At 71.0% G+C, this 225,051-nt stretch carries 218 protein-coding genes, 5 tRNA genes, 2 pseudogenes and 1 riboswitch (2 of these 226 cut by a window edge); of the genes and pseudogenes, 116 read left to right on the forward strand and 109 right to left on the reverse strand.

The genetic code is table 11. The features are described 5' to 3' along the window. Positions 1 to 462, forward strand: the 3' portion of a protein-coding gene (locus ACGFK0_RS11660) for a ZIP family metal transporter (RefSeq protein WP_392903279.1). 288 nt of this gene lie to the left of the window's left edge; 462 of the gene's 750 nt are visible here — the last part of the coding sequence; its start codon lies off the left edge, out of view; the stop codon is at positions 460 to 462. 110 nt (positions 463 to 572) lie between these two features. Here the strand turns inward: ACGFK0_RS11660 and ACGFK0_RS11665 are convergent, their stop codons facing one another. From ACGFK0_RS11665 to dcd, 4 genes are all read right to left on the reverse strand, one after another. Next, complete coding sequence (locus ACGFK0_RS11665; protein WP_392903281.1) at positions 573 to 1,460, reverse strand: glycine betaine ABC transporter substrate-binding protein; 888 nt, start codon at positions 1,458 to 1,460, stop codon at positions 573 to 575. 50 nt (positions 1,461 to 1,510) lie between these two features. After that, positions 1,511 to 2,479 carry an ABC transporter permease gene (locus ACGFK0_RS11670; protein WP_392903284.1) on the reverse strand — a complete coding sequence of 323 codons (969 nt, stop codon included), beginning with the start codon at positions 2,477 to 2,479 and terminating at the stop codon, positions 1,511 to 1,513. After that, on the reverse strand, positions 2,469 to 3,728 hold the full coding sequence (locus tag ACGFK0_RS11675; protein WP_392903287.1) for a glycine betaine/L-proline ABC transporter ATP-binding protein: 1,260 nt from the start codon (positions 3,726 to 3,728) through the stop codon (positions 2,469 to 2,471). The genes ACGFK0_RS11670 and ACGFK0_RS11675 overlap by 11 nt, the downstream gene beginning before the upstream one ends. A 202-nt stretch (positions 3,729 to 3,930) precedes the next feature. Then, a complete protein-coding gene (gene dcd / locus ACGFK0_RS11680; RefSeq protein ID WP_392903289.1) occupies positions 3,931 to 4,506 on the reverse strand; it encodes a dCTP deaminase in 576 nt (191 codons plus the stop codon). Between the two features lie 79 nt (positions 4,507 to 4,585). Between dcd and ACGFK0_RS11685 the strand changes: the two genes are divergently transcribed. Continuing rightward, positions 4,586 to 4,656: transfer RNA gene (locus ACGFK0_RS11685), tRNA-Gly, on the forward strand. 246 nt (positions 4,657 to 4,902) lie between these two features. Here the strand turns inward: ACGFK0_RS11685 and ACGFK0_RS11690 are convergent. Both ACGFK0_RS11690 and ACGFK0_RS11695 read right to left on the reverse strand, forming a co-directional pair. After that, positions 4,903 to 5,517, reverse strand: a complete 615-nt coding sequence (locus ACGFK0_RS11690) for a tyrosine-type recombinase/integrase (RefSeq protein ID WP_392903291.1) — start codon at positions 5,515 to 5,517, stop codon at positions 4,903 to 4,905. Between the two features lie 86 nt (positions 5,518 to 5,603). Continuing rightward, positions 5,604 to 6,263, reverse strand: a complete 660-nt coding sequence (locus tag ACGFK0_RS11695; protein WP_392903293.1) for an SMI1/KNR4 family protein — start codon at positions 6,261 to 6,263, stop codon at positions 5,604 to 5,606. A gap of 185 nt (positions 6,264 to 6,448) precedes the next feature. On the opposite strand from ACGFK0_RS11695, the gene ACGFK0_RS11700 reads away from it, so the two are divergent. Then, positions 6,449 to 6,637, forward strand: coding sequence for a hypothetical protein (locus tag ACGFK0_RS11700; RefSeq protein ID WP_392903295.1), 189 nt, complete (start codon positions 6,449 to 6,451; stop codon positions 6,635 to 6,637). 143 nt (positions 6,638 to 6,780) lie between these two features. Here the strand turns inward: ACGFK0_RS11700 and ACGFK0_RS11705 are convergent, their stop codons facing one another. Further along, a complete protein-coding gene (locus ACGFK0_RS11705; protein WP_392903296.1) occupies positions 6,781 to 7,326 on the reverse strand; it encodes a hypothetical protein in 546 nt (181 codons plus the stop codon). A 628-nt stretch (positions 7,327 to 7,954) separates the two neighbouring features. Between ACGFK0_RS11705 and ACGFK0_RS11710 the strand changes: the two genes are divergently transcribed. Next, complete coding sequence (locus tag ACGFK0_RS11710; RefSeq protein WP_392903297.1) at positions 7,955 to 8,689, forward strand: SMI1/KNR4 family protein; 735 nt, start codon at positions 7,955 to 7,957, stop codon at positions 8,687 to 8,689. A gap of 86 nt (positions 8,690 to 8,775) precedes the next feature. Continuing rightward, positions 8,776 to 8,928, forward strand: a complete 153-nt coding sequence (locus ACGFK0_RS11715) for a hypothetical protein (RefSeq protein ID WP_392903300.1) — start codon at positions 8,776 to 8,778, stop codon at positions 8,926 to 8,928. 313 nt (positions 8,929 to 9,241) lie between these two features. Here the strand turns inward: ACGFK0_RS11715 and ACGFK0_RS11720 are convergent, their stop codons facing one another. Beyond that, positions 9,242 to 9,838: a TetR/AcrR family transcriptional regulator gene (locus ACGFK0_RS11720; protein WP_392903303.1), complete on the reverse strand. Its 597-nt coding sequence runs from the start codon at positions 9,836 to 9,838 to the stop codon at positions 9,242 to 9,244. Positions 9,839 to 9,898: 60 nt separating this feature from the next. On the opposite strand from ACGFK0_RS11720, the gene ACGFK0_RS11725 reads away from it, so the two are divergent. Both ACGFK0_RS11725 and ACGFK0_RS11730 read left to right on the forward strand, forming a co-directional pair. Further along, a complete protein-coding gene (locus ACGFK0_RS11725; protein ID WP_392903305.1) occupies positions 9,899 to 10,348 on the forward strand; it encodes an ester cyclase in 450 nt (149 codons plus the stop codon). Beyond that, the gene (locus tag ACGFK0_RS11730) at positions 10,345 to 10,839 is read left to right on the forward strand and encodes a DUF3237 domain-containing protein (RefSeq protein ID WP_392903307.1); all 495 of its coding nucleotides are present in this window, start codon (positions 10,345 to 10,347) and stop codon (positions 10,837 to 10,839) included. Before ACGFK0_RS11725 ends, ACGFK0_RS11730 begins: the two co-directional genes overlap by 4 nt. Positions 10,840 to 11,037: 198 nt before the next feature. On the opposite strand, the gene ACGFK0_RS11735 is transcribed toward ACGFK0_RS11730, so the two are convergent. The 3 genes from ACGFK0_RS11735 to ACGFK0_RS11745 form a co-directional block, all read right to left on the reverse strand. Then, entirely contained in the window at positions 11,038 to 12,543 is a 1,506-nt protein-coding gene (locus ACGFK0_RS11735; protein WP_392903309.1) for an alpha/beta hydrolase, read from the reverse strand. A gap of 65 nt (positions 12,544 to 12,608) precedes the next feature. Further along, positions 12,609 to 13,301 carry a response regulator gene (locus tag ACGFK0_RS11740; RefSeq protein WP_392903312.1) on the reverse strand — a complete coding sequence of 231 codons (693 nt, stop codon included), beginning with the start codon at positions 13,299 to 13,301 and terminating at the stop codon, positions 12,609 to 12,611. Positions 13,302 to 13,308: 7 nt separating this feature from the next. Next, the gene (locus ACGFK0_RS11745; protein ID WP_392903315.1) at positions 13,309 to 14,448 is read right to left on the reverse strand and encodes a sensor histidine kinase; all 1,140 of its coding nucleotides are present in this window, start codon (positions 14,446 to 14,448) and stop codon (positions 13,309 to 13,311) included. 128 nt (positions 14,449 to 14,576) lie between these two features. Between ACGFK0_RS11745 and ACGFK0_RS11750 the strand changes: the two genes are divergently transcribed. The 7 genes from ACGFK0_RS11750 (at position 14,577) to ACGFK0_RS11780 (ending at position 19,043) form a co-directional block, all read left to right on the forward strand. After that, on the forward strand, positions 14,577 to 15,743 hold the full coding sequence (locus ACGFK0_RS11750; protein ID WP_392903317.1) for a hypothetical protein: 1,167 nt from the start codon (positions 14,577 to 14,579) through the stop codon (positions 15,741 to 15,743). 59 nt (positions 15,744 to 15,802) lie between these two features. Then, the gene (locus tag ACGFK0_RS11755) at positions 15,803 to 15,943 is read left to right on the forward strand and encodes a hypothetical protein (RefSeq protein WP_392903319.1); all 141 of its coding nucleotides are present in this window, start codon (positions 15,803 to 15,805) and stop codon (positions 15,941 to 15,943) included. Next, the gene (locus tag ACGFK0_RS11760) at positions 15,943 to 16,098 is read left to right on the forward strand and encodes a hypothetical protein (protein ID WP_392903321.1); all 156 of its coding nucleotides are present in this window, start codon (positions 15,943 to 15,945) and stop codon (positions 16,096 to 16,098) included. Before ACGFK0_RS11755 ends, ACGFK0_RS11760 begins: the two co-directional genes overlap by 1 nt. Further along, positions 16,095 to 16,262 carry a hypothetical protein gene (locus ACGFK0_RS11765; RefSeq protein WP_392903323.1) on the forward strand — a complete coding sequence of 56 codons (168 nt, stop codon included), beginning with the start codon at positions 16,095 to 16,097 and terminating at the stop codon, positions 16,260 to 16,262. Before ACGFK0_RS11760 ends, ACGFK0_RS11765 begins: the two co-directional genes overlap by 4 nt. 113 nt (positions 16,263 to 16,375) lie before the next feature. Further along, complete coding sequence (locus ACGFK0_RS11770; protein WP_392904043.1) at positions 16,376 to 17,398, forward strand: LLM class flavin-dependent oxidoreductase; 1,023 nt, start codon at positions 16,376 to 16,378, stop codon at positions 17,396 to 17,398. Between the two features lie 198 nt (positions 17,399 to 17,596). After that, positions 17,597 to 18,655, forward strand: a complete 1,059-nt coding sequence (locus ACGFK0_RS11775; protein WP_392903325.1) for a DUF2330 domain-containing protein — start codon at positions 17,597 to 17,599, stop codon at positions 18,653 to 18,655. Between the two features lie 136 nt (positions 18,656 to 18,791). Continuing rightward, the gene (locus tag ACGFK0_RS11780) at positions 18,792 to 19,043 is read left to right on the forward strand and encodes a hypothetical protein (protein ID WP_392903327.1); all 252 of its coding nucleotides are present in this window, start codon (positions 18,792 to 18,794) and stop codon (positions 19,041 to 19,043) included. Here ACGFK0_RS11780 and ACGFK0_RS11785 read toward each other — a convergent pair. Beyond that, positions 18,976 to 20,511 carry an MFS transporter gene (locus ACGFK0_RS11785; RefSeq protein ID WP_392903329.1) on the reverse strand — a complete coding sequence of 512 codons (1,536 nt, stop codon included), beginning with the start codon at positions 20,509 to 20,511 and terminating at the stop codon, positions 18,976 to 18,978. The two genes, ACGFK0_RS11780 and ACGFK0_RS11785, sit on opposite strands and share 68 nt — an antisense overlap. Positions 20,512 to 20,636: 125 nt before the next feature. Here ACGFK0_RS11785 and ACGFK0_RS11790 point away from each other — a divergent pair, with 125 nt between their 5' ends. After that, positions 20,637 to 21,248, forward strand: a complete 612-nt coding sequence (locus ACGFK0_RS11790) for a TetR/AcrR family transcriptional regulator (RefSeq protein WP_392903332.1) — start codon at positions 20,637 to 20,639, stop codon at positions 21,246 to 21,248. Between the two features lie 95 nt (positions 21,249 to 21,343). On the opposite strand, the gene ACGFK0_RS11795 is transcribed toward ACGFK0_RS11790, so the two are convergent. Then, positions 21,344 to 22,804 (reverse strand): SulP family inorganic anion transporter, encoded by a 1,461-nt coding sequence (locus ACGFK0_RS11795; RefSeq protein ID WP_392903334.1) that lies wholly within the window; start codon positions 22,802 to 22,804, stop codon positions 21,344 to 21,346. A 389-nt stretch (positions 22,805 to 23,193) separates the two neighbouring features. Here ACGFK0_RS11795 and ACGFK0_RS11800 point away from each other — a divergent pair, with 389 nt between their 5' ends. Beyond that, positions 23,194 to 23,478 (forward strand): hypothetical protein, encoded by a 285-nt coding sequence (locus ACGFK0_RS11800; protein ID WP_392903336.1) that lies wholly within the window; start codon positions 23,194 to 23,196, stop codon positions 23,476 to 23,478. On the opposite strand, the gene ACGFK0_RS11805 is transcribed toward ACGFK0_RS11800, so the two are convergent. After that, positions 23,447 to 24,040 carry a hypothetical protein gene (locus ACGFK0_RS11805; RefSeq protein ID WP_392903338.1) on the reverse strand — a complete coding sequence of 198 codons (594 nt, stop codon included), beginning with the start codon at positions 24,038 to 24,040 and terminating at the stop codon, positions 23,447 to 23,449. The two genes, ACGFK0_RS11800 and ACGFK0_RS11805, sit on opposite strands and share 32 nt — an antisense overlap. Before the next feature lie 258 nt (positions 24,041 to 24,298). Between ACGFK0_RS11805 and ACGFK0_RS11810 the strand changes: the two genes are divergently transcribed. The 3 genes from ACGFK0_RS11810 (at position 24,299) to ACGFK0_RS11820 (ending at position 27,697) form a co-directional block, all read left to right on the forward strand. Next, complete coding sequence (locus ACGFK0_RS11810) at positions 24,299 to 25,294, forward strand: winged helix DNA-binding domain-containing protein (protein ID WP_392903340.1); 996 nt, start codon at positions 24,299 to 24,301, stop codon at positions 25,292 to 25,294. Positions 25,295 to 25,619: 325 nt separating this feature from the next. Further along, positions 25,620 to 27,047, forward strand: coding sequence for a DUF1990 family protein (locus tag ACGFK0_RS11815; protein ID WP_392903342.1), 1,428 nt, complete (start codon positions 25,620 to 25,622; stop codon positions 27,045 to 27,047). Continuing rightward, positions 27,044 to 27,697, forward strand: coding sequence for a DUF1990 family protein (locus tag ACGFK0_RS11820; protein WP_392903345.1), 654 nt, complete (start codon positions 27,044 to 27,046; stop codon positions 27,695 to 27,697). The genes ACGFK0_RS11815 and ACGFK0_RS11820 overlap by 4 nt, the downstream gene beginning before the upstream one ends. On the opposite strand, the gene ACGFK0_RS11825 is transcribed toward ACGFK0_RS11820, so the two are convergent. Then, positions 27,688 to 28,512 (reverse strand): DUF1722 domain-containing protein, encoded by an 825-nt coding sequence (locus tag ACGFK0_RS11825; RefSeq protein WP_392903348.1) that lies wholly within the window; start codon positions 28,510 to 28,512, stop codon positions 27,688 to 27,690. The genes ACGFK0_RS11820 and ACGFK0_RS11825 overlap by 10 nt on opposite strands. 62 nt (positions 28,513 to 28,574) lie before the next feature. Further along, positions 28,575 to 29,072, reverse strand: coding sequence for an RNA polymerase sigma factor (locus ACGFK0_RS11830; RefSeq protein ID WP_392903351.1), 498 nt, complete (start codon positions 29,070 to 29,072; stop codon positions 28,575 to 28,577). A gap of 169 nt (positions 29,073 to 29,241) precedes the next feature. On the opposite strand from ACGFK0_RS11830, the gene ACGFK0_RS11835 reads away from it, so the two are divergent. The 4 genes from ACGFK0_RS11835 (at position 29,242) to ACGFK0_RS11850 (ending at position 34,311) form a co-directional block, all read left to right on the forward strand. Beyond that, positions 29,242 to 30,708 carry an SDR family oxidoreductase gene (locus ACGFK0_RS11835; protein ID WP_392903354.1) on the forward strand — a complete coding sequence of 489 codons (1,467 nt, stop codon included), beginning with the start codon at positions 29,242 to 29,244 and terminating at the stop codon, positions 30,706 to 30,708. Between the two features lie 129 nt (positions 30,709 to 30,837). Next, a complete protein-coding gene (locus tag ACGFK0_RS11840) occupies positions 30,838 to 32,307 on the forward strand; it encodes a phytoene desaturase family protein (RefSeq protein WP_392903357.1) in 1,470 nt (489 codons plus the stop codon). After that, complete coding sequence (locus ACGFK0_RS11845; RefSeq protein WP_392903360.1) at positions 32,304 to 33,200, forward strand: phytoene/squalene synthase family protein; 897 nt, start codon at positions 32,304 to 32,306, stop codon at positions 33,198 to 33,200. The genes ACGFK0_RS11840 and ACGFK0_RS11845 overlap by 4 nt, the downstream gene beginning before the upstream one ends. Position 33,201: 1 nt before the next feature. Then, a complete protein-coding gene (locus ACGFK0_RS11850; RefSeq protein WP_392903362.1) occupies positions 33,202 to 34,311 on the forward strand; it encodes a phosphate acyltransferase in 1,110 nt (369 codons plus the stop codon). Between the two features lie 5 nt (positions 34,312 to 34,316). On the opposite strand, the gene ACGFK0_RS11855 is transcribed toward ACGFK0_RS11850, so the two are convergent. Continuing rightward, positions 34,317 to 34,985, reverse strand: coding sequence for a spheroidene monooxygenase (locus ACGFK0_RS11855; protein ID WP_392903365.1), 669 nt, complete (start codon positions 34,983 to 34,985; stop codon positions 34,317 to 34,319). A 40-nt stretch (positions 34,986 to 35,025) separates the two neighbouring features. On the opposite strand from ACGFK0_RS11855, the gene ACGFK0_RS11860 reads away from it, so the two are divergent. Then, on the forward strand, positions 35,026 to 35,727 hold the full coding sequence (locus ACGFK0_RS11860; protein ID WP_392903368.1) for a glycerol-3-phosphate acyltransferase: 702 nt from the start codon (positions 35,026 to 35,028) through the stop codon (positions 35,725 to 35,727). On the opposite strand, the gene ACGFK0_RS11865 is transcribed toward ACGFK0_RS11860, so the two are convergent. The 4 genes from ACGFK0_RS11865 to ACGFK0_RS11880 all read right to left on the reverse strand — a co-directional run bounded on the left by ACGFK0_RS11865 (position 35,618) and on the right by ACGFK0_RS11880 (position 39,642). After that, positions 35,618 to 36,826 carry a glycosyltransferase gene (locus ACGFK0_RS11865; RefSeq protein ID WP_392903370.1) on the reverse strand — a complete coding sequence of 403 codons (1,209 nt, stop codon included), beginning with the start codon at positions 36,824 to 36,826 and terminating at the stop codon, positions 35,618 to 35,620. The two genes, ACGFK0_RS11860 and ACGFK0_RS11865, sit on opposite strands and share 110 nt — an antisense overlap. Beyond that, entirely contained in the window at positions 36,823 to 38,292 is a 1,470-nt protein-coding gene (locus ACGFK0_RS11870; RefSeq protein WP_392903372.1) for a phytoene desaturase family protein, read from the reverse strand. Before ACGFK0_RS11870 ends, ACGFK0_RS11865 begins: the two co-directional genes overlap by 4 nt. Next, on the reverse strand, positions 38,280 to 39,083 hold the full coding sequence (locus tag ACGFK0_RS11875; protein WP_392903374.1) for a carotenoid biosynthesis protein: 804 nt from the start codon (positions 39,081 to 39,083) through the stop codon (positions 38,280 to 38,282). Before ACGFK0_RS11875 ends, ACGFK0_RS11870 begins: the two co-directional genes overlap by 13 nt. Before the next feature lie 163 nt (positions 39,084 to 39,246). Further along, positions 39,247 to 39,642: an ATP-binding protein gene (locus ACGFK0_RS11880; protein ID WP_392903376.1), complete on the reverse strand. Its 396-nt coding sequence runs from the start codon at positions 39,640 to 39,642 to the stop codon at positions 39,247 to 39,249. A 135-nt stretch (positions 39,643 to 39,777) separates the two neighbouring features. Here ACGFK0_RS11880 and ACGFK0_RS11885 point away from each other — a divergent pair, with 135 nt between their 5' ends. From ACGFK0_RS11885 to ACGFK0_RS11905, 5 genes are all read left to right on the forward strand, one after another. Continuing rightward, positions 39,778 to 40,587: a helix-turn-helix domain-containing protein gene (locus tag ACGFK0_RS11885; RefSeq protein ID WP_392903378.1), complete on the forward strand. Its 810-nt coding sequence runs from the start codon at positions 39,778 to 39,780 to the stop codon at positions 40,585 to 40,587. Next, positions 40,578 to 40,769 carry a DUF397 domain-containing protein gene (locus ACGFK0_RS11890; RefSeq protein WP_392903380.1) on the forward strand — a complete coding sequence of 64 codons (192 nt, stop codon included), beginning with the start codon at positions 40,578 to 40,580 and terminating at the stop codon, positions 40,767 to 40,769. The genes ACGFK0_RS11885 and ACGFK0_RS11890 overlap by 10 nt, the downstream gene beginning before the upstream one ends. Before the next feature lie 81 nt (positions 40,770 to 40,850). Beyond that, positions 40,851 to 42,032 (forward strand): hypothetical protein, encoded by a 1,182-nt coding sequence (locus ACGFK0_RS11895; RefSeq protein ID WP_392903382.1) that lies wholly within the window; start codon positions 40,851 to 40,853, stop codon positions 42,030 to 42,032. 207 nt (positions 42,033 to 42,239) lie between these two features. Next, on the forward strand, positions 42,240 to 42,608 hold the full coding sequence (locus ACGFK0_RS11900; RefSeq protein WP_392903384.1) for a hypothetical protein: 369 nt from the start codon (positions 42,240 to 42,242) through the stop codon (positions 42,606 to 42,608). Further along, positions 42,608 to 45,214 carry a tetratricopeptide repeat protein gene (locus ACGFK0_RS11905; protein WP_392903388.1) on the forward strand — a complete coding sequence of 869 codons (2,607 nt, stop codon included), beginning with the start codon at positions 42,608 to 42,610 and terminating at the stop codon, positions 45,212 to 45,214. The genes ACGFK0_RS11900 and ACGFK0_RS11905 overlap by 1 nt, the downstream gene beginning before the upstream one ends. Positions 45,215 to 45,464: 250 nt before the next feature. Here ACGFK0_RS11905 and ACGFK0_RS11910 read toward each other — a convergent pair whose 3' ends face one another. The 5 genes from ACGFK0_RS11910 to ACGFK0_RS11930 form a co-directional block, all read right to left on the reverse strand. Beyond that, positions 45,465 to 46,073 (reverse strand): sigma-70 family RNA polymerase sigma factor, encoded by a 609-nt coding sequence (locus tag ACGFK0_RS11910; RefSeq protein ID WP_392904044.1) that lies wholly within the window; start codon positions 46,071 to 46,073, stop codon positions 45,465 to 45,467. 25 nt (positions 46,074 to 46,098) lie between these two features. Then, on the reverse strand, positions 46,099 to 46,236 hold the full coding sequence (locus ACGFK0_RS11915) for a hypothetical protein (protein ID WP_392903391.1): 138 nt from the start codon (positions 46,234 to 46,236) through the stop codon (positions 46,099 to 46,101). A 217-nt stretch (positions 46,237 to 46,453) separates the two neighbouring features. Next, on the reverse strand, positions 46,454 to 46,840 hold the full coding sequence (locus ACGFK0_RS11920) for an ankyrin repeat domain-containing protein (RefSeq protein ID WP_392903393.1): 387 nt from the start codon (positions 46,838 to 46,840) through the stop codon (positions 46,454 to 46,456). Between the two features lie 73 nt (positions 46,841 to 46,913). Continuing rightward, entirely contained in the window at positions 46,914 to 48,377 is a 1,464-nt protein-coding gene (locus ACGFK0_RS11925; protein WP_392903396.1) for a catalase, read from the reverse strand. A 31-nt stretch (positions 48,378 to 48,408) separates the two neighbouring features. Continuing rightward, positions 48,409 to 48,834, reverse strand: a complete 426-nt coding sequence (locus tag ACGFK0_RS11930; RefSeq protein WP_392903399.1) for a Fur family transcriptional regulator — start codon at positions 48,832 to 48,834, stop codon at positions 48,409 to 48,411. 418 nt (positions 48,835 to 49,252) lie between these two features. Here ACGFK0_RS11930 and ACGFK0_RS11935 point away from each other — a divergent pair, with 418 nt between their 5' ends. The 19 genes from ACGFK0_RS11935 to ACGFK0_RS12025 all read left to right on the forward strand — a co-directional run bounded on the left by ACGFK0_RS11935 (position 49,253) and on the right by ACGFK0_RS12025 (position 69,382). After that, positions 49,253 to 50,011: a FadR/GntR family transcriptional regulator gene (locus ACGFK0_RS11935; protein ID WP_392903402.1), complete on the forward strand. Its 759-nt coding sequence runs from the start codon at positions 49,253 to 49,255 to the stop codon at positions 50,009 to 50,011. A 480-nt stretch (positions 50,012 to 50,491) separates the two neighbouring features. Then, positions 50,492 to 51,028: a MaoC family dehydratase gene (locus tag ACGFK0_RS11940; RefSeq protein ID WP_392903404.1), complete on the forward strand. Its 537-nt coding sequence runs from the start codon at positions 50,492 to 50,494 to the stop codon at positions 51,026 to 51,028. Further along, entirely contained in the window at positions 51,025 to 52,059 is a 1,035-nt protein-coding gene (locus ACGFK0_RS11945; protein ID WP_392903406.1) for an LLM class flavin-dependent oxidoreductase, read from the forward strand. The genes ACGFK0_RS11940 and ACGFK0_RS11945 overlap by 4 nt, the downstream gene beginning before the upstream one ends. Further along, the gene (locus tag ACGFK0_RS11950; protein WP_392903408.1) at positions 52,056 to 53,306 is read left to right on the forward strand and encodes a CaiB/BaiF CoA transferase family protein; all 1,251 of its coding nucleotides are present in this window, start codon (positions 52,056 to 52,058) and stop codon (positions 53,304 to 53,306) included. Before ACGFK0_RS11945 ends, ACGFK0_RS11950 begins: the two co-directional genes overlap by 4 nt. Continuing rightward, positions 53,303 to 54,694, forward strand: coding sequence for an MmgE/PrpD family protein (locus ACGFK0_RS11955; protein ID WP_392903411.1), 1,392 nt, complete (start codon positions 53,303 to 53,305; stop codon positions 54,692 to 54,694). The genes ACGFK0_RS11950 and ACGFK0_RS11955 overlap by 4 nt, the downstream gene beginning before the upstream one ends. Then, the gene (locus tag ACGFK0_RS11960; protein WP_392903413.1) at positions 54,691 to 55,998 is read left to right on the forward strand and encodes a RidA family protein; all 1,308 of its coding nucleotides are present in this window, start codon (positions 54,691 to 54,693) and stop codon (positions 55,996 to 55,998) included. The genes ACGFK0_RS11955 and ACGFK0_RS11960 overlap by 4 nt, the downstream gene beginning before the upstream one ends. After that, positions 55,995 to 56,495, forward strand: coding sequence for a MaoC family dehydratase N-terminal domain-containing protein (locus ACGFK0_RS11965; RefSeq protein ID WP_392903416.1), 501 nt, complete (start codon positions 55,995 to 55,997; stop codon positions 56,493 to 56,495). Before ACGFK0_RS11960 ends, ACGFK0_RS11965 begins: the two co-directional genes overlap by 4 nt. After that, complete coding sequence (locus ACGFK0_RS11970; RefSeq protein ID WP_392903419.1) at positions 56,492 to 56,947, forward strand: MaoC/PaaZ C-terminal domain-containing protein; 456 nt, start codon at positions 56,492 to 56,494, stop codon at positions 56,945 to 56,947. The genes ACGFK0_RS11965 and ACGFK0_RS11970 overlap by 4 nt, the downstream gene beginning before the upstream one ends. Continuing rightward, complete coding sequence (locus ACGFK0_RS11975; RefSeq protein WP_392903422.1) at positions 56,944 to 58,092, forward strand: acetyl-CoA acetyltransferase; 1,149 nt, start codon at positions 56,944 to 56,946, stop codon at positions 58,090 to 58,092. Before ACGFK0_RS11970 ends, ACGFK0_RS11975 begins: the two co-directional genes overlap by 4 nt. Continuing rightward, positions 58,089 to 58,520 carry a Zn-ribbon domain-containing OB-fold protein gene (locus tag ACGFK0_RS11980; RefSeq protein ID WP_392903424.1) on the forward strand — a complete coding sequence of 144 codons (432 nt, stop codon included), beginning with the start codon at positions 58,089 to 58,091 and terminating at the stop codon, positions 58,518 to 58,520. The genes ACGFK0_RS11975 and ACGFK0_RS11980 overlap by 4 nt, the downstream gene beginning before the upstream one ends. Next, the gene (locus ACGFK0_RS11985; RefSeq protein ID WP_392903426.1) at positions 58,521 to 59,681 is read left to right on the forward strand and encodes an acyl-CoA dehydrogenase family protein; all 1,161 of its coding nucleotides are present in this window, start codon (positions 58,521 to 58,523) and stop codon (positions 59,679 to 59,681) included. Beyond that, positions 59,678 to 60,538, forward strand: coding sequence for an HpcH/HpaI aldolase/citrate lyase family protein (locus tag ACGFK0_RS11990; protein ID WP_392903429.1), 861 nt, complete (start codon positions 59,678 to 59,680; stop codon positions 60,536 to 60,538). Before ACGFK0_RS11985 ends, ACGFK0_RS11990 begins: the two co-directional genes overlap by 4 nt. Positions 60,539 to 60,689: 151 nt before the next feature. Further along, complete coding sequence (locus ACGFK0_RS11995; RefSeq protein WP_392903431.1) at positions 60,690 to 61,865, forward strand: hypothetical protein; 1,176 nt, start codon at positions 60,690 to 60,692, stop codon at positions 61,863 to 61,865. 310 nt (positions 61,866 to 62,175) lie between these two features. Continuing rightward, positions 62,176 to 63,669 carry a class I adenylate-forming enzyme family protein gene (locus tag ACGFK0_RS12000; RefSeq protein WP_392903434.1) on the forward strand — a complete coding sequence of 498 codons (1,494 nt, stop codon included), beginning with the start codon at positions 62,176 to 62,178 and terminating at the stop codon, positions 63,667 to 63,669. 65 nt (positions 63,670 to 63,734) lie between these two features. After that, the gene (locus ACGFK0_RS12005) at positions 63,735 to 64,964 is read left to right on the forward strand and encodes a DUF4437 domain-containing protein (protein ID WP_392903436.1); all 1,230 of its coding nucleotides are present in this window, start codon (positions 63,735 to 63,737) and stop codon (positions 64,962 to 64,964) included. 90 nt (positions 64,965 to 65,054) lie between these two features. After that, positions 65,055 to 65,876, forward strand: a complete 822-nt coding sequence (locus ACGFK0_RS12010; RefSeq protein ID WP_392903438.1) for an IclR family transcriptional regulator — start codon at positions 65,055 to 65,057, stop codon at positions 65,874 to 65,876. A 41-nt stretch (positions 65,877 to 65,917) separates the two neighbouring features. Continuing rightward, positions 65,918 to 67,351 (forward strand): FAD-dependent oxidoreductase, encoded by a 1,434-nt coding sequence (locus ACGFK0_RS12015; RefSeq protein ID WP_392903439.1) that lies wholly within the window; start codon positions 65,918 to 65,920, stop codon positions 67,349 to 67,351. A 78-nt stretch (positions 67,352 to 67,429) separates the two neighbouring features. Then, positions 67,430 to 68,788 (forward strand): alpha/beta hydrolase domain-containing protein, encoded by a 1,359-nt coding sequence (locus tag ACGFK0_RS12020; RefSeq protein WP_392903442.1) that lies wholly within the window; start codon positions 67,430 to 67,432, stop codon positions 68,786 to 68,788. A 132-nt stretch (positions 68,789 to 68,920) separates the two neighbouring features. Next, positions 68,921 to 69,382 carry a MarR family winged helix-turn-helix transcriptional regulator gene (locus ACGFK0_RS12025; RefSeq protein ID WP_392903445.1) on the forward strand — a complete coding sequence of 154 codons (462 nt, stop codon included), beginning with the start codon at positions 68,921 to 68,923 and terminating at the stop codon, positions 69,380 to 69,382. 3 nt (positions 69,383 to 69,385) lie between these two features. Here ACGFK0_RS12025 and ACGFK0_RS12030 read toward each other — a convergent pair whose 3' ends face one another. Further along, positions 69,386 to 70,378: an adenylate/guanylate cyclase domain-containing protein gene (locus tag ACGFK0_RS12030; RefSeq protein WP_392903447.1), complete on the reverse strand. Its 993-nt coding sequence runs from the start codon at positions 70,376 to 70,378 to the stop codon at positions 69,386 to 69,388. Between the two features lie 92 nt (positions 70,379 to 70,470). On the opposite strand from ACGFK0_RS12030, the gene ACGFK0_RS12035 reads away from it, so the two are divergent. Then, positions 70,471 to 71,232, forward strand: coding sequence for a MerR family transcriptional regulator (locus ACGFK0_RS12035; RefSeq protein ID WP_392903450.1), 762 nt, complete (start codon positions 70,471 to 70,473; stop codon positions 71,230 to 71,232). A gap of 4 nt (positions 71,233 to 71,236) precedes the next feature. Here the strand turns inward: ACGFK0_RS12035 and ACGFK0_RS12040 are convergent, their stop codons facing one another. The 3 genes from ACGFK0_RS12040 to ACGFK0_RS12050 form a co-directional block, all read right to left on the reverse strand. Further along, positions 71,237 to 72,850 (reverse strand): sigma-70 family RNA polymerase sigma factor, encoded by a 1,614-nt coding sequence (locus tag ACGFK0_RS12040; RefSeq protein WP_392903452.1) that lies wholly within the window; start codon positions 72,848 to 72,850, stop codon positions 71,237 to 71,239. A 262-nt stretch (positions 72,851 to 73,112) separates the two neighbouring features. Further along, the gene (locus ACGFK0_RS12045; protein WP_392903454.1) at positions 73,113 to 74,735 is read right to left on the reverse strand and encodes a long-chain fatty acid--CoA ligase; all 1,623 of its coding nucleotides are present in this window, start codon (positions 74,733 to 74,735) and stop codon (positions 73,113 to 73,115) included. 104 nt (positions 74,736 to 74,839) lie between these two features. After that, a complete protein-coding gene (locus tag ACGFK0_RS12050; protein WP_392903456.1) occupies positions 74,840 to 75,319 on the reverse strand; it encodes a SigE family RNA polymerase sigma factor in 480 nt (159 codons plus the stop codon). Between the two features lie 290 nt (positions 75,320 to 75,609). Between ACGFK0_RS12050 and ACGFK0_RS12055 the strand changes: the two genes are divergently transcribed. Both ACGFK0_RS12055 and ACGFK0_RS12060 read left to right on the forward strand, forming a co-directional pair. Further along, positions 75,610 to 76,608 carry a hypothetical protein gene (locus tag ACGFK0_RS12055; protein ID WP_392903458.1) on the forward strand — a complete coding sequence of 333 codons (999 nt, stop codon included), beginning with the start codon at positions 75,610 to 75,612 and terminating at the stop codon, positions 76,606 to 76,608. Continuing rightward, positions 76,602 to 77,441, forward strand: coding sequence for a MauE/DoxX family redox-associated membrane protein (locus ACGFK0_RS12060; protein WP_392903461.1), 840 nt, complete (start codon positions 76,602 to 76,604; stop codon positions 77,439 to 77,441). The genes ACGFK0_RS12055 and ACGFK0_RS12060 overlap by 7 nt, the downstream gene beginning before the upstream one ends. Before the next feature lie 176 nt (positions 77,442 to 77,617). Here ACGFK0_RS12060 and ACGFK0_RS12065 read toward each other — a convergent pair whose 3' ends face one another. The 3 genes from ACGFK0_RS12065 to ACGFK0_RS12075 all read right to left on the reverse strand — a co-directional run bounded on the left by ACGFK0_RS12065 (position 77,618) and on the right by ACGFK0_RS12075 (position 80,096). Beyond that, positions 77,618 to 78,811 (reverse strand): ATP-binding protein, encoded by a 1,194-nt coding sequence (locus ACGFK0_RS12065; protein ID WP_392903463.1) that lies wholly within the window; start codon positions 78,809 to 78,811, stop codon positions 77,618 to 77,620. Positions 78,812 to 79,084: 273 nt separating this feature from the next. Further along, entirely contained in the window at positions 79,085 to 79,438 is a 354-nt protein-coding gene (locus tag ACGFK0_RS12070; protein ID WP_392904046.1) for a pirin-like C-terminal cupin domain-containing protein, read from the reverse strand. Further along, a complete protein-coding gene (locus tag ACGFK0_RS12075; RefSeq protein ID WP_392903466.1) occupies positions 79,320 to 80,096 on the reverse strand; it encodes a pirin family protein in 777 nt (258 codons plus the stop codon). Before ACGFK0_RS12075 ends, ACGFK0_RS12070 begins: the two co-directional genes overlap by 119 nt. Positions 80,097 to 80,261: 165 nt before the next feature. Here ACGFK0_RS12075 and ACGFK0_RS12080 point away from each other — a divergent pair, with 165 nt between their 5' ends. Further along, positions 80,262 to 80,723, forward strand: a complete 462-nt coding sequence (locus ACGFK0_RS12080; RefSeq protein ID WP_392903469.1) for a MarR family winged helix-turn-helix transcriptional regulator — start codon at positions 80,262 to 80,264, stop codon at positions 80,721 to 80,723. A 5-nt stretch (positions 80,724 to 80,728) separates the two neighbouring features. Here ACGFK0_RS12080 and ACGFK0_RS12085 read toward each other — a convergent pair whose 3' ends face one another. Then, positions 80,729 to 81,151: a hypothetical protein gene (locus tag ACGFK0_RS12085; RefSeq protein ID WP_392903471.1), complete on the reverse strand. Its 423-nt coding sequence runs from the start codon at positions 81,149 to 81,151 to the stop codon at positions 80,729 to 80,731. A 162-nt stretch (positions 81,152 to 81,313) separates the two neighbouring features. Between ACGFK0_RS12085 and ACGFK0_RS12090 the strand changes: the two genes are divergently transcribed. Then, positions 81,314 to 82,045, forward strand: coding sequence for a M15 family metallopeptidase (locus ACGFK0_RS12090; RefSeq protein ID WP_392903473.1), 732 nt, complete (start codon positions 81,314 to 81,316; stop codon positions 82,043 to 82,045). 7 nt (positions 82,046 to 82,052) lie between these two features. Here ACGFK0_RS12090 and ACGFK0_RS12095 read toward each other — a convergent pair whose 3' ends face one another. The 4 genes from ACGFK0_RS12095 to ACGFK0_RS12110 form a co-directional block, all read right to left on the reverse strand. Then, entirely contained in the window at positions 82,053 to 82,217 is a 165-nt protein-coding gene (locus ACGFK0_RS12095; protein WP_392903475.1) for a hypothetical protein, read from the reverse strand. 74 nt (positions 82,218 to 82,291) lie between these two features. Beyond that, positions 82,292 to 82,380 (reverse strand) — tRNA-Ser (locus ACGFK0_RS12100). 83 nt (positions 82,381 to 82,463) lie between these two features. Then, positions 82,464 to 82,838, reverse strand: coding sequence for a signal peptidase I (locus tag ACGFK0_RS12105; protein ID WP_392903478.1), 375 nt, complete (start codon positions 82,836 to 82,838; stop codon positions 82,464 to 82,466). 24 nt (positions 82,839 to 82,862) lie between these two features. Further along, positions 82,863 to 85,073: an AAA family ATPase gene (locus ACGFK0_RS12110; protein ID WP_392903480.1), complete on the reverse strand. Its 2,211-nt coding sequence runs from the start codon at positions 85,071 to 85,073 to the stop codon at positions 82,863 to 82,865. A gap of 173 nt (positions 85,074 to 85,246) precedes the next feature. Here ACGFK0_RS12110 and ACGFK0_RS12115 point away from each other — a divergent pair, with 173 nt between their 5' ends. Together ACGFK0_RS12115 and ACGFK0_RS12120 are read left to right on the forward strand one after the other, a co-directional pair. Continuing rightward, positions 85,247 to 86,203 carry an NAD(P)H-quinone oxidoreductase gene (locus tag ACGFK0_RS12115; protein WP_392903483.1) on the forward strand — a complete coding sequence of 319 codons (957 nt, stop codon included), beginning with the start codon at positions 85,247 to 85,249 and terminating at the stop codon, positions 86,201 to 86,203. A 10-nt stretch (positions 86,204 to 86,213) separates the two neighbouring features. Continuing rightward, on the forward strand, positions 86,214 to 86,762 hold the full coding sequence (locus tag ACGFK0_RS12120; RefSeq protein WP_392903486.1) for a bacterial proteasome activator family protein: 549 nt from the start codon (positions 86,214 to 86,216) through the stop codon (positions 86,760 to 86,762). A 52-nt stretch (positions 86,763 to 86,814) separates the two neighbouring features. On the opposite strand, the gene ACGFK0_RS12125 is transcribed toward ACGFK0_RS12120, so the two are convergent. From ACGFK0_RS12125 to ACGFK0_RS12145, 5 genes are all read right to left on the reverse strand, one after another. Continuing rightward, the gene (locus ACGFK0_RS12125; protein ID WP_392903488.1) at positions 86,815 to 87,621 is read right to left on the reverse strand and encodes a Cof-type HAD-IIB family hydrolase; all 807 of its coding nucleotides are present in this window, start codon (positions 87,619 to 87,621) and stop codon (positions 86,815 to 86,817) included. A 64-nt stretch (positions 87,622 to 87,685) separates the two neighbouring features. Beyond that, positions 87,686 to 88,945, reverse strand: a complete 1,260-nt coding sequence (gene serS, locus ACGFK0_RS12130) for a serine--tRNA ligase (protein WP_392903491.1) — start codon at positions 88,943 to 88,945, stop codon at positions 87,686 to 87,688. Positions 88,946 to 88,955: 10 nt separating this feature from the next. After that, complete coding sequence (locus ACGFK0_RS12135; protein WP_392903493.1) at positions 88,956 to 89,804, reverse strand: class I SAM-dependent methyltransferase; 849 nt, start codon at positions 89,802 to 89,804, stop codon at positions 88,956 to 88,958. 14 nt (positions 89,805 to 89,818) lie between these two features. Then, positions 89,819 to 91,462 carry a hypothetical protein gene (locus ACGFK0_RS12140; protein ID WP_392903495.1) on the reverse strand — a complete coding sequence of 548 codons (1,644 nt, stop codon included), beginning with the start codon at positions 91,460 to 91,462 and terminating at the stop codon, positions 89,819 to 89,821. Between the two features lie 126 nt (positions 91,463 to 91,588). After that, positions 91,589 to 92,311, reverse strand: coding sequence for a DsbA family oxidoreductase (locus ACGFK0_RS12145; RefSeq protein ID WP_392903498.1), 723 nt, complete (start codon positions 92,309 to 92,311; stop codon positions 91,589 to 91,591). Positions 92,312 to 92,444: 133 nt separating this feature from the next. Here ACGFK0_RS12145 and ACGFK0_RS12150 point away from each other — a divergent pair, with 133 nt between their 5' ends. Beyond that, positions 92,445 to 92,816, forward strand: coding sequence for a hypothetical protein (locus ACGFK0_RS12150; RefSeq protein ID WP_392903501.1), 372 nt, complete (start codon positions 92,445 to 92,447; stop codon positions 92,814 to 92,816). Next, positions 92,801 to 93,232 carry a type II toxin-antitoxin system VapC family toxin gene (locus tag ACGFK0_RS12155; RefSeq protein ID WP_392903503.1) on the forward strand — a complete coding sequence of 144 codons (432 nt, stop codon included), beginning with the start codon at positions 92,801 to 92,803 and terminating at the stop codon, positions 93,230 to 93,232. The genes ACGFK0_RS12150 and ACGFK0_RS12155 overlap by 16 nt, the downstream gene beginning before the upstream one ends. Here the strand turns inward: ACGFK0_RS12155 and ACGFK0_RS12160 are convergent. From ACGFK0_RS12160 to ACGFK0_RS12180, 5 genes and pseudogenes are all read right to left on the reverse strand, one after another. Continuing rightward, positions 93,143 to 93,766: a GntR family transcriptional regulator gene (locus ACGFK0_RS12160; protein ID WP_392903505.1), complete on the reverse strand. Its 624-nt coding sequence runs from the start codon at positions 93,764 to 93,766 to the stop codon at positions 93,143 to 93,145. The two genes, ACGFK0_RS12155 and ACGFK0_RS12160, sit on opposite strands and share 90 nt — an antisense overlap. Beyond that, a pseudogene (locus tag ACGFK0_RS12165) lies at positions 93,747 to 94,010 on the reverse strand (UTRA domain-containing protein); the annotation flags it as partial. The pseudogene ACGFK0_RS12165 and the gene ACGFK0_RS12160, both read right to left, overlap by 20 nt. A 235-nt stretch (positions 94,011 to 94,245) precedes the next feature. Then, the gene (gene pheA, locus ACGFK0_RS12170; protein ID WP_392903508.1) at positions 94,246 to 95,184 is read right to left on the reverse strand and encodes a prephenate dehydratase; all 939 of its coding nucleotides are present in this window, start codon (positions 95,182 to 95,184) and stop codon (positions 94,246 to 94,248) included. Positions 95,185 to 95,340: 156 nt separating this feature from the next. Continuing rightward, positions 95,341 to 95,799 (reverse strand): DUF4446 family protein, encoded by a 459-nt coding sequence (locus ACGFK0_RS12175; RefSeq protein ID WP_392904048.1) that lies wholly within the window; start codon positions 95,797 to 95,799, stop codon positions 95,341 to 95,343. Next, positions 95,799 to 97,142 carry a glycosyltransferase 87 family protein gene (locus tag ACGFK0_RS12180; protein ID WP_392903511.1) on the reverse strand — a complete coding sequence of 448 codons (1,344 nt, stop codon included), beginning with the start codon at positions 97,140 to 97,142 and terminating at the stop codon, positions 95,799 to 95,801. The genes ACGFK0_RS12175 and ACGFK0_RS12180 overlap by 1 nt, the downstream gene beginning before the upstream one ends. Before the next feature lie 54 nt (positions 97,143 to 97,196). Between ACGFK0_RS12180 and ACGFK0_RS12185 the strand changes: the two genes are divergently transcribed. Next, a complete protein-coding gene (locus ACGFK0_RS12185; protein WP_392903513.1) occupies positions 97,197 to 99,467 on the forward strand; it encodes a hypothetical protein in 2,271 nt (756 codons plus the stop codon). Positions 99,468 to 99,993: 526 nt separating this feature from the next. On the opposite strand, the pseudogene mptB reads toward ACGFK0_RS12185, so the two are convergent. The 3 genes and pseudogenes from mptB to ACGFK0_RS12200 all read right to left on the reverse strand — a co-directional run. Then, positions 99,994 to 100,884 (reverse strand): annotated as a pseudogene (gene mptB, locus ACGFK0_RS12190) (polyprenol phosphomannose-dependent alpha 1,6 mannosyltransferase MptB); the annotation flags it as partial. Continuing rightward, complete coding sequence (locus ACGFK0_RS12195; RefSeq protein ID WP_392903515.1) at positions 100,881 to 101,612, reverse strand: glycosyltransferase family 2 protein; 732 nt, start codon at positions 101,610 to 101,612, stop codon at positions 100,881 to 100,883. The pseudogene mptB and the gene ACGFK0_RS12195, both read right to left, overlap by 4 nt. Before the next feature lie 187 nt (positions 101,613 to 101,799). Further along, positions 101,800 to 102,135 (reverse strand): STAS domain-containing protein, encoded by a 336-nt coding sequence (locus ACGFK0_RS12200; protein WP_358453622.1) that lies wholly within the window; start codon positions 102,133 to 102,135, stop codon positions 101,800 to 101,802. Between the two features lie 209 nt (positions 102,136 to 102,344). Between ACGFK0_RS12200 and ACGFK0_RS12205 the strand changes: the two genes are divergently transcribed. Beyond that, complete coding sequence (locus ACGFK0_RS12205; RefSeq protein ID WP_392903519.1) at positions 102,345 to 102,722, forward strand: hypothetical protein; 378 nt, start codon at positions 102,345 to 102,347, stop codon at positions 102,720 to 102,722. 79 nt (positions 102,723 to 102,801) lie between these two features. On the opposite strand, the gene ACGFK0_RS12210 is transcribed toward ACGFK0_RS12205, so the two are convergent. After that, entirely contained in the window at positions 102,802 to 103,917 is a 1,116-nt protein-coding gene (locus tag ACGFK0_RS12210) for a sensor histidine kinase (RefSeq protein WP_392903521.1), read from the reverse strand. After that, positions 103,914 to 104,639, reverse strand: a complete 726-nt coding sequence (locus tag ACGFK0_RS12215) for a response regulator (protein WP_392904050.1) — start codon at positions 104,637 to 104,639, stop codon at positions 103,914 to 103,916. The genes ACGFK0_RS12210 and ACGFK0_RS12215 overlap by 4 nt, the downstream gene beginning before the upstream one ends. A 214-nt stretch (positions 104,640 to 104,853) precedes the next feature. Between ACGFK0_RS12215 and ACGFK0_RS12220 the strand changes: the two genes are divergently transcribed. Together ACGFK0_RS12220 and ACGFK0_RS12225 are read left to right on the forward strand one after the other, a co-directional pair. Next, positions 104,854 to 105,024, forward strand: a complete 171-nt coding sequence (locus ACGFK0_RS12220; protein ID WP_392903523.1) for a hypothetical protein — start codon at positions 104,854 to 104,856, stop codon at positions 105,022 to 105,024. Positions 105,025 to 105,111: 87 nt separating this feature from the next. Further along, a complete protein-coding gene (locus ACGFK0_RS12225; protein ID WP_392903526.1) occupies positions 105,112 to 106,671 on the forward strand; it encodes a long-chain-fatty-acid--CoA ligase in 1,560 nt (519 codons plus the stop codon). A 49-nt stretch (positions 106,672 to 106,720) separates the two neighbouring features. Here ACGFK0_RS12225 and ACGFK0_RS12230 read toward each other — a convergent pair whose 3' ends face one another. The 3 genes from ACGFK0_RS12230 to ACGFK0_RS12240 form a co-directional block, all read right to left on the reverse strand. Further along, positions 106,721 to 107,605: an endonuclease/exonuclease/phosphatase family protein gene (locus ACGFK0_RS12230; RefSeq protein WP_392903529.1), complete on the reverse strand. Its 885-nt coding sequence runs from the start codon at positions 107,603 to 107,605 to the stop codon at positions 106,721 to 106,723. 230 nt (positions 107,606 to 107,835) lie between these two features. After that, complete coding sequence (tuf, locus tag ACGFK0_RS12235; protein ID WP_392903531.1) at positions 107,836 to 109,032, reverse strand: elongation factor Tu; 1,197 nt, start codon at positions 109,030 to 109,032, stop codon at positions 107,836 to 107,838. A gap of 286 nt (positions 109,033 to 109,318) precedes the next feature. Next, positions 109,319 to 110,683, reverse strand: a complete 1,365-nt coding sequence (locus ACGFK0_RS12240) for an MFS transporter (RefSeq protein WP_392903534.1) — start codon at positions 110,681 to 110,683, stop codon at positions 109,319 to 109,321. Positions 110,684 to 110,751: 68 nt separating this feature from the next. On the opposite strand from ACGFK0_RS12240, the gene ACGFK0_RS12245 reads away from it, so the two are divergent. After that, complete coding sequence (locus ACGFK0_RS12245; RefSeq protein WP_392903536.1) at positions 110,752 to 111,960, forward strand: arginine deiminase; 1,209 nt, start codon at positions 110,752 to 110,754, stop codon at positions 111,958 to 111,960. Between the two features lie 44 nt (positions 111,961 to 112,004). Here ACGFK0_RS12245 and ACGFK0_RS12250 read toward each other — a convergent pair whose 3' ends face one another. The 4 genes from ACGFK0_RS12250 to ACGFK0_RS12265 all read right to left on the reverse strand — a co-directional run bounded on the left by ACGFK0_RS12250 (position 112,005) and on the right by ACGFK0_RS12265 (position 116,925). Next, positions 112,005 to 112,544 (reverse strand): ATP-binding protein, encoded by a 540-nt coding sequence (locus ACGFK0_RS12250; protein WP_392903539.1) that lies wholly within the window; start codon positions 112,542 to 112,544, stop codon positions 112,005 to 112,007. Positions 112,545 to 112,934: 390 nt separating this feature from the next. Continuing rightward, complete coding sequence (locus ACGFK0_RS12255) at positions 112,935 to 114,950, reverse strand: PAS domain-containing protein (protein ID WP_392903542.1); 2,016 nt, start codon at positions 114,948 to 114,950, stop codon at positions 112,935 to 112,937. 75 nt (positions 114,951 to 115,025) lie between these two features. After that, positions 115,026 to 116,381: a purine-cytosine permease family protein gene (locus ACGFK0_RS12260; RefSeq protein WP_392903545.1), complete on the reverse strand. Its 1,356-nt coding sequence runs from the start codon at positions 116,379 to 116,381 to the stop codon at positions 115,026 to 115,028. Further along, positions 116,374 to 116,490: riboswitch (TPP riboswitch) on the reverse strand. (Overlaps the previous gene by 8 nt.) A 99-nt stretch (positions 116,491 to 116,589) precedes the next feature. Continuing rightward, positions 116,590 to 116,925 carry a rhodanese-like domain-containing protein gene (locus tag ACGFK0_RS12265; RefSeq protein WP_392903548.1) on the reverse strand — a complete coding sequence of 112 codons (336 nt, stop codon included), beginning with the start codon at positions 116,923 to 116,925 and terminating at the stop codon, positions 116,590 to 116,592. Positions 116,926 to 116,995: 70 nt separating this feature from the next. On the opposite strand from ACGFK0_RS12265, the gene ACGFK0_RS12270 reads away from it, so the two are divergent. Next, positions 116,996 to 117,433: an SSI family serine proteinase inhibitor gene (locus tag ACGFK0_RS12270; protein ID WP_392903550.1), complete on the forward strand. Its 438-nt coding sequence runs from the start codon at positions 116,996 to 116,998 to the stop codon at positions 117,431 to 117,433. Between the two features lie 107 nt (positions 117,434 to 117,540). Here ACGFK0_RS12270 and ACGFK0_RS12275 read toward each other — a convergent pair whose 3' ends face one another. Continuing rightward, positions 117,541 to 118,404, reverse strand: coding sequence for an Fpg/Nei family DNA glycosylase (locus tag ACGFK0_RS12275; RefSeq protein WP_392903552.1), 864 nt, complete (start codon positions 118,402 to 118,404; stop codon positions 117,541 to 117,543). Between the two features lie 361 nt (positions 118,405 to 118,765). On the opposite strand from ACGFK0_RS12275, the gene ACGFK0_RS12280 reads away from it, so the two are divergent. From ACGFK0_RS12280 to ACGFK0_RS12290, 3 genes are all read left to right on the forward strand, one after another. After that, the gene (locus tag ACGFK0_RS12280) at positions 118,766 to 118,972 is read left to right on the forward strand and encodes a heavy-metal-associated domain-containing protein (protein ID WP_392903555.1); all 207 of its coding nucleotides are present in this window, start codon (positions 118,766 to 118,768) and stop codon (positions 118,970 to 118,972) included. A 61-nt stretch (positions 118,973 to 119,033) separates the two neighbouring features. Next, the gene (locus tag ACGFK0_RS12285; RefSeq protein ID WP_392903558.1) at positions 119,034 to 119,987 is read left to right on the forward strand and encodes a hypothetical protein; all 954 of its coding nucleotides are present in this window, start codon (positions 119,034 to 119,036) and stop codon (positions 119,985 to 119,987) included. 27 nt (positions 119,988 to 120,014) lie between these two features. Next, positions 120,015 to 122,327: a heavy metal translocating P-type ATPase gene (locus ACGFK0_RS12290; protein ID WP_392903561.1), complete on the forward strand. Its 2,313-nt coding sequence runs from the start codon at positions 120,015 to 120,017 to the stop codon at positions 122,325 to 122,327. A 57-nt stretch (positions 122,328 to 122,384) separates the two neighbouring features. On the opposite strand, the gene ACGFK0_RS12295 is transcribed toward ACGFK0_RS12290, so the two are convergent. Then, positions 122,385 to 122,834 (reverse strand): MarR family winged helix-turn-helix transcriptional regulator, encoded by a 450-nt coding sequence (locus ACGFK0_RS12295; protein WP_392903564.1) that lies wholly within the window; start codon positions 122,832 to 122,834, stop codon positions 122,385 to 122,387. Between the two features lie 92 nt (positions 122,835 to 122,926). Here ACGFK0_RS12295 and ACGFK0_RS12300 point away from each other — a divergent pair, with 92 nt between their 5' ends. Next, positions 122,927 to 124,009 carry an alkene reductase gene (locus tag ACGFK0_RS12300; protein WP_392903567.1) on the forward strand — a complete coding sequence of 361 codons (1,083 nt, stop codon included), beginning with the start codon at positions 122,927 to 122,929 and terminating at the stop codon, positions 124,007 to 124,009. A gap of 46 nt (positions 124,010 to 124,055) precedes the next feature. Here ACGFK0_RS12300 and ACGFK0_RS12305 read toward each other — a convergent pair whose 3' ends face one another. The 3 genes from ACGFK0_RS12305 to ACGFK0_RS12315 form a co-directional block, all read right to left on the reverse strand. Further along, positions 124,056 to 124,661, reverse strand: a complete 606-nt coding sequence (locus tag ACGFK0_RS12305) for a TenA family protein (protein ID WP_392903570.1) — start codon at positions 124,659 to 124,661, stop codon at positions 124,056 to 124,058. 194 nt (positions 124,662 to 124,855) lie between these two features. Next, entirely contained in the window at positions 124,856 to 127,108 is a 2,253-nt protein-coding gene (locus tag ACGFK0_RS12310; protein WP_392903572.1) for a bifunctional polysaccharide deacetylase/glycosyltransferase family 2 protein, read from the reverse strand. Continuing rightward, positions 127,105 to 127,635 (reverse strand): hypothetical protein, encoded by a 531-nt coding sequence (locus ACGFK0_RS12315; protein ID WP_392903575.1) that lies wholly within the window; start codon positions 127,633 to 127,635, stop codon positions 127,105 to 127,107. Before ACGFK0_RS12315 ends, ACGFK0_RS12310 begins: the two co-directional genes overlap by 4 nt. A gap of 126 nt (positions 127,636 to 127,761) precedes the next feature. Here ACGFK0_RS12315 and ACGFK0_RS12320 point away from each other — a divergent pair, with 126 nt between their 5' ends. Continuing rightward, positions 127,762 to 128,406 (forward strand): RNA polymerase sigma factor, encoded by a 645-nt coding sequence (locus ACGFK0_RS12320; RefSeq protein ID WP_392903578.1) that lies wholly within the window; start codon positions 127,762 to 127,764, stop codon positions 128,404 to 128,406. Further along, positions 128,403 to 129,101 (forward strand): hypothetical protein, encoded by a 699-nt coding sequence (locus ACGFK0_RS12325; RefSeq protein WP_392903581.1) that lies wholly within the window; start codon positions 128,403 to 128,405, stop codon positions 129,099 to 129,101. The genes ACGFK0_RS12320 and ACGFK0_RS12325 overlap by 4 nt, the downstream gene beginning before the upstream one ends. Before the next feature lie 32 nt (positions 129,102 to 129,133). Here ACGFK0_RS12325 and ACGFK0_RS12330 read toward each other — a convergent pair whose 3' ends face one another. Both ACGFK0_RS12330 and ACGFK0_RS12335 read right to left on the reverse strand, forming a co-directional pair. Further along, on the reverse strand, positions 129,134 to 129,937 hold the full coding sequence (locus ACGFK0_RS12330; RefSeq protein ID WP_392903582.1) for a transporter substrate-binding domain-containing protein: 804 nt from the start codon (positions 129,935 to 129,937) through the stop codon (positions 129,134 to 129,136). A gap of 139 nt (positions 129,938 to 130,076) precedes the next feature. Continuing rightward, on the reverse strand, positions 130,077 to 131,021 hold the full coding sequence (locus ACGFK0_RS12335) for a helix-turn-helix domain-containing protein (protein WP_392903584.1): 945 nt from the start codon (positions 131,019 to 131,021) through the stop codon (positions 130,077 to 130,079). A gap of 101 nt (positions 131,022 to 131,122) precedes the next feature. On the opposite strand from ACGFK0_RS12335, the gene ACGFK0_RS12340 reads away from it, so the two are divergent. Then, entirely contained in the window at positions 131,123 to 132,148 is a 1,026-nt protein-coding gene (locus ACGFK0_RS12340) for a saccharopine dehydrogenase family protein (protein ID WP_392903587.1), read from the forward strand. A 21-nt stretch (positions 132,149 to 132,169) separates the two neighbouring features. Here ACGFK0_RS12340 and ACGFK0_RS12345 read toward each other — a convergent pair whose 3' ends face one another. Together ACGFK0_RS12345 and ACGFK0_RS12350 are read right to left on the reverse strand one after the other, a co-directional pair. Next, positions 132,170 to 132,577, reverse strand: coding sequence for a phosphoribosyl-AMP cyclohydrolase (locus ACGFK0_RS12345; protein ID WP_392903590.1), 408 nt, complete (start codon positions 132,575 to 132,577; stop codon positions 132,170 to 132,172). 42 nt (positions 132,578 to 132,619) lie between these two features. Then, positions 132,620 to 133,219 carry a TetR/AcrR family transcriptional regulator gene (locus ACGFK0_RS12350; RefSeq protein WP_392903593.1) on the reverse strand — a complete coding sequence of 200 codons (600 nt, stop codon included), beginning with the start codon at positions 133,217 to 133,219 and terminating at the stop codon, positions 132,620 to 132,622. Between the two features lie 84 nt (positions 133,220 to 133,303). On the opposite strand from ACGFK0_RS12350, the gene ACGFK0_RS12355 reads away from it, so the two are divergent. After that, positions 133,304 to 134,692 (forward strand): MFS transporter, encoded by a 1,389-nt coding sequence (locus ACGFK0_RS12355; protein WP_392903595.1) that lies wholly within the window; start codon positions 133,304 to 133,306, stop codon positions 134,690 to 134,692. 240 nt (positions 134,693 to 134,932) lie between these two features. Here ACGFK0_RS12355 and ACGFK0_RS12360 read toward each other — a convergent pair whose 3' ends face one another. Further along, the gene (locus ACGFK0_RS12360; RefSeq protein ID WP_392903597.1) at positions 134,933 to 135,739 is read right to left on the reverse strand and encodes an SDR family NAD(P)-dependent oxidoreductase; all 807 of its coding nucleotides are present in this window, start codon (positions 135,737 to 135,739) and stop codon (positions 134,933 to 134,935) included. A gap of 225 nt (positions 135,740 to 135,964) precedes the next feature. Between ACGFK0_RS12360 and ACGFK0_RS12365 the strand changes: the two genes are divergently transcribed. The 3 genes from ACGFK0_RS12365 to ACGFK0_RS12375 all read left to right on the forward strand — a co-directional run bounded on the left by ACGFK0_RS12365 (position 135,965) and on the right by ACGFK0_RS12375 (position 138,756). After that, positions 135,965 to 137,212: an APC family permease gene (locus tag ACGFK0_RS12365; protein WP_392903600.1), complete on the forward strand. Its 1,248-nt coding sequence runs from the start codon at positions 135,965 to 135,967 to the stop codon at positions 137,210 to 137,212. Between the two features lie 76 nt (positions 137,213 to 137,288). Beyond that, positions 137,289 to 137,522 (forward strand): hypothetical protein, encoded by a 234-nt coding sequence (locus ACGFK0_RS12370; protein WP_392903602.1) that lies wholly within the window; start codon positions 137,289 to 137,291, stop codon positions 137,520 to 137,522. A gap of 91 nt (positions 137,523 to 137,613) precedes the next feature. Next, a complete protein-coding gene (locus ACGFK0_RS12375; RefSeq protein WP_392903604.1) occupies positions 137,614 to 138,756 on the forward strand; it encodes a site-2 protease family protein in 1,143 nt (380 codons plus the stop codon). Positions 138,757 to 138,852: 96 nt separating this feature from the next. Here ACGFK0_RS12375 and ACGFK0_RS12380 read toward each other — a convergent pair whose 3' ends face one another. The 3 genes from ACGFK0_RS12380 to ACGFK0_RS12390 are packed head-to-tail and all read right to left on the reverse strand — an operon-like array spanning position 138,853 to position 141,543. Beyond that, positions 138,853 to 139,731: an alpha/beta fold hydrolase gene (locus tag ACGFK0_RS12380; protein WP_392903606.1), complete on the reverse strand. Its 879-nt coding sequence runs from the start codon at positions 139,729 to 139,731 to the stop codon at positions 138,853 to 138,855. 15 nt (positions 139,732 to 139,746) lie between these two features. Further along, positions 139,747 to 140,949, reverse strand: a complete 1,203-nt coding sequence (locus ACGFK0_RS12385; RefSeq protein WP_392903607.1) for an MFS transporter — start codon at positions 140,947 to 140,949, stop codon at positions 139,747 to 139,749. 57 nt (positions 140,950 to 141,006) lie between these two features. Beyond that, positions 141,007 to 141,543, reverse strand: coding sequence for a carboxymuconolactone decarboxylase family protein (locus ACGFK0_RS12390; RefSeq protein ID WP_392903609.1), 537 nt, complete (start codon positions 141,541 to 141,543; stop codon positions 141,007 to 141,009). Positions 141,544 to 141,877: 334 nt separating this feature from the next. Between ACGFK0_RS12390 and ACGFK0_RS12395 the strand changes: the two genes are divergently transcribed. Together ACGFK0_RS12395 and ACGFK0_RS12400 are read left to right on the forward strand one after the other, a co-directional pair. After that, positions 141,878 to 142,963 (forward strand): AraC family transcriptional regulator ligand-binding domain-containing protein, encoded by a 1,086-nt coding sequence (locus tag ACGFK0_RS12395; protein ID WP_392903611.1) that lies wholly within the window; start codon positions 141,878 to 141,880, stop codon positions 142,961 to 142,963. 161 nt (positions 142,964 to 143,124) lie between these two features. Beyond that, positions 143,125 to 143,751: a pyridoxamine 5'-phosphate oxidase family protein gene (locus ACGFK0_RS12400; protein ID WP_392903614.1), complete on the forward strand. Its 627-nt coding sequence runs from the start codon at positions 143,125 to 143,127 to the stop codon at positions 143,749 to 143,751. A gap of 359 nt (positions 143,752 to 144,110) precedes the next feature. On the opposite strand, the gene ACGFK0_RS12405 is transcribed toward ACGFK0_RS12400, so the two are convergent. Continuing rightward, positions 144,111 to 144,193, reverse strand: a tRNA-Leu gene (locus tag ACGFK0_RS12405). A gap of 127 nt (positions 144,194 to 144,320) precedes the next feature. Here ACGFK0_RS12405 and ACGFK0_RS12410 point away from each other — a divergent pair. Genes ACGFK0_RS12410 through pknB form a run of 7 tightly spaced genes read left to right on the forward strand, consistent with a single transcriptional unit; the run spans position 144,321 to position 153,496 of the window. Beyond that, positions 144,321 to 145,076 carry a DUF3662 and FHA domain-containing protein gene (locus ACGFK0_RS12410; RefSeq protein WP_021596783.1) on the forward strand — a complete coding sequence of 252 codons (756 nt, stop codon included), beginning with the start codon at positions 144,321 to 144,323 and terminating at the stop codon, positions 145,074 to 145,076. 11 nt (positions 145,077 to 145,087) lie between these two features. Then, a complete protein-coding gene (locus tag ACGFK0_RS12415; RefSeq protein ID WP_392903617.1) occupies positions 145,088 to 145,585 on the forward strand; it encodes an FHA domain-containing protein in 498 nt (165 codons plus the stop codon). Then, positions 145,582 to 147,162 carry a Stp1/IreP family PP2C-type Ser/Thr phosphatase gene (locus ACGFK0_RS12420; RefSeq protein WP_392903620.1) on the forward strand — a complete coding sequence of 527 codons (1,581 nt, stop codon included), beginning with the start codon at positions 145,582 to 145,584 and terminating at the stop codon, positions 147,160 to 147,162. The genes ACGFK0_RS12415 and ACGFK0_RS12420 overlap by 4 nt, the downstream gene beginning before the upstream one ends. Next, positions 147,163 to 148,749: an FtsW/RodA/SpoVE family cell cycle protein gene (locus tag ACGFK0_RS12425; RefSeq protein WP_392903622.1), complete on the forward strand. Its 1,587-nt coding sequence runs from the start codon at positions 147,163 to 147,165 to the stop codon at positions 148,747 to 148,749. Positions 148,750 to 148,759: 10 nt separating this feature from the next. Further along, positions 148,760 to 150,241 carry a peptidoglycan D,D-transpeptidase FtsI family protein gene (locus ACGFK0_RS12430; protein ID WP_392903624.1) on the forward strand — a complete coding sequence of 494 codons (1,482 nt, stop codon included), beginning with the start codon at positions 148,760 to 148,762 and terminating at the stop codon, positions 150,239 to 150,241. After that, positions 150,238 to 151,656, forward strand: coding sequence for a serine/threonine-protein kinase (locus tag ACGFK0_RS12435; RefSeq protein ID WP_392903627.1), 1,419 nt, complete (start codon positions 150,238 to 150,240; stop codon positions 151,654 to 151,656). The genes ACGFK0_RS12430 and ACGFK0_RS12435 overlap by 4 nt, the downstream gene beginning before the upstream one ends. A 22-nt stretch (positions 151,657 to 151,678) precedes the next feature. Next, on the forward strand, positions 151,679 to 153,496 hold the full coding sequence (gene pknB / locus ACGFK0_RS12440) for a Stk1 family PASTA domain-containing Ser/Thr kinase (RefSeq protein ID WP_392903629.1): 1,818 nt from the start codon (positions 151,679 to 151,681) through the stop codon (positions 153,494 to 153,496). 213 nt (positions 153,497 to 153,709) lie between these two features. On the opposite strand, the gene ACGFK0_RS12445 is transcribed toward pknB, so the two are convergent. From ACGFK0_RS12445 to ACGFK0_RS12460, 4 genes are read right to left on the reverse strand one after another with little or no spacing between them, the layout of a single operon-like run. After that, positions 153,710 to 154,288, reverse strand: a complete 579-nt coding sequence (locus tag ACGFK0_RS12445; protein WP_392903632.1) for an anthranilate synthase component II — start codon at positions 154,286 to 154,288, stop codon at positions 153,710 to 153,712. A gap of 3 nt (positions 154,289 to 154,291) precedes the next feature. After that, a complete protein-coding gene (locus ACGFK0_RS12450; protein WP_392903635.1) occupies positions 154,292 to 154,480 on the reverse strand; it encodes a hypothetical protein in 189 nt (62 codons plus the stop codon). Between the two features lie 8 nt (positions 154,481 to 154,488). After that, a complete protein-coding gene (locus ACGFK0_RS12455; protein ID WP_392904053.1) occupies positions 154,489 to 155,121 on the reverse strand; it encodes a class E sortase in 633 nt (210 codons plus the stop codon). A gap of 35 nt (positions 155,122 to 155,156) precedes the next feature. After that, positions 155,157 to 155,894: a DUF881 domain-containing protein gene (locus ACGFK0_RS12460; protein ID WP_392903637.1), complete on the reverse strand. Its 738-nt coding sequence runs from the start codon at positions 155,892 to 155,894 to the stop codon at positions 155,157 to 155,159. An 81-nt stretch (positions 155,895 to 155,975) separates the two neighbouring features. On the opposite strand from ACGFK0_RS12460, the gene ACGFK0_RS12465 reads away from it, so the two are divergent. Next, complete coding sequence (locus ACGFK0_RS12465) at positions 155,976 to 156,233, forward strand: cell division protein CrgA (RefSeq protein ID WP_392903640.1); 258 nt, start codon at positions 155,976 to 155,978, stop codon at positions 156,231 to 156,233. Between the two features lie 111 nt (positions 156,234 to 156,344). Here ACGFK0_RS12465 and ACGFK0_RS12470 read toward each other — a convergent pair whose 3' ends face one another. Both ACGFK0_RS12470 and ACGFK0_RS12475 read right to left on the reverse strand, forming a co-directional pair. Then, complete coding sequence (locus ACGFK0_RS12470) at positions 156,345 to 157,244, reverse strand: rhomboid family intramembrane serine protease (RefSeq protein ID WP_392903643.1); 900 nt, start codon at positions 157,242 to 157,244, stop codon at positions 156,345 to 156,347. A gap of 75 nt (positions 157,245 to 157,319) precedes the next feature. Next, entirely contained in the window at positions 157,320 to 157,844 is a 525-nt protein-coding gene (locus ACGFK0_RS12475) for a peptidylprolyl isomerase (protein WP_392903645.1), read from the reverse strand. 173 nt (positions 157,845 to 158,017) lie between these two features. Here ACGFK0_RS12475 and ACGFK0_RS12480 point away from each other — a divergent pair, with 173 nt between their 5' ends. Together ACGFK0_RS12480 and ACGFK0_RS12485 are read left to right on the forward strand one after the other, a co-directional pair. After that, positions 158,018 to 158,491, forward strand: coding sequence for a hypothetical protein (locus tag ACGFK0_RS12480; protein WP_392903647.1), 474 nt, complete (start codon positions 158,018 to 158,020; stop codon positions 158,489 to 158,491). A 127-nt stretch (positions 158,492 to 158,618) separates the two neighbouring features. Next, the gene (locus ACGFK0_RS12485) at positions 158,619 to 159,446 is read left to right on the forward strand and encodes an acyltransferase (RefSeq protein ID WP_392903650.1); all 828 of its coding nucleotides are present in this window, start codon (positions 158,619 to 158,621) and stop codon (positions 159,444 to 159,446) included. A gap of 106 nt (positions 159,447 to 159,552) precedes the next feature. Here the strand turns inward: ACGFK0_RS12485 and ACGFK0_RS12490 are convergent, their stop codons facing one another. Together ACGFK0_RS12490 and ACGFK0_RS12495 are read right to left on the reverse strand one after the other, a co-directional pair. Beyond that, positions 159,553 to 161,067 carry a DEAD/DEAH box helicase gene (locus tag ACGFK0_RS12490; RefSeq protein ID WP_392903653.1) on the reverse strand — a complete coding sequence of 505 codons (1,515 nt, stop codon included), beginning with the start codon at positions 161,065 to 161,067 and terminating at the stop codon, positions 159,553 to 159,555. A 177-nt stretch (positions 161,068 to 161,244) separates the two neighbouring features. Beyond that, positions 161,245 to 161,721, reverse strand: a complete 477-nt coding sequence (locus ACGFK0_RS12495; RefSeq protein ID WP_392903656.1) for a rhodanese-like domain-containing protein — start codon at positions 161,719 to 161,721, stop codon at positions 161,245 to 161,247. A 162-nt stretch (positions 161,722 to 161,883) separates the two neighbouring features. On the opposite strand from ACGFK0_RS12495, the gene ACGFK0_RS12500 reads away from it, so the two are divergent. The 16 genes from ACGFK0_RS12500 (at position 161,884) to ACGFK0_RS12575 (ending at position 180,498) form a co-directional block, all read left to right on the forward strand. Further along, complete coding sequence (locus ACGFK0_RS12500) at positions 161,884 to 162,141, forward strand: hypothetical protein (RefSeq protein WP_392903659.1); 258 nt, start codon at positions 161,884 to 161,886, stop codon at positions 162,139 to 162,141. A 639-nt stretch (positions 162,142 to 162,780) separates the two neighbouring features. Further along, entirely contained in the window at positions 162,781 to 164,163 is a 1,383-nt protein-coding gene (locus ACGFK0_RS12505) for an iron-containing redox enzyme family protein (RefSeq protein ID WP_392903661.1), read from the forward strand. Positions 164,164 to 164,342: 179 nt separating this feature from the next. Beyond that, positions 164,343 to 164,750, forward strand: coding sequence for a Rieske (2Fe-2S) protein (locus ACGFK0_RS12510; protein ID WP_392903664.1), 408 nt, complete (start codon positions 164,343 to 164,345; stop codon positions 164,748 to 164,750). A 56-nt stretch (positions 164,751 to 164,806) separates the two neighbouring features. Then, entirely contained in the window at positions 164,807 to 165,925 is a 1,119-nt protein-coding gene (locus ACGFK0_RS12515; protein WP_392903666.1) for a 50S ribosomal protein L11 methyltransferase, read from the forward strand. Continuing rightward, positions 165,922 to 167,343, forward strand: coding sequence for an iron-containing redox enzyme family protein (locus ACGFK0_RS12520; protein ID WP_392903668.1), 1,422 nt, complete (start codon positions 165,922 to 165,924; stop codon positions 167,341 to 167,343). Before ACGFK0_RS12515 ends, ACGFK0_RS12520 begins: the two co-directional genes overlap by 4 nt. Further along, positions 167,336 to 168,436: a serine/threonine protein kinase gene (locus tag ACGFK0_RS12525; RefSeq protein WP_392903670.1), complete on the forward strand. Its 1,101-nt coding sequence runs from the start codon at positions 167,336 to 167,338 to the stop codon at positions 168,434 to 168,436. Before ACGFK0_RS12520 ends, ACGFK0_RS12525 begins: the two co-directional genes overlap by 8 nt. Before the next feature lie 31 nt (positions 168,437 to 168,467). Next, a complete protein-coding gene (locus ACGFK0_RS12530; RefSeq protein ID WP_392903672.1) occupies positions 168,468 to 169,736 on the forward strand; it encodes an ATP-grasp domain-containing protein in 1,269 nt (422 codons plus the stop codon). Beyond that, a complete protein-coding gene (locus ACGFK0_RS12535; RefSeq protein WP_392903673.1) occupies positions 169,733 to 171,001 on the forward strand; it encodes an MFS transporter in 1,269 nt (422 codons plus the stop codon). The genes ACGFK0_RS12530 and ACGFK0_RS12535 overlap by 4 nt, the downstream gene beginning before the upstream one ends. Before the next feature lie 67 nt (positions 171,002 to 171,068). After that, a complete protein-coding gene (locus ACGFK0_RS12540; RefSeq protein ID WP_392903675.1) occupies positions 171,069 to 172,331 on the forward strand; it encodes an ATP-grasp domain-containing protein in 1,263 nt (420 codons plus the stop codon). A gap of 15 nt (positions 172,332 to 172,346) precedes the next feature. After that, entirely contained in the window at positions 172,347 to 173,636 is a 1,290-nt protein-coding gene (locus ACGFK0_RS12545) for a hypothetical protein (RefSeq protein ID WP_392903678.1), read from the forward strand. Positions 173,637 to 173,774: 138 nt separating this feature from the next. After that, entirely contained in the window at positions 173,775 to 175,196 is a 1,422-nt protein-coding gene (locus tag ACGFK0_RS12550; protein ID WP_392903680.1) for a cytochrome ubiquinol oxidase subunit I, read from the forward strand. A gap of 14 nt (positions 175,197 to 175,210) precedes the next feature. Further along, entirely contained in the window at positions 175,211 to 176,227 is a 1,017-nt protein-coding gene (gene cydB / locus ACGFK0_RS12555; protein WP_392903682.1) for a cytochrome d ubiquinol oxidase subunit II, read from the forward strand. After that, on the forward strand, positions 176,224 to 177,879 hold the full coding sequence (cydD, locus tag ACGFK0_RS12560; RefSeq protein ID WP_392903685.1) for a thiol reductant ABC exporter subunit CydD: 1,656 nt from the start codon (positions 176,224 to 176,226) through the stop codon (positions 177,877 to 177,879). The genes cydB and cydD overlap by 4 nt, the downstream gene beginning before the upstream one ends. A gap of 46 nt (positions 177,880 to 177,925) precedes the next feature. Beyond that, a complete protein-coding gene (gene cydC, locus ACGFK0_RS12565) occupies positions 177,926 to 179,665 on the forward strand; it encodes a thiol reductant ABC exporter subunit CydC (RefSeq protein WP_392903687.1) in 1,740 nt (579 codons plus the stop codon). A gap of 45 nt (positions 179,666 to 179,710) precedes the next feature. Continuing rightward, positions 179,711 to 180,016: a hypothetical protein gene (locus ACGFK0_RS12570; protein ID WP_392903690.1), complete on the forward strand. Its 306-nt coding sequence runs from the start codon at positions 179,711 to 179,713 to the stop codon at positions 180,014 to 180,016. After that, entirely contained in the window at positions 180,013 to 180,498 is a 486-nt protein-coding gene (locus tag ACGFK0_RS12575; protein ID WP_392903692.1) for a hypothetical protein, read from the forward strand. Before ACGFK0_RS12570 ends, ACGFK0_RS12575 begins: the two co-directional genes overlap by 4 nt. Positions 180,499 to 181,058: 560 nt before the next feature. On the opposite strand, the gene ACGFK0_RS12580 is transcribed toward ACGFK0_RS12575, so the two are convergent. From ACGFK0_RS12580 to ACGFK0_RS12590, 3 genes are all read right to left on the reverse strand, one after another. Continuing rightward, positions 181,059 to 181,131, reverse strand: a tRNA-Ala gene (locus tag ACGFK0_RS12580). Positions 181,132 to 181,248: 117 nt separating this feature from the next. Next, positions 181,249 to 181,605, reverse strand: coding sequence for a hypothetical protein (locus ACGFK0_RS12585; RefSeq protein ID WP_392903694.1), 357 nt, complete (start codon positions 181,603 to 181,605; stop codon positions 181,249 to 181,251). 22 nt (positions 181,606 to 181,627) lie between these two features. Further along, positions 181,628 to 181,747 (reverse strand): DLW-39 family protein, encoded by a 120-nt coding sequence (locus ACGFK0_RS12590; RefSeq protein ID WP_392903696.1) that lies wholly within the window; start codon positions 181,745 to 181,747, stop codon positions 181,628 to 181,630. A gap of 229 nt (positions 181,748 to 181,976) precedes the next feature. Here ACGFK0_RS12590 and ACGFK0_RS12595 point away from each other — a divergent pair, with 229 nt between their 5' ends. Then, positions 181,977 to 182,186 (forward strand): hypothetical protein, encoded by a 210-nt coding sequence (locus ACGFK0_RS12595; RefSeq protein WP_392903699.1) that lies wholly within the window; start codon positions 181,977 to 181,979, stop codon positions 182,184 to 182,186. Between the two features lie 17 nt (positions 182,187 to 182,203). Further along, on the forward strand, positions 182,204 to 182,995 hold the full coding sequence (locus ACGFK0_RS12600) for an SDR family NAD(P)-dependent oxidoreductase (protein WP_392903701.1): 792 nt from the start codon (positions 182,204 to 182,206) through the stop codon (positions 182,993 to 182,995). A gap of 115 nt (positions 182,996 to 183,110) precedes the next feature. Here ACGFK0_RS12600 and ACGFK0_RS12605 read toward each other — a convergent pair whose 3' ends face one another. From ACGFK0_RS12605 to dnaA, 12 genes are all read right to left on the reverse strand, one after another. Then, complete coding sequence (locus tag ACGFK0_RS12605) at positions 183,111 to 184,028, reverse strand: DMT family transporter (RefSeq protein WP_392903704.1); 918 nt, start codon at positions 184,026 to 184,028, stop codon at positions 183,111 to 183,113. A 183-nt stretch (positions 184,029 to 184,211) separates the two neighbouring features. Further along, positions 184,212 to 185,129 carry an AraC family transcriptional regulator gene (locus ACGFK0_RS12610; RefSeq protein ID WP_392903707.1) on the reverse strand — a complete coding sequence of 306 codons (918 nt, stop codon included), beginning with the start codon at positions 185,127 to 185,129 and terminating at the stop codon, positions 184,212 to 184,214. Then, a complete protein-coding gene (locus ACGFK0_RS12615) occupies positions 185,086 to 185,319 on the reverse strand; it encodes a hypothetical protein (RefSeq protein ID WP_392903710.1) in 234 nt (77 codons plus the stop codon). Before ACGFK0_RS12615 ends, ACGFK0_RS12610 begins: the two co-directional genes overlap by 44 nt. 1,153 nt (positions 185,320 to 186,472) lie before the next feature. Then, a tRNA-Ile gene (locus ACGFK0_RS12620) sits at positions 186,473 to 186,549 on the reverse strand. 67 nt (positions 186,550 to 186,616) lie between these two features. Next, the gene (locus ACGFK0_RS12625; protein ID WP_392903711.1) at positions 186,617 to 187,858 is read right to left on the reverse strand and encodes a DUF3566 domain-containing protein; all 1,242 of its coding nucleotides are present in this window, start codon (positions 187,856 to 187,858) and stop codon (positions 186,617 to 186,619) included. Between the two features lie 42 nt (positions 187,859 to 187,900). Beyond that, entirely contained in the window at positions 187,901 to 190,405 is a 2,505-nt protein-coding gene (gene gyrA, locus ACGFK0_RS12630; RefSeq protein WP_392903714.1) for a DNA gyrase subunit A, read from the reverse strand. A gap of 85 nt (positions 190,406 to 190,490) precedes the next feature. Continuing rightward, positions 190,491 to 192,407, reverse strand: a complete 1,917-nt coding sequence (gene gyrB, locus ACGFK0_RS12635) for a DNA topoisomerase (ATP-hydrolyzing) subunit B (protein ID WP_392904056.1) — start codon at positions 192,405 to 192,407, stop codon at positions 190,491 to 190,493. 301 nt (positions 192,408 to 192,708) lie between these two features. After that, positions 192,709 to 193,242 carry a DUF721 domain-containing protein gene (locus ACGFK0_RS12640; RefSeq protein WP_392903717.1) on the reverse strand — a complete coding sequence of 178 codons (534 nt, stop codon included), beginning with the start codon at positions 193,240 to 193,242 and terminating at the stop codon, positions 192,709 to 192,711. Further along, the gene (gene recF, locus ACGFK0_RS12645) at positions 193,239 to 194,384 is read right to left on the reverse strand and encodes a DNA replication/repair protein RecF (protein ID WP_392903719.1); all 1,146 of its coding nucleotides are present in this window, start codon (positions 194,382 to 194,384) and stop codon (positions 193,239 to 193,241) included. Before recF ends, ACGFK0_RS12640 begins: the two co-directional genes overlap by 4 nt. A gap of 38 nt (positions 194,385 to 194,422) precedes the next feature. Next, positions 194,423 to 195,343 (reverse strand): phosphogluconate dehydrogenase (NAD(+)-dependent, decarboxylating), encoded by a 921-nt coding sequence (gene gnd / locus ACGFK0_RS12650; protein WP_392903721.1) that lies wholly within the window; start codon positions 195,341 to 195,343, stop codon positions 194,423 to 194,425. A 111-nt stretch (positions 195,344 to 195,454) separates the two neighbouring features. After that, on the reverse strand, positions 195,455 to 196,597 hold the full coding sequence (dnaN, locus tag ACGFK0_RS12655; protein ID WP_392903724.1) for a DNA polymerase III subunit beta: 1,143 nt from the start codon (positions 196,595 to 196,597) through the stop codon (positions 195,455 to 195,457). Between the two features lie 663 nt (positions 196,598 to 197,260). Then, a complete protein-coding gene (gene dnaA / locus ACGFK0_RS12660) occupies positions 197,261 to 199,420 on the reverse strand; it encodes a chromosomal replication initiator protein DnaA (protein WP_392903726.1) in 2,160 nt (719 codons plus the stop codon). Positions 199,421 to 200,070: 650 nt separating this feature from the next. Between dnaA and rpmH the strand changes: the two genes are divergently transcribed. The 5 genes from rpmH to ACGFK0_RS12685 all read left to right on the forward strand — a co-directional run bounded on the left by rpmH (position 200,071) and on the right by ACGFK0_RS12685 (position 202,568). Continuing rightward, complete coding sequence (rpmH, locus tag ACGFK0_RS12665; protein ID WP_392903727.1) at positions 200,071 to 200,208, forward strand: 50S ribosomal protein L34; 138 nt, start codon at positions 200,071 to 200,073, stop codon at positions 200,206 to 200,208. A 13-nt stretch (positions 200,209 to 200,221) separates the two neighbouring features. Beyond that, a complete protein-coding gene (rnpA, locus tag ACGFK0_RS12670) occupies positions 200,222 to 200,590 on the forward strand; it encodes a ribonuclease P protein component (RefSeq protein WP_392903729.1) in 369 nt (122 codons plus the stop codon). A 98-nt stretch (positions 200,591 to 200,688) separates the two neighbouring features. Further along, positions 200,689 to 200,994, forward strand: a complete 306-nt coding sequence (gene yidD, locus ACGFK0_RS12675) for a membrane protein insertion efficiency factor YidD (RefSeq protein WP_392903731.1) — start codon at positions 200,689 to 200,691, stop codon at positions 200,992 to 200,994. Beyond that, a complete protein-coding gene (yidC, locus tag ACGFK0_RS12680) occupies positions 200,987 to 202,045 on the forward strand; it encodes a membrane protein insertase YidC (RefSeq protein ID WP_392903734.1) in 1,059 nt (352 codons plus the stop codon). The genes yidD and yidC overlap by 8 nt, the downstream gene beginning before the upstream one ends. A 37-nt stretch (positions 202,046 to 202,082) precedes the next feature. Then, positions 202,083 to 202,568: a protein jag gene (locus ACGFK0_RS12685; RefSeq protein WP_392903737.1), complete on the forward strand. Its 486-nt coding sequence runs from the start codon at positions 202,083 to 202,085 to the stop codon at positions 202,566 to 202,568. A gap of 245 nt (positions 202,569 to 202,813) precedes the next feature. Here ACGFK0_RS12685 and ACGFK0_RS12690 read toward each other — a convergent pair whose 3' ends face one another. Further along, a complete protein-coding gene (locus tag ACGFK0_RS12690) occupies positions 202,814 to 203,281 on the reverse strand; it encodes a DUF6458 family protein (RefSeq protein ID WP_392903739.1) in 468 nt (155 codons plus the stop codon). Positions 203,282 to 203,460: 179 nt separating this feature from the next. Between ACGFK0_RS12690 and rsmG the strand changes: the two genes are divergently transcribed. From rsmG to ACGFK0_RS12705, 3 genes are all read left to right on the forward strand, one after another. Then, a complete protein-coding gene (gene rsmG / locus ACGFK0_RS12695) occupies positions 203,461 to 204,138 on the forward strand; it encodes a 16S rRNA (guanine(527)-N(7))-methyltransferase RsmG (RefSeq protein ID WP_392903741.1) in 678 nt (225 codons plus the stop codon). 284 nt (positions 204,139 to 204,422) lie between these two features. Further along, on the forward strand, positions 204,423 to 205,301 hold the full coding sequence (locus ACGFK0_RS12700) for a ParA family protein (RefSeq protein ID WP_392903744.1): 879 nt from the start codon (positions 204,423 to 204,425) through the stop codon (positions 205,299 to 205,301). Next, on the forward strand, positions 205,298 to 206,287 hold the full coding sequence (locus ACGFK0_RS12705) for a ParB/RepB/Spo0J family partition protein (protein WP_392903748.1): 990 nt from the start codon (positions 205,298 to 205,300) through the stop codon (positions 206,285 to 206,287). The genes ACGFK0_RS12700 and ACGFK0_RS12705 overlap by 4 nt, the downstream gene beginning before the upstream one ends. 1,152 nt (positions 206,288 to 207,439) lie before the next feature. Here the strand turns inward: ACGFK0_RS12705 and ACGFK0_RS12710 are convergent. Together ACGFK0_RS12710 and ACGFK0_RS12715 are read right to left on the reverse strand one after the other, a co-directional pair. Then, positions 207,440 to 208,381, reverse strand: coding sequence for a D-alanine--D-alanine ligase (locus ACGFK0_RS12710; RefSeq protein ID WP_392903751.1), 942 nt, complete (start codon positions 208,379 to 208,381; stop codon positions 207,440 to 207,442). Positions 208,382 to 208,484: 103 nt separating this feature from the next. Further along, positions 208,485 to 209,717, reverse strand: coding sequence for a PLP-dependent aminotransferase family protein (locus ACGFK0_RS12715; RefSeq protein ID WP_392904058.1), 1,233 nt, complete (start codon positions 209,715 to 209,717; stop codon positions 208,485 to 208,487). A 379-nt stretch (positions 209,718 to 210,096) separates the two neighbouring features. Between ACGFK0_RS12715 and ACGFK0_RS12720 the strand changes: the two genes are divergently transcribed. Then, on the forward strand, positions 210,097 to 210,714 hold the full coding sequence (locus ACGFK0_RS12720) for a GNAT family N-acetyltransferase (protein WP_392903754.1): 618 nt from the start codon (positions 210,097 to 210,099) through the stop codon (positions 210,712 to 210,714). A gap of 122 nt (positions 210,715 to 210,836) precedes the next feature. On the opposite strand, the gene trxA is transcribed toward ACGFK0_RS12720, so the two are convergent. Both trxA and trxB read right to left on the reverse strand, forming a co-directional pair. Continuing rightward, entirely contained in the window at positions 210,837 to 211,151 is a 315-nt protein-coding gene (gene trxA / locus ACGFK0_RS12725) for a thioredoxin (protein WP_392903756.1), read from the reverse strand. Positions 211,152 to 211,224: 73 nt separating this feature from the next. Continuing rightward, positions 211,225 to 212,178 (reverse strand): thioredoxin-disulfide reductase, encoded by a 954-nt coding sequence (gene trxB / locus ACGFK0_RS12730; protein WP_392903758.1) that lies wholly within the window; start codon positions 212,176 to 212,178, stop codon positions 211,225 to 211,227. A 123-nt stretch (positions 212,179 to 212,301) separates the two neighbouring features. Here trxB and ACGFK0_RS12735 point away from each other — a divergent pair, with 123 nt between their 5' ends. Next, positions 212,302 to 212,874, forward strand: coding sequence for a dienelactone hydrolase family protein (locus tag ACGFK0_RS12735; RefSeq protein ID WP_392903760.1), 573 nt, complete (start codon positions 212,302 to 212,304; stop codon positions 212,872 to 212,874). Positions 212,875 to 212,930: 56 nt separating this feature from the next. On the opposite strand, the gene ACGFK0_RS12740 is transcribed toward ACGFK0_RS12735, so the two are convergent. From ACGFK0_RS12740 to ACGFK0_RS12765, 6 genes are all read right to left on the reverse strand, one after another. Continuing rightward, complete coding sequence (locus ACGFK0_RS12740; protein ID WP_392903762.1) at positions 212,931 to 213,698, reverse strand: anti-sigma factor family protein; 768 nt, start codon at positions 213,696 to 213,698, stop codon at positions 212,931 to 212,933. Then, a complete protein-coding gene (gene sigM / locus ACGFK0_RS12745) occupies positions 213,695 to 214,303 on the reverse strand; it encodes an RNA polymerase sigma factor SigM (protein WP_392903764.1) in 609 nt (202 codons plus the stop codon). The genes ACGFK0_RS12740 and sigM overlap by 4 nt, the downstream gene beginning before the upstream one ends. Positions 214,304 to 214,487: 184 nt before the next feature. Continuing rightward, positions 214,488 to 216,113 carry a protein kinase family protein gene (locus tag ACGFK0_RS12750; RefSeq protein WP_392903766.1) on the reverse strand — a complete coding sequence of 542 codons (1,626 nt, stop codon included), beginning with the start codon at positions 216,111 to 216,113 and terminating at the stop codon, positions 214,488 to 214,490. A gap of 192 nt (positions 216,114 to 216,305) precedes the next feature. Then, positions 216,306 to 218,036, reverse strand: coding sequence for a murein biosynthesis integral membrane protein MurJ (gene murJ / locus ACGFK0_RS12755; protein WP_392904061.1), 1,731 nt, complete (start codon positions 218,034 to 218,036; stop codon positions 216,306 to 216,308). Beyond that, positions 218,032 to 220,500, reverse strand: a complete 2,469-nt coding sequence (locus tag ACGFK0_RS12760; RefSeq protein ID WP_392903769.1) for a DUF6049 family protein — start codon at positions 220,498 to 220,500, stop codon at positions 218,032 to 218,034. The genes murJ and ACGFK0_RS12760 overlap by 5 nt, the downstream gene beginning before the upstream one ends. Before the next feature lie 181 nt (positions 220,501 to 220,681). Then, positions 220,682 to 221,227 (reverse strand): aminoacyl-tRNA deacylase, encoded by a 546-nt coding sequence (locus ACGFK0_RS12765; protein ID WP_392903771.1) that lies wholly within the window; start codon positions 221,225 to 221,227, stop codon positions 220,682 to 220,684. Positions 221,228 to 221,607: 380 nt separating this feature from the next. Between ACGFK0_RS12765 and ACGFK0_RS12770 the strand changes: the two genes are divergently transcribed. Together ACGFK0_RS12770 and ACGFK0_RS12775 are read left to right on the forward strand one after the other, a co-directional pair. Next, entirely contained in the window at positions 221,608 to 223,071 is a 1,464-nt protein-coding gene (locus tag ACGFK0_RS12770; protein WP_392903773.1) for a CCA tRNA nucleotidyltransferase, read from the forward strand. Continuing rightward, the gene (locus ACGFK0_RS12775; protein WP_392903776.1) at positions 223,068 to 224,381 is read left to right on the forward strand and encodes an adenosylmethionine--8-amino-7-oxononanoate transaminase; all 1,314 of its coding nucleotides are present in this window, start codon (positions 223,068 to 223,070) and stop codon (positions 224,379 to 224,381) included. The genes ACGFK0_RS12770 and ACGFK0_RS12775 overlap by 4 nt, the downstream gene beginning before the upstream one ends. A gap of 7 nt (positions 224,382 to 224,388) precedes the next feature. On the opposite strand, the gene ACGFK0_RS12780 is transcribed toward ACGFK0_RS12775, so the two are convergent. Then, on the reverse strand, positions 224,389 to 225,051 hold the 3' portion of the coding sequence (locus ACGFK0_RS12780) for an MFS transporter (RefSeq protein ID WP_392903778.1). 648 nt of this gene lie beyond the right edge of the window; only the last 663 of its 1,311 coding nucleotides appear in the window; the start codon falls outside the window, past its right edge — the gene reads right to left on this strand; its stop codon occupies positions 224,389 to 224,391.

Raw genomic sequence — 225,051 nt, forward strand, 5'->3', positions numbered from 1 at the left:
CACGCCCACGGCCACGCGCCCACCGCCGGCCCGGCGGGGCTGCTCGCCGCGTCCGCGCTCGTCGCGCACAGCCTCATCGACGGCCTCAGCATCGGCCTCGCCTTCCAGTCGGGGACGGACGTGGGGATCCTCGTGGCCCTCGCCGTCGTCGCGCACGACTTCGCGGACGGGTTCAACACCGTCACCGCCGCGTCCCTGAACCGGGGCGACCGCCGGCCCGCCGTCCTGCTGCTCCTCGCCGACGCCGCCGCCCCCGTCGCCGGGGCCGCGTTGGGGACGCTGGCGCAGGTACCGGACGCCGTCCTCGGGCCGTACCTCGGGCTGTTCGCCGGCGTCCTGCTCTACCTGTCCGCCGCCGAGATCCTGCCCGAGGCCCACAGCGTCCACCCGCGCGTGATGACGCTGTGCGCCACCGGGCTCGGGCTGGCCGCCGTCCTGTTCATCGTCGGCCTCGCACACTGACGCCTCCGCGGACCCGTCCGGACACCGCGGGGGCGCAAAGGCAGAGGACCGCCCGGAAACCCGGACGGCCCTCTGGCGCCTTGGGACGTGACGCCCCTGAAGGCGGGCGGTCAGCCCGTCATGGACTGCGCGAACGAGGCGTTGTTCTTCAGCCACTCGTCCACGGCCTGGTCGGGCTTGCCCTTGTGCTTGTTCTCCATGAGGTCCTCAAGAGTCCCGAGCTGCTCGTCGGTCATCTTGAACTTCTTGAGCCAGCCGGCGACGTCCGCCTGCTCCTCACTGAAGCCCTTGCTGGCGACCGTGTAGATGCCGTCGGGCTTGCCCATGGCGCCCTTCGGGTCCTGCAGGTCGCGGATGGGGAACTTCGAGTACGCCCAGTGCGGCCGCCACAGCGTGACGACGATGTCCTCCTTGGCGTCGATCGCCTTCTTCAGCTCGGTGAGCATCGCCGCCGTCGAGGACGTCGCGACCGTGTACTCGTCCTTCAGGCCGTACGCGGGGAGCATCTCCTCCTGCGACACCCGGTACAGGCCGGAGCTCTTCTCGATGCCGACGATCTTGCCGTCGTACTGGCCGCCCTTGCCCTTGAGGTCCTCAAGCGACTTCAGCGGCGAGTACTCCGGAACCGCGATCGTCAGCGGCGCCGAGTCGTACCACGCGCCGACCTTCTCCAGCTTGTCGCCGTACTGCTTCCAGTAGTCCTCGTGGGTGCCCGGCAGCCAGGCGTCGAGGAACAGGTCGACGTCACCCTTGGCCATGCCGGCGTAGAGCGGCCCGGTGTCGAGGGTCTTGACCTCGACGTTGTAGCCCTTGTCGGTCAGCAGCCTCTTCCACAGCTGCGTCGCCGCCTCACCCTCGGCCCAGCCCGCGACCATGCCGATCGTGATGTCCTTGTCGGCCTCTCCCCCGCCGGAGCCGGAGTCGCCGCACGCGGCGGTGCTCAACCCCAGCGTCAGCGTCATCGCCGCGATGGCCAGACCCTTGAACTTGAAGCGCATTCCCGTCCTTTCGTTGACCTGCGTATAGAGAGATTGGGGGGAGCGGTTCGTCAGCCGACGAGCTGCTTGCCGGCTGCCGGGTCTGCCACCGGGTCCGCCACCGGCGCCGCCGCACCGCGGTGGGCCGTACCGCGGCCGTTCCTGCCGCGCGCGAACAGCGTGCGGAGCATGCTCGGGCCATGGGTGAGGGCACCGGTGAGGCGGTCCAGGTAGATCGCCAGGATGACGACGGCGATACCGCCCTCGAAGCCCTTGGCGACGTCCACCCGGTTGATGCCCTCCAGCACCACGCCACCGAGACCGCCGGCGCCGACCATGCCCGCGATGACGACCATCGACAGCGACAGCATGATCAGCTGGTTGATGCCCGCCATGATCGACGGCATCGCCAGCGGAATCTGGATGCGGGTCAGGATCCGGTTCGGCGGGGTGCCGAACGCCTCGCCCGCCTCGACCATCTCCGGGTCGACGCCGCGGATGCCGAGTTCGGTCAGCCGCACTCCCGGCGGCATCGAGAAGATCACCGTCGCGACCACGCCGGGGACGGCCCCGATGCTGAAGAAGAAGATCGCCGGGATCAGGTAGACGAACGCCGGCATCGTCTGCATGAAGTCGAGAACCGGCCGGACGATGCGGCTCACCACATCGTTGCGGGCCGCCGCGATGCCGATCGGAACCGACATCGCCGTCGACACCACCGCCGACACGATCACCAGGGCCAGGGAGTCCATCGAGTCCTCCCACAGCTCCATGCTGTCGATCAGCACGAAGCCGAGGACCGTGAACGCGCTGAGCTTCCAGCCGCTCACCAGCAGCGCCAGCACGGCCAGCACCAGCGTCAGCGCCAGTGGCGGCAGGACCGTCAGCGCGTCCGTCAGCCCCACGACCGACGCGTCGATCGCCGAACCGATCCCGTCGAACAGCCACCCCAGGTTGTCGGTGCACCAGCTCACCAGGCTGTCGAACCATTCGCCGACCGGCGCCCGGGGCAGCTCGATCGCGCGCACGTCAGTCGTCAACGCCGCTGCCCTCCTTCGTCAGCGCCAGTTCCGGCTCCGGCCCGTCGTCGATGACCTCGTCCACCGTCGAGTTGATCGCGCCGAGGGCCGTCAGCAGCGTCACCCGCGGTATCACGCCGATCAGCGTCCCGTCCTCGTCCGCGACGGGCACGGGCAGGTCGCTCTCGGCGCACCGGACGAACAGGTCCGCGACAGGGGTGTCGGGCGCCACGGGCTCCGGATCCTCCGGATCGATCAGCCCGTCGAGCTTCTGGACGTTGTCCTGCACCGCGTCCGCTATCACCGTGGCGCGGACCCGGCCGATCAGCTTCCGGTCCCGCCCGATCACGAACGCCGCCGAGGTCTGGTGCTCGCGCATCGTGCGCAGCGCCGTCCGCGGCCCCGTCGTCGACAGGACCGTGACCAGCGGCTTCTCCATGACCGAGGACGCCGTCAGCACCCTGGTACGGTCCACATCCGCCACGAACTGCGCGACATAGTCGTTGGCGGGGTCGGTGAGGATCTCCTCGGCCGTCCCGATCTGCACGATCCGGCCCTCCCGCATCACCGCGATGCGGTCCCCGATGCGCATGGCCTCGTTCAAGTCATGGGTGATGAACACGATCGTCTTGCCGAACTGCCCCTGCAGGTCCAGCAGGAGGTCCTGGACCTCCCGGCGGATCAGCGGGTCCAGCGCGCTGAACGCCTCGTCCATCAGGATGATGTCGGTTTCCGCGGCGAGCGCCCGGGCGAGCCCCACACGCTGCTGCATACCGCCCGACAACTGACGAGGAACCTTGTCCTCCCAGCCTTCGAGGCCCACCAGTCTCAGGAACTCTCGGGCCTTCTTCTCACGTTCTTCCTTCGGGATGCCGCGGACCTCGAGCCCGTAGGCGGCATTCGCCAGAACCGTCCGGTGAGGGAAGAGCGCGAAGTGCTGGAAGACCATGCTGACCTTGTTCTGCCGCAGCGCCCGCAGAGCCTTCGGCGGCATCTTCGCGATGTCCTCGCCGTCGATCTCGACGCTCCCGGAGGTGACCCCGAGCAGTCCGTTCAGCATCCGGATCAGCGTGGACTTGCCGGACCCTGACAGGCCCATGACCACGAAGATCTCACCCTCGCGGACTTCGAACGAGGCGTCCACCACGGCCGGCGTGACCCCGAGGGCGCGGATCGCCTTCAGATCGGCGCCCGCCTTGAGTTTCCGTTGTGCCTCGGCCGACTTACGGCCGAAGAGTTTGGTGACGTTTTCCGCGCGGAGTACTGACACGATCTCCTTCCGGGTTCCCACGGCCGGGTGAGGCGCGGAAACGGGTCGCCTTATCCGTCCAGGCGCCCGGACGCGGCGACCTCACGCAAAGAGATCGTCAACCAGACGCCAAACCAGTGCATCGCCCGAAACTACCCGTTCAGAGAACATGTTTCATCTTTTGGTGCGTTTCGTCACGTTGGGGTCACGAATCGAGCACGTTCTACACCTTCGTACGATGGAAGTTCATGTACGACCGCGACGGCGTCGGCCCCCGCTGATCCTGGTACCGCGACCCGTACCGCTCCGCCCCGTAGGGATACTCCGCCGGCGAACTCGTCCGGAACAGACACATCTGCCCGATCTTCATGCCCGGCCACAACTTGATCGGCAGCGTCGCCACATTGGACAGCTCCAACGTCACATGGCCGGCGAACCCCGGATCGATCCACCCGGCCGTCGAGTGCGTGAGCAGCCCCAGCCTCCCCAGACTGGACTTCCCCTCCAGCCTCGCCGCCAGATCGTCCGGCAACCCGAACACCTCGTACGTCGAGGCCAGCACGAACTCCCCCGGATGGAGCACGAACGCCTCCTCGGCGTCCACCTCCACGATCCGGGTCAGATCCGGCTGCTCCACAGCCGGGTCGATATGCGGATACTTGTGGTTCTCGAACACCCGGAACCACCGGTCCAGTCGCACGTCCACACTGGACGGCTGAACCATCCCCGGCTCATACGGGTCGATCTTCACCCGCCCGGACTCGAGCTCGGCCCTGATGTCACGATCGGAGAGCAGCACGCCAGAAAACTATCCCACCCAACCCGCACCAACGATCCGGTACAGTATCCACAGCATGGCGGCCCCACCGGCCGCCCACGCGGGTGTAGTTCAATGGTAGAACTTCAGCTTCCCAAGCTGACAGCGCGGGTTCGATTCCCGTCACCCGCTCCCAAGGTGAAGGCCCAGGCCAGTGACTTATCACTGACTCTGGGCCTCTTCTGTTCATCAGCCACCGTGCCCGCTACGTGCCCGACTCCCTTGGGCTTGCGCCGCTTCTTGTTCTTCTTGCTCTTCTTGAGTTCCCGCGCGGCCATCTTGTCGAGCGACGAGGCGATCTCCCGGTCACGATCCTGCCGCGCGTGCAGGTAGACCTGTGCGGCCCGCGTGGACGAGTGCCCCATCCGGTTCATCAGCTCAGCCAGCGACGCCCGACTCGGCCGCGTAGGTGTTGCCCGTGTGGCGAAGGTCATGGACGTGGATCGCACCGACTTCCAGTTCTGCCTTCTCCAGCGCCCGAGCCCAGATCCTGGAGAAGTTGCTCTGCCGAAGCTGCCCATCCCGGACGCCGACGAACACGAACCCCTTGGGGCCGGGTTGGGCGTACTCGTCCAGGTGCTTGCGCAGGTCGGGAATGATCAGGTCGGGAAGGACGACCGTGCGCCGGCTAGCTTCCGACTTGGGCGTTCCCTTCACCAGCGGCCCCAACTCATAGACGGTTTCGTCCACCCGGACCGTCCCGGCGTCAAGGTCGAGGTTCATGCACCTAAGGCCCGCCAACTCGCCCCAGCGCAGATTGCCGAAAGTCGCGAGGAGGACGAGCGCCCGGTAGCGCGGCGCGATGACGTCGGCGATTCGGTAGACCTCGGCCACGCTCAGGACGGGCCGCTCTGGGCTCGACTCCCGGTCGGCGCCGGGTATCTGGCACGGGTTCTCTTTGATGCGCTTGTCCCGGACCGCCGTGTTGAGGATGGCGCGCAGCAGCCGATACGCCTTGGCGACCGTGACCGGCCCGAAGGACGGCTTGCTCATGGGGCCCGCCTTGAGACGAGACGTCCGCCATTTCCGAACGTCCTCTTCCCGGATGTCGCCGATGTTCGTCTGGCCGAAGGTCGGGTTCAGGTGCCGGCGACGACGGCGTTGTCGTATCGCAGCGGCTCGTGGAGGTCTCCGCGGTACTCGCTGAACAACTCCACTCGGGCGCTCACCAAACCCCGGGCCGCGATGACGTACCTGAGGTAGTCCTCCAGATAGGTCACCCGCGAGTTGTCGTACTCGATCCAGTGGTCGCCGAGGAGCATCATCTTCCAGTCTGCATGGTCCGGCTGCACGATGAACGACATCGCATAATAGAGGTTGATCGCGTCAAAATGCCGCACCATACGGCCGAAATCACTGTTGGTATAGACCGTTCCATTAAAGTCGAACTCCGGTTCAGATTCTCCTTCTTGCCATTCGAGCTGCTCCATTGTGAACTCCTCGCTAAACAGCAAATCCTCCAGCGGGACAATCCTGACAGCGCCGTCGAAGACGCCGGGGGCCGGGATCATGTACGGATCCCATTCGCTGATGAGTTGAAGGGTTCGCTCGTCGAGGCTTGATTTGAAACACCAGTAGAGGCTGACACTGCCGAGCGACCGGTAGAACCGGCGCAGCGGCGCTGGTAAGGGCGTTCCGAAACGAACTTCCGCAGCGTTGATGGATTCTTCCGGGACGGGGTCGCCCACCTCGAACTCGATCAGTTCCAGCAGGGGATCCCGCCGGATCTCCTCGGCCAATTGGTCCAACTCCGCGCGAAAATTAAAGTCCATAAAGATTATCCTCTCACAGCCGGACCCAGCCGGCGCGGTGAACGGAGATCAAGTGAAACGTTTCTGCACAGCAACGAGTTACAGTAAACCACAGCGGCGTACATGAATCTCAACGCCCGTCGTCGGTGTCCTGGCCAGTCCGACAAACCTCGATGACCTCCCTGCACTGCTGTTTCATCGAGGTGCTGCACCACGTCCGGGACGTCACCTTCGGCGAGGACGCCAACAAGATCCGCACCGGGCTCGGACCGGCGAACATGACGATCCTGCGTTACCTTATCCACGGCCGGCTCCACGAGGCCGGTACGACAATGATCAGCGTGCCGTCCATGACCAGGTAGAGCAGGCCATCCTTTCTGGCCTTGGCCAGCGCCCGGCTGAGTTTGGGGGATCGGGCCGACAGCAGCGTCACCGTCTCGTTGACGTACCGCCAGGCTGTGGTGATTCCGACCCCGAACCCGGCGCCGAGCTGCGCCTGTACGGGTCAGGGGGTGAAGTGGAACGCGCCCAGGTAGTAAGGAGTTAGGTCGTCGACCCTCTCTTCTTCTGTCGCTATCTCGAACGGCCCCGCTGGAGCCGCGTACTCGTGGTCGAACAGCATCCAGGCGTTGTACGCCTCGGTAACACCCAGTTTCTCCGCAGCCTGTACCGCGGCATCGATCCAGGTTTCGCAGTAGCTGAAGCCTGTCAGCAACTCGCGTATCGGCTGTAGGTGGCCGATGGTCGAGCCTTCCTCGTAATCGTGGTCGTACCAGCCGATGGTCTTGTTGTCCTCCTCGAAGGCAACGTTCAGCCAGATGGCGACCAGGCCGTCCCGCTCCACGAGGTCGGGGTTATGGAACATGTCATCGTCGTCATCGAACTGCTCGGGGGTGTCGGACACTTCGTCTCCAGGGTGGTGGTGCAGATATCCGGCGAGACTATCGGGGGCCTTCGGTTGCGACTTGTCTCTGCCCTTGGTGAGCGCGGGTTCGCCTGTACCGGGCAGCGGCTCCCAGGAGTGATGACGCTCGGGCTGGAAGTTGCCCACGGCGCCGGCCACTCCCCTCGGTCGCCCCTTCGGGTAGGCCCAGCGTCGTCGGCTGAACCATCGCGACCTGACTTCAGACGAGGCAAGGCGGGAGGCGCGGCAGGCGACGAGGTCGCACGAGAGCCCAGGTCAGTGGACCGAGCGCGTGCCATTAGCGTGCCATTAGGGGCGGTCATTGAGGGGTACTCGCGGTCACTTACGGGACGGGCGAACGCCAGGTCAGGAAGAGGGACGGCCGAGTCCGTCTTGGTTCCCAAGCTGACAGCGCGGGTTCGATTCCCGTCACCCGCTCACTGAGAAGGCCCAGGTCAGGGACATGATCCCCGACGCTGGGCCTTGATCGTTTATCACCGTCATCACCGGCGGGCCATTAGCGGGCGATTACGCCACCGGCACCAGCGACCCCGAGCCGTCGTCATCGTCGTCGCCCGTCCGCTTCACTCGAAGTAGCGCGTCCAGCCTCGGAAAGACCCTGCAGGAGCCGCTGTCCGCCATCTGCTCCTGGGCGCTGGAGCACCCTAGCGCCACACCCAACAGCTGACATCCGCTCTTCGGCATGAGCGCGCGGTCTGCGGCAGCAGAGGACGCCCGTACCGGTACAAAGGCGGCGATGTCTAGAGTCTGTGTCGTGAACGACACTGGAGCCGACGTCGACAAGCGCGTTGCCGAGGCGTGGGCGCGGATCGAGGCCGGCCTGAGTCGCGTCCTGCCGGCTTCCCTGCACCACCTCAATGCGCAGGCCGCGGTACAGGAAATCGATGCGGTAGAGGCCGCCTTGGCCATACCACTGCCCTGGGATTTCCGCGCTAGCCTCCGCATTCACGACGGAACCTACCCCGGTCCGACCCTGCCGCCCCCTGAGCCCAGCCCGGTACCGCTTACTTATCTCTGCGACACCAACGAGATCATCGAGATGACCCGGATGTGGCGCGACAACCACCATCCGGAGCCGGACTGGGACGATCCCCAAGTCTGGGCATACCTGGCCGATACGAAGATGCTCTGGCTGAACGGGCCGGTACGGCCGATCATCGGCTCGCCGGGCGCAGTGGTCGTGGGCGACATGAATGGCGACGTGCAGTGGCTGCTCGACTCTGATCCGGCACCGGGGGGAACACCCGGACAAGTGGTTCGGGTCGACGTCGAATGCGCCTCATGGGACGTGCTGGCCCCGTCCTGGACGCAGCTGCTTGTCCGCTACGCCGAAGATCTGGAACTGTACGCGGCTGATCCTGACAACTCGACTCTAGAGATCGATCACCTCGGACCGGCCTGCGAATGGGGCAGCACGCCGGCGGACTCTTGGGGGATGCGCCCCGCATGGCTCCAGGACGTTCAACCCCACAGTCCATATCCGACATGATGGCCCTCCGCGCGACTGTCCTCACGATTGAGTGCGCCGCCCACCGCCTACATGATCCTGAAGAAAGCGAATGCCCTGTCATCGGCATGAGCGGCCCCTCCTTGATCGCGATCATCGATGGGGGACTGCGGCAGATGGGTGAGCGGCGCCTGGGCAAGATCGCGAACCGCAGCGTCGTCGGAACCAGGAACGGGTTCACCTCCTGGCGGACACCTACCGTGCCGACACCCGATCCCTGAATCCATCTTCTGGCCGCGGGGCGTGTACACCATGCTCGGCCTGGCCTTGGGCTTCGCCCTGCTCAATCGGGCGTGCCGGAGGAGCACACCGCAATCTTCGAAGACCTGAGCGGAAGTGACCGGTCTCCAGCCAAATGGTGTCGCTCACCGCGGTGATCGGGCAGCGACCGTCGCAGAAAGGCCGCACCGCCACACAGGAGGCTCCCGCCAAGGACATCGAGACCGCCATCAAGCGGATGTGAGCAGCAGGGACGCGAACTGCGGCATGTGCGGATGGCGTCGGGTGCGGAGGCGGTCCGGTGCGGCGTGTGGGTCAGCCTGGTGGTGGAAGGAGCCCATCGATGACGCGATGGGCCGTGTCCACGGCACTGTCGTCGCCGAGCCGGAGCGCGGTGTTCGTGGCGGTGAGAACCGCGTCGATCTGGAAGGCCAGAGGGACGGCGTGCTCGGCCGCGTCGGCTGCGTGACGCAGTTCGCCGGCGATCAGGCCGCGCCAGGCCCTCTGCTGGCGGGCCAGGGTGTCGCGCACCGGGCCTGGCCGGCTGTCGAAGACCGGAAGGTTCGCCGCCCAGAAGCAGCCGCCGGGAAACAGCGGTTCCTGCGCGTAGGCGATCCAACGGTCGACCAGAGTGCGCAGCCGCGCCGAACCTGGCGGCTGCGCCAGCGCGGGGGCGATCACGGCCTCCTCGAACGCTTCGCGGGCGGCTTCGGCGACCGCGAGCTGCAGGTTCTCCTTCGTGCCGAACAGTGTCTGGATGCCGCCCTTGCTGACGCCGAGTTCGGTGGCGAGCCGGCCGAAGCTGAGGCCGTCGAGCCCTTCGAGCGACGCCACATCGACGGCGTGCCGGACGATCGTCCGCCGGGACCGCGCACCGCGCAGCAGCCGCCCGTCCGGCACCTTCTCACTCATCGGTTCCAATCCTGCCATGGAGCCTTGCCAATAAATACGGTCGACCGTATGTTTAGTTGCATGAGAAGCCATCGAATGTTCGAGCTGGCGCAGGAGTTGGCGGCCGCGAAGAGCCGCCAGGACGTGCCCGCGGCCATGGGGCTGCTCCACCCGGAGATGCTGTTGGAGGCGCCGCCCCTCGGTACGAAGGCGCATGGCACCACCGAGAACGAGCGGGCACTGACCAGGTTCTTCGCGTCCTTCCCGGACTACGACGTCGTCTTGGACGGCCACGCCGGCAACGACGACACCCTGGTCTGCTGGGGCACGGCGCGGATGACGATGACCGGCGACCGGTTCGGTGTGACGCCCAACGGCAGGCGCGCCGAACTACCGGTGTTCATCCAGTTCGGCTTCAAGGACGATCTCATCGCCGGTGAGCGGTTCTTCTTCGACCTGTCGGAGCTGTGCGCGCAGTCCGGCGTCTCGACGGACGCGGTCCGGCGCACGCTGTTCAGGGACGCTTCATGACCCCCGACCCCCGCGTGAAGGCACTCGGCGACCTCACCACGCGGCATCTGTTCGACATCGTGGTAGACCTGAACCCCCGGCTGGACATCGGCGCCGGCCCGCTCGGGCGACGGATCCTCTTCGGCTCCGCAGGCGGCAGCTTCCACGGGCCACGGCTGCATGGCCAGGTGCTGCCGGGGGGCGGCGACTGGGCGTTGTTCCGGCCTGACGGGGCCATGACCCTGGACGTCCGACTCACCCTGCGCACCCACGACGACGCCCTGGTGCACATGACCTACAGCGGCCGCTGGGTCGTTCCGCCTGATCTACGAGCCGACCTGGCCGACCCGTCCAAACGCCACCACATCGACCCGGCCCGCTACTACTTCCGGACCAACCCGCTCTTCGAGACCGGGGCAAAGCAGTACGCATGGCTGAACGACATCGTCTGCGTGGGATCGGGATACCTGATCGACGGCGGAATCGCCTACAAGATCGCACAGGTCGAATGAGACGCCACCCCGAACCTCGGCAGGCGATTCCCGGACCCGTGGCGTCGTCCGTCCGGACCACCTCGCGGGTTCACCGGCCGCACCGGCCAACGAACTGGGCTGCGCAACGTCGCCACGAACGAGCGTGTCTCATGTGGTATTGCGAAGATGCTGTTCCCGGCGCCTCACGGGGCGCCGCTATGACCCCGCAAGGGCAGGTCAACGACGAGTTCGGAGGCCCTGGGCAGGACAGGTGATACCCCGTGTGGGGACTTTCAGGTCTGTGAGGTAGGCGTTGACGGTGTTCTCCATGCAGGCGCCCTCGGTGACGCTTCCGTGGCCGTGGCCTTCGTAGGTGAGGAGCACGCCGCTTCGGCCGAGTTGGCGTGCCACCGACTGTGCCCAGGGGTAGCCGGTCGCGGGGTCGTGTCGGGCGTTGGACAGCAGGATCTTCGGAGCGCCGGTCACCTTCAGGCGGTGCTGGGGGTTGGCGGTGGTCGCGCCCAAGCAGGAGACCACCATGCGGACGGGGAGCAGGTACGGCATGTCCGGGGCGGCCCGGTTCAGTGTTCGTACCAGTGAGGTGTACTCGCGGTGGTCGCGTACGGGCAGGCGCCAGTCGGAGCAGAAGATCGGCGCCGTGGGCGGCAGGGGCGACAGTGCGGCGGGCGCCGACGGGAGCGGGCTGCTGTCGTCCATGGTGGCGATGGTCTTGGCCAGGCCGGCGAAGTCGGCCCTGTAGAACGCGCGGAACGCGACCGCGTTGACCAGGTCGATCGAGGACAGGCGGGTCCCGGGCCTGCTCGGGTTTTCCAGTTCGCCGCGTTCGGCGCGGGCCAGCAGGCCCTTCCAGACCGTTCGTACGTCCCGGCCGTGCAGGACGCAACCGGTGCCGGCCGAGCACCACCTCACGAACTCGTCGAAGGAATCCTGGGCCGCGGCGCCCTGGTCGCGCAGGAAGGAGCGGGTGATCGCAACGCTGTGGTCCATCACGCTTTCCAGCACCATGGCACGGATGCGATTCGGGTAGGTCTCGGCGTACTGGGCGCCGAGCACCGTGCCGTACGAACTGCCGTGGAAGGTCAGTTTGGCCTCGCCGAGGGCGACGCGGACGGCCTCCAGGTCCCGTACCGTGCTCGCGGTGTCGAGGTGGTCGAACAGAGGGCCGGTGCGCCGGCGGCAGTCGGCGCGCAACTCGGCGTTGTAGCCGAGGGTGGCCTCGAAGGCCGCCTGGTTCTCGATCTCGGGTGAAGGCCGCTGCGCGATCAGGTCGGCGGAGCAGGCGATCGGGGTGCTGCGGCCCACACCGCGCGGGTCGAAACTGACGATGTCGAAGCGCTGGCGGACTACGGGGCTGAAGCGGGAGATACCGTCCACGACCCGGTCGACACCGCTGTCACCGGGGCCGCCGGGACCGAATACCAGGGATCCGACGCGTTCACCGGGAGCGGTGGCTTTACGCCGAGCCAGGGCCAGTTCGAACGTCGGACCGTCGGGGCGGTCCCAGTCGACCGGCAGTGACAGGGAGGCGCACTCGGCGCCGGAGCCGCCGGAAGCACCACACGGGGTCCAGCTCAGGCGATGAGCCGCCGCGGGCGTGGCGTTCACCGTGGGAGCGGTCACGAAAGCCGTGGCGGCGGCGGTGACCGCGGCCAGTCCGGCGATCACGCCAAGGGTCGCTGCGGTCGCTCGTCCGGCACGGCGCTTGGTTTCAGGGGGCGGCATGCGCCAGAACCTACTCTACAGAGAAAGCTTTGCAAAGTTTTCTCTGCAATTCCTCGTAGTGGGGGTTAACGGGTCTGCCGCTCTTTTCCGTGCAGTCCCCCTGGCTCGACATGGCCGGTTGCCCAGACCCAGGCGGCGATGCCGACTCGGTTACGGGCGTTGAGTTTGGCCTGGATGCTGGCGATGTGGGTTTTGACGGTGCCCGGCGAGATGAACAGATCGCCGGCGATCTCCGCGTTGGTCTTGGCGTGCGCGACGCCGCGGGCGATGTCGAGTTCACGCGGGGTCAGCACGCCCGCATCGGACCGGGTGGCGGCCGGCGGCGGGGTGAGCCGGCGGAGCAGCCGCACGGTGATCTGCGGGCTGATCATCGTGTCTCCGGCCATGGCCGCGCGTGCGGCCTCGATGAGCAGCATGGGGCCGGAGCGTTTGAGCAGGAAACCGCAGGCGCCGTTGTGCAGGGCCCTGGTGACGTAGTCGTCGAGGTCGAAGACGGTCATGACGATGACGCGGATCGGGTCGGACACCTGCGGTCCGGAGAGCCGCCGGGTGACCTCCAGCCCGTCCACGCGAGGCATGCGGATGTCGGCGAACACGATGTCGGGCCTCAGGTGGCGGGCCATCCCGATCGCCGCCGCGCCGTCGGCGGCCTCACCGACGACGGTCATGTCGGGCTGAGCGTCCAGCACGAGGCGCAGGCCGCTGCGTACGTCGGCCTGGTCGTCGGCGATCAGGATGCGGGTCGTTGCCGAGGTCATGCGGTCCTCACCTGATCGCGGAGTCGGAGGTGGTCAGCGGCAGGAGGGCGGTCACGCGCCAGCCGTCGAGGGCCGCGCCGCCGCGCTGCGCGGAGTAGGGCCCGGCGGTCAGCGTGCCGCCGAGTGCCTGCACCCGTTCGGTGAGGCCGGCGAGCCCGAAGCCACCGTGGCGATCGGCTCGCGGCACCGACGCCCGGACGGCGGAAGTGCCGTCGTTGGTGACCGTGACCTCCAGCGCCGAGCCGCCCGAAGGCCGGACGGTGGTGGTGACCGTGGTCGCGGTAGGGGCGTGTCGCCGGACGTTCGTCAGGGCCTCGGCAACGATCCGGTACGCCGTGGCGCTCAGGTCTCCTGGCAACGAGGCGGCGAGATCCGGGGCGAGATCGAGCCGGACGGCCGCCGTCCCGGGTGCCGAGAACTGTTCGGCCAGTTCGGACAGGTCCGTCAGGCCCGGTAGCGGCGCGTGAGCAGGTGCGTTGCCGGGGACGGCCGTCGATGTCGGCGTGCGAGCGTCGGATTCGTGGAGCATGTGCACGGTCCGGTCCATCGACGCGAGGGCTCGGAGTCCGGCCACCTCGATGCGTTCCAGGGCGGCGAGCGCCTGGCCGAGGTCGTGGTCCTGGTCGGCGACGAACCGGGTCGCCTGGGCTTGGAGCACGATGACGCTGATGTCGTGGGCGACGAAGTCGTGCAGGTCCCTGGCTATCTCCAGGCGTACGGCCTGGTGAGAGTGCGCCAGCGTGCGGCGGCGGCGCGCGTCCGTCCACCGCAGGCACCCGCCGATGAGCGCCGCGCCGACCGCGAACATGGCCCAGAGCGCGTTCCAGGCCACCGCCTGAAGCGGGTGCGACGCCGGGTCCGGGTCGCCGAATCGCCACACCCACACGCTGACCGCGACGCCCAGCAGTGCGCCGGAGACGATCGCCTGGCGCCGCGGCGCCACACGGACCACGATGGCGATGAGGGTGAGGAGCGCCATCGCCTCCACCGTGGCTTCCGTCCGGGCGGTGTCCGCGAGCGCCGGCCTGTAGACGATGACGGCGGCGGTCGCCGTCGTGGACACGGCGGCCACCGACCCCGCGATCCACGCGACCCACGCGATCTTGGGCCGAGCACGCAGGCGCCACCACGCAAGCCGGTCTCGCATGGGCCCGACGCTAGCCGGACGGTGGACGCCACCACTCCCCCGAACGGGGGAGATGAGCGCGGCGCCCCGACCCGGAACCTCCCGAACGGCAGATGTCGTGCGCATCGGCGGACACCGAAGGTTGAACCATGAGCAGCACAGGAGATGTGGCAGCATCGCGTTCAGGCTCGGCGCGTCCCCCGTCGGCCACGGTCGGCGGATCGGCCTCGTCCGGGGTACGCTCCGGCCGGCTCGGGTGGGCCGCGTACGTGGCGGCGAGCTGGTCGCTGCTGTACGGCCTGCTCGGGTTGTACTGGTCCTTCGGTGGGGAAGGCTTTCCGTTCGGGCCGGTGGGCGATCCGCTCGGCGCTCGGGTATCGCTCCTGGAGTCGGCCCGGCGGGACGTCGCCGCACCGGTGATCGCCGCCTTGGGGCTGGTGGGCGCGCTGTCGGCGATGCTGATGGCGCGGAGCCGTATGCGCGGGCTGCCCGGTGCGGCGCTGCTGAGCGTGGCCTCGGCGGCGGCGGTGACGCTGACCCTGGTGATCCCCGATTACCGGCCGCTGATGGCGGTGGGCCGTACACCGGTGTTCCTGGTCGGCCGGTCGTTGTTCGATTGGCCGAAGGGAGTCGAGTTCTTCGGGCCCGGCATGTTCGATTGGCCGGTCCTCAACCAGTTCCTGCTGATCGGTGGCGGGCTGGCCTGGGCGGCCACGGCGGTCGCCTACCGGCGCAGGGGCCGCGGCGCGTGCGGTGCCTGCGGCCGTAACGGTGACGTCCTGACCGGGTGGGCGACACCCGCCGGAGCGGCCCGGTGGGGGCGTTGGGCGGTCGCGGTCGCAGTCGCCGTTCCCCTGCTGTACGCGCTGACCCGCTGGGCCGTCGCCCTGGCCATCCCGCTCGGCTACGCCACCGAGGACATCCGGGAGGAGGCACGGGAGTCGCCCGGTATCTGGTGGGCCGGTGCAGGGCTGGCGACGTTCGGAGCGGCGGGCGCGGTCCTCACGCTCGGCCTCGTCCAGCGCTGGGGCGAGGTCTACCCCCGCTGGATCCCGCACCTGCGCGGCAAGCCGGTGCGGCCCCGCACGGCGATCGTCCCCGCCTCGCTGGTCACGGTGATCGTGACGGAGGCGGGACTGATGTTCAACCGGGCCCTGATTCTCGGCCACAACCCCGACGGCGGCGGCAAGATCATCGACCTCGTTCTCACCGCGCCCAGCCAGCTCTGGACGCTGTGGGGCCTCGCCCTCGGCGCCGCGACCCTCGCGTACTACCTCCGCCGCCGCGGCCGGTGCGGCTCCTGCGGCCACCGCTAGCCCGCCGCCGACCTGCACTGGCCGGCCACGTGAGCTCGGGCCGCCGGGGGGAGACGTTCATGACCGCCTTCCGCAAACGCGGGCAGTACGACTTCACACGTCCGGACGCGCGCCCGTGGCTCTACGGAATCGCCACGTACGCCCTGCGCGAGCACCGCCGCGCCGAGGTCCGCCGCAACCGCGCCCTGAGTACGCACTGATGAAGAAGAGGAAGCCGGCACCGCCGACGACCGAGGAGCGCAACTCCCGGGCGTTCGAGCTCATCACCCTCTCGATGCGGGACGCCGTTCTTCCCCCGAAGATCGAGGCGGCGCTGCACGCTCTACCGCGTCGAGAACGGCTATCTGCGCCGTGAGATCATCGTCGACTCGAAGACCTACGCCTACCTGGGGTTTCCGCGCCATCGTCGTCAAGGACCACCGGGAGCCCGGCCTGCTGCCCGTCAAGCAGGCCCAGATCACCGGCTGGGGCGCCCTGATGACCGCGTCCTTCGTACCGAAGCCGGGCAGCCGCGGCTGACAGCGGTCGCCACCCCGCCCGGCCGACGAGCCCGCCCGTCGGCCGGGCGAGTTCCCCGCGGACGACCCACCTCTGCCAGGAATCTCGTCGGCGCTGAAATGGTTGATGCCGATGTGAAGAAGATCGGCTTTCTCTCGTTCGGTCACTGGAGCGACGGCACGGGTTCGCGGACCCGGTCGGCGGCGGACGCGCTGCTGCAGTCGATCGATCTCGCCGTCGCCGCGGAGGAACTCGGTGCCGACGGCGCCTATTTCCGGGTGCACCATTTCGCCAGGCAGTTGGCTTCTCCCCTTCCGCTGCTCTCCGCGATCGGCGCGAAGACCTCGCGCATCGAGATCGGCACCGGCGTGATCGACATGCGGTACGAGAACCCGATGCACTTCGCCGAGAACGCCGGCGCCGCCGACCTGATCTCCGGCGGGCGACTGCAGCTGGGTATCAGCCGGGGATCGCCGGAACAGGTCGTCCACGGATGGCGGTACTTCGGGTACGAGCCGTCTGAGGGCGACACCGATGCCGACATGGCACGCAAACACACCGAGGTACTGCTCACGGTGCTGCAGGGCAGAGGCTTCGCCGAGCCGAATCCGCGGCCGATGTTCCCCAATCCACCCGGGCTGCTGCGCATCGAACCGCATTCCGCGGGGCTGCGCGACCGCATCTGGTGGGGCTCGGGCTCCAATGCCACCAGTGTGTGGGCGGCCGAGCTGGGCATGAACCTGCAAAGCTCCACGCTCAAGGACGATGAGACCGGCGAGCCGCTGCACGTCCAGCAGCGCAGGCAGATCGAGGCCTACCGGCAGGCGTGGAAGGACGCCGGACACGAACGCGAGCCGCGCGTGTCGGTCAGCCGGAGCATCTTCGCGCTGACCAGCGATCTGGATCGCGCCTACTTCGGCCGGAACGCCGACTCGGACGACCAGATCGGCATGATCGACGAGAAGACCAGGGCGGTCTTCGGACGCTCGTACGCGGCCGAACCGGACGTGCTGGTCAAGCAGCTCGCCAACGACGAGGGCATTCAGGCCGCGGACACGCTGCTGCTCACGGTCCCCAACCAGCTCGGTGTGGACTACAACGCGCACGTTCTGGAGAACATCCTGACTCACGTGGCACCCGAGCTCGGCTGGCGCTGAGGGCAGAGTCGGCCTGCCCGTCGCGCGGTGCATCGGCGGCATCGGTTCCTGCACGCTTCCGGGACGTGGACGCGGGGCTGTCGGGCGAACCGAGAGGCAGGGTGCGTAGCGTTCCGGACGGAACCAGGCGGCGGTGCCGATGGTCGAACACTTTCGGGACGAAGATTCAGGAGTGCCGGGGTGCAGACATTTACGCGTGTGGTGACCGTACTGGGGCTGTTGTTCGCCTCGTCGGCGGCCTTGGTGGCGCAGCCGGCGTGGGCGTGCGGCTGCGGTGCGATGATCTCCGACAGCCCGGTCAGGGTCTCCGCGGAGACGTCGATCGTCCGTTATGACGCGTCGGCGCGCACCGAGGAGATCGTGATGCGGTTGTCGGCCGAGTCGGCGGAGAAGGACGCGGCCTGGCTGCTGCCCACGCCGTCCGAGGCCACGGTGCGGCTCGGGGAGCGCGGCTGGTTCAAGGAGCTCGACGCGCTCACCGAGCCGCGCGTGGTCACCCGGCGGATCTGGTTCCCCGACCTCGGCTCCGGCGACGGCGCGGGCAGCCTTGCCGGGTCGGGCGGGGACGGCGGGGGCGTCGAGGTGCTCGGTGAGCGCGACCTCGGGCCGTTCCGCGTGGCGACGCTCGACGCCGACGATCCGGACGCGCTGGCCGGGTGGCTGGCCCGCAACGGCTACCGGCTGCGTTCCGACCTGGAGAAGGCACTCGGCCCCTACGTCGAGCAGGGATGGAAGTACGTCGCGGTGAAGCTGCGAGCCGGCGCCGGGACCCTCACCGGCGAACTCGACCCGCTGCGTGTCTCGTTCGCCTCGGATGAGCTCGTCTATCCGATGCGGCTGTCCGGCCTCGCCGAGAACACGCAGCGGCTGCACCTGTACGTGCTGGGCGAGCACCGGGTGCGGCAGACGACCGGCGCGCGGATGCGGCTGGCGTTCGCCGGGGAGGTGACGCCCCGGCAGGTCGACTCCCCGGAACTGCGGGCATTCCTCGGGGAGGGCCTGTTCATGACCGAGCTCATCGACGGCGGGATCGATCCCGAGCAGATCGCCGACGACTACCGCTTCACCGCGACGGACGACGAGCCCTACCGGCAGGTCGTCTACAGGGAGGAGGTCGTCCGGTTCCTGGGCATGCCGGCCGGCTGGCTGATCGTCTTCACCACCGGTGGTCTGGCCGTGGCGCTGGGCGTCGTGCTGCTGATGCGCCTTCGATCCCGGAGGAACCTGCCCCGGTACCCCCGCCGACGGAGTGCGTGAGCACCGGACGCGTCAGAGGGCCCGTGGGCCCCTGGGCGGCCGTATCGGCGAGGGTGGCGGAGCCGTCGATCAGAACGTCCGCCTCATCGGGGAAGCCCGCGGATGCCGCCGGGCGTGTCACGCATCATGCCGCCCGGTGGAGCGGCGCATCCCGCTGCCGGACGACATCGCCGCACGGGTCGGCAAGCAGCTGCGCAAGCGGCTCGTCCGCGACCTGCTGCCGGACCTACGGGGCTTCGGCGGCCACGCCCAGGAGAAGGCCGAGGGCCTGGCCGTCGACGGAGGCGGCCGCGTCTGGGTGGTCACCGACAACGACGGTGTCAAGGACGCGACCGGCGAAACCGTCTTCTACTCTCCCGGCACAGCCCGGAAACTGTTCGGCCGCTGAGGCCCCTCTCCTCACCGCGGTGCGGGCCCGTCCGGGTCGGTCCTTCCGCGTCGCGCCTGGCCGGGAGGGCGGTGGAGACCGCGCCGATGACGATGAGCATGGCGGCCATGATCAGGAAGGCGTCGCCGTAGGCGTCGGCCAGGGCCGCCGGGGTGGTGACATGGCCGGCGACGGCGGCGGTGAGGGCGGCCAGGCCGACGGCGCCGCCGACCTGCTTGGCGGTGTTCATCAGGCCCGAGGCCGCTCCGGCGTCGCGTTCGGCGACGCCGGAGGTGACGGTGGCGGTCAGCGGCGTGTTCAGCAGGCCTCCGCCGACGGAGATGAGGATCGCGGGGCCGAGCACACCGGAAAGGTAGCCGCTGTCGGCGGTGATGGCGCTTTGCCAGAGGAAGCCCGCGGCTGCGGTGAGCGCGCCGGTGATGACGAGGGTCCGGTCGTCGGCGTGCTTCATGAGCCACGGGGTGACACGCAGGCCGATGGTCATGGTGAGCAGCGTGTGCGGGAGGAAGCCGAGTCCGGTCTGCAGCGCCGTGTAGTGCAGGACGTCCTGCATGTAGAGGGTCAGGAAGTACCACATCGGCACTTGGAAGCAGGCGCCGGCGAGCAGCATCACCGCGTTGCCGGCGGCGATGGCGCGGACGCGGAACAGCCGCGGCGGAATGAGCGGGTCGCGGGCGAGACGGGTCTCGATGAGGACGAACCCGGCGAGCAGGACGGCGGCGGCCGCGAGGGCGGCGAGGATCACCGGGTCGTCCCAGCCGCGTGGTCCGGCCTGCATGATGCCGTAGGCGAGGAGGGCCAGGCCCGAAGTGGCGGTTGCGGCTCCCGGCAGATCGAGGCGGCCGGCCCGCCCCTTCCGGCGGCCGGTGGACAGCCTGGCCGCGAGGACGGCGGCGGCCACGCCGATCGGTGCGTTGATCAGCAGGATCCACCGCCAGGACAGCGACTCGGTGAGAACGCCGCCGATGAGGTTGCCGGACGCGCCGCCCGCCAGGCTCACCGCCGTCCAGGCGGCCAGGGCGCGGGTGCGGCGAGGGCCCTCCGGGAACGTGGTCGTCAGGATCGTCAGGGTCGCCGGGGCGAGGACGGCGGCGCCGAGTCCCTGCGCCGCCCGCGCGGCGATCAGCGGCCCGGGGGTGGTCGCCAGCCCGCCCACCAGGCTGGGTACCGAGAACAGCACGAGTCCGGCGAGGAAGACGCGCCTGGCCCCTTGGATGTCCGCGAGACGGCCGCCGAGCAGGAGGAAGCCGGCGAAGGTGAGGGTGTAGGCGCCGGCGACCCAGGGCAGATCGGCGGACTCGAAACCCAGGGACGACTGGATGGAGGGCAGCGCGACGTTCACCACGGAGACGTCGAGCACCACCATGAACTGGGCGATGCAGGCCAGAGCGAGGGCGACCCCGGGTGTGGACGATCGCGGATCGGTTCTCACGGACTCGGGAAGCTCGCCTGTTCTGGACCGCGTCATGCGTTCGCCTTCTCTGTACCTCGGCTAAATCAATGTGGACGCACTGGTTTGCTCCTATCCACGCTAAGGGCGATAGGCTCGGAGCATCAATCCGATGCGGCCACATCGATAAACTGAGGTGATCAATGGAGCGGCGTACCCGGGGGCCGGGGGCGCTGCACGAGGTACGGCGGCGGGAGATCGCCGACGCGGTGCTGGCGATCGTCGCCGAGCGCGGCCTGCCGGCCGTGTCGCTGACGGAGGTCGCCGCGCGGGCGGGAGTGTCGGCCGGACGCGTCCAGCACTACTTCCCGACCAAGCAGAAACTCATCGAGGCGGCCTTCGACCGCGGCAACGAGCTGAGCAGCGCCCGCATCAGGTCCCTCGTGGGCAGCGATCTCGACGACGCCGAGCCGCGCTCGGTGCTCAGCGCAGTGCTGACCGAACTCATCGCCCACGACGCCGAGACGCGGACGCACATGCGCGTCCGCCAGTCCTTCACGGCGCTCGCGCTCACCGACGAGGGCATCGCCGAGCGGCTCCGCGGGGACTACACCCGGTTCCACCGGCAGGTCGCCGGCCTCGTGCGCGACGACCAGGACGGCGGGCTGATCCTCGCGTCCGCCGATCCCGAACATCTGGCCCTCGATCTGGTCGCCCTTGCCGAGGGGCTGGCCTACTACGTGCTGATCGGCCTCACCGCTCCGGAGACGGCCCGCGCCCGCGTGCTCGAGGCGGTCGCCGCACTCTATCCCTGACGTCCGCACCGGTGGGGCTTCGCGGTCCGCCTCCGCCCTCGTCGGGGCCCGCCACCCGCCGGAGGTGGCGAGGGCTCAGTTCCTGGCGGCTCCGGTCAGTGGTTTGCGGCGAGTTCGCCGCTGAGGGTGTCGTGCATGCGGGCGCTGTGCTCGTTGAGTCCGACGATCTCGACGGTCTTGCCGCGCCGCTGGTACTTGGTGGTGACGGCGTCGAGGGCGGCGACGGTGGAGGCGTCCCAGACGTGGGCGTCGGTCAGGTCGATGGTCACGCGGTCGGGGTCGCCGGCGTAGTCGAACTGGTAGACGAGATCGTTGCTGGAGGCGAAGAACAGTTCGCCGGTGACCGCGTACACGACCTGGCCGCCGTCGGGGTCGGTGACCGCGGAGACGTTCACCAGGTGCGCGACGCGGCGGGCGAAGACGACCATGGCGGTGATCGAGCCGGCGACCACGCCGATGGCCAGGTTGTGGGTGGACACCACCACGGCGACGGTGACCAGCATGACGGTCGTCTCGCCCAGCGGCATCCGCTTGAGCGTTGCCGGGGCCACCGAGTGCCAGTCGAAGGTGCCGACCGCGACCAGGACCATGACCGCGACGAGCGCGGCCATCGGGATGTCGGAGACGACCGGGCCGAAGCCGATGCACAGCACCATCAGAAACGCCCCGGCCAGGAACGTCGACAGCCGGGTCCGGGCGCCGCTCTTGACGTTGATCATCGTCTGGCCGATCATCGCGCAGCCGCCCATGCCGCCGAAGAATCCGGTGACGATGTTGGCGATGCCCTGGCCGATCGACTCGCGGGTCTTGCCGGAGTGGGTGTCGGTGATGTCGTCGACGAGCTTGGCGGTCATCAGCGACTCCATCAGTCCGACCAGGGCGAACGCCAGCGAGTACGGGGCCAGGAGCGTCAGGGTGTCCAGGGTGAGGGGGACGTCGGGCAGGCCGGGGGTGGGCAGGGAGGAGGGCAGTGCGCCCTTGTCGCCGACGGTCGGGACGGCGATGCCTGCGGCGACGGTGATGACGGTGAGGATCACGATCGACACCAGTGGCGCGGGGACGGCCCTGGTGATGCGCGGGAACAGCACCATCAGCGTCAGCCCTGCGGCGACCAGGGGGTAGACCGGCCAGGGGACGTCCCGGACTTCGGGTACCTGCGCCATGAAGATCAGGATGGCCAGGGCGTTGACGAACCCGACCATCACGCTGCGCGGCACGAACCGCATCAGCCGGGCCACGCCCAGCGCCCCCAGCACCATCTGGAAGACCCCGGCCAGGATCACGGCGGCCAGCAGGTGGCCGAGCCCGTGCTCGCGTGCGATGGGGGCCACGACCAGCGCGACCGCGCCGGTCGCGGCCGAGATCATCGCGGGCCGCCCGCCGACGACCGCGATCGTGACGGCCATGGTGAACGCGGCGAACAACCCGACCTGCGGCTCCACCCCGGCGATGATCGAGAACGAGATCGCCTCGGGGATCAGCGCCAGCGCGACCACCAGGCCGGCCAGCACCTCGGTGCGCAGCAACTTGGCCGTGATCGGCTGCGAAGGCGTCAACGCAGGCCCCAGCCGGTGTGCCAGTACGGCAGGCAGACTCAAAACACTCCAGACATGGCGGATCGTCCGTGCAGGATCAGGACACGGACAAGGACGGGCGGGGGCCGGCGCCGATGCCGGTGATGGGGCCGGGGAACGCCCCGGAGGTCAGGCCGCGATTCGGGAAACCCTCAGAGTGACTCTCTCACCGATGCGGGAGTCACGTGGCCGACCGTCGCGTTCCTACTCTAACGTCAGAGAAGAGTCATAGGCGCCAGTGGAAGGCCATCGGCACCCGGTAGAGACGACTGTCACACCGTCAACACCGGGCTCTCGGGGTCGCGTCGAACGCCTCGTCCACCCGGCGAACGAGATGATCGCGTGGTTACCCTGGGCCGAGTCGATGCGGGATGGCGGTCACCCCGGACGCGACCCCGCTGACCGGCGCGCACCCGATCGGCACACCCGCGTACATGTCACCGGAGCAGTGCCGGGGAGGCCGGGTGGAGCAGCCCAGCGACGTGTTCTCCCTCGGCGGCCTGCTGGTGTACGCGGCGACCGGCCGGGGGCCGTTCGGCACGGGCGCCGCGCACGTGCTCGTCCGCCGGGTCCTGCACGGTGAGCCGCGACTGGGGGACCTGGCGGGGCCGCTGCCCGGGGCGATCATTCGGGCAAGGAGCGCAGGTAGGCCATGACGGCCTTGCCGCGCGGGGAGAGGTGGTAGCCGGTCTCCAGGCTTTCGGTGAGGCCGAGGGCTTTGAGGCGGCGGACGTCGGCCTTGAAGGGGAGCCTGTCGCGGTCGAGGTGTTCGGCCAGGTCCTGGGCGCGCATGCCGGGGTGTTCCTCGATGAGGCGCAGGACTCCGCGGGTCCAGGGGCCGCGACGGCTGCGGGCGTCGATAGTGTCCAGGGCGGTTGTGATGTCGGCCAGTTCCCGGTCGGTCAGGTCGGCGTTGCGGGCCAGTTCCGATTGGGGGTCGGGGCCGCCAAGATGGAGCATGACGCGGTGGTAGCCGCCCTCCTTGGTGCTCTTGGACAGGGCGGTGAGCAGGGCCGCGCGGTCCTTGAAGCCCGACCGCAGGGCGTCCTGCTCGGTGATCTCCTGGGGGGTGACGGGCGTGACCGAGTCGATGACGATGATCCCCGCCCAGGTGCGCTGGGTGCTCCCCGCGCGGACCCGGGGCACGGCCCACACCCGGAACACCCGGTCGATCCGCCCGCCCGCGATCCCCTCAAGGACCTCCCGCTTGAACAGCATCGTTCCCTCCTCGGTACGCCTCTCCTCCCGCAATCTTCTTCGGAAGTCCTGAGAACGGCCACAAGGTTCCCCGCTCCCGGTGCCCCGGCCGGGCGCACCTCACCGCCTGGGAAGGCGTGGATGTCAGTGTGTGCCCGATTAGGCTGTTTCCGATTCGGATCCGGAGGTGGTGGCGTGGTGCGGGACGCCGACATTGCTCGCTGGCGGCTGCGCAATCAGCACCTGGTTCGGCCCTACGCCGGGTCGGCAGGTGAGGTGGTGGATTCACTGCTGGCCGTCCAGGCGGAAAACCCCAGCCAGGCGGCTTGGGCGGTGGCGTCGCGCACGAAGAAACCCGACCGGGCCGATCTGGCGGCCCTCCTCGACGACGGCACCATCGTGCGTACGCATGTGCTGCGTCCGACGTGGCACTACGTGCGGGCCGAGGACGTCGGCTGGCTGCTCGACCTGACCGCTCCCCGTGTGCGGCGGGTCACCGGCCAGCAGTTGCGCGCCACTCACGGCCTCGACGAACGGTCCATCGACCGGGCGGTCGCCGCCGTCATGGAGGCACTGGCGAGCCGGGGACAGCTCACCCGCGCGCAGCTGGCCGAGGAGCTGCGCGAGCGCGGTGTCCCGGGCAGCGGGCAGATGGTGGTGATCCTGCTCGCCCACGCCGAGTTGGACGGGCTGATCTGCAGCGGGCGGGTCGCCGAGGGCGAACACACGTACGCGCTGATGGCCGAGCGCGTCCCGGCACCGCGGCGCCTCGACCGGACCGAGGCGCTGGCCGAGCTCGCGTTGCGCTATTTCACCGGGCATGGCCCGGCGACGGAACGGGACCTCGCCTACTGGGCGACGCTCACCCTCACCGACGTGCGCGCCGGCCTGCAGCAGGTGCGTGATCGGCTCGACTCGTTCGAGCACGACGGGCGCACCTTCTGGCACGCCCCCGGAGAGGCTCCCGGCGAACCGCAGGATCCCGCGGGCCATCTCCTGCAGATCCTCGACGAGACGTACCGCGGCTACCAGGACTCCCGCTGGGTGCTGGACGCCGCCGGTGACGTGCCGCGCACCCGGGAGGCCGCGATCGGGATGGCCCTGGTCGACGCACAGCTCCTCGCCGGCATGCGGCGCACCGTCGGCCGCGACCATGTGCGGTTCGACCTGCGGCCCTACCGGGCCCTGACGGGTCCACAGGTCGAAGCCCTGGACCAGGCCGCCGGACGGTACGGCGAGTACCTGCGGCTCAAGCCCGAGATCGTCCTTCCATGAGCTGACTTCGACCTGATCAGCGGTGACGCGCGGACCGCCCGCTCTCCGCGTGGAGAGCGGGCGGTGGCGGATCAGTTCTTCTTGTGCCAGAGGACGGCCCGGTTCTCGCCGCCCGGGTACACGGCCGTGCCGACCCGGTCCTTACCGATCTCTTACATGGACCGGGGGCGACGTCCGCGACTCAGCGTGGTGTTTCGGAGGTTCGGCCTGGTCAGGTCGGGTATGGGGCTGCCCGTTGGCCCAGCGGAGCCAGGGTTTCGAGGGATGGCGAAGGGCGACATCGGGGGGCGCCGTGCGACTGCGTTGGCGGAGGCGGGCGCGTGCGGTGCGTTGGCCGGCGGGCATGGGCATCGCCGTGTGGCGGTGGTTGCGGGGTTCCCGCCGGGTACCGCGGGGCCGGCTCCGTACGGGGGCGGTCTCGGAGATCGAGCGGATCCCGCGCCGCGGCGGGGATCGGGTCCAGGATCTGCGGGAGGGGTTCGGGCCGATCTACCAGCGGCGCTACACGGTCCGCATCTCCGGCAGCCCGCTGACCGCGGAGCAGCTGATCGGACGCCTGGGTGACGATCTCAACGCCGCCTCACCGGTGGAGATCGCCGTCTTCGACAAGATTTCGGAAGTCAGCAGGCCCCTGGGGCTGGGAGACGAGTACGTCGTCCACATGCCGGGGCCTTGGAACTGCCCGATCCGGGTGGTGGAACGGACGCCGGAGTCATTCCGGTTCGTGACGCTGAGCGGGCATCTGGAGGCCGGTGAGATCGAGTTCCGGGCGAGGGGCACCGAGGGGAACGGCCTTGTCTTCACGATCGAGTCCTGGGCGCGAAGCGGCGACCGGCTGTCAGAGGCTCTTTATGAGGGGCTGGGCATCGCGAAGGAAATGCAGCTTCACATGTGGACGCATTTCTGCGCCCGGGTCGCCGAGCTGTCCGGTGGCCACATGATCGGTGACGTGGAGGTCCAGACCCAGCGGGCGGACGTCTCCGAGCCCGGGCGGAAGCGGCTCGTCACCCGGGCGCTCTCGGCGGTGGTCACGCGAACCTTCGCTCTGGCGGCACGGCTGCGCGACCGGCCCCTGCACCCCGAAGGCCTGGTGTTCGACGCCACCCTCGTCCTGCACGGGACGTCCCGGTACTGGGGGGTTCCGTTCCTCGACGATCGCGCTGAGCTGCGGGGCCGGGTGCGGTTGTCCCGCGCGGTGGGCCTTCCGCCCGCGCTGCCGGACCTGCTGGGTCTGGCGCTGCGATGGCGGCAGCCGCAGGGCCGGGACGCGGAACCGGGGCCCACCGCGGAGCTGCTGCTGGCCACGACGGGGCATTCCCGGCTGGGCCGCCACCTGCTCCGGCCGGCGGCCAGGTGGAGCCCGTCCTTCTACGGCTCCCTGCTCGCATACCGCGCCGGTGACCGCCGGGTGCTGCTGGGCGCGGCCGCGCGGCAGGCCGGGACCATCCCGGCCGGCCTCCCGGCACTCGCGGGCGCCCTGGACGATCGGCCACTGCTGATGGATCTCGTGGTGGCGACCGAGTTCGGCCCCTGGGAGCGATTCGGTGAACTCCGGCTCCAGGGGCCTGCACGGAGCGATGACCGTGAACCGATGCGCTTCGATCCAGCCCGGAACTCCATCTCGGGACTGAGCCCTGCGGGGCTGTTTCAGCAGGTGCGAGGGCCGACCTACGCCACCGTCCAGCAGGTGGCCCGCCGTGCCGGGGTTCCGCGCCGGGTACGGCGGCGTCAGCCGGAGAAGACGGCCCCATGAGAAGGAGCGCACGCGTCCGGCGGCGGATGCATCGGCTGCACGCAGGCCTGGACCGGCTCCCCCTCAACTTCGATCCGCACCAGCACGACATGAACCGCCCGGAGAGCGGCTGGCATGTCGACGACTACCGGCAGCCGCTGCCGGCGGAGCCGCCCGGTCCGCCGGTCGCCGGAGGAAGCTGGGAGGTCGCCCGGCGGCTCGTCCGGAACTACGAATACGCCGATCCGGCCATCATCCGGGAGATCTGCCGTTCGGGCCCTCCCGAGCCGGGCCGGAACATGCTGCTCGAAGGCCGGTTCTACGGACTGCACTTCTACCTCGGCCTCCGCATCGGAGACGTCGTCGACGGCGTCATCGAACGGGACGGACGCCGGGCGAGGGTGTGGGGATGGAACTACCGGACGTTGAAGGGGCACCTCGAACGCGGCCAGATGAACCAGGAGGTGCGCAAATGGCTCGACACCGGAGAGGTGGAGTTCCACATCCACGCCTTTTCGCAGCGGGCGCCCATCCCGAACCCCATCGTGCGTCTCGGCTTCATTCTCTTCGGCCGGATCACGCAGGTCAGATTCTACAAACGGTCGTGCTGGCGCATGGCCGCGCTGACGACGGCCGCACTCGCCGCGGACGACCGGTCTCGTCACAGGTGATGGCGGGGAACCAGGTCAGGTGGAAATGGGTTCAGGTAGGTCTGCTGTGAGAGGTAATCGAGGTGCTCGGCTTCGGCGTGGTGGCGCAGCAGGGCGATCGGGACGCTGAGCGGTGCCTCGCCGCGCCGGTAGGACTCGATGGCCGCCACGATGTCGTGGCGGCGAGCCGGGTCGAGGTGTTCGCTCATAGGGCCGAGGACGTGCAGCAGCGCGTTGGTGTGGCGACCGCGTTTCGGAGGGACGGCCAAAGCCCGGTCGAATGCGCGCCGGTAGTCGGCTTCCAGTTCGCCTCGGCCGCGGGTGCCGGCTCCGGCGACGATCCGGCCCAGTTCCCGGTAGGCGGACGGGTCATGAGCGAGAACCTGCAGTTTGTGGCGGCTGTGGAAGGCGACGAGGTCGCGGGGACGCCGATCGCGGGCGAAGAATTCACGGAGCCCGGCCCGCGCGAAGACGCGTTCGACGAAGTGCTCGCGCAGGACGGGATCGTTGAGCCCGGACGCGTAGCGCGGCAGGTTCAGCAGTGCGCAACTGGGCGAGCCGGGATCGAACACATACCCGTCGACGTCGGCGATGTCGAGGATGCGGCCGTTCTCCAGTGCGGTCATCGCCCAGGTGCGGCCGGCGGTCTCGTCCTTGGCGGCGCCCAGCTCGTCGGTGCGCAGGCGCAGGCGCGGGCGGGACGCGCCGAGTCCGATCTCCATTTCCGGGCGGACGGGGACCCAGTCCACGTGGTGTGCGAGGGGACCGGTGAGGAACCGGTCGCAGCCGTGGCCGCTGCCGGGGCGGACCGGCGCGTCCGGCAGGCAGCCTGTCACGGCGAGCCTGGGGCGTGGATGGCCATCGGCGGGAGCGGGTCCGGGTGGCGGCCTGGGTGCGGTCAAAGCAGCTCCCTCATCCGGCGCAGCCCGCGGCTGGTGCGCGCCTTGACAGTGCCGAGCGGGATGTTCAGCCGGTCGGCGATCTCCCTCTGGGTCAGGTGCCCGTAGTGGGCCAGCACGATCGCCTGCCGCTGCGCGACGGGCAGGACCGCGAGAGCTCCGCGGACGTCGCACGCGGCGTCGAGGGCGGGCGCCGGGTCGGGAACCCGGCCGGCCTCCTCCAGCGGCGCGGCCCTGCGGCGATGGCGTGCTTCGGAGCGGATCTGGTCGATGGCGCGCCTGCGCGCGATGGACAGGACCCACGGTGCGAGAGCCCGTGACGGGTCGAAGCGCCGGCGTGTCCGCCAGAGCTCCAGAAAGGCCACCTGGACGACGTCGTCGACCGCGTGGCCGGGCACCAGCCTCGCCACGTGGTGCCGGACCAGGGGCCCGAGCGTCGCATAGCACTCGGTCAGCGCCGTCTCGTCGCCCCGCGCGAGCCTGTGTCCAAGGGTCATGCCCACACCCGTCCCCCAGAGGAAACGCTTCAAAATTCGGCGAGCGCGGTGGCCTGCGGGGTCGTTGCTTCCGGTGGCGGCAAAATCCGGGCGCCGTGCGCTTGTGCACGTCAGCGCCGGGTAGGCAGCGGCAAGTGATGCGACTGCGACGCCGAAGGGAAGGCCGGTCGTGAACCGCCCATTCCTGTGCCTGGTGACGGGGGCCAGCGGCTACATCGGGGGGCGCCTGGTCCCCGAGTTGCTGGACGCCGGTCACCGCGTGCGGTGCATGGCCCGTTCGGCGCGGCGGCTGCGCGATCATCCCTGGGCCGGGCGGGTGGAGGTCGTGGAGGCCGACGCCACCGATCCGGAGTCGACCCGGCGCGCGCTGGACGGTGTCGACGTCGCCTACTACCTCATCCATGCGATCGGCGGCGCCGGCGGTTTCGCCGAGAACGACCGCCGGGCGGCCCGCGTCTTCGCCGAGGCGGCGGGGGACGCGGGAGTGCGGCGGGTGGTCTACCTCGGCGGCATGGATCCGGAGGAGGACCCGTCGCCGCATCTGCGGTCCCGCGCCGAGGTCGGCAGGATCCTGCTGGACGGCCGGGCGCCCGCGGTGTGGCTGCGCGCTGCGGTGATCATCGGCTCGGGTTCGGCGTCGTTCGAGATGCTGCGCTACCTCACCGAGCGGCTGCCGGTGATGGTCACGCCGCGGTGGGTGCGAAGCCGGATCCAGCCGATCGCGATCCGCGACGTCCTGCACTACCTGGTGGCGTCCGCGGACCTGCCCGCCGACGTGAACCGCGGGTTCGACATCGGCGGGCCGGACGTGCTCACCTACGCCGACATGATGCACCGGTACGCCGCCGTGGCAGGCCTGAACCGGCGGCTCATCGTCCCGGTGCCCGTGCTGAGCCCCTGGCTGTCGAGTCTGTGGGTGGGTGGGATCACCCCGGTCCCCGGTGGTCTCGCGCGTCCGCTGGTGGAGTCGCTGCGCAACGAGGTCGTGTGCGGCGAGAACGACATCAGCCGGTACATCCCGCCCCCGCCGGACGGGCCGACCGGCTTCGACGAGTCGGTGGCGCTGGCGCTGCGCCGGGTCCGTGAGGCGGATGTCGCCACGCGCTGGTCGTCGGCCGGCGTCCCGGGGGCCCCGAGCGATCCGCTGCCGACGGACCCGGACTGGGCCGGCGGCAGCCTCTACACCGACGACCGCTCATGCCGCACGGACGCTCCGCCCGAGCGGCTGTGGGAGGTCATCGAGGCGATCGGCGGGGAACGCGGCTGGTACTCCTTCCCCGCCGCCTGGCGGGCACGGGGCCTCATCGACCGGCTGGTGGGCGGTGTCGGGCTGCGGCGAGGCCGCCGGGACCCGCGCCGGCTGCGCATCGGGGAGACGGTGGACTTCTGGCGGGTGGAGGAGATCGAGACGGGACGGCTGCTGCGGCTGCGCGCCGAGATGCGGCTGCCCGGCCTGGCCTGGCTGGAACTCGGCGTGTCGCAGGAGGACGGCCGCACCCTGTTCACGCAGCGGGCGCTGTTCCACCCGCGGGGGCTGGTCGGCCACGCGTACTGGTGGGCGTTCCGGCCGTTCCACAACCGGGTCTTCGGAGGGATGTGCCGCGGCATCGCCCGCGCGGCCGAGCGGCCGCATTGACCGGGGGGAGGCAACCGACGTGCCGCCATGCCCCGAAGAACTGGACAGGACCGTACGGACGACGGTGGAGGGGACAGTGCGCTTTCGACATCGTGTGACACGGGGTGACGGCTCGCGCGGGCGACGCTGATGGCGGCGCGCGGTCCGGTCGTCGTGGTCGGGGCGGGCCTGTCCGGCCTGTCCGCGGCGATTCACCTGGCTGCCCGGGGCCGCGAGGTCGTGGTGGTCGAGGCCCACGACGAGCCGGGCGGCTGCTGCGGGTCGGCGAACCTCGGGCCGTACCGGTTCGACACCGGTCCGTCGGTGCTGACCATGCCGGACGTGCTGGCCGACACGTTCGGCGCCGCCGGGGAGGACGTCGAGACACTGCTGCCTCTGCGGCGCCTGGACCCGTTCTACCGGCTGGCCTTCCATGACGGGTCGCGGCTGGACGTGGTGGCCGGTGCCCAGGAGATGGCCGAGAACGTCCGGGCCCTGTGCGGGCCGGAGGAGGCCGCCCGGTATCTGCGGTACCGGCGGCGGCTCGGCGCGATGTTCGAAGCGGAATGGTCGTCGTTCATCGACGCCGACATGACCCGGCTGCGCGGCATGGCCCGGCCCGCCGCGCTGCTGAAGCTGGCGGCGGCGGGCGGGTTCCGCCGCCTGGACAGGTTCACGGCCTCGCAGCTGACCGACGAGCGGCTCATCAGGGCGCACACGTTCCAGGCGCTGTACGTCGGGCTGGCTCCGGACAAGGCGCTGGCGATCTATGCCGTCGTCGCGCACATGGACACCGTCGGCGGCGTGTACTTCCCGTCCGGCGGCGGCATGCGCGCGATCCCGGACGCCATGGCCGCGGTGGCGGAGAAGGCCGGCGCCCGCATCCGGTACGGAGTGCGCGCCGAGCGGGTCGAGACGGACGCGTCCGGTGTGACGGCCGTCCGGCTGGACACCGGGGAACGGCTCGCCGCGAGCCACGCCGTCATCGCCTGCGATCTGGTGCGGGCCCACGCGGGGCTGCTGCCCGCGGCGGCCGGCGACTGGCGGCTGCGCCGGCCGCGCTACTCGCCGTCCTGCCTGGTCATGCATTTCGGCCTCGACCGGCGGCTGCCCGGACAGGCGCACCACACCCTGCATTTCGGCCGGGAGTGGGCGGCCACGTTCTCCGCCCTGGCGTCCGGACGTCCGCAGCCCGACCCGAGCCTGCTGGTCACCTGTCCCGGCGCCGACGCCGCCGCCGCGCCGGCCGGGCACTCGACGCTGAGCGTGCTGGAACCCGTCCCCAACCTCGCCTGCGGAGCCGACTGGGAGCGTCTCACGCCGCGGCTGGAGCGCCGCATGCTGAGCCGCCTCGCCGACCTGGGCTACGGGGACCTGGCGGCGGCACCGGAGATCACGTTCGATCCGCCGGCGTGGGCGCGGCTGGGGCACTCGGCCGGTACGCCCTTCGCCCTGGATCACCGCTTCCGCCAGACGGCATGGCTGCGGCCCTCGGGCCGTGTCCGCCGGGTTCCGGGCCTGCACGTCGCCGGGATGTACACCGCGCCGGGCGTGGGCGTCCCACCCGCCCTGATCTCCGGCAGGCTGGCCGCCGCACGGATCCTGGAGGGGAGCCGATGACGCTGACCACGAGCTACGAGCACTGCCGCCGCCTCAACGCCCACCACGGGCGCTCCTTCTACCTGGCCACGCTTCTGCTGCCGTCGTGGAAACGGCGGCACGTGCACGCCCTGTACGGTTTCGCCCGGCATGTCGACGACATCGTCGACACCTCCGATGACGTGGCCGGACGTGCGGACGCGCTCGACGAGGTGACCCGCCGGCTGGAGGCGTGCCTGGCGGGCGAACCGGTCCGCGACCCGGTGCTGCCCGCGTTCGTGCACACCGTGCGCTCCTTCGGCGTCGAACGGGGCGACATCGACGCGTTCCTGCGGTCGATGCGCACGGACCTGACCGTCACGCGCTACGACACCTACGACGACCTGCTCGTCTACATGGAGGGGTCGGCCGCCGCCGTCGGGCTGATGATGCTCCCGGTGCTGGAGACGGTGCCGGGCGCCGAGCGGCTCGCCCGCGAGCCCGCCCGTGAGCTGGGGCGGGCGTTCCAGCTCACCAACTTCCTGCGGGACGTGGCCGAGGACCTCGCCCGCGGCCGCGTCTACCTGCCGCGAGCCGACCTCGGCAGGTTCGGGGTGGCCGAGGCCGACCTCGCCGGCGGCTGCACCCGGGGGATGCGTGACCTGGTGGCGTTCGAGGCCGGCCGTGCCCGCGACCACTACCGCCGCGCGCTGGCGGGTGTGGAGCTGCTGGCGCCGTCCTCGCGGCCCTGCATCCGCGCCGCGTACGAACTGTACGGCGGCATCCTGGACCGGATCGCCGCCGCAGGCCACGACGTCCTGGCGGCGCGGGTCCGGGTGCCGCGCCGCCGAAGGGCCACGATCTTCGCGCGGCACCTGCTGGCCGCCTCCGCCGCCGGCCGGGCCGAGCGGCGCCTCCCGTCCCGGACGGCCTGACATGGCCGGCGCCGACATGACCGGCGACCGGAGGCCGCCGGCGGGCGGCGCGGCGGGCGGTGTGGCGGGCGGCATGGCGGGCGGTGTGGCGGGCGGTGTGGCGGGCGGTGTGGCGGGCGGTGTGGCGGGCGGTGTGGCGGGCGGTATGGCCCGGCCCGTCGTCCTGGACGCGATGGGCGGCGATCACGGGCCGGCCGAGACGGTACCGGGCGCGCTGACGGCGCGGCGGGAACACGGTGTGCCGGTGGTCCTCGTCGGCCGGGCCGAGGCGATCCGCCGTGAACTGCGGCGGCACGGCGCCGCCGGCGAGGTCGGCGTCCTGCACGCCGGCGAGGTCGTGCCGATGGCCGAGCCGGGCGCGGGAGCCGCGGCCCGGCCCGGGACGAGCCTGATGGCCGGCTGCGAGCTGGCCCGGCGCGAGGGGGCGGCGTTCGTCTCGGCCGGCTCCACCGGCGCCGTCGTGACGGGCGCGGTCCGCACCTTCGGGCGCCGGGAGGGTGTTCTGCGTCCCGCGCTGGCCGTGGCCCTCCCCACCCCGGCGGGCTCGACCGTGCTGATCGACGCGGGCGGAACCGCCGATCCGACCGCGGAGATGCTCGCGCAGTTCGCGCTGATGGGCGCCGCGTACGCACGGAACGTCCTCGGCGTGCCCGATCCGGTCGTCGGCCTGCTGTCCATCGGATCCGAACGCGGGAAGGGCAACCGGCTCACCCGCTCCGCGGGGCGGCTGCTGCCGGCCGTGCCCGTCCGCTTCCACGGCAACGTCGAGGGCCACGACGTGCTGGCCGGAACCGTCGACGTGGTCGTGACCGATGGCTTCACCGGCAACGTCGTGCTGAAGAACATCGAAGGCTGCGTCCGCACGACCCTCGGCCTCGTCGCCAGGGCGGGCATCGCCGAACCCCGCAGGCTGGACGAGGTCGGGCGGTTGTACGACGCCGACACTCACGGGGGCGCGGCGCTGCTGGGCCTGACCGGGACGGTCGTCGTCGCGCACGGCTCCTCGGCATCGGCCGCCATCGCCCGCGCCTGCCTGGTCGCGTCCGAGCTGGCCGCCGGAGAGGACCCGGTGCCGGTGAGCGGCCCTCCGGCGCTGGGCACGGTCACGTGAGGCGGTCAGTCCCGGCCGTGAGCGCGCAACGGGTCGCGGCCGTCCCAGGTGCCCCGGCTTCCGTACGGCGCGAAACGCGCGAACAGCTCTTCGGCGTACCAGCGTTCGCCGCGAACCCGCCCGATGACGTCGCGGTGCGCACCCTCCCGGTAGGCGAAGCGGGCGATGGCGGCGTCGTCCTCCCACAGCGAGAACGTCGCCTGCCGGGCCAGCGGCCATTCCCCCACGCCGACCGACGCGATGCAGCCGTCCTCGCGGCGCAGCGCCCGGTCCACGTCCGCGATCGACCGGTAGAACGCCACCAGCCGCGCCGGGCGGATCGAAGCCCTGGTCAGGACGGCCACGGGACCGGGCGCCCGAGGCGCGGCGCCCCGCGGGGACGCGGGGACCTCCGGCCCGAACGGGTCACGTCCGCCCCAGCCGCCGCGGGAGGCCAGCGGCGCGAGGCGCACATGCCACGACTCCTCACCCTCCGCACGCCACCGGGCGGCGATCGCCGAGGACTCCAGGAAGCCGTCCAGCGCCGCCTCGTCGTCCCACACCGCGAACAGCGCCCAGCGGCGCAGGTCGGCGCCCAGGCTCATGGACCGGCCGCGGCCCGTGCCGAGCAGCCTCCAGAACCGCAACCCGCCGCAGGCGCGCAGCTCCGGCCGGTCGAACGCCATGTGCCGCATGGCGCCCACACCCGCATATCTGACGAGGTGAAACGACGCGATGACACCACTGCCAAGGCCATCCCCGCCCGCGACGCCCGTTTCCGCGCGATCTCTGCTCGTGCCCGTCATCGGCGGCTACCTGCTCGGCTCGATACCGGTCGCGGTCCTGGTCGGACGCGTCCACGGGTTCGACCCACGCTCGGTGGGCGACCGCAATCCCGGGTTCTGGAACGTCATGCAGCGCGTGGGCGGGCGGTCGGCCGCGCCGGTGTTCGCCGGTGACCTGCTGAAGGGCACGGCGGCGGGCCTGCTGGGGCTGGCGGCCAGCGGGGCGCGGACGGGCCCGCTGGGCACGGTCCGCGGGGCCAGTGTCGTGCCGGTGTACGCGGCGGTCGGCGCCGCGATGGCCGGGCACGCGTGGCCGGTGTTCGCCGGCCGCAGGGGCGGGCGCTGCGTCCTCACGTTCGCGGGCGGCTTCGCGGTCATCTGCCCTCCCGCGTTCGGGCTCGGTCTCGGGCTGCTGGCGGCGACCGGCGCCGGCGGACGCTCCTTCGCCCGGGGAGCGCGCGTCGCGGTGTTCTCGCTCCCCGCGCTGCAACTGCTGTTCGCCCCGGCCGCGCACGTCGCCGGCACCGGGGCGCTGATGTCCCTCATCGGGCTGCGTTTCGGCCAGGCGGCACGTGCCGACCGCGCAGCGGGCCGTCGTGCGGGCCGTCGTGCAGCGCTTCCGGCGGACCGCCGCACCGGCGCGCGGGTGTGACGGCGGACCGCCCGGCGAGGCCGACCGCGTCGCGTCCGTAGGTGCGGCCGCGCCAGGTGCGGCCGGGCCGCAGCGCGGCCTGCGTCAGCCGGACGGCGGCGACCGGATCCAGCAGCGGTGAGAGCACCAGGCCCGGTCCCGGTTCGCGGTAGCTGCCGCGAAGGGCCGCCGTCAGCAGGAGCCGCTGTCCCAGCAGGGCGAGGTCGAGCGGCGTGGGACGCCCGGCGACCAGCCGCAGCACCGGCAGCGCCGCCGCCAGCCACACCACCGCCAGGTCTCCGGCGAGGCGCGCGGGCGTCGTGACGTCCCGCAGGGCGATCGAGCGGCCCCACTGGCGCCACACGTCGGCGGCGGACGTGTGCATGTCGACCTCCAGCAGCGCGCCCGCATCGACGAACGCGACCTTCCAGCCGTCCCGCGCGAGCAGCCGGCCCAGCGCGACATCGTCGGTGAGATGGCGGCGCACACGGGCGAACGCGTCCGCCTTCACCATCGCCGCGTTACGGAAAGCCATGCACTGGCCGTTGACGAGCAGGCGGCCGGGCGTCCTCGCCGCCGGGCCGATCGGCCCGAACCGGTAGACCAGCGTGGTCAGGAACGCGGTGTGCAGCGCCTGCTCGGCCACACCGCCGGTGACGAACCGGGGACCGGCGCTGACCAGGTCGCAGGTGTCCAGCAGTCCGGCCAGCGCCGCGCACAGCCCGGCCCTGGGACGGGTGTCGGCGTCCAGCAGCACCACGACGGGCCCGGCCGCCGCCTCCACGCCCTGCCGCAGCGCCCACTGCTTGCCCACCCAGCCGGCCGGTGGCGGCGCGCCCGCGACGACGGTCGCGCCCGACCTGGCGGCCAGCTCCGCGGTGCCGTCGCGGGACCGGTCGTCCACGACGATCACCTCCCGCACCGCCGGATCGGCCAGCAGCGGCGCGAGGCACGCCTCGATCCGGGCCTCCTCGTCGCGGGCGGGGATCACCACCGAGACCGGTTCCGCCGACCCCGGGGCGGCGCACGCGTCGAGCGGCGCAGGACGGTCGCGTCCCCGCGCCAGCCGCGCCGCCACCACCAGGGCCGCGGCCGCCTGGGCGGCGGTCAGGGCCCTCATGCCCGGCCCCCTCCGTGGCCGGCGTTCGACCCGCCGGCGACGGGGAAGTCCTGCTGCACCAGGGACGCGACGATGCGGCCGCCCATCGCGACCAGGGGCAGCCCACCGCCCGGGTGCACCGAGCCGCCCACCAGGTACAGGCCGCGCCGGGGCCCGCGGTTGCCCGGCCTGCGCAGCGGCGCCGCCCGCCCCCCGTAGGCGGTGCCGTAGATCGCCCCGCCCGGCGCGCCGTACCGGTCCCGCAGATCGGCGGGGGTGAACAGCTCCATGAACCGGAGCCGTCCCGCCAGGTCGTGCCCGCGCTGCGCGAGCCGCTCCAGCACCAGCTCCCCGTAGTCCTCCGGCGTCATCGGCCACCGCCCGGGGTCTCCGGCGGGGACGTTCACCAGCATCACCTGGTTCTCCGCCCCCGGCGGCGCCTGAGCAGGGTCGTCCACCGCCGAGCAGCCGATGTAGACGGTCGGGTCCCGCGGCGGCTCGCGCCGCTGGAAGATGTCGCCGAACTCGCGACGGTAGTCGGCCGAGAACAGCACCGAATGATGCGGCAGCCCCTCGGTCCGTCCCTCGACACCGGCGAGGATCAGCAGCGCCGACGACGACGGCCCCAGGCGGGCCATCCTGCGCACCCGGCGCCGGTCGGGCAGCAGCCGGCCGTACAGCACGGCGGCGTCGGCGTTGACCACCACCGCATCCGCCGCCTCCCGCTCCCCCGACGCCAGTACCACGCCCGCGACCGCGTCGCCGTCCGCGACGACGCGCGCGACCTCGCTGCCGGTACGGACCTCCACACCGGCCGCGGTCACCAGCCCGGCCAGGTCGCCGGCGAGCCGGGCGAGGCCGCCCGGCACGTACCAGCCGCCGTCCCCGTGCTCGATCGCCGGGACGCATCCCAGCGCGGCGGGCGCCCGGTACGGGTTCGACCCGGCGTACGTGGCGTACCGCCCCACGTACTGCCGCAGCCGCCGGTCGGTGAAGAAGCGCCGGGCCAGCCCGTGCAAGGTCCGTCCCGGCGCGACCGCCGCCAGGTCCCCGAGCCGGGCGCCGTCCGGGGGACGGCCCACCGGGCCGGCGAAGAACGTCCGCTGCGACGCCGCCAGACAGCCTTGCGCCCAGGCGTGGAAGGCCCGCCAGGCCGCGCCCTGACCGGCGGCCAGCCGGTCGACCTCCGCGGCCATCCGGTCGGGGTCGCGGAAGGCGTGCAGGCGCGACCCGTCCGCGAACCGGTACCGGCACAGCTCGTCTAGCAGGACGGTTTCGCGTTCGACCCCCAACTCCCGGAAAAGGCCGGGCAGTGTGAGCAGCGACGGGCCGAGCGAGAACGTGAACCCGTCCCGTTCACGCTCGGCGAGCTTGCCGCCCAGCCGCCCCAGCCTCTCGTGCAACCGGACCTGGTGGCCGCCGCGTGCCAGCAGCAACGCGGCGACCATCCCGCCGACGCCGCCACCGACCACGATCACCTCCGCCATGCGGGCCTCCCCTCGGGCCACGGGCTCCTCGCCGTCCGCCGCCTGAACGCCAGCACCGCCGCCGGGACGGCGAACGCGCCCATCGCCGTCCCACCGGCCACCGCGACCAACCGGTCCGGAGGATCGAACACCGCCGCGAACGCCAGCGTCTCCATCGCCGCCATCACCCCGTAAAGCGCCACCAGCCACCCCGGAGCGTCTCGTTCCCACCCCACGATCGGGTCCGTCACCGCCATGAGCAGCGCCGACACACCCAGCCACCCGGCGAAGTTGCCCACGGGCACACCCCGGTACACCCCGGGGTCCTCCCACCTCCACAGGTCGAGCCGCAGCATCTGCGGGTCCAGGAACACGTCCCATGCCGTCAGCGCCGCGGCCCCCACCGCCACACGCGTCCCCTTCCGCCCTTCCGGGACGAGCGTGGCGGCGGCCGCGTGCGACGCCAGCCCCATACCCGCCCACGCCCCCGCGACCGCCACCGGAACACCGCCCACCTGGGGCCGCAGCACCGGCGTGTACGAGTACCTCCCGAACGGGACACCCGTCCGCACTCCGATCCACTCCGCCGCGTATCCGATGGCCACCGCCGCACCAACGGCCCCGCCCGCGCGCCCGAACCCCCGCCGCGACGCGACGAAGCACGCGGCCCCCGCCGCCAGCAGACCCACCACCGGACCGGTCAGCCGCACCGGATCCGAACCCGCGCCCGACGCCACCTGAGCCGCGACCATTCCCCCCAGGCAACCGGCACCCGCCACCACCAGCCCGTCCGGCCCCCGCCCGCGCCCCACCGCGCGGCCCCTCCTCATCAACCCCACACCTGTTCTTCGGACCAACCCCGCCCCCCGGACGCCCAAGGGAGAAGATCGGTGCGACACGAACCGCCGCGAGGCCGCACGTACGGCAGGCAGGTAGCGGAGGGACGCACCGGGGGTCCGTCCCTCCGCGTGTTCTTCAGGTGCGGTCGATGACCGCGAAAACGACCTTGCCGCCGTTGCCGGCCAGGGGGCGGACGCCCCAGCGGCGGGAGAACTGGTCGACGATGAACAGGCCCCGGCCGACCTCGCTGACCATGTCCGCTTGCTGGACGTGGGGCAGGTCGCCGGTCGCGTCCTGGACCTCGATCCACAGCGCGTCGTCCGCGGTGCGGTCCAGCCGCAGGATCACGTCGCCGTCCTGCTCGGACGCATAGCGGAGCGCGTTGGTGACCAGCTCACTGGCCACCAGGCACGGCACGAAGTCGTCCATGCCCCACTGGCCGGTGACCAGCCGCACGAACTCCCGGACCTCCGCGACCATTCTGAGGTCCTGCTTCACCACCATCTCGTTCTCCGTCGCCGCCTGCCCCATGACCTCTCCTCACTGTGTGTGGCTTGCAGCACACAGTGCGCCATCTTCGGGTTACGATGTGCCTACCGCCCAGAGATGGCAAAGAGCGGTAGGTCAACCCCGGACCTCGACAGATGCCGCCGAGAGGCAGGATCCATGCCCCCGCGACGCCAACGCCCCCGCGAGTCGCCCGCCCTCGTCGCCTTCGGCCGTCAGATGCGCCGAATGCGGGAGGCCAAGGACGTCAAGCAGGAGACCATCGCTCATCTGGCGAAGGTGAGCGGCCCCCAGGTCAGCCGCATCGAGAGCGGGAAGAAGCGCGCCACACGGTCATTCGTGGTCGCCGTGGACGACTACCTGGAAGCGGGCGGCTCTCTCATCAGCCTGTGGGAGGACCTGAACAAGGACGGCCACCCGGTCCCGCTCTGGTTCGACTGGCCACAGGTCGAGGCCGACGCGGTAATGCTGGTCTGCTGGCAGCATTCGGTGATTCCCGGCCTGGCCCAGACTCCGGCCTACGCCTTGGCCCTGCTACGGGATAACCAAGAAGCGGCAGACGCTCGCATCAGTCGCCAAGCCATCCTCTCCGGGGACAAAGAGACCAACCCCCCAATCGTCGTGCTCCTGCTCGACGAACACGTGCTCCACAACCGCGTGGGAACCCCCGAGACGATGCGGGAACAACTCGAACACCTTCTAAAGCTGAGTTTGTTGCCCTACGTCACGGTTCAAGTAGTGTTGTCTAGTGCTGAGCACGAGGGCGTCCTAGGTGCCTTCGTGGTTGCGACGATGGAGGATCGGAGCGAGATCGCGTACATCGAGACAGCGATCCGAGGTATCACCACGGACAACCCGGCCGAGCTGTCCAGCCTGGCGCGAACCTTGTTCGAGCTCCGTTCTCAGGCACTCTCGCAGGAGATGTCGGGTGAACTGATCCGAAAGGTCATCCAGGAAAAATGGACCTGACAAACGCCAAGTGGCGCAAGAGCACGCACAGCGGGCCCAACGGCGGTGAGTGCGTCGAGCTGGCGGACGTGGCCGGTGCGGCGGTGGCGGTGCGGGACAGCAAGGACCCGGACGGCCCCGTCCTCCTACTGACCCGCGCGGCCCTGCGCACAGCCGTCCAGTCCGTCGCCGACGCCTACTGACCACTCGGCACCGATCATCACGCCGGGGCCGGCCGACCGGGCCGGTACCTCCTCTCCACTCTTCGGGCGTAGGTTGGCCGGGTGGATCGGGAGGTGTTCGCCGCGCGGTTCGCCGCATCGGCTCAGGCCGCGTGGCAGTTCGCCCAGTCGCTGGTCTCCGAGGAGCTGCCGGAGCCGCTGGTGTTCCGGGTGCGGCTCAACCAGTCCTACGACGGGCACGCACCACGACCCGGCGAGTTGCGGTTTCCGGAGGACAGCGCCCATCGCCGGGCTGCCGCGCTGAACAGATGCGACGCGGAAACCGTCGTGGCCGAATTGTGGCGCGACGGCCACGTCCCCGAATGGGTGAATGTCGGGGCGGTCAGCGAGACGGGCACGGCGACGGTCATCGAAGTCGTGTGTTGCGGGCGCTTCACGAATGACGATTCCCGTCTTTATCATTCCGAAGAAGGCGCACCACCATTTCACGTTCTGGGGCCGGCTCTGCCGCCTCGGCATGACGGCACCCCGTTCAGTATTCACACGCGTTCTGAGTGCTGGCATCGCTTCGACCTCGAACCTCTGGCGACCGCTTCCGGCGCGGTGTGGTCGTTCGCCCTGATGACCGAAGAGTTCGATGACCATCTGCTTTCCGCGTTGCCGGACCTGCCATGCGTTGAAATCTTCGAACATGGGGTGTGCACGATCGAGGGCGAAGCCATGTCGGCTTTCCTCCGATTCCCGAAACTGCGGATCCTGCGCCTGCATCTCAAGGAACCGAGCGTCTTCCACGCCGGCGCCAACGGCGGACGACTCGGCGCCCTCGCCGATCTGACGATTGCCGACCTTCCGCCGCGCCCGTGGGGTCAGGAAATGCTGGCCGAAGTCGCTCCCCACCTTACGAGCGTGAATCTCAGCGCGAAGGAAGCTCTCTGGTTGGACGCCGCCTTCTCTTCGTCTCTGCGCAGGGTGAGCCTTACGGCAGCCAATGTCGCCGGCTCGACGAGGCTGCCGGCGAAGCTGGACAACCTGACCATCCGTCTCACCGCCGCCGCCGATGAGGACGTGAAAACGCTACTCGGCGGCGTCACGCACATCACGTCGCTGAGTCTCCGAGGGACACCGGTCAGCGATGCGATCGTTCCGGTGGTCGAGCAGTACGACCTCGACCACCTCGACCTCGTCGATACACAGGTGACGGCCGCGAAGCTGGCCAGGTTCCGCGCCGACCATCCCGGGATCAGCGTGCTTCCGCGTGCCGGCCCTTCCAGGCCGACGGCCTGATGACCCGGCAGGCACCCGAGTTGTCCCTCACACCGGGCGGGACGATCCCAGACCGGCCCGCCGCCTGGCACGCCGTGCGAGGTAGGGCTCGTTCCGGGGCCGGTACGTGCGATCGCCGGATGGCCGCGTTTGGTCACCTCATATGGGAATCCGCGTTCAGGCGTGCGCGTTCTGCCGGCATCCGATGTCGGCGAAGCTGGGGTGGGGATGCGGCGAGCGAAGGTTCTGATCTGGTCCGGCGGGCTCGTCGCGGTGGTGGGATTCGCGGTGCTCGCGATGTACATGGCGTCGGTCGGCTGGGACAAGGCCGACAAGGTCGCCAGTGTGGTGAACCTGTTCGTGGCGCTGGCCGGGGTGCTCGTGGCGGTCTGGGGCGCCGTCGCGGCGGGCGGCGGAGGCGGCCTCCGGGTCGGGGGCTCCTACACGGACGTGCGCAAGGTCAAGGGATCGGTGGTGATCCGGCGCAGGTCCCGACCGGGGGCGCTTCCCGCGCCAGGACCGGGCACGGCGGTCGGCGGGAACTACGACCGGGTTTCGGGTGTCGACGGCCCGCTGCACATCAAGGACGAGCCCTGATGACGCGCCGGCGGCGCGGCAAGGATCGTCCCCCACCGGCGGGCGAGACGGGCACCGAGGTGGCCGGGCATCTGGTCAGGCTGGAGAAGATCAAGGGCGATGCCACGGTGATCTTCGAGGCGTCCCCCGGCAGCCCGCCGCCCGTCCCGCCCGGACAGCCCGTCTCCCGCCACGATCCGTTCGATCTGGAGGTACACCGGGCGATCGTCGTGGAGCCGGACCGGGACGTTCCGCCGCTGCCGCGCTACGTGCCTCGCCCGCACGACGAGGTGCTCCGCGACCGCGTCCGGGCGGCGAGCGCAGGGCGCAGCACGACGGCGATGCTGGTCGGCGAGTCGTCGACCGGCAAGACCCGGGCCGCGTGGGAGGCCGTGCAGGAACTGCCCGAGCCGTGGACGCTGTGGCACCCGACGGACCCGGACCGGCTCCTGGGCGGACTCGACGCCGTCGCCCCGCACACGGTCATCTGGTTGAACGACGCGCAGAACCTTCTTCTGACGCCCGGCGACGGCCTGGGCGAGAAGGCGGCGGCCGGGCTGCGCACGCTCGTCCGCGACCCGGATCGCGGGCCGGTGCTGATCCTCGGGACGATCTGGCCCGAGCCCTGGTACCGGCTCACCACGCCGGCCGTGACCGCGGACGGATCGGATCCGCACGCGCAGGCCCGCGCCCTGCTGCGGGGCGGCGACATCTCCGTACCCGCCGTGTTCTCCGAGCGGGATCTGCAGGCCCTGCGCTTGTTCGCACGCGAGGACGCGAGGCTCGCCGAGGCCGCCGCGCGTGCCGCGGACGGCCGGGTTCCCCAGTTCCTGGCCGGAGCCCCGGCCCTGCTGGAGCGCTACCGCAACGCGCCGCCGCCCGTGCGGGCGCTGATCGACGCGGCCATCGACGCCCGCCGCCTCGGGCACGGCGTGGATCTGCCGCGCGCGCTGCTGGCACATGCCGCCGCCGGATACCTGTCCGACGCCCAGCGCGACGGGCTGCCGGAGGACTGGGCCGACGCCGCGTTCGGCCACGCCTCGACGCCCCTGCACGGGATACGCGGCCCGCTGAGCAGGGTCTCTTCACCGGCGGACGGGGTGGAGACGTTCCGGCTCGCCGACTACCTGGAGCAGACGGGACTGGGCACCCGGCACGCGCTGCTGCCGCCCGCCCGGCTGTGGGAGGCGATCATCGATCACGCCGAGCCGGGAGAGCTGGCCTGGGTCGCCGACGCGGCCCGCAACCGGGGGCTCCTCGAACTCGCGGTGCGGCTGTACGCCAGGAGCGGCGGGCCCCTCTGGCAGTTCAAGGTGTCGAACCTGCTGCGCTCGGCCGGGCGGAACGAGGAGTCCGCCGCCTGGTGCCTGGCGGCCGCACGAGCCGGGATCCCCGAAGCCCGCGAGCGGCTGACCGAGATCCTCATGGACGCCGCCGACAAACTGGGATACCTCGGCCTCGCCGCCGCCCATGACATGGACTACTGGTACGGATTCGGGTTCACCCGAGACGAGCGCATCCTTCGTCTCTATGAGGCCGCGGGCGGCCACGCGATGCTGGACGAGATGCTGGCCGAACGACACGCCGCCCAGGCGGCGGCCGAGGCCGAGTCACCGGCCCCGGAGGCAGGGTTACGGTCGGCCGAGCTCGATTCATGGCCGTCCGATGTCGGCGGGGACGCCGGTGCGCCGCCCGGAGACGCTGACCGGGAGGCGCGGACTCCACGCAGGTGGGTGGCCGACCGCGTCAAGGCGGGCGACGACGAGACGCTCGACGACGCTGAACGCCTCCTGGTCGAGGCGGGACTTCTCACCGAGGACGACCCGGCGGCTTGGATGTCCGCGGCACGGGCGGTGTGCGCCACCGGCCGGCGGACGGTCGCGCTGCAACTGTTCCGGCGTGCCGCCGACCTCGGCGGCCAGAAGGCGTTCGAGGAGAGTGCCAGGCTGGTGCTGCTGGAGTACGGTTCGGCCGCCGTCCCGGAGTGGGTGCGGGACGTGGCCGAGGGCGGCAACCCTTACGCGAGCGCCGCGATGGCGGGGGGGCGGGCCAGGGCCGGGCGGTTCGAGGAGGCGCTGGACTGGTGGCTGGCGGCGCTCCGCGGAGGTCATCCGGATGCCCTGCCGCAGGTGGCCGCCACGCTGCGGAGGCTCGGCGACACCACGGCGCCTTCTCGGCCGGCGGACGACCCGGGGGCCGGTGAGGCGGCCGAGGTGCTCTGGGAGTCCGGGCGGCACGACGAGGCGCTGCTGTTGCTGCACGAGCGGGGGGCGGCTGGCGACCTGGAGGCGCTCCGGGTCGCCGCCGACCTGCTGGCCGAGGACGAACGCTGGGCGGAGGCCATGGCGCTGTTCCGCCAGATCGCCGAGTCCCAGGCGTCCGAGGAGACGACGAGGCTGGCCAGGCTGCTGGCCGACCGGAACATACCCGCCGAGGCTCTCGACCTCATCCGCCGGGAGGGCCCCGAAAGCAAGGGGCCGCTCAACGCGGCCGCGCGGCTCCTGAGAAAGAGCGGCCTGGTCGACGAAGCCGACCGGCTCGAACGCTACGGCTGGGACGTCGACGGGTCCATCGCCGAACCCTGGGACGCCTCCCCGCCCGCGGCGCCGGCGCGGCATCCGGAGTAGGGCCGCGAAATCGCCGTCGAGCACCGATCACCGTTGTCCCGGGCCGGTCGACGGGCGGGTTCGACGGTGATGCGGCCGGTGGCCTGATCGCTGTCGGTCTGCCCATGAAATGAGGCGTACGGCATGGTTCCCTCCTTTGCCGGGCGGACGTCGTTCTCCATCTGAGCTCACGCCCGCGGTCGGCGGCTCGTTGGCCACTGCCCGGCAATCCGCTGAACAATCGCGATCCGGACGCACGAGTCGAGACGGATCAGCGACCGGCGGCCGGGGCGCCGGCGGTGGTGGCGGTGGTGGCGAATCCGTGTTCGCGGGCGTAGTCCTCCAGTTGCGCGCGCAGCCGGTGGCGGCCCCGGTGAAGCCGGGACATGACCGTCCCCATCGGAACCCCGATGATCTCCGCGATCTCCTTGTAGGCGAAGCCTTCCACGTCGGCGAAGTAGACGGGTAGCCGGAACTCCTCCGGCAGGTCGGCCAGGGCCTGTTTCACCTCCGAATCGGGGAGGCGTTCAAGCGCGGTGGTCTCGGCCGACTTGAGGCCGGCCGGCGTGTGCGAGGCGGCCTCCGCCAGCTGCCAGTCCTCGATGTCCTCTCCCGCCGACTGGACGGGCCGCCGCTGCTTCTTGCGGTACTCGTTGATGAAGTTGTTGGTCAGGATGCGGTAGAGCCAGGCCCTTAAGTTGGTGCCTTCCTTGAACTGGCGGAACGAGGAGTAGGCCCTGGCGTAGGTGTCCTGGACGAGGTCCTCTGCATCGGCGGGGTTGCGGGTCATGCGCAGCGCGGCGGCGTACAGCTGGTCGAGATAGGGCACCGCGTCCCGTTCGAACCGCCTTCTCTCCCGGTCCGTGCCGGGGTCGGTCATGAACATCAGGGGGCTCCGCTCCTGCTCAGGTCTCCCCTTCTTCGGGCGAGCGCGCGCGAACGCCAGGACGACGGTCGCGGAACCTCGGATCGTCGGGGTTCTCGGCGAGTTCTTCGGCGAGTTCTTCGGCGACCTCGCGAGCGTCCTTGTCATCTCTGCTCATGACCGGGGGGCTACCCGAGCCGTCTCCGGATATCCCGGTGTCCGGGGTCAGGCGCGTGCGTCGCGTCCGCAGGAAGGTCCGTTCGGTGTCGTTGGCCGCCAGGGTGATCGCCTCGTCGTAGGCGGCGACGGCGTCGGCGGTGCGGCCGAGGCGGGTGAGCAGGTCGGCGCGGGTCGCGGGCAGCAGGCGGTAGCCGGGCAGGTCCAGCTTCTCGATGTCAGCCGGTCAGGAGGTGCTGCCGGCCGAACATGGCCGCGGCGGCCCGTGCGCTCGGCGTGCCCGCGTCGAGATCCGCGCCGGCCTCGCGGAGGACGGTGACGACGTCGTCCGCGCCCTTGAACAGTGCACCGGCGATGGGGGACTGGTCGCGCGCGTTGCGCAGATCCGGGTTCGCGCCGCGGTCGAGCAGGGCGCGGACCGTCTCCGCGTGCCCGTGGTAGGCGGCGAGCATGAGCAGTGTGTTCGCGTTCGGGTCGGCCGCGTCGACCGGGAGTCCATGGTCGATGAACTCGGCCAGTTGCCCGGTGTCGCCTTCCCTGGCGAAGTCCATGGCGATCGCGATGATGCGCTCGGTCTGCTCGTTCGTCAGTGTGGCGTCGCTCATGAGTGGTTCTTCCTGATCGCGTGTTCCCCGTCCCCGGCGTGATCGCGTGTCACGCCGGGGACGGGGGCGGGGCTCAGAGCCGGCCGGCCGCCAGCGCCTCGATCGCCTTGCGGACGCCCTCGCCGTAGGCGGGGTCGGCCTGGGTGCAGTTGGCGATGTGCCGCTCGACGGTCGCCTGCGAAGCGCCGTCGATCGCGCGGGCGGTGTTCTCGAAGAGCACCTGCTGCTGCTCGGGGCTCATGTTGCGGAACAGGATGCCGGGCTGCTCGAAGTAGTTGTCGTCGTCCTCGCGGAAGTTGAACCGGTCGGCGACGGCGCCCACGGCCTGGCTCGGCTCGCGGTAGGAGGGCTGCTCCTGCCAGCGGCCGTAGGAGTTCGGCTCGATGCCCGGGGTGGCGCCCTGGTTGCCGTCGACGCGCATGGCGCCGTCGCGGTGGTAGGAGTTCACCGGGTTCCTCGGCTGGTTGACCGGGATCTGGTGGTGGTTCACGCCGAGGCGGTACCGCTGGGCGTCACCGTAGGAGAACAGCCGGCCCTGCAGCATCTTGTCGGGGGAGAAACCGATGCCCGGCACCACGTTGGCGGGGGTGAAGGCGGCCTGCTCCACGTCCGCGAAGTAGTTGTCGGGGTTGCGGTTCAGCTCCCACTCGCCGACCTCGATCAGCGGGTAGTCCTTCTTCGACCAGACCTTGGTGAGGTCGAACGGGTGGTACCGGTACGTCTCGGCGTCGGCCTCCGGCATGATCTGGACGCACAGCTTCCACTTCGGGAAGTCGCCGTTCTCGATCGCGTTGAAGAGGTCGCGCTGGTGGGACTCGCGGTCCTTGCCGATCAGCGCCTCGGCCTCGGCATCGGTGAGGTTCTTGATGCCCTGCTGGGTGCGGTGGTGGAACTTCACCCAGAACCGCTCGCCCTCGGCGTTGACGAAGCTGTAGGTGTGCGATCCGAAGCCGTGCATGTGGCGGAGCGTCGCCGGGATGCCGCGGTCCGACATGACGATCGTGACCTGGTGCAGCGCCTCGGGCAGGTTCGTCCAGAAGTCCCAGTTGTTCTCCGCGTCGCGCATGTTGGTGCGCGGGTCGCGCTTCACGGCATGGTTGAGGTCGGGGAACTTCAGCGGGTCGCGGAAGAAGAACACCGGGGTGTTGTTGCCGACGAGGTCCCAGTTGCCCTCGTCGGTGTAGAACTTCAGCGCGAAGCCGCGGATGTCGCGCTCGGCGTCGGCCGCACCGCGCTCACCGGCGACGGTGGAGAAGCGCGCGAACATCTCGGTCTTCTTGCCGACCTCGGAGAAGATCTTCGCGTTGGTGTACCGGGTGATGTCGCCCGTCACCGTGAAGGTGCCGAACGCGCCGGAGCCCTTGGCGTGCATCCGCCGCTCGGGGATGACCTCGCGGTCGAAGTGAGCGAGCTTCTCCAGGAACCACACGTCCTGCAGGAGCATCGGACCGCGGGGACCGGCGGTCACCGAGTTCTGGTTGTCGGGAACCGGTGCGCCGGCGACCGTGGTCAGTGGTTTCTGGTTGTTCTCAGGCAAAGCTCGCTCCTTGGTGAGTTGCTCGTCGGGCTCATTCGCCGCGTGCCAGGCAGTCGGGACAGGTTCCCCAGTAGGTCACCTCGGCCTCGTCGAGGACGAATCCGCGCGGGTCTTCGGCGTCCAGGCAGGGCGCCTCGCCCACCGCGCACCTGACGTCCGCGATGGCGCCGCAGGTGCGGCACACGAGGTGGTGGTGGTTGTCGCCCACACGGGTCTCGAACCGGGCGGGCGAGCCGGCCGGTTCGATGCGGCGGACGAGGCCCGCGTCGGTGAGCGCGTGCAGGACGCCGTACACCGCCTGCGTGGACACCGAACCCAGCTCGCGGCGGACGGCCGTCGCGATGGTGTCGGTGTCCGCGTGGGGATTCTCCGCGACCATCGTCAGCACGGCGACCCTCGGACGGGTCACCCGCAGTGAGGCGCCCCGCAGGAGGGCAGTGGCATCGATGGTCGGCATGACCCCGACCATAGCCGCTTTTCTTGAATCATTCAATTAAACGAGGATTACTGGTTTGGAAGGTGGTCATTCGACGACGACCATCGCCCGGACCAGGACATCGCCACGAAAAAGTCTGATGTATTACTTGGTTGCATCCAGGCTTACCGGAGCGCGCCGCGGAGGGCGACGCCCGCCGCAATCACCGGCTTCTCCGGGGGCCGCCCCCACAGTGTCCGAGGTTTACTCCGGCTCCTCTGATGAGACCCCTGGTACAGGCGGGACGCGCCCCTCCGACCCGGGCGTCCCGATCGCGCTCTTCACCCCGGGGGAACATGATGTCTGATGTATGCTCGACCTGCTGTGAGTCCCGGTGGCGCGGAGTTCCCGACTCAAGAGACCAGCACCCTTTCGAAGGCCCGACCAGGGGGACGGCTACGTGTCCAGCACCAATGACAACACCTCCGGCGGCCGCTCCGGCACCGGGGCGGCGGCCGCCCTGCCGGTCAGCCGGCTGCGCCCCGCCTACCAGCAGGTCGCCGACCAGCTGCGGGAGCTGATCCTGGACGGGTCGCTCGCGCCGGGCGACCGCCTTCCGCCGGAGGGCGAGATCGGCGGCAACTTCGGGGTGAGCCGCAGCACGGTCCGCGAGGCGCTGCGCGTGCTGGCCTCCCAGGGGCTGGTCAAGACCGTCCGCGGCACCACGGGCGGCACGTTCGTCTCGCACATCGACCCCGACCAGATCAGCGACTTCCTGGAGGCCGGCATCGGGCTGATGTCGGGTTCGGCGGCGCTGCCGCTGGCGGCCATCCTCGAAGCCCGCGAGATGCTGGAGGTGCCCGCCACCGCCGTCGCCGCCGAGCGCCGCCAGCAGAAGCACCTCGACGCGCTGCGCGCCGCCATAGAGCGCGAGCAGCGGTCCCGCGGCCGGAGCATGAAGTTCCAGGAGCACCGGCACTTCCACGGGATCATCATGGAGGCGACCGGGAACGGGCTGCTCACCATGATGACGCAGCCGGTCTTCCACGTCCTGCGGAGCCGGTTCCTGAGCGCCGACGAGCCCACCGAGTTCTGGGCGCAGGTCGACGACCAGCACGAGCAGATCATCACCCTGCTCGAAGCGGGCGACGGCGAGGCGGCCAGCGCGGCCATGCGCGACCACCTGCGCTACATCCGCCCCGCCTACCACGAGAGCTGAGGTCGGGCCCAGGCGGGCGGACGGTTCTCGCGGTAGACGCGGAAGCCCTTCCTGGCCGTCGGAGTCCGGCGGGGTGACGTAGGCGACGAACTCCTCGATCTCGGGGGGACGACCGCCTCGGCGGCGGTGATCCACCGGCCGGTGAGAAAGATCTCCCTGGCCCGCCGGCGGCCGACGATCCGGGGCGGCCGCGCCGTGGAGCCGCCCGCGGGGATGACGCCGAACTCGGCGTGCGCGTCGGCACGGGCCCACCCTCCCGGACGGCGCCACGACCGTCCCGTCCTGATATATCTGATGTATCGACTCAGTCGAGTATCCGCAGCTCGCCGCCACTCGTCAACCACGGCTGGGTCATTACGCGAGGGTATGGGCCACAACCGGGGGAAGCCGGGAAGGTCACCACCTTGGACACCGGGCAGGCCGTGCCCTAATATCGATACGTCTGACTTTAACGAGACAGTGCGATCTGAGAGGACGGCCATGACGCTCAAGGACGGGTGGAAGGGACGGTTCTACGAGGACTTCCAGGTGGGCGACGTCTACCGGCATCCCCTCGGGCGCACGGTCACCGAGAGCGACAACACGTGGTTCACGCTGCTGACGATGAACACGAACCAGATGCACTTCAACGGCGAGTACGCCGCGAAGTCGGAGTTCGGCAGGCCGCTGGTCGTGTCCACGCTGACCGTCGCGATCGCGGTCGGGCAGAGCGTCATCGACACCACCCAGAACGCGTTCGCCAACCTCGGCTGGGAGGACATCACGATGTCCCACCCCGTCTTCGCCGGCGACACCCTGTTCAGCGAGTCGCTCGTACTGGACAAGCGCGAGTCGGCGAGCCGCCCGCACGCCGGCATCGTCACGATCCGCACCCGCACCCTCAACCAGGACGGCGACGAGGTCTGCACGTTCCGCCGCACGTTCCTCGTCTACAAGCGGGGCGCCGAGCCGCTGAACGACCTGTTCCCCGAAGGCAGGACGCCGCTGACCCTCGAAGCCGAGGAAGAGCGCGCATGAGGATCACCTTCGCTCCCTGGGGCGAGACGCTCGCGGAGCTGGCCGACGCGGCCCGCCGCGCCGAGGCCGCCGGCGCGGAGGCCGTCTGGGTACCGGAGCTGCACCGCAGCGCCACCGTCGCCGCCGCCGCGACCGCCGCCGCGACCGAACGGGCCCGGGTCGGCACCGGTATCGCGCTCGCGTTCACCCGCAGCCCCATGACCACCGCACTGGAGGCGCTGGACCTGGACGACATGTCCGGCGGCCGGTTCGTCCTCGGCCTCGGCAGCGGCGTCCAGCGGCTCAACGAGGACTGGCACAACGTCCCGTTCGGCAAGCCCGTCCGGCACATGCGGGAGGCCGTCCGCAACATCCGCGCCTTCTGGGAGACCTGCACCACCGGCGAGCCGATCGACCTGCCCGGCGACGAGGAGCCGATGCGCATCCGCGGCTACCAGCGTCCCTTCGCCGTGCGCCGGACCGGCATCCCCGTCTACATCGCCGCGATGGGCCCCGCCATGACCCGCCTCGCCGGGACGATCGGCGACGGCTGGATCAGCCACGAGCTGTGCTCTCCGCGCTACCTGGCCGAGCGGGTCATGCCGGAGCTGGAGACCGGGATCGGCCGCACGGAGGGCAAGCGGCGCGAGGACGTCGACGTCGTCGTCTCCGCGTGCTGCTCGGTCGCGGACGACCGCGCCACCGCGCTGCGCCGCGTGTCCGGGCTCGTCGGCTTCTACGCCAGCGTCCGCACCTACACCGACTTCTTCGCCTTCCACGGGCTGGCGGAGCAGCAGCAGGCCGTCATCGGCGCGTTCCGCAACGGCAGCGGCGCCGAACACCTCGGCGAGACGGTCTCCCCCGACATGATCGACGCGCTCACGATGGCGGGCGGACGCGACGAGGTCGCCGAACGCATCGCCGCGTACGAGGGCCTCGCCGACTCGGTGAAGCTCAGCCCGCCGACCCACGGCCTCAGCGCCGCCGAGACCCGCGCGGCCCAGGACGAACTCCTGGCGCTGCTGCCAGACCTCACAGGGAGCGCCTCGTGAAACCTCTGGAAGACGTCCGCATCATCGCCGTCGAGCAGTACGGCGCCGGACCGTTCGGCAGCGTCCACCTCGCCGACCTGGGCGCCCAGGTGATCAAGATCGAGGAGCCCCGGTCGGGCGGCGACGTCGGACGCTACGTCCCCCCGTACGGCGAGGGCGAGGACTCGCTGTTCTTCGAGACGTTCAACCGCAACAAGCGCAGCCTGTCCCTCGACCTGTCGACGGACGCGGGCCGCCGGGTCTTCGAGGACCTGGTGAAGGTGTCCGACGCCGTGTACTCCAACCTGCGCGGCGACGTCCCGAAGAAGATCGGCATCACCTACGACGACCTGAAGCACCTGAACCCGGCCATCGTGTGCTGCTCGCTCACCGGGTTCGGCATGACGGGGCCGCGCAGCAAGGAGCCGGGCTACGACTACGTCCTGCAGGGCCTCGCCGGCTGGATGGACCTGACCGGCGAACCGGACGGCCCGCCCACCAAGTCGGGGCTGTCGATGGTCGACTACTCCGGCGGGTTCGTCGCCGCCGTCTCGCTGCTGGCCGGACTGCACGCGGCGCGCCGCGACGGCGTCGGCATGGACTGCGACGTCAGCCTGTACGACACCGCGATCGGGCTGCTGACCTACCCGGCGACGTGGCACCTGAACGCCGGTTTCACGCCGGTGCGGACACGCCACTCGGCGCACCCGTCGCTGGTGCCGTTCCAGGCGTTCGAGGCGAGCGACGGCTGGTTCATCGTCGGCTGCGCGAAGGAGAAGTTCTGGACGCGGCTCGCCTCCGTCGTGGGCCACCCCGAGTGGGCCGAGCCCGAGTCCGGCTTCGGGTCGTTCGCCGACCGCGGACGCAACAGGGACACGCTGATCCCCCTCCTGGAGGACATCTTCCGGCGGCGCACCGTCGCCGGATGGCTGGCGGACCTGTACGCGGCGTCCATCCCCTGCGGCCCCATCAACGACGTCGAGCAGGCCATGCAGGAGGAGCACACCAAGGCGCGCGGGCTGCGGGTGACGACCGAGCACCCGCGCTTCGGGACGGTGGAGCAGCTCGCCTCCCCCGTCCGGGTGGGCCTCGAGCCGCCCGAGTACCGCCGGGCGCCGCAGCGCAACGAGGACTTCGACCTGGTGATACGCGAGATCGCCGGGTATGACGACGCCACGGTGGCGGAGCTGCGGGCAGGCGGCGCGTTCGGCGACGCCGCGGCGTCCGCCGAGACCACCGGGACGGAGCCGGAGGCGGCGTCGCGATGATCGCACGGGAGCTGGCCGCCTGGGCGCTCGGCCTCGCCGAGGTGCCCGGGCCGGTGAGCGCCGCCGCGACCCGGCACCTGCTGGACGGGTTCGGCACCGCGCTCGGCGCCCTCCGGACGGGCGCGGCGCTGCCCGCGACCGAGGTGGCGCGCGGCCTCGGCGGCCCGCCCGAGGCGGCCGTGCTCGGCACCGCCGAGCTGCTGTCCGCGCCCGCCGCGGCCCTCGCGAACGGCACGCTGGTGCACGCCCTCGACTTCGACGACACGCACGCGGGCGGTCTGGTGCACGCGACCGCGGTCGTGCTGCCCGCCGCGTTCGCCGTCGGCCAGCAGACCGGCGCCTCCGGGCGGGACATCCTGACGGCGGCGGTCGCCGGATACGAGACGGCCTGCCGGGTCGCCGCGGCCGCGCCGCACGGCTTCCACGCGCGCGGCCTGCACGCGACGATGGTCGCCGGGGTGTTCTCGTCCGCCCTGGTCAGCGCGCGGCTCCTCGGGCTGGACACCGGCCGGGCCGCGAACGCGCTCGGCATCGCGGGCAGCCAGGCGGGCGGCCTGCTCGCCTTCCTCGGCACCGGGGCGTCGACGAAGCAGCTCCACCCCGGGTTCGCGTCGCAGTCCGGGATCATCGCGGCGCGGCTGGCGGCGGCGGGCGCGACCGGGCCGGACACCGTCTTCGACGGCCCGCACGGCGTGTTCGACACCCTCTCGGCGCATCCCGCCGACGCCGCGTCCATCGTGGACGGGCTGGGGGAGCGCTGGGAGACCACCCGGATCGGGATCAAGCCGTACGCGGCATGCCAGCTCTCGCACGCCACGATCGGCGCGGTCCTGGACGCGATGGAGCGCGAGCGGTTCGGCCCGGACGACGTCGTGAGCGTCCACGCCCGGGTCCACCCGGACTCGGCGCCGGTCGTCTGCGACACCGCGCGCGACCTGACCCGTCCCGCGAGCCCGTACGCGGCGAAGTTCTCACTGCCGTGGACGGTCGCGGCGCTGATCGCCGACGGCGGGCTGACGCTGGAGACCTTCGCGGCGGACTCGATCGCCAGGCCCGAGGTGACCCGGCTCGCGGCCCGCGTCCGCTGGGACGTCGCCGGCGTCCCCGGCGTGGCCGCCGCCGACGCGTCCGGCCAGGTCACGATCACGCTCGCCGGCGGCCGGGAGGTCACCGGGTCGGTGCCGCGCAGCGAGGGCGGCGGCGACCGCCCGCTCGGCCGCGCGTCGCTGCTCGCCAAGTTCCAGGGCAACGCCGGCGTCCCGGCGGCGGAGGCGGAGGAGTTCGCGGGCGTCGTCGAGACGCTCGGCGGGCAGCCGGACGCCGCCGCCGTCATGCGGGCCGCCGCGCGGCTCGCCCAGCTCACCCACAGTGCGCAGGAGAAGGAATGACACTGCAAGCGATCAAGCCCGCCGAGTTCCCGTGGTTCCCCTACGAGGGGTTCACGTTCTGCCTCGGCCTGTCCGAGGACGGCGGCGCGTGGTCGTCCGGGCACACCTCCGCCGCGCACGACGCGGCGGCCGGGAAGATGACCGTTTCGGGGACGATGGCCGAGCAGGCCCCCACCGCCTACGCGAAGGTCATGGCGATCATGGAGGCGGCCGGGTACGGCCCCGGTGACGTCGTGCACGTGACGGAGAACGTCACGGTCGCCGGGCTGGCCGACTACGAGGCCGCCGCGGCGGCCCGCGAGGAGGTCTTCGGCGCGCACGAGCCGACGGTGGCGACCGTGGTCGTGGAGCGGCTCGTCCGGTCCGCCGCGCTGCTGGAGGTCGAGGTGCACGCCGTGCGGGGCGGCGGCGCGGAGCTGCTCGCGGCCGGCGAGCGGCGCGAGGCCGGGACGTGGGTGCCCGCGCCGGTCCGCGAAGGCCACGACGGCACCGTGCACCTGCCGACCATGGTCCCGGTGGACGCGTCCGGCGACATCGTCAGCCCCGGCGACCTCGCCGGCCAGTACGCCTACTGCCTCGACCAGGCGGACGTGCTGCTCCGCAAGGCCGGCCTGTCGCTCGACAACGCGGTCACGACCTACGACTACTCGACGCCGGAGACCCGGGAGGTGTACCGCAGGACCCACCGCGTCCGGAAGGAGCGGCTCGGCGGCGCGGGCGTGTACCCGGGCGCGGGCGGCATCCTGATGAGCCGGCTGCACCACCCCGAGGCGCTCGTCGCGATCGACGTCACGGCGTCGCGGCATCCGCTGGAGCCGGTCAACCCGGGCTGGTCCCGGTACGACACGCTGACCTACGCGCCGGGCGTCCGGGCGGGCCGGACGCTGTTCATGTCGGGGTTCGCGGCGCTCGACATGACGACGCAGGAGGCGCTGCACCCGGGCGACATCGGCGCGCAGGCCGAGGCGACCTACGGCTCGGTCCTGCACCTGCTGGACCACGCGGGCCTCGGCCCGGCGGACCTGCTCTCGACCATCGAGTTCTGCGTCGAGTCGGCGCTGCGGGACTACCGCGCGGTCGCGCCCGTCCGGGAACGGCTGCTGTCGCCGCCGTGGCCCGCGTCGACCGGCGCGATCTGCAAGGCGCTGCTGCGTCCCGAGTTCCTGCTGGAGGTGTTCCCGACGGCCCTCTACCCGGAGGGCGCCCCGACCACGAGGACGCCGACCACGGGGACGCCGACCACGGGGACGCCGACCACTGGGACGCCGACCACGGGCGACGCGGCCACGGGGGACGCGTCATGACGCTGCTCACCGACGACATCCGCGCGCTCGTCGGCCGGACCAAGGCCTACACCGCGCCCGAGCCGATGGGAGCCGCCGCCGGCCGCTACTTCGGCCTCGCGATCGGCGACCACAACCCGCTGTACTCCGACCCCGGGTACGCGCGGGCGCAGGGCCTCCCCGACGTGACCGCACCGCCGACGCTGATCTGCGAGACGAACCAGTACACGAACCTGCCCGTCGGGCCGGACGGCGACTCGGGCCACAACTGGGGCATCGAGATCCCCGGAACGCGGCGGGTGCGCGGCGGCAACCGCTACGTCTTCCACCGCCGCATCCTGCCGTCCGACATCGTCACCGCCACCTGGGAGATCACCGACGTGGCCGGCAAGACGAACCGCGCGGGCGCGGAGATGCTGATCGTCACGTCGCGGGCGACGTACACGCAGCAGGACGGCGAGACGCTCGCGGAGAACGAGGAGACCGTCATTTTCGTTTCGCTGGAGGCCCGGGCATGACGGCCGCACAGGCAGCGCACAAGGCGGGGGACGCCGTGCCGCCGCTGGAGCGCCGCATCGGGCTCCCCGACATGATCGCCTACGCGGGCGCCACCTGGGACTGGTACCGGCTGCACTACGACACCGAGTTCGTGAAGGCGTCGAAGCTGCCCGGCGTGGTCGTCGACGGCCAGGTGTTCGGCGCGCTGCTGGTCGAGCAGATCCAGGACTGGCTCGGGCCGAAGTGCTTCGTCCGCACGCTGGAGTTCGGCTTCAAGGCGCTGGTGTTCGCTGAGGAGACCGTCCGCTGCGAGGGGACGGTCACCGAGGCGGGCGACGGCTTCGTGGACCTCGACCTGCGGGTGGTCGTCGTCGGCGACGGCGGCGAAGCCGACCGCGTCGCCGTCGCGCCCGCCCGCGCCCGCGTCCTGCTCGGCGGCGCCGACGGGCCCGGCGCGGCGGAGGCGCCATGAGCACGGGTGTCGCGATCGCCGGCGCCGCCGAGTGCGACCTCGGGGTGACGAACCGGTCGATCCTCGGCCTCCAGGCGCAGGCGGTCTCGCGGGCGCTGGACGACGCGGGCCTCGGCCTGCGCGACGTCGACGGCATCGCCACGACCGGGGTGTCCCGGTTCTCGGCGACGCAGCTCGCCGACTACTTCGGGCTCCAGCCGCGCTGGACGGACTCGACGTTCGCGGGCGGCTCGGCGTTCGAGATGTTCGTCGCCCGCGCCACCCAGGCCATCCAGGCCGGGCAGGCCGAGACGATCGTGATCAGCTTCGCGTCCGACCAGCGGTCGGCCCGGTCCCGCTCGCTCGGCGGCGTCGTCGAGGACCACACGCCCGAAGCGCAGTTCGAGACGCCGTACGGGCCGCTGTACCCGCTGTCGTACTACGCGATGGCGGCGCAGCGGTACCTGCACACCTACGGCGCGACGCGCGAGCGGCTCGCCGAGATCGCCGTGGCCGCACGCGAATGGGCGCTGCTGAACCCGGTGGCGTTCCGGCACGGCAAGGGCCCGCTCACCGCGGCCGACGTGACCGGCTCCGCGATGATCTCCAGTCCGCTGACCGCGCTGGACTGCTGCCTGGTCACCGACGGCGGCGGCGCGATCGTCCTGACGTCCCTCGAACGGGCCCGGGACCTGCGCCGCACGCCCGTCGAGGTGCTCGGGTACGGCGAACGGACGACCAACACGTCGATGACCGCCGTACCCGACCTGACCGCCACGGGCGCCGCCGGCTCCGGCGCCGACGCGTTCGCCCGCGCGGGCGTCACCCCGGCCGACATCGACGTCGTGCAGGTGTACGACTCGTTCACGATCACGGTCGCGCTGACGCTGGAGGGGCTCGGCTTCTGCGGACGCGGCGAGGCCCTCGACTGGATCGCCGGCGGCCGGATCAGGCCCGGCGGCGACGTCCCGCTCAACACCTCGGGCGGCGGCCTGTCCTACTGCCATCCGGGCCAGTTCGGGATTCTGCTGCTCGTCGAGGCGGTGCGGCAGCTGCGCGGCGACGCCGGCGACCGGCAGGTCCCGGACGCGCGGCTCGCCGTCGCGCACGGCACCGGCGGGATCCTCTCGACGCACGCCACGGTGGTCCTGGGGGTGGACCGATGACCGATGCCTTCGAACCCGGCGTCCCCGAGCCCGACGAGGTCACGGCCCCCTGGTGGGACGCGACGCGGAAGCACCGCCTCGTCCTGCAGACCTGTACGCGCTGCGTCCGGGAGAGGCGGCCCGCCGCACAGCATCCGCCGCGCGCGCTCTGCGTCCGCTGCGGGTCGGACGAACTGGACTGGGTCGGGTCCGGCGGCGCCGGCGTCGTCGACTCCTTCACGGTCGTGCACCGCGCCCCGCGGCCGGACCTCGCCGTCCCCTACGTCATCGCGCGTGTGCGCCTGGCCGAGGGGGTCGTCCTCCTCACCCGGCTCCAGGGGCGGGAACCGGACGGCTGGCACATCGACGACAAGGTCCAGGTCACCTGGGTCGGTCTTGACGACGGGCGGGCGCTCCCCGTGTTCGTCCCGGAGAAAGGCGGCAGCTGAGTGGATTTCCAGCTGAACGAGGACCAGCGCGAGTTCCGCGCCGTCCTGCGCGACTTCGTCGACAAAGAGATCATCCCGGTGGCGCGCGACTGGGAGCAGTCCGGCCGCTACCCCACCGAGATCGTCAAGGGCATGCGGGACATGGGCCTGTTCGGGATCACCGTCCCGGAGGAGTACGGCGGCCTCGACCTCGACCCCGTCTCGTTCGCGCTCGTCTTCGAGGAGATCGCGCACGGCTGGATGGGCATCGCCGGCATCCTCGGCAGCCACTCCCTCGCCTGCCGCATGATCGCGATGCACGGCACCGACGAGCAGAAGCGCACGTACCTTCCGGACCTGGCCACCGGCAAGCGCCGCACCGGCATCGGCCTCACCGAGCCGGACGCGGGCACCGACCTCCAGGGCATCCGCACCACGGCCCGGCTGGACGGCGACCACTACGTCGTCACCGGGTCCAAGATGTGGATCACCAACGCCCGGCACGCGGACCCGCTGCCGGTGCTGGTGAAGACCGACCCGTCCGCGTCCCCGGCGCACAAGGGCATGAGCATCCTGCTCGTGGACGCCGGCACCGAGGGCTACCAGATCACCAAGGACATCCCGAAGCTCGGCTACAAGGGCACCGAGTCGTGCGAGATCGTCCTGGACGGCGTGCGGGTGCCGAAGGAGAACCTGCTCGGCGGCGTCGAGGGCAAGGGCATGCAGCACGCGCTGTCCGCGCTGGAGTGGGGCCGGGTCAACATCGCCGCGCGGTCGGTCGGCATCGCGCAGCGCGCCCACGACGAGGCGCTCGCCTACGCGGGGCAGCGCAAGGCGTTCGGGCAGACCATCGGCGAGTTCCAGGCCGTCCAGCTCCAGCTCGCCAGCGTCGCGACGCAGCTTCAGGCGGCGCGGCTGATGGCGTACTTCGCGGCGGACGCGGTCCGGCGGGGCCGCGCCGACGGGCAGACCGGGATGGCGAAGATCTTCTGCTCGGAGGTCGCCCTCCAGGCCTCGATCGAGGCCATGAAGGTGCACGGCGGCTACGGCTACTCCACCGAGTACGAGGTGGAGCGGCTGTACCGCGACGCGATCCTGATGAGCATCGGGGAGGGCACGAACGACGTCCTGCGGACGGTCGTGGCCAAGTCGCTGCTGCGCGGCGAAACGGTCGTGCGGTGAGCACCGGGCGGCTGCCGCGCAGCTACCTGTACGTCCCGGGGAACGCCCCGGACAAGCTCGGCAAGGCGCTGGCGCGCGGCGCCGACGCCCTGATCGTCGACCTTGAGGACGCCGTCCCGCCGGGCGGCAAGGACGCGGCGCGGCGCGCGGTCGCCGGCTGGCTGCGCTCCGGCCTGAGGACGGGCGGCGCCGAGCTGTGGGTCCGCGTCAACGGCGGCGAGACGGGGGAGGAGGACGTCCGGACGCTCGCCGGGATCCCCGCGCTGACCGGCCTCGTCCTCGCCAAGTCCGAGGACGCCGCGCACGTCGCGGCGGCCGCCGGGCTGCTGGCCGCCCTCGGCGACGTGACGACCCTGCTGATGCCGCTGCTGGAGACCGCGGGGGCGATCCTGGACGTGCGGGACATCGCCGGCGCGCCCAGGGTCCACCGGCTCCAGATCGGCGAGGTCGACCTCGCCGCCGACGCCGGCCTGGACCCGGGACCGGACGAGGCGGAGCTGGCGTTCGCCCGCGGCATGACCGTCATGGCGAGCGCCGCCGCCGGGCTCCACCCGCCGGTCGGGCCGGTCTCGGTGATCACGTCCGACGCCGAGGCGCTGGCACGGTCCACCGACCGGGTCCGGCGGCAGGGCTTCGTGGGGCGGGCGTGCATCCATCCCGCGCAGATACCGGTCGTCCACGAGGTGTTCACGCCGTCGGCGGCGGAGGTCGCGCGGGCCGAGGACGTCCTGGCGAGGTACAAGGCCGCCGCCGCGGCGGGATCGGGCGTCGTCCTGGACGCCGATGGACGCCTCATCGACGCGGCCGTCATCCGCACCCTCCTCACCACCCTCGCCCGCTCAGGTCAGGACCGGTAAGGGACGCCTATCGCTACGCTCAGGCACCATTCGCTTCTCATCTGTCGCACTGGTGCACTAGAGTCCCGTGCCCAAGCGGGGTTTCGGGCGGTCTGCCCCTCTCGTCCGCTCCGGAACGGTTGCTCCCTCGACCACCTCACGAGGAGGTCACATGCACGGGGACCTGGAAACCCTCTACGACGCCCACGCACACCGTCTGTACGCGCACTGCTGGTCGCTGCTGGGCGACCACGGTGCGGCCGACGCCCTCAGGGAGACGCTCACCAGGGCGATACGGCAGCCACCGCGCGGTGAGACGGTGCTGGGGCTGCATCACATCGCTCGTACGGTCTGCGCTGAGCGAGGCGCGTTCGGCCATGTCCGTCCCGTCTTCGTTCAGGCGGCCATCGACCCGCTGCTGGACGGGATCGGCAACCTGTCCGCCGGCCACCGCGAGGCCCTGCTGCTGTCCGCGGGTCAGTGGCTGGAGGTCCGCGACATCGCCGTCGTCCTGCGCATCTCGCCGGACCGCGTGCACGAACTCCTCCACCAGGCGCGCACCGCGCTGGAACGCTTCGTCCTCGACGTTCTCATTCGCGGAACCGCCGATCCCGCCAAGCACATGGACGTCATCTCGGCGTTCGAAAAGGGACGGCTCCCGCACCTTCTGGCCCGCCGCGCCCCCACCTGGGCGCCCGCCCCGCTGCGCGACCGGGTGCTGGCCGCCGCCGACCGCGAGCGCGACGCGTCCGGCCCCGCCTCCGCGGAGGCCGTCATGCCGGACGGCCCGCTCGTAGTGATCGACTCCGGTCCCGACTCCGCCGCCCCGGCACGGAAGCGCCCCGGCCGCCGCAAGGCCGCCCTCAAGGGCGTCGGCGGCGTGGCCGGGGTGGCCGCCACGGTCGCGGCCGGCCTGATGATGACGTGGCCGTCCGCGGACAGCGGCACGGTGGGCGCCCTGGGGCCGCACGAGAGCACCTCCCGTCCGGGGCCCGTCCCGGCGGGCGGCGTCACCGAGGAGCCGGGCGCCTCGAAGAGTCCGGACGACGGGCGGAACGAGACCGCGCCGGCCCCGGCCCCGACGACGAAGGAGCGGGCCCCCGTCACCGAGGAGCCCGCGCTTTCGGGCAACGGCACGGCCGGTCCGACGACGGCGCCGGAGCGCGACACCCCGCCCACGCCCTCCCCCACCCGGCCGACGTCGCGCCAGGAGACGCCTCCGCCCACGCAGGAGTCACCGGAGCCGCAGCCGGACGAGCGGTCGCGCACGGACGGCCCGCTCGATCCCATCACCGACATCGTCGGCCACCTCACCTCCCCGATCCTCGGGGGCCTGGCAGGCCGCTGACCCGGGCCGGGTTCAGGCCCAGTCCACTACCGGATCAGCGGCGACTCCGGCCCGTGGATCGGGCTGTTCCACGAATCGCCCCTCTCGTCCCGGGTCTACGAGGACGTCCTGTCCGTCTCCCGAGCGGGTAGGGCGCGGATGGCCGGCCCCCTCGATGGCGGGCTTTCCGATGGCGGGCTTTCCGATGGCGGGCTTTCCGAAGGCGGGCTTTCCGAAGGCGGGGATTGACTCGCCGTGTGGGCACCCGGCAAGCTCTCGGATAACGCAGGATGGAACTCGATTCCGGTGAACGGAACGGAAGGTGGGGGTCGTGGCACTGTTCCCGGGCGGTGCGCCGCTCTCGATGGCCGGGGGCGTCCGCGAGTTCGCCGCCGCCACACCGCACACCGTCGCCGTCATCGACGGGGACCGCAGCCTCACCTACCGGGCCCTGGACGAGCGGTCCAGCCGGCTGGCAGGGGCCCTCCTCTCGCGGGGGCTGCGGCCCGGCGACCGCGTCGCCGTCCGGCTCGGCAACCGGCTGGAGTACCCCGAGGTCATCGCCGCGGCGGCCAAGGCCGGGCTGGTGCTCGTCCCCGTCGGGACCAGGCTCACCGACGTAGAGACGTCCTACATCATGGAGCATTCGGGCGCCCGCGCCTTCGTCTCCGGCACCGAGCCGCCCGTCCCGGTCGACGTCGTCCTGGGGATGGGCGAGACGGGCGCCGCGTCGTACGAGAAGGCTCTGGAGTCCGCGCCCGCCGCCGACCCGATGGTCGCCGTCGACGAGAACGAGCCCTTCTGCCTCTACTACACGTCCGGCACGACAGGGAAGCCCAAGGGCGTCCTCAGCAGCCACCGCGCGCGAACCCTCATGTGCTACCTGTCCGCCATGGAGTGGGGCCTCGGCGCCCGCCGCGTCAGCCTGGCCGTGGCGCCGATGTACCACGGCGCCGGGATGGTCTTCGACTACGCGCCCGTCGTCGCCGGCGGCACCGTGGTCATGCTGCCCAAGTGGGACCCCGAGCACATGCTCGCGCTCGCCGAGAAGCACCGCGCCCAGTCTGCGTTCCTCGTCCCGACCCACGCGCAGACGCTCCGCGCGTCCGGCGCCCTCGGCCGCCATGACGCGTCCAGCCTCGACACCCTCTACTTCAACGCCGCCGCGCTGCCCGCCGTCCTGAAGGACTGGGTCATGGACGCGTTCCCGCACGCGGGCGTCCACGAACTGTACGGCTCCACCGAGGCGGGCATCGTCACCAACTGCCGTCCGGCCGACGCCGAACGCACCGGCTCGGTCGGGCTGCCCTGGTACATGACCGAGGTCCGCGTCGTGGACGCGGCGGGCGATCCGGCCGGGCCGGGCGAGCGCGGCGAACTGTTCAGCCGCTCCCCGTTCCTGATGAACGGCTACCTGCGCGACGACGCCGCCACCGACGCGTGCACCACCGACGACGGCTTCCTCACCAGCGGCGACATCGTCGTCCGCGACGAGGACGGGTTCATCTACGTGGTGGACCGCAAGAAGGACATGATCATCTCCGGCGGCACCAACATCGCGCCCCGCGAGGTCGAGGAGGTCATCGCGGCGTTCCCCGGCGTCGCCGAGTGCGCCGTCGTCGGGCGGCCGGACGAGCGGTGGGGCGAGCTGGTCGCCGCGTACGTCGTCGCGCTCCCCGGCGCGTCCGTCGACGCCGACGCCCTTGAGGAGCACTGCCGCGAACGGCTGTCCGGCCCGAAGGTGCCGCGCAGCGTCGAGTTCCTGCCCGCCCTTCCCCGCAACGCCGCCGGCAAGATCCTCAAGCGCGAGCTCCGCGGCCGCTGACCCGGCCCGGCCGGCCGGCCGGACCCGGACCGTGCCCGTCCCCCCGACCTGAAAGAGGTACCCCTATGCGGCCGCATGTCGAGCTCATCCAGGAGGACGACTACATCTGGCACGCCGCCGAACTGGTCGGCGGGGAGGGCCGTGCCAGCGAGCGCAGGCTCTCCGTCGACGAGGAGGACGGCTCCTGCTCGCTCCGGATCGCCTTCCACACCAACTGGGGCCGCGGCCCCGGCATCCACCACGCCGACACCGAGTACTACGTGCTCGAAGGGTCGATGACCTACAACGGGAAGCGGCTCGGCAAGGGCGGCTACGTGTACGCGCCCAAGGGCGTCCCCACCGAGGCCATCACGTTCAGCGAAGGCACCCGCCTGCTGCACTACCGCGAGTACGGCGACGCCGGTTTCGACGCCGTCGAGAACACCCACGCCCCCCGCTGGCAGGACGCCCGCGAAGACGTCATCGTCATGGACTCCGACGCCATGACGTGGGACGCGGTGCCCAACCCCGGCCCCATGCCCGGACTGTTCATCAAGTACCTGCACGTCGACCCGGTCACCGGTTTCTACACGCGGCTCGTCCACGCCCAGGAGGGCTGGACCGACCACCGCCTCGCACACCACCCGTGCTACGAGGAGGCGTACACCGTCCAGGGGCACATGGAGTACAACTTCGGCACGCTGGACCTCGGCACCTACTTCTTCCGTCCCGCCCGTGTGAAACACGGCCACTTCACCAGCATGGAGGGCGGCGCGACCTGGCTGCTGCGCTCCGACGGCGAGCTGTTCAACTGGTACACGCAGAGCGAATGGGTCCGCTGGGGCGGCGAGGCCATCAACTGGGGCCCCGGCGACGGGCGGCTGCGCTGGTCGACGTCCACCCACGACATGGGCGCCGGATCCCCCGGCCGCAGCGAACGCGACCTGGCCGACCTGCGGGCCTCCGTCGAATACCAGCGTGAACAGTGGCAGATCGACGAGGACTACGTCCAGCACGGGACCGGCACCGACAAGAGCCTCATCGCCATCGCCAAGGCCCTCGACTCGGCCCGCCTCCAAGACGGCCACGGGCACGACCACGAGCACGAGCACGGGCACGCGCACGCCCCGGTGAACGCCGACTGGGGCGCGGACCCGGGCTCCCTCGAACACCCCGGCGACCGCACCGACGACCTCGCGCACGTCTGGGGCGCCGGACGCAGCTGGAAGCAGGGCGACCCCGTCCCCGCCCCGATCCTGTCCAGCCGCCCTGTCCGCAGCCGCAGCGCGGGCCGCTGGAACGGCGACGGCATGTAGCGGCCACGCGCGACGGAGATCGTTCACCTGGCGGAACGGCTTTACACTAATCGGAACAGATCCGTCCGGACGTCCGAAGGAACCAGGTCCATGGCCAGCACCGTCCAGCCCAGTGGCCTGTCCCCGCGCACCGAGGAGCGCGGGGGCACCGGCCAGACCATCGCCACGGTGGAACGGGCGGCCGACGTCCTCATGTACTTCGCCGAACAGCGGTCGGCGACCCTCGGCGTCACCGAGGTGGCCACCGCGCTCGGGCTGTCCAAGGCGGCGGTGCACCGCATCCTCACGTCCCTGCGCGGGCACGGCCTGATCGAACTGAACGAGGCGACGCGGCGCTACTCGCTCGGCATCGGCGCGATGAAGCTCGGCGTGGCCTACCTGGAGCGGCTCGACGTCCGGACGGTCGCGCACCCCGAACTCGTCGCGCTGTCCGAGCGCACCGCCGAGACCGCGACGCTGTCGGTCCGGTCCGGCTGGACGCGCTCCTACATCGACCAGGTGACCCCGCGCCGCGAACTGATCATGTCGGTGACGCTCGGCGTCCCGTATCCGCTGCACGCCGGAGCGTCGTCCAAGGCGTTCCTGGCGTACCTGTCCGACGACGAGATCGACCACTACCTGGCGCAGCCCACGCTGGAGCAGCTCACCGCGGCGACCATCGCCAGCGGTCCGCGGCTGCGGCGCGAGATCGAGGAGATCCGCGCCCGCGGCTACGCCCGCTCGGACGCCGAGCGGCAGGCGGGCGCGGCGTCGGTCGCCGCGCCGATCCTCGACCACAACGACCGGCCGATCGCCGTCGTCAGCGTCAGCGGCCCCATCGAGCGGTTCACCGCCGAGGCCGGCGCGTGCGCGGCGGCCCTGCTGCAGACGGTGCGGCGGCTGTCCGAACGCTTCGGCCACCGCCCCGCCTGACGTCCGGCCTTCCTTCGCACGGAACGGATGGAGGAGCGAGCGTGACGACGGCCCTGAACTACGACCTCGTCATCGTCGGCGCGGGCACCGGGGGCATCCCGTGCGCCGCGGAGGCGGCGGCGTGCGGCGCCCGCGTGCTGCTGGTCGAGAAGGACTCCCGGATCGGCGGCACCCTGCACAGCTCCGGCGGGCAGATGTCCGCCGGCGGCACCCGCCGGCAGCGCGAGCACGGCATCGACGACTCCGTCGAGGCGCACCTCGCCGACATCGAGCGCATCAGCGGCGGCACCGCCCGCGCCGACCTCGTCGAACTCGCCGCCCGGCACGCGCCCGAGACCATCGACTGGCTCGACGACCTCGGCTTCGACTTCGCGCCCGAGTCGCCCCGGCTCGTCTACGGCCACGAGCCGTACGGCGTCCCCCGCACCTACTACGGCAAGGACGGCGGCCTGTCGATCCTCGCCGTCCTGAAACGGCTGCTGGACGAGCAGATCACCGCCGGGCGGGTCGACCTGTGGCTCGGCAGCACCGCGATCGGCCTCACCGAGGGGCCCGGCCGCGCGCCGGCCGTCGGCGTCCTGCGCCGCGGAGTCGACGAGGTCGAGGTGACGGCCCCCGCGGTCGTCCTCGCCACCGGCGGATTCGGCGCCGACGAGGAGCTGTTCACGGAGGTCGAGGGCTTCCCCCTCGTCAGCGCCGCCCACCCGACGTCCACCGGCGACGGCCTCGTCATCGCCCGCGACGCCGGCGCCGCGATCGCCGGACGCGGCCGGTACCTTCCGACGTTCGGCGGCCTCCCGCACCCCACCACGCCCGGCAAGGCGTACTACGAGGACCGCCCGCTGCTGGTCGCCAACGAACGGCTCCCCTGGGAGATCTACGTCGACCGCGCCGGACGCCGGTTCGTCGCCGAGGACGAACCCAGCATCGACCTCAAGGAACGCGCCCTCGCCGCCGCCACCGACGGGACGTTCTGGACGGTCTTCGACGACCGGGCACGGCTCGCCTCCGTCCCGATGGTCGTCGGCTGGAGCCCCGAAGACGTCCTGGCCAAGGCGGGCGCCCGCCCCGGCGTCCACAAGGCGGGCTCGCTCACCGGACTGGCCGCCCTCACCGGCATCTCACCGGACGGCCTGACCGCCACCGTCGAGCGCTACAACACCGCGGTCGCCGCAGGCCACGACGCCGAATTCGGCCGCACCCACCTGCCCGCCCCCATCACGGACGCCCCGTTCTTCGCGATGGAGAACCACGGCATCACCCTGATCACCTTCTCCGGCGTGGACGTCGACGAACACCTGCGCGTCCGCCGCACCGACGGCACCCCCATGGAGGGCGTGTACGCACTCGGCGAACTGATCGGCGCCGCCGCCACCTGCGGCAACAGCTTCTGCGGCGGGATGCTCGTCACCCCCGCCCTCACCTTCGGCCGCCTCCTCGCCCACCGCCTCTTCGCGTCGCGTCCCGGCCGGTGATTCTGCCGATGCGGGCATCCGGGGAGCACGGAGATCATGACTCGACTCCGTCACTCGCCGGCCCGTGGAGGGATCGAAGTGAGGTACTCACCAGTCACCCGGCTGCTGGTCGCGGCGCTGGTCGCCGCCGGGCTCGCCGCCGCGCCGGGGACCGCGCAGGCGCAGGGCGGCCCCACCGTGGAGGGGCCGATACCGGGTGCGCCGCCCGGTGACCCGTCGTCGCCCGACGTGAAGAACACCTATCCGTGGATGGCCACGAACGTCGACCTGGCCTCGCACGGATATGTGGAACAGGAGTTCTTCGTCTCCGGCGAGGCCGACGCCTACAGCGCCACGGGGGAACGGCTCGCCACCGGCGTCCCGTACAAGACCCGTGTCATCGTGCGGAGGCCGGCCAAGGCCCACCGGTTCAACGGCACGGTGATCGCGGAATGGCAGAACGTCACGGCGGGATACGACCTGGACGCCCTGTGGAGCAGCGAGCAGATCATCCGGGACGGGTACGCCTGGGTGGGCATCTCCGCGCAGCGGGTCGGCGTGGAACACCTCGCCGAGTGGAGTCCGGCCCGCTACGGCGGCCTGGACGTCACCGGCGGCGGGCGGTTCACCGGCGACGAACTGTCGTACGACGTCTTCGCCCAAGTGGCGAAGACGCTGCGTGAACGCGGGGCCTCGGCGCCGCTGGGCGGACTGAAGGCGGACACGCTGCTGGGCGCGGGCGCGTCACAGTCGGCGTTCCGGATGACCACCTACTACGACGCGGTTCTTCCGCAGGGCGAGAAGGTCTTCGACGGGTATGCGTTCGTCGTCGGCCCCGCCCCGGGCCGGCGCGGCCCCGAACCGGTGTTCCAGGTCCTTTCGGAGACCGACGTCCGCTCGTCCGAGCGGCCACCGGACTCGGAGACGTTCCGCCGCTGGGAGGTTGCGGGGGCCGCTCATTCCGGCTGGCACGGGCAGCAGTACCGGCGGCCGATCCTGACCCGCGACCTCGGTTCCGCCCCCACCTACCAGTGCGCCAGGCCCGCGTTCAGCCGCGTCCCGCTGCACCATGCGATCGCCACCGCGTACGCCCATCTGGTGCGGTGGACCAAGTGGGACGCGGCCCCGCCGTCCGCGCCGCCGCTCCAGCTCAACCCGGACGGCGGCAAGGTCCGCGACTCGCTGGGGCTGGCCAAGGGCGGGATACGCCTCTCCCAGGTCGAGGCCCCGACCGCGCTCAACACGGGGGAGAACTCCGGCGAGACGTTCTGCTTCCTGTTCGGCACCCACGTGCCGTTCGACGATGCGCAACTCGGCTCGCTCTACCCGTCCCACGGCCGCTATGTCGCGGCCGTCTCGAAGGCGGACGTCCGCAACGTGCGGAACGGTTACCTGCTCCCGGCGGACGCCCGGCAGAACCGCATCGACGCGATCCGCTCGGACGTCGGCAAGGACTGAAAGGTCCTGATCATTCGGGCAGTGCTCCCCGCCCGCACGGGGAGCACTGCCGTTCCACCGGCCCGCGAACATGCGAACCACCGGGCACATCGATTGCGGCCAACTCAATCGGCGCAAACGTAGGATGGGGGGATGACGGGCACGGCCGACGACGAGCTGCTGAAGCTGGACACGCAGGTCTGCTTCGCGCTGCACGCGACCTCACGGGCGTTCGACGCGCTCTACCGGATACGGCTGCGGGACCTGGGGCTGACCTACCCGCAGTACCTGGCCATGCTGGCTCTCTGGGAGACCGACGGCCTCACGGTGAAGCAGCTCGGCGAGCGCCTCCGCCTCGACTCCGGGACGCTCTCGCCGCTCATCAAGCGCCTGGAGACCGCCGGTCTCGTGGAGCGCCGCCGGGGCCGCGAGGACGAACGTTCGGTGTCGGTGCACCTGACCGAGGAGGGCACCGGCCTCCGTGACCGCGCCGTGGACGTCCCCCGGCGGATGCTCGACTCGACCGGCCTGACCGCGCACGAACTGGCCCAGCTCCGCCGCACCCTGCAGCACATGACCCGGCATCTCGACGCGGCGACCGGCTCCGCCGCCTGATCACTACGTGCGGCCTCTGGGGCGGCGCAGGAGGAACAGGCGGACCCGGCCCAGGCCCTGCAAGGGGCGGGGACGGAGTGTGGAGATGTCGTAGGCGTCGGCAGGGATCGCCGCGGACAGTCCGCTGTCGATGAGGACCGTTCCGGGGTAGGCGGCGGCGGTCAGGCGCGCGGCGAGGTTGACGGGCGTACCGAACACGTCGCCCAGCCGCTGGATGACTTCGCCGTAGGCCAGGCCGACGCGCACTTTCGGGAAGTCGGGGTCCTCGTTGAAGCGCTCCGCGATGCGCAGGCCGATGTCGGCGGCGGCGCGGGGTTCGGACGCGACGAACAGGACCTCGTCGCCGAGCGTCTTGATGACGCGTCCGCCCAGTTCGGCGATGATCTCGGCGGTGGTGACCTCGAACCGTTCGACGAACGCGGCGAGGGCGTCGCCGTCGAGGCGGCGACTCAGGCGGGTGAAGGAGACGACGTCGGCGAAGCCGACCGCGAGGTGGGCGATGCCGGCGGCCGGGTCGGACTGGGCGGCGGCCGTCGTGGCGGCGGCGCGCATCCCGGCGGCGGTGAGCTGGCGGCGCCAGCCGTGCAGCAGGAGGCGTTCGAACGCGGGACGCAGTTCCTCGGTGGCGGCGAGGGCGGCGGTGACGAGATCGGCCGCGGCCGGGTCGTCGGAGGGAAGTTCACCGAGCCGCTGGAGCCAGACGTCCCCGAGCCAGCTCGCGAGGCGGCCCATCGTCTGGCCGACGGCGCGGGCGAGCTGGAGGACCATGTCCTCATCGACCAGCTCGGTGCCGAGCAGCTCCTTGATCTCCTGGAGCGCGGCGACGTCCCCGTCGGTGAAGGCGACCTCGTCGTCGGGAGGAGTCGGGAAGCCGAGCGCCTGCCAGATGCGGCGCGCGTACTCGTCGGGGACGCCCGAAAGGGGCTCGACCTCTTTGCGCGTGTAGCGCAGCGGGCCGCCGAGGAGGGTCTCCTCGATGTCGTCCGGGTCCCCCATGACGCCCGCCCCTATGTGTCATTGACCGATGTAACAATAGTGCCGGAGTAAGATCACGGCGGTCAAGGTGGACGAGTCCGGCGGGCGGGGGCATGGCCGAGTACCGAATCGACGAGCTGGCGCGGCTGGCCGGAAGCACCGTGCGCAACATTCGCGCCTACCAGGACCGGGGGCTGCTGCCGCCACCCCGCCTCGAAGGCCGCGTGGGCCTGTACGACGAGCAGCACCTCGCGCGGCTCCGGCTGATCGGCAAGCTGCTCGGCCGCGGCTACACGTTCGCGATCATCAAGGACCTGCTGTCGGCGTGGGAGACCGGCAAGGACGTCGGCGAGGTCCTCGGGCTGGAGAAGGTGCTCACCGACCCGTGGTCGGACGAGATCCCCGGCACCACCACCTACGACGAGCTCGCCGAGATCTTCGGTACCGGGCTGAACGCCGACGAGTTCGCCCGCGTGCGGGACCGGACCATCGAACTCGGCCTCATCGAACCGCACGGAGACGAGTACCGGGTACCGAGCCCCCGGCTGCTGCACGTCGGCGCCGAACTCGTCGCCGCGGGCATCCCGCTCGACGCCGTCCTCGACATCGCCGGGCAGATCCGCGACGACTGCGACGTGATCGCGGGCCGGTTCGTGAGCCTCGTCCAGGAGCACGTGTTCGCCCGTCTGGAGGACCCGCCCGCCCCGGACGGCGAGAAGGTCACCGAGGTCGCCGCGGTGGTCCGCCGGATGCGGCCGCTGGTGAAGACCGTCGTCGAGCCGTTCATCGCCAGGGCGATGGAGGCCCGCGTCCAGGAGGCCCTCGGCGAGCACCTCGAAACGATCAGGGACCATCTCGGCGAGACGCCCGGCTGAGCCGTCACAGGAGCGAGGCGCCCCAGACGACCGTCACCGTGTGCGGCGCGCCCTCGGAGTCGGTGAACGTGAGGGTGCCCTGGCCCGGCAGGCCGATGATGAAGGTGCGCAGGCTGATCGTCACCTGGCTGGTGCCGTCCGCGGGCATGCCGCCCTGCATGTCCGACAGGACGAGCTGGTTCGTCGACGTCATCGCCGTCCACGTCACCGGGCCGCTCTTGGCCGCGAGGCTCACCTGGGCGGTCTTGGTGCCGTAGAGCTCGACCTTGGCGGGGTTGACGACGAGGACGCCGGGCCGCACGGGCGGGTTGGACGAAGGCGGCGGCCGCCCCGGTTCCGCGGGCTCCTCCGGGGTGTCCGTCTGGGGGCTGAGGGGCGGCTGTTCCGGACGGCCGGACGCGTCCCCGTCCGGTCCCCGGGACGGCTGCGACTCGCGGCCCGAGCCCTCCGGCGGCGAATGCTGCGTGATGGACGGCTGCGGCTGCGTGCGGAACGGCGGCCAGGACAGCGAGTCGCCGCTGATGCCGGGCCCCATGACGAAGACGGCGATGAGGGCGGCGGCCAGCGCACCCGCCATGCCGCCCCCGGTGAACAGCCACCGGCGGGTGAACGGCGAGGGTACGTCCGGCTGGCACGGCAGGCCGGACGGGGTGAGCGCGCCGCCGCGCGCGGCGATGTCGGCCCGGTAGCCGGCGAGCTCGGGATCGGTCGCGGTGTGCATGACGCGGTGCCGCAGCGCCGCGGGCAGCACCGGGGCGGGCGCCCGCTTCAGCAGCGCCGCCGCGGTCAGCCCGCCGAGGCGGCGGCAGCCGGCGCAGCCGGCGACGTGCCGCTCGTCCGACGGATCGGCGGGGGAGACCTCGGGGCGCCGGTGAAAGGCCCGCCGGAACGGCCGGGCGGTGCGCGGCGGGGTCGGCGGCGCATCCGGCTCGTCCGTCCGGGACGCGGTCCGTGCGGCCAGGACGGCGACGCCGGGCGACTCCGCCCCCTCGTCGGCGGCGGTCTCGCCGGGCGAGTCGGCGGCGCAGGCGCGGACGGCGCGGCTCAGCTCCTTCTGGAGTGCGGCTTCGAGTTCGGCCCGTCCCTGCCGCACCCGCATGGCGGCCCGGCGCGCGGACAGGCCGAGCGCCGCGCCGAGGCGGGCCGGACGCAGCCCATGCCGGAACGCGAGCAGCATCACCTCCTGCTCCACGGGCTCCAGCCTGGCCAGTGTGCCGTTGAGCAGCCGGTGCAGCTCGTCGGAGGGCGGCCGGTCGGGGACGGGACCGTCCGATTCGGCGCGGTCCAGAAAGGGGATGTCGGAGAACTCGCCGTCCCGGTCCCAGAACAGGACCTTCGCCCGTCCGCGGCGGATGCAGCGGCGGCGGGCCGCCCCGTACAGCCAGGAGCTCAGATGCAGGTGGTCGCGCATCCGGGGGGCGCGGCGGCAGGCGTCGATGAACGTGTCGTGGACGATGTCGGCGGCGACTTTCGCATCACCGGACATTGACAGCGCGTAGTCATAAAGGCGCTCACCGTACTCGTCGTAGAGCGCGGCGAGTGCGGCCTCGTCGCCTTCGTTCAGGCCTTTGACGAGGTTACGGTCGGCTGTGTGCGAGGAGGGGGACAACCTGGGCATTCACGCTCCCGGCAGCGGCATGAGGCGTCCGTCCCCATGGGAGTCGTCCGGACAATCAGCCCACCTTGCATACACCCGCGAACCCCATCCGCACCACATGATCGGCCGAAATCACCATTAGGGTGACCCCGGGGTGAGATGCCGCTTCTCTCCGTGATCACGCTATCAATGACTCGGCGTCAGAATCGAGTCAGCGACCCGATCCGGCCGCGGCGCGGGCGGCCGCCGGAAGGACACCGGCGGGCGGCCGCCCGGCCGGCGGTCAGTCGGCCCGCCGGATCTCCAGCTCACCGTCCGCGTAGCGGCGCCGCAGGACCTTCTTGTCGAACTTGCCGACGCTCGTCTTCGGCACCTCGGCGATGAACGCCCAGCGTTCCGGCAGCTGCCATTTCGCGATCCGCCCGGACAGGAACTCCCGGAGCTGCTCCGCCGTGACCGAGGCCCCCTCGCGGACGACGACGGAGGCGAGCGGACGCTCCTGCCACCGGTCGTCGGGGACGCCCACCACGGCGGCCTCGACGATGTCCGGGTGCGCCATCAGGTGGTTCTCCAGCTCCACCGACGAGATCCACTCGCCGCCCGACTTGATGACGTCCTTCGCCCGGTCGGTGAGGATCAGGTACCCGCCGGACGACAGCGTCCCGACGTCGCCGGTGCGCAGCCAGCCGTCGTGGAACTTCCCGGGGTCCTCGTCGAGGTAGTACGACCCGGTGATCCACGGCCCGCGGATCTCGACCTCGCCGACCCCCTCGCCGTCGTTGGCCAGCACGACGTCGCCGTCGCCGACGATGCGCATCTCCAGCCCGGCCAGGACGCGGCCCTGGCTGATCCTGGCCTGCCACGCCTCCTCGTCGGTCGCCTTGACGGGCGGGTGCGCGACCGTCGCGACCGGCGAGGTCTCCGTCATCCCCCACGCCTGGACGATGCGGACGCCGAGCTCGTCGAAGCCGCGCATCAGCGCCTCGGGGACGGCCGAACCGCCGCACGGGACGAGCCGCAGCGAGCCGAGGTCCGAGCCGTGCTCCTTGGTGTGGCGCAGGACGTCCGACCAGATCGTCGGCACCGCCCCGGCGACCGTCGGACGCTCGGACTCGATGAGCCGGACGAGCGGCTCGGCCTGCAGGAACCGGTCCGGCATGATGAGCGCGGCACCCGCCATCACCGCCGCGTAAGGCAGCCCCCAGGCGTTGGCGTGGAACATGGGCACCACCGGCAGGATGATGTCGGACGCGCTGAGGCCGATCGCGTTGCCGGTGCACGTCGCCATCGAGTGCAGATAGGCGGACCGGTGGGAGTACACGACGCCCTTGGGATTCCCGGTCGTGCCGCTCGTGTAGCACATCGCGGCGGCGGACCGCTCGTCGATCTCGGGCCAGTCGAACGTGGCGGGCGCGGCGGCGAGCAGCTCCTCGTAGGAGTGCAGTTCCTTGCCGGCGGCCTCCAGCGGCGCGGTGTCGCCCTCCCCGACGACGACCACATGCCGGACGGTCTTGAACTGCGGCAGCACCGGCGCGAGCAGCGGGATCAGCGAGCCGTCGACGATGACGACCTGGTCCTCGGCGTGGTTGGCGATGTAGACGAGTTGGTCGGGGAACAGCCGCAGATTCAGCGTGTGCAGGACGGCGCCCATGGACGGGACCGCCAGATACGCCTCCAGATGCTCGGTGTTGTTCCACATGAACGTGCCGACCCGCTGATCGCCGTCCACGCCGAGGCCGCGCAGCGCCCCGGCCAGACGCGCGGCACGCTCACCGACCTCGGCGTAGGTGCGGCGCCGGGCGCCGTCCCCCGTCCAGGTGGACACCTGGGCGTCGCCGAAGACGTCCGTGCCGTAACGCATGATCGTTGTGATGGTCAGCGGGAAATCCTGCATGGTGCTCAACATGGGGGCCCTCCCAGCTCGCAGCGCGTTCCAGAACCGGATTCTTGCAGTGATGGCCCAGGCTGACGACCCCCTGATCCCCGCTACCGGCGGATGGGGAAACCCCGTCAGTACAGCTCGCGGAGTTTGACCATGGCCCGGGAGACGGTGGACTTGACCGTGCCGACGCTGACGCCGAGGATTTCGGCGATCTCTCTTTCGGACATGTCCTCGTAGTAGCGGAGCATGACGGTGAGGCGCTGGCGTTCGGGGAGGCGGCGGAGGGCTCGAAAGAGCGCGTCGCGCAGTTCGCTGCTGCTCGTGTCGTCGTCGACGGGACGGTCGGGGAGCTGGTCGGTCGGGTAGACGTCCAGTTTCCGGCGCCGCCACCAGGAGATCTGCGTGTTGACCATGGCGCGGCGGACGTAGCCGTCGACGGCGCCGCGGTCTTCGATGCGGTGCCAGGCGAGGTAGGTCTTCGCGAGGGCGGCCTGGAGGAGGTCTTCGGCTTCGGCGCGGTCGCTGGTGATCTGGGTCGCGGCGCGCAGCAGCACGGCTCGGCGTTCCGTCACGTACGAGCGGAACTCCTCGTGGCGCGTGTCGTTCAAATCACCACCGGGCCAGGGGTTGTGGAGGCGTCCGGCGGGACGATTCCAGGATCCCGGCCGTGCGCACTCCCGGTTGTTTGACGATCGCACGTAGATCGTAATTTCGGGCCTACATAAAGCCCATATCCGGGTCAACCAGTGCATAATCTTCAACCGAGGTAGATCAATGGTCTTCCACCGGCTGACTTATCGCGACAAATCCGTCGACAAAAGCTGTCACCAGGCCCGACCCTTGACTCGCTGTCCACATGCCGACGACTCAGGGTAACGATCTACGCCGGAGCACCGCGATGCCGCCACCCCACCGCCGTGGAGCGAACCGCCGCCGACACCGCGCGGCCGTCCTCCCGGCATCCGCCGGTCACGGCCCCGCGGAGCGCGCGGGGCGGCCGCTGGACGCGGTGACCGGGATCGTCCTGGACGCCAGCCCACACCTGCTGGTGCTGGGTTCGGCGGCACGGCCGGGCACGGGCGGCACGGAGACGCGTCTCGCGATGAGCGCCGCAACGACCGTCTGGCACGGCGGGCGCGGGGGCCTCGCCGTGCTCCGGCCGGGCCGGTCCGTGATCGTCCGGCCGAGGGACGGCGGGCTCGGCGCCGACCGCGTCTGGGTCGACGCCGAACGGGTCAGCGGCACGATCCTGGCGTGCGGGAAGGACGCCGTGGAGGTGGACATGGGTCCGCACCGGGGGCGGACCCATGTGGTGATCCCTCCGCGCGCCTTCGAACGCGTCCTGGTCCGGCATCCGCGCCTGGAGCCCGGATACCTCATCGACGTGATCTGCGTGCGGTCCCCGCACGGCCCGCTGGCGGTGTGCCCCGGTACCTCCCAGCCCGGTTACCGGGCCGATGAACTCGCCGCGCCGGAGGTCGGCACGCCCGCACCCGGCGAGCTGCGCGGGACGGTGACGTGGTTCGGCAGCGCGGCCGACGAGGCACCGGACGGTGCCGCCTACCCGGCCGTCGATTCCGAGGGGGATGCCGGGGGGTGCGCGGACGCCCCGTCCGGCTGCGTCGCCTTCCCGCTTCTGTCACTCGGCAGCGAGGTCGCCGTCCGCAACGAGTGCGGCGGGCGCTCCGCCACCGTCCCGGTGGTGGAGTGCGGCTGCGCGGCGGCCCGCTTCTGCGACCGGTGCGTGGAGTGCGACGCGTCCCCGCGGGGCCGGATCGCCGAGCTGACGCCCGCCGCGTTCGTCGGGCTCGGCGGCGATCTGGAAGCGGGCTGCTTCAACGCCGCGGTCCGGCCGGGCGCCCCGGCCGCGGTGCCGGGGAGGGCCGCGTCATGGTGACGGCGTTCCAGAACACGCAGGTGCTGCTGCTGGCGGCCGTGCTGCTGGCCGCGTGCCTGGCGAAGCTGACGGTCCGCGAAGAGGCGGCGGACGCGCCCGATCACGTCCACGGCGTGCCGGTGCCGGCGGGGCTCGCCCGACTGTCCGCGCTGCGCGGCAGCCGGGGGATGGCGGTGGGGCTCGCGGCAGGCGAGGGCGTCCTCGGGCTGGCGCTGCTGGTGACGTCGCATCTGTCGGTGCGGCTCGCGACGACGGTGGCGTTCGCCGCCGCGACGTGGGTGGTCGGCGAGCTGCGGGTCAGCCGCCCGGACGCCGGGTGCGGCTGTTTCGGCGGGCTCAGCGGCAAGCGGGTCGGGCGGCGGAGCGTGCTCCGCGCGGTGCTGTTCACCGGCGCGGCCATCACCTCGATGGGGGCCCCGCTCGCCGGCGTGGACGTGCTGCGGGACGTCCAGATGCAGGTCGCACTCGTGCTCGCGGCGGAGGTCGCACTGTTCGCGGCGCTGTCCCCGGAGCTGTCGGCCCTGCTCGACCGCCGCGGACTGCCGCACGGCCGCGCACGCCCGGTGACGCCGTGCGAGCGGCGGCGCAGCCCGATAGCGGAGACGTACGCGGCACTCTACGACAGCGCCGCGTGGGTGGAGCGCGAGAACGTCATCGCGAGCGCCGTGCCGATGGACGTGTGGCGGGAGGGCTGCTGGCGGTTCGTGGTCTTCCCGGCCCGGGTGGACGGCCAGGACATGGAGGTCGTGTTCGCGGTGTCGACCGCCGAGCGCGACCGGGCCGTCAGGTCGGCGCTCGTGGCACCGGAACCGAGCCCGTCTGCCGCTCTCTAGGCATTTCTAGAAGAAAGGCTAGAGAGCGTTAGAAAGGCCCAGAGGGCATGCGAGAAGAATCTACGACTTTCTACGGCCACCGCTAGAGAGCCGAATATTCGGCTGATGATACGGCTCGATGCGTCTTTCTATCGATCTCTAGCATTCTCGCTAGAGATCTCTACAAAGCCGAAGCGTCAGGCGGGTTGGGAGCGGAGGAACTTGCCGAAGTGCGGCACGGTGAACGCGACCATGCCGCGTTCGGCGCTGTAGATGAGGCCCTTCTTGATGAGCCCGTCGCGGGCGGGCGACAGGCTGGACGGTTTGCGGCCCAGCTCGTCCGCGACCGACGCGGTGGGCACCGGGTCGTCGCCGAGCATGGCCATCGCGCGCATGTAGTCGCGCTCGGCCGGGGTGGCGCGTTCGTAGCGGCTGCCGAAGAAGCCGACCGCGAGTTCGCTCTCCGCCTCCGGCGCGGCGACCTTGATGTCGTCGGCGGTGATCGGGGTGTCGGGTGCCACGTCCCAGACGACCTTGGCGTACGCCTGGACGAAGTAGGGGTAGCCGTCGGCCGCGCCGTACAGGGCGTCGAGGGCGTCCTCGGTGAAGGTGACCTCCTCCCGCTCGGCGGGGGCCAGCAGGGCGAAGTCGGCCGACTCGCGGTCGAGCCGGTCGATGCGGGCGTAGCGGAACAGCCGCTCGGAGTAGGACTTGCTGGCCGACAGGACGGCCGGCAGATGCGGCAACCCGGCGCCCACCACGATCAGCGGGCCGCCGACCTGCGACAGCTCGTGGCACGCGGCGCAGAGCGCGGACACGTCGTCGGCGGGGATGTCCTGCATCTCGTCCACGAACAGGGCGATGCCGACGCCGACGTCCGTGGCGACGGACGCCGCGTCCACGAACAACTCGGTCAGGTCGATCTCCAGGTCGCCCGAGTCGGCTCGGCCCCGCGAGGCGGGCACGTCGATGCCGGGCTGCCAGCGGTGCACCCGCGCCCTGCCCTTGCCGGACGGCTCCGGCTCGGCCTGCGCGAACGCCTTCAGCACGCCGAGGAACTCCTCGATGCGGTCGGGCGCGCGATGCCGGGGCGCCAGTTCCCGGACGGCCCGGTGCAGCGCCGAGGCGACCGGCCGTCGGATCGACTGGTCGGGCCGGGCCTCGATCTTCCCGGTCCCCCACAGGCGCTGGATGGCCATCGAACGGAACGCGTTGAGCAGCACGGTCTTGCCCACCCCGCGCAGACCGGTGACGATCATGCTGCGCTCGGGACGGCCGCGGGCCACCCGCTCGATCACCACCTCGAACTGCTTGAGCTCACGGTCGCGGCCGGCCAGCTCTGGAGGGCGCTGCCCGGCGCCAGGGGCATAGGGATTGCGCACGGGGTCCACGCTCTCGGACTCTATGAGGCGATATAGCTGAGGCCGTAGATTTGCGTAGAAACCGCTGCGGCGTGTCGCGTGCTCCCGCCTCCGTCCGCAGCGCGCGGGACCGTCCACCCCCCTCGCGGCCGCCGTCGCCACCATGCCGCCTCCCCGGGCGAGCGCCTGCACTTTCGTCGAACCTCTGTTCGACTGTTCGAACACACTAGCGCACACCGCCGCCCCCGTCATCCGAACTCGGGGAACTCCGGCGACGGATTCGGAACGAGAACGGAGCTTGCATCACGCGAGAGATTCGTCCGCGTCGGACCTATGTGGGACCTTCTCCGCGGGGATCGTGCCCATGCGGCCGGCCTGGAAGTCCTCGAACGCCTGGACGATCTCCTCGCGGGTGTTCATCACGAACGGGCCGTACCGGGCGATCGGCTCGCGGATCGGGAGGCCGCCGAGGATGAGGATCTCCCAGCCGTTCGCGCTCGCGACGGGCTGGCTGTCGGCGGCGCGGACGACGAGGCCGTCACCGGTGCCCTTGTGGGTGGGAGCCGGCGAAGACCCCGAGCTGCCCTTCGTCCAGCCCGGTCTCCTCGGAGCCCGCCGTCCCGCGCCCGGAGAGCACGTACACCATCGCGTTGAAATCGCGCGGCCAGGGCAGGGTGAGGCGCGCACCGGGCGCGACCGTCGCATGCAGGTAGTTGATGGGCGTGTAGGTGACGCCGGGGCCGTCGTATCCGGCGACCGAGCCCGCGATGACGCGGACGAGGGACGAGCCGTCGTCGGCCGCCAGCAGCTTGACGTCGCGGGCCTCGATGTCCTGGTAGCGCGGCGGCACCCACTTCTGGGCGCGGGGCAGGTTCACCCAGAGCTGGACGCCGTGGAACAGGCCGCCCTTGGTGACCAGTTCCGGCGGCGGCTGCTCGATGTGCTGGATCCCGGACGCGGCGGTCATCCACTGGGTGGCGCCGTCGGAGATGAGGCCGCCGCCGCCGGTCGTGTCCTGGTGCTGGGACGCGCCGTCGATGATGTAGGTGACGGTCTCGAACCCGCGGTGCGGGTGCCACGGGGTGCCCATCGCCTCACCCGGCGCGTATTCGACGGCGCCCATGTGGTCGAGGAGCAGGAACGGGTCGGCCAGGGCCAGGTCCGTGCCGGGGAACGGGCGCCTGACCTCGAAGCCCTCGCCCTCCAGGTGACGCGCGGCGGTCACGACCTTCGCGACGCGGCGCCAGCCGGTTTCGGCCTCGGGCAGCAGGGGCAGGCGGGGAAGGGTCAGCGGGTCGGCCATCACGGCGGGCATCGGTTCTCCCTCGTTCGGGTGCCCGTCCATGACCGGGCGGTGCACTGCATGCCACAACATGGTTGATGCTTCAACTATTTCCACGGACCGGTGCGGCGCGATCCTGCTACCGTGAAGTTAGCCGGGCTTAGTTGAACCTTCAACCTGTGTCGTATACTTGGCGGTATGAGCGAACCTCGCTGGCTCGATGCCACCCAGCAGCGCGATTGGCGGGCATACGTGGACGGCAGCGTCCGGCTCACCGAGGTCATGGACCGGGATCTGAAGACCAAGCACGGCCTGTCGGTGTCGGAGTACGAGATCCTCGTCCGGCTGTCCGAGGCCCCCGAACGGCGGCTGCGCATGGCGGAACTCGCCGAGAACGCCAGCCAGTCACGCAGCCGCCTGTCGCACACGTGCTCCCGCCTGGAGTCCAAGGGCCTGGTCAAGCGGGACAGCTGCCCCAACGACAAGCGCGGCGTCTTCGCCCACCTGACGGACGAGGGCTACGCCGCACTCGAAAAGGCCGCCCGCGATCACGTCGAAACGGTCCGGACCTACTTCATCGACGTCGTCCAGCCCGAAGACCTCGAAGCCATCGGCCGCGCCTTCGCACTCGTCCGCAAGCGCCTGGGCCCTACCGCCTGACCCGCCTACAGGGGGACGGTGACCCCGGTGAGGAACCCGACGGACACCAGGGTCAGGAACACCCAGGCCAGCATCATCCCGATGCCGAACGTCCGCCACCGTCCGCCGACCTTCCAGATGAGCAGGCTGCCGAGCCCGAACGCCAGGACGAGCAGGGTGATGAACTGCGGCAGCAGGCTCGGGCGGCGGCTCATCATCAGCGGCGCCCACATCATCACGGCGTCGACGAACAGGAACAGGCCGAACCCCGCCGCGAGCGCCTTCACATCGCGGCCGAGGAAGGCGCGGGCCTGTCCCACGAGCACCTCGGCCCTGTCCGTCTGCAGCCGCGGCTGCGCCTGCGCCGCCGGCTCGACCTCCACATTGTGCGCCACGGCGAAGATCTCGTCTTCGAGGCTTGGGAGGTCCCTCTCCTGAGGTTCCGCCATCCCGCTCCCTGAGGCCGGAAGCCGCCTGACGACATGCCCGGCGGATGATCGAGGTTCACGGCCCGTCCGCCCCGGCCCCTTTCCGGCGGGCGCACCTTCAAACGCACGGTAGCGGATCGGGGGGTGGCGCACACAGCCCATCCGACGTGCCATGCTGGAAAGATGCCAGGTAGACGGGCTATTCGCAGCGCGGCGGCGATCGCCGCCCTGGTCACCGTGACGTCCGCCGCGGCCGGTTGTGGCCGCGGCTCCGACGAGCCGACGCCTTCCGCCACCCCGCCCACCGCGTCGGGGACGGCCGCGTCCCCGTCGGCGCCGGCCGAACAGGGCTTCCAGTCGGAGATCAAGAAGGTGACCGCCGGGGACCTTGAGCACTCGTGGCGGGAGGGCTGCCCGGTCGCGCCGTCCGGGCTGCGGATGATCGAGATGACCTACTGGGGGATGGACGACAAGCCGCACACCGGCGGGCGGCTCGTCGTCAACGCCAAGGCGGCCGAGGACCTCGTCAAGGTGTTCCGGAAGCTGTACGACATCCGCTACCCCATCGAACGCATGGAACCGGTCGACAAGTACAAGGGCAGTGACTTCCAGTCGATCGAGGCCAACAACACCTCGGCCTTCAACTGCCGCCAGGCGACCGGATCGAGTTCGTTCTCCCAGCACGCGTACGGCCTCGCCCTCGACGTCAACCCGTGCCAGAACCCCTACGTCTACGCCGACGGGCGCATCGCCCACGAGCAGTGCGCGAAGTACAAGAACCGCGAGAAGGACGCCCCGGGCATGATCCATGCCGGCGACAAGGTCGTCGACGCGTTCGACTCGATCGGTTGGGGCTGGGGCGGCGAGTGGAGCGGCGCCAGGGACTACCAGCACTTCTCCAGCAACGCCCGCTGAGCGGGCGCTACATCATCATCAAGGCGATCACGATGACCGCCACGATGACCACGCCTGCGGCGACGCCGGCGATCAGGCCGACGTTCGGCCCGGACTTCTGGGGTTGTGCCTGGTTGGCGAAGTTCTGGAACTGGTGTGTCGTGCCTGCCGGATCATTGGGTGTCTGCGACATGCCGAAGAGGGTAACGGATACACAACAGGACGGTCCGTCCGTTCTCGCCACGGACCAACCATCTGGACGCTGGGCGGAGAGTGTGGGATTCGAACCCACGAGGACTGTCCCCAGCCCTGGGCGCTTTCAAGGCGCCTGCACTAGTCCACTATGCGAACTCTCCAGATGACCGCCGTCCCCGGCGGCCATCGCCCACGATAGCGGTCACCGCCCGGTACCTTCGACCGCATAACGCGAGTTCAACGCTCACGGTTTCGGTGCGTCCGGGACGGCGTAGCCGGGGATCGAGGGCCAGCGGACCGTCATGACGACCGACTCCTCCTCGGCCTGCCACGAATGGTCGACACCGCGTCCCCACACGACGTAGTCGCCCTGCTCGGCCAGGACCACGTCCCCCTCGGGGAACTCCAGCCGGAACCGGCCGCTGATCAGGACGAGCAGCGCGGTCCGCTTCTCCCCGTCCGTCCACTCGCCGCGGCGCTCACCCTTCGGATGAACCCCCCATTTGATCTCGACCTCGCCACTGTGCCTGAGATCACCGACCGGCTTGAAGTGCCCGAGCAGCCAGCCGCGGTCACCGGCCGCATCCGGCCCCGCCTTCCCCACGTACACACCGTCCACAGGTCGCGACCGTACTCCCGGCGGTCAGGACTCGGTGGGACGCTGGTAGGCGAAGCCGTCGCCGACGACGGCGGCGAGTGTGAGGTACGCCTCGCGGGTCGCGGGAGCGAGCTGCTCCAGCTCGACCTCGGCGCCCTCCTCCAGGTGGTCGTCGTACGGGATGCGGACGACGGCGCGGCAGCGGCTCTCGAAGTGGGCCTGCAGCTTGTCCAGGTCGACCTGGCTGCGGGTGCGGTTGCGGACCATCGACAGCACGACCACGCCGTTGCGGACGAGGTGGCTGTGGTCGTGCGCCTCCAGCCAGTCCAGCGTGGCGCTCGCGGAGCGGGCACCGTCCACCGACGGGGAGCTGACCAGGACGAGCTGGTCGGCGAGGCTGAGCACGCCCGCCATCGCCGAATGCAGCAGCCCCGTGCCGCAGTCGGTGATGCAGACCGAGTAGTACTGCTCCAGGACGACGGCGACGGCTGCGTAGTCCTCGGCGCTGAACGCCTCGCTGACCGCCGGGTCGCGGTCGGACGCGAGGATCTCCAGCCGGGCCTCGTTCTGCGAGGTGAACGCGCGCACGTCGGCGTACCGGTGGATCTGGTCCCGGTTGTTGAGCAGGTCCCGGACGGTCGCGGCCGTTTCCAGCCTGACCTTGTCCGAGAGCGTCCCGCGGTCCGGGTTGGCGTCCACGGCGATGACGCGGTCGCCGCGGAAGGACCCCAGCATCGAGCCGAGCCCGGTCGTGGTGGTCGTCTTGCCGACGCCGCCCTTCAGCGACATGACGGCGACCCGGTGGTGCCCGCCCGCCACGACGGTGCGCGCCCGTGCGATCAGATCCTTGCGGCGCAGGTCGGTCTGCGACTCACCCGGGTGGATGCCGCCCGCGGTCGCCTTGTAGACGGCACGCCGCCACCCCGAGGACGGAGCGATGCGCCGCTCACCGAGAAGGTTCTCGGAGCTGAGGCTGTCGGCGTTCTGCGGCTCCTGCGGCTGTTGCGGCTGTTGCGGCTGTTGCGGGTGCGCCGCCGGGTAGCCCGGCGCGGGCTGCATCATCTGGTTGAGCGCCTGCGGATACCCCTGCTGATCCTGCGGCGGCCCGCCGGGGTAGCCGTACCGCGGCTGAGGCTGCCCGGTGCCGGGGTCGATGGGCGGGTACTGCGCCCCCGCCGGCCCCTGCGCGTACGGCTGCCCCGTGTTGGGGTCGACCGGTGCGTACTGGGCTCCGGCGGCGTTCGGGTCCTGCGCGTACGGCTGCCCGGTGGCCGGATCGACCGCCTGGAACTGCCCACCGCCCGCACCCGGGTCCTGCATGTAGGGCTGCCCCGTGTTGGGGTCGACCGGCGCGTACTGGCCGCCGCCCGCGTTCGGGTCTTGCCCGTACGGCTGCCCCGTGTTGGGGTCGACCGGCGCGTACTGGGCTCCGGCGGCGTTCGGGTCCTGCCCGTACGGCTGGCCGGTGCTCGGGTCGACCGGCTGGTACTGCGGGTACGGCTGGCCGGTGGCCGGATCGACCGCCTGGAACTGCCCGCCGCCCGCACCCGGGTCCTGCGGGTACGGCTGCCCGGTGGCCGGGTCGACCGGTGGGTACTGGGCTGCGGCGGCGTTCGGGTCCTGCGGGAAGGGCTGGGCGCCGGCGTCGGGCTGGAGGGGCTGGCCGGTGTTCGGGTCGATCGGCACGTAGGGCCGGCCGGAGGCGTCGGTGTCCTGGGGGAAGGGCTGCCCCGTGGCGGGATCGATCGGCTGGTACTGCTGGCCGAGCGCGTTCTGGTCGGCCGGGTACGGCGGGAGCCGGTCGAGGGGCGGGGCGGTGTTGCCGTTGGCGTCGTACGGCGACAGCTGCGGCTGGTGCGGGGGCTGCTGGGGGGCCTGGGACGGGTCGTAGCCGCCGGCCGCGTACGGCGGCGGCAGCATTCCCCCGTCGAACGGCTGGGGCGTGGGGCCGCCCTCGTACGGCGGGGGCTGCGGCGGGCCGAAGGTCTGGGGCGGGTAACCGGTCTCGGGGGCCTGCTGGAACGAGGGGGGCGCGGCGAGCCAGGGGTTGGCGTTGGGGTCGGACTGCTCGGACTCCGGCTCGGGCTGGGCGGCGGACTCCGCCTCGGGCCGGCCGGCGTCCTCGTCCGGTGGCGCGTTCTCCTGCTGCGCACTCTGTTCGCCCTCCGCGGACTGCGCGCCCGTGTCGCCGCTCATCGCGTCCAGAGAGGCCAGCCGCTCCTCCAGGGAACGCCCGTCGTGCTCGTTCCTTGCCACCGTTCTTCCCCCTCGGGCACGCCTCTGATGATCAACACGGAGCAGGTGGGCAAAATGGTCCCCGTGCAGGATACCTGTGCACCAATACCACGTATCCCACGTGGAGATAGGCGTTGGGGCGGCCGGGGCCGGGGCCGGGGGCGGGGTGCGCGGCGCCCGGTAGCGTGACGGGTATGCATGCGATCGTTATCCGTGAACCGGGGGACCCCGACGTCCTTGAGTGGACGCAGGTGCCGGATCCGGCGCCGAAGCCGGGCGAGGTGCTGATCGAGGTCGCGGCGAGCGCGGTGAACCGCGCGGACGTCATGCAGCGGCAGGGGTTCTACCCGCCTCCGGAGGACGCTCCCCCGTATCCGGGGCTGGAGGTGTCCGGGCGGGTCGCGGAGCTGGGCGCGGACGTGACCGGACTGAACACCGGGGACGAGGTGTGCGCGCTGCTCAGCGGGGGAGGGTATGCCGAACGGGTCGCGGTGCCCGCCGCGCAGGTGCTTCCGGTGCCTCGCGGGGTGGACGTCGTCGAGGCGGCCGGACTCCCCGAGGTCGCGTGCACGGTGTGGTCGAACGTCTTCCAGCTCGCCGGGCTGCGCGAAGGGGAGACGCTCCTGGTGCACGGCGGCGGCAGCGGCATCGGCACGCTGGCGATCCAGCTCGCCAAGGCGCGGGGCGCGCGGGTGGTGACGACGGTGGGCAGCGCGGAGAAGGCGGCCCGCTGCCGGGACCTCGGCGCGGACGTGACGGTGAACTACCGCGAGGAGGACTTCGTCGGAGGCGGCCCCTACGACGTCATCCTGGACCTGATCGGCGCGAAGTACCTGGCCCGGAACGTCGACGCGCTGGCCGTCGGCGGCAGGCTGATGGTGATCGGGCTGCAGGGCGGGGCGAAGGCGGAGCTGGACATCGGCAAGCTGCTCCGCAAGCGGGCGCTGGTGCACGCGACGACGCTGCGGGCCCGTCCGCCGGAGGAGAAGGCGGAGATCGTGGCCGGTGTCCGGGAGCATGTGTGGCCGCTGCTGGAGTCGGGGGACGTCCGGACGGTCGTGGACCGGCGGATCCCCATGGCGGACGCGGCGAGCGCGCACCGCCTGCTCGAACAGAGCGTTCACATCGGCAAGATCCTGTTGACCGTGTGAGGATATGAGGATGATGAGCGAGCCTTCGAAGAACCAATCTGAACAGGACCCCCAGGTGCTCGTGGTCGGCCCGAAGGGCATCGCCTTCGAGGGCGGCGGTGAGGGCGAGTCCGAGGGCAAGTCGGTGACCGAGATGGTCGAGCAGCCGGCGAAGGTCATGCGGATCGGCGGGATGATCCGGCAGCTTCTGGAGGAGGTCAAGGCCGCCCCCCTCGACGAGGCGTCCCGGGCGCGGCTGCGGGAGATCCACAAGTCGTCCATCAAGGAACTCGAGGACGGTCTCGCGCCGGAGCTGGTCCAGGAGCTGGAGCGGCTGTCGCTGCCGTTCACCGAGGGGACGGTGCCGAGCGAGGCGGAGCTGCGGATCGCGCAGGCCCAGCTCGTCGGCTGGCTGGAGGGCCTGTTCCACGGCATCCAGACGACGCTGTTCGCGCAGCAGATGGCGGCGCGCGCCCAGCTTGAGCAGATGCGGCGCGCCCTGCCCGCCGGCATGCTCCCGCCCGGCGCGGAGGAGGAGCCGCCCAAGCCCGGGCCGCGTTCGTCCGGCCCCTACCTGTAGGACGCCGCGTGAACGGCCGCACTCCCGCCCGGGGGGTGCGGCCGTCGCGTCGTCAGGGGAAGAGTCGTTCGATGACTTCGGCCACGCCGTCGTCGTCGTTGCGGGACGTCTTGTGGGTGACGGCCCCGAGCACGAGCGGGTGCGCGTTGGCGACGCCGTACGACGTGCCGGCCCAGGTGAGCATCGGCAGGTCGTTGGGCATGTCGCCGAAGGCGGTGACGGCGTCGGACGTGATGCCGTGCCGGATGCACAGGGCGGCGAGTGCACTGGCCTTGGTGACGCCCTGCGCGCTCATCTCCAGCAGACCTCGCCCGGACGAGTGGGTGACGGTGACGAGGTCGCCGACGGCCTCGACCGCCTTCTCCGAGAGCGAGTCCGGATCGGCCTCGGGATGGAACGCGAGCAGCTTGGTTCCGCGGTGGGTCACGAGTTCCTCGCTGCCCACGGGACGGCCGCCGAGGGCCTTCGCGTCCCAGCGTCCGAGGTCGTAGCTGTCCTCGAAGAGGAACCCGTCCGGGTGCTCGACGGCGAACCGCAGCTCGGGTGCGATGGAGCGGAGCCGCCCGACCGTCTCGGCGATCACGGGCGCCGGGATCTCCTCGGCCTTCAGGACCGTCTCGGTGTGCAGGTCGTACAGGACGGCCCCGTTGGCGCAGATCGCGACGCCGTGGTGGTCGACGGCAGTGGCGATCTCCTTCATCCAGCGCGGCGGCCGCCCGGTGACCATGACGAGCATCGCCCCGGCCCGCTCGACGCGGGCCAGGGCGGCGACGGTGCGGGCGGAGATCGTCCCGTCGGAGCGCACGATCGTTCCGTCGAGGTCGGTGGCGATCACGCGCGGCACGGAGGAGTCGGTCATGTCACCTTCCAGGGCATATGGCTCACACCATAAGCCACACCCCGGACACCCTCACCGCCGGGCGTCAACGCTTCACGGGCTCCAGGACGTCCATGCCGAGGAACTTCTGAAGCGCCTCCGGCACGCGGACGCTTCCGTCCGCCCGCTGGTGGTTCTCCAGGATCGCGACCATCCAGCGGGTGGTCGCCAGCGTCCCGTTCAGGGTGGCGACCGGCTGGTTCTTGCCGTCGGCGTCCTTGTGGCGCACCGCGAGACGCCGCGCCTGGAACTCGGTGCAGTTGGACGTGGAGGTGACCTCGCGGTAGGTGTTCTGCGTCGGCACCCACGCCTCGCAGTCGTACTTGCGCGCCGCGCTGGACCCCAGGTCGCCCGCCGCCACGTCGATCACCCGGTACGGGATCTCGACCTTGGCGAGCATCTCCTTCTCCCACTCCAGCAGCCGCAGGTGCTCGGCGTGCGAGTCGGCCGGGTCGCAGTAGGAGAACATCTCCACCTTGTCGAACTGGTGGACGCGGATGATGCCGCGGGTGTCCTTGCCGTACGAGCCGGCCTCGCGGCGAAAGCACGACGACCACGCCACGTACCGCCGCGGCAGCTCGTCGATGATCTCGTTCATGTGGTACGCGGCGAGCGGCACCTCCGACGTCCCGACCAGATACAGGTCGTCGTCCGGAAGCCGGTACACCTCGGCGGCGTGCGCGCCGAGGAACCCGGTGCCCTCCATCGCCTCCGGCTTCACCAGGACCGGCGGGTACATCGGGACGAACCCGGCCGCGACGGCCTGCTCCATGGCGAGGTTGAGCAGCGCGTACTGCAGCCGCGCGCCCACACCCGTCAGATAGTAGAACCGCGCGCCCGACACCTTCGCGCCGCGCTCCATGTCGATGGCGCCGAGGCTCTCCCCCAGCTCCAGGTGGTCCTTGGGCTCGAAGTCGAACGCCGTCGGCTCGCCGACATGCTCCAGGACGACGAAGTCCTGTTCGCCGCCGGGCGGGGCGCCGTCCTCGATGAGGTTCGGGACGCCCTTCATCAGCGTCTCGAGTTCCCCGCCGAGCCGGTCGGCCTCCGCCTCGCGCTCCTTGACCTGCTGCGCCAGCTCCTTCGCGCGGGTCAGCAGCGCCTGCCGCTCGTCGCCCTGCGCCTTGGACACCGACTTGCCGAAACTCTTCTGCTCCGCCCTGAGCTGCTCGAAGGACGTCAGCGCCGAGCGGCGCCTTTCGTCCACGTCCAGCAGCCGGTCGACGACGGCGTCATCCTCACCGCGGGCGCGCTGCGAGGCGCGCAGCCGCTCGGGATCCTCTCGAAGAGCTCGCAGGTCAATCACAGACCCGAGGCTACCGGCCCGGGCCCCTCCGTCGCGCGCGCATATCGCCGTTCTCCTGGACGCCGCTGGCCAGCAGCGCGTGCGCGGGCAGCGCGACCTTGCCGTCCTCCACCGCGTACCCGGCGATGATCCGGTCGTAGGCGTCCTTGATCCGCGCGACGGTCCCGGGGTCCTGCCGCCCGACGATGACGCCGTTGGTGCCGACCTTCGACAGCGCGCCCGTCTCCCACCAGTCCTCGGGGTCGGCGACGTGCTCCCACGTCACCTCTTCGACGGCCACGTCGGTGAACCCCGCCTCCGCCACCAGCCGCCGGAACGCCACCGCCTCGCCGTACTCCATGAACGGCGGCTCCGGAATGTCGTCCGGCCACGGCACGCCCGCCTCCTCGATCGCCTCCCGGACGATCCCGAGGGCGCCGCTGCCCGGCATCACCCAGCAGCTCAGCGCCAGCCGCCCACCCGGCCGCAGGACGCGCCGCAGTTCCGCGAGCGCCCTGCCGGGGGAACCGACGTGGTTGATGACGAAGTTGCCGGCGACGGCGTCGAACTCCCCGTCCGCGAACGGCACGTCGGGCAGGATCGCGACGTGCGCGTCGAGGCCGGGGACGTTCCGGCGGGCGGTCTCGGCCATGTCCGGGTCGGCGTCCATCGCCGACACGTCGGCGCCGCGCCGGGCCGCCTCCCGGGACACGAACCCCGGGCCCGTCCCCACGTCGAGGAACCGCATCCCGTCCGCGACACCGGCGGCGTCCAGCAGCGGGCCGACCATGTAACGGGTGAGCCGGGCGAACCCCCGCTCGTACGCGGAGGCGCGCCCGGCCCACAGTTCCCGCTCGTAGAGATCGAAGTCCTTGGCCACCCAGGCAGCCTACGTCAGCGCACGTCCACGTAGTCGTCCCGGTAGGTCTTGATGTAGCTGGTCGCGGCGCCGCTGTACGCACGCCACGTGCCGTCCTTGGACGCCTTGAAGCCCTTGCGGAAACGACCGTACTCGTCGGTGTTCTGCGAGCCCAGGTAGGTCCACGTGGACGAGCCCTTGGGCAGGAAGTAGAACTTGATCTTCTTCGACGCGTAGGGCTTCCACTTGTCGGTCTCCCGCTGGAGCGACCCCATCACGGTGACGGTGCCGCCCTTCGTCACAGGCTCCGGTGCCGCGTTGAAGTCGAGGATCCGCGTCCGGTACCTGACGTCGATGTAGTCGGTGCCGCTGACGGACGGCTCGGCGTAGCCGCTGCGGGGGACGACCAGGCGCCAGTATCCGTCCCGGTCCGCGCGCCCCTGGACGTTGAACGTTCCGTCACCGCTGACGCCCACGAGGCCCTTGTTGCTCCACTTGCTGCGGTCGGTGGAGAACTGCAGCTGCACGGTCGCGTTCGCCGGAGCACCGACCCAGCTGCCGTCCGCGAGCTGGTTCATCACGCGCCCGCTCCCGGTGACCATGTTGCCCCTGCCGACCGGCTCAGGCCACGCGTTCCCGTCAATGATCTTCGTCCGGTACGCGACCATCCGGACGCTGGTGTGCGCCTCGGACGAGACATAGTAATGGTAGTCGCCCGGCAGGCCGACCGGGTCGTTCGCGAACTGGATCGACCACGCGCCGTTCTCGGTGACGGTCACCTTCGTGCTGTAGTCGCCGGCGGCGTCGGTCGTCGGGGTCGCGACCGTCCTCCAGTCGCCGCCGGTCGCCGGGTCGAACTGGAGGTTGACCTGCTTGCCCGCCAGCGGCGCCCAGGCACCGTCGCGGTCCTGCCGTTCGAGCCGCCCGCTGACGGTGACCTGGTCGCCCACGATCAGCCGGTCGGGCATGCTCAGCGTGACCCGGGTCTGGAGCCGCCGCATCGTGACCTGGACCTCCGCGCTGCGGCTGGGCCGGTACATGAAGCCGCCGTCGTAGTGCAGCCGGGCGTAGCCCGTCCAGGTGAAGTTCGCGGTCCCCTGCGCCCGGCCGTCCGCCCCGGTGACCGCCGAGGGGATCGGGCCGTTCACGCCAATCAGGCGCAGCGTGGCGCCCTGCACCGCTGCCAGGTCACCGCCGGCGCTACGGCTCATCAGCCGCGCGCTGAACGCGACCTCGGGGTGGTCGACGTCGACGATGTCCGGGGTGACCTCGAAGTCGGTGATCACTGAGTCGAGCCCGTTCTCGATGATCACGCGCTGAGGCCACAGGCGCGTGTCCTCGGTGGTGGTCAGCTCGACGTCCACCCACCAGCGGCCGGGGTCGACGGTGACCGCGGACTTCGTTCGCCACACCCCGTCCCGCACCGTCCCCTCGACCAACTCGAAGTCGTCGACGCTGAGCGTCTTCGGGGAACCGTGCATGTACGCGTACACGACGGCGCGCACCTTGGTGATGTCGGCGATGCCTTCGGCCGCCACTTCGATCTGCGTCGTGGCCGCACCGGGAGACAGGATCCGCACGTCTTTGATCCGCGCCGAGACGGCGGCGGCGTCCGCCGGCACGGAGGCGAGTGAGAACGTCACGGCGAGAGCCGTCAACAGGGCGATCAACCGGCGCACCAGGAACCTCCATCGTCATGTCCATCCAGCGGTCAGCGGACGTGCCACTGATTGCTGGTGTGGAGATGACGCTCAAGATCCACCACGGGTTTACCGGCTCCGGTCTACCGGGCGGTCACAGTTGGGTTACCTGGGCGGGGAGTCGTCCGCGGGGACGGCGCAGGTGTCGTCGGTGCAGGCGGCGGCCTCGTCACCGATCGTCGTCAGCGCGGGGTTGGCCTCCGCCCACGCCTTGCCGAGGACCTCCGCGAACGTCTCGGTGGGCTGGGCGCCCGAGACGCCGTAGCGGCGGTCGATGACGAAGAACGGGACGCCGGTCGCACCGATGTCGCGCGCCGCGCGCTGCTCGGCGTCCACGTCCGAGGCGAACCGGCCGGACGTGAGCACCTCGCGCGCCTCGGTCGCGTGCAGGCCCGCCTCCGCCACGACCTCCACCAGGGAGTCGTGGTCGAAGACCGAGCGGCGGTCGGTGAAGTGGGCCTTGAAGAGGGCCTCGACGACCGCGTCCTGCACGCCGTGCTCCGCCCCGAGGTGGATCATCCGGTGCGCGTCCGCGGTGTTGCCCGAGCGGCCGCCCTCCAGGTGGTACTCCAGACCCACCCCGGCCGCGCGCTCCTCCATCTGCCGGTTCATCTCGACGGCCTGCTCACGCGACATGCCGTACTTGCCGGCCAGCATGTCGGCGACGTCCATGGTCTCGCCCTCGGGGAACGACGGGTCGAGCTGGAAGGCCCGGTACACCACCTCGACCTGGTCGCGATGCCCGAACCCGTCCAGCGCCTGCTCGAACTGCCGCTTCCCGATGTAGCACCAGGGGCAGATGACATCGGACCAGATCTCGACGCGCATGGCAGGGCACCTCTCCCGGGACGGTTGAATCTTCTACAACAATCCCCGGCCCTGATCGATTTCCGGCCGGACGAAGCGGACGAAAGATCGAAGTCCTTGACCATCCACTTACCACCGGCGGTAGCATCGAGGCATGAACGCTATGCCGTATGAGCCCGCGGCCGGGGAACCGGAGTCGACGGATACCGACACCGGGGCTCAGAAGGCGCTCCGGTCCGTGACCGAGTGGCTTCACAATGCTGGCGACCAATTGGACGAACCCGCCGAGAATCTCCACTCGCTGGGCCGCGCCCGCAAGGTCAGTGTCTCGTTGCCAGAAGAGCTCACCGCCGCTGTGCAGCAGCGTGTCGGCAAGGGAGAGTTCAGCCGGTACGTGACCGAGGCCGTCGCCCACCAACTGGAGTTGGACTTGCTGGCCGAGTTGTCCACGCTTCTGGAAGACGAGCACGGCCCGATACCCGAGGAATATCTCGCGCAGGCAGGAAACACGTGGCCAGACGAGTAGCCACCGGTGGAACTCTCGTCCTCGACAGTGAGGGCCTGGCCAAACTCGCCGAGGGTCACCCGCTTCCGCGCGCATATCTCGACACGGCGCGTGCCCGCAGGGCCAGTGTCGTGGTCAGCGCCATCACGCTGACCGAGGTACTGCGCGGCAGGCCGCGTGACGCGCGGATACACCAGGTCTTGTCGCGTATCACGACGCTTCCCGTCACACCGCTCATGGCCCGTCGCGCTGGAGAGTTGCTGGGCAACACCGGGCTGTCCGGACATCGGTGCGCCATAGACGCGGTGGTGGCCGTGACCGCATTGGGGGCCGCTCGCCCGGTCGTGCTACTCACCAGCGACCCGGATGATCTCAACCGGCTGGTCGAAGAACCCGAGCGCCCCAAGAACGAGCGCATCGCCGTCTTCCACGTGTGAGAAGACTCGGGGTCGCGCGACCACCGAAGACCGAGAATCGTGGGCCGCCCTCTCCGGGGGCGCACGCTGCGGGGATCCCAGCTCCTCCAGCACTCGCGGCGCACCGCCCCGTATCCTGCGTTGTTCGGCCAGACCGGTGCCGCGGGCCAGTTCCAGCGGGTAGTACGACCAATCGACCTCGACCGGCCGTCCGCCGTGCCTGAGCAATCGGTGACGCAACTGCACCGGGTCACCGGCCTCCAGTCCGAGCGCCCTGGCGACTTCGGTCGGCGACGCCACTTCGGCCACCTCCAGCAACTCGTACGAATACCCTCCCGGCGTAGGTTCGAAGTAGGTGTCGGCCTCGACTCTGAACGGCTGGCGTTCGCGAACGAACACGCCCTTGCCCTGCCGGCTTGTCAGATAGCCCTCGCCCTTGAGTACGCTCAGGGCCTTTTGCACGGTGGTGTTGGACACCCCGAACTCGTCCACCAGGTACGCGGTCGAGGGCAACTGCGCCCCGGGCGCGAACCTCGATCTCTTCTCGCGCCTCATGAACGGTGAACCCGAGATCGGCCAGGAGCGTCACCGCACCGCCCTTGATTTTTCCATGCTGAGCAAGAGCGGTCCCGGCCGCGATTGCGGTGGGATACCACGAATCGGCCAGCTCGACTGGTCTGTCGTCAAGACTGATCGTCCGCCGCCGGACCACCGCCGCCGCGCCCTCCGGCAATCTCAGTCCCGCCGACACCTCCAAGGGCGGCACGATCGTGCCGACCTCCCGCAACCGCTGCGTCCCGACGTGTCCCGCCTCGGCCGCCTCCTGTGACCAGGCGTCACCCTGTCCCTACCGCCGAGGAGACAGGTAAGGCAACGAGCTCGCAATCCGCATGGTGCGGCTCCCTCATTGAGACAGTACTTCTCGCGAGAACCATTATGGATGTGGACGGGTCCGATGATCCCTAACCGGCCACGCTGAGGGGCGGGGAGTACGAGGTGCGTGGGTCAACCGACGGTTACCAAGGCCACGCCGGCTACCCCTGGCCGGTGCGGATGGCTTCGAGCCAGGCGGCGGCCTTGGTGAAGGCGTCGTCGTGGGTGCCGCGGCGGATCTCGGGACGGATCTGGTCGGCGCGGGGATAGGAACCGACGAAGCGGAGGTCGGAGCAGACGCGGCGCAGGCCCATCAGGGCCTCACCGACGCGGGCGTCCGCGACGTGGCCTTCGAAGTCCATCCAGAACAGGTAGGAGCCGAGACCGGCCCCGGTGGGTCGGGACTGGATCAGGGTGAGGTTGATGCCGCGCACGGAGAACTCGGTGAGGATCTCCAGCAGCGCGCCCGGGTGGTCCTCGCCGATGAACGCGACGACGGTCGTCTTGTCCATGCCGGTCGGGGCGGGCGGCGTGCAGGGGCGGTGCAGGACGACGAAGCGGGTGACGGCGTCGGCGACGTCGTGGATGTCCTCGGCGAGGACGGACAGGCCGTAGCGGGACGCGGCGAACGAGCCGGCGAGGGCCGCGTCGTAGTGGCCGTCGGCGACGTGCTGGGCGGCCTCGGCGTTGGACGTCGCGGCGCGCCACTCGGCGTCCGGGACGTTCTCCAGCAGCCAGCGGCGGCACTGCGGCTGCGCGATCGGGTGGGACGCGACGGTCTTGATGTCGGCCATCGCGGTGCCGGGCCGGACGAGCAGCGCGAACGAGACCGGCAGGTGGATCTCGCCGACGATCTGGAGGGCCTCACCGGTGGCCAGTTCGTCCAGCGTGGTCGGGACGGAGCCCTCGACGGAGTTCTCCAGAGCCACGACGGCGGAGTCGGCCTCGCCGCGGCGCAGGGCCTCCAGCGCGGCCGGGACGGTCGAGTACGGGACGTGCTCGGCCGCGGCGGCGTCCGGGAGGGTCAGCAGCGCCGCCTCGGTGAACGTGCCCCGCGGACCCAGGTAGGCGTAGCGCGCTGGCCTGCTGTCTGCGGTCACGGGTCCCCCGGTGCTGGGTCGCTTGTGCTGGGTCGCTTGTGCTGGGTCACCGGTGCGCGTGTCACTGGTGAGCGGAATGTGCCTCAAGGCTACCGCCCGGCCGGTCAAGGCCGTCCGGCCAGGGAAGACCGCCGGCCCGATCAGGCGCGGGGCGCTTCAAGCACGTGCGGTGGAGGTACGGTCGCCGTTGCCGAAGTCGGCGAGCGGGTCGTCCATCGACACGGCGGGACCCTTGCCGAGCTTCGCCGCGCGCAGGGCCTGGTTCTCCTCGGGGGAGAGCATCTCGACGGGATGCCCGGCCTGGACGGCCTTTGCGTAGGTCCGCGTCTCGGTCCGCCCGTTGATGGAGCTGACGACGACCCCGTCCCCGACCGCGTTGATCAGGGCGAGTGAGAAGGACCGGTGTCCCGACATCTCCTTGAGGGCGTCGTAGTGGACGATCGCGAGGTCGCGCATGGCGCGCTCGTCCACCGATCCACTGGCGACCTGGAGTTGGCGCCTGAGCATTTCTCCGCACTCGTCGACGACCTGGTTCACCCGGTTGTGGGCGACCACCGCGATGGACAGGCCCGCAACCCCCGCGACCAGGCCGGCGACGGCCACCGCGACAAGCATCACGGGCTGAGAGTACCCATCCGGACCTCGTGTTGCGAAAGATCCTCGTGGGCGACTTGCGGCCGGACCCGTTTCACGAGCCAGGTTCCGAGCGCGAGAACCGAGACGAGGGCGGCGATGCCGAACGAGTCGCGGAGGACCTGGCCCGCGAAAACCGAGACCACGGAGTGATCTGGGCCGATCATGCTTCGCGCCCACCACGGGATCGGGAACAGGAACAGCAGCCACAGGACGAACGCGAAAAGACATCTTCGCGTGTCGCGACCATCACCGGCCAAAGCCGCGATGACGGCGATCATCCACACGAGATGGTGGATCCACCCCACAGGCGACAGCACGACGGACAGGAGCCCGGCGATCGCGACCGAGGCGAGGAGCAGGCTCGCGGAGTCGGCCCCGGCCCGGAGATCGGCGGCCTGGGACGTGCGGCGCGCCCACCGGAAGCCGTAGTACGCGACGACCAGCGCGAGGGCGAGCCACACGAGCGTGCGGGCGGGCCCCTCGTCCAGGATCCGCGCGACGATGCCGTGGACCGCCTGGTTCGTGGTGCCGTCGACCGCACCCGTCCGGTCGCCGCCCTGCAGCAGCACGTGGAACCAGTAGTCGGACGAGTCGGACGGCAGCAGCGCGAACCCGCCGAGGGTCGCCGCGGCGGCGGTGAGCAGCGCGTTGCCCAGCGCGTCCCGCCGCCCGGTGATCAGGAACCAGATGAGGAAGACGCCCGGCACCAGCTTGATCGCGACGGCGAGGCCGACGAGCATCCCGCGCGGCCAGCGGGCCGTGCGGGCACAGCAGTCGGCCAGGCACATGGCGAGGAGGAACAGCCCGACCTGGCCGAAGCGGAACTGGTCCCGGACGGGTTCCAGCCACGTCATCGCGGCGACCAGGACGCCCGCGGCGAGCGGAGCCCAGCGTCCGAACCGGCGGATGAGGTCGCGGAACGCGTAGCAGACCGCGGCCACCAGCGCGGCGTAGACGAGGGCCGTCCACACCAGCTGCGCGGCGCGCCAGGGGAGCAGGGTGAACGGGACGGCCAGGACCGCGGCGAATGGCGGATACGTGAACGGGAGGAACTGCGGCGGCTGCGTCAGGACCTCGTAGAGCGGCGCACCGCGCAGGATGGCCCGTCCGCCGTCCCGGTACACCTCCAGGTCGACGAGCCGCTGGTCGGGCTCGTTGCCGAGCCAGCGGGTGACGACCGGTGTGACGGCGACCACGGCGACGACGACGCCCGCCAGGAGGATCAGCAGATCGGCCCGCGCCCACCGCCGCCCGGTGGGGACGGGCGGGGGCTCGGCCCCGTCACGGGGTTCGCTCACGACCTGCGCCTTGGGACCGTCCACAGCCCGCAGGATATGGCCCCTCTGGCACGGTATGGCTCTTGTAGCCTGAACGCCATGACTTCGCGGGGAGCAAAGATCGCCATGTTCCTCGCGACCCTCGTCACGGTACTGGTGGGGTTGCCCGGGTCGTCCGCGGCCCAGGCCGGCGGCGCGTCCGCTCAGGAGGCGGCCGCGGGAGCGTCGGCCATCCGCGGCCGGGTCGTGGTCGTCGGGGTTCCGGGGCTGCTGTGGAGCGACGTCGACCGGGAGAACACGCCCGCGCTGTGGGAGCTGACCGCGCAGGGCTCCGCCGCGAGCCTGTCCGTCCGCACGACACGGGTCAACACGTGCCCGACGGACGCGTGGCTGACGCTGTCGGCGGGGCAGCGGTCCCGGCTGCCGCACGGCGACTGCGCGCTCCCGGCCGCCCCGATCCTGTCCGGGCATCACTCCCCCACGGGCCCGCCGCCCGAGGGCGGCGCCATCGCCCCCGGCTGGCCGGCGATCAAGAGCGACAACGCCGACACCGACTACCACGCCCAGATCGGCCTGCTCGGCGACGCGGTGAAGGCGGCGGGCGGCTGCACGACGGCGGTCGGGCCCGGCGCGGTGTTCGGCGTCGGCGACGGCGGCGGGCGGGTCGACCACTACGTCCCGTCCCCCGACGAGGCGACCGCCGCCGACTGGGCCCGCTGCCCCCTCACCGCGGTCGACGTGGACGACCTGTTCCGCGGCTACATCGACGCGGGGGTCGACCCGGACGGCGAGCAGATCCCGCTGTCGGACCGGACCCGCGCCGACGCCACGGCCGCCGCCGACCGCCGGGTCTCGCAGGTCGTGAACAACATCCCCGCGGGGACGACGGTCCTGCTGGCCGGGCTGTCCGACGTCGGTGTCGACCCGCACCTGCGCGTCGCCATCGCCAAGGGCGAAGCCGGCGGGGACCTCACCTACGGCCCCGGGTACATGACGTCCACCGCCACCCGGCAGGACGGCCTGGTCACGCTCACCGACCTCACCGCGACGACGATGAAGTTCCTCGGGCTGCCGCAGCCGAAGCAGGCCGTCGGGTCGGTCTGGCAGCCGCAGCCGTCGGACGACAGCACGGCCGAACGCGTGGAGTCGCTGGAGGACTCCGACGTCGCGGCGCAGGGCATCCGGACGGTCCAGACGTCGTTCTACTGGGTGCTGTTCGCGACGCAGCTCGTCCTGTACGGGATCGCGGCGCTCGCCCTGCGGCGCCTCGGCGGCGACCGCAGGTCACGGGCGCGGATACTCGGCGGCACCCGCGTGATAGCGCTGCTCGGCGGGGCGGCGCCGGCCGCGTCGTTCCTCGCGGGGCTGCTGCCGTGGTGGCGGGCCGCGCATCCGACCCCCGTGCTGATCTGCACCGTGCTCGGCTTCGCCGGGCTGCTGACCGGCCTGGCGCTCGCCGGTCCGTGGCGCCGGTCCTCGTTCGCGCCCGGGCTGGTGATCACCGGAGTCACCGCCGGCGTCCTCGCGCTGGACGTCATGACCGGGTCGAACCTCCAGCTCAACACGCTGATGGGGTACACCGCGCTGGTCGCCGGGCGCTTCTACGGGTTCGGCAACCAGGCGTTCTCGCTGTTCGCCGTCGCCTCGATCCTGACGGCGGGGTGGCTGGCGGAGTACCCGCTGCGCGCGGGCCGCAAGAGGCTCGCGCTCGGAATCGTCGTGGTGATCGGTGCGTTCGCCGTCGCGGTCGACGGGCTCCCCGCATGGGGCAGCGACTTCGGCGGCGTGCTGGCGATGGTGCCGGCGTTCGCGATGCTCGGCCTGATGGTGACGGGGCGGCGCGTCTCGGCGGTCAGGCTCGCGTCGTTCGGCCTGGCCGGCGCGGCGCTGGTGCTGTTCATCTCCTTCCTGAACTCCCGGAGCGCCAACCCGACGCATCTCGGCCGGTTCTGGCGGGACCTCATGGACGGCGAGGCCTGGGGCATCGTCACCCGCAAGTTCGACGCCATGGTGAACAGCCTCGGGTACTGGCCGTACACGCTGGCGGTCGCCGCGGCGGTCGTGTTCCTGTTCTTCGTTCTGGCGCGCCCGACCCGGTGGCGGGTGTCGCTGCTGCAGCGCGCCTACGAGCACAGCCTGACGATGCGCCCGTCGCTGATCTGCGCGCTGGCGGTCGGCGTCATCGGGATGCTGGTGAACGACTCGGGCGTGGTGATCCTGTCGGTCGCGTTCAGCCTGTCGACTCCGCTGATGCTCGCCGCGGGCGTCCGGTCACTGGAGATCGACCTGAGAAACGAAGACTCTGCACCACCAGAACCGTCAGAACCGCGACCAGAGTCCACGGAATCACCGTCGGCCGAACGACGGTGAACAGCCACGACAGGTCGTCCGGCAGCATGATCCGGGCGGGGGCGCGGGCCGGAAGGTAGGCGAGGCTGAGCGCGGCGGTGTGGGCGAGCAGGACCCAGTCGACACGCGTCCAGGGGAGCAGGGCAAGCAGCGCCCAGCCGAACCCGTCGTACCAGGGCAGCGCGTAGGGGGCGGCGAAGAGCCAGGCGAGGACGAACGCCGCCGCGATACGGCGGTTGTCACCGTCCGATGCGACCGTGTCGTCGCGGATCGCGTCCTTGGGCAGCGCGTCCTTGGGCAGTGGGTCTTTCGGAAGCGTGCGGGCCAGCAGCACGAACAGCCCGAGGCCGAGCAGCAGCGCGCCCGCCTTGATGACGTCGCGCTGCGAGCCGCGTCCGAGCGACTCGTCCAGCAGATGCCAGGGGGTGGCGAACGAGACCATGTCGCTCGCCTCGCGGACCTGGTCGAGCGCGTGCGGCCCGGCGAGCAGGTAGGAGATCGCCGTGACGGCTCCGGCGCCGCCCGCCAGCGCGGCGAGCCGGGCGGCCGGCCGCCATGCGCGCCGCGTCCACGTCTCGCGTAGCAGGACCCAGGCGGGCCCGCCGGCGACGAGGGCGGCGGGCAGCTTGACCGCCGTGCCGGCCCCGGCGAGGGCGCCCGCGGCGAGCGCGCGCAGCCAGCCGCCGCGCGCCCGGCCGCGGCGTGCCCGGCCGCCGACGACGGCGAGGGCCGCGACCATCGGCGCGATCGCGAGGACGTCGTTGTGCGCACCCGAGACCAGGTGGAACAGCACCAGCGGGTTGCACGTCCACAGCAGCGCCGTGCGAAGCCGCCGTGTCTCGCTCCCGGCCGTCCGGTAGAGGATCAGCGCCGTCACCGCGAACGCGAGCACGTTGAACACCGACAGGACGAACACGGTCAGCCGCACGGACCCGCCGCCGATCCACGCGGCGAGCGCCTGCTCCCCCGTGGCGATCGGCCCGTACACCGACGGTGTCGTGCGCCACTCCTCGGGTGCCCCCGCGACCGGGTCGTGCGGCAGCTCGGCGGCGCTGGTGGCGTACGGGTCGTGGCCCGTCGCCGCCATCCGCCCGTAGGAGGCGTAGTTCAGGTGGTCGGTGGACCCGACCGGCGGCATCATCATGAACGCGACCGCCGCGAGCAGCCCGGCCATCAGCAGCGGCAGCGGCCGGACGCGCCAGCCCTTCCGGACCGCGGCGAGGCAGAGCCCGAGGCCCACGGCGCTCGCGACGATGCCCGCGACGACGAGCCCGATCACCAGGTACGGCGACGGGTGGGCGGTCAGTGAGTAGGGCGGCTCACCCGGCGCGCCCTCCAGTGCGGGCTGGAAGACGGACGGGCCCAGCAGTGCGGTGACGAGGAAGCATGCGACGCCGGCTCCGATGCCGCACAGCCCGCCCGTCCCGAGACGGGTCATGGGCGGCTGCCGCGCAGGCGGTCCACGCGGCGGGCCACCGCCGGTTCGCGCACGGCGAGGGCCCTGGCCACGTCCCGGAACTGCCGGGCGCGGTGCAACTGGGCGCGCCAGTCCGTCCCGGTGGCGCGGTGCGCGAGCGGGACCTCCACTTCCTCCACCCGGAACCCCTTGCGGAGGAGGTCGATGGTGAGCGCGGTCTCCACGCCGAACCCGGCGGCCAGCGGCAGCGCGGCGTCGAACGCGGCGCGGGTCAGGCAGCGCTGCCCGTTGAGGGGGGCGGTGGCCTCCCAGCCGGTGGCGCGGCGGATCCCGTCGCGGGAGAGCCGGACGACGAAACCGTGCCCGCCGAGCTTCACCGTCGTGGTGAACACCGCGATCGTCATGTCGGCGTCGCCGGCCCGCACCGGCTCGGTGAGGGGCGCGGCCTCCCGGGCGGTCTCGGCCAGGTCGGCGTCGAGGAACAGCAGGTGACGCGGCTGGTCGCGGCCGTCGTCGAGGAGCCGGACGGCCTCGGCGCCGCTTTCCATCGCGGCGCCCTTGCCCCGGTTGCGGCTGTGCCGGACGACTCGGGCCCCGGCGTCGCGGGCGACCCGCCCGGTGCCGTCGGACGAGCCGTCGTCGACCACCACGACCAGGTCGGCGCCCGGGAGTTCCTGGGCGGCTTTGACGGTGGCCGCGATGCGGTCGGCTTCGTCCTTGGCCGGGATGATCACCGCTACGTCCTGCATATCCGCGATGGTAGTCGGGGACGGGCGCGCGGCGGGGATCGGCGGGAGGAACGCCCCGACCCGTTACCCGCGGGCCACCCGCGTGAGGGGCGCTCTTCACCCCGGCCGCGCAAGACGGAGGGGATGCTGAAGCGGCGACCCCCCGAGGTTCACCCCGGCGAGCCGCCGATCGGGCGGGTCGGACGGATCAGCCCGCGTCCATGGCCGGCGCCGCGTCGGTCACGGTGAAAACGGTGTCGAGCCCGGTGACCTGCAGGATCCGTTTCACGGCCGGGCGGGGGGCGGCGAGTTCCAGCGAGCCGCCCTGCTCCTTGAGCCGCTTCATGGCCGCAAGCAGCACGTTCATGCCGGTCGAGTCGCAGAACTCGACACCGCTCAGGTCGACCACGATGCGGTTGACCTGGTCGCGCAGCAGACCCGCGAGGGCCGCCTGCAACCTGGGCGCGGTGTACAGGTCAAGCTCACCGATCGCTGTGACGACGGCGTGACCCTCCTGAGACGCGGTCGAGACGTTTAGCTCCACGTCCGGCACACTATCTCGGGAAAGGCCCGCGGGCCAGACAGTTCACCAAGTCCCCTGTGGGGCGGGCGTGTCGGCGCGCGGGCAGTCCCGTACGCTTTGAGAACTACGCACCGTAATGTCATGATCTCACCGTTGGTGATGTTCGCGGCCGGTCCGGCGTTCTCCCGGTTCCCGCCTCGCGGGCGGCCCGAGTAGGAGAGGCTGAGCAGGTGCAACAGCGGCATGGACACGACGCCGACCCTAGAGAGACCCGGCTGCGGGAACGCCTGGAGACGATCCGCGCGCGCTCCGCGAAGTCCAGTTCGTGGCGGACGTCCACCCAATACTTGTCACGCCTCGTGAACGCGAGCGGGTTCATCCCCGTCAAAGCGCGTCTGTCCCGCGAAGACCTCGCCTTCCTCGCGGGGGCCCGCGAGGAGGTCATCACGTTCGCCGAACTGAGCGTGCGCCTCCTCGATCTGCACCGCCCCCAGGAGGCCGGCGGCATCACCAGCGACCCCGGCAGCCCCATCCGCCGCTGCCGCGCCTGCATGTCCCGCTGGCCCTGCCCCACGTTCCGCGCGATCGACGAGACCCTCAGCACCTGACCGGCCGGAACCCGCCCGCCCGAAGCCCGCACGACCGGGAACCTGCTCGAACGGGAACCCGCCCGGCACCGGTTCCGCCTCACGTCATCAGCGGCAGGCGGACCTCGAAACGGCAGCCCGGACCGTCGTTCGCGACGCCGATCTCGCCCGCGTGGGCCTCCACGATGCCGCGGGCGATCGCGAGGCCGAGACCCGCGCCGCCGCCCGGAGTCCGGGCCGCCTCGCCGCGGAACGCGACGTCGAACACGCGCGGCAGGTCGTCCTCGGGGATGCCGCCGCAGGCGTCCGCCACCGTCACCCGCGCCTCCCCGCCGCTGACCTCACCGATGATCTCGACCGCGCCGTCGCTCGGCGTGTGCCGGATCGCGTTGACGACGAGGTTGCGCAGCGCGCGTCCCAGCTCACCCGTGTCCACCTGGACGGGCAGGCCCTCCCGGACGTCGCCGTGCAGCCGGACGCCCTTCGCGCGGGCCAGGGCCTCCGCGCCTGCGACGGCCTCGGCGACCAGGTCGGCGAGGCCGACGCGCTGCCGGGACAGGCGCAGCGCCCCGGCATGGATGCGGGACAGCTCGAACAGGTCGTCCACCATCTCGGTGAGCCGCTCCACCTCGACGCGGATGCGCCCGTGGTAGCGGTGGACGGTTCCCGGGTCGGCGACGACCTCGTCCTCCAGCGCCTCGGCCATCGCCCGCAGGCCCGCCAGCGGGGTGCGCAGGTCGTGGCTCACCCAGGCGACAAGCTCGCGGCGGCTGGTTTCGAGGGCCTGCTCGCGTCGGTGGGACTCCGCCAGCCGGTCGTAGGCGGCCTCCAGCTCGCGCGACAGCTCGGCCAGCTCCGCCGGCAGGTGCGCGGACGGCGGCCGGAAGCGGTCGGCGCGGACGGCCTCCACGAGGGTCCGGTTCGCCGCCACCAGGCGGCGTCCGAGAAGGACCGACACGGCCATCGCGACCAGCCCGGCGGACGTCACCACGGCGAGCACGACCGCGCGGTCATGGTCGTTCAGCAGCATCATGAACGAGATCACGAGGATGCCGGAGATGGTCGCCAGCACGGTCGCCGCACCCACGACGATCAGCTGGGTGGCGACCGAGCGGGCGCGCAGCAGGTACAGGGCGCCGAGCGCGACGGCCGCGACGACGAACGCGGCGAGGGCCGCGTAGAAGACGACCCAGAGGAGGTCCTCGAAAGGGATCATGATCGGTCGTCTCCCGGGGTCTCCGGTTCGGCGGGCTCGTACCGGTAGCCGACGCCCCAGACCGTGACGATGCGGCGCGGCGCGGTCGGATCGTCCTCGATCTTCTCGCGGAGCCTGCGGACGTGCACGGTGACCGTGGAGGAGTCGCCGAACGTCCAGTCCCAGACGCGTTCGAGCAGCTCGTCGCGGGTGAACGCCTGCCGGGGATGGCGGAGCAGGAACGCCAGCAGGTCGAACTCGCGGGACGTGAGCGCCAGATGCTCGCCGCGCAGCCCGGCCTCGTGCGCGCTGACGTCCACGACCAGGTCGCCGTCGCGCAGCGGACCGGACGGGCCGGTCGGCACGAGCGCGCCCCGCGCCCGGCGCAGCACCGACCGGACGCGCAGCGCCAGCTCACGCGGGCTGAACGGCTTGGTCACATAGTCGTCGGCGCCGGTCTCCAGCCCGATGAGCCGGTCGGTCTCCGTGCCGAGCGCCGTCAGCATCACGATCGGGACGGTCGAGGTCTCGCGGAGCCGCCGGCACACCTCCAGGCCGTCCATCCCGGGCAGCATCAGGTCCAGGACGACGAGGTCGGGCGGATGGTCGACGGCCTTGCGCAGGGCGGCCCTGCCGTCGGCGACGCACACCACCTCGTGCCCGTCGCGGGCCAGGTAGCGGGCGACGACCTCGGCGACGGTCGGATCGTCGTCGACCACCAGGACGCGGCCGGCATGGGACACGGAGTTCACGTCCACACGTTACGGCGCGCACAACGGAACCGCCTCGTCCGTCATCACCCTGTAAGAACCATCCACGTCCCGAGCAGGACTACCCGCCGGCGGCACCCCGGAGGTCTGCATCAGGGTGGGCCTCCGCCGAGCGGCGGGGCCTGATCTGCCCAGGGTCGTCCCAAAGGGTGATGACTGCCGCAAGAGGAGCGCCTACGGTGGGGGCATGGGTAAGACAGTCCTGACCGTCTTCGGTGTCATCCTCGCGATATGGCTGGTGATGACCCTCATCGGGTCGTTGTTCGCGATGCTGAAGTTCTTCTTCTTCATCGGACTCATCGCCGTCGTGGTGGTACTTGCCGTAACCGCCGTGTCCAAGATGTCAAAAAGCAACTAGCCAAGTGGGCCGCCCCTCTTGCCGGGGCATCGCCGGTGACCGCATGATGCCGGAATAACCAGGCGGTCATCGGCGAAGGGACATATCGTGCCAGGCCTTACCGAGGTGCTGCGCGAACGCGCAAGCTCGCATCCCGATCGTGTCGCGTACATCGCGGGCGAAACGGAGATCACCTACGGCGACTTCGACCGGCGCGTCGACCGGGTCGCCTCCGCGCTGTCGGCCGCCGGCGTCGGGCAGGGCGACCGTGTCGCGGTGCTCGACAAGAACTCCCTGGAGTACGCCGAGCAGCTCTTCGGCGCGGCGCGGATCGGCGCGGTCCAGGTGCCGGTGAACTACCGGCTGGCGCCGGACGAGGTCGCCTACATCGTCAACAACGCACAGGCGAAAATCTTCATCGTCGGCCCCGAGTTCGTCCCCGTCCTGGACGCGATCGCCGACAGGCTGGAGCACACCACCCACAAGGTGGTCATCAACGGCACCGACACCGCCGCCTACGAGGACTACGCCGCCTGGATCGACTCCGCGTCCGGCACCCGGCCCGACCACGAGCCCGCCACCTCGGACGTGTTCGTCCAGCTCTACTCGTCGGGCACCACCGGCCGGCCCAAGGGCGTCATGCTCACGCATGACAACTTCTTCGCGGCGCTGACCGTCACCAACGACGTGTGGGACATCGACGAGTCGTCCGTCCTGATGGTCGCGATGCCGATGTACCACGTGGCGGGCAACGTCCTCACGGTCTCCTCCGTCTACAACGGCCTCACCGGCGTCATCGCGCGCGAGCCCGACCCGACGCTGATCGCGAAGGGCATCGAGAGGCACCGGGTCACGCACATCTTCCTCGTCCCGGTTCTGCTGCAGTTCATGCAGCTGATCCCAGAGGTCGCCGAGGCCGACATGTCCAGCCTCCAGCTGCTGCTGTACGGCGCGTCCCCCATCAGCGAGGACGTGCTGCGCGGCGCCATGCGGATGCTGCCGGGCACCGAGTTCATGCAGGTGTACGGGCTCACGGAGGTCACCGGCGCGATCACCATGCTGCCCGCCGAGGACCACGACCCGGACGGCCCCAACCCGCACCGGCTGCGCAGCGCCGGCCTGCCCAACGCCAACACCAAGATCAAGATCGTGGACCCGGCGACGCAGGAGGAGGTCCCCGTCGGCCAGGTCGGGGAGATCGTCTGCCAGACCCCGCAGAACATGAAGGGCTACTGGGGCCTGCCCGACGCGACCACGTCCGCCCTCTCCGACGACAACTGGTTCCGCACCGGCGACATCGGCTACCTCGACGAGGACGGCTACGTCTACATGCACGACCGGGTCAAGGACATGATCATCTCGGGCGGGGAGAACATCTACCCCGCCGAGATCGAGAACACCCTGATGAGCCACCCGGAGATCACCGACTGCGCGGTGATCGGCGTTCCGTCCGAGAAGTGGGGCGAGACGCCCAAGGCCCTCGTCGTGCTGGCGTCGGACGTCCCGGAGCAGGACATCATCGACTACTGCCGGGAGCATCTGGCGCACTTCAAGTGCCCCAGTTCCGTCGAGCGCCGCGACGAGATCCCCCGCAACCCCACGGGCAAGATCCTCAAGCGCGAACTCCGCGACCCCTACTGGGAGGGCCAGGACCGCGCCGTGAACTAGGCCATCGCGGGCCCCCGGTGTCAGCCGCCTGACACCGGGGGCTTTCGCATCACAGGTACCGGACCACGGCGGACAGCGGGCGGTGGTCGGACGCCTTGGTGCGGGTGGCGGGGACGCTGCAGGAGACGGCGGCCGACTTGGTGATGAAGAGGTAGTCGGTCTTGGCGACCGCGGTGCCCTGCCAGTTCTGGCGCGTCTTGGCGCCCGTGCGGGACGAGCCGGACTGGTCGCATTCGGCGTAGACGTCGTAGAGCGGGTCGAGGGCCGGGCTGCCCGGGGTGTCGGCGAGGTCGCCGCCGACGAGGACGCGGCCGGCGCCGGCGAGGTCGACGAGGGCGCGGGCCTGCTTGCGGCGCCATTCACCGTTCTCGGACGAGCTGAGCTGCGTGACGCAGACCCGGGTCGCCCAGGACGTGACCTCGCCGCACAGCGCGACGTGGGCCTGGCCGGGAGGCGCGGGCAGCTTGCTCTCGCCGGTGCCGGTGAGCGGGGCGTCGGTGCCGATGGCGACGCCGAGGCGGCCCTGTCCCCGCGCGCACTCGGGGCCCTTGGGGAGCGGCGTGAACGCCCAGCTCCACTTGCCCAGGGCCTTCTTGAAGTCGCGGATGTGGCCTTCGCAGACCTCCTGGAGGAGGACGGCGTTCGTGGCGACCTCGCGTCCGCCGACCTCGGTGGCGCCCATCCGCTGGACGATCTGCTTTCCGAGGGCGGCCGGGGCGGTGCCGAGCGGGCAGCCGGGGTCGGCGTCGCCGCAGACGTTCCAGGTCATCGCATTGATCGTCACGGCGTCGGGGCGGGGGGCCGCACCGTCGGCGTGGGCGGGGCCTCCGCCGCCCGGCATGTCCTCGATGCCGGCACCGGTGGCGGCCGCGGTCACGACCGCGGCGGCCGCGCAGACCGCGAAGAGGGGGATCAGGGCGCGGGGGGATCGCACACGTTCTCCAGGGGACAGTCAGCGGGGATGATGGCGGAATCTCACCACATCAAGATCGCTTTTGTCAGCGGTTCGCGACCAGTCGGTCATTCACGATTCGGGTGGAAGGATGCGGCGATTTCCGCGACCAAGGCTAGGGGCCCGGCGAGTGATCTCGCCGGGCCCCCGTCCCGCCGGTCTTGTTTCCGCGCCGGCGAGCCCTCGGCGCAGACGCGTGCGGCCTTCGCCCCTCAGTCCGCTCGCGTCCCGGGCAGCCCGGTGACCGTACCGGCGCCGACCGTCCTGCCGCCCTCGCGGATGGCGAAGCCGAGGCCCTCGGTCATCGCGACCGGACTGCCCAGCTCCACGGCCATCTCGACCGAGTCGCCGGGCAGCGCCATGCGGCCGTCGCCGCCGAGGTCGATGCCGCCGACCACGTCCGTGGTGCGGAAGTGGAACTGCGGGCGGTAGCCGTGGAAGAACGGCCTGCTGCGTCCGCCCTCGTCGGCGGTCAGCACCCGGACCCGCGCCCGGAACCGCAGATGCGGCCGGATCGCGCCCGGCACGCTGATGACCTGGCCGCGCCGGACCTGGTCCCGCTTGACGCCGCGCAGCAGCATCGCGGTGTTGTCCCCGGCCTCGGCGTGGTCCATCGACTGGCCGAACGTCTCCAGCCCGGTCGCGACCGTGCCGAACGTGTCGCCGAGCCCGACGACCTCGACGGCGTCACCGGCGCGTATCGAGCCCTGCGCCACGACGCCGGTCACGACGGTGCCGCGCCCGGTGATGGTGAGGACGCTCTCGACCGGCATGAGGAACGGCTCGTCCAGCACCCGCGGCGGCACCGGCACGTACGCGTCGATCGCGTCGAGCAGGTCGCCGATGCGGGCCGTCCAGTACGGGTCGCCCTCCAGCGCCCGCAGGCCCGACACCCGGACGACGGGGATCTCCTCGCCGGGGAACCCGTACTCCGACAGCAGCTCCCGGACCTCCAGCTCGACGAGGTCGAGCAGTTCGGCGTCCTCGGCCATGTCGGCCTTGTTGAGGGCCACCACGATGTGCCGGACCCCGACCTGGCGGGCCAGGACGATGTGCTCGCGGGTCTGCGGCATCGCCCCGTCCTGCGCGGACACGACGAGCACCGCCCCGTCCACCTGCGCCGCACCAGTGATCATGTTCTTCACGTAGTCGGCGTGGCCGGGCATGTCGACATGGGCGTAATGCCTGGTCGCGGTCGCGTACTGGACGTGCGCGACGTTGATGGTGATGCCGCGGTCGCGCTCCTCGGGGGCGCGGTCGATGCGCTCGAACGGCGTGGCGGACGCCAGCCCGCGGTCGGCGAGCACCTTGGTGATCGCCGCGGTCAGGGTCGTCTTGCCGTGGTCGACGTGCCCCATCGTCCCGATGTTCAGGTGGGGCTTGTCGCGCTCGTAACGCTGCTTGGCCATTGTCTCGTCCTCACTGGTGGATCCGGTGAGAACCCCTGCGCGTGCACACGCGCAGTACGTGACCACCCCCCTCCGCTGGTTCTCCGGAGGTGGGACGGAGAGGGGTCAGCTTCGGATGAGCGAAGTGAACCGGGGGGCGTGGGGGGTCGTCCCCCCACAGGAGGTCCGCGCGCCGTCGACGACGGCCGCGTTCGCTGCGGCTGCCAGGGAGGCAGCCGGCACCGCGCTCGGCAGGCCGTGGCCTGCGAGCGTCCGGGTGCCGGCTGCGAAGAACATGGTTCGAAGATTACGAGCCGCGCCCGACCGGGTCGACAGGTTTTTCACGTGCGGGGACGCGCAGGAGCAGCAGCCCGGCGGCCGCGCCCGCGAACTGGAACCCGGCGATCGCCAAGACCAGGCCGACGGGCCCGATCGCCTCGGCGGACGCGGCGGTCAGCGCGGCGCCGACCGCGGACGCGCCGATCTTGAGGCTGCCGGCCGTCGTGTTGACCTGGCCGAGCCGGTCCGGCGGGGACTCGCGCTGCCGGAGCATCAGCGTGGCCGCGAACACGGGTCCCTCGCAGATTCCCGCTGCGACGCACGCCGCCATCGCCCACGGCAGGGACGGCGTCACCGCGAGGGCCGCGAGGGACGTCCCGAACCCGACGAGCCCGGCGATCATGACGGGTTCCCCGTGCCTCGGCGTCAGCCACCGGCTGGACGCGAGCGAGCCGGCCAGCGAGCCGACCGCCAGAGCCACGAGCATCTGCCCGCCCGCGCTGGGCGCGGCGCCGATGTGCCCGGCGAGCAGCACCGCCGTCACCGCGACACCGCCGAACCCCATCCACGCGAGCGTCGTCGCCACGGTCAGCGCCCGCAGCACCCGCCCCTCGACGAGGACGGTCAGCCCACCCGTCATCATCGAGAACCATGCCGCGGCCCCGGACACCGCGCCTTCCCCCGTCGACCCGACCGCGACGCCCGAGCCCGCGCCCACATCCGAGGCCGGGCCCGCGTCCAAGGGCGGGCCCGCCTCCAGGGGCGGACCCGGGTCCGGGCTCTTGTCCGGGCCGGGGGGTGTTCCCGGCTCTCCGTCCGAGGACGCGGAGGGGCCGGGGAAGGGGAGCAGCGGGAGGGTCAGCAGGCCGAGGGCGCCGACGGCGACGATGGCGACCCCGGCGTACTGGCCGCCCGCCAGGGAGGCGAGCCCGGCGGCGAGGCCGGGGCCCGCGATGCCCGCGAGGTTGTAGCTGGACGCCTCCAGCCCGTACGCGCGGGACAGCCGCCCGGCGGGGACGAAACGGGGCAGCAGGCTCGTCAGCGCCACCACGATCGGCTCGGTGCAGCCGATCACGGCGGCGACGCACAGCGCGAGGACGAGCGGCGACCGGCCCGCCATCGCCAGCAGCACCACGGTCGCGACGGCGTACCCGGCGGCGAGGACGACCGCGACGCGGCGGGGCCGTCCCACCCGGTCCAGCGCGTTCCCGATCAGCGGGCCGCTCAGCACGTACGGGAGCGTCATCGCGGTCTGCAGGTATCCGGCGGTGGCGGCGTCGCCGGTGCGCGCCTGGACGGTCAGGACCAGCGCCGTCGCGACACCCTCGGCGGACACCCGCAGCAGCGTCGCCGAGGTGAGGTGAAGCGGGAGCGCCGCCGTCCTGCCGAGCACGATCGCATCCTGGCACAGGGGACGGCCCGGCCGATCCGGTCCGCCGGCGCCCACCTAGACTGCGCAGTGTGACGGCTTTGGGCACGGCACACGAGCACCGGGTCACCAGTGAGGTCGGGCGGCTGCGGACCGTCCTGCTGCACCGTCCCGGCGCGGAGCTGAAGCGGCTCACGCCGCGCAACAGCGACAAGCTGCTGTTCGACGCGATCCCCTGGGTGGGCCGGGCGCAGGAGGAGCACGACGCGTTCGCCGAGGAGCTGCGGTCGCACGGCGTCGAGGTCCTGTACGTGACGGAGCTTCTGCAGGACGCGCTGGAGTACCAGGCGGCGCGGGAGCAGGCGATCGCGGACGCCGTCGTCGACCTGCGCCTCGGCGACCAGCTCCGCCGCGCCGTCGAGGGCCATCTGCGCGACCTCGACCCGGAGAACCTGGCGCACACGCTGATCGCCGGGCTGGCGCACGAGGAGCTGAAGTCCGGGCACGGCCTGGTCTACCGGCTGATGGACCGGCTCGACTTCATCGTCGACCCGCTGCCGGGCCTGCTGTTCACGCGCGACAACAGCACCTGGATCGGCGACCGGGTGGCGGTCACCAGCCTGGCCATGGAGGCCCGGCGTCGGGAGGCGGCGCTGACCGGCCTGGTCTACGCGCACCATCCCCGGTTCGACGGCGTGAAGCCGGTGTACTCGCCGTCCCTCGAACATCTTGAGGGCGGGGACGTCCTGCTCCTGCGCCCGGGGGTGATCGCGGTCGGGACGGGCGAGCGGACGACCCCGGCGGGTGTCGAGCGGCTGGCCCGCCAGGTGATCGGAGCGGGGCTGGCGCACACCGTCCTGGCCGTCCCGATCGCGCAGGAGCGGGCGACCATGCACCTGGACACGGTGTGCACGATGGTCGACGTCGACACCGTCGTCATGTACCCGCCGATCGCGCACTCCCTGACGGCCTTCACGGTCACGCTCGACGACGGCGGGCTGAAGGTCGCCGAACCGCGCCCGTTCCTGGACGCGGCGGCCGAGGCGATGGGCCTGGACCGGCTCAAGGTGATCGACACCGGCCTCGACCCGGTCACCGCGGAACGCGAGCAGTGGGACGACGGCAACAACACCCTCGCGGTAGCGCCGCGCCTGTGCGTCGCCTACGAACGCAACATCGAGACGAACGCGCAACTGGAAGCGGCGGGCATCGAGGTCATCCGGATCAGCGGCAGCGAACTGGGAACCGGCCGCGGCGGCCCGCGCTGCATGTCCTGCCCGATCCTCCGCGAAGACGTCTGAGGCAGGCGGCGGGCGTCTGAGGCACCGGCCCACCGGGCGCTCGGCTAGGCGCTGCGGGCGCTGCTCTGGGTCGATCGGGTGCGGTTGCGGGCTTCGTCGTCCGGCTCGTCCATGAGGTCTGGAAAATCGGACAGGTCGGGGACGGCGACCTGGGCCCCGGTCGGGGAGGCGACCCCGCCGTCACCGGACGCCCTGGGCGCCCGCAGGACGGCCCACACCGTGGTGGCACCCTCCTCGTGGCGTACGCCCCAGCCTTCGGACAGGGCCTCCACGATGCCGAGCCCGCGTCCGCCGAGCGAGGACAGCGTGCCCGGGCCGCGGCGCGGCTCGGTCATGGCGCCGCCGTCGCTCACCTCGACTTCGAGGAGGTCTCCGCGGCGCAGCCAGCACACCCTGACCTGCCCGGACGGCAGCGGCCGCGCGTGCCGGAGGGCGTTGCTGATCAGCTCGCTGATGATGACGGCCGCGTCGTCCACGATGGTCTCGAAGACACCCGAGTCGACCAGTTCCGAGCTGAGGCGCTTACGGGCGACCGCGACGCTCGACGGCGCGTGTGGCAGCAGTACGACGCTCGACGCCCTCACCTCCCCGTGGCTCCGCTTACCCGGACGGTTCCCGTCATCGCGCTTCCAGTACGACCGAAATGCCCTGATGGCCATGGCCGGAAACACGAACGATTCAGTCTGCCACCTGCACAACGAGTCACCGCCCATCCGGTCACGGTGATCACCCCCGGATCGGAATTCCGTCACCAACGGCAACCATCAAGGATCTATCCAGTCAACGGCGGATTTACTCCTCACGCGCGCGTTTCGTCCGTCACACTCCGGCGCCACGGAACTTTCCCGCAGAGACCTACCCTGCCACCGGTCGAGACCGCTGATTGCCCTGGTCACAACGGTCTCACCACGGCACCCTCTGCGGACTGTCCTTACGGTGAGTAACCGCGATCGGGTCGGGGACCGGCCGGGCGGTCAGTCCGCGGCGCGGAGCACGAGCCGCATGCACGTGCCGTCGCCGGGATGCGCGCCACCTGCGGGTCCGCGCCCCTCCGCCGCCCGCAGGAGGGTGTTGGGCAGCCGCGGCGGCAGCGTCTCCGCGGCTGCCGACCCGTTTTCTCCCTGCCCGTACGCGCTTGTGTGAGATACCTCACGCTTGCCAGCTCCGCCCGGATGTGCGGAGATCGTTCCGCCCTGGGCCTCCGTCAGGCGTTTGACGATGTAGAGGCCGAGCCCGATGCCGCCGAAGCGCCGGCGGTCCCCCGACTCCCCCTGGACGAACCGCTCGAAGATCCGCTCATGGTCGCCGGGCGGGATGCCGATGCCCTCGTCCACGACCGTCACCACGGCGTCGGACTTCTCGCGGACGGCACGGACGCTGACCGTCCCGCCGTCCGGGGAGTACTTGAACGCGTTCTCCAGCAGCTGCCCGAGGACGATGTCGGTCGCCATCGCGTCACCCCGGCACGGCGGCAGATCCGGCGCGATCTCCAGCTCGACCCGGTGCAGCGGCGACAGCGACCGGAACCCCGCGACGACGCCCTCCAGCACCCGGGCCAGGTCGAACGACTCGATCGTCACGGTCAGCTCGTCGGCGCCCGCCCGGGACCCCAGCAGCAGATGCTCCACGAGGCGGCCGAGCGACTGGGAGCGTTCGGCGATCGTGGCGACGGCGGCGCGGCGGTCGGTGTCGGCCAGCTCGTCCCACCGGTTGACCAGCGTGGACGCGAACCCCTGCACGACCGTGATCGGGGTGCGCAGCTCGTGGCTGGTCGTCGCGAGGAACAGGTCCTTGGCCTCTTCGAGCGCCTTCGCCTCCGACACGTCGCGGAAGTCGACGACCAGCTCGCCCGTCTCCTCGATCTCGGCGGCCAGCACGTTCAGCCACGTCCCCGACTCCAGCCGGAACGTCAGCATCTCCCCGAGCGCGGGCATGTCGAACGGCAGCGGGCGCCCGATCGCGTCCTCCGGCGGGATGCCGGTGAGGGTGTGCGCGGCGGGGTTCCACTGCCGGACGACGAGGTCGTGGTCCAGCACGGCGATGCCGTCGGCGCTGGAGTCGATGACGGCGCGCTCGTGCGCCCGCTGCCGGACGACCTCCGCGTAGGCGACGGCGTTGCCGACCGCGACCCCCGCGTGCCCGGCGAGCAGCTCCAGCAGCTCGAGCTCGGTGTGTCCGATCTTGCGGCCGGAGAAGAGCGCGTAGAGAGCGCCGTACGGCCGGTTCTGCAGGTACGACAGCCCGAGCGCGATCGTGTGCAGGCCGGACAGCTCCGACCAGATCAGGTCGCCGAGGCGCCGCTCGCCCGTCGCGAGCAGCACGGTCTTGCCGGACCGCAGCACCTCCCCGACCAGGCTCGACCGCAGGTCCGCGGACGTCCCGCGCATGTGCTCGGGCAGCCCGGACATGCTGACCAGCCGCAGCCGCTCGCCCTCGATCCGCACGAACCCGCCCGCGTCGGCACCGGTCAGCTCGATCAGCGCCGCGGTGATCCGGTCGAGGACGACGGCCAGGTTCAGTTCCGCGTTCAGGTCGGCGACGATGTCGTTCAGCCGCCGGACGAGCCGGGCCCGCTCGGTCATGTGGTGCTGGACGATCTCGTCCTCGTCCACCGGGTGGTACACCCCGACCCAGCCGAGCAGGCTCCCGGACGGGTCTTTCAGCAGGCTCGTGTCGATCCGCACGTCGATCAGGCGGCCGTCCCGGTGGAACCTGCGGGTCGCGATCGAGATCTGCCCGCTCTCGCCCTCGCCCGTCCGCCGCGTGAGGAGCCGTTCCTGGACGGCGTTGTGCTCGGCCTTCAGCTCGTCCGGCACGATCGGCGGCACCCGCCCGGCCATCTCCTCGGCCGTCCAGCCGAACATGCGCTCGGCCGCCGGGTTCCACACCGTGACCCGGTGCCGCTGGTCAACGGCCACGATCGCGTCGGCGGCGCTCTCGATGACGGCGCGCGCGATCGGGTCGTGGACGTGGTGGTGCACGCCTGTCATCGTGCCACCGGCCCCCCGTGCTCGCCGGGTAACTTGCACCGAAACTTCCCACGTCACCCTTACCTTTTGGTAAGACTACCGCCGGGTAACCCGGCCGATCAGAAGCGCGGCCAGCCCGGACACCAGGAACGACAGCAGCGACGCGCTCATCCAGCTCTGCGGGGCGAAGTGCACGGCGTCCCGGACGCCCGTCCAGAAGCCCGCCCAGCCGTCGACGGTGCCGGGGTTGATGAGCTGGTAGACGACGAACCCGGCCGCCCAGGCGCCGATCATCCCCCAGCGGGACGGCGCCGTCCGCGACACGTCCCATCCGTCCAGGTGCGCGGCGTCCGCCGCCGCGCCGTCCCGGCGGCGGCGCCCGAGGAAGAAGTCGGTGGCCAGAACGCCCAGCATCGGCACGAACACCGACCCGATCAGCGCCAGGAAGCCCGCATAGTCGTTGATGTCCAGGGCCAGCGCGAGGACGGTGATGGTGATGCCGAGCAGGACGCTCAGAACACGGCGGTCGGCGCGGGGCGCGAGGTTCTGGATGGACACGGCGGTGGAGTAGGTGTCGGCGAACGACTGGTCCGCCTCCCGCAGCACGAACACCGCGAAGAACACGACGCCGAGCGTGGCGCCCAGGAACGGGTCGAAGACGTTCTCGGTGTTGCCCGCGACCAGCGCCAGCGCCAGCAGGCCGAGAACGTAGGCGACGATCTGCGTGACCGAGTAGCCGACGGCCGCGGCCCCGAACGCCGCGCGCTCCGTCCGCGAGTGCCGGGTGTAGTCGGCGGCGACCGGCACCCACGAGATCGACACCGCGAGCGCCGCGTCCGCGCCGATCCAGAAACCGCCCCACGACCCCTGCGACAGGTCCGGCAGCGGCTCGCGGAGGATCTGGACGTAGAAGTACACCAGCGCGATCGCCACGGCGACCGTCACGTACCGGCGCAGCAGGCGGACCGACCCCAGCGGCCAGATCGTCAGCACCGTCGTGATCAGCCCGGCGGCGATCACGTAGCCCCAGCGGGGTATCCCGTCCCACAGCTCGGTCGCCGCGTCCGCGATGACGATCAGCTCGAACGTCCCCCAGCCGACGAGCTGCGCGATGTTCAGCACCGTGGGCGCGTACGACAGCTTCGCGCCGAACAGCCCGCGCAGCAGCACCATCGCCGGCTGCCCGGTGCGGGCTCCGGGGACGGCGGCGAGACCGAGCATCAGCCCGCCCAGAACCGTGCCGACCGCCATCGCGACGATGCCCGCCATGATCGACAGCGTCGGGTTGCCGTCGGTGTCGGGCGCCAGGACGGTGTACGCGCCGGAGAAGGCCAGCAGGCTGACCCCGAGGTTCGCCCAGAACGCGCCCTGGTCCCAGAACCCGAGGACCCTGGGGGCGGGCTCTTCGAGGGTGAAGGGCACTTCGTTCGGAGGCTTGACGTCGGACGCCACGGAACACACTCCCTACGCCGGCATTACCCGGACAGGTTCATGCGGTCGGCGACGCCTCGAAGGCCGCCCTCTCAGCCCGGCTGTGGCCCGAGCTCCCGCGGATATCGGCCGGCACATGTTCGGCCGGCCCTGTTTCAGCCCAGATCGTACAAGGACCTGGCTTCCCCCAATAGGGCGCGGATCACCTCAAAGAGAACAGATCACACCGTCACGCCACAAACGGGGGACCGTCCCCGGCGCCCTCCATCGGACGTCCCGCCTCGGCCCAGCCCTGCATCCCGCCGTCGACGTTCTTGGCCAGCCAGCCCGCCTGGTTGAGCGCCACGGTGACCTGCGCGGACCGGGCCCCCGACCGGCAGATCACGAAGACCTCCTGGTCACGCGGGACCTCACCGGCACGGTCACCGAGCCGGCCCATGGGGATGTGGACCGCCTCCGGCGCGTGCCCGGCGTCCCACTCGTCCTGTTCCCGCACGTCCAGCAGGTAGGCGTCCTGCGGAACGTCAGCGGCCACCACGGCCGGCACGTCGTCCCCGAAATTCATCACACCCCCATGGAACCGTGCGAAGCACCCCTGCGTCGAATCACGCATGCGGTATCGGACGCTCCTTTTCGTGGCGCCCGGGCTGGCCGTGCTCCTCTCATCGGCCGCCTGCGGCGACGAACAGGCCAACGGAACCCCCGCCGACAAGCCTTCGGGCGCAACATCCGTGCAGCCCTCCGACTCGCCGGCGGACACGCTCACCATCGATGTCAAGGCCTCCGCGGAGGCCCCCGCCAAGACCTGGACCCTGACCTGCGAACCGCCCGGCGGCGGCCATCCCAAGGCCGCCGAAGCCTGTGCGGCCCTGGCCAAGACCAAGGACCCGTTCAAGCCCGTCCCCAAGGACCAGATGTGCACCAAGATCTACGGCGGCCCCGAGGTCGCCACGGTCAAGGGCACCTGGAACGGCAAGGAGATCGACACCACGTTCACCCGCAAGGACGGCTGCCAGCTCCACCGCTGGACCCAGGTGGCCCCCCTCTTCGGCAACGTCCCCAAGGTCCGCTGAAGGAGCCCTCCCCGTTCCGGCTCGCTTCCGGACCCTGGTCGGCCTGCCCCCCTCCGAATACCGCCACCGAAGCCGCTCCGCCGCCCACGAACGACTCGCGCGGCCTTCTACTTGAGCAGGCGGGACATGCGGCGGTCGGCGAGGGGCTTGCCGCCTGTCTGGCAGGTGGGGCAGTACTGGAGGGACGAGTCGGCGAACGAGACCTCGCGGATGGTGTCGCCGCAGACGGGGCATTTCTGGCCGGTGCGGGCATGGACCCGCAGGCCGGTCTTCTTCTCGCCCTTGAGGTCCTGGGCTTCGAGGCCGCGTGAGCGTTCCACGGCGTCCCGGAGGGTGGCGACGATCGCCTCGTGCAGGGTGGCGACGTCGTCCTCCGTCAGGGACGCGGCGATCTTGAACGGGGACATCTTCGCGACGTGCAGCACCTCGTCGGAGTAGGCGTTGCCGATTCCGGCGATCACCTTCTGGTCGCGCAGCAGCCCCTTGATCTGGGTGCGCTTGCCGTTGACGATCGCGGCGAGCGCCCCGGGGGTGAAGGCGTCGTCCAGGGGGTCGGGGCCCAGCGACGCGACACCCGGCACGTCGGCGGGGTCGCGGACGACGTAGACGGCGAGGCCCTTCTTCGTGCCGGCCTCCGTCAGGTCGAAGCCGGAGCCGTCGTCCAGGTGGACGCGCAGGGCGAGGGGATTCTTGCCGCCGGGCCGGACGGGCCTGGACGGGATCTCGTCCCGCCAGCGCAGCCAGCCGGCGCGGGCCAGGTGGATCACCAGGTGCAGGCCGTCGACGTCCAGGTCGAGGAACTTGCCGTGCCTGGACGCGCCGGTGACGGTCAGCCCGCCGAGCGAGGTGACCGGCGGGTCGTAGGTCTTCAGCGCGGAGATGGCGAGAACATCGATCCGGGCGACGGCATGGCCGACCACGCGCTCCCGCAGGAACCCCGCCAGCGCCTCCACCTCTGGTAGCTCAGGCATGGCTTCAGTATCGGCGATGAAGTCGTCCACAGGGCTGTGGACGGCTGTGGAAAAGTTTGTGCACAACGTCGGATCCGCTTGCGTGTGCGGCTCTTTCGGGGTCGATACCTCAATGAATCCGGTCAAAGCGGCTGGAGGGGGGTCCGTGCGGCGGTCACACAGGGTGTGGATAACTTCCATGTAACGACCCTTGGGTAACCGCTGCGGAAGGCCTGTGAGGGCGACTCACCGGCCGGAATTCCAAGGTGTGACCGGGATCTCGAAATAACCCCTGGGGGGTAGGGGTTGCCCAGGACGCTCGGTTCTGCCAGCATGAGGATCAGAGATACCCCCCTAGGGTAATGAGCAAGGGAGACATCAGATGAGCACCGCCACCTACACCGTCACCGGGATGACCTGCGGCCACTGCGTCAGCTCCGTCACCGAGGAGGTCGAGCAGATCGCCGGCGTGACCGGCGTCGACGTCGACCTGCCGACCGGCCGGGTGACCGTGACGAGCGACACGCCCCTCGACGACGCCCTGGTCAAGGACGCCGTCGAAGAGGCCGGTTACGAACTGAAGTCATGAGCGGCGCGCATCTCGCGTCCAGGCGGGGTGCGTCCCAGATGTTCGAGCGGAGTGGATCGGCATGAACAGCGCGACCAAAGTGGGGGCCTACGCCGTGGGCCTGGCCGTGGTCTTCGGCGGGGCCGCCGGGATCGGCAAGGTCGTCGGACCCGTCGGGGCCACGGCCGAGACCGCGTCCCATGAAGGCGCGGGTCACGGCGGCGAAGGCGGGGGGCACGGCGCCGCGGCGTCCCCTGTGCCCGGTGGCCTGCAGGTCTCCGAGGACGGCTACACGCTCGTCCCGCGCAAGACGACGCTGACGCCCGGCAAGCGGACCGACTTCCGGTTCACCGTCAACGGGCCGGACGGCAAGCCCGTCACCGGGTTCAAGCCCCTGCACGGCAAGCGCCTCCACCTGATCGTCGCGCGGCGTGACCTGTCGGGCTTCCAGCACCTGCACCCGACCGAGGCCGGCGGCGGTGTCTGGACGGTGCCGATCACGCTGCCCAAGGCGGGTGTGTACCGGTTCTTCACCGACATCCAACCGAACGGGGCGTCGCGCCAGCTGACGCTGGGAACCGACGTCTTCGCCCCGGGCGACATGCGGTTCACGCCGCTGCCGAAGCCCGAGCAGGTGGCGAAGGTGGACGGGTACGAGGTCGCGCTGTCCGGCGGACTCACTCCCGGCAAATCCACTGAACTCACCCTTTCGGTGAGCAAGGACGGCAAGCCGGTCACCGACCTGCAGCCGTACCTGGAGGCGTACGGCCACCTGGTGGCGCTGCGCCAGGGCGACCTCGCCTACCTCCACGTCCACCCGGACGGTGAGCCCGGCGACGGCGAGACGAAGCCGGGGCCCGGCATCACGTTCTTCGCCGAGGCGCCCAGCACCGGCGCATACCGTCTGTACCTGGACTTCAAGCACGACGGCGAGGTCCGCACGGCCGAGTTCACCGTGCACGCCGGCGACGCCGCGGTACCCGTCCAGGAGACCGAGACCGAGCCGGGCCACGATGACCGGCCCCACGGGCACTGACCGCACGATCGAGGCAGAGGAGGAGCGATGAGCACGGACACCGCGTCCGGGCGTATCGAGCTGGCGATCGGCGGGATGACGTGCGCGTCGTGCGCCAACCGCATCGAGCGGAAGCTCAACAAGCTGGACGGCGTGACCGCGACGGTCAACTACGCCACCGAAAAGGCCCGTGTCGAGTTCCCCGAGGGGGTATCGGCGGACGAGCTGATCGCCACGGTCGAGCAGGCCGGGTACTCCGCCGAACTCCCGGCCCCGCCGAGGTCGGAGTCCGAGGGGGACGGGGCGCCGGAGCCGGACGACGGGCTGCGCCCGCTGCGGCAGCGGCTGATCACCTCGGTCGTGCTGTCGGTCCCGGTCATCGCGATGGCGATGATCCCGGCGCTGCAGTTCGAGGCGTGGCAGTGGCTGTCGCTGACCCTCGCCGCCCCGGTCGTCGTGTACGCGGGATGGCCGTTCCACAGGGCCGCGGCGATCAACCTGCGGCACGGCGCGGCCACCATGGACACGCTGATCTCGGTCGGCACGATCGCCGCGTTCGGCTGGTCGCTGTGGGCGCTGTTCTTCGGCACGGCCGGTGAGCTGGGCGTCAAGCACGGCTTCGAGTTCTCGCTGACACGCTCCGACGGGTCGATGAACATCTACCTTGAGGCCGCCGCCGGCGTCACCATGTTCATCCTGGCCGGACGGTACTTCGAGACGCGGTCCAAGCGCCGCGCCGGCGCCGCCCTCCGCGCCCTGCTGGAGATGGGCGCCAAGGACGTCGCGGTCATCCGGGACGGACGCGAGGAGCGCATCCCGGTCGACCGGCTCTCCGTGGGCGATGTGTTCGTCGTCCGTCCCGGAGAGAAGATCGCCACCGATGGGACGGTCGAGGAGGGCTCGTCCGCCGTGGACGCGTCCATGCTGACCGGAGAGTCGGTCCCGGTGGAGGTCGCGCGGGGCGACAGCGTCGTCGGCGCCACCGTGAACGCGGGCGGGCGGCTGCTGGTCAGGGCCACCCGGGTCGGTTCCGACACCCAGCTCGCGCAGATGGCGCGGCTCGTGGAGGACGCGCAGACGGGCAAGGCGCAGGCGCAGCGGCTCGCCGACCGAATCTCCGGGATCTTCGTCCCGGTGGTGATCGCGCTGGCGCTCGGCACGCTCGGCTTCTGGATCGGAACCGGCACCGGCCTCGCCGCCGCGTTCACCGCCGCGGTCGCCGTGCTGATCATCGCCTGCCCGTGCGCCCTCGGCCTCGCGACCCCGACCGCCCTCATGGTCGGGACGGGACGCGGCGCCCAGCTCGGCATCCTGATCAAGGGCCCCGAGGTGCTGGAGTCCACCCGGAAGATCGACACGATCGTCCTGGACAAGACCGGCACCGTCACGACGGGACGCATGGCGCTGGTCGACGTCGTCACCGCCGACGGCGTTTCCGAGGACGATGTCCTGCGGCTGGCGGGGGCGCTGGAGAACGCGTCCGAGCACCCCATCGCGCAGGCCATCGCCAAGGGTGCGACCGAACGGATCGGTGAACTGGGCTCGGTCGAGGACTTCGCCAACATCGAGGGACTCGGCGTCCAGGGAGTGGTGGACGGCCACGGCGTCCTCGCCGGCCGGCCGCAGCTCCTCGCCGAATGGTCGCAGCAGCTCACTCCCGGCCTCGAACAAGCCATGGAGGAGGCCCAGGCGCTCGGCCACACCGCCGTCGCGGTCGGCTGGGACGGCGAGGCCCGCGCCGTGATCACCGTCGCGGACCAGGTCAAGCCGACCTCGCGGGAGGCGATCCAGCAGCTCAGGTCGCTGGGGCTGCGCCCGGTCCTGCTGACCGGCGACAACGCGACGGTCGCCCGCACGGTCGCGGACGCGGTCGGCATCGACGAGGTGATCGCCGAGGTCCTGCCGCAGGACAAGGTCGACGTCGTCAAGCGCCTCCAGTCCGAGGGCCGGACGGTCGCGATGGTCGGCGACGGTGTCAACGACGCCGCCGCCCTCGCCCAGGCCGACCTGGGTCTTGCGATGGGGACGGGCACGGACGTCGCGATCGAGGCGTCCGACCTGACCCTCGTCCGCGGGGACCTGCGGGCCGCCGCCGACGCGATCCGGCTGTCCCGGCGCACGCTCGGCACGATCAAGGGCAACCTGTTCTGGGCGTTCGCCTACAACGTGGCGGCCATCCCGCTGGCGGCGTCCGGGCTGCTCGTCCCGATGATCGCGGGCGGCGCGATGGCGTTCTCGTCGGTCTTCGTGGTCAGCAACAGCCTGCGGCTCCGCCGCTTCAAGGCACTGAACGCGAACCGCGGCGAGCCCGTCGCCCCGGCCGCCAAGCCGATGCGGGAAGAACTGTCCGCAGCCGGCTAGTCCTTACACAGAGCGCGCGGTCCCGGCGAGGGGCCGCGCGCTTCGTGGATGAGGCCGTCAGGTGCGGAGGGTGGCCATCAGGGGCGCCAGGGCGGGGTCCGCGGCGGCGGCGTCCAGGGCCTCGGTGAGGGTCGCGGTGTAGGTCGGGGCGGCCTCCGCCTGGGCGGCGCGGCCCTCCTCGGTGATGACGGTGTAGACGCCGCGGCGGTCCTTGGGGCACATGGCGCGGCGGGTGAGGCCGGCGGCCTCCAGCCGGGCGACGAGGCGGCTGACCGAGCTCTGGTCGAGGCCGATGAGGTCGGCGAGTTCCTGCATCCGCAGCTCACCGTCGTCGGCGCGGGACAGCCGGCACAGGGCCCGGTACTCCGACAGCCCGATTCCGTGCAGGCGCTGCATCGCCTTGGCGAGCTGGTGCTCGACGCGTCCGTGCAGGGTGACGACGCCGTCCCAGAGCAGGTCGTCCGCCGTGAAGGTGCCCGTCGTGGTGCCGGTCGCGCCTGCGCTCATCTCGCGCCCCCTCTTCTGTTGACACCACCTTACATGCAATGCGAATATCTGCATGTACATGCAAGTTCCTTTGAGTCTGGTGGAGGCCCACGATGACCAGTCCGCTGCTCCTTCCCTACGACGGGCCGCACCTGAACCTGCCCAACCGGATCGCCATGGCGCCGATGACGCGGGGCAGGGCGGACGACGCGACCGGCGTCCCCCATCCGCTGACCGCGGAGTACTACGCGCAGCGCGCCACCGCCGGCCTGATCGTCACCGAGGGGATCTGGCCGGACGTCCTCGGCAAGGGCGGGCCCGGCATCCCCGGCCTGGTCGACGACGCGCAGGTCGACGGATGGCGCGCGGTCACCGACGCCGTCCACGCGGCAGGCGGGACGATCTTCGCCCAGCTCTGGCACGTCGGCCGGATGACGCACCCGCTCAACCTGCCCGGCGGCGCGACGCCGGTCGCCCCCTCACCCGTCCGGATCGAGGGCGAGCAGATCTACACGTGCGAAGGCGACGTCGACCACGTCACGCCGCGCGCCATGACGACCGCCGAGGCGGAAACGTTGATCACCGGCTTCGCCGCCGCGGCCCGCAACGCCGTCAGGGCCGGGTTCGACGGCGTCGAGGTGCACGGCGCGAACGGCTACCTCATCCAGCAGTTCCTCGCCGAGAACACCAACCGGCGCACCGACCGGTTCGGCGGCTCCCGCGCCGGGCGGCTGCGGTTCGCGCTCGACGCGGTGGAGGCCGTGGCCGCCGAGGTGGGGCCCGGACGGGTCGGGCTGCGCATCTCCCCGCACAACCCGGAGAACGAGATCGCCGAGCAGGATCCGCAGGGCACCTACCGGGAACTCGTCGACACCCTCGACCCGCTCGGTCTCGCCTACCTGCACGTCATCGAGCGCGGCGCCTACGGGGCGCTCGCCGATCTGCGCCCGCGCTGGTCGGGCACCCTGATCGGGAACTTCAACGGCCCCGAGCCCACCTCGCGGGAGGCCGGCGAGCAGGTCGTCGCCGTGGGCCTGGCCGACCTCTTCTCGTTCGGGCGGCTGTTCATCTCCAACCCCGACCTGCCGGCCCGCTTCGAAGGGGGCACGCCGCTCAACACGCACGTCCCCGGACTCGTCTACGGCGGAGGCGCCGAAGGCTACGTCGACTACCCGGCCCTGTCGCCCCAGCGCTAGCCCGGCCTCCGCCCCAGCGGCCCCGGGCGTCAGGCCGGGCGGGGCGTCACGGGACGTCCCAGAAGGCGATCTCGTGACGCATGCCCTCCAGGAACAGACGTTCCGCGGACTCGCGGTCGGCGCCGGACTCGTCGATCATCTGGGCGATGCGCCCGGTCAGCTCGGCGAAACCGGGGTCGGCGTAGGTGTCGACCCAGCGGCGGTAGCGCGGCTCGGACGGCGGGTTCTCGACCAGGCGGGCGCCGAGCGTGGAATAGCCCCACATGCAGGGATAGAGGGCGGCAAGGCCGTCAGCGTACGTGGCGGCACTGTCCAGAAGAAACGACGTGTACGCGGTGCAGGCCGGGCCCTTCTTCGCACCGTCCAGATCGGCGTCGAAGCTCGCGGACAACGACCTGTGCAGGTCGAGCTCGTCATGGAACGTCGCATAGGCGAGGTCGACGAGATCACCGAGATGGGCGGCGGGCGCCTGCCACGCCAGCCTGGAGAACACGCGCACGTAGTCGTGCAGGAAGAGGTAGTCCTGTTCCAGCCAGGAGCGGAACACCGCCTCGTCCAAATTCCCTTGGGCGATGCCCTCGACGGTGGGGTGCCTGAGCTGTTCGTCGACCAGCGGACGGCCGAGTTCTTCCAGATGCGCCGCGAGACTCATGCCCGCAAGTCTCGCACCGCCGTGACCGCACCCCGGAAACGACCAGACCCCGCCGAGTCATGCGACCCGGCGGGGCCCTGGTCTTGCGGCCGGTGTGTGGGTCGCCTCTCGGCGAAAGGCACAACACGGCTCCAGCCGGACGGTATTCCGTGAAGGCAAAAGGTGAGGCCCGGGGACACCAGGCACACCGGCTGTCATGTGTAACCGACGGGCCCCCGGGATTGTTCCCGGCCCCCCAGATCGCTGAAGGTCCCCGTCCGGCGGACGGTGTGCCACCCCAGGCGCGCCCCCAGAAGCGCGGTGACGACGGACTGGACGACGACCATGTACATGAGCTGCCGGTAGACGAACTGCTGGAGCGGCAGCGTCCACAGGGGGCGGATCCGTTCGCCGTCCAGCCACAGGGCGTAGGCCCCGGCGGCGGCCTGCGCGGCGACGAAGACCGTCCAGGTGAGGACGGGCCCGGCCGGATCGAGGAAGACCAGGCCGAACAACGCGAACAGGTCGATCGCCGGCGCGAACAGCGGCAGCAGCACCTGGAACACCGCCAGGTAAGGCAGGCATCGGCGTCCGAACCTGCCCGAGCCGCCGCGTTCGAACACGGAGCGGCGGTGCTTCCACATCGCCTGCATCGTCCCGTAGCACCAGCGGTAGCGCTGCCTCCACAGCTGCCGCAGTGACGACGGCGCCTCCGTCCACGCCAGGGCCTTCTCCTCGTAGACGACGCGCAGGCCGGTACGGCAGATCGCCATGGTGAGGTCGGTGTCCTCGGCGAGGGTGTCGCCCGGGACGCCGCCGACCTCGACGAGGACCGACCGGCGGAACGCCCCGATCGCGCCGGGCACGGTCGGCATGCACCGCAGGACGTCGAACATCCGCCGGTCGAGGTTGAAGCCGATCACGTACTCGATGTGCTGCCAGCGTCCGAGGATGCCGCCGCGGTTGGCGACCTTGGTGTTGCCGCTGACCGCGCCCACCCGCGGGTCGGCGAGCGGCGCGACGAGGTGGCGGATGGTGTCGCGCTGGAAGACGGTGTCGCCGTCCACGAGCACCAGCAACTCGGCGCGGGCGACGGCGATCCCCGCGTTGAGCGCGCTGGGCTTGCCGCCGTTGGCCTTGCGGATCAGGTGGACGGAGGGCAGCCCGATCGAGTCGACGATCGCGGCGGTGCGGTCGCGGGACCCGTCGTCCACCACGATCACCTCGACGGTGCCCGGATAGTCGGTGTCCAGCAGCGAGGCGACCGTCGCCCCGATGCTCGCCTCCTCGTTGTAGGCGGGGACGACCACGGAGACGGGCGGGAACGGATCGGGCGGCATGCCTTCGTACCCGGGCGCCCCGCCGTACCCGGGCGCCCCGCCGTACCCGGGCGCCCCGCCGTACCCGGGCGCCGCGAGGAAGCCGGTCGCCTCGGGCGCGTCCGGTGGGCGACGCGCCGGCGACCGCACCCGGCGGACGTGGACGTGCGCGAACAGCAGCATCACCACGAGCCTCAGCACGTACAGGATCCCGGCCGCCCCGAACAGCACGCCCATCGTCCCGGTAAGGGCGGACGCGGCGTGCTGCGCGCCGACGAGCGTCCAGCCGGCGGCCCGCTCGTGCGCGGGCACGGGAACCTCGGCGGAGGGCATGTCGAGCGCGTCCGTGAGCGTGGTGAAGCGGTAGCCCTTCGGCTGGAGCCGCTCGATGATCTGCTCGACGGCCGCGACGCTGGCGGACCGGTCGCCGCCCGAGTCGTGCAGCATCACCACGGCGCCCTCGCCGCGCTCACCGGCCGTCAGCGCGGCCCGCACGATCTTCGCGGTGCCGGGCCGCGCCCAGTCCTTGGTGTCGCGGTCGGTGAGGACCACGACGTACCCGTCCTCGCCCGCCCGCCGCGCGGCGCGCCACTCCGGCGCGGTCAGGCCGTCCGGACGGGACGAGTACGGCATCCGCATCAGCCTCGTGTGGACTCCCGCCGCCCCGGCCAGGGCCCGCTGCGTGAGGTCGAGTTCGAGCTGCTGCCGCCACGCCGGCGCGGTCGCGAGGTCGACGTGCGTGTACGTGTGCGAGCCGATCTCGTGGCCCTCGCGGAGGATCCGGCGGGTCAGCCCCGGGTTCTCGGCCACGCGGGCGCCGACCGTGAAGAACGTGGCGTGGGCGTCGTGGCGCCGCAGGACGTCCAGCATCCGCGGCGTCCAGGTCGGGTCGGGGCCGTCGTCGAAGGTCAGCGCGATCGTCTTCGGCGGCATCCGCCGGCTCTGCGGGGCGTCGCCGGTGAGGTTCACGACCGGCCCGCCTGAGGTGATCTCCTCCGGCGCCGGGACGGGACGCTCGGGCACGTCCCGTGGCGCCTCGCCGACGACGCCGCGGGAGAAGCCGTCCAGCAGCAGGAGCACGGTCAGCAGGAGGCCGCCGAGCATCAGCAGGATCCAGTGGCCCCTGGGTTCACCGCGTCGGCGCGTCAACGGTCGTTCTTCTTACGCCCCCAGGCGGGCGGGCTCGCGTCCGACCTCCCCTTCCCCGGGGGGCTCGCGGTCGACGCGGGCGCCGGCGCCGCCGGCGGTGTCGCCGCGGACGGCGCGGACGGGGAAGCGCCCGTACCCTGCCCGCCACCTCCGGGCCCCCCGGCGCCCGGTCCCGTGGGCTCGGGGCTCGTGGCGTTCCGCTCCGGGTTCGCCGGCGGCATGACGGGAGTGCCCGGATCGGGCGACGGCTCGCTCCACGACGTCAGGGGCACGCTCGGCCCGGTCGTCATGCCGAGGCCGAGCGCGCCGAGGACCACGATGAGCACGGCCCCCGCGCCCAGGCCCAGCCGCCTCCCGAACCGTGCCCGCCACCCGGTCGCGTCGACGAACACCGCCTTCGCCTGGACGCGGGTCTCGGGACGCGTCGCACGCGGTGATTCACGCGGGGCCGCCGGTGGCGAATCGACAACAGGGGGGATGCCCGTGATGAGCAATGCGTCCCGGTCTTGCGGGGTACTGCCGGTCATTTTCGTCCATCACTTCGTCCGGTGGGGAACGCCCGAGCACGAGGGGCGGCGTGAACGCTCAATGCTTCAGCGCGAACAACCACGTACGTGTCACACGCCCGGCGGATTCCCTGCACAATGGCCGGAATGGAACGAGCGGACGAGGAAGATCTCGGCCGTGCCCTGCGAGCGGCGCAGGACGGCGACGAGCAGTCCTTCCGCATGCTTTACCGCGACGTCCAGCCCCGCCTGATCCGCTTCGCCGGCGCGCTCGTCGGCGCGGACGCCGAGGACGTGACCTCGGAGGCATGGCTGCAGATCTCCCGGGACCTGCCCTCGTTCCGCGGCGACCTCGACGGCTTCCGCGGCTGGACCGCGACGATCACGCGGCACCGGGCACTGGACCATCTGCGCCGCAAGTCACGCCGCCCCGTGTGCGACCTGCCCGTCGAGGAACTGGTCACCATGGCCGCCGACGGCGACACCGAACGCGACGCCCTCACCGGTGTCGCCACCCAGGACGCGCTCCGGCTGATCAACGGACTCCCCAGCGACCAGGCGGAGGCGGTGCTCCTGCGCGTCGTCATGGGCCTGGACGCCAAGACGGCCGGCAAGGTCCTCGGCAAGCGCGCCGGGGCCGTGCGGACCGCCTCCTACCGTGGTCTGCGCCGCCTCGCCGAACTGCTGGGCCCGTCCCACGCGAACGCGCCGTCCCCGCCGGAGTCCCCGAAGGCCCTGCCCCTCATCCCCGGTGACAAAAACGGCGGTACCGGCGCTGAAGGGGTGTCATGAGCGACCAGTACCGGGCCGGACGGCTCGACGATCGCACCCTCGAAGGCCTCCTCGACCTAGACGGTGCCCACGGGCACGCCCGGCTCCACGCCCTGCTCTCGGCGGCCGCCGGGCCCGCCCGCCCGGAGGAGGTCGCGGGTGAGGACGCCGCCGTCGCCGCCTTCAGAGCCGCCCCGCGTCCCGCGCGGGCGTCCCGCATGCACCGCGTGGCCGCCCTGCGCCGCTTCCTGACGGTCAAGATCATGGTGCTGGTCGGCGGTTCGCTCATCCTGACCGGTGGGGCGGCCGCCGCGATCACCGGCAACATCCCGGGGCAGGAGGCGTCGCCCGCGCCCAGCACGACGCCCGGCGACCGCACGGGCAACCGCCAGGACCGGACACCGGCAAACCAGTTCGCACCGTCCGGAGCACCGGCGGCGCCGCCGGACGCGTCGGGCCCGCCCGGCACGTCCAAGAAGGGCAACGGCCGCTCCGACGCGCCTGGCCGGCCGGAGAATCCGGGGATCACCAAGAAGTCACCTCGCGGCCCCGGCACCAACCAGGGCACCCCGCCGGACGCGAACCCCGGCAACGACCCTGAGACGGGCACGGGCACTGGGACCGGCAACCAGAACGGAACCGGCGGCAACGCTCCCCCGACCGAGGTGCCGTCGGGCAACGGCAAGGACGGCGCCGTGACCGGCAGGCCGGACTGACAGGGCCTCTCCACGGGCCGCCGGCTGCGGCGCTAAAGACAGCCCTCGAACTGCGGGACGTCCACGTCCGACAGGTCCAGGCCCGACGAGCCGAACCACGTGTGCATGAACGTGGCCATCGTCCCGTCCTGATACATCTGGGTGATCGCCTTGTTGAGCGCCTCGCACCCGTCGGGGTCGCCCTTCCGGATCGCGATGCCCGTCCGCCGCTCCCCGAAGCGGGAGTTCAGCAACCGGAAATCCGCGCCCTGCCGCGTCTTCAACCCGGCCAGAATCGTGTCGTTCGTCGTGATGGCGTCGATCCGGCCGTCCCCCAGCATCGCCATGCACTCCCGGTAGGACCTCGCCGCCACCGGCACCGCCGCGACCTGCCGCTCCACGGTCACCGCCTCCGCCGCCCCGGACCCGGTGACGGCGCAGATCCTGCGTCCCTCCAGATCCCGCACGTCGTGCACCTCGCGCTCGCCGTTCCGCACGAGAATGTCCTGGTACGACAGGAGGTACGGCCCCGCGAACGCCAGCCGCTGCGTCCACTCCGGCTCCAGCCAGAACGTCAGCACCATGTCGACCTTCCCGGTCCGGAGCAGCTCCTCGCGATCCGCCGCCAGCGCCGGGACGAAGCGGACCTTCTTCCCCATCCGCTCCGCCAGGTATCGCGACACGTCCACGTCCAGCCCCTCGAACGTGCCGTCCGCGCGCCGGAACCCGATCCCCGGAAGATCCGGCCGCACCCCGGCGACCAGCGTCGTCTCCCCGATGATGGACGCACTCCCGGCGGCCCCGCACCCGGTCAGGACGAGACAGCCCAGCAGGACCGAAGCGATCGGTCGCCGCATCCGCGGATCCCCCCAATCCGTGGGCGGCCCTGGTCCCACCGAACAGGGAGCGCCCGCCTACAAAGTCGCAGCCGGGCGATCATGCCTCCACCCTCCTGACCACAACCGGCCCGACACCGGATGGCAACGCACGAAGGCCTTATCCGGCCCGGCTGCGGAAAGTGCGGCGGTAGGTGTCGGGTGGCACGCCGACCGTGCGGTTGAAATGCCGGCGCAGCGTCGTCCCGGTGCCCATGCCGGTGGCGGCCGCGATCGCCTCGACGCTGTCGCCGGTCGTCTCCAGAAGCTCCTGGGCGCGGCGGATCCGCTGGGTCAGCAGCCACTGCAGCGGGGTGGTACCGGTCACCGACCTGAAATGGCGGCCCAGGTTGCGCGAGCTCATCGCCGCCTGGCGAGCCAGATCCTCGACGGTCAGGGGATGGTCCAGCCGCTCGATGGCCCACGGGAACAGCTCCGCGAGCGGATGGTCGTCCTGCGCCGGCACCGGTGAGGTGACGAACTGGGCCTGGCCGCCGGCCCGGTGCGGCGGCACGACCAGGCGGCGCGCGACCGCGTTCGCGACCGCCGAACCGTGGTCGAGGCGGACGAGGTGCAGGCACAGGTCCATCGCGGCGGCCTTGCCCGCCGAGGTGAGCACGCTGCCGTCGTCCACGTAGAGCACATCCGGATCGACCTCCACCCGGGGATGGCGCGCGGCCAGCGCCTCGGTGTGCACCCAGTGCGTGGTCGCGCGCCGCCCGTCCAGCAGCCCGGCGGCGGCCAGCACGAACGCGCCCGTGCAGAGGGCGGCCACGCGCGCACCCGCCCGGTGGGCCCCGCGCACCGCGTCGACGAGGTCGCCGGGCGGGTCCACGTCGACATCGGCCCACGCCGGAACGATCACCGTGTCGGCGCTCGCCAGCCGGTCGAGCCCGTGGTCGGGCTCCAGCCGGAACCTGCCGGCCTGGACGACGCCCGGCCCGCAGCCGACGAGGTGGTACCAGGGACCGGTCACGCCGTCCGGGGCGGTGCCGAACACCTCGAAGGCCACCGACAGCTCGAAGTTCAGCATCCCGTCGGCGAGGGCGACCGCGACAGTTCTCATGTCCGGAATTGTACGAGGCATGGCGTTCCAGACACTCGTGCGAGACGACCGTCGCCGCCATGATCTCCGCAGTGGATCAACCGAGCACAACAGGAGAAACCATGGGATCGGGTCAGGCGGTCGCGGTGTTCGGCGCCTACGGGCACACCGGGCGCTTCGTGGTGGCGGAGCTGCGGGATCGCGGGTACGTCCCGGTCCTGTCCGGCCGCGACGCCGGGAAGCTGGAAGCACTGGCGGTGTCGTTCCCGGGGCTCGACGTCCGGCCGGCGTCGGTCGGGGATCCCGCGTCACTCGACCGCGCACTGGCGGGCACGGCGGCGGTGATCAACACTGCCGGCCCCTTCGCCGCGACGGCCGCCCCGGTGATCGAGGCGGCGCTGCGCACCGGCGTCCCCTACGTGGACGTGGCGGCCGAGATCGAGGCCAACGCCGACACGTTCGCGCACTTCGCGGACCGCGCCGCCGGGTCCGTGATCGTCCCCGCGATGGCCTTCTTCGGCGGCCTCGGCGACCTGCTGGCCACCGCCGCGATGGGCGACTGGACGGCCGCCGACGAGGCGCACGTCGCGTACGCGCTGAGCAGCTGGCACCCCACCGCCGGAACGCGCGCCTCCGGCACGGTCTCCCGGGAGCGGCGGGACGGCCGGCGGGTCCGCTTCACCAACGGGAAGCTGGACTACCACGAGGACGCTCTTCCGTCCCTGAAGTGGACGTTTCCCGAGCCGATGGGCGTGCGGCCCGCCATCGGGGAGTTCAGCATGGCCGACGTCGTCACGATCCCCAGCCACCTGGCCGTCCCCGAACTGCACTCGTACATGACGGTCGAGGCGGTCGGGGACCTGTCGGCCCCGGACACGCCGGCGCCGGCGGCGGCCGACGAGCGAGGCCGCTCCGACCAGACGTTCCTCATCGACGTCGTCGTGCGCTCCGGCGGCGCCGAACGGCGCGCCACGGCGAGCGGCCAGGACATCTACGCCATCACCGCGCCGCTCGCGGTCGAGGCGGTCCACCGGATCCTCACCGGGCGGACCAGGACGACCGGGGTCGCCTCCGCCGGGAAGATCTTCGACGCGGCCGGCTTCCTCAGCGCGCTGTCCGCACACCTCTCGTTCGAACTGCGTCGGTAGACCGGCGGGCGCCGCCGCGGTTCATTGCGAGACGGGCCGGAGCGCCCCGTCGGTCACCGAGCGGTAGTAGCAGGTCGGACGGGCTTCTCCGGACGGAAGCGTCGTGTGACAGGCGCCGCCGGTCGTCCGGTTCACCAGGTAGAGCAGCGAATTCTGCTCACAGTTGACGCGGACGTCCACCACCTCCAGGACGTCCCCCGACGTCGCGCCCTTGCGCCACAGCTCGTTGCGGGACGTCGACCACAGGACGGCGATCCGCTCGTCCAGCGTCGCCTTGAGCGCCTGGTCGTTCGCGTATCCGATGAACAGGACGTCCCCGCCGGCCGCGTCCTGCAGGACCACGGGGACGACCCGCGCCCCGGTCGCCGCGACGCCGGCGAGCTTGTCGAAGTCCAGAGTGAGCCGGGTGCCTTCTTCGAGTTCGTTCACCCGACCATCCTGCCCTCTCGCCGGGCCCGGCCGACGGAAGCGCTAGCTCGGCCCGGCGGCTGCGGGGACGGCCAGGATCGATTGCACGGTCGCGATGACGACGCGGGCGGTTTCGGCTGATTTCAGGCGACCGGCCCTGATCTCTTCGGCGGCGCCGTGGAGGACGTGCTGGATGACGCCGACCAGCCACGTCATTGGCAGGTCGGTGCGGAAGGCTCCTTGTTCCTGGCCTCGGCGGATGAGCTCTTCGACGCGTTCGGCGGGGGCGGTGTGCAGCTGGCGGATGCGTCCGGCCGGAAGGGTTCCCTGGGCCGCCGCCAACAGCGCCGTGGACTCGGCCACCAGGGACCAGCTGGAGTCGAGCAGCCGGGTCAGGGCGCCTCGTGCGTCACCGGTGAGGTCGACGGCCGCGAGGACCTCTTCACCCGCGCGCAGCGCGTCGACCAGGGCGGCCTCGACCAGGTCCGCCCGGTTGCGGAAATGGCCGTAGAGCGTCATCCGGCCCACTCCGGCGGCCTTGGCGATGTCGTCGATGCTCGCGGTCGGGTCTTGGCTCAGGCTCTCGCGCGCCGCGGAGACGATGCGGGCGATGCTGCGCTCGGCGTCCGCGCGCCGGCGGCGGCCGGAAGTGGAAGTGGACATGCCATCACCCTAACTCGTACGCCGATGTACGTGTTACTCTCCCTTCAGAACTCGTATTGCGTAGTACGAGTTAAGGAGGTTCTGATGACGAGCAAGACACACGACCCGGCCGCGCGAGACGGCTCGCCCCATCCGCTGCGGTGGCGCATCCTGGGGTTCCTCGGCGTGGCGCAGCTCATGTTGATCCTCGACGTCACCGTCGTGGCCATCGCGCTGCCGAACATCGAGGCCGACCTGGAACTGAGCCGCCAGGCCATCACCTGGACGGTCAGCGCGTACACCCTGACGTTCGGCGGCCTGATGCTCCTCGGGGGACGGGCCGCAGACCTGATCGGCGCCAAGCGCGTCGTCCTCACCGGCCTGTTGATCTTCACGGTGGCTTCCCTGGCGACCGGATTCGCCGGATCCGCCGCCCTGCTGCTGGGCGGCCGCATCGCGCAGGGACTCGGGGCGGCGCTGATGTCCCCGGCCGCCCTGTCACTCGTGGTGCAGTTGTTCGACGGAGAAGAGCGGAACAAGGCGCTCGGCGTCTGGTCCGCGCTCGGCGGTGGAGGCGCGGCCCTCGGCGTCCTCCTCGGCGGACTGCTCACCGCCGGCCCCGGCTGGCCTTGGGTCTTCTACGTCAACGTGCCCCTCGGGCTGGTGATCGTGGCCGCGCTCGCCCGGATGCTTCCGCGTCAGGAGGCGGCGACGCCGCGTCCGGGGCTCGATGTGCTCGGTGCGCTGCTGGTGACCGCTTCGTCCGGTGCCCTGATCTACGCGTTCATCCGCGCCGGTGACCACGGCTGGTTCAGCATGGCCACCGGGGCGCTCGTGCTGCTGTCCGCGGTCGGCTACCTGGCGTTCGTGGCCAGGCAGAAGACCGCCAAGTCGCCCATGATGGACGTCGCGCTGCTGGCCCGGCGCCCGGTGGCCACCGGCACGTTCCTCATCCTGATGGCGACCGCGCTGATGATCGCGGTGTTCTTCCTGGGCACGTTCTACTTCCAGCACGGGGAGGACTTCGGCGCCCTGCAGACCGGCCTGCTGTTCCTGCCGGTCGCGGTGGCGACGATGCTCGGCGCCAACCTCACCGGCCGGACCATCGCCAGGACGGGCGCACGCCCGCTCGCCGTGGGAGGGCTCGTCATCGCCGCGATCGGCATGGCCATCCCCGCCCTGTCGATGCATCCCGCCACCGTCGTCGCCGGGACGGCGATCGCGGGTGCCGGGACGGGCGCGATGTTCGTCGTCGCGTCGGCGACCGCGCTCGGCCAGGTGGCGCCGCACGAAGCGGGCATCGCCTCCGGCATCGTCAGCACGTTCCACGAGTTCGGCGCCTCGATCGGAGCCGCGGTCATCTCCAGCGTCGCCGCCGTCAGCCTCGTCGGCGACACGCTCTCGGGGTTCACGGACGGCTTCGTCGTCGCCGCGGTCGCCGCAGCGGCCGGAGCCGTCGCGGCCGCCGTCCTGACACCCGGCCGGGGACGGTGACCGGCCCGTTGACCTACCAGGCCCCCACCTCGACCGGCACGGTCCCCGTCCCCGTCCCCGTCCCCGTCCACCGCTACGTCAAGGACCTGCCCTCCTGACATCCGACGCCGTCGCGAACGCCTTTGAGAACACTGCTTTCCCGGGATTGAACGGGACGCCGGCACGACCTCACATCCGGTGAACGTTCGTGTTCAGCGGTGTCCCCCGGCCGACGCACCGGCCGGCCGGGGGTGGACGGGTTCAGATCTCCTTGAGGAAGCCGGAGTCGACGGCGAGGTCCGCGCCCGTCGTGCTCGCGGAACGCGGCGACGCCAGCAGCGCGATCACGTCGGCGACCTCCTGCGGGTCGGCGAGACGGCCGGTCGTGAGGCTCATCATCTCCGCCGCTCCGCGCTCGAGCACCGCGACACGGTCGGAGCCCGTCGCCCCGGCGATGATGTCGGCCGCGCCGCCCTCGTCCGTCCACCACGGCGTCCGGACCGGGCCCGGCGAGACCGTGTTGACCCGGATTCCCTGCGGCGCGTACTCCTCCGACAGCCCCTTCGTCAGGTTCGTCAGCGCCGCCTTCGCCGCGTTGTAGTCGTAGTTCATCGGCCCGGGGCGGCGGGCGTTCCCCGACGAGACGTTCACGATGGACGCCGCGTCGCTCTTCAGCAGATGCGGGATCGCCGCCCGCACCGCCCGGACGACGGCGTACAGGTTGAACTCGAACATGTCGCGCCAGTCGTCGTCCGCCAGGGTCGCGAAACCGAACCGGGGCAGGTCCGCGCCGGGCGGCGGCCCGCCCGCGTTGTTGACCAGGACGTCGAGCCCGCCGAACGCCTCGACGGCGCGTTCCACCGCGTGCGCCGGGGCGTCCGGGTCCATCAGGTCCGCCGGCACGTGCAGCAGGTTCGGCCCGGCGAGCGCGTCCAGTTCGCCGCCCGGCTTGCGGGACACGGCGGCGACGCGGGCGCCCTCGTCGAGCAGCGTCCGCGTGACGGCCAGCCCGATCCCCTTCGACGCGCCGGTGACGACGGCGACGCGGCCCGCGAGCTGCAAGTCCATGGAATCCCCATTTCATAGGCGAGCACGCCCCTTCCGGACGTACCTCGCCCCTAGGAACCCCGCCCCGCCCGCCCCGGTTGCAGTCACCGCCCGCCGCGACCCCGGACGCGGTCAGGCCGGCTGCATCCATTCCAGGTCGAACGGCGCGTCGCATTCTTCGTGGCGTTCACGCGGAGGTGAGAACATTCGCCGTTGGACGAGGACGGGAGCACGGAGGAGCGCGCCATGAGCGGATCGCCGACCGGCGAGGAGCTGCGGCGGCGGCTGGGCCTGGCCGACGCGGTGGTGATCGGCCTGGGGTCGATGATCGGCGCCGGTGTCTTCGCCGCCCTCGCTCCCGCGGCACGCGCGGCCGGGTCCGGGCTCCTGGCCGGCCTGGCCGTGGCCGCCGTGGTCGCCTACTGCAATGCGACGTCCTCGGCGCGGCTCGCCGCCCGCCACCCCGCGTCCGGCGGCACCTACGTCTACGGCCGTGAGCGCCTCGGCGACTTCTGGGGCTACCTCGCCGGCTGGGCCTTCGTGGTCGGGAAGACGGCCTCCTGCGCGGCGATGGCGCTGACCGTCGGGTCGTACGCGTGGCCCGCCCACGCGCACGCGGTGGCCGTCGCCGCGGTCGTGCTGCTGACCGGCGTCAACTACGTCGGCGTACAGAAGTCCGCCTGGCTCACCCGCGGCATCGTCGCCGTGGTGCTGGCCGTGCTCGCCGCCGTGGTCGTCGCGTGCCTGGCCTCCGGTCCCGCCGGCGGCGGACGGCTGGAGTTCGGCGCCGGAACCGGGCCCGGCGGGATCCTCCAGGCGGCTGGCCTGCTGTTCTTCGCCTTCGCCGGATACGCCCGCATCGCGACCCTCGGCGAGGAGGTCCGCGACCCGGCCCGCACGATCCCCCGGGCCATCCCGCTCGCGCTCGGCATCGTCCTGGCCGTCTACGCGGCGGTCGCGGTGGCGGTCCTGTACGTCCTCGGCACCGCCGGCCTGGGCGCGGCGACCGCCCCGCTCGCCCAGGCCGTCGACGAGGCCGGTGTGAACGGCCTCGCACCCGCGGTCCGGGTGGGCGCCGCCGTGGCCGCCCTCGGCTCACTGCTCGCCCTGATCCTGGGCGTCTCACGCACCACGTTGGCGATGGCCCGCGACCGGCACCTGCCGCATGCCCTGGCCGCCGTCCACCCCCGCTTCCGGGTACCGCACCGCGCCGAACTCCTGGTCGGCGTCGTGGTGGCGGTGCTGGCCGCGACGGCGGACCTGCGCGGCGCGATCGGGTTCTCGTCCTTCGGCGTCCTCGTGTACTACGCCATCGCCAACGCCTCCGCCTGGACCCTCACGCCGGACGAAAACCGCCCACCCAGGGTCGTGCCCGTCGTCGGGCTGGCCGGCTGCCTGACGCTGGCCTTCGCGCTGCCGTTCTCGTCGGTGGCCTCCGGCGCCGCCGTCATCGCCGCCGGCGCCGCCCTCTACGGCCTGCGCCGCGCCCGCTGAGCATGGGCCATGACCTCCCGGGTAGGGGACGCGAAGCCGACCGTCCGGCCGGCTGCACGACAAGGGAGGCAAGCAGATGAGCACGACACAGGAAACCGGTGGGATCACCGGCACCAAGGACAAGGACTACGACCTCGTCTGGTTCGTCGAGCAGTGCCTGAGCAACGCGCTGCGGCTGGAGACCTACATCGGCGACGCCGAGCGCGCCGGTGACACCGAGCTGGCCGATCTCTTCCGCCGTGCCCAGGCGGAGAGCCGCAAGGGCGCCGAGCAGGGCAAGGAGCACCTGCGCCGCCGCATGTCCGGTTGAACCACCTGCCGTTGGGCGCGTTCGCGAGCCCGGAACCGCATGACCGCCCGACCCGGGGGTAGAAAGCCGGCTCTCGGACGAAGGAGACCGGATGCGTGAGTCGATCCGGCTCGGCACCATCGCCGGAATCAGGGTCGGGCTCAATGTCAGCGTGCTGGTGATCGTCGCGATCCTGGTCTTCGGGCTGGCATTCGGCCGATTCCCGGAGGTGTATCCGGGCCACGGAGTCTGGGCCTATCTTCTGGCGGGGACGATCAGCGCGGTCCTGCTGCTGGCGTCCCTGCTCGCCCACGAACTGGCGCACGCCGTGGTCGCGCGCCGCAACGGCATCGAGGTCACGGGCATCACGCTGTGGCTGCTCGGCGGTGTCGCCCAGCTCCGCGGTGAACCGCGCACGGCGGGCGCCGACCTGCGCATCGCCGTCGTCGGCCCCGTCACCAGCCTGGTCGTGGGTGCGGTCTTCGCGGCCGCGGCCACGCTGGCGGCGGCCGCCTCCGGACCGGAATTGGTCGTGGCGACGCTCGCCTACCTGGCCGGCATCAACGTGATCCTCGCGGTGTTCAACATGATCCCGGCGGCCCCGCTGGACGGCGGCCGGGTACTGCGGGCGTTCCTGTGGTGGCGGCGCGGCGACCGGACCGGCGCCGCCGTCACCGCGGCCCGCGCGGGCCGCGTCTTCGGGCTGGCCCTGATCGCCCTCGGCTTCGTCCAGTTCGTGGTCGGAGCCGGCTTCGGCGGACTGTGGCTGGCCCTGATCGGCTTCTTCCTCGTCACCGCCGCCGGCGCCGAAGAGCAGCAGACGCGCGTCAACGCCGCTCTGCAGGACGTCCGCGTCGCCGATGTCATGACGCCCGACCCCTTCGTGGCGGACGCGGCGACACCGGTGCAGGACCTCGTCGACAACGTCGTCCTCACCCACCGCTACTCCACCTACCCGCTGGTGGAGGACGGCCGCCTCGCCGGCCTGGTGACCCTGAACCGCGTCCGCGCCACCCCGCCCGACCAGCGGCGGACACTCCGCCTGGCCGACATCGCCTGCCCCCCGGACGACGTCCCGACCACCCACCCGCACGACCCGCTGCCGGACCTGCTGCCCCGCATGGCCGGCTGCACCGACGGCCGCGCCGTCGTCCTGGACGACGACGGCCGCGTGGTCGGGCTGATCACCCCGAGCGACATCAGCCGCGCACTGCAGACCAGCGACCTGCGCCCGACCCGGTCCTGGTCGTCCTGACCCGTCACCGCCGGCTTTCGCCGCCGGGGCGGGCACTCCTGTCAGCTTTGATTCCGGCCCCCGGCGCGGGTGCACCGGGGGCGGTGGGATCGGTGGTCAGGCCGCGGTGACCGTGCGTCCGAGGAAGTCGCGGATCAGGCCGGCGATCTCGTGGCCGTGGGTCGCGAGGGCGAAGTGGCCGGCGTCGAGAAGGTGGATTTCGGCGTCGGGGAGGTCGCGGGCGAAGGCCTTCGCACCGTCCGGGCCGAAGATCTCGTCGTTCTGGCCCCAGACGACCAGGACGGGCGGCCGGTGGGTTCGGAAGTACTTCTGGAAGGCGGGGTAGCCGTCCAGGTTGAACTGGTAGTCCCAGAAGAGCTGGAGCTGGATCTCCTTGTTGCCCGGGCGGTCCAGGTACGCCTGGTCGAGGACCCAGGCGTCCGGGCTGACGCGATCCAGCATTTCGGCGGGGACGCCGTGGGTGTGCTGCCAGTGCGTGGCCTCGGCGGTGAGCAGTTCGCGGACGGCGGGCTCGTGGGCGGCGCGGTCCTTGGCGTGGGCGAACAGCACCTCCCAGAACGGGGTGAAGCCCTCCATGTAGGCGTTGCCGCTCTGGCTGATGATGGCGGTGACCCGGTCGGGATGACGGCTGGCGATACGCAGCCCGATCGGGGCCCCGTAGTCCTGGATGTAGAGGGCGAACCGGTCCACGCCCAGCTCGTCGAGGAGCGCGAGGGTGACTTCGGTGAGGTTCTCGAAGCCGTACTCGAACTCGTCCACCGGCGGCATCGCCGACTGGCCGAAGCCGATGTGGTCGGGCGCGATCAGGTGGTGGCCGTCGGCCAGGTCGGCGATGAGGTCGCGGTACATGGCCGAGCTGCTGGGGAAGCCGTGCAGCAGGACGAGCGTGGGGTCGGCCGGGTCGCCGGCCTCCCGGTAGAAGACGGGCTGCCCGTGGATCTCGACGGTGGCGTGGCGGATCGGGTGGACGGTCATTTCTGTCTACTCCAGTCAGTGGGTGGTAACGGTTTCCCGGCGGCCGGGCGGGACCAGCACCGCGGCGGTGGTGCTGAGCAGCAGGCCGAGGGCGAAGTAGCTCCGGTAGTCACCGGAGACGGAATGAAGCGCGGTGGCGACGACCAGCCCGGCGGCGGCCGACAACTGGTGGATCAGCCAGGCCGGCGCCAGCGTCCGGCCCATCCGGGAGGGGTCCAAACCGCGGGAGACCACGGCCATGGTCAGCGGAATCACCGGGAAGGACGCGACACCGAACAGCACCGCGACCGCGACCAGCGCGGGACCTTCGCTCACCACGGCGGCCAGCCCCAGCGAGACGGTGCGCACGACGTGCATGGTCCGCAGCAGCGTTTCGGGGCGGTGGCGGCGCAGCAGCCGGGCGCTGGCAGCCGAGGCGATCCCGGCGGCCACGGCGGCGACCGCGACCAGCCGGCCCGCGTCGACGGCCGACCAGCCCAGCTCGACGGCGTGCTTGGGCAGCAGCAGCACCATCACGTACAGCGTGGCCGAGTGCAGCCCGAAGGAGATCAGCATCCGCACGCGTCCGCGCAGGCTTTCGCGCCCGGCCGCCGACGCCTTGAACCGGTCCTTGGGCAGCTCGACCGCCAGCACGGCCGTGACGGCCAGCCCGGCCGCGCCCAGCAGAGCGTAGGTCGCGCGGACGCCGACCGGCTCGAACAGGGCGGTCGCCGCCCACGGGACCAGCAGCTGCCCCAGGTTGATCCCGGTGGAGGCGCGCGCCAGCGACGGCCCGGCCCGCTCGCCGCGGATCCGGCCGATCAGAGTGGTCGTCGCCAGGCTGGACGAGGCGGCGAACCCGATCCCGCCCAGCACCAGGTAGACCACGACGAACTGCCAGGTCTCCTGGACGACCGCCAGCGCGAGATAGGAGGCCGCCATGAACACCAGCCCGGCCAGCAGCACCGCGCGGGCGCCGATCCGGTCCAGCAGGATGCCGATGACCGGCTGCAGCAGCCCGGTCAGCGCGGTGCTCAACGCCGCGGCCACCGCCAGCGCGGTGGCGTCCATCCCGTACGCGGCGGCCGCGGGGGCGAAGAAGACGCCCGCCGAGAAGTTCAGGCCGAACGACACCGTCATCGCCGCCAGCCCCGACCACGCCGCCCGGTCGCCGGGACGGCGGGTGCGGCCGGTGCCGGGTTCCGCCTTCGGCTCGTTCACGTCCAGTTCAGTGGTCATGGTCGCTCCCGGAGGTGACCGGGTACGGCGGACGCGTCCGCCGTATCCGGTCGGGGGTCAGTGGCGGACGACCGGCCAGTCGATGTCGGTGCCGGCGGCCTTGTTGAAGTAGTTGGTGAAGACGTTGAGCGCGACGTGGCCCACGACTTCGGCGATCTCTTCGTCGGACAGTCCCGCCTGGCGGGCCTGCTTGACGTCGGTGTCCTCGATGCCGCCGCGGGTGCGCAGCACGGTGGCGGCGAAGGCCAGCACGGCCTCGGCCTTGGGGTCGCCTGCCCGGCCGCCGCGGGCCGCTTCGGCCTCGTCCTGGCTCAGCCCGGCCAGCTTGGTGCCGATGTAGGTGTGCGCGGAAAGGCAGTAGTCGCAGCCGTTCTGCTGGGCGACCAGCAGCGCGATCCGCTCGCGCACCGCGGCCGGCAGCACGCCGCCCGACAGCGCGCCGGAGAACTCCAGGTAGGACTTCAGCACCGCGGGGCTGTTGGCCATCGCCTTGGTCATGTTCGGGGTGACGCCCAGCGCCTTCTGCACACCGGCCAGCAGCTCGGCGGCCTGGGCGCCCGCGGTCTCCGGCTGGATCAGGGGAAGTCGGGACATGGTCAGGTCCTTTCAAGCGGGGGATCGGGAACCGGTGAGCACCGGTGATCTCAAGCTAGAACCGACACAACCCCCGACACAGGGACCGAACACGCCACCGACAGGACCAAACCCGCCATCGCCTCTCGCGCCCACGTGCGCCCGTACCGGCGGGCCTCCGACGGCCCGTTCCGGCGCTGACATGCCTTGCACCTGGACTTCCAAGTCGCACAGTGCGCGGGTAGCGTCTACCTCGTGGTCGTCCGGCCTTAGTCGCACGACCTGGGGATCTGCGCGAGCCCCGATGCCGACCGGCGCACTCCGGCGAACCGGCCGACGACGAAGGGTTCACCACATGACCGAGTCCCGTGACGGGCAGCCCGCCCACGGCGCCCCGGCCTCCGCCCCACCGCCACGCCTGGAAGGGACGATCTCCGCTCACTTCGCGCGTTTCCTGGCGGGGGAGGTGCGCAAGGCCGGCGGCGACCCCGGCAAGGTCGCACGCCTGCCGGACCTGCGGACCGACGTCCTCGACGACGACCTCTCCCGGGTGCCGACCAGCTCCGCGATCGCGATGTGGAGTTACATGGTCTCCAGGAATTCCGCGCAGACCCGCGACGGCGCGCTGCTGCTCACCACACCGCCGCCCGGCAGCTTCGGGCTGTGGGACTACATGCTCACCTCCGGGCCGACCCTCATGGACTCGATCCGCTGTACCGCGCGGCACATGGGCGTCCTGGCCGACCCTGCGGTGGAGAACCTGGAGGGGGTGGAGGACGGCGCTCTGTTCACGATCAGCTATTCGAGCGGTCCGTACGAGGCGGACGTGAGCGCGGCGCAGGAGGTGTTCGCATTGGCGGTGCTGCTGCGGCGCTGCCGCGAGGCGACCGGGGCACCGCTGGTCCCGGTACGCGTGGAACTGCGGCAGAAGGCCCCGCGCTCACGCGCGGCGCTGCTACAGCTGTTCGGCACCTCCCATGTGGACTTCGCGTCGTCGGCCACCTCGCTGACGTTCCTGGCCCAGGACGCCCGCCGGCCATTGCCCAAGGCCCAGCACGGGCTGCTGGAGATGCTGTGCGAACACGCCATCATGACCATGGGCGCGGCAAGGCCTGTACGGGACTGGTACGACGTTTTCCGTCTGACGCTGAACGCCAGTTTCGAACTGGACTCACTGTCCCTGGAGACGGTCGCACAGCAGATGGCGATGAGCCCCCGCACCTTGCAGCGTCGCCTGGCGGAACACAACAGCACCTGGCGCGGCGAAGTGGAGAACGCCCGCCAGGAAAAGGCGCTGGTCCTGCTGCAGGACGGCCGGCTGCCCATGAGCTCGATCGCCGGCCGGGTCGGATACAGCGACGTGCGCGCACTGCGCCGCGCCGTCCACCGCTGGCAGACCCGGCCCACCGGGTCCTTCGAAACCGGCACGCAGCAGACCTGAACCCGGTGCGCCGCCGATGCGGTGGCGGGTTCGGACCTGTCGGTGGCGTGTTCGGTCCCTGTGACGGGAAGGGCGCGGTTTCTAGATTGAGATCGCCGGCCGCGGGGCCGGTCGGCGCCGGGACCGCGCACGTTCTTCGGGCCGCGAGGAAAGGACAAGCGATGTCCAGCCGATTCGCACAGCTCGCCTTCACACCCGGGGTCCAGCGTCATCAGCGGGAGAATGGCAGCGCGCGCGCCTACCGGCCGCTGCTCGACGGCCCCGTGATCGCCGACCGGCTCGGTGAGGCCGAGCGGCAGTTCGTCCGGCAGCGCGACAGCTTCTACCTGGCCAGCGTCGGGGAGACCGGATGGCCCTACGTCCAGCACCGCGGTGGGCCGCCCGGGTTCCTGAAGGTCGTGGACGACGGGACGCTCGGCTTCGCCGACTTTCGCGGCAACCGGCAGTACATCACCCTCGGGAACCTCGACCACGACAACAGGGTCGCGCTTTTCCTCATGGACTACGGCCACCAGGCGCGGATGAAGATCATGGGCCGGGCGAGGGCGGTCGAAGACCCCGCCATGCTCGCCGAGCTGACCGTGCCGGGGTATCGCGCCAAGGTCGAACGCGCCGTGCTGATCGAGGTCGAGGCATTCGACTGGAACTGCCGCCAGCACATTCCGAGGCTCGTCCCGCTCGACGCCGTCGAGCACACCCTGACCTCGCTCCAGGAGCGGATCGCCGAGTTGGAACGGCAGAACACCGAACTGCGCAGGACCGGCATGACGGTGCCCCCTGGCCCGTAGCCTCCGCGCCCAAGGATGCCGTCTCGGCGTAACCGCCGGCCGCCCTCACCCCGTCACCCACTGGTCAGGGCGCCCAAGAGCGGGGAGAGTGGAAACATGCCTCCGACCCCCAGCCACCCCGCCCCACCCCCAAACAAGCAAGGGAGCAAAGCCCCCAATGGGGGGCAAGGGGGCGAAGCCCCCAAACCCGGGCGCAGCCCGGCAAAGACCAACAACCCGAGCCGGCACACAGACACCAGCCACAGGGGGGCGTGGGGGCGGAGCCCCCACATCGGGGGTCCGGGGGTCGCCCCCCGGGCAAACACGACGAAGGAGTGGCAGCCCGCGCCTTCTGCGGGCACACCACTCCCAACTCCGAGTGGGCGAGGAGGGATTTGAACCCTCACATCCTTTCGGACACACGGACCTGAACCGTGCGCGTCTGCCGTTCCGCCACCCGCCCCGGGTGTGCACCCGTTTCCGGGTGCCTGAAAAGGCTAGCACGGTCGGAGCAGTGGTTAGGTATCCAGATACTTCGAGCGAACCTTCGCACCGATACGATCGTCTACCAGTGGGGAAGGGAGGTGCCCGTGGGTGTCATTCAGCGCTTCGAGCGACGGCTCGAGGGCATGGTCGAAGGGGCCTTCGCCCGTGCCTTCAAGTCTGAGCTCCAGCCGGTCGAGGTGGCCAGTGCTGTGCAGCGCGAGATGGACGATCGGGCGGCGATCGTGGCACAGGGCCGCACGCTGGTTCCGAACGACTTCGTCGTGGAGATCTCTCAGCAGGACGGGCAGCGGCTGCAGGTGTACGCCGACAGCCTGAGCCAGGAGCTGGCGAATCTCGCGCGGGAGTACGCGAAGGAGCAGGGGTACTCCTTCGTGGGGCCGGTGCGTGTGCGGTTCGAGAACGCGGGCGATCTCGCCACGGGCATGTTCCGCATCAGGTCGGGGGTGATCAGGGGCTCGACCGTGGAGGGCGGGGAGATCCGCCAGCCGGTGAGCGATGTCCCGCAGGGTGGGCGCGGGGGCGTCTTCGGGGGGCATCCGAGGCTTCTGGTGACCACGGCCGTGGAGGGTTCAGACACGACTCAGCGCACCTATGAGATCAATACACCTGTGACTCTGCTGGGTCGCGGCACCGACTGCGACCTGCGTCTCGTCGATCCGGGCGTGTCCAGGCATCATGCCGAGATACGCGTAGAAGGTCCCGAAATCGCTCTCGTGGATCTAGGGTCGACCAACGGCTCGTTCGTGAACGGGCAGCCGATCCGGCGGGTCACCCTCGTCGACGGCTCCCGCGTCACGATGGGCCGGACCACCCTTGTGTTCCGCCGCGATAGGGAGTAACCCCGACTCCGATGTCCCCATTCACCCTCACGCTGATCAAGCTGGCGTTCCTCGCGGTGCTGTGGCTGTTCGTCATCGCGGCCGTCGGCGTGATCCGGGCCGACCTGTTCGGCTCGAAGGCCGCGTCGAAGGCGGCCACGCGCGCGTCCCAGCCCCGGCCGTCCCGTCCGGCGAGGCAGCCGAAGCCGCCGCGACAGCAGCGAAGCGCCCAGCATGGCGCCCCGACGAAGCTGGTGGTCGTCCAGGGCGAAAGGGCCGGCACCGTCATAGACCTCACGGGGGTGCCCATCACCATCGGTCGGGCGAATGACTCCACGCTCATCGTGACCGACGACTACGCTTCGAGCCGGCATGCCCGACTTTATGCGCAGGACGGTCAGTGGATCGTGGAAGATCTCGGCTCGACCAATGGGACATATCTCGGACGCACGAAGGTGAGCCGGCCTATGCCGGTGCCACCGGGCGTACCGGTCCGTATCGGCAAGACCGTGATCGAGCTGCGCAAATGACTCTGGGAATCCGCTACGCGGCGCGCTCCGACGTAGGAATGCTGCGCGAGGGCAACGAAGACTCGGCGTACGCGGGCTCGCATCTGCTCGCGGTGGCCGACGGGATGGGCGGCCACGTCGGCGGCGAGATCGCCAGTGCGGCGGCGATCGAGGCGCTGCGGGCGCTCGACAAGGACCTGCCGGCCACGGAGCTGCTGGCCGCGCTGGAGCACACCGTCAAGGCGGCGAACGACAACCTGCACCGCATCGTGGAGTCGGACCCCGCCCTCCAGGGCATGGGGACGACGCTGACGGCGATGCTGTGGGCGGGCAACCAGGTCGCGCTCGTGCACATCGGGGACTCGCGCGCGTACCTGCTGCGGGACGGCAGCCTGTTCCAGATCACGCACGACCACACGCTGGTGCAGTCGCTGGTCGACGAGGGCCGGATCAGCCCGGACGAGGCGGCGTCGCATCCGCAGCGTTCGCTGCTGCTGCGGGCGCTGGACGGCCGCGGCGAGGTCGATCCTGATCTGTCGCTGCGGGAGGGGCAGGCCGGCGACCGGTATCTGCTGTGCTCGGACGGCCTATCGGGCGTCGTCACGGCGGAGACGATCTTCCAGGTCCTGACGGACGTGGACGACCCGGACCAGGCCGTCCGGCAGCTGATCGATCTGGCGAACCGCGGTGGCGGCCCCGACAACATCACGTGCGTGGTGGCCGACGTGGTCGACCTGGACCGGCAGCCGCCGACGGGCGGCCCGGGCCACGCGGTGGGCGCGGCGGCGAACGCGGCGCCGCCGGAGCCGCCGGGCGGGGGGCCGGGCTCGAACACGACGGCGACGGACACGCCGGCGAGCCGGGCGGCGCAGTTGCGGGACACGAGGCCGCAGCCGCCGGTCGCGGTGGACGAGATGCCGCCGCCTCCGGCTCCGGCGCCGATGAGCGACCCGATGGGCGGCCCGCCCGCGCCGGGCGCGATGCAGCAGGCGCCCATGGAGCGGCCCCGGCGCGGCGGTGCCCGCCGGTGGACGTGGCTGGTGGTCGTCGCCGGGGTGGTCGTCGTGGGTGTCGTGGCGGGCGGGTTCGTGCTGGTGCAGAACGTCCGCAACGGCTACTACATAGGCGAGCAGGACGGCAGGGTGGTCCTGTTCCGGGGGACGACGCAGGAGGTGCCGGGTCTCAGCCTGTCCCGCAAGGACGAGAACCAGCCGAACCCGACGATCATGGTGGCCGACCTCCCCCAGGACCTGCAGCAGCAGGTGAAGGGCACCTACACGGTGGACGCCCCGAAAGCGGCGTGGAAGAGGCTGGAGAGCGCCGTCTGCAAGTACTCGCTCGTCGACGACGGCGGCAAGGTCGCCATCGTGAAGGGCAAGGACCAGAACAACTGCGAGCAGGCCAAGATCAAGACCAGCGGCGTCTCGGTGGGCGAGCTTCCCGGGTCGGACGCCACGGCGCTCGACAAGGGCGGCATGGCGTTCATCGGGCAGGCGGCCGCGGAGCAGAAGCTGCAGGAGCTGACCACCCGCCGGGACCAGTGCAAGACACCCGATTCCGGCATCCCGGACTGTCCCTCCAACGGGGGGAAATCGTAGATGCATTCGCTCGGGGAGCAGATCAGGGCGCGGCTGCCGTACCAGCGGCGCAACGCGGCCTCGCTGGCGCTGCTGGTCTTCGCGATGGTGCTGACGCTGTCGGCGTTCGCGGAGGTCGGCCTCGCCCGTGACGGCAGCATCCCCGCCGGGCTGTTCGTGTACGGCGGCGGCCTGGTCGTGCTGGCGCTCGCCGCGTACCTCGCCCAGGCGAAGTTCACCCCGTACGCCGACCCGCTGCTGCTGCCGCTGGCGGTGGCGCTGAACGGCGTCGGGCTGGCCATGATCTACCGGCTGGACCTGGACACCAGCGCCGACCGCAAGGCCGCCGCGGCGGCGGGCAAGAAGCTGCTGGAGGACGCCGCAGACGCGCCCAGCCAGCTCATGTGGACGTTCGTCGGCATCGGGCTGTTCGTCGCCGCCGTGCTGATCATGCGGGACACCGACAAGACCGACGCCCCGCTGTCGTTCACGCCGAAGACCGCGCAGCGCTACACGTACCTGATCGGCCTCACCGCGGTCATCCTGCTGCTGCTGCCGATCGTCCCCGGCCTCGGGCAGCAGATCAACGGCGCCCGCGTGTGGATCAGCGTCGGACCGTTCTCGGTCCAGCCGGGCGAGTTCGCCAAGCTGCTGCTCGTCGTGTTCTTCGCCGGCTACCTGGTGAACAAGCGGCAGGCGATGTCGCTGATCGGCAAGAAGGTCGGCCCGTTCAGCCTGCCGCGGGGCCGCGACCTCGGCCCGATCATGGTGATCTGGTTCTTCTGCCTGGGCGTGCTGTTCCTGCAGAAGGACCTCGGCACCGCGCTGCTGTTCTTCGGCCTGTTCATCTCGATGCTCTACATCGCGACCCAGCGCGTCTCCTGGGTCGTGATCGGTACCGGGCTGCTCGCGTTCGGCGTGTTCATCGCGACGCTGCTGCCGTTCATGGGCCACGTGAACCAGCGCATCGACATCTGGCAGAACCCGAAGCCGTACTTCGACGGCGGCTGCCTGATGGAGAGCGGCAAGGTCATCCCCGTCAACCCGAACACCGAGATCTACAAGAAGTACGACACCGAGGGCACCATCTCCCCCGGCTTCACCGCCTGCGCCGAGCTCGGCGGCGAGTACTCCGACAGCGCCCAGCTGATGAAGGGGCTGTTCGCGCTCGGCGAGGGCGGCGTTCTCGGCACCGGGCTCGGGCAGGGCGAGCCGTGGCGGACGCCGCTGTCCTTCAGCGACTTCATCTTCGACTCGTTCGGCGAGGAGCTCGGGCTGACCGGGCTGATGGTGCTGCTGCTGATCTACGCGTTGATCGTGCAACGCGGGATGAAGACCGCCGTGGCGGCGCGCGACCCGTTCCTGAAGCTGTTCGCGGGCGGTGTCTCGTTCGTCCTGGCCCTCCAGGTCTTCGTGATCGTCGGAGGCGTCACCCGGCTCATCCCGCTGACCGGCCTGACGACGCCGTTCCTGTCCCAGGGCGGCTCGTCGCTGATGGCCAACTGGATCCTGATCGCGATTCTGGTGCGGATGAGCCATGACGCGCGCAAGCCGGCCCCGCAGGCGATCCAGGACGAGGGCATGACCCAGATCGTGAGCACGAGGTGAGTTCCGCCGCATGAACATGGACAAGCCGATACGCCGGGTCGCGATCTTCGCGCTGCTGTTGTTCTTCGGGCTGATGGCGCAGATCAACTACGTCCAGGGGAGCCAGGCGGAGGATCTGCGCACCGACTCCAACAACAGCCGGCAGTTCGCGGACGTGTTCAACTCGCCGCGGGGGCAGATATCCGCGGGCGGCGAGGTGCTGGTGACGTCGGAGCCGACCGGCAAGGACAACCCGAAGTACGGCCGGTCCTACAAGGACGGCCCGGTCTTCGCACCGGTCACGGGGTACTTCAACGGCGGTGCCACGCAGGTCGAGCGGGCCTACAACTCGCTGCTCGGCGGCAAGGACAAGCGCATCACGCAGCAGCGCTGGTTCGACTCCTTCATCGGCAAGCCGGCCGACGGCGCGAACGTCGAGCTGACGATCGACCCGGAGGCGCAGCGCACCGCGTACCAGCAGTTGAAGGCGAAGACGGCGCCGGGGCGCCGCGGCGGCGCGGTGGTGATGGACGTGAAGACGGGCGCGCTGAAGGTGGCGGCGTCGTGGCCGTCGTTCGACCCGAACGAGGTGGCGCCGCAGACGGGCGAGAAGGGCGCGAAGAAGCTGGAGCAGCTGAACGATGGCAACGGCGTCGTCAAGCCGCTGGTCGACAACGCGCTGAGCCAGACGTTCCCGCCCGGTTCGTCGTACAAGACGGTGACGTCGGCGATCGCGATGCAGAAGCTCGGCATCGACAGCTCGACCACGATCCAGACGGGGCAGCTCATCCTGCCGGAGTCGAACCGGCCCCTGCCGAACTCCCACGACAGCGGCAGCTGCGCGGGCACGGCCCCGCTGCGGGGCGCGTTCGCCGAGTCCTGCAACACCTCGTTCGCGAAGATGGCGCTCGACATGGGCATCCGGCAGCTCAGCGAAGGTTCCTCGAAGTTCGGCTTCAATGAGCGCGTCCAGCTGGAGCCGGACATGTTCGCGGCCGAGAGCGACGTTCCCGTGTCGTACACGGGCCCCGACGGCAAGACCATCCAGACCGGCCAGGACGGGACGGCCCGGTCCGGCATCGGGCAGGAGAACGTGCGGGCCACCCCGCTGCAGATGGCGCTGGTCGCGGCCGCCGTCGCCAACGAAGGCAAGATCATGAGCCCGTATGTGGTGCAGAAGGTCCGGGCGAAGGACCAGAGTGAGCTCTACAACGCCTCGCCGGAGGAGTTCAAGCAGCCCATTACCGACGAGCAGGCCGAGCAGCTGGCGGACATGATGCGCGCAGTGATCAGCGAGGGAACCGCGAAGAACCTGCAGGGCATGCGGATCGCCGGGAAGACCGGTACCGCCGAGCAGGGGACGGGCAACCCGAACGCCCGCTGGTTCGTCGGGTTCAGCCCGGTCGAGGACCCGCGCTACGCGTTCGCCGTGATGACCGAGGGCGCGGGCTCCGGCGGCGCCGACGCCGGCCCGGTCGCCGGGGCGATCATGGCTAAGGTTTTGCAGAAGTGAGCAGGGGCCTCGTCCTCAACGACCGGTACCGGCTGCTGGAGCGGCTGGCCATCGGCGGGATGGGCGAGGTCTGGCGCGCGTCCGACGACACCCTCGGGCGGCAGGTGGCGGTGAAGCTGCTGCGGCTGGAGTTCGGGTCGGACATGTCGGCGCGTGGCCGGTTCGAGTCGGAGGCGCGGTTCGCGGCGGAGCTCGGGCATCCGGGGATCGCGCGGGCGTACGACTTCGGTGAGCAGGACGGCCGGGCGTTCCTGGTGATGGAGCTGGTGCCGGGCGAGCCGCTGGACGAGATCCTGGCGCGCGACGGCGGGCTGCCGCTGGAGGCCGTCCTGGACCTGATGGTGCAGGCGGGACGGGCGCTGACGGTCGCGCACCAGGCGGGGGTCGTGCACCGCGACGTCAAGCCGGCGAACCTGATGGTGTCGCCGGACGGCACCCTGAAGATCACCGACTTCGGAATCGCGCGGCGGCTGGCGGCGGCGTCGCAGACCCAGACCGGGATGGTCATGGGGACGGCGCATTACATCTCGCCGGAGCAGGCGCAGGGACTTGAGCTGTCTCCGGCCACCGACCTGTACTCGCTGGGCGTGGTGGCGTACGAGTGCCTGACGGGTGCGCAGCCGTTCGACGGCTCCACCCCGGTGGACGTGGCGCTGAAGCATGTCCGGGACGCGCCGCCGGAGCTGCCGTCGCGGTTCCCGGAGGCGGCACGCGAGCTGGTCATGGAGATGCTGGCGAAGGACCCGGCGGACCGTCCGGCGGACGCGGAGACGGTCGCCGCGCGTGCCCAGCGGATCCGCGCGGCCCTCAGCACGGGGCGTCTGCCGCGGACGAACGCCGAGGCGGCGGGGCCCGGCCGGGCACCCCACCCGAAGATCGTTACTCAATCGACTACTTTGTCGGGATTTGACGTAGCTCTGGGGACGGATAACCTCACCACGGGGTCAGTGCGCGGGCAACGGCGCACGACACTGACGTACACGTCGGTCGCGGCCGTCCTGCTGGTCTGCACCATCGTGATCGGGTCACTGTGGAAGGGCTACGCGTTCACGGGATCCGGCGACGAACGGGTCCCGCCCGGCTCCCCGGCGACCCTGCCGGTCGGAGACGACGTCGTCGACGAACCTGTCGTCCACCCGGGCACCCCCACCGCCCCGACGAGGAACCAGAACCGCAGTTCGCCAAGGCCGACTGTCACGCAGCGGTACCAGACGCATAGGATCCGTCCGTCAACGCCGGACACCCGCAAGGCGTCCCCTTCACACAAGCCATCAAGCAATCCGCCCCGGGCGACTCCCACCGCCCCAGAGCCAACACCCACGCTGACGGAGAGCCCCACCACGACTCCGTCAACTCCGAGCCCGGATCCCTCGCAGGAAGAGAGCGGGGAGCTAGGTTCGGAGGACAAGGTGTAGACGTACGAGGGAAAGTGCACATATGAGTCAACCTCGGCTGCTCGGCGGCCGCTACGAGCTCGAAACGGTGATCGGGCGAGGCGGCATGGCCGAGGTCTACCGTGCCCGGGACCTGCGCCTCGATCGCATCGTCGCGGTCAAGACGCTACGGTCCGACCTGGCCCGTGACCCCACGTTCCAGGCCCGGTTCCGGCGCGAGGCCCAGTCGGCCGCGTCGCTGAACCACCCCTCGGTCATCGCCGTTTACGACACCGGCGAGGACATGATCGGCGACACCTCCATCCCGTACATCGTCATGGAGCACGTGGACGGGAGCACGCTGCGCGACCTGCTGCGGGAGAACCGCGCGCTGCTCCCCGACAAGGCGCTGGAGATCACCGACGGGATCCTGCGCGCGCTGGACTACAGCCACCGCGGCGGGATCGTGCACCGCGACATCAAACCGGCCAACGTGATGCTGACCCGGCAGCACGAGGTCAAGGTCATGGACTTCGGCATCGCCCGCGCCATGGCCGACACCGCCGCCACCATGACGCAGACCGCGCAGGTCATAGGCACCGCGCAGTATCTGTCGCCGGAGCAGGCGCGCGGCGAGCGGGTCGACGCCCGCAGCGACATCTACTCGACGGGCTGCGTCCTGTACGAGCTGCTGACCGGCAAACCGCCGTTCACCGGCGACTCCCCGGTCGCGATCGCCTACCAGCACGTCCGGGAGGAGCCCGTCCCGCCGTCGCAGGTGGACCCGCAGATCCCGCAGTGGGCCGACGCGATCGTGCTGAAGGCGATGGCGAAGGAAGCCGACAACCGCTACCAGAACGCGAACGAGTTCCGGCAGGAGATCCAGCGCGTCCTGCAGGGGCAGCCGGTGGCGTCCAACGCCGCGTCCACGATGATGATGGGCTCGCAGGCACAGGGCACCCAGGTCATGGGCGGATACCCGGGCGGCGCACCGCCGCGCACGCAGATGCAGCGGCCCGTCGACAACGGCTACGGCCTGCCGCCGGCCCGCTACGACGATGACGACTTCCCCGAACGCGGCGGCGCCGGCAAGAAGGCCGCCCTGTGGCTGGGCCTCGCCGTGCTGTTCATCGGCGGAGCGGCCCTCATCGGCTTCTTGATGAGCGGCAACGATGGCAGCGACCAGGTCGCCATCCCCAAGAGCATCGTCAACGTCTCGCAGAGCGACGCAACGGCCCAGCTCACCAAGCTGGGCTTCAAGGTCGGCCCGCCGAAGACGGAGTACAGCGACGAGATCCGGAAGGGATTCGTCATCAGCTCCGACCCGAGGCCCGGCACCGACGCGGCCAAGGGCGCGACGGTGTCGCTGCTGGTCTCCAAGGGCAAGAAACCGCCCACGGAGATCGAGGTCCCCGACGTGACCGGCAAACCGTACAGCACGGCGAAGAAGATTCTGGAGCAGCGCGGGTTCGAGGTCGAGAAGCGCGTCGAGAACAGCGAAAGCGTCCCGCGGCTCAGCGTGATCAGCACCGACCCGCCCGGCGGCTCGAAGGCGCCGAAGAACGCGACGGTCACCGTGGCCATCTCCAACGGCCCGAGCAACCTCAAGGTGCCGGACCTGTTCAACAACAGCCAGCGGGCCGCCTGCGGCAAGCTGGAGGATCTCGGGCTGAAGTGCAAGGTGGAGAAGGCCGTCGCGCCTCCCGACCGGCAGGTCTCGCCCGGCCTGGTCTTCAACCAGCAGCCCGGCCCCGACGCGACGGTCGCCCCCGGCGACACCGTCACGATCTTCATCGCCGAGAAGCCGCCGCCCACGCCGACAACTCCCGGCACCCCTCCCACTCCCGGCATCCCGGGCTTCCCCGGCGGCGGTGACGGCTGATCCGACGCGTTGAAGGGCCCCGGTCCGCCTCTCTCCGAGGCGGGCCGGGGCCCTTCGCCACTTCGGGCCGCACGTGGGCATGCAAGAGGGCTTCCGCCACTCGGGGGCAATGGCGGAAGCCCTCATCATGGACTTCGTCCCGACGCCGCAGGACGTTACGGATTTCAACCGAAATTTTCCCGCGGCCGCGGCCGCCGCGGGGCCGAGACCGGGTCACCGTGGGGCGATGCAGGTGGTCAGCCAGGTTCTCAGGAGGTGGTGGCCGCCTGCGGAGAGGATCGATTCGGGGTGGAACTGGACCCCCTCGATGGGGCGGGTCCGGTGGCGGAGGCCCATGATCACGCCTTCGGGCGTGCGGGCCGTCACGTCCAGGGGCGCGGAGACGGTGTCGGGCTGGACGGCCAGCGAGTGGTAGCGCGTCGCGGGGAACGGGTTCGGGAGGCCGTGGAAGACGCCTGCGGCGTCGTGGGTGATCTCGCTGGTGGAGCCGTGGACGATCTCCGGGGCACGGGAGACCTTCGCGCCGTACACGTGGGCGATCACCTGGTGGCCCAGGCAGACGCCGAGGAGGGGCCTCGCTCGGAGTTCGGCGTCCCGGACGAGGTCCAGGCAGATGCCCGCGTCGGCGGGGTGGCCGGGGCCAGGGCTCAGCAGGACGCCGTCGGCCGCGGCGGCGTCCCGGAGGGTGGCGTCGAGGCAGTCCATGACCGTGCACTCGGCGCCGAGTTCCAGCAGGTACTGGACGATGTTGTAGACGAAGCTGTCGTGGTTGTCCACGACGAGGACGCGCACCGGTCAGCCGGGGAGCGACGTGCCGGTCGGGGTCGGGCCCTCCACGACGCCCTGGTCGAACTGGACCTTGGGTTCCACCCACGGGAACACCAGGTACCAGAAGACGGCGGCCACGGCGATGGCGAGGCCCAGCGCCGTGGCGGTCTTGGCCGGCCACGCGCCCGGCAGTCGGCGCCAGATCCAGGCGTACACGGGACCTCCTAGGTTCCGGTGGCGGACTGCCGCACCCGGGGCACGGACGACGCCAGCTCACCGAAGATGATCATTCGTTCGGCGGCGGAGTATTTGGGATGGCAGGTGGTGAGTGTGATCAGGCGTTCGGTCGGCTCGCGCCCGGGGTGGCCCGGGACGGGTGCGGTCACCTCCACCGCCGACGGCCCCACGATCTCGCGGCCGGTGACCTTGTAGACGTACTGCCGGTCCCGGGTGTCGATGAGGATCTCGTCGCCTCGTTCGAGTTCGCCGAGCCGGTTGAAGGGGGCCGAGTAGGTGGTCCGGTGCCCGGAGATCACGAAGTTGCCGACCTGGCCCGGCAGCGCGGTGCCGGGGTAGTGGCCGGGGCCCTTGCGCAGGTCCTCGCGGTCGACGCCCTCGATCACGACGAAACCGTAGTCGTCCCCGAACTCGGGGACGCGGATCATCGCGAGGCCCTTGCCGAGCTTCACCTTCTCCGTGGTGACCTTGGACGCCTGCCACTTGCCCAGCAGTTCCTCGCTGAGGCGATCCTGCTGGCCCTGGGTGTAGCGGCCGGTGCCCCACAGCGAGTAGGTGACGAAGAGCATGACGATCAGCCCGGCGGTGATGCACAGCTCGCCCATGCCACGGATCAGCATCCGCACCGGTGCGTCCTCCTCGGGGGTCCGGCCGGCTAGTCCGGCACCGTAGCGTGCTTCATCGTCACGTTGCCCGTGAAGGGCGGCAGCGTGGCGTTCTCCACCGTCCGCACCGAGTAGCCGAGGCCGTACGCGCGGACGTACTTGCGGTAGGTCGCGATCTCGGGGGACGCACCGAGCGCCGCGCGGAGCCGTTCCGGGTCGCCGACGGCGGTGATCCGGAACGGCGGGGAGTACACGACGCCCTGGAGGATCAGCGTATTGCCCACGCAGCGGACGGCGCTCGTCGAGATCACCCGCTGGTCCATGATCTGCATCGCGCGGGCGCCGCCGGCCCACAGCGCGTTCACGACGGCCTGGACGTCGCTCTCGTGGACGACGAGGTCGTCGGGGCGGACACCCCGCGGCAGGTCACCGGATTTCGGCAGCGGCGCGTCGTCCAGGGAGACGCGGACGGCGGCGCCGCTGAGCGCGGTGAACCCGGCGCGGGCGGCGAGGCGGTCGGCTTCCGCCCGGGCCCGTTTCACGCGGGCGTCGTGACGTCCGGCCTCCCGCGAGATACGGTCGATCTCGTGGCGGAGCCGCCGGTACTCGTCGCGCTCCTGGCGGCTGCGGCGCTGCTCCGCCGCGATGAGCTCGGTGATCTCGGTGCGGCCCTGCTCGCGCAGGCTCGTGCCGCGGGCCGTGCTCGCGCTCGCCGCGAACAAGGTTCCCGCAAGGAGCGTGAGAACTGGGATGATGCTTCCCCACGCTGGACGCCGTACGCTGCTCACCAGCGACTACGCTAACCGACAAAACACCCATGCGCGGTCCGGCGCTCCGGCCGCCGGAACGCCCGAGGAGATCGACTCACCGTGGCCAAGTCGAAAACCCGCAAGAAGGCCGTCTACACGCCCCCGCAGAAGTCCAAGGCGCCCGAGGTCAGCCCCCGCTGGCTGGTGCCGACGATGGTCGGGCTCTGGCTCGTCGGCCTGATCTGGATCGCCGTCTTCTACGTGACGGCCAGCACCGGCACCGACGTGCCGTACATGTCCGACCTGCACAACTGGAACCTGGGCATCGGGTTCACCGCGATCATTCTCGGTGTGATCCTGTCGACCCGGTGGCGCTGACCGCCAGTTGTCCACAGATCGGGGCGGGTAGGCCCCGGTTTTCCCCAGGTTTTCCACAGGTGAGGGCGCGGACGCCGCGTGCCATGAGCGGCGTCCGCGCAAGGCTCACGGCTACCCCGCGGCGGGTGCCAGCTCCGCCGTCCGGACGACGACCAGCGCGGCGAGCAGGGCGAACGTGACGAGCGGAGCCGCGATGTGCAGCAGCCGCCGCCGCGCCGCCGGCGCGTACACGTAGGCGGCGGCCAGCGCCGCGCCCACGACGAGCCCGCCGACGTGCCCCTCCCAGGAGATGTTCGGCACCGAGAACGTGATCACCAGGTTGATCACCAGCAGCACCACGATCGGCCCGACCGGCCCGCCCAGCTTCCGGCCGACCACGAAGAACGCGCCGAACAGGCCGAAGATCGCGCCGGACGCGCCGACCGCCGAGGACGCCGGGTCGCCGACCAGGTACAGCAGCACCGAGCCGCCCAGCCCCGACAGCATGTACAGGGCCAGGAACCGCCACCGGCCGAGCACCTGCTCCAGCGCGGGGCCGACCGCCCACAGCGCCCACATGTTGAACAGGATGTGGGTGATGCCGAACGTCCCGCCGCGCTGGTGCAGGAACATCGTGGTGAACAGCCGGTACCACTCGCCCTCGGCGACCCCGCCGACGTCGCCGTCGGGCAGGACGCCGCGTCCGAGCATCATGAACTCCCACACGACACGCCACGACGCCAGCTCGGCGAGGTACATCGCCACGCACGCGCCGATGAGCGTGTACGAGACGACCGGCACCGCGGACGTGGAGGCCCGTGCGCCGATGGGCGTCCGGGGAACCGCCCTGCGGATGCTCCGGTTACCCTCCGCGACGCATTCCACGCACTGGTGTCCCACCGCCGCGTCCCGCATGCACTCGGGGCAGATGTAGCGGTCGCACCGCGTGCAGCGCACATACGTCTCCCGGCCCGGGTGCCGGTAGCAGGTCGGCACCGAGGTCTCGGGGGCGGGACTGGGTTCTGTGCTCATCTGGGGCTCCGTGGGCCGGTGCGGGTCGCACCCGTCGCGGGTCTCACCCGGTTTCAGGTCTCACCGTAGGAACGTCTAACGGCGCTCGATCGTCACCGACTCGATGACGACGTCCTCCTGCGGACGGTCATTGCGGCCCGTCGGGACCTTCCCGATCCGGTCGACGACGTCGGTGCCCTCGATGACCTTGCCGAAGATGGTGTGGCGGCCCGTCAGGTGCTGGGTGTGGGCGACACTGAGCGTGATGAAGAACTGGGAGCCGTTCGTCCCGGGCCCGGCGTTGGCCATCGCCAGCAGGTACGGCCGGTTGAACTTCAGGTCCGGGTGGAACTCGTCCTTGAACTGGTAGCCCGGCCCGCCGGTGCCGGTGCCCAGCGGGTCACCGCCCTGGAGCATGAACTGGTCGATGACGCGGTGGAAGACGGTGCCGTTGTAGAGCGGCGCGTCGGACTTCTGGCCGGTGCGCGGGTCGTGCCACGTCCGGTTGCCCTCCGCCAGGTCGACGAAGTTCGCCACCGTCTCGGGCGCCTGCTCCGGGTACAGCTGGATCACGATCTTGCCGAGCGACGTGTTGAGCGTCGCGAAGATTTCGTTGGCCACCCTGGCCTCCTCCTCATGGAGTTGGTCTGTACGTCTGGACTTTGGGGTCTCTCGTCATGCCCGAAAGTGGTCACCCTGCGTGATCTGGCGGTTGCGCATACAGGGTTTACCCCCCTGTCGTTGGGAAGGCTGCATGACAGGACCTCGCAAACAGGGAGGTTAGCGTGTCCCTAATGATCAGTATCCGTCGGAAGCCGCAGGAGGCAGTTCTCACGCGGTTCGGCCGCGCCCAGGAGGCCGCCCGGCAGGGCGCCGATGCGTGCCGTCAGGGTGCCTCTTCCGCGGCGGAGCGGATCAGGCCCGCCGCGGGTGAGCGCATCATGATCGTCCGTGGCTGGAGCGCACCGAGGCTCCGGCAGGCGGCCCGGTATGTGGAGACCGGGCTCGCCCCGCGGGTGAGCACGTTCCTGAGCGATGCCGCCCACCGGGTGGAACCGCCGAAATCGTCCAAGCCCGGGCGTGGCGCCTTCATGACGATGATGGGGGTGGTCGCCGCCGTCGGCGTGGCCGGTGTGGTGGCGACACGGCGCGGCGTCATCCGAGACCTGACCAAGGGTTCCGGTGAGCACGCGGAGGACGCCACTTCGGCCGACTCCATGACGGTCACCGGCGCCGATGTCGACGGTCAGGTGCACACTCCGCACTAGCGTGCACACCGGGGGCCCGGCCGGGAAACGGCCGGGCCCCCGTCATGCGCCGCGTGCACCGATTCACGTTCGGTCGATCGCGTCCCTTTATCCCCTGCGGTAGCTACCACCCGGTACGGTGAACGCCATGTCGCCGAAACGCTCGACCCGGCAGGTGCTGGCGGCCCGGGCCAGAGACCGGGCGCGCCGGGGCGTGCACACGGCCGTGCATCACGCCTGGGAGTGGATCCAGCGGCACGGCGAGATCACCCCGCGGACACCGGGCCGCCGCAAGTTCGCCTACCTGGGCGAGGGCGCGTGCATCGGCTTCCCGGTCGGCTCCATCTACGGCGAGCCGTGGATCTCCATCGGCGACCACACGCTGGTCGGCACGCACGTCACCATCTCGGCGGGCTTCGTCCCCGGCCTCGACCTCGGCCCGGACGTCATCGTCCGGATCGGCGCGAGCTGCTCCCTCGGACGCGGTACCCACATCGTCGGCCACCAGTCCATCTCCATCGGAGACGACGTCTTCACCGGCCCCAACGTCTACATCACCGACCAGAACCACGCCTACGGCGACCTGCACACCCCCATCGGGCGGCAGTGGCCGGAGAACAACCCCGTCGTCATCGGCGACGGCTGCTGGATCGGAACGGGCGCGATCATCCTCCCCGGCACCCGGCTCGGCCGCAACGTCGCCGTCGCGGGCGGCGCCGTCGTCCGCGGCGAGTTCCCCGACCACGCCGTCATCGGCGGCGTCCCCGCCAAGATCCTCCGCAGCCACGACAAGGAGAACGGTTGGCAGCCGCCGCTGCGCACCGAGCCCCTCATGTCCCTGGACGAGCTGGCCGCCCTCTCCGTGGACGGTCTCGAAGGCCTCCAGATCCTCCAGGACAGGCTGCGCGAGCAGTCCGCCGCCCGCGAGGACGACGTCCCCCGCGAAGACGACGTGTTGCACGAAGAGGCGGGCTAGCGGCCCAGAAGCGGGCTGGCGGCCCAGCAGTGCGGCGCCGTCCCCGGCACAGGCTGGAAAGGGAGGAGCCCCGCCCGGGTGGGGCGGGGCTCCGGACCACGTCGGGTCAGTTGTAGCGGGCGGGGCGGCGGTCGCCGCCGTCGCGGTAGGAGCCGCCCCGGCGGTTGGGGTGCGAGCCGCCGCCGGTGCGGGGGCCGCCGCCGCGGCGCTCGCCGCCGGAGTAGGAGCCGCGGTGCTCGCCACCCTCGCGGGGACGGCCGCCGCCGTCCTGGCGGTCGTACGAGCGCGGGGCCCGGCCGCCGCCGCCGAAGCCGCGTCCGCCGCGGCGTCCGCCCTGGCGGCCCCGGCCGCCGCCGGCGCGCTGCGGGCGCTCGGGGATGATCGGGCCCTCGATCGGGATGCCGGACGGCGGGCGGGCGCCGGTCAGCTTGACCAGCTCCGCGTCGCCGGTGGCGACCCGGGTGCGGGGCGCGTTGATGCCGGCGCGGCGCGTCATCGCGGACGTCGCGCGCACCTGGTGCGGCAGGACGAGCGTGACGACGGTGCCGCTCTCACCGGCCCGGGCCGTGCGGCCCGCGCGGTGCATGTAGTCCTTGCTGTCCGCGGGCGGGTCGACGTGCATGACGAGCGACACGTCGTCCACGTGGATGCCGCGGGCGGCGACGTCGGTGGCGACCAGCACGCTGATCGAGCCCTCGCGGAACTCGGCGAGCGTGCGGGTGCGCAGGCCCTGGCTCTTGCCGCCGTGCAGGCCCGCCGCGCGGACGCCGACCTGGACGAGCTGCTTGGCGAGCCGGTCGACGCCGTGCTTGGTGCGGGCGAACAGGATCGTCCGGCCCTCGCGGTTGGCGATCTCGGCGGTGACGGCGGCCTTCTCCTTGGGCGCGACGAGGAGGAGGTGGTGCTCCATCGTGTCGACGGACTCGTCGACCGGGCCGATGGCGTGCCTCACCGGGTCGTTCAGGTAGCGCTTGACCAGGACGTCGACGTCCTTGTCGAGGGTGGCGGAGAACAGCAGGCGCTGCCCGCCGGGCTTGGCGGCGTCGAGGATGTCGGTGACGTCGGGCAGGAAGCCCATGTCGGCCATGTGGTCGGCCTCGTCCAGCACCAGGATCTCGATGTCGGACAGGTCGCAGGCGCCCTGCCGCATCAGGTCCTTGAGACGGCCGGGGGTGGCGACCAGGATCTCGACGCCGCGGCGCAGCGCGTCGATCTGCTTGAACATCGACGTCTGGCCGATGACGGTCTTGAAGTGCAGCCCGAGGCCGCGGCCGAGCGGCTCCAGGTTGGTCTGCACCTGCTGGGCCAGCTCGCGGGTCGGCACCAGGATCAGCGCCAGGGGGCGCTTGGGGGCGGCCTTGCGGCCGGAGAGCCGGGTCAGGAGCGGCAGGCCGAACGCCAGGGTCTTGCCGGAGCCGGTCTTGCCGCGTCCGAGGACGTCGCGTCCCGCCATCACGTCGGGGATCGCGGCGACCTGGATGGGGAACGGCGCGTCGATTCCCTGACGGCTCAGGGAGTTCACCAGCGACGGCGCCAGGCCGAGCTCGGCGAAGGTGGGAACCTGCTCCTCGTCCGCGGTGGCGGGCATGGACGGGTTCTGTGCAGCGGCAGCTGAGGTCACGCATTACCTTCCGAGAGGGGGGCACGTCTCGGGAGGCACCACGGTGTGTGTGGGCTGCAAGGACGAGCCTGACGCCATGGGGCGTCGAAGAATGATTCCTAGAGTCTAACGTCGCCGTGGTGGCTTCTTATGCCCAGTCCCGGATAGAACATTCCGTGTCATTGGTTTCCCGGGGTGTCAACAGTCACAGGAGATGGTGGTCACAGGGGCGGTGAGCGGGTCGGGGGAGCGCCGGGTGACCGTCCGCGCGGCGGTCTCCACGGGGAGCCCTTCACGAGCCCAGTATTCGACTCCGCCGATCATCTCGTTCACCGGAAAGCCGAGCTCGGCGAACAGCAATGCGGCCTTCGTCGCACCATTGCAGCCGGGGCCCCAGCAGTGGACGACCACGGTCACGTCCCGGGGTATCCGCGTCGCGGCGCGTCCGGCGATCTCGGTGGTCGGGAGGTGGAGCCCGCCCGGGATATGGCCCTGGTCCCAGCTTTCGGCGCTGCGCGTGTCGACGACCACGATGCCGCCGCCGCCCGCGTTACCCGGTTCGCCTCGCTCAAGGATCTGTGCGGCCACATCGGACACGTCGGTCTCGAACGAGAGGCGGGCGGCGAAGTGGCGGACGGCTTCCTCGCTGGACGCGGCGGGGTGGGAGACGCTCATCTGTTGCTCCTTGACCAGGGGGCTTTCGCGAACGCCTCCATGCTGCGGCGATGGCGGCCCAGCCGGACAGTGGCGTGAACGACGACCATCGATAAAATTCCGCCATGTTCGTCGCTCCCCCCCGCACGCCGGCAGACGGTGTCGGTGCTCGCGTTCGACGGGATGGCACCGTTCGAACTCGGCTCGGTCGTCGAGGTGTTCGGGCTGCCGCGCCCGGAACTGGACGTCCCCTGGTACGACCTGCGGGTCTGCTCGCTGGAACGCGGCCCGATGCGCGCGGTCGGCGGCTTCACGTTGACGGCCGAGCACGGCCTCGGCGCGTTCGCGTCCGCGGACACATGGCGGCCCTGCCGCTGCTGGAGGAGGGCGTCACGCCGGTCGAGGAGGTCGGTGCGGCCGTCGGCTTCGAGAGCCCGGTGACGTTCCGGCACCATTTCGCGCGGGCGATGAAGACCTCACGTCCGGCTACCGGCGCACCTTCCGCGACCCGGGCGCGTCCGCGTAGCAACGCCCGCCCGGGGGACGCGCGGATGCCGTCCGGGGGCGTGGCGGGGGCGGACGGCCGTGCGGACCCGAATACGGTCACGAACCGGGGATGGTCCCCGGATATTCCTTGACAGGGGTGTCCACCGCACGTCAAGCGGGGTTGGCCGCCGGGCCGCGGCTGGTGCGCCCATGACGTCAGCGTCGCCCGGACGGCGGAACACCAGGTCAGCGCACCTGCCGCGAACGCGGATCGGGCCCGGACCCGGCGAGCGGGATAGGGAGAGTCCTAATTCGGCGGCGACATGACCGGTATCGGCGCGCACAAGACCTGCCAGTTCATCCTGTCAATAAAGTCATGGTTGATCATTGATCGGGCCACTGGCCTTTGTTAACGTGCCTCCGCAGCGGGAACCCCGGACGCTCACCACAAGTGAGAGTTCAAGCCCGCTGCGCAACACCCCGCCATACCCGCCATCGAACCGAAACCGTTCTCGCGTTCCTGCCGGTACAACCGGCCAGGCGCACACAACTACACCCGACCCCATGAAGTAGTCAGGTGAACGGTATAAGCAAATGACAATTCAATCTGCCGACAAGGAAGTCGGCGGCACCCTGGGAAAGCGGATTATCTCGTTCGCCCGGAACCCGCTTTTCCAAGGTGACGCCCAGGTACTGCACGCTCCCAACCCCTACCGCCGGATGCTGGTCCCGGACGCGCTCGCCGCGGCCGACTTCGACCGGCCGCCGGGCGCCGGCCAGTGGGCCGCGCACCGCTCGCTCGCCGCGCACCGGCTGCTCGGCACGTTCTACGAGGCCGACACGGTCCTGCTTCCCGACCAGGGGCTGGCCGGCCTGCACGAGGACTTCGACCTCTTCTACGGCTCCGAGCTGCGCGAACTCCGGGAGTCGTCCGTCTCGGCCCTGGAACGTTTCGCGTTCGCCTGCCTCGACGACGCCGTGGACGTCAGCGGCGCCACCACACCCGACGTGCTGGACGCCTATTTCCAGCACGTGGTCGCCGAGGCCGAGAACGGTCCATCGCCCGCGCTGGCCGCCATCGCCGGGGCCCGCGACCGGGAGAGCGCCGCCGACCTGTACCTGGTCCAGCTCGCGCTCGACGGCCTCACCGAGGCGTCCGCGATGTCGCGCAACCTCGCCGGCGCCTACGGGCCGGAGCAATCCGCCCTGTTCAAGATCTTCATCGATGAATTCGGGTACGGGGTCTACGACGCCAAGCACACCACCATCTTCGCCAAGATGCTGCGCAGCCGCGGGATGGCGACCCATGTGCACGCGTACTGGAACTTCTACCTCGCGGGTCCACTGGCGACGAACAATTACTATTACTACCTGTCCCGCGACCATGCGAAGTTCTTCCGCTATGCAGGTGCGGTGACCTATGCGGAGGCGGTTTTCGCGCCCGCCTTCGTCGAGATGGTCAAGGTGTTCCGGGATATCTTCGGAGCCGAAGTCGATCTGCATTACTGCGACGAGCACGCACATATCGACGAGCATCATGGGCGCATCACCAGGGAGCAGGTGCTGCTGGCCCTGGCCGAAAGGCACGGCCCCCGGGTCGTCCCCGAGCTGATGCGCGGCGTCGCCGAGGCCCGGCTCATCGGCGGATGGTTCGAGGACGACACCGCGGCGCAGATCCGGTGGGCGGACGACCTGCCCCGCCACCGGGAGCTCGCCGAAACGGTCCGGCTCGGGCCCACGCCGCCGCGGCGGGTCGCCCTGACGCCGGACAGCCCGTTCGGGACGCGCGGCCATGACGACGCCATGGTGCTGGAGGTCGAGCGCGGCGAGGCGGAGCTCATCACCACCCCGACCGGTCCGCCCGAGCGGCTGGCACGCGGAGACGTGGTGCTGATCCCGGCGGGCCGGCTCTACGGGGTGCGGCCGGCCGCCGCCGGAACCGCCTACCTGCTCCATACCGCGGCACCCGACGGCTGATCCAGCGCGAGGCGCCGTGCCGGAGCGGCGTCCGTTCCGTCCCTGGACACACCGGTGGGGCACGTACGGCCCTCGCCATGTGCCCCTACCCCGTACCCCCTGATCTCCCTCGCCCGCGCCGTGCCGGTGCCCCGCCCTCCGCCCGTCACCCGGCCGCGCCCGAACGACAAGAGGAGCCGATGGCCCGCGTCATCGTCATGGATCTGAGCCGCCACAACACCGTGATGGTCGGCCACGACCGCTACTTCGTCCTCCACACCGAAGGGCGGGCGCTGCTCGTCCTCGACCGCTGCCCGCACCGGGGCGGGCCGCTGAGCCTGGCCCGCCTCACCCCGGACGGGCGGCGCCTGAGCTGCCCCTGGCACGGCACCAAGGTGGGCGTATCGGCCGTGAAGCGCACCAGCCTGCCGATGGTGCGCAGCGGCGACGAGGCGGTCGTCGTCCTCCCGGACGGCGCCGAAGGCGGGGACGGCGGCGCGCCGATCTCGGTCATCCACAGGGAGATCCTCGCCAACCTGCCGCCGGACGCGCCCTGCGCGGCCGACGCGCTCGACACCGCCGGCGGCGAGGGGGCCGTGCGCCGATGACGACGGACAGCGCCACCAACACCTCACCACCTGGTCCGAACCGAGGAGGCACGGTCGTGGAGCCGACGCACGAATCCGACCTGCTGGAGCCCGCTCCGGAGATCCACGCCGACCTGGAGCTCGCGCACTTCCTGCGCTGGGGACGCGACCTGCACCACCAGGGCCGCTACGAGGACGCCGCCAAGGCGTACGAACTCATCCTCGGCGTGGACCGCGACAACGAGGAGGCGCGGATCGGCCGGAACCGCGCCGTCCGCCGCGCCGTCCCCCGCTGGCACTGGGAGATGCTGCACGACGAGGAGCGCGCCGAGCTCTACGACCGGGCGATCCGGCGGGCGGTCGCGTCGGACCCGGACTCGCTCGTGCTGGACATCGGCGCCGGATCGGGACTGCTGGCGATGATGGCCGCCCGTGCCGGGGCGCGCCAGGTCGTGGCGTGCGAGGGGCAGCAGGCCGTGGCCGAGACGACCTCCCGGGTCGTCCGGGTGGCGGGGTACGACGACGCGGTCACCGTCGTCCCGAAGATGTCCACCCGGATGACGGTGCCGGAGGACCTGCCCAGGCGGGCCGACCTGCTGGTCACCGAGATCGTCGACTGCGGGCTGCTCGGCGAGGGCATCCTCGGCACGATCGCGCACGCCCGCGAGCATCTGCTCACCCGGGACGCGACGATCATGCCGTCGCGGGGACGGATCATCGCCCAGCTGATCGAGAGCGAGCCGCTGCACCGCAAGAACCACGTGGGCAAGCTGTACGGGTTCGACCTGGCGCCGTTCAACCGGCTGTCGACGCTCGAGTACTTCGACTCCCGGCTCCACCGGCACGAGCACCGGGCGCTGTCGGACCCGCTGACGGTGTTCGACTTCGACTTCCACACCGCCGACGCGACACCGCGCAGCACCGAACTCCTGGTGCGTCCCACCGCCGCGGGAAAGCTGCACGCGATCGCGTTCTGGTTCGAGATGGAGTTGCTCCCCGGCATCACCCTCGACAACGCACCCGGGCACGACTCGCACTGGAAGCAGGCGATCCAGTGCCTGCCCGCCCCGGTGCACGTCCAGCCGGGCGAGCCGGTCGTGCTGGACGCGGCCCACGACGGCGAGTGCGTCCGCTTCACCGTTCCCGCCGGGACGGCCCCCTGCCAGGACCGCGATGTCTCGGAGGCGGCGCGATGACGATCACCACGTCGGAACGGTCCGGTGCCCTCGCGGCGTACTGCGCGCAGCGGATCTTCCAGCCGGGGCCGGAGGTGTACATCGCCGGGAACCCGTTCCGGCGGCCGATCGGCCCGCCCGGCGCGGGAGACCGGGACTTCTCCGTCCCGGCCACCGAGGCGGAGTTCCTGAGCGGCGGGCAGCTCGTCGCGGGGCGCGTGCTGTGCAACGCCTACGAAAGCGACATGATCCTGTTGCCCGCCGAGGGCCTCGCGGCGGCCAAGGACGACTTCGACCTGTTCTACGGCGACGAGGTGCGGCGGCTGCGCGACCTCGTCCGGCCGGATCTGGAGCGCTACGCCTTCTCGTTCCTGGACGACGCCGTGCCGGTCCCGCCGGTCCGGACGCTGGACGAGCTGCAGGAGTACTTCCTCGCCGAGGTCGGCGGGGCGGGGGCGCCGGCGGACGCGTCCGGGAACAACCCGGCGGTGGACGCGGCCGCGCCGGTGACCGGCACGATGCGGACCATCACCGAGTGCCGGCACCCGGAGGAGGCGGCGGCGCTGCACCTGATCCAGCTCGCGCTGGACGCGCTGACGGAGGCGTCGGCGATGGCGCGCAACCTGGGCGGGTCCTACGGCGTCGAGCAGTCCGAGCTCTTCAAGATCTTCAACGACGAGTTCGGGTACGGCGTGTACGGCGCCAAGCACAGCACGATCTTCAAGGAGATGCTGGCCAGCGTCGGGCTGCGCACCGACGTGCACGCGTACTGGAACTTCTACCTGACCAGCTCCCTGGTCGGGGTGAACTACTTCAACTGGCTCACCGAGGACCACCGCGGGATGTTCCGCTACATGGCCGCGGTGACGTACCTGGAGTGGCTGTTCGCCCAGGGGTTCGCCGATACCGGGGCGATGCTCCGCGCCGTCTACGGCGACCGGGTCGACGCCAAGTACTGCGACGAGCACGCCCACATCGACATCCACCACGGGCGGATGACGTACGAGAACCTCCTGCTCGGGCTGGCGCGCACCCACGGTGAGCTGGTCATCCCCGAACTGGTGCGCGGCATCGAGGACACCAAGCTCCTGCTGCGGCTCGGCGACGCCGACTTCCGCGCCCAGATCGCCTGGGCCGACACGCTCGACGACCACGCCGAGGCCGGCGCCGCGCTGGCGTCCTCCGGGCTGGACGACGCCGTGACCAGCACCCTTCGCCCCGACAGCCCGTTCTGTACCGGCGTGTACGAGACCGACCGGCTCGTCGAGGTCACCGCCGGTGAGGTGGACGTGTACGCGTGGGCGACCGAGCACCCGCACCGCCTCGGTGCTGGCGACGTGCTGCTGGTGCCGCGCAACCGCCTGCACGGTTTGAAGGCCGCCTCGCCGGAGGCGCGCGTGACCGTCCGAACCATCGAAAGGACGTCCCACGATGGCTGAGAACTCCTCCCCGGTCGGCTCGTACAACGAGTGGGACCCGCTCGAAGAGGTGATCGTCGGCGTGATCGACGGCGCCGCCGTCCCGCCGTGGCATCCGGCGATCGAGGCGACGGTGCCGCCGGAGGCGTGGGACTTCTACCGCCGCAACGGCGGCGGCGGCTTCCCGGCCGATCAGGTCGACGCGGCCCGCGAGGAACTCGACGGGTTCGTGTCGATCCTGGAGGGCGAGGGGGTGACGGTCCGGCGGCCCGACCCGGTCGACCAGTCCCGCTCGTTCGGCACCGCCGACTGGTCGTCCACCGGCGGGTCGTCGCACACGTTCCCCCGCGACATCGCGCTGGTGGCGGGGGACCAGATCGTCGAGGCGACGATGGGCTGGCGGTCGTACTACTTCGCCACCCACCCGTTCAGGACGATCTTCAAGGACTACTTCCGCCGCGGCGCCCGCTGGGTCGCCGCGCCGAAACCGCAGCTCACGGACGCGTCCTACAACCCCGGCTACGCATCGGCGAAGCCGGAGACTCCGTCGCCGGACGACCCGTTCCCTGACATGACGTCCGTCATCACCGAGTTCGAGCCGATCGTGGACGCGGGCGACTTCATGCGGTTCGGCCGCGACATCCTCGTCCAGCGCAGCCACGTCACCAACCGGTTCGGCATCGAGTGGACGCGGCGGCTGCTCGGCGACGAGTTCCGGGTGCACGAGGTGGCGTTCATGGACGACCATCCGATGCACCTCAACGCCACGTTCGTCCCGCTGCGTCCCGGCCGCGTCCTGATCAACCCGGAGCGGGTGCCCGAACTGCCGGAGATGTTCGCGGACTGGGACGTGCTGATCTGCCCCGAGCCCGCCATCCCCGCCGACCAGACGATGTACTTCTGCAGCCGCTGGATCGCGATGAACACCCTGATGCTCGACCAGGACCGCATCTTCGTGGAGGCGCAGGAGACCGAGTTGCTGCGGCTCCTGGAGAAGGAGGGCTTCACGCCCATCCCCGTCCCGTTCCGCACGGTCAACACGTTCGGCGGCGGTTTCCACTGCGCCACCCTCGACGTCCGCCGGCGCGGCGGACTCCAGGACTACTTCTCCTGACGCTCCCCCGACGCCCCCCAACGAGGTCCGCATGTCGCACAACCCGTCCGCGGGCGACGACCGTCCGCTCCTTCTCCTGGTCGCGAGCAGCTACTGGGTCTACCGCGCCTACATCCTGGAGTCGGTGTCGGCGCGGTACCGGCTCTGGCTGCTCAACCCGGCCCCGGCCACCTGGGAGGACCCCTACATCATCGGGCACACCGTCGTCGACTGCCTCGACCTGGAGAAGCTGACGGCGGCTGCCCGCGAGGTCGCCCGCGACCACGACGTCGCCGGGGTCTTCTGCTACGACGAGGTCTACATCGAGACGTCGGCGCATCTCAGCGCGGCGCTCGGCTTCCCCGCCCTGGACCCGGACGCGGTGGCGCGCTGCCGCGACAAGTCCGCCGCCCGCACGGCACTGCGTGACGCGGGGCTGCCGCAGCCCGCGTCCCGTGCCGTCGCGTCGCTGGAGCAGGCCCGCGCGTTCGCGGACGAGACCGGTTACCCGGTCATCGTCAAACCGCGGAACCTCGGCGGCAGCCTCGGGCTGAGCAAGGCCGAGGGGCCGGGCGACCTGGACCGCGCGTTCGCGCTGGCCGACGGCACGCGGATGGGCGGCATCCGCCAGTTCGACGACTACGTGATCGTGGAGGAGTTCCTCGACGGCCCGGAGGTCTCCTTCGAGTGCGTCGTCCACAGGGGCGAATGCACGCCGCTGGTCGTCGCGCGCAAGATCCTCGGCGGCAGCGGCGACCTGGCGTTCGAGGAGATCGGCCACGACGTGGACGCGAACGACCCGCTGCTGACCGACCCCGCGATGCTCGACACGCTGAACCGCGCCCACGCCGCCGCCGGATTCACCGACGGCTTCACCCACATCGAGTTCAAGCTCACCCCGGACGGCGCACGGCACGTCATCGAGATCAACGCCCGGCTCGGCGGCGGGATGATCCCCTACCTCGGGCTCCTGACCTCCGGCGTGGACGCGCCGCTCGCCGCCGCGGACGTCGTGGCGGGACGTCCCCCGGCCCCGGCGTTCCCGGGCCCCCTCCGGGCCGCGTCGATCAGGTTCGCCTACCCGCCCTACGACATGGAGGTCACCTCGGCGACGGCGCACCGCGAGCTGATGCGTCCGCCGCTCGCGGAGGTGGAGGTCGGCGTCCAGCCGGGGATGCGGGTCCGGCGGCCACCGCACGGCCTGGCCCGCACCGGCTTCGTGATCGCGGTCGGCGCGTCGCCGGAGGAGACCGCCGCCGCGGTCGCCGATCCCGGACGGTACTTCACGTTCGAGGGGACCAGGCTGGAGCCCGCGACATGAGCACCGCCGAGCACCCGACCGTCATGTCGACGCTGCGGGAGATGAACGAGACCGTCCGGATCCTGGTCCTGGGCAACCTGATCAGCAACCTGGCGACGTTCCTCAACGCGTTCCTGGTGCTGTTCCTCACCGACAAGGGATTCACCGCGTGGGAGAGCGGCTTCGTGCTGACCGCCCTGATGATCGGGCGGATCTCCGGCTCCGCGGTGGGCGGCGCCGCCGCCGACCGGGTCGGATACCGCGCGGTCATCGTCGGCTCGATGGTGAGCACGGCCGTCCTGACCGCGGCCCTCGTGCACGTGCCGGACATGTGGACCGGCGCCCTCGTCGCGGCGGGCGCGGGCATGGCGGCGCAGGCGTACCGTCCCGCCGCGATGGCGTGGGTCGTGGAGCTGACGCCGAAGAACCGGCACGTCATGGTCTTCTCGGTGCTGCGGCTGACGTTCAACGTCGGCGCGACCCTCGGCCCCATGGGCGCCGCGCTGCTGCTGACCTACGCGTCCTACGGCGCCCTGTTCTACGTGGACGCGGCGACGTCGCTGGCCTTCGGCATCGTCGCCTACGCGGCGCTGCGCTCCAACCCCGAGCCGGACGCCGGTGGCGACAAGTCCGGCGGCAAGCGCGCCGGCTATGCGCAGATCCTCGCCGACCGGCGGTTCATGCTCGTCGTCCTCGGCCTCTTCTTCACGGCGGTCGCCTACATCCAGGCGTCGGCGGCGCTGCCGCTCTTCGTGACGGGTTCGGGTCACGACGAGCGGGTGTACGCGACCCTGCTGACGATCAACGGGGGGATCGTCATCGCGTTCGAGGTGCTGCTGTCCAAGTGGCTCCAGCGGCTCCCGATCGGGCTCCCGATGACCCTCGGCATGGCGATGCTCGGCGTCGGCCACCTCCTCTTCACCGGGCCGACGCCGATCGCGCTGCTGCTCGTCGCGACCGTCGTGTGGACGTTCGGCGAGGTCATCGCGGCGCCGTCGATGATGGCCTACCCCGGCCTCGTCGCGCCGCCGGCGCTGCGCGCCCGCTATATCGCGGCGGCGACCGTCCCGCAGCAGGTCGGCTACGCCGTCGGCCCCATGATCGGGATCGCCGCGTGGCACACCTGGGGTTCGGGGGTGTGGGTGCTGACCGGGACGTTCGGGCTCCTCGCCGCCGCGCTCGTCGCGGCCGGGGCGGGGCTCGCGCGGCGCCGTCCGCCGGACGAGGCCGACGGACCGGACGAGCCCGAGCCTGCGCCCGTCAAGACCACCGGGGGTGGTGACTGACGTCCGTCCCGCCACCCCGACCGCGCAACCGAACCGACCAACCGGAGACACCGGAGACAGGGTGAACATGATGAACAGACCAGTCGTGGCGATCGTGAGGCCCTTCACCTCGGCGGCGATGGTCGCCCCCGCGCTGCGGAAGGCGGGGTTCAGCCCGGTGGCGGTGATGGACTACACGGGGCCCTCGCTGGCCCCGCTGCACTCCTCGCACGACCCCGGCAACTATGACGCGGTCGTCAACCACCACGGCGACATGGCCGGGACCGTCGCGCGGCTCGGCGGGCTGAAGCCGATCGCGGTCATCCCCGGCGTCGAGGCGGCGCTGCGGCTCGCGCAGGAGTGCTCGGACGCGCTCGCGCCCGAGTTCTCCAACGTCGCCGAACTCGTCGACGCCCGGCGGCACAAGTACCTCATGCACCAGGCGCTCACCGACGCCGGGCTGCCCGTCCCCCGGCAGATCTCCACCACCGACCCGGAGGAGGTCGCCGCGTGGATCGAGCGCGAGGGGCTCGCCGGTCGGGACCTCGTCGTCAAGCCGCCGACCAGCGCCGGCACCGTCGGGGTGAGCCGCGCGCCCGGCGGGCAGGGCTGGCGCGAGCTGTTCGGCGCGATGCTCGGCACCCGCGACAAGCTGGACGTGCTGGCCGAGGAGGTGCTCGTCCAGGAGATGATGACCGGCACCGAGTACGCCATCGACACCGTCAGCCACGACGGCCGGCACTCGATCACCGACATGATCAAGTACAGGCGGGTGCCGTTCGGCGAGGGCATCGCGGTGTACGACTACGTCGAGTGGCTCCCCTACGACACCGACGCCTACGGCGAGCTGATCGACTACGGGCTCGGCGCGCTGGACGCGGTGGGGCTGCGCAACTGGGCGGCGCACACCGAGATCATGATGACTCCGGACGGCCCGCGGCTGCTGGAGGTCAACGCGCGCCTGGCCGGTGCGGGCAACCCGGCGGTGACCGAGATCGCCACGGGGGAGAGCCAGGTCACCCGGATCGTGGACGTGTGCCGCGGTCTCGGCCCGGAGATGCCGCCCGGCTACACGCTGCGGCGCAACGTCACGGCGGTGTTCCTGATGTCGCACTCCACCGGCGTCGTCCGCAACGCGGAGATCTACGACCAGGCCCGTGACCTGCCGAGCTACCACTCCCCGGTGCACGTGGTCGGCACCGGCGACCACGTGGACGCCAGCACGGACCTGTTCGCCAGCATGACGATGGGCTACATCATCCTCGCCCACGAGGACGCGAGTCAGATCCACGCCGACCGCGAGGCCATCCGGAAGATCGAGAAAGACCTGATCGTCGACCCCGACGCCTGACGGAAAGGCCCGCAGATGGTCACCGAGAAGTACCTGGCCGCGTGCGCCACGGAGGGCGGCGGCCTGCGCGATGTCATGGCGGAAGCCGAGTTTCCGGCGGTGTTCACCGAGGCGTGGGAAAAGTATCTGCTGCCGCGTCCCCTGTTCTCCGAGGAGGGCCGGACCCGCCGCGCCGCGGCCGACCTCGCCGGGCTGTTCACGCTGATGGCGTCCCTGCCCGACCGGCTGTTCGACGGCGACCGGCGCAAGTTCTGCGCCGCGATCGGCGCCGACGAGCGGCGCACCGCGCTCATGACCGCCCTCGGCGGCGAGCCGCATCTGTACGGGCGGGCCGACCTCTACGACGACGGGACGCGGTTCCGGCTGCTGGAGTTCAACATCGGCAGCGAACTCGGCGGCGTCGACGTCAGCGAGGTCAACCGGGTGCTCCTCGCCCACCCGGAGTTCGCCGAGTTCGCGGGCGAGCACGGGCTGTCCCACGTCGACACGCCCGCGGCCATCGCGCGTCAGTTCGTCCGGGCGACGCAGAAGGAGGCGCCGGTCGTCGCGACCCTGGAGGCGATCGGGGGGCTGATGGCGTACGAGCCGCTGCACCGTTCCTTCCAGGAGACGATGAAGCGGTGCGGGATCGAGCTGCTGCTCGGCGAGGTGGACCAGGTGGAGGTGAAGGGCGGCCGGTTGTTCCTGCACGGCCGTCCGATCGACCTCGTCCTGCGGTACTACTCCGTCAACCAGCTTGCCCGCGACCCGCGCAACGACGTCCACGCGGAGACCGTCATGCGCGCCCACGAGGACGGGAAGGTCGTCCTCTGGACTCCCCTGTCGAGCACCATGCTCTCCTACAAGAGCTGCCTGCCGCTGATCTCCGACCCGGACCTGTGCGGGGATCTGACCCCGGACGAGAACGCCCTGATCGAGCGGATCCTGCCGTGGACGCGGACCCTCACCCCCGGCCTGGTCGAGCAAGTCCGCGCCGAACGGGAGGAGCTGATCCTCAAGCCGTTCGCGGGCCTGGCGGGCCGGGGCATCCACGCGGGCTGGGACCAGACCGACCGTGAATGGGCGGAGACGATCTCCGACTGCCTGGACCGGGACCACATCGTCCAGCGGCGCGTCGTCCCGGTCCGGGAGCCGGTGATGGATCCGGCGAGCGGCGCGGTCCAGGACTGGCTGGTCGTCTGGGGCCTGTTCGTCTTCCCGGAGGAGTACGGCGGCGCGTCCTGCCGTGCGGTGCCGTCCGGCGGCACGTCCGTGGTCAACCTGGGCAGCAAGGGCGCGAAGGTCGCCTCGGCGTTCCACTACTGACGGGAGTCCGGGCCGGGCGTACGGCGTCCCGGGGCGTGTGACGCAGTCAACGACTTTCCGTAGTACTACAGCTCGTAGTATGTCTAGCGAAACGTAGTACTACAGCTTGTAGTAGATAGTCGTGAGAGGCCCGCGCCCATGGATCCTGTCGACATCGCACGGTGGCAATTCGGGATCACCACCGTGTACCACTTCCTCTTCGTCCCGCTGACGATCGGGCTGTCCGCGCTGGTCGCGGGCCTGGAGACGGCGTGGATCCGAACAGGCAAGACGGCCTACCTCCGCGCCACCAAGTTCTGGGGCAAGCTCTTCCTGATCAACTTCGCGATGGGGATCGTCACCGGGATCGTGCAGGAGTTCCAGTTCGGCATGAACTGGAGCGACTACTCCCGGTTCGTCGGCGACGTCTTCGGCGCGCCGCTCGCCATCGAGGGACTGCTCGCGTTCTTCGTCGAGTCGACCTTCCTCGGGCTGTGGATCTTCGGCTGGGACCGGCTCCCCAAGGTCCTCCACGTGATGTGCATGTGGCTGGTCTCCATCGGCACCGTGCTGTCGGCGTTCTTCATCCTCGCCGCCAACTCCTGGATGCAGCACCCCGTCGGCTACCGCATCAACGAGGAGACCGGACGGGCCGAACTCACCGACTTCTGGGCCGTGCTGACCAACCCGACGCACCTCGCCGCGTTCCCGCACACGGTCACCGCCGCGTTCGTCACCGGCGGCATGTTCATGGCCGGCGTCAGCGCCTGGCACCTCGCCCGCCGCAAGAACGTGGAGGTGTTCCGCCCGTCGCTGAAGCTCGCGCTGGCCGTCACCGCGGTCGCCTCGATCGGCGTCGCCATCAGCGGCGACACCCTGGGCAAGGTCATGACCGAGCAGCAGCCGATGAAGATGGCCGCCGCCGAGGCCATCTACGAGACCGAACGGCCCGCCGGGTTGTCGGTGTTCACCGTCGGGACGCTGGACGGCGAGGAGGAGATCTTCGGGATCAAGGTGCCGGCCATCCTGTCGTTCCTGTCCACCGGCAGCTTCGACGGCGAGGTCCAGGGCATCAACGACCTCCAGGCGCAGGCCGAGGCCGCGCACGGACCCGGCGACTACCGGCCGGTGATCCCCGTCACCTACTGGAACTTCCGGATCATGGTCGGGGCCGGTCTCCTCACCGCGCTGATCTCGCTGGGCGGGCTGTGGCTGCTGCGGCGCGGGCGGCTGCCGTCCGGCCCCTGGGTGTACCGGATCGGCATGCTGTCGCTGACGCTCCCGTTCATCGCCAACTCCGCCGGATGGATCTTCACCGAGATGGGGCGGCAGCCCTGGTCGGTGTGGGGCGTCCTGAAGACGTCGGCGAGCGTCTCCCCGGGCGTCGGCGCCGGCTCGATGCTCATCTCCGTCGTCTCGCTGACCGTGCTGTACGGCGTCCTGATGGTCATCGAGGCCGGGCTGATGCTCAAGTACGCCAAGGCCGGACCGCCCTCGGAGGACGAGGTGCTGCCCTCGCCGTCCTCCGACGGCGATGACGACGACTCCGACTCCGAGCGCTCGCTCGCGTTCGCCTACTGAGAGGGCCGCCGGTCATGGAACTCACCACCGTCTGGTTCATCATCATCGCCTTCCTGTGGACGAGCTACTTCTTCCTGGAGGGATTCGACTTCGGCGTCGGCATGCTGCTGCCGGTGCTCGGCCGCGACGACGTCGAACGCCGCGTCGTCATCAACACCATCGGGCCCGTCTGGGACGGCAACGAGGTGTGGTTCATCGTCGCGGGCGCCGCCATGTTCGCCGCGTTCCCCGAGTGGTACGCCACCCTGTTCAGCGGCTTCTACCTGCCGCTGCTGCTGATCCTGCTCGCCCTGATCGTCCGCGGTGTCGCGTTCGAGTACCGCGGCAAGCGCGACGAGGCGCGGTGGCGCGCGCGGTGGGACAAGGCGATCTTCTGGGGCAGCCTCGTCCCCGCGTTCCTGTGGGGCGTCGCGTTCGCGAACATCGTCCGCGGCGTGCCGCTGGACGCCGACCACGAGTTCACCGGGACGCTCGTCGATCTGCTCAACCCGTACGCGCTGCTCGGCGGGCTCACCACGATGATCCTGTTCGTCCTGCACGGGGCGGTGTTCCTCGCGCTCAAGACGTCCGGGGACATCCGCGTCCAGGCCCGCCGCGTCGCGAACGTCGCCGTCGTCGCGGCGATCGCCGCCGGCGGCGGCTTCCTGCTGATCACACAGATCGAGCACGGCAAGCCCGTGACCTGGCTGACCGCCGGGGGCGCCGCCGCCGGGCTGGTCGCGGCCGGCCTCGCCAACGCGCGGGGACGCGAAGGCTGGGCGTTCATCGGCACCGGAACCGCCATCGTGCTCGCCGTCGCGACCCTGTTCACGGCGCTGTTCCCGGACGTCATGCCGTCCACCCTCGGCGCCGCGACCGGCCTGACCACCGAGAACGCGGCCTCGACCCCCTACACGCTGAAGATCATGACGTGGGTCGCGGCGGTGTTCACCCCGATCGTGCTGATCTACCAGGGCTGGTCGTACTGGGTGTTCCGCAAGCGCATCGGCACGTCCCACATCCCCGCCCGCAAACCCGAGCCCGTGAAATGAAACCCCTCGATCCCCGGCTGCTGAAGTACGCCCGGACGACACGGATCTTCCTTCTGTCGTCCGTGGCGCTCGGCACCGCCACCGCCGGGCTGATCATCGCGCAGGCGACGCTGCTCGCCGACATGCTCACCCGCGTCTTCCTCGGCGGCGCGTCCCTCGGCGACCTGCGCACCCCGATGCTGCTCCTGCTCGCCGCCGTCGCCGGGCGGACCCTCGTGGCGTGGCTGCAGGAGGTCGCGGCGCACCGCTCGTCCGCCGCGGTCAAGTCGCAGCTGCGCGGCCGGCTGCTCGCGCACTCCCTGCTGCTCGGCCCGCGCTGGCTGTCCGGCGAACGCAGCGGGGAACTCGCCACCCTCGCCACCCGCGGCATCGACGCGCTCGACGACTACTTCTCCCGCTACCTGCCGCAACTCGTGCTCGCCGTGATCGTCCCGGCCGCCGTCGGCGCGCGCATCCTGTTCGGCGACTGGCTGTCCGCCGTCACGATCGCCGTGACGCTGCCGCTCATCCCGATCTTCGCGATCCTCGTCGGCCTCACCACCCAGCGGAAGATGGACCGGCAGTGGCGGACGCTGTCCGTCCTCGCCGCGCACTTCCTGGACGTCGTCGCCGGGCTGCCCACACTGAAGATCTTCGGCCGGGCGCGGGCGCAGGCGGCGAAGATCCGCGAGGTCACCGACCGGCACCGGCGGGCCACCATGTCGACGCTGCGGATCGCGTTCCTGTCGGCGCTCGTCCTGGAGCTGCTGTCGACGCTCTCGGTCGCCCTCGTCGCCGTGTCCATCGGACTGCGTCTCGTCGAGGGCGGTATGGGCCTGGAGACCGCGCTGCTCGTCCTGATCCTCGCGCCGGAGGCGTACCTCCCGCTGCGGCAGGTCGGCGCGCAGTACCACGCGAGCGTTGAGGGCCTCACCGCCGCCGGGCGGATCTTCGAGGTGATCGAGACGCCGCCACCGCCCTCCGGCACGCGCACCGACGTCCCCGACCTGGCGCACGCCACGCTCCGCCTGGACGGCGTGACCGTCGCCTACGGCGGACGCGACGTCCCCGCCCTCGACGGCTTCTCCCTCACCGTCCACCCGGGGGAGACCGTCGCGCTCACCGGGCCGAGCGGGGCCGGCAAGTCCACCGTCCTCGCCGTGCTCCTCGGCTTCGTCCGGCCCGACTCCGGGCACGTCCTGGCCGACTGGGACGACCTCGCCGACCTCGACCCGGACGCCTGGCGCGCCCGCATCGCGTGGGTGCCGCAGCGCCCCCACCTGTTCGCCGGGACGGTCGCCGCCAACATCCGCCTCGGCCGCCCGGACGCGACGGACGCCGACGTCCGGGCCGCGGCGGACGCCGCCAACGCGCTGGAGTTCATCGACGCCCTGCCCCGCGGCCTCGACGCGCCCCTCGGCGAGCGGGGCCTCGGCCTGTCCGCCGGCCAGCGGCAGCGCATCGCCCTCGCGCGTGCGTTCCTGCGGGACGCGCCGCTCCTCCTGCTGGACGAGCCGACCTCGAACCTCGACGCGGAAAGCGAGGCCGCCGTCATCGACGCCGTCCGCCGCCTGGCGGCCACCCGCACCGTGATCCTCGTCGCCCACCGCCCGGCCCTCACCGCCCTGGCCGACCGCGTCGTCCACATCGAACCCGCGACGGTGACGACATGACCGCCCGCCGCGCCGCGGCGCACACCCCGTCCGTGGAGGTGGCGGCATGATCCTCCGGCTCCTGAAACTTGCCCGGCCGGCTCGGGGGCGGCTCGTCATCGCCGTCCTGTTCGGTGTGCTGGCCCTGGGCAGCGGCGTGGGGCTGATGGCGACCTCGGCGTGGCTCATCTCGCGCGCCGCGCAGCATCCGCCGGTGCTGACGCTCATGGTCGCGATCGTCGCCGTCCGCGCGTTCGGCCTGGGACGCGGCGTGTTCCGCTACATCGAGCGCCTCGCCGGGCATGACGCGACGTTCCGGATCCTCGCCGATCTGCGCGCGCGTGTGTACGAACGGCTGGAACGGCTCGCGCCCGGCGGGCTGCCCTCCTTCCATGGCGGCGACCTCATGAACCGGCTCGTCGCCGATGTCGACGCCGTCCAGGACCTCTTTCTCCGGGTCCTGCTGCCCTGCACGGTCGCCGCCGTCGTCGGTGGCGCTTCCGTCGGTCTCGCCTGGGCGCTGCTCCCTTCGGCCGGTGCCGTCCTCCTGTTCGCCTTGCTGCTCGCAGGTGTCGTCGCGCCCTGGCTGTCGGCCGCCATGGCACGGCGTGCCGAGCGGCGGACGACCGACCTGCGCGGCGAACTCACCGCACATGTGGTCGACACCCTCCAGGGCGCACCCGAACTCATCGCCTACGGCGCCGCCCCCGCCCAACTCGCCGAAGCCACCCGGCTGGACGGCGACTTCACCCGCGCCACGGCGCGTTCCGCCGCCACCGCGGGCGCGGGCGCCGCCATCTCCGCCCTCGCCGGAGGCCTGGCCGTGTGGGGCAGCCTCGCCGTCGGTGTCCCCGCCGTCCGCTCGGGAACGCTCGACGGGGTGCTGCTCGCCGTGGTCGTCCTGCTGCCGCTGGCCGCGTTCGAGGTCGTGGCCGGGCTGCCCTTGGCCGCCCAGTACATGGAACGTGTCCGCCGTTCGGCCTCGCGCATCTTCGCCGTCCTGGACAGCCCCGAACCTGTCAGAGACCCGGCCGACCCCACACCACCGCCTGCGCCCCCCTACACCCTCTCGGTGGAGAACCTGCGAGCCCGGTGGACGCCCACCGGACCGTACGCCCTCGACGGCATCTCCCTGGACCTGACCCCGGGCCGTCGCTGCGCGATCGTCGGGCCGAGCGGTTCCGGCAAGACGACGCTCACCGCCGTCCTCCTGCGCTTCCTGGAATCCGCCGGCGGCAGGGCGACGCTCAACGGTGTGGACCTCCGCGCCCTCACCGGCGACGACGTCCGCCAGGTCATCGGCCTCTGCGCTCAGGACGCCCACCTGTTCGACTCGACGATCGGCGAGAACGTCCGCCTGGCTCGCCCTTCCGCCACCGACGCCGAGATCCGCGACGCCCTGCGCCGCGCCCGCCTCCTCGACTGGGTCGACGCCCTGCCTCGGGGCCTCGACACCCACGTCGGCGAGCACGGCGCCCAGGTCTCCGGCGGCCAGCGCCAGCGCATCGCCCTGGCCCGCGCCCTCCTCGCCGACTTCCCGATCCTGCTGCTGGACGAGCCCGCCGAGCACCTCGACGTCGCGACCGCCGACGCCCTCACCGCCGACCTCCTCACCGCCACCGAGGGCCGGACGACCCTGCTGGTCACCCACCGCCTCGCCGGCCTGGACGCCGTCGACGAGATCATCGTGCTCGACGAGGGCCGCGTCGCCGACCGCGGCACCCACGCGGACCTGCTCTCCCGCCCCGGCATCTACCGGTCCCTGTGGCACCGCGAACGCACCGCCGAGCCCGCCCGGCCACGGTAGAAGGTGCCCGGCACCAATCGTCATACGGCATGTTACGTTAGAGCCATGGCGAACATGAGGTTCAGCATTTCGGCGGATCCGCAGGTTCACGCGGCGATCAAGGTCCACGCTGAAGCCGCCGGCATGGACGTCTCCGGCTACCTGGTCGCCGCCGCCACGGCTCAGATGGCTGCGGACGACGCGGCGGCGGCCGTGTTCGTCCCATTGGACACCGACAACGCCGCGGCGCTGGATGAGGCGATTCAACCTTCCAGCCCGCCCGCGTTCGAGGAACTGACGTCCGAAGAGCAAGCGCAGGTCCGCAGGATCCTCTCCTCGGCACTCGGCTCGGACAGCGCCGACGTCGCATGAGCGCCCGTACCGTCGTCTACGACACCGGCATGCTGCTCGCCATGCTGAGCGGCGACAGGGTAGCCCTGGTACTGCACCATGGCCTGCGTGCCGCGCCTCACAGGCCCGTCATCATCGGTCCGGTCCTGGCACAGGCATGGCGGCCCGACCCCAAGACCGTCCACGCGTTCAGCGGATACCTCCGGGACTGCACCGTCCCCCAAGCGCGAGGTGCCGCGGCGCCTGTCCAGGGGAAGTACGCTGCGAACGCGGGGTGTGTGGCCTGCTCGAAGGCCGCCACTCTGGACTCGTACAAGCGAGCCGGCGCGATGCTCGCCAAGGCCGTGCCCCCGGGTAAGAAGCGCCCGGATGCCGTGGACGCGCTCGTCGTGGTGACCGCCGCGCTGCACATCCCCGCCCTCATCGTCACCAGCGATCCCGGCGACCTGGCCGCCTACGCCGCGACCCTCGACAACGCGGACATCGTCATCGAGCGCATCTGACCGAGCCGCCGCCGACCTCCTCGGCGGGCATGGCCGTCGTTGACAGCGTGACGGGCGCGGGAGCCCGCGCCATCGGTCATCGGTCATCGGTCACGGCGACGCCGCGCTTCGTCCGTCCAAGACAAATCGGCTCCACTGTGTCCTTGGGAGCCTCTGTCCCATGCGCGCATGTCGCGACGGTTCTCCCGAGTCTCGGCCGTCAGCGCCGCACCGTCTCGCAGCCGATGCCCCCGCCGGCGGAGACGCCAGTCGAAAACCACGCCGTAGGCGAGCAGAAGGGCCAAGAATCCGAGGACCAGCCACCACATGCGATCATCCTCGCTCCCCAAGTCAGGGCCGACAAGGGAGAATTACTCATGCCGCTCCAGCAGTGTCCTGGTTGAGACCAGCCCCCGCTCGACTCCGGCGCCCAGGCCTGGTCTGCACATATCCGCCCTACGCGGCCCCGTCCGAGCTCCGCGAGCCCCTTGATCACCTTGCGAGCGGGCACGGAAAGTAGAGATCGTGAAAAGCAGGAGCCCAGGTCGGAAGTTCGGTTCTGACCTGGGCTTCTTGGTGGGTGGAGCCTAGGGGATTCGAACCCCTGACACCTGGCTTGCAAAGCCAGTGCTCTACCAACTGAGCTAAGGCCCCGTGCGGCGGGACAAGCCTACCCGTGGTCGGCGCCCGCCGTGGCACCGACGGGGGCGGGGAGAAGACGGTCCGGGAGGGCGGCGACGCTGGGGAGGATATGGGTGACGCCGGCGGCGGTCAGGCGGCCTCGTCGTGGGCGCCGGTGAGGACGTCGGCGACGATGGACGCGCCGGAGCGGCGGCCGGACACGGGTCTCGGGCCATGCCGGTCAACGAGCCGGCCATAGGAACGCTCGAACGCGAAATTCGCGGCCTGGGCGCGGGGCTCGTCGAAGAGCGAGCGAAAGATGTCGATCTTCGATTCGCCGCGCGAATCGTGGAAGCGGGCCAGAGCACGCTCATGTGGCACCGCGCCGGAGACGATCCCCAGGGCGGCGATCGCCTCCGCGAAGGCGGTGTGGACGGCGTCTCCGTCCGCGACAGTGGTCCCGGCGAGATCGAGGCAGGCGACGGTGATCGGGTCTGCTTCGTTCACGCCGGGGCCTATCGCCGGCGTCTCAGCCGTCGGACGACGTGGCCTCGTTCCACAGGTCCAGCTCGGCGCGATCCTGCTGCAGCCGACGCCAGACCGCGAAGCCACCGAGAGCGACAACGGCGAGAATGAGCAGCTTCTTCACGGTGGGACCCCTTCACCTCGACTATGAAGTCAAAACCCGGGATTCGTTCGCATCAGCGTCTGCTTCCCAGGCTCCTCGCAGCCTAGCAATCGTTCATGGTCGTTCCGCACCCCACACCGTTATCGGACCCGCCGTCCAATCTCGGTGCGGGTGCTGTCACGTCCGCGCCATCTCGCCGGGACGGCCGGGCGGCCTCATAATCCGGTGGGACGACCCTTCGGGAGAGCCGATGGCGGACGACGACTTCCGGCGCTGGGAACGCGAGTTCGACTTGGGCGCGCCGGAAGACGAGCCGTCCGGAGGCCGGGGAATGGTACTGACCGCGGGTGTGATCGCGACGGGATGTACCGCCATGATCGCGATGGGTGAGGTCTCGCTGGGCACGGCCGGGCTGGTGCTCGCGTCGATCATTCTGCTGCTGTGGCGGATCGGGATGTGATCCGCCATGATCTCGCCATGGAGCTGCGTGGAGCGAACGTCCTGGTGACCGGGGCGACCGGCGGGATCGGCCGGGCACTGGCGACGGCGCTGGCCGAACGCGGTGGGCAGGTCGTCCTGACGGGGCGGCGGGCGGACGTGCTGGAACCGCTGGCCGAGCGGCTCGGCGGCCGGTCCATCGTGGCCGACCTGGCGGATCGTGCGGCGGTCGAGCGGCTGCTGGACGAGGCGGGCCGGGTGGACGTGCTCGTGGCGAACGCGGCGCTGCCGGCGTCCGGGCTGCTGGACGAGTACTCGATCGACGAGATCGACCGGGCGCTCGACGTCAACCTGCGCGCACCGATCGTGATGGCGAAGCTCGCGGGCGAGCGAATGGCCGATCGTGGCCGCGGGCATCTGGTGTTCGTCTCGTCGCTGGCCGGGAAGACCGCGTCCGGCCACGCGTCCCTCTACAACGCGACGAAGTTCGGCATGCGGGGCTTCGCGCTGGCGTTGCGGGAGGACCTGCGGCCGCACGGCGTCGGCGTGTCGACGGTGTTCCCGGGCTTCATCCGGGACGCGGGCATGTTCGCCGACACCGGGGTCACGCTGCCCAAGGGGGTCGGTACGAAGTCGCCGCGGGACGTGGCGCGGGCGACCGTCCGGGCCGTCGAGAGGAACATCGCGGAGATCGACGTGGCGCCGCTCGGGCTGCGGCTCGGGGCCAGGCTGGGCGGGGTCGCACCCGTCCTCTCGGCGGCCGTGCAGCGGCGGGCGGGCGGGTCCCGCGTCTCCCGCGGCCTCGCCGACGGACAGCGCGGCAAACGCTAGCGACCAGCCCGGTCCGCACGTGGCGTTCCGGGCGGTCGCCTTTTGATCGGCGGGGCCGCGAACGGGCACGGCGTCCACCGGACGGGACGGCAGGGCTCCCTGCCCGGCCGAGTCGCTAGGCCCGGGCGCCCTCGGCGTCGGCGGAGGCGTCGCCGACCGGAGCCGCCCGCGCGGGCGCCGGGGCCCGGCGCACGGTCGCGAGGACGGAACCGCCGAGGATCAGCAGGAACGACGCCATGATCGTCCCGGTGAGGGGCTCGCTGAGGAACACCACCCCGGCGGCGACCGCGACGGCCGGGTTCACATAGGTGAACACCATCCCCCTGGACGTGCCGACCTCCCGGATGAGCTCGAAGAACACGATGAACGCGAGCGCCGTGCACACCAGGCCGAGGCCGATGAGCGCGGCCAGGACCTGCCCGCTCGGCATCGACTCCGGCCAGGTGTAGATCGCCGGTCCCGTGTAGACGAGGGCGGCGATGGCGAGCGCGTACGCGGCCAGGTGCAGGCTCGGAACGTCCTGGAGGCGCTTCATGGCGATCATCGGCGCGATCGAGTATCCGAGCACGACCAGCATGACCTCGCCGACCGCCCATGCGCTGCCGCCGCCGAGGTGCGGCGCGGCCAGCACGCCGACGCCGGCCAGCCCGACCAGCAGCCCCGCCCAGCGCGCCGGGCCGAGCCGCTCGGCGTCGCCGGTGAGCCTGGCCAGCACGACCCCGACGATCGGGACGGCGGCGATCAGCAGCCCCGTCATGGAACTGGTCAGCCGGTTCTCGGCGTCCGACAGCAGCGCCCAGGGGCCGAGGATCTCGACCGCCGTGAACGCCAGCAGCGGACGCCAGTGGCGGCGGACCACGTCGAACCGCCCGCCCCGGATCGCCAGCGGCAGCAGCACGGCCGCGCCGAGCGCGGTCCGCGCGAACACCACCATGGGTACGGAGACGCCCTCGACCGCCACCTTGATCATCAGATAGGGGACGCCCCACAGCACACCCATCAGCACGAACAGCATCCAGCCACGCCGGCTCAATTCCGACCTCCCCGTTCCCCTCCGCCCGACAACACTCCACCGCCATCCCGCCGGCACACCCCCGGCCCGACGAGACCGGCCGGCACGGACTCCGGCCAGTCGCACCGACCCGGCACACACGTCCGCCGGAGAGCCGGAGAGACCGCCCAGCACACCCCCGGCCTGCGAAACGGGTGGACGAGTTCAGGATGCGCGGCGGCGGGGGGCGCTGTCTTGAACGCTGTTGCGGTAAGCGCCCGGTGTCACGCCCACGACTCGCCGGAACCAGCGTGTGAGATGCGCCTGGTCGGCGAACCCGACGAGCGTCGCGGCCTCCGCCGGGCGGTGCCCCGCGTCCAGAAGGGCGCGGGCCCTGGCCACCCGGTGCTGAGCGAGCCACGCGTACGGCGGCATGCCGACGGCTTCGCTGAAGGCGCGCAGCAGCTGGTAGCGCGAGAGCTCCAGGTCGGCGGCGACCTCCGTGAGGGTCGGGGTGGCGAGCAGCTCGTCCGACAGGCGGGTCGCGACGGCGCGTGCGATCCGTCCGGCGTCGGTCCGGCGGCGTCCCGGGACGGTTCCCGGGCCCGGCCCCGCATGCCGCCGGACGAGCGTGCCGAGGACGCCGAGCAGGCGCGACTCGCCCTCCAGCGGGTCCTCACCGAGCCGCAGGGCGTGGTGGGCGAGGCGCAGCGCCTCGCCCAGCCGCCGATCGTCGATGATCGGTTCCCGGAAGTGCGGCCGCACCTGCGCCCGGCCCGCGTCGGCCGCCATCGCGGCGCCCAGCAGCTCGGCGTCCGGGTAGACGCACATGTAGGCGAAGCCTTCGGGACGGGCCGGGCCGCCGGTGTGCGCCTCTCCCGGTTCGATCACGACGACGCTGCCCGCGCCGGAGTAGATCTTCTCGCCGCGGTAGCGCATTGTCTCCAGGCCGTCGACCGTGACCCCGATGGCGTATTCGGCGTGGATGTGCGGCGCGTAGTGCCGGCGGGCGATCCGGGCCGTCAGCAGGTCGAGCGAGGTCCCCTGAATCCCGTCGACCCGCGTCCAGAGGGTCCGGTCGACGGGGGCGACCCCGTGGTCAGGCGGAGAAGACGTGCCGGAGCCGCCAGCGATCCTCGTCACGGCCGAGCTCCGCGACGGCCACTCCCTCGGCGCCCGTGACGCGGACCCTGTAGACCCGGCCCTCCTGGGCGGTCCCGTAGGTCTTCAGCACCTCGTCGACCGCGTAGCGCGATCCCCGCCACTCGTAGGCGGTGAGACGTCCCGCCGGGTCGTGCTCTGCGCGGACCGGCTCGTTCAGCAAGTGCCCCATTCGGCGAGCGTAGCACGCATTCGAACTGGTGTTCGCAGGCCAGAAGGGGTCTCCGGACCTTGTGGACGCCGGACTCAGGCCTTCGCACGCACCCGCGGCCGCACACCGCCGGGCGTGGCGCGGCACTCGACGTCATACCGGTATTCAGCCGGAAGGCATGGCCCATGTCCAGACCAACGGAGAACGCCACCGCCCTCATCCCACCGCCGCGAAAAGCCATCGGTGAGGCACCGCCGCCCGCTCTCTATCCACAGGCTGGGGACGCCATCCGCACACACCTCCCTCCCCCCGCCGGCAGGTGCTCCAGAAGGCCGCATCCACAGGGAAATCCCCAGAACAGCAGGTCTTTCCACGATTCGAGCGCCAACGTGGACACCGACGACTTCAGCATCCTCGCGGACGGACGGCGATGCAGGGAATCCACAACCTGTGGATAACCGGTGTGCACACCCTGGGTACGGCCGCCGGTTCCAGCGTCCACCATTCTTCCCCAGCTTGCCCCCAACCTCGGCGACCAGTTGTCCACGTCGTGGAAAAGCCGCTGACCAGCAAGGAAGCGCCCCTGGGCGGGTCGTTGCCCACAGTCAGTTCACACCCTGTGGGCAATCCGCCTCCACAACCCGGCGACACCGGTGGACAAGCAGCCCACCATGAATCCCCAGGTGCATCCCCAAGCCGCACAACGGCTCGCAGCACATCCGAACGACACGGGAGAGGATGATGTGTGCATGATCGCAGCCAACAGATCTCGATCTGCCGGGCCCGCGCTATCCACAACCTGTGGAAAAACACTCTCCATCTCGGGATAACCCACCCCTGACCTGCGTGGCCACCCGGCGATGATCCCCGAAGATCGATGGCTGATCTCGCGAGTCGAGTGATCGAACGGTGCCGTGGGTTGATACGCGGTCAACCGGAGAGGCCAGGGCGGCAGCGCGGAGCCGGTGATCGCCGACGGCCGGGCCTGCCTGTGGCTTGACATCGTCGAACTAGGCTTCGCAACGCATCTCGGCGCGGCCACAGGCGACACATTTCCGGACGCGGGATGTTGGCTGGTGCGTCCCGGTGGTGTGGGATCCCAGTGCCACCGGAGTGCCAAAAATCTCGAAGCCGGGTCCGCTGGACGCGGAACCGGCCTCTGAACTGGGATTACTGGTGGGCCTAGGAGGACTTGAACCTCCGGCCTCATCCTTATCAGGGATGCGCTCTAACCGACTGAGCTATAGGCCCGGGTTGTGCCGCTGGTCCGGCGGCGCAACGAGAGGTTACCCCATCTGGCGCGGCAACCGGAAATCGATTACTCGGCCTCCTTGAGGGTCACCTCGACGCCGCCGACGAGGTCGGCCGCGAGGTTGTAGATGACGGAGCCGACGGTGGTCAGGGCGGTGATGAGCAGGACGTTCAGGGCGCCCACGAGGACCGTGTAGCCGAAGATGCGGAAGAAGGAGAACCAGTTGCCCGCATCGACGCTCCCGGTGGTCTCGCCCTGCTCCCTGGTGAGGCTGTTGATCGTGTCGCTGATGGCGTCGAACACGCCCAGGCCGGCCAGGATCGCGTAGAGAACGATGACGGCGACGAGGAGGATGACGAAGCAGACGACGGACATGACGAAGCTGAACTTCATCACCGACCACGGTTCGAGCCGGGCGAGCTGGAGCTGGGCTTTGCGCGCCGGTTTGCCGGGGGTGGCGGTCTTGGACGAGGAGTTCGCGGGCGCCGCCGATGCGAACGGGCGGTTCTTGAGGACGGTGCTCGCGAAGCTCGAGCGGTTCGACCGGCCGGAGTCGCCCCTGTCGGCGCCGGACGAGTTGCCCGCGGCCGGTGACGGGCTGCCCGAGTTGAACGGTTTGGCGGGCTGTTCCGTACGACCTGTGGAAACGGAACCGGACGGTTCGGCGGGCTTGGCCCAGCCCGCCGAGCCGGAACCCGAACGGGCCCCAGAACCGGAAGCGGGACGGGACCCAGAACCCGAACCGGAAGCGGCACGGGACCCAGAACCGGAGGCGGGACGGGACCCAGAACCGGAAGCGGGGCCCGAAGCCGAACCGGTGGTGGCCGGGGCGGTTTCCGAGGACGCCGGTGCCGGGACCGCGGGGGCGGCGGCCTTCGGGACCGCGGGCTTGCCCGGCGGCGGGCTCGCCGGCGTGGAGTCCCTGTCCTTGGGCGGCTCGGTGGTGTCCTTGACCGGGGCGATATCCGATGCGGACGACTCGGCGCCCTTCACCGGTTCGTCCTTGAGGGAGGCGATGTCGGTCCTGGTCTCCTCCGTGTCGGACGCCGGCGTGCCCGAGCCCGTGCCGGACTCAGGCGCGGTACCTGGCTCGGACGCGGCCGTGTCGGTGTCGGCGTCGGTGTCGGGGGAGTTGATTTCGACGGTCGTCTCGTCCCGGCTCGACTTCGCGGACGCGGCGGCCACCGTCTTGCCCGGCTTGCCGGTGGGCTTGGCGCCCGGCTTGGCCCCGGGTTTCTTGCCGGATCCGCCCGCGCCGGCCCCACCGGCGCCGGGCCCGCCCTTGCTCTTGCCGGGCTCGGTGCTCACGTGTCCTCCTGGCCTATCGGCTCGGTGCCGCGTTGGGACCCATCATTCACCGTCGCCCCCCTCGGCGTCGTCTGAGTCCTCCATGGACTCTACGTTCCTCGCGATTGCCACCACGCTGTCCCCGTCCGCGAGGTTCATCAGGCGGACGCCCATGGTCTGCCTGCCGGACTGCTTGATCTCCGCGGCGGTGGTGCGGATGACGCCGCCGTTCGACGTCATCGCGAACACCTCGTCGTCCGGGCCCACCATGAGGGCCCCTACCAACATTCCTCGCGATTCAACGATCTTAGCGGTGAGTACCCCCTTACCCCCACGGCCTTGGAGCGGGTACTGGTCGACCGGCGTCCGCTTGGCGTAGCCGCCCCGGGTGGCGACCAGGACGTCGTGGGAGGTGTCCTGCACCACGAGCATGTTGAGGACTTCCTGGCTCTCCTCGAAACGCATGCCGATGACGCCGGACGTCGCACGTCCCATCGGCCGCAGCGACTCGTCGTCGGCGCGGAAGCGGATCGCCTGGGCGCCGGTGGAGACCATCAGCAGGTTGTCGTCGGACGAGACGAGCCGCGCGGCGATCACCTCGTCGTCGTCGACGAGGTTGATCGCGATGATCCCGCCGGTGCGGGGGGAGTCGAAGTCCTGCAGCGCGGTCTTCTTGACGCGGCCCTTCTTGGTGCCGAGCACCAGGTAGGGGGCCACACCGTAGTCGCGCAGGGTCATGACCTGGGCGATGTGCTCGTCGGGCTGGAAGGCCAGCAGGTTCGCGACGTGCTGGCCGCGCGAGTCGCGGCCCGAGTCGGGCAGCTCGTAGGCCTTGGCGCGGTAGACGCGGCCCTTGTTGGTGAAGAACAGGATCCAGTTGTGCGTCGAGGTGACGAAGAACTGGTCGACGATGTCGTCCTGCTTGAGCTGCGCGCCGCGGACGCCCTTGCCGCCGCGCCGCTGCGCCCGGTACAGGTCGGTCTTGGTGCGCTTGGCGTAGCCGCCGCGGGTGATGGTGACGACGACGCCCTCTTCGGCGATGAGGTCCTCGTACGACACGTCCCCGTCGAACGGGATGATCTCGGTGCGCCGCTCGTCGCCGAACTTCTCGACGATGGGGGCGAGTTCGTCGCCGACGATCTGGCGCTGCCGCTCGGGCGAGGCCAGGATGTCGTTGTAGTCGGCGATCTCCGCCATGAGCTTGTCGTACTCGTCGGTGATCTGCTGGCGTTCCAGGGCGGCGAGCTTGCGCAGCTGCATGTCGAGGATGGCCTGCGCCTGGATCTCGTCGATCTCCAGGAGGCCCATCAGGCCCTGCTGCGCCTCCTGCGCGGACGGCGAGCGGCGGATGAGGGCGATGACCTCGTCGATGCGGTCGAGGGCCTTCAGGAGGGCGCGCAGGATGTGGGCGCGCTCCTCGGCCTTGCGGAGCAGGAACCGGGTGCGGCGGACGATGACGTCGATCTGGTGGGTGACCCAGTGCCGCACGAACTGGTCGATGCGCAGCGTGCGCGGCACACCGTCGACGAGCGCGAGCATGTTCGCGCCGAACGTCTCCTGCAGCTGGGTGTGCTTGTACAGGTTGTTCAGGACGATCTTGGCGACGGCGTCGCGCTTGAGGACGATGACGAGGCGCTGCCCCGTCCGGCCGGACGTCTCGTCGCGGACGTCGGCGATGCCGTCGAGCTTGCCGTCCTTCACCCCGTCGGCGATCTTGAGCGCGAGGTTGTCCGGGTTGACCTGGTAGGGCAGCTCGGTGACGACGAGGCAGGTGCGGCCCTGGATCTCCTCGACCTCGATGACGGCCCGCATGGTGATGGAGCCGCGGCCCGTGCGGTAGGCGTCCTCGATGCCCTTGCGGCCGACGATCAGCCCGGCGGTCGGGAAGTCGGGGCCCTTGACCCGCTCGATCAGCGCCTCGAGCAGCTCGTCGTCGGAGGCGCCGTAGTTGTCCAGGTACCACCGGACGCCTTCGGCGACCTCGCGCAGATTGTGCGGCGGGATGTTGGTCGCCATCCCGACGGCAATGCCGGCGGACCCGTTGACCAGGAGGTTCGGGTACCGGGACGGGAGGACGTCCGGTTCCTGTGAACGGCCGTCGTAGTTGGGGGAGAAGTCGACGGTCTCCTTGTCGATGTCGCGCAGAAGCTCCATCGCAAGGGGCGCCATGCGGCACTCGGTGTACCGCATGGCCGCGGCGGGGTCGTTGCCGCGCGAGCCGAAGTTGCCGTTGCCGTCGACCAGCGGGTACCGCATCGACCACGGCTGCGCGAGCCGGACGAGCGCGTCGTAGATGGCGGAGTCGCCGTGCGGGTGGTAGTTGCCCATGACGTCGCCGACGACGCGGGCGCATTTGAAGTAGCCGCGGTCGGGACGGTAGCCGCCGTCGTACATCGCGTACAGGACACGGCGGTGGACGGGTTTGAGGCCGTCACGTACCTCGGGCAGCGCGCGCGCGACGATGACCGACATCGCGTAGTCGAGATAGCTCTTCTGCATCTCGACCTGGATGTCGACCGGTTCGATCCGTTCGCCCGGGTGGCCGCCCTCTGTGGTCACGTCCGTCACTCTCAAGACCTCTTCTGCTCGGTGGGATGCAAGTACGGTCGCCTCTGGGAGTCAGGCCGCTGGGAGCCCGGCCGAGGCCCGTACCTCAGATGTCGAGGAAGCGCACGTCCTTCGCGTTGCGCTGGATGAACTCCCGGCGGGGCTCGACCTCCTCGCCCATGAGCACGCTGAACAGCTCGTCGGCCTGCGCGGCGTCGTCGAGCTGCACCTGCAGCAGGACCCGGTTGTCGGGGTCCATGGTGGTGTCCCAGAGCTCGTTGGCGTTCATCTCGCCGAGGCCCTTGAAGCGCTGCACCAGGTCGCGGGGACGCGGGTCGCGCTTGCCGGCGGCCACCCCGGCCTCGATGATCGCGTCGCGTTCGGAGTCGGAGTAGGCGTAGTCGGCCTCGGTGCCCCGCGAGTCCCACTTGATCTTGTAGAGCGGGGGCTGGGACAGGTAGACGTGCCCGGCCTCTATCAGCGGCTTCATGAACCGGAACAGCAGCGTCAGCAGCAGCGTGTTGATGTGGTGGCCGTCGACGTCCGCGTCCGACATCAGGATGATCTTGTGGTAGCGCAGCCGCGTGATGTCGAACTCGTCGTGCACCCCGGTGCCGAGCGCGGTGATGATCGCCTGCACCTCGTTGTTCTTCAGGATCCGGTCGATCCTGGCCTTCTCCACGTTGAGGATCTTGCCGCGGATCGGCAGGATCGCCTGGAAGTGCGGGTTGCGGCCGCCCTTGGCCGAGCCGCCCGCCGAGTCGCCCTCGACGATGTACAGCTCCGACTTGGCCGGGTCGGTGGACTGGCAGTCCGACAGCTTGCCGGGCAGCGACGTCGACTCCAGCAGGCTCTTGCGGCGGGTCAGGTCGCGCGCCTGCCGCGCCGCCACCCGGGCCCGCGCCGCCTGCGACGCCTTGTTGATGATCTCCTTGGCCTCGCCGGGGTTCTCCTCGAACCAGTCCCGCAGGTGCTCGTTGCATGCCTTCTGGACGAAGGACTTGGCCTCGGTGTTGCCGAGCTTCGTCTTGGTCTGCCCCTCGAACTGCGGGTCCGCCAGCTTGATCGAGATGATCGCGGTGAGGCCCTCGCGGACGTCCTCGCCGGTGAGGTTGTCGTCCTTGTCGCGCAGCAGGCCCTTGTCGCGGGCGTACCGGTTGACGATCGTGGTGAGCGCCGCCCGGAACCCCTCCTCGTGGGTGCCGCCCTCCGCCGTGTTGATCGTGTTGGCGAAGGTGTGCACGGACTCGGCGTACGACGAGTTCCACTGCATGGCGATTTCCAGGGACATGCCCGTGGTGTCGTCGTCGAAGTAGACCACCGACTCGTGGGCGGCGTCCTTGCGCGCGTTGATGTAACGCACGAAGTCCTCGATGCCGCCCTCGTAGTGGTACCGGACGATGTGCGGCTCGCCGTTGATGTAGTCGGGACGGTCGTCCCGCAGGGTGATGGCCAGGCCGCGGTTGAGGAACGCCATCTCCTGCATGCGGCGGGAGAGGGTCTCGAAGTTCCATTCGAGGGTCTCGAAGATCGCGGGGTCCGGCCAGAACGTGATGAGGGTGCCGGTCTCCTCGGTCGGCTCGCCCTTGCTCAGCTCGGTCTCGGGGCCCTGCCACGTGTACGACTGGCGCCAGACGTGGCCGTCGGTGCGGACTTCGGCCTCCATCCGCGACGAAAGCGCGTTCACCACCGCGGAACCGACACCGTGCAGGCCGCCCGAGACGGCATAGGACTTGCCGTCGAACTTGCCGCCCGCGTGCAGCGTGGTCAGCACCAGCTCGATGGCCGGACGTTTCTCCACGGGGTGCATGCCCACGGGGATTCCGCGGCCGTTGTCGAGCACGCTCACGCCGCCGTCGGCCATCAGGTTCACCACGATGTCGTCGGCATAGCCGGCGAGGGCCTCGTCGACCGCGTTGTCCACGATCTCGTAGACGAGGTGGTGCAGGCCGCGCTCACCGGTCGAGCCGATGTACATGCCGGGGCGCTTGCGAACCGCCTCAAGCCCCTCAAGGACAGTGATCGAACTAGCGTCGTACGCCAAAGGAGATCCTCCTGCCGGGGATGTCTGCCGCTCCGCACCCGAGGGAGGTGCGGTGTGCCCCGTAACACACATGAGGGCGCCCGGTCGTGCTCTGTTCGTCTTGGTCAGAGGCCCGGGCACCCTTGGCGGCGCAGCATCCTGAACCGATTTCATTCTACCGGGTGACGCGGCTAAAAGTGGCACTCCCGAGCGCTGTGTGCGCGCGTGGCGGCCGGGTGGCCCTGGAGCTACACCCCCCTATAGGACCGGGGGGATTCTCTGGCCTACGTGGCGCTGACTGTCAGCGGACGCGCCAGGCGCCGGTGCGGCGCGGGCCGGACGAGGGGCCCACCACCTTCACCCGGCGAACGGTGCCGTGGCCGAGCTCCTCGTTCAGCCTCCGGACGAGCGTGGACGACAGCAGGCGAAGCTGCGTCGCCCAGGTCGTCGAGTCGGCGGCGACGGTCAGCACACCCTCCTCGAAGTGCTCCGGCCGGGTGTGCTCGGCGAGCTCAGCGCCGACGATGCCGGCCCAGTTGCCGAACACGCCGCCGACCGCCGCCCTCTGCTCCCATCCGCGGGACGCCAGCAGATCGCGGATCGCGGAGCCGAACAGCTTGGGATCGCCGCCCCGCCCGGGATCCCTCGTCCGGACGACCCGTCCACCGCTTCTGCGTTTGCCGTTCTGGCCGGGGAGCGTGCCGCGCTTCAGGGCGTCCGCCTTCGCCTGGGCGAGCGCCTCGCGGGCCAGTTCGATGCCCGACTTGGCCGGCGGGCCGTTCGCCTCTTCCGCGAGCTCGGGGGAGTTGTGCACATCCTGTGGATCATCGGTCACGCGCTCACCCCTTCCGGTCGGTCCCGGACGACCTCGCCGTCGGAGACGGTATAGGAAGCCCCCGTCAATTCGGCCGGCACATCGGCGGGGACGGCCGCCGTGATGAGCACCTGCTCGGCCGGGGCGACCATCCCGGCCAGCCGGGCGCGGCGGCCGGTGTCCAGCTCCGCGAACACGTCGTCCAGGATCAGCACCGGGTCGTCGCCGTCCGCCCTCAGCAGGTCGAACGCGGCGAGCCGCAGCCCGAGCGCGAACGACCACGACTCGCCGTGGCTGGCGTAGCCCCGCGCCGGCAGCTCCCCCAGCCGCAGGACGAGCTCGTCGCGGTGCGGCCCGATGAGGCTCACTCCGCGTTCCAGCTCCTGCTTGCGTGACTCCCCTACCGCCGCCAGCAGTTGCTCGGCCAGTTCTCCACGGTCTGTGGACAACTCGGCGTCCCCCAGCGAGCTCCTGTAGTGAAGGGTGGCCGCGTCGCCGCCCGGTGCGAGCGCCGCGTAGGCGCTGACGACGAGCGGGGTGAGCGCATCGACCAGGTCCAGCCGGGCGGCCAGAAGCTCGGACCCGGTGCGCGCCAGATGCGAATCCCACACGTCCAGGGTCGCGAGGACCTCCGGGCCAGGGGAGCGCCTGTGCGCGGCCGCCGATTTCAACAGGGCGTTGCGCTGCTTGAGGACGCGGTCATAGTCGGACCGCACACCCGCGAAACGCGGGGCCCGCGCGGTCAGCAACTCGTCCATGAACCGCCGCCGCTCCCCCGGATCGCCCTTCACCAGCGAGAGGTCCTCCGGGGCGAACAGCACCGTCCGCAGCATCCCCAGGATTTCGCGCGGCCTGGGGACGGGGGACCGGTTGAGCCGCGCCCGGTTCGCCTTCCCCGGGTTGATCTCCAGCTCGATCAGCGCCTTGCGGTCGTCCTTCACCACCCCGGCGCGCACGATCGCGCGGGGGGCGCCGTGCCGGACGAGCGGCGCGTCCGTCGCCACCCGGTGGCTGCCGTGCGCGGCGACGTACCCGATGGCCTCGACCAGGTTCGTCTTCCCCTGGCCGTTCGGGCCCACGAACGCGGTGACCCCCGGCTCGAGCGCGACCTCCGCGGCCGGGTACGAGCGGAAGTCCTGCAAGGAAAGGTGGGCGACGTGCACGAGACACGAGCGTAGAGGCTCCGATGACTCGCGGAGTCTCAGACCGGGGGCGGGGTGACGTCGGCGCCGGGGGAGTCGCCGTCGCCTACGGCCTCGACCGCGTGGCCGCCGAACTGTTTGCGGAGTGCGGCGACGACCCTCATCGTGGGCGAGTCCTCCTGCCTGGAGGCGAACCGCGCGAACAGGGAGGCGCTGATGGCGGGCAGGGGGACGGCGTGCTCGATCGCGGCCTGCACCGTCCAGCGGCCCTCGCCGGAGTCGTTGGCGTAGCCGCGCAGGTCGTCCAGCTCGGGGTCGTCGGCCAGGGCGCGGTTCAGCAGGTCCAGCAGCCAGGAGCGGATGACCGTGCCCTCCTGCCAGCTCAGGAACGTCTCCGGCACCCTGGTCACGAGGTCGCTGGCCTCGATCAGCTCGTAGCCCTCGCCGAACGCCTGCATCATCGCGTACTCGATGCCGTTGTGGACCATCTTCACGTAGTGGCCGGCGCCGACCTTGCCGGAGTGGACGAAGCCGTACTCGCCCGCCGGCTTGAGCGTCTCGAAGATCGGCATCAGGCGCTTCACGGTGTCGTCGTCGCCGCCGACCATGAGCGCGTAGCCGTTCTCCAGGCCCCACACGCCGCCGCTGACGCCGCAGTCCACGAACCCGATCCCCTTGGCGGCCAACTCTTCGCCGTGTTTCTGGTCGTCCACATAGTGTGAATTGCCGCCGTCGACGACGACGTCACCGGGCTGAAGGATTTCCCCCAGCCTGTGGATGGTGTCGGCGGTGGGCTTCCCGGCGGGCACCATCACCCACACGGCGCGCGGCGGGGACAGCCGTTCGGCCAGTTCCTCCACCGAGCCGACGTCGGTGATGCCGGGATCGCGGTCATAGCCGACGATCGTGTGGCCGCCCCGGCGCAGCCGCTCGGCCATGTTGCCGCCCATCTTGCCCAGGCCGATGATCCCAAGCTCCATGCAAGCTCACTCTCCCTGCGTAACTGCACGCGTGCGCGACCGCACGGCTGCGCGATCCCCACGGCTGGGGTGGCCGCACGCGCCGGTCTTGATGGCTCCCTTACCCCCGGATCACCCGGACAGCCGGACGGGCATGATCAGGTAACGGTAGTTCGGGTTCTCGCCGTCCTGCGGCGGCTTACCGGTGAGGACGGCCGGCTTCGTCGGGGTGGTGAACGACAGCCGGGCGATGTCCGAGCCGATCGCAGAGAGCCCGTCGAGGAGGAACGCGGGGTTGAAGGCGATGTCGATGTCCTCGCCCTCCAGCTTCGCCTCCAGGGCCTCGACGGCCTGAGCCTCGTCCCCGGTCCCGGCCTCCAGGACGACCTCGCCCTGGCTGAACGAGCACCGCACGGGGGTGTTGCGCTCGGCGACCAGCGACACGCGTTTGACGGCCTCGATGAACGGCGCGGTCTGGATCTCGGCGAGGCCCGCGTACTCACTCGGCAGCAGCGACCTGTACTTGACGAAGTCGCCGTCCAGGAGCCGGGACGTCGTCCGGCGGCCGCCGCCCTCGAACCCGATCATGCCTTCGCCGGCACCGCCCGTCGCGGCGAGCGCGATCGACACCTCCGCACCGGCCGTCAGTGACTTGGCCGTGTCGGCGAGCGTCTTGGCGGGGACGAGCGCGACGGCGGAGAAGTCGGGACGTTCCGGCTTCCAGTGCAGTTCACGGACGGCCAGCCTGTAGCGGTCGGTGGACGCCAGAGTGACGGTCTCGCCCTCGATTTCCACACGGACACCGGTCAGCATGGGGATCGTGTCGTCCTTGCCTGCGGCGATCGCGACCTGCGACACGGCGGCGGCGAACTCGTCACTGCCCACGGACCCGGCGGCGGGCGGCATCTCCGGCAGGGTCGGGTAGTCCTCCACGGGCATGGTGAGAAGTGTGAACTTCGCGCTGCCGCAGCGGAGCATCACCTTTGCGCCGTCCGTCGTCACCTCCACAGGGTGGGGAGGAAGGCTGCGGGAAATCTCGGCGAGCAGCCGCCCGGACACCAGGGCCGTCCCGGCCTCCTCCACGTCGATCTCCGTGGACACCTGGGCGGAGACCTCGTAGTCGAAGGCGGACAGCTTCAGCCGATCACTGTTCTCCTCGCCTCCGGCGACGATGTGCATGCCCGCGAGGACCGGTACCGGCGGGCGGACCGGCAGCGTGCGCGCGGTCCACGCGACGGCGTCAGCGAGGGCGTCTCTGTCGATGCGGAACTTCAAGGGGACCCGCCTCCTGCAGGTGTCGGACAACGGTGAGGTGGTGCTGGCTCGGCCGGAGCACTCGGGGCAGGTTCTCCCCAGGCCCTGACTTGAGGTGAATCTTTTCTTGGATAGAGAAGAGGTGCAGTACTAGTCATAGGGGCGGTGGATAGTGTGGACAGACCTCGTTTTCCCAGGTGAGGCCGCGTTTCTTTGTCCACTGGTCCTGTGCATCGGCGGTGGACGGCGCGGAGGCGCCTGGGGACGGCGAAATCATCCCCACACGTCGTCCTCATGTCATCCCCCGGTTTTCCACGAGTTCTCCACGGGTATGCCGGTGGTTTCGACGGCCTGTGTACACGGGACCTGTGATCGCCGAGTTCACCCCCAGGCCCGTCCCCAGGTCGTCCACCGGTCGTCCACTGGTTTTCCCCAAGAGGCCGGGTGCGGGTGCACAGCGGGTCCACATCCGTCCACAGTTCATCCTCAGCTTCTCCATGGGTTGCCCACCGGGTTATCCACGAAAATCCCCAGAGTTTTCCACAACTTGTGAGTAGCGGCTCCGGATCTCGGGGGATGCGCGTCTTTTGCCGGTTTCGCCTGGCGAACGGGGTGTGGACGAGTCGATGGCGTTCGGTCCACAGGGATCCTGCCGGTCTGTCCACAATGTGTACGCCCGCGCCGTCAGCGCTTGCGGGCCTGGTGCTTGATCCGTCCCGTCAGCTCCGTGACCTGGTTGTATATGGCACGGCGCTCGGCCATCAGCGACCGGATCTTGCGCTCGGCGTGCATCACCGTCGTGTGGTCGCGGCCCCCGAACTGCTGCCCGATCTTGGGGAGCGACAGCTCGGTCAGCTCCCGGCACAGGTACATCGCGATCTGCCGGGCGGTCACGAGCATCCGCGACCGCGACGGGCCGCACAGGTCCTCGATCGTCGTCCCGAAGTACTCCACCGTCTGCGCCATGATCATCGCAGCGGTGATCTCGGGACCGGAGTCGTTGGGGATGAGGTCCTTCAGGACGATCTCGGCGAGCTTCATGTCCACCGACTGCCGGTTCAGGCTCGCGAACGCCGTGACCCGGATCAGCGCGCCCTCCAGCTCGCGGATGTTCGTCGCGATCTGCGAGGCGATGAACTCCAGCACGTCCGGCGGCGCGGCCAGGCCCTCCTGGCGCGCCTTCTTCTGCAGGATCGCGATCCGCGTCTCCAGCTCGGGCGGCTGGACGTCGGTCGTCAGCCCCCACTCGAACCGGTTGCGCAGCCGGTCCTCCAGCGTCACCAGCTCCTTGGGCGGACGGTCACTGGAGATCACGATCTGCTTGCTGGCGTTGTGCAGCGTGTTGAAGGTGTGGAAGAACTCCTCCTGCGTCTGCTCCTTGCCCTCAAGGAACTGGATGTCGTCGACGAGGAGGATGTCCACATCCCGGTAGCGGCGGCGGAACCCGTCGGCCTTTCCGTCACGGATCGAGTTGATGAAGTCGTTGGTGAATTCCTCTGAACTCACATACCGGACACGTGCCCCATTGAAGAGGCTCTGTGCGTAATGCCCGATCGCGTGGAGAAGGTGCGTCTTGCCGAGACCCGAGTCGCCGTAGACGAACAGCGGGTTGTACGCCTTGGCCGGCTGCTCGGCCACCGCGACCGCGGCGGCGTGCGCGAACCTGTTCGACGACCCGATGACGAACGTCTCGAACGTGTACTTGGGGTTCAGCCGGGCGTGCTCGGACGCACCCGACCCCGACCCCGCACTGGTGCCGGGCCCTCCCCCGCCGCCGCCCGGTGCCGGCACGGGGCCGCGGGAGTCGGAGCCCGCCTCGTCCCGGAAGGCGCTCTCACCGCGGTAGGGCTCCTCGCCGCGGTACTGCTCGCCACCGCCGTACTGCTCGGAGCCGTACTGCTGTTGCTCGCCGCTGGGGAACGACGGGTCTCCGCCCTGGAACGTGTCTTCCGCATGCCCGGGCTGTGACTCGTTCCCACCGTGCTGGGGCTCGTGCCCCATCTGCTCTGCACGGCCGCCGGAACGGCGCGGGCCGAGCGTACGGTCGTTCAGATGCGAATGCGGGGGCCGTCCCGGCGGCTCACCGCCGAAGCCTTCTTGCCCCCCGTAACCCGGGGGATAGCCCTGCGGGCCGCGTCCCTCGTACGGGGACGGGCCCCGTCCGCCCGGGCCCGCCCCGTACGCGGGGGGACGAGGCGCCGGCGGATAAGACCCACGGTCGTCGTCCTGAGCCTGTGGATAACCTCCGGGCGAGCCATGGCTGCGGGTACCTCCCGGCTGCGGCCGGTACCCCTGATCGCCGAAAGGCTGCTCCGGGTACGGACGGTCGGACCGCTCGCCGTAGGACGGATCGGAGCCGTACTGCTGCTCGCCGTACTGCTGCTCGGCGCCGCCGTACGCCTGATCCTGATAGGGGCGATCACGGTCGCGCTCGGCCTGCGGCCGTTCCCCGTAGGGATCGCCATAAGAAGAAGGTGTGGGTTCGTGTGCCCCGAGCCCGGCCCCCGGACCGGGGATCGGCGCGGACAGCGGCTCCCCGGCTCCCGGGCGCGCGCCGCCTCCAGGGCCGGCACCGGGCGCGGCGGGCGGGTCCGGCTGGACGGTCACCGCAACACGGATCTCCCTGCCCAGCTCATGCGACAGGGCCTGCGTGATGAGGTTGCGCAGCCGGGTCTCCAGCGCGTCCTTGGCGAACTCGTTCGGTGCCGCGAGCAGAGCCGTCCCCTCGACCAGCGCCAGCGGACGGACCATCGGCAGCCAGGCGCGGTAACTCGGAGACAGATCACTCTCGGACAGTGCGGTGAGGGTGCGGGCCCAGACCGATCCGAGATCCTGACCGTCCATGCGCAAGGTCCCCTCCCCCTCCGTTCTACGGAGTACCTGACTGCCCGGCTTTCCCGCGGGTCTCGACCGGCCTCACAGGGCACGGTCGCGACGCGGAAGACTTACTCTCTCACGAGTTGTCCACAGAGTTGTCCACATGCTGTGCATAGGCATCGGGGACCCTGTGTAAAACCCGTACGGCGGGTTCCGGTAATCGGGGTCGGGAAGTCTCCGGCCTTCTGAGGGCCGGTGCGGGGCGATTCTCAAGCGGGGGCGTCGTGCGGGGCAGAACACCGACATCGGTCGTCGAATTCGTCGAAGGAGCGTCGGCTCGCCCGGACGACCCTAACCGCTGTGAGCCACACCCGCAACACGATCCAACCTCCGTCCCTCCCGGCCTCCGCGTCCACATCCGGGCAGGTTGCCGGGCGGCGGACGTGCCGGTGAGATGCCCGGTGGGGGCCGGGTGGAGACGTAGCTCAGTTTGACCGGATACCCGGGTTGCCCGTAACGTGCTGAGGTCGAGTCGCATCGACGGAGATGACGCGTGCCCGCCGGCAGCCCCTCCAGGCAAGTTCGGGTGGGCCCCCGCTGCGGGGGACCGGACGCGGCCCTCGATGCGAGCTTTCGAGCCTGTCTAAGACGAACCGACCGCAGCACTGGAGCCTCAAGTGAGCAAGCGTACTTTCCAGCCGAACAACCGTCGTCGCCACAAGAAGCACGGCTTCCGGCTGCGCATGCGCACTCGCGCCGGCCGCGCGGTCCTGACCAACCGGCGGGCCAAGGGCCGCTCCCGCATCGCGGTCTGACCCACCGCTCACTGTGCTGCCGTCCGGAAACCGGATGCGGCGGCGGGACGACTTCACGTTGGCCGTCCGGCGCGGACGCCGCGCCGGACGGCCAACTGTCGTGGTTCACCTGCTTCACCCGGAAGAGGTCCCCGATGCGCCCACCCCACCGCTGGTCGGGTTCATCGTGGCGCGCACCGTGGGGAACGCCGTCGTCCGCAACTCCGTGCGGCGCCGGCTCCGCCATCTGATGCGCCCGCACCTCGACCGGCTCGCAGCGGGTAGCCTGCTCGTAGTGCGCGCCAACCCCCGGGCGGGGACGGCGCGTCCTGACGAACTGGCCGCGGATCTGGAGTCGGCGCTCGACCGGCTGATGCGGCCCGCGTCCAAGGGGCGAAGATGAGGAGTCGGCAGGGGACGGTGCTCCCCTCGCAACACCCGGGGTCCCCGGGCCCCGTCGCGACCCTGCTGATCCTTTTCGTTCGCGCCTACCGCCGCTTCTTGAGTCCCCTGCTCGGGCAGCAGTGCCGATTCCAGCCCAGCTGCAGCGCGTACGGCCTGGAGTCGCTCCAGGTGCACGGGGCGCTGCGCGGCACGTGGCTGACGGCCCGCCGGATCGCGCGGTGCCATCCCTTCAACGCCGGGGGCTACGACCCGGTGCCGCCGAAGAAGACGTCCGGAGGACGCATCTCCGGGGGATCTGGGGGGCCCGCCGCCGAGGAGCGATCCGCGGCGGCTTCTTCGAACTCCGGCCGCGAGGAGAGCGGCCCCGCCCTAGCAGAGCCCAAGGAGCTGCCCGGTGCTTGATTGGTTGTACGAGATCGTCTCTCAGCTCATCGTGTGGATTCACACGGGGCTGAGCACCGTCGTCCCCAAGGACAGTGGATGGGCCTGGGGTGGCTCGATCATCCTGCTGACGGTCCTGCTGCGGCTCATCCTCGTCCCCCTCTTCGTGAAGCAGATTCACGCTTCGCGGAAGATGCAGGAGCTGAACCCCAAGGTCCAGGCGCTGCGCAAGAAGTACAAGAACGACAAGCAGCGCATGAACCAGGAGGTCATGAAGCTCTACCAGGAGAACGGCGCCAACCCGCTGGCGGGCTGCCTGCCCCTCCTGGTCCAGATGCCGATCTTCATCGGGCTGTTCCAGACCCTGAAGAAGATCTCGGACGCCGACCCCGGCGAGAGCGTCTTCGCGGTATCGGCCGAGCTGGTCGCGAGCGCCCAGAACGCCAGCATCTTCGGTGCCCACATCCCGGACACCTTCCTCAACGCCTGGGGTTCGGACCCCAAGAGCTGGACCGCGATCCTCATCACGGGCGTCGCCGTGGTGATCAGCTCGGTCACGACGTTCTTCACCGTCCGGGCGAGCATGAGGCGCCAGCCCGTGACCGACGACGCCAACCCGATGATGCAGGCGCAGAAGATGATGGTCTTCATGGCGCCGCTGTTCGGCCTCTTCGGACTCGGCTTCCCCCTGGGCGTCCTCATGTACTGGGTCACGTCCAACAGTTGGACGCTGGCGCAGCAGCACTACATCTACAAGAAGTACCCGCCGCCCAGCACGGACGACGTCCCGGCGGACACCAAGGCGGGAACGAAGTCCGGCGCGAAGGCGGGAACGAAGTCCGGCGCGAAGGCGGGCACGAAGGCCGGTACCAAGGCCGGCGCGAAGACGGGGGCCAAGACGGGCACCAAGGGCGCCGGCTCGAAGAACGGCCGGACACCGTCCGGCGGCAAGGCCAGGCTGAAGAAGGAGGAGGCGGACACCGTCCCCGAGGACGACGAGAAGCCGAAGGTCGTCCGCAACCAGCCGACCCGCAAGCCGCGCAGCAAGCGCAGCGGCACCCAGAAGCGCTAGTTTGAACCCCGAGCCCGTGCCGGAGAAGGAGACCCCGTTGAGCCAGACCGACACGACCGAGGTCGACGTCCAGGCGCTCGAGCAGGAAGGCGAGATCGCCGCCGACTACATCGAGGGCCTGCTGGACATCGGTGACTATGACGGCGACATCGACATGGACGTCGAGGGTGAACGCGCGATGGTCGCCGTCGTCGGCGCAGACTTGGACGAACTGGTCGGCAAGCGCGGCGAGGTCCTGGAGGCGCTGCAGGAGCTGACCCGTCTGGCCGTCCACCGGCAGACGGGCAACCGTACCCGCCTCATGCTCGACATCGGCGGCTACCGCGAGCGTCGCCGCGCCGAGCTGACCAAACTCGGCACCGACGTCGCCGACGAGGTCAAGCAGGCCGGCGAGCCGAAGCCGCTCGCCCCGATGACCCCGTTCGAACGCAAGATCGTCCACGATGCCATCGCCGCGGCGGGCCTGCGCAGCGAGTCCGAAGGCGAGGAACCCGACCGCTACGTGGTCGTCTACCCCGCCTGACGACCTGGGTCGTCCGCCCTGACGATCTTCGCCCGACGTCCCGCCCGGCCGTCGAACGGCCCCGGTGCCCACCGGGCGGGTTCTAGTGATCCCCGCAACACCCTGATCTTCAGGGAGTTGCGGGGATCATGGATTTTGAGGACCTGGGAGCGGGGAGGACCCCGCGCCCTGCCCGGCGCGGGGCCCTCGGAGGCTCGGTGTGCGCCGCCGCCCATGCACACACCGAGCGGTTTCGGCGGCCGGGGTCAGCCCCTGGCGGTCCGCCTCCACCGGCGGCGCTGGCGGACGACCCGCCCCTCCGCGTCGACGACGGCCGGGTTCTGCTGTTCTGCGGGGTTCTGGGCGTGCGCCGGGTCCTGCGCGAACGCCGGGTCCTGGGCGATCTGGCCGTGCGTCACACCTTCGTCCGCCGGGTGTTCGATCACGCGTTCGACTCGTTCGCCGGGACGGCCGACGGGCGCCGGGTCCTCGATGATGTGCTCCTCGCGGACCACGGTCCCAGGCTCGTCCCCGTAGGCGGGATCCGCGCCGACGATGCGTCCGGCGCGACGACGCGGCCGCGTGTACTTGAGGGTGAAACCCATGCTGATCAGGCCCACCAGGATCAGGATCCAGCCGACCAGCTGGATGTTGATGCCGCTGAGCTCGACCTGGAGGGCGAACGCGAGAATCGCGCCGATGGTGATGAATGCGAGACTGACTCCGATTCCCATCTGTCGGAGCTCCTTCCGGGGGGTTGGGCGACACTGCGCCTCTACCCGACGTGCCCCGAGTATGCGAAGGGGGCATGTGGTTATCGCCATATCGCAAGGGTCGGCCGACACGGTGCCCTGACGCGGCGCGGACGCCCTGCGTGCACGCCGCCGCCGGTTTTTGTGGAACGATTCGTCTGGTGGGGATTGCACGTGAGGTATTCGGTGATGCGCTGCCGGTCGCGGAGCGCTATGCGGCGTTCCTCGCGGAAGCCGGGGTCGAGCGCGGACTCATCGGGCCGCGCGAGGTCGACCGCCTATGGGAACGCCATCTGATCAACTGCGCGGTCGTGTCGGCGGCGGTACCGGCGGACGCACAGGTCGTCGACGTCGGCTCGGGGGCGGGCCTGCCGGGCATCGTCCTCGCGATCGTCCGGCCCGACCTCCGCGTGACCCTCCTGGAACCGCTGCTGCGGCGCACGACCTTCCTCAACGAGTGCGTCGGCATGCTCGGCCTGCCGAACGTCGAGGTCCGCCGTGCCCGCGCCGAGGACGTGGCCGGCGAGTTCTCCGTGGACGTGGCCACCGCGCGGGCCGTCGCACCGCTCGAACGCCTCGTCACATGGGCGCTTCCGCTGCTGCGTCCGGGCGGCGAGCTGCTCGCCCTCAAGGGTGAGCGGGCCGCCACCGAACTGGACGAGGCGAAACCCGTCCTGGACCGGTTCGGGGCGCGCACCGCGGAACTGCTTCAGGTCGGGCAAGGTAAGGTCGATCCGCCGACAACACTCGTCCGTGTGGTCGCCGGCCGGGGCGCGGTTGTCGGGGGACGACAGCGCGCACCCCGGCGCGCCAAAGGGTCGAGGAAGAGGTCTTCATGAGCACGGGACCAGGACTGGGCCGGCCTGACCGCGCCGGCGAATCTCCCGACGATCAGCCGTCCGGCCTGGGCGGAACCGGCGAGGACGACGCCACCGCGGTGTCCCCCGCCGTCATGCCGGGGGATGCGGCCTCGGGCGCCGCGCCGGGAACCGCGCCCTCCGGACACGCAATGTGGGGTACGACGACGTCCGGTACCGCGGAGAACGTCGGCTATGTACCGACGCAAACCGGCGCTCAGCCGCCGGGGCCGCGCAAGGGACCATCTCAGGGGGAGTCAGAACTCGTGCGCGAGGCGCTCAAGGACGCCAAGGTTTCACATGAAACATCGGCCACCGCGGTCAAAGCGGTACCGGGCCGCAAGGACCGGGAGTGGCCGCGGCCGGACAGATGCCGCATCATCACCATCGCCAACCAGAAGGGCGGCGTGGGCAAGACCACCAGTTCGGTGAACCTCGCCGCATCCCTCGCCATGCACGGGGCCCAGGTGCTCGTCGTGGACCTCGACCCCCAGGGCAACGCGTCCACGGCCCTCGGGGTCGAACATCATGCGGAAGTGCCGTCGATCTACGACGTGCTGATCGAGGACATGGCGCTCGCCGACATCGTCGTCCCGGCGGCGGAGATCCCCAACCTCTACTGCGCGCCCGCGACCCTCAACCTCGCCGGTGCCGAGATCGAACTCGTCTCCAAGGTTGCCCGCGAGTCGCGGTTGCGGCGTGCGCTCGACGCCTTCGACACCGACAAATTCGACTATGTCCTGATCGACTGCCCGCCGTCGCTCGGCCTGCTCACGGTCAACGCCCTCGTCGGCGGCGACGAACTGCTCATCCCGATCCAGTGCGAGTACTACGCGCTGGAGGGCCTCGGGCAGCTCATCCGGACCGTCGACCTCGTCAAGGCACACCTCAACCAGCAACTGAAGGTGTCCACGATCCTGCTCACCATGTACGACGCGCGGACGCGCCTCGCCGCGCAGGTGGCCGAGGACGTCCGCAACCACTTCGGCAACGTCGTCCTCAACACCGTCATCCCCCGTAGCGTCCGGGTCTCCGAAGCCCCGAGCTACGGGCAGTCCGTCCTGACCTACGACCCCGGTTCCAGCGGCGCCCTCGCCTACAGTGAGGCCGCCTCGGAGATGGCCCACGGAGGAGCTTCCCAGTGAGCCAGCAGCGACGCGGCCTGGGCAAGGGGCTCGGCGCCCTCATCCCCACCGCCCCGCCCCCGGCGGCGTCCGGCGAAGCCGGCGAACCGGGCTACCCGGGCGGCCCCGTCCAGCCTCCGCCGAACGGCGCCGCCTCGTCCGGCCCGGCGCTCGAACCGGTCGCCGGCGCCCACTTCGCCGAACTCCCCCTCGCCTCGATCACCGTGAACCCGCGCCAGCCGCGCGAGCACTTCGACGAGCAGGCCCTGGCGGAGCTCGCGGAGTCGATCGGCATCGTCGGGCTCCTGCAGCCGATCGTCGTCCGGAGGTCCCCGGCGGACGAGCACGACTACGAACTCATCATGGGCGAGCGCCGCTGGCGCGCGTCCCAGATGGCGGGCCTCGACGTCATCCCGGCGATCGTCCGCGACACCGGCGACAACGACCTTCTCCGTGACGCCCTCATGGAGAACCTCCACCGGCAGCAGCTCAACCCGCTGGAGGAGGCGGCCGCGTACCAGCAGCTGCTCCAGGACTTCGGTGCCACCCACGAGCAGCTCGCCGGACGCATCGGCCGGTCGCGTCCGCACATCACGAACACGCTCCGCCTGCTGAACCTGCCGCCCGCCGTCCAGCGCCGCGTCGCCGCGGGAGTCCTGTCCGCCGGCCACGCACGCGCGCTCCTGTCCCTCGACAGCATCGAAGCCCAGGAGCACCTGGCGCAGCGCATCGTTCAGGAGGGCCTCTCCGTCCGCGCGCTCGAAGAGCTCATCGCGATCCGCGAGGTCGACGAGCCGGAGGCGCCGCGCCAGGGCCGCCGCAAGAAGCCGGTCGCCCCGGGCCTCAAGGAACTGGCCGACCGCCTCTCCGACCGCTACGAGACCAGGGTCCGCGTCGACATGGGCCGCAACAAGGGCAAGATCGTGGTCGAGTTCGCCACGCTGGAAGACCTCGACCGCATCATCAAGTCCATGGCCCCGGACGAGGACGGCGTCAACGAACCCTGATCACCACCACGAACACGCCAGCGCCCCGGAAGCCCCGAGCTCCCGGGGCGCTCTGCTGTCAACGACATCCACCCGACCTGGCCGACCGGGCCGTCCCCAACGCGCGGACATGGTGCCACGCTCACACGGCCACCGCCGGACCGGCAGACCACCACCGCCCGCCGGAGCAACATCACCTGAGCCGACGCACGAAGCCACCCGTTCGAGACCTCACCCGGTGCGCTTCCTTCGCCGGTGGTCCGCGTCGTTTCCGGCGTGCGGCGACAAGCGGTGCGGGATTAGGCCGAGGCGCACCGACGGTGAATCGACGTCACCGGAGCCGACGCATCCGAGCCGCTCGTTCGAGACCTCATCCGTGCTCCGCCCTTTGGTCGGGGACGGTGTTTCACGTGAAACAGCGGCCTGGGGCTTGGCCGGCATGGACCACTGACCCCCACTGGCGTGGAGAACTGTCCGAGGGGGCCCAGCCGGGGTTAGGCCGTTTGTGGAGCGAAGACTGCCTGCCGGGAAACGCTCCTGGCGGGCGGAGCCGTCCGATGCCACGAACGCGGACGGTAGAGACGGCGCCTCCCGCGGCGCCGCCGTCCTCGGGCATGAGTCCCTTCGCGAAGGAAGTTTCGTCCCCGTGTGCGGCGCAGCTTCGTGTGACAGCACCGGCCCCGTGCAGGCTCGGCGCCCGGGTGGATCACAACCCTCAATGCGGCGCGGACAAGCGCACCTCGCCGACGGCTTGAGCGTCCCTTCGTTTCACGTGAAACACCTCACGCTGAGCCGCCACCGTGCATGACGCCCGACGGCGCTGCGGCCCTCGCGCCAATTGAGCCGGTCGATGGACCTCCTCGGCCCGCCGGTGTCGATCATCGCCGAACGGAGCGGCCGCGCGCCGGATCCACTCGCCGTCGGTGCGGGGCGGACGCACCGGCCCAGGGACCGTCTTCCGTCGACCCCGGTCAAGCCTCGGTCGTTTCGGAGGCAAGACCAACCCTCGGTTTCACGTGAAACCACAACGACACGTATCGAGCGACTCAAAGCACCGAGGTTGAGGATGCCTTGACCTCTGAAGGCCAACCCTGGGTTTCACGTGAAACCCAGGCCACGCGTATCGGGCGGCTTGATGCACCCCGCCGGCCCGAGGTGAGGGTGGTTCTGACGCTAGGGGAAGTGGGAGAGGAGGAGGTCTCGGCAGACCTCGCCGAGGTCGAGACCGGCGCCGCTGACGGCTCGGGGGAAGAGGCTTGTCTCGGTCATGCCCGGGGCGACGTTCACTTCGAGGAAGTGGACCTCGTCGTCGGGGGTGACGATGAGATCGGTGCGGGACACGTCCCGGAGACCCAGCGCGCGGTGGGCCGTGACGGCGGCAGCGGTGGCGCGGGCGGTGGCGTCGGGGGTGAGGCGGGCCGGGGTGACGAACTCGGTGTCGCCGGCGTCGTAGCGGGCGGTGTAGTCGTAGAGGCCGCCGGGGGCGACGATCTCGACGGCGGGCAGGGCCATGGGGGTGCCGTCGCGTTCGATGACGCTGACGGCGACCTCGGTGCCGGAGACGAAGCGTTCGACCAGAGCGGCATCGCCGTAGGCGAAGCAGCCGACCATGGCGGCGGACAGGTCGGCGGCGTCGTGGACGACCGAGGCGCCGAGCGCTGAGCCGCCCCGGGTGGGCTTGACGAAGAGGGGGAGTCCGAGGCTCCGGATGATCTGGCTCAGAACGGAGGCGGCGCCGAGGTCGTGGAAGACCTCCTTGGGGAGCGCGACCGAGGCGGGGGTCTGGAGGCCGGCGCGGCGGACGACGGATTTGGCGGTCGGCTTGTCCCAGGCGACGCGGCAGGCGTCCGGGCGGGCACCGACGTAGCGGATGCCGAGGAGTTCGAGGACATCCCGGATGGAGCCGTCCTCACCCGCGGCACCGTGCAGGACGGGGAACACCGCGTCCGGGGGATCGTCCGTGAGGGAGTCCAGGAGGGTGGCGTCCGCGTCGCGGAGTTCGACGGGAATGTCGAGGGAGCGCAGGGCGTCCGTGACTCGGCGGCCGGAGCGGAGGGAGACCTCCCGCTCGTAGGACAGTCCCCCGGCCAGGACGACGACGTGCCCGAGTTCCACTGCTGGTGCCCCTCTAGGTGATGTGGTGATGAAAGAACGCGCCGGCTTCCCTGGGCGCGAAGACTCAGCGGTCCGGGAGGCCGGCGCGTTTCACGTGAAACATTCAGACGACGTCCGGACCCGGAGCCTGGACGCCGGTGGAGCCGCCCGCGACGGTCCCACCGAAAGTGTCCCTGAGCCGGATCTCGTGTTCCATCACCGCCCCGAGCCGGCGGACGCCTTCGCGGATCCGGTGGGGTTCGGGGAAGCAGTAGGACAGCCGCATGTGCCGGTGGCCGGTTCCGTCGGCGTAGAAGCCGGTGCCCGGAACGTAGGCGACACGCTCGGCGATCGCGCGCGGCGCCATCGCCTTGGCGTCGAGCCCCTCGGGGAGCGTCAACCAGACGAAGAACCCTCCGGCGGGACGCGTCCAGGTGCAGCCGTCCGGCATGACCTGTTCGAGGGATTCGAGCATCGCGTCGCGGCGGGCCCGGTAAAGCTCGCGGAAGTCCTTGATCTGTTCCCGCCATGGCTGCGTGGCGAGATACTCACGGACGGCGAACTGCGAGAAGTTCGACGGGCACAGGATCGCGGATTCGGCGGCCAGGACGAGCTTCGCCCGCACGGCGTGCGGCGCCAGCACCCATCCGACGCGAAGGCCGGAGGCGATCGTCTTGGAGAACGAACCGAGGTAGATGACACGCTCGGCGTCGTCCGCTCGAAGTGCCCGCATCGGTTCGCCCTCGAAGCCGAGGAGTCCGTACGGGTTGTCCTCGATGATCAGCACGTCGTGCTCGGCGCAGATCTCGAGGATCTGGGCGCGGCGGGCGGTGGTGAGGGTGACGCCGGCCGGGTTCTGGAACGTCGGCACGGTGTAGAGGAACTTGACGCAGCGTCCTTCGCGGCGCAGCCGTGCCAGGGTCTCGCGGAGCGCGCTGGGGATGAGGCCCGCTTCGTCGAGGGGGACGTGGACGACGTCGGCCTGGTAGGACGCGAACGTGCCGAGCGCACCGACGTAGGAGGGGGCCTCGGCGAGGATGACGTCGCCCGGGTCGACGAAGATCTTGGTGATGAGGTCGAGCGCCTGCTGGGCGCCGACCGTGACGACGACGTCGTCCGCGGATGCCTGGATGCCTTCGAGGGACATCACGTCGCAGATGTGCTCGCGGAGCAGCCCGTCGCCCTGCGCGGACCCGTACTGCAGAGCCTCCGCGCCCTTGCCGCCGACGAGGTCGCCGATCATCCGGCCGACGGCGTCGAGGGGGAGCGCCGAGACGTACGGCATTCCACCCGCGAGCGAGACGACCTCGGGGCGGGCGGCCATCGCGAACAGAGCCCGGATCTCCGAGGGCACCATGCCGGCGGCACGGGCGGCGTAGCGATCGGTGTAGGCGTCTGAACGCGAGTGCTGTTCCACGAGGCACCTCCGAGGTGGACTGGCTTGCCTGCAAACTACGGCATCGGCCGGGGCGATCCGGGCGGAACCCCGGCGTGCCGTCCAATGCCGTCCGGGACGCAGTGCTGGACGAACGTCGCCTCGGCCGGCGGGCGGACCCGCCGTAAGATCCGCACCGGGCGTGCCGCCCGGGTGGATACTCCCCCGTCCGATACGATGCCCGAGGATCCCGGAATGTTGCCGGGAACTTCCGCGAACGGCGTTCCGCCCGAGAAGCCGACGGCCCGGCCACAGGCTTCAGGCCGGGCGGTCGAGGATCGCAACAGGGGGTGCCGACCCGGTGTCGCGTCGTCTCGTCAATATCACGCTGGACAATCTGGGTGATCTGCCGCACCGCTGCCGCGGCTGCGTGTTCTGGGAACTGGACCCGGTGACCCGGGACCGGGCCTTGGAAACCGGTGACTCCGGTCTGGAGAAGGAGGCGTGGATCTCCTCGACGCTCCTCGAATGGGGCAGCTGCGGCAAGATCGTGTACGTCGACAACGTCCCGGCGGGCTTCGTGATGTACGCGCCGCCGCTGTACGTGCCCCGCTCGGTGGCGTTCCCGACGAGCCCGGTCAGCGCGGACGCGGTGCTGCTGATGACCGCGCACATCCTGCCGGAGTTCTCGGGCGGCGGCCTCGGCCGGATGCTCGTGCAGGGCGTCGCGAAGGACCTCACCCGGCGCGCGGTGAAGGCGATCGAGGCGTTCGGCGATCTGAAGGGCGAGGACGGCGGCTGCATGGTGCCCGCCGACTATCTGCTGTCGGTCGGGTTCAAGACCGTCCGCCCGCATCACCGGTATCCGCGGCTGCGGCTGGAGCTGAAGTCGGCCCTGTCGTGGCGTGAGGACGTCGAGGTGGCCCTGGAACGCCTTCTGGGCTCCATGACCCCCGAGGGTGCTCTACGACCCGTCTGAGTTCATTTCAGTGCCCTTGGCGTCAGGCGCTGGAGCGCCTTCCTTCGGCGGGGGGTTTACGGCGAGGCCCGGCGGGCGGGAGTGTCGCTCCCGCCCGCCGGGCCTCTGTCAGCCACGGGGACTCAGATGAAGTCGGCGAGGTCCTTCAGGAGGGCGGCCTTCGGCTTGGCGCCCATGATCTGCTTGACGACCTCGCCGCCCTTGTAGACGTTCATCGTCGGGATCTGCATGATGCCGTACTTCTGCGGCACCTGCGGGTTCTCGTCGATGTTGAGCTTGACGATGTCGATCTTGTCGCCGTGCTCCTTGGAGATCTCCTCCAGGATCGGCGCCACCATCCGGCACGGGCCGCACCACTCGGCCCAGAAATCGACGAGGACGGGCTTGTCGCTGTCCAGGACCTCGGACGTGAAGTCGGCGTCGGTCACGGCTTTCATGGTTCTCCCTCTGTTCTCGCGGCGGAGCGGGCGAGCGTCCACCGCGTGCCTGGCGTTCGTGTCCCCGGCCGGGTCAGGCCTGCGGGACGGTCTCCGCGGCGTCCTGGTCCTGGAGCCACCGCTCGGCGTCGATGGCGGCCGCGCAGCCGGTGCCGGCGGCGGTGATGGCCTGACGGTAGATGTGGTCGACCACGTCCCCGCAGGCGAACACGCCGGGGACCTTCGTCTTCGTGGTCGGGGCGTCGACGAGCAGGTACCCGTCGGTGTCGGTCTCCAGCTGGCCGGCGAACAGTTCGCTGCGCGGGTCGTGGCCGATCGCGATGAACAGTCCGGTGACCTCCATCGAGGACGTCTCGCCGGTCTTGGTGTCGCGGACGGTCACGCCGGTGACGCGGTCGTCGCCGGCGATCGCGGTGACCTCGGCGTCCCAGCGGAACTTGATCTTCTCGTTGGCGAACGCGCGGTCCTGCATGATCTTGGACGCGCGCAGCCGGTCGCGGCGGTGGATCACGGTGACGGAGCGGGCGAACTTGGTGAGGAAGATCGCCTCTTCCATCGCGGTGTCGCCGCCGCCGACGACGGCGATGTCCTGCTCGCGGAAGAAGAAGCCGTCACAGGTCGCGCACCAGGAGACGCCGCGTCCCGACAGGCGCTTCTCGTCCGGCAGCCCCAGCTCCCGGTAACCGGAGCCGGTCGCGACGATCACGGTCCTGGCGAGGTAGGTCTCGTCGCCGACCGTGACGACCTTCGGGTCGGCGGTGAGGTCGACCCCGGTGACGTCGTCGGTGATGAGTTCGGCACCGAAACGCTCGGCCTGCTTGCGCAGGTTGTCCATCAGGTCCGGCCCCATGATCCCGTCGGGGAAACCGGGGTAGTTCTCCACGTCGGTGGTGTTCATCAGCGCACCACCGGCCGTCACCGAACCCTCGAACACCAGCGGCTTCAGGTCGCCGCGGGCCGCGTAGACGGCGGCCGTATAGCCCGCGGGGCCCGAGCCGATGATGATGACGTTGCGGACGTCGCTCACTGTTCTGCGCCTCTCCTTGTTGGCCGTCTGGGCCGCACGACCCGGCCTGCCAGTCGCGTCAACCGATCCTAAGCCCCGCTGATTCCCGGCATGCTGTCACCGGCCGGGCTTAGGGTGTGTGACATGGCGCGCGTTCTGCTTCTTCACTCGATGTACGGGCTGCGTCCGGCGGTGCGCCAGGCGGCGGACCGGCTCCGGGCGGCGGGGCACGAGGTGCACGTCCCCGACCTGTACGACGGGCGGGTCGTCGACACGCCCGAGGCGGGCATCGAGATCAAGGAGGAGATCGGCCGGGACGAGCTGCTGCGGCGCGCGGTGGCGGCGGCCGCTCCGCTGGTGGGTGGCGGCGGTCTCGTCTACGCGGGGTTCTCGCTCGGCGGCTCCCTCGCCCAGAACCTCGCGTTCGCCGACCCCAAGGCGGGCGGGCTGCTGCTGATGCACGGGACGTCCGACATGGCGGACGGCGTGTCCACCGACATCCCGGTGCAGTTGCACGTTGCCGACCCCGACACCTACGAACCCGTCGACTGGCTGAACGCCTGGTATCTGCGGATGCGCAGGGCGGGCGCGGACGTGGAGATCTTCCGGTACCGGGGCGCCGGGCACCTGTTCACCGACCCGGACCTGTCCGACCACGACGCCGAGGCCGCCGAGCGTGCCTGGACGATCGCCCTGGAGTTCCTGGGCTCCCTCTGATGGACGACCGGAGGCCATGGGCGGACACTCCCGCCCATGGCCTCCGAAATATGTGGTCAGGCGTTCTCTAGCGTCTTCAGTACGTGCTGGTCACCGGCCGAGCAGTCCGGCCCGACGACCCACACGTTCCACTTGCCGGAGTCGGCGCCGCGTGTCGCGATGACGATGGCCGGGTTGCCTTCATAGTCGGCCTGGTCGACCAGCGCGGGTGCCTGCCCCTTGGTGACGCCGTAGACGCATCCCCTGAGCCTGGGCCCGGGCGACTCGCCCGCGCCCTGCTCCCGCCGGCCGTCCAGCAGCTTCTCGACCTGGGTGCCGAGCGTCCCGGCCCGGTAGTCGGTGCGGCTGCGGTAGACCTTGAACGCCGGCGCGGCCGACGGCGCGAACTTCGGGTCCATACCTTCCAAACCGGTTGGCTTGGGATTGTCCTGTGCCGGGGCCGAGGCCGCGCCATCGCCGCCGTCCGCCCCGCCCAAGGCGACCGAGCCGACCACCGCGCCGCCGCCGGCCACGATCACGGCCGCGGCGGCGGCCGACAGTATCCGCCAATGCCGCCTTCCGCGCCGCTGCTCCATGCTCACCACGGTGGCTTCGTTCAGCGACTCCGCGGCGATCGCGGTGTCGATGCGTTCGGCCAGTTCGGCGGGGATGGACGGCGCGGGTGCCTCCGCCAGGATCCGGGACACGTCCGCAAGGTCGGCGGACAGGTCACGGCAGTCGGCGCAGGTGTCGAGGTGCGCGTTGACGGAGGCGGCTTCGTCGTCTTCGAGCAGTCCCTCGGCCAGGTCGGCCAGGACGTCGTAGTCAAGATGTGCGGGGTTCACTTGGGCATGCCACCTCCTTCCACACCTCCGACGTTTTTGCGTTCCCGTCGGTTCCGGTGATGGACGAGAAGGGGCGCGAGCCGGGCACGTCCCCGCGCGCACCGGCTCTTGATCGTTCCGGGCGGGACCTCCATGACCTGCGCGGCGTCCTCGACGGAGTAGCCCATCATGTCGACGAGGATGAGGGCCGCGCGCTGCTCGAACGGAAGCTCCCTCAGCGCGGTGTGGACGTCGAGGGACACGCCGTGCGCGTCGGTCGGGTCGGGCATCTTCGGCGCGACGGCGTCGAACGTGGCGTCGTCGCCCATCGGCGTCGCCGGCCGGACGGACTTGCGCCTGATGCGGTCCAGGCAGGCGTTCACGACGATCCGGTGCAGCCAGGTGGTGACGGCCGCGTCCCCGCGGAACCGTGCGGCGGCGCGGAACGCCGAAAGGCAGGCGTCCTGCAGCGCGTCCGCCGCCTCCTCGGGGTCGCCGATGGTCCGCAGCGCGACGGCCCACATGCGGTCGCGGTGGCGGTGCACGAGTTCGGCGAAGGCGTGCGGGTCCCCCTGGGCATGGCGGACGAGGAGCTCCTTGTCGGGCACCTCGTCAACGCGACGCATGCTCACCGACGTCATGAGCGACCGCTTTCTCGTTCGGGACGCCCGGTCGGTGCCGGGCGTCCGCGACCGGCTGCTGGGGAAGGCACCACAGATTCCTGGGGGCGAGGGGACATTCGTGCTCACAGGCACGATACAGACATGCACCACTCCACGTCACAGCTCATGGCCCCCGTGAGGAGCGAGTTCAGCCCGCGGAACCGTGAACGGTGATCTCGCCCAACTTGCCCTTGTGGGGCGAGGAGGGAAGCTGGGTGAACCATACGAGCACGTACTGGCCGGTGGCCTGGGGTTTCACGGTGATGGTCAGCTCGCCGCCGTTGGCGGGCTGCTGACCGACGGACTTCAGGCTCCCCGGTGACCTCGATTCACCGACCTTGACCTGCAGAACTCCACCGCTGGACGGTGAGTGGATCGTGACCTTGGCGACCTTGACGGGCTTGCCCAGGTCGAGCAGGACGCCGAGGCCCTTGGAGTACCGGCCGAAGTCGGGGTCGGCGTAACTCTGGGTCTCCCACTTGCCGTCCGGCCGCCCGTCGATGAGCGTGTTGACGCCCTGGCCGATCGAGGTGTCCTGATGGCCTGGGCTCGAGTCCTGGGCGGCGGCGACGTTCTGCACGTCCAGTTTCACCGTGGACGGCTCCGCCTGCGTGCTCTGCTGGCCCTTGTCGGTGACGCCGCCGTCCGGTGACTCGCCGTCGCCCGCGATGCCGGACACCGCCCACACGCCGATGCCGACGATGACGGTGAGCGCGGCCGCGGCGACGCCGATGAGGGCGCGGTTGCCGTGGCGGTGGTCGGCGCCGTGCGCGCCGCGGCCACGCGCCGGGGTGGTGCGGGTGGACGACGACACCGGCGGAGGCGGGTAGTCGCCGTGCTGGTTCCGCGTCCGCGGCGGCGGGACGTGTGAGGGCGCCGGGGGGTGCGCGGGCGGCCGATGGGGTTGCGTCGACGCCGATGTCGACGCCGTGGCGGGACGACGTGGGCCAGCGGACCGCGGGGACGACGGCTGGCTGTGGCCGAGGCCGGCGAACAGCGGCAGCGGGGTCCGCGGGACGCCGCGCAGCGCTCTGGCGAGGTCGGCGGGGGACGCGAGCGGCTCGGCGTGCTGAGCCGGCGTGCCGATGCCGAGGCAGCGGCAGACGATCGCGTCGACCGCGTGGGAGATCCCGGCCTGGACCTGCCTGGGCGCGTACGGGACCCCGTCGACGGCGGGTGCGGCGGGCAGGCCGGATCCGTCCTCGTCGCCGGGCCAGTGCGCGGTCAGCGCCGCGTACAGCATCCGGCCGAGGCCGCGGACGTCCTCGGCCGCCGGGTCGTCGGTGTGCCGGTCGCCGAGGACGGCGTCGGTCGCGACGCCGAGCAGCTTGACGGTGCCGCCGGTCGTCCAGACGAGGTCGCGGGGCGTGAGGCACAGGTGCGACAGCCCGGCGGAGTGCGCGGCGGCGATGGCCTCGGACGCCTCGTACAGCAGGGTCGCGGCGCGGCCCGGCTCCAGCGGCGCCTTGGTGAGCATGCCCTCCAGGTTCTCGCCGACGACCCATTCGCTGACGACGTAGGCGCTCTCGCCGCTGTCGTCGGCGTCGAACACCTGGGTGAGCCGCGGGTCGGTCAGCCGGCTGGCGGCGCGGGCGGCCGTGACGACCTCGTGGATCCGCGGGAACTCCGGATCGAAGGTGCGGACGGCGACGGCCCGCGCGAGGATCTCGTCGATGGCCTTCCAGAGGCAGGAGCCGCCCGAGTCGGTGATGCGCTCTTCGAGCCGGTAGCGGCCGGCGAGACGTGTGCCGGGCTCAATGACGGACGTGCTCACGGCAGCGTCCTGGAAAGGTGGTCAGATCCCATGTTAGTGGCGTGGCAGCTTACGCCTCCGACCCTCCTCTTTGCGTTCCCCAGGGTGTCGCCCCGCAAGCCGTGGTCCCCCACATGGTAGTGGCTACTCGCACAAGTGGCCCGCCTTATCGCCGCGCGTCCTTTTTACTTTGCGCGGCTTTCCGGTCGCGGGTCAGCGGCCGGGGAGTTTGCGGGCGAACGTGGCGATCGCCGTCTGGACCTCGTCCACCCGCATCAGCCTGGCGAACAGCAGGTACAGCAGGCCGCCGCCGGCGGAGCCGACGACCAGTGTGACCAGCGCCGGGAGCATCGTGGTGGTGTCGCCGACGGCGTCGGCGACCCGCTGCGCGGCGTAGGCGAACCCGACCAGCGGCCAGATGGCGACGAGCAGCTTCAGGTGCCCGCCGACGATGCGCCGTCCGTCGATGCCGCCGAGCTTGCGGCGCAGCACCAGCCAGCAGGTGATGGCGCCGACCACGTTGGTGATCGCGAACCCGCCGGCGATGCCGACCACGATCCACTTGACGCCGAGGACGCTGTAGGCGGTGAACGCCATGATGATGTTGGTCGTCACGACGACGATGCCGACCAGCGCGGGCGTCTTGGTGTCGCCGTGCGCGTAGAAGACCCGCAGCATCAGCTGGTAGGTGGAGAACGGCACGAGCGCGATCGCGAACATCTGCATCACCCGGGCGATGACCAGGGCGTCCTCGGCGGAGGTGTTGCCGTGCGCGAACAGCACCGTGGTGATCTCCGGGCCGAGCACCAGCATCAGCGCCGCCGCCGGCATGATGATCACCGAGGACAGCCGCAGTCCGCTGGAGAACGCGGCGCGCACGTCGGCGGTCTTGCCCTCGGCGGCGAACCGGCTCATCCGCGGCAGCAGCGCGGTGATCACCGAGACCCCGACGATCGCGTAGGGCAGCTGGAAGAGCTGGTAGGCGTTGAAGTACGGCGTGTAGCCGTAGCCCTGGCCGATGCCCTCGTCCACGGCGAGGTTGCCGGCACGGTTCGACAGCGCGGTCACCACGGCGAGCGAGGCCTGCGTGGCCATGACGTACACCAGCGTCCAGCCGGCCATCCGGCCGACCTCGCCGAGCTCTCCGCGCTGGAAGTCCAGGCGGGGCCGCCACCGGAACCCGACCCGGCGCAGGGACGGCCACAGCGCGATCGTCTGCAGCACGATCCCGCCGGTGGTGCCGATGGACAGCAGCAGCATCTGGCCGTCGGAGATGCCGGACGGGTCGACCGCGCCGGCCGTGATCGCCAGGAACGCGCCGCCGACGCCGATCACCACGAGGTTGTTCAGCACCGGCGCCCACATCGGTGCGCCGAAGCTGCCTCGCGTGTTGAGGATGGCCCCGGCGAACGCGCCGACGCCGTAGAAGAACAGCTGAGGCAGGAAGAACCGCGCGAACAGGACCGCGACGGCCCGCTGGTCGCCGGTGAAGCTGCCCGCCAGCACGTCGATGAACAGCGGCGCGCACAGCACGGCGACCACGGTCAGCACGCCGAGGCCGATCACCGCGAGGGTGAACACCCGCTGTTCGTACCGCTCGCCGTAGGCGCGGTCGCGCTGCTTGGCCCGCACCAGCAGCGGGACGATGACGCTGACGAGGATGCCGCCGAGCAGCAGGTCGTAGATCTGGTTGGGGACGGTGTTGGCGGTGTTGTAGGCGTTGGCGAGCAATCCGGTGCCGAGCGCGGCGACGATGACCGCCGTCCGCAGGAACCCGGTGACGCGGGACGCGAGGGTGCCCACCGCCATGATCGCGCCGGACCGCAGGACGCCGCCGCCCGCTTCCCTGCCGCCGCCGCCCGCCTCACCTGGCTGCTCGCCGGGGAGCGTGTCGACGACCGTCTCACCCGCGGGCGGCTTCCCGCCGGGGACGGGAAGGTCAATCGCCGTCTCGGCCGCGACGTTCCCCGTTGCCGGCGGCGTGTTTCCCGTGCCCGGCGGAGTTCCCGCCGGCGGCGGGGTCGGGTATCCCGTCCCCGGGTTCTGCGGCGCCCGCGCCGGATACCCCTGCGGCGGCGGGCCCTGGGGCGGCGGGCCCTGGGGATATCCCTGTCCCTGGGGGCCGCCCTGTGCCGGATGGCCCTGTGCCGGATGGCCCTGTGCCGGATGGCCCTGTGCCGGATAGCCCTGCCCCGGGTGTCCCGGGGAATTCGGCGGAGGCGGGAACCCCGGGCCCTGCGAACGTGCCGGGGAACCCGTTTCCCTGTTCTGCGGTCCCTGCTGGTCCCGTTCCGGTCGACCCGTCACCGGCTGCCTCCGAATTCCGGCGGCGCCTTGCTCTGATGGCCCGCACTCCGACGCCCACGAAGAGTACGGCAAGTCCGCCGCCCGTGATGAGCAAGGCGATGCGCCCGTACCCGGTGGTGACGACGGTGATGGTCTCGCCGTCGCCGAGCGTCCTGCCGCCCGAGCCCGGGATCATCAGGTCCAGCTGCACACGGAAGTTGCCGTTGCCCGCGGCCTGCGCCGGAATCCAGCGCTGCGCCCGCTCCCCGGGCCGCAGCTCGATGACCGCCTCCTCCGGGTCCAGCTGACCGAGCTGCAGCTTCGCGGTGTTCTCGGACGTCGCGACGAGCCGGACCTTCACCGACTGGTTACTCAGGGTGTTCTCCACGAGTACCGGCAGCTTGCCCGTGCTGCCCCCCATCAGTACCCGTTTGTTCTTGGTGGTGACGATGCGGACCTGGTTCATGTCCGCTTCGAGCTGATCGGCGAGTTCGTTGCGGGCCCGCTTGGCCTGGCTGGGCGACGCCCGCCACGCCACCGACTCCAGGCGCAGCAGGGCGCGCTCGTAGGAGATGTTGACCTGGCCCGTCATCACGGACTGGAACGTCGCGGCCCGGCGGGTGATGGCCCGTAGCTGCTCCAGATGCGCGTCACCGAGCTCGTGCCGCTCGTAGGCGTCGGGGTAGCCGTTGAACACCCTCGGCTGCGGTTCGGCGGACTCGATCTTGCTCAGCGGCAGCTCGCGCAGCCAGTCCGCGTCAGCGGTGTAATCGAGCAGGTCCTCGGCGAGGCCGGGCGCCGGGTCCCAGTTCCGGTCGGGTGCGACGACCAGGGTGCGCTGCACGTTCGGCGCCTCCGCCGCGATCATCGCCGTCTCGGCGAGGAAACGCTGCTCGGTCAGCAGCGCCCCGCCGGCGGAGTCCGAACCCTCGCTGACGATCTTGTTGATCCCGGCGTCGTACAGCAGGGCGTTCTTCTTGCCCTGCCGCGTCGGGATCGTCGTGGTGGCGTTCGGCAGCGATCCCTGCGGCGGGTTCTGGAACTGCGAACTGCTCATCAGGAACGTTCCGCCGTCCTTCAGCTCGTGCTTGGCGAGCTGTTCGAGCGTCCCCGGCCCCGCCGCACCGTACGGCGGCCACGCGACATGCGAGTTCGCCGCCCGCCCGAGGGCCTTGGTCGCGACACCGGTGTTCCGGTCGTCGAACGCGACACCGATGTCGCGCGGCATCTTGTGGCGGACGAGCGCGACGACGTCCGGGTCGGCGTACGGGACGGTGAAGTAGGGGTCGTCCTTGACGGCCTCCTTCAACGACGCCAGCCACGCCGCCGCGACCGTGCTCTTCTCCTTGCGCGTGCCCTTCTTCGCGCCGAACGGGTCCACGGTGTAGTCGCCGGACGCCATCCGCTGCGCGTCGTCCAGAAGAGCCGGGTCGATCCCCCACGTGACCGGCGTGTCGGTCGCGGCGGCCGCCTCGACGAGCGCGCCGAGCCGCCCGTCGGGCGACATGTCCTTGGAGAGCCGGTCGTCGAAGAACGTCCGGTCGTTCGTCCGGTGCATCCGGTCCATCAGCGGCCACACCCAGCTGATCGCCACCGGCTTGAATTGCGGGTCCTTCGGCATGAACGTCACGAACGTGGTCAGCCCGCCGACCACCTGCTGCGCCGAGTTCAGAACCTCGACACCCACCGGGTAGACGCCCGGCGTGCCTCCGGGCGCGCGCAGCCGCAGCTCCTTGGTGCTGGTCTTGAACCCCCAGTTCTGCGTCGCGCCGGGTGCCGCGATGCCCGTGAGCCGCTGCTGCGGGCCGATATTGGGCATCAGCTGCGGCCGGCCGGACGCGTACTGGTCGAGCTGGCTGCGGCTGACGACCGGCTGCGCGCTGTAGCGCAACCTCATCGTGAGCCCGTCCAACCGCTGGTCAGAGCGGTTCTTCGCCACGCCCGAGATCTGGATCTTCGAGCCCGCGTGCACGGTCTTCGGGGTGACCTTCGTGACCGCGAGGCCCACCGGGGCCCGCTTCTCGACGTGCGCGCCGGCCGACGGCATCAGGGCCGGTGGTGTCGCCAACGCGACGCAGGGGAGTAGAGCGGCCAGCGCGACCGCACGTTTGACTCTTCTCACGCCGAATCCGCGCAGGGCGCGCCCAGCGCCGCACCGACTGCAGGAGCCGCAGCGGCAACGGACCTGGCCGCCTCCGGACGGCGGGCATAGATGTCCCGCACCACACCGGCGAGTTTATGGCATCGGGGTGCTCATGGCATTTCTCACCGGTTGAGCCTGGTTTCGCGCGGTGGTGGCAGGGTCAGGGGACCGGGTGCCGGGGGGCGTGGGCGGTCGCGGCCGGGGTGGAGGCCGGGGTGGAGAGGTCTGCCGGTTCGGCGTGGGAGAGGGAGTAGAGGGTCCGGCCTCTGATGCCCAGGGCGGTGGACGCTTCGCCGGTCGCCGTGTAGACGACGTCGTCGGCCGGGAGTGTGTCCATGACGCGCTGATCGATCAGCAGGGGCATGTCGTCCGGTAGGAGCAACGGGCAGACGAGGCCCGCCGCGTATTCGGTGACGGCGTTGACGAGGTCGGCGTGGGCCGGGTGGACGGCCTTGGCCCCGACGGCGCGCCGTACCGCCTCCATGGACGGGCGTTCACCCGCCGGGACGATCACGCCGGTGAGGAAGCGGCGGCCCGGGTAGCCGCCGTCGCAGGAGTAGACGCGCGTCACCAGGCACCGTCCGGGCGGAAGGCCGAGGGCCCGGGGGAGTTCGTCCGCGGTGGTGAGCGCGATGGGCAGTCGCACGATCTCGTGCACGGCCTCCCGTTCGAGCAGCGCGCGGTGGATGGTCAGAGCGTCCTTCATGATCGTCTCCATCCCGCGGGGGTCGCCCCGCTCACCCCCGTGACTGTTGTCCCTGTGTCCCCCTGCATCGCATTCTGCGAGGGATATCCCCACATACCCGAGACGTCCGGTTTAACCCCCGCCATACGTCACGTAAGACCTTCACGATGCGCCTCTGCCGCACATGCGGCGGGCCGTGGCCCTTCGGTATCCCGCTACCGTTGTCGTGCGGGAGGCTCACCGGCGGTCGCGCTGGCGTCATCGGAGTGTCCAGAACGTAACCCGGGGATCGCGGCATGTGAAGGGCCCCGTCCTTCTTCGGCCTGCAAGGCCTCCCGTGCAGGGCCCCGCTGATCGTCGGAAAGTCCTTTGTCAGCCCGTCTATCAAGGAAATACGCTCGATGGCCGTGCCCAACCACAACGTGACCCCTGAGCCGCGGCGCACCGCGATCGCCGAACTGCTGCGCCGGATCGCCCCCGTCGCCGACGATCTCGGAACCCGGTTCGCGGCGGCCGGTCACGAGCTGGCGCTGGTCGGAGGTCCGGTCCGGGACGCGCTGCTGCGCCGTGAGACCAAGGACGTCGACCTCACCACCGACGCCCCGCCCCAGCGCACCCTGGAGATCATCCGCGGCTGGGCGGACGCGCACTGGACGATCGGCATCGAGTTCGGCACGGTCGGCCTCCGCAAGGACGGCGTCGAGCTGGAGATCACCACTTACCGCAGCGAGTCCTACGACCCGAAGTCGCGCAAGCCCGACGTCTCGTACGGGACGTCCCTGGTGGAGGACCTGCGGCGGCGCGACTTCGCGGTGAACGCGATGGCGGCGCGGCTGCCCGGGCACGAGTTCGTCGACCCGTTCGGCGGGCTCACCGACCTGCGGGACAAGGTGCTGCGGACGCCCGGCAAGCCCGAGGACTCGTTCGGCGACGACCCGCTGCGGATGATGCGCGCCGCCCGGTTCGCCTCGCAGCTCGGCTTCACGGTCGCACCGGACGTCGTCCGCGCCATGACGGACATGTCCGGCCGCATCGAGATCGTGTCGGCGGAGCGGGTACGGGACGAGCTGTCCAAACTGATCTGCGGGCGGTACCCGCGGCAGGGGCTCGCGCTGCTCGTGGAGACGGGCCTCGCCGCGCAGGTCCTGCCCGAGCTGCCGAAGCTGCGGCTGGAGATCGACGAGCACCACCGGCACAAGGACGTCTACGAGCACTCGCTGATCGTCCTGGAGCAGGCCATCGCCCAGGAAGAGGAGGGGCCCGACCTCGTCCTGCGGCTCGCCGCCCTCCTGCACGACATCGGCAAGCCGCGCACGCGCCGGTTCGAGCCGGGCGGACGGGTCTCCTTCCACCACCACGAGGTCGTCGGCGCGAAGATGACGCGCAAGCGGCTGGTCGCGCTGCGCTATCCCAAGGACGTCATCGCCGACGTGTCCCGGCTGGTCGAGCTGCATCTGCGGTTCCACGGCTACGGCACCGGCGAGTGGACCGACTCGGCCGTCCGCCGGTACGTCCGCGACGCCGGCCCGCTGCTCTCCCGCCTGCACAAGCTGACCCGGGCCGACTGCACCACGCGCAACAAGCGCAAGGCCGACCGGCTGCGCCGCACCTATGACGACCTGGAGGCGCGCATCGAGCGGCTGGCGCAGGAGGAGGAGCTGGCCTCCATGCGCCCCGAGATCGACGGGAACGAGATCCAGGACATTCTCGGCATCACGCCCGGCCCGCTCGTCGGCAGGGCGTACCGGTTCCTGCTCGACGTGCGGCTCGACCGCGGCATCATCGGCAAGGACGCCGCAGCGGACGAGCTGCGCCGCTGGGCCGCCGCCGAAGGCATCCTCCCCGAGGAGGGGCGCGCCGAATGATCCCGCTTCAGCTCGGGCGGATGAGCCCGCGTGAGACCGAGCGGATGCTGGAGTTCGACCGGGAGCACATCTGGCACCCGTACGCGCCGGTTCCCGCGTCGGCGCCGGCCCTGCCGGTCGTGTCGGCGGACGGCGTCCGGCTGACGCTGGCGGACGGCACCGAGCTGATCGACGGGATGTCGTCGTGGTGGGCGGCCGTGCACGGCTACAACCATCCGAAGCTGAACGCGGCCGTCACCGGGCAGCTCGGCAAGATGGCGCACGTCATGTTCGGCGGGCTCACCCACCCGCCCGCCGTCCGGCTGGCCGAGCGGCTCGTCGAAATCACCCCGGAGCCGCTGACGAAGGTGTTCTTCGCCGACTCCGGATCCGTCGCGGTCGAGGTCGCGATCAAGATGGCGCTGCAGTACTGGCGGTCGCGGGGACGGCCGGAACGGCACCGGCTGCTCACCGTCCGCGGCGGCTACCACGGCGACACGTTCGGGGACATGGCGGTCTGCGACCCGGTGAACGGCATGCACCACCTGTTCACCGACGTCCTCGCGAAGCACGTGTTCGCGCCGCCGCCACCGCTCGGCTACTCCGCCGAACCCGACCGGGCGTACCTGGACGAGCTGTCCCGGCTGGCCGCCGAGCACGCGGGCGAACTGGCCGCGATCATCGTGGAGCCGGTCGTCCAGGGGGCGGGCGGCATGCGCTTCTACGCCCCCGAGTACCTGCGCGCCCTCCGCGACATCGCCGACGAGCACGGCCTCCTCCTCGTCCTGGACGAGATCGCGACCGGGTTCGGCCGGACGGGTGAGCTGTGGGGCTGCGACCACGCCGAGATCACCCCGGACATCATGTGCCTCGGCAAGGCCCTGACCGGCGGCTACCTGAGCATGGCCGCCACCATGTGCACCGACCGCGTCGCCCACGGCATCACATCGGGCGAAGCGGGCGCCCTCATGCACGGCCCGACCTACATGGCCAATCCCCTCGCGGCCGCCGTCGCCGCCGCGTCCGTCGACCTCCTGATGTCGCGCGACTGGCGGGACGAAGTGGACACCATCGAGGCGATCCTCACCAGCGAACTGGACGACGCCGCGGACCTCCCCGGCGTCGCCGACGTCCGTGTCCTCGGCGCGATCGGCGTGGTCGAGGCGCGGGAGCCGGTCGACGTCCCGTCCGTGCAGGAGATCGCGATGGCGCACGGCGTCTGGCTGCGCCCGTTCGGCAAGCTGATCTACACGATGCCGCCCTACGTCTGCACGGACGATGAGGTTCTGCACATCGCCGCCGCCCTCCACGCCATCGCCGAATCCCTCTAGCGGCCCTCTAGCGGAGGGCGTGGGCGGGCCTGCGGGCGGCGGCCGACCGGTAGGCGACCGCGCCCCCGGCGTACGCGGCGATGACCATGAGAAGGGTGAGGCCGGCGCGTCCGTCGACCGGCAGCCAGGTCGCGGCGGCAGCGGCGGCCGCCGCGAACAACGCGTTGAACAGCATGTCGTAGACGGCGAACACCCGGCCCCGGTAGGCGTCGTCGATCGACTCCTGCAAGGTCGTGTCGACGCACAGCTTCACGCCCTGCGACACGACGCCCAGCGCGAACGCCGCCGCCGCCCAGGCGCGTTCGGTGAACGGCGTCCCCAGCACGAGCAGGCTGAGCGCCGCCCCGGCCAGCAGCCACGCCACCCACGCCTGCTTGCTGATCCGCCGCACCACCGCCGGCGTGATCAGCGCCGCGGCGAAGTAGCCGGCGCCGGACACGCCGAGCATCACCGCGAACGTCCGCAGGCCCTCGTCGGGACCGTCCGCGAAGTGGTTCCGGCACAGCAGCAGCGTCATGATCAGGACGATGCCGTACAGGAACCGGTGGAACGAGATGGCGCCGAGCGCCAGCGCCGCATGCGGACGCTGTGCGATGTGCCGCGCCCCGTCCACCAGGCCGTCCACGACGGTACGGAGCGCCTCGACCAGCCTCGGGGCCTCCGCCTTCAC

Origin of the sequence: Spirillospora sp. NPDC048823 (assembly GCF_043198445.1) — a bacterium.
Classification (GTDB): Bacteria; Actinomycetota; Actinomycetes; order Streptosporangiales; family Streptosporangiaceae; genus Spirillospora.

Coding starts and splice junctions, on each gene's coding strand:
- ACGFK0_RS12520 (WP_392903668.1), top strand. CDS start 165,922: ATGACGATCACCACGTCGGAACGGTCCGGTGCCCTCGCGGCGTACTGC.
- ACGFK0_RS12425 (WP_392903622.1), top strand. CDS start 147,163: ATGCATTCGCTCGGGGAGCAGATCAGGGCGCGGCTGCCGTACCAGCGG.
- ACGFK0_RS11905 (WP_392903388.1), top strand. CDS start 42,608: ATGACGCGCCGGCGGCGCGGCAAGGATCGTCCCCCACCGGCGGGCGAG.
- ACGFK0_RS12430 (WP_392903624.1), top strand. CDS start 148,760: ATGAACATGGACAAGCCGATACGCCGGGTCGCGATCTTCGCGCTGCTG.
- ACGFK0_RS11965 (WP_392903416.1), top strand. CDS start 55,995: ATGACGCTGCTCACCGACGACATCCGCGCGCTCGTCGGCCGGACCAAG.
- ACGFK0_RS11865 (WP_392903370.1), bottom strand. CDS start 36,826: ATGAGGGCCCTGACCGCCGCCCAGGCGGCCGCGGCCCTGGTGGTGGCG.
- ACGFK0_RS11945 (WP_392903406.1), top strand. CDS start 51,025: ATGAGGATCACCTTCGCTCCCTGGGGCGAGACGCTCGCGGAGCTGGCC.
- ACGFK0_RS12380 (WP_392903606.1), bottom strand. CDS start 139,731: ATGACCGTCCACCCGATCCGCCACGCCACCGTCGAGATCCACGGGCAG.
- ACGFK0_RS11720 (WP_392903303.1), bottom strand. CDS start 9,838: ATGAGTGAGAAGGTGCCGGACGGGCGGCTGCTGCGCGGTGCGCGGTCC.
- ACGFK0_RS12735 (WP_392903760.1), top strand. CDS start 212,302: ATGGCGCGCGTTCTGCTTCTTCACTCGATGTACGGGCTGCGTCCGGCG.
- ACGFK0_RS11830 (WP_392903351.1), bottom strand. CDS start 29,072: ATGACCCTTGGACACAGGCTCGCGCGGGGCGACGAGACGGCGCTGACC.
- ACGFK0_RS11940 (WP_392903404.1), top strand. CDS start 50,492: ATGACGCTCAAGGACGGGTGGAAGGGACGGTTCTACGAGGACTTCCAG.
- ACGFK0_RS11740 (WP_392903312.1), bottom strand. CDS start 13,301: ATGACCTCGGCAACGACCCGCATCCTGATCGCCGACGACCAGGCCGAC.
- ACGFK0_RS12420 (WP_392903620.1), top strand. CDS start 145,582: ATGACTCTGGGAATCCGCTACGCGGCGCGCTCCGACGTAGGAATGCTG.
- ACGFK0_RS12390 (WP_392903609.1), bottom strand. CDS start 141,543: ATGTCCCGACTTCCCCTGATCCAGCCGGAGACCGCGGGCGCCCAGGCC.
- ACGFK0_RS12335 (WP_392903584.1), bottom strand. CDS start 131,021: ATGAGAACTGTCGCGGTCGCCCTCGCCGACGGGATGCTGAACTTCGAG.
- ACGFK0_RS12095 (WP_392903475.1), bottom strand. CDS start 82,217: ATGTCGCAGACACCCAATGATCCGGCAGGCACGACACACCAGTTCCAG.
- ACGFK0_RS12535 (WP_392903673.1), top strand. CDS start 169,733: ATGAGCACCGCCGAGCACCCGACCGTCATGTCGACGCTGCGGGAGATG.
- ACGFK0_RS11715 (WP_392903300.1), top strand. CDS start 8,776: ATGAGCGGCCCCTCCTTGATCGCGATCATCGATGGGGGACTGCGGCAG.
- ACGFK0_RS11665 (WP_392903281.1), bottom strand. CDS start 1,460: ATGCGCTTCAAGTTCAAGGGTCTGGCCATCGCGGCGATGACGCTGACG.
- ACGFK0_RS12385 (WP_392903607.1), bottom strand. CDS start 140,949: ATGACCACTGAACTGGACGTGAACGAGCCGAAGGCGGAACCCGGCACC.
- ACGFK0_RS11820 (WP_392903345.1), top strand. CDS start 27,044: ATGAGAAGGAGCGCACGCGTCCGGCGGCGGATGCATCGGCTGCACGCA.
- cydC (WP_392903687.1), top strand. CDS start 177,926: ATGATCCTCCGGCTCCTGAAACTTGCCCGGCCGGCTCGGGGGCGGCTC.
- ACGFK0_RS12315 (WP_392903575.1), bottom strand. CDS start 127,635: ATGACCGGCAGTACCCCGCAAGACCGGGACGCATTGCTCATCACGGGC.
- gnd (WP_392903721.1), bottom strand. CDS start 195,343: ATGGAGCTTGGGATCATCGGCCTGGGCAAGATGGGCGGCAACATGGCC.
- ACGFK0_RS12510 (WP_392903664.1), top strand. CDS start 164,343: ATGGCCCGCGTCATCGTCATGGATCTGAGCCGCCACAACACCGTGATG.
- ACGFK0_RS12300 (WP_392903567.1), top strand. CDS start 122,927: ATGACCAGTCCGCTGCTCCTTCCCTACGACGGGCCGCACCTGAACCTG.
- ACGFK0_RS12360 (WP_392903597.1), bottom strand. CDS start 135,739: ATGGACTTGCAGCTCGCGGGCCGCGTCGCCGTCGTCACCGGCGCGTCG.
- ACGFK0_RS12160 (WP_392903505.1), bottom strand. CDS start 93,766: ATGAGGCGCGAGAAGAGATCGAGGTTCGCGCCCGGGGCGCAGTTGCCC.
- ACGFK0_RS12090 (WP_392903473.1), top strand. CDS start 81,314: ATGCCAGGTAGACGGGCTATTCGCAGCGCGGCGGCGATCGCCGCCCTG.
- pknB (WP_392903629.1), top strand. CDS start 151,679: ATGAGTCAACCTCGGCTGCTCGGCGGCCGCTACGAGCTCGAAACGGTG.
- ACGFK0_RS12120 (WP_392903486.1), top strand. CDS start 86,214: ATGATGAGCGAGCCTTCGAAGAACCAATCTGAACAGGACCCCCAGGTG.
- ACGFK0_RS11760 (WP_392903321.1), top strand. CDS start 15,943: ATGAAGAAGAGGAAGCCGGCACCGCCGACGACCGAGGAGCGCAACTCC.
- ACGFK0_RS11730 (WP_392903307.1), top strand. CDS start 10,345: ATGACCCCCGACCCCCGCGTGAAGGCACTCGGCGACCTCACCACGCGG.
- cydD (WP_392903685.1), top strand. CDS start 176,224: ATGAAACCCCTCGATCCCCGGCTGCTGAAGTACGCCCGGACGACACGG.
- dnaA (WP_392903726.1), bottom strand. CDS start 199,420: ATGGACGGTCAGGATCTCGGATCGGTCTGGGCCCGCACCCTCACCGCA.
- ACGFK0_RS12775 (WP_392903776.1), top strand. CDS start 223,068: ATGATCCCGCTTCAGCTCGGGCGGATGAGCCCGCGTGAGACCGAGCGG.
- ACGFK0_RS12600 (WP_392903701.1), top strand. CDS start 182,204: ATGGAGCTGCGTGGAGCGAACGTCCTGGTGACCGGGGCGACCGGCGGG.
- ACGFK0_RS12480 (WP_392903647.1), top strand. CDS start 158,018: ATGATCAGTATCCGTCGGAAGCCGCAGGAGGCAGTTCTCACGCGGTTC.
- ACGFK0_RS12035 (WP_392903450.1), top strand. CDS start 70,471: ATGGCCGAGTACCGAATCGACGAGCTGGCGCGGCTGGCCGGAAGCACC.
- ACGFK0_RS12265 (WP_392903548.1), bottom strand. CDS start 116,925: ATGAATTTCGGGGACGACGTGCCGGCCGTGGTGGCCGCTGACGTTCCG.
- ACGFK0_RS11690 (WP_392903291.1), bottom strand. CDS start 5,517: ATGAGCAAGCCGTCCTTCGGGCCGGTCACGGTCGCCAAGGCGTATCGG.
- ACGFK0_RS11725 (WP_392903305.1), top strand. CDS start 9,899: ATGAGAAGCCATCGAATGTTCGAGCTGGCGCAGGAGTTGGCGGCCGCG.
- ACGFK0_RS11845 (WP_392903360.1), top strand. CDS start 32,304: ATGACGCTGACCACGAGCTACGAGCACTGCCGCCGCCTCAACGCCCAC.
- ACGFK0_RS11805 (WP_392903338.1), bottom strand. CDS start 24,040: ATGCTGTTCAAGCGGGAGGTCCTTGAGGGGATCGCGGGCGGGCGGATC.
- ACGFK0_RS12255 (WP_392903542.1), bottom strand. CDS start 114,950: ATGACAGGCGTGCACCACCACGTCCACGACCCGATCGCGCGCGCCGTC.
- ACGFK0_RS12125 (WP_392903488.1), bottom strand. CDS start 87,621: ATGACCGACTCCTCCGTGCCGCGCGTGATCGCCACCGACCTCGACGGA.
- ACGFK0_RS12040 (WP_392903452.1), bottom strand. CDS start 72,850: ATGCCCAGGTTGTCCCCCTCCTCGCACACAGCCGACCGTAACCTCGTC.
- ACGFK0_RS12540 (WP_392903675.1), top strand. CDS start 171,069: ATGATGAACAGACCAGTCGTGGCGATCGTGAGGCCCTTCACCTCGGCG.
- ACGFK0_RS12285 (WP_392903558.1), top strand. CDS start 119,034: ATGAACAGCGCGACCAAAGTGGGGGCCTACGCCGTGGGCCTGGCCGTG.
- ACGFK0_RS12400 (WP_392903614.1), top strand. CDS start 143,125: ATGTCCAGCCGATTCGCACAGCTCGCCTTCACACCCGGGGTCCAGCGT.
- ACGFK0_RS11910 (WP_392904044.1), bottom strand. CDS start 46,073: ATGACCGACCCCGGCACGGACCGGGAGAGAAGGCGGTTCGAACGGGAC.
- ACGFK0_RS12175 (WP_392904048.1), bottom strand. CDS start 95,799: ATGCTTGTCGCGGTGGCCGTCGCCGGCCTGGTCGCGGGGGTTGCGGGC.
- ACGFK0_RS12185 (WP_392903513.1), top strand. CDS start 97,197: ATGACTTCGCGGGGAGCAAAGATCGCCATGTTCCTCGCGACCCTCGTC.
- ACGFK0_RS11880 (WP_392903376.1), bottom strand. CDS start 39,642: ATGGGGCAGGCGGCGACGGAGAACGAGATGGTGGTGAAGCAGGACCTC.
- ACGFK0_RS11975 (WP_392903422.1), top strand. CDS start 56,944: ATGAGCACGGGTGTCGCGATCGCCGGCGCCGCCGAGTGCGACCTCGGG.
- ACGFK0_RS12010 (WP_392903438.1), top strand. CDS start 65,055: ATGGCCAGCACCGTCCAGCCCAGTGGCCTGTCCCCGCGCACCGAGGAG.
- ACGFK0_RS12195 (WP_392903515.1), bottom strand. CDS start 101,612: ATGCAGGACGTAGCGGTGATCATCCCGGCCAAGGACGAAGCCGACCGC.
- ACGFK0_RS12340 (WP_392903587.1), top strand. CDS start 131,123: ATGGGATCGGGTCAGGCGGTCGCGGTGTTCGGCGCCTACGGGCACACC.
- ACGFK0_RS12595 (WP_392903699.1), top strand. CDS start 181,977: ATGGCGGACGACGACTTCCGGCGCTGGGAACGCGAGTTCGACTTGGGC.
- ACGFK0_RS12690 (WP_392903739.1), bottom strand. CDS start 203,281: ATGGGAATCGGAGTCAGTCTCGCATTCATCACCATCGGCGCGATTCTC.
- sigM (WP_392903764.1), bottom strand. CDS start 214,303: ATGCGTCGCGTTGACGAGGTGCCCGACAAGGAGCTCCTCGTCCGCCAT.
- ACGFK0_RS11755 (WP_392903319.1), top strand. CDS start 15,803: ATGACCGCCTTCCGCAAACGCGGGCAGTACGACTTCACACGTCCGGAC.
- ACGFK0_RS12075 (WP_392903466.1), bottom strand. CDS start 80,096: ATGCCCGCCGTGATGGCCGACCCGCTGACCCTTCCCCGCCTGCCCCTG.
- ACGFK0_RS11870 (WP_392903372.1), bottom strand. CDS start 38,292: ATGGCGGAGGTGATCGTGGTCGGTGGCGGCGTCGGCGGGATGGTCGCC.
- ACGFK0_RS12085 (WP_392903471.1), bottom strand. CDS start 81,151: ATGGCGGAACCTCAGGAGAGGGACCTCCCAAGCCTCGAAGACGAGATC.
- ACGFK0_RS11970 (WP_392903419.1), top strand. CDS start 56,492: ATGACGGCCGCACAGGCAGCGCACAAGGCGGGGGACGCCGTGCCGCCG.
- ACGFK0_RS11960 (WP_392903413.1), top strand. CDS start 54,691: ATGACACTGCAAGCGATCAAGCCCGCCGAGTTCCCGTGGTTCCCCTAC.
- ACGFK0_RS11850 (WP_392903362.1), top strand. CDS start 33,202: ATGGCCGGCGCCGACATGACCGGCGACCGGAGGCCGCCGGCGGGCGGC.
- ACGFK0_RS12550 (WP_392903680.1), top strand. CDS start 173,775: ATGGATCCTGTCGACATCGCACGGTGGCAATTCGGGATCACCACCGTG.
- ACGFK0_RS12715 (WP_392904058.1), bottom strand. CDS start 209,717: ATGGTGCCCTCGGAGATCCGGGCTCTGTTCGCGATGGCCGCCCGCCCC.
- ACGFK0_RS12025 (WP_392903445.1), top strand. CDS start 68,921: ATGACGGGCACGGCCGACGACGAGCTGCTGAAGCTGGACACGCAGGTC.
- ACGFK0_RS11840 (WP_392903357.1), top strand. CDS start 30,838: ATGGCGGCGCGCGGTCCGGTCGTCGTGGTCGGGGCGGGCCTGTCCGGC.
- ACGFK0_RS12045 (WP_392903454.1), bottom strand. CDS start 74,735: ATGTTGAGCACCATGCAGGATTTCCCGCTGACCATCACAACGATCATG.
- ACGFK0_RS12395 (WP_392903611.1), top strand. CDS start 141,878: ATGACCGAGTCCCGTGACGGGCAGCCCGCCCACGGCGCCCCGGCCTCC.
- ACGFK0_RS12615 (WP_392903710.1), bottom strand. CDS start 185,319: ATGGGGCACTTGCTGAACGAGCCGGTCCGCGCAGAGCACGACCCGGCG.
- ACGFK0_RS11885 (WP_392903378.1), top strand. CDS start 39,778: ATGCCCCCGCGACGCCAACGCCCCCGCGAGTCGCCCGCCCTCGTCGCC.
- ACGFK0_RS11800 (WP_392903336.1), top strand. CDS start 23,194: ATGGCGGTCACCCCGGACGCGACCCCGCTGACCGGCGCGCACCCGATC.
- ACGFK0_RS12375 (WP_392903604.1), top strand. CDS start 137,614: ATGCGTGAGTCGATCCGGCTCGGCACCATCGCCGGAATCAGGGTCGGG.
- ACGFK0_RS12455 (WP_392904053.1), bottom strand. CDS start 155,121: ATGCTGATCCGTGGCATGGGCGAGCTGTGCATCACCGCCGGGCTGATC.
- tuf (WP_392903531.1), bottom strand. CDS start 109,032: ATGGCCAAGCAGCGTTACGAGCGCGACAAGCCCCACCTGAACATCGGG.
- ACGFK0_RS12030 (WP_392903447.1), bottom strand. CDS start 70,378: ATGGGGGACCCGGACGACATCGAGGAGACCCTCCTCGGCGGCCCGCTG.
- ACGFK0_RS12495 (WP_392903656.1), bottom strand. CDS start 161,721: ATGAGCGTCTCCCACCCCGCCGCGTCCAGCGAGGAAGCCGTCCGCCAC.
- ACGFK0_RS12415 (WP_392903617.1), top strand. CDS start 145,088: ATGTCCCCATTCACCCTCACGCTGATCAAGCTGGCGTTCCTCGCGGTG.
- ACGFK0_RS11735 (WP_392903309.1), bottom strand. CDS start 12,543: ATGCCGCCCCCTGAAACCAAGCGCCGTGCCGGACGAGCGACCGCAGCG.
- ACGFK0_RS12370 (WP_392903602.1), top strand. CDS start 137,289: ATGAGCACGACACAGGAAACCGGTGGGATCACCGGCACCAAGGACAAG.
- ACGFK0_RS12055 (WP_392903458.1), top strand. CDS start 75,610: ATGCCGCCACCCCACCGCCGTGGAGCGAACCGCCGCCGACACCGCGCG.
- trxA (WP_392903756.1), bottom strand. CDS start 211,151: ATGAAAGCCGTGACCGACGCCGACTTCACGTCCGAGGTCCTGGACAGC.
- ACGFK0_RS11980 (WP_392903424.1), top strand. CDS start 58,089: ATGACCGATGCCTTCGAACCCGGCGTCCCCGAGCCCGACGAGGTCACG.
- ACGFK0_RS12545 (WP_392903678.1), top strand. CDS start 172,347: ATGGTCACCGAGAAGTACCTGGCCGCGTGCGCCACGGAGGGCGGCGGC.
- ACGFK0_RS12150 (WP_392903501.1), top strand. CDS start 92,445: ATGAACGCTATGCCGTATGAGCCCGCGGCCGGGGAACCGGAGTCGACG.
- ACGFK0_RS12530 (WP_392903672.1), top strand. CDS start 168,468: ATGTCGCACAACCCGTCCGCGGGCGACGACCGTCCGCTCCTTCTCCTG.
- ACGFK0_RS12220 (WP_392903523.1), top strand. CDS start 104,854: ATGGGTAAGACAGTCCTGACCGTCTTCGGTGTCATCCTCGCGATATGG.
- ACGFK0_RS11785 (WP_392903329.1), bottom strand. CDS start 20,511: ATGACGCGGTCCAGAACAGGCGAGCTTCCCGAGTCCGTGAGAACCGAT.
- ACGFK0_RS12005 (WP_392903436.1), top strand. CDS start 63,735: ATGCGGCCGCATGTCGAGCTCATCCAGGAGGACGACTACATCTGGCAC.
- ACGFK0_RS11855 (WP_392903365.1), bottom strand. CDS start 34,985: ATGCGGCACATGGCGTTCGACCGGCCGGAGCTGCGCGCCTGCGGCGGG.
- ACGFK0_RS12350 (WP_392903593.1), bottom strand. CDS start 133,219: ATGTCCACTTCCACTTCCGGCCGCCGCCGGCGCGCGGACGCCGAGCGC.
- ACGFK0_RS12355 (WP_392903595.1), top strand. CDS start 133,304: ATGACGAGCAAGACACACGACCCGGCCGCGCGAGACGGCTCGCCCCAT.
- ACGFK0_RS11955 (WP_392903411.1), top strand. CDS start 53,303: ATGATCGCACGGGAGCTGGCCGCCTGGGCGCTCGGCCTCGCCGAGGTG.
- ACGFK0_RS12485 (WP_392903650.1), top strand. CDS start 158,619: ATGTCGCCGAAACGCTCGACCCGGCAGGTGCTGGCGGCCCGGGCCAGA.
- ACGFK0_RS11900 (WP_392903384.1), top strand. CDS start 42,240: ATGCGGCGAGCGAAGGTTCTGATCTGGTCCGGCGGGCTCGTCGCGGTG.
- ACGFK0_RS12525 (WP_392903670.1), top strand. CDS start 167,336: ATGGCTGAGAACTCCTCCCCGGTCGGCTCGTACAACGAGTGGGACCCG.
- ACGFK0_RS12295 (WP_392903564.1), bottom strand. CDS start 122,834: ATGAGCGCAGGCGCGACCGGCACCACGACGGGCACCTTCACGGCGGAC.
- ACGFK0_RS12060 (WP_392903461.1), top strand. CDS start 76,602: ATGGTGACGGCGTTCCAGAACACGCAGGTGCTGCTGCTGGCGGCCGTG.
- ACGFK0_RS11790 (WP_392903332.1), top strand. CDS start 20,637: ATGGAGCGGCGTACCCGGGGGCCGGGGGCGCTGCACGAGGTACGGCGG.
- ACGFK0_RS12320 (WP_392903578.1), top strand. CDS start 127,762: ATGGAACGAGCGGACGAGGAAGATCTCGGCCGTGCCCTGCGAGCGGCG.
- ACGFK0_RS12115 (WP_392903483.1), top strand. CDS start 85,247: ATGCATGCGATCGTTATCCGTGAACCGGGGGACCCCGACGTCCTTGAG.
- ACGFK0_RS12470 (WP_392903643.1), bottom strand. CDS start 157,244: ATGAGCACAGAACCCAGTCCCGCCCCCGAGACCTCGGTGCCGACCTGC.
- ACGFK0_RS11750 (WP_392903317.1), top strand. CDS start 14,577: ATGAGCAGCACAGGAGATGTGGCAGCATCGCGTTCAGGCTCGGCGCGT.
- ACGFK0_RS12500 (WP_392903659.1), top strand. CDS start 161,884: ATGGCACCGTTCGAACTCGGCTCGGTCGTCGAGGTGTTCGGGCTGCCG.
- ACGFK0_RS12365 (WP_392903600.1), top strand. CDS start 135,965: ATGAGCGGATCGCCGACCGGCGAGGAGCTGCGGCGGCGGCTGGGCCTG.
- ACGFK0_RS11860 (WP_392903368.1), top strand. CDS start 35,026: ATGACACCACTGCCAAGGCCATCCCCGCCCGCGACGCCCGTTTCCGCG.
- ACGFK0_RS12305 (WP_392903570.1), bottom strand. CDS start 124,661: ATGAGTCTCGCGGCGCATCTGGAAGAACTCGGCCGTCCGCTGGTCGAC.
- ACGFK0_RS12325 (WP_392903581.1), top strand. CDS start 128,403: ATGAGCGACCAGTACCGGGCCGGACGGCTCGACGATCGCACCCTCGAA.
- ACGFK0_RS11700 (WP_392903295.1), top strand. CDS start 6,449: ATGACCTCCCTGCACTGCTGTTTCATCGAGGTGCTGCACCACGTCCGG.
- ACGFK0_RS12575 (WP_392903692.1), top strand. CDS start 180,013: ATGAGCGCCCGTACCGTCGTCTACGACACCGGCATGCTGCTCGCCATG.
- ACGFK0_RS12290 (WP_392903561.1), top strand. CDS start 120,015: ATGAGCACGGACACCGCGTCCGGGCGTATCGAGCTGGCGATCGGCGGG.
- ACGFK0_RS11890 (WP_392903380.1), top strand. CDS start 40,578: ATGGACCTGACAAACGCCAAGTGGCGCAAGAGCACGCACAGCGGGCCC.
- ACGFK0_RS11745 (WP_392903315.1), bottom strand. CDS start 14,448: ATGCGAGACCGGCTTGCGTGGTGGCGCCTGCGTGCTCGGCCCAAGATC.
- ACGFK0_RS12330 (WP_392903582.1), bottom strand. CDS start 129,937: ATGCGGCGACCGATCGCTTCGGTCCTGCTGGGCTGTCTCGTCCTGACC.
- ACGFK0_RS12280 (WP_392903555.1), top strand. CDS start 118,766: ATGAGCACCGCCACCTACACCGTCACCGGGATGACCTGCGGCCACTGC.
- ACGFK0_RS12080 (WP_392903469.1), top strand. CDS start 80,262: ATGAGCGAACCTCGCTGGCTCGATGCCACCCAGCAGCGCGATTGGCGG.
- ACGFK0_RS12275 (WP_392903552.1), bottom strand. CDS start 118,404: ATGCCTGAGCTACCAGAGGTGGAGGCGCTGGCGGGGTTCCTGCGGGAG.
- ACGFK0_RS11995 (WP_392903431.1), top strand. CDS start 60,690: ATGCACGGGGACCTGGAAACCCTCTACGACGCCCACGCACACCGTCTG.
- cydB (WP_392903682.1), top strand. CDS start 175,211: ATGGAACTCACCACCGTCTGGTTCATCATCATCGCCTTCCTGTGGACG.
- ACGFK0_RS11930 (WP_392903399.1), bottom strand. CDS start 48,834: ATGCCGACCATCGATGCCACTGCCCTCCTGCGGGGCGCCTCACTGCGG.
- ACGFK0_RS12210 (WP_392903521.1), bottom strand. CDS start 103,917: ATGATCCCTTTCGAGGACCTCCTCTGGGTCGTCTTCTACGCGGCCCTC.
- ACGFK0_RS12145 (WP_392903498.1), bottom strand. CDS start 92,311: ATGCGCGTCGAGATCTGGTCCGATGTCATCTGCCCCTGGTGCTACATC.
- ACGFK0_RS12770 (WP_392903773.1), top strand. CDS start 221,608: ATGGCCGTGCCCAACCACAACGTGACCCCTGAGCCGCGGCGCACCGCG.
- ACGFK0_RS12505 (WP_392903661.1), top strand. CDS start 162,781: ATGACAATTCAATCTGCCGACAAGGAAGTCGGCGGCACCCTGGGAAAG.
- ACGFK0_RS11915 (WP_392903391.1), bottom strand. CDS start 46,236: ATGAGCAGAGATGACAAGGACGCTCGCGAGGTCGCCGAAGAACTCGCC.
- ACGFK0_RS12570 (WP_392903690.1), top strand. CDS start 179,711: ATGGCGAACATGAGGTTCAGCATTTCGGCGGATCCGCAGGTTCACGCG.
- ACGFK0_RS11920 (WP_392903393.1), bottom strand. CDS start 46,840: ATGAGCGACGCCACACTGACGAACGAGCAGACCGAGCGCATCATCGCG.
- ACGFK0_RS12765 (WP_392903771.1), bottom strand. CDS start 221,227: ATGAAGGACGCTCTGACCATCCACCGCGCGCTGCTCGAACGGGAGGCC.